At 70.4% G+C, this 225,521-nt stretch carries 206 protein-coding genes and 7 pseudogenes (1 of these 213 running past the window's edge); 120 read left to right on the forward strand and 93 right to left on the reverse strand.

Features of this window, described 5'->3' with window-relative positions; translation table 11 throughout:
• Positions 1–334: 334 nt before the first annotated feature.
• On the reverse strand, positions 335–1,159 hold the full coding sequence (locus tag ABTY98_RS05640) for a purine-nucleoside phosphorylase (RefSeq protein ID WP_352219590.1): 825 nt from the start codon (positions 1,157–1,159) through the stop codon (positions 335–337).
• Positions 1,160–1,445: 286 nt separating this feature from the next.
• The gene (locus ABTY98_RS05645) at positions 1,446–1,886 is read right to left on the reverse strand and encodes a gamma-glutamylcyclotransferase family protein (RefSeq protein WP_352219591.1); all 441 of its coding nucleotides are present in this window, start codon (positions 1,884–1,886) and stop codon (positions 1,446–1,448) included.
• Positions 1,887–1,982: 96 nt separating this feature from the next.
• On the opposite strand from ABTY98_RS05645, the gene ABTY98_RS05650 reads away from it, so the two are divergent.
• Entirely contained in the window at positions 1,983–3,431 is a 1,449-nt protein-coding gene (locus tag ABTY98_RS05650; protein WP_352219592.1) for an NAD(P)H-quinone dehydrogenase, read from the forward strand.
• A 166-nt stretch (positions 3,432–3,597) separates the two neighbouring features.
• Positions 3,598–4,566, forward strand: a complete 969-nt coding sequence (locus tag ABTY98_RS05655) for a DeoR/GlpR family DNA-binding transcription regulator (RefSeq protein ID WP_352219593.1) — start codon at positions 3,598–3,600, stop codon at positions 4,564–4,566.
• 107 nt (positions 4,567–4,673) lie between these two features.
• Here the strand turns inward: ABTY98_RS05655 and ABTY98_RS05660 are convergent, their stop codons facing one another.
• Positions 4,674–5,219, reverse strand: coding sequence for a TetR/AcrR family transcriptional regulator (locus tag ABTY98_RS05660; RefSeq protein ID WP_352219594.1), 546 nt, complete (start codon positions 5,217–5,219; stop codon positions 4,674–4,676).
• Between the two features lie 291 nt (positions 5,220–5,510).
• The gene (locus ABTY98_RS05665; protein WP_352219595.1) at positions 5,511–7,280 is read right to left on the reverse strand and encodes an acetyl/propionyl/methylcrotonyl-CoA carboxylase subunit alpha; all 1,770 of its coding nucleotides are present in this window, start codon (positions 7,278–7,280) and stop codon (positions 5,511–5,513) included.
• A 375-nt stretch (positions 7,281–7,655) separates the two neighbouring features.
• Between ABTY98_RS05665 and ABTY98_RS05670 the strand changes: the two genes are divergently transcribed.
• Positions 7,656–8,198, forward strand: coding sequence for a hypothetical protein (locus tag ABTY98_RS05670; RefSeq protein ID WP_352219880.1), 543 nt, complete (start codon positions 7,656–7,658; stop codon positions 8,196–8,198).
• On the opposite strand, the gene ABTY98_RS05675 is transcribed toward ABTY98_RS05670, so the two are convergent.
• The 4 genes from ABTY98_RS05675 to ABTY98_RS05690 all read right to left on the reverse strand — a co-directional run bounded on the left by ABTY98_RS05675 (position 8,170) and on the right by ABTY98_RS05690 (position 10,873).
• Complete coding sequence (locus ABTY98_RS05675; protein ID WP_352219596.1) at positions 8,170–8,772, reverse strand: Maf family protein; 603 nt, start codon at positions 8,770–8,772, stop codon at positions 8,170–8,172. The two genes, ABTY98_RS05670 and ABTY98_RS05675, sit on opposite strands and share 29 nt — an antisense overlap.
• A gap of 23 nt (positions 8,773–8,795) precedes the next feature.
• Positions 8,796–8,924 (reverse strand): morphogenic membrane protein MmpB, encoded by a 129-nt coding sequence (gene mmpB / locus ABTY98_RS05680; RefSeq protein ID WP_352219597.1) that lies wholly within the window; start codon positions 8,922–8,924, stop codon positions 8,796–8,798.
• Between the two features lie 134 nt (positions 8,925–9,058).
• Positions 9,059–9,268 (reverse strand): acyl-CoA carboxylase epsilon subunit, encoded by a 210-nt coding sequence (locus ABTY98_RS05685; RefSeq protein ID WP_352219598.1) that lies wholly within the window; start codon positions 9,266–9,268, stop codon positions 9,059–9,061.
• Positions 9,269–9,277: 9 nt separating this feature from the next.
• Positions 9,278–10,873 carry an acyl-CoA carboxylase subunit beta gene (locus ABTY98_RS05690; RefSeq protein ID WP_352219599.1) on the reverse strand — a complete coding sequence of 532 codons (1,596 nt, stop codon included), beginning with the start codon at positions 10,871–10,873 and terminating at the stop codon, positions 9,278–9,280.
• 110 nt (positions 10,874–10,983) lie between these two features.
• On the opposite strand from ABTY98_RS05690, the gene ABTY98_RS05695 reads away from it, so the two are divergent.
• Entirely contained in the window at positions 10,984–11,850 is an 867-nt protein-coding gene (locus ABTY98_RS05695; protein ID WP_352219600.1) for a biotin--[acetyl-CoA-carboxylase] ligase, read from the forward strand.
• Positions 11,851–12,259: 409 nt separating this feature from the next.
• Positions 12,260–13,369: an adenylate/guanylate cyclase domain-containing protein gene (locus ABTY98_RS05700; RefSeq protein ID WP_352219601.1), complete on the forward strand. Its 1,110-nt coding sequence runs from the start codon at positions 12,260–12,262 to the stop codon at positions 13,367–13,369.
• Here the strand turns inward: ABTY98_RS05700 and ABTY98_RS05705 are convergent.
• On the reverse strand, positions 13,366–13,923 hold the full coding sequence (locus tag ABTY98_RS05705) for a hypothetical protein (protein ID WP_352219602.1): 558 nt from the start codon (positions 13,921–13,923) through the stop codon (positions 13,366–13,368). The two genes, ABTY98_RS05700 and ABTY98_RS05705, sit on opposite strands and share 4 nt — an antisense overlap.
• Positions 13,924–14,124: 201 nt before the next feature.
• Between ABTY98_RS05705 and ABTY98_RS05710 the strand changes: the two genes are divergently transcribed.
• The 3 genes from ABTY98_RS05710 (at position 14,125) to hutH (ending at position 17,807) form a co-directional block, all read left to right on the forward strand.
• On the forward strand, positions 14,125–14,919 hold the full coding sequence (locus ABTY98_RS05710; RefSeq protein ID WP_352219603.1) for an enoyl-CoA hydratase/isomerase family protein: 795 nt from the start codon (positions 14,125–14,127) through the stop codon (positions 14,917–14,919).
• Positions 14,920–15,016: 97 nt separating this feature from the next.
• A complete protein-coding gene (locus ABTY98_RS05715) occupies positions 15,017–16,162 on the forward strand; it encodes a GGDEF domain-containing protein (RefSeq protein ID WP_352219604.1) in 1,146 nt (381 codons plus the stop codon).
• Positions 16,163–16,238: 76 nt separating this feature from the next.
• Positions 16,239–17,807: a histidine ammonia-lyase gene (hutH, locus tag ABTY98_RS05720; protein ID WP_352219881.1), complete on the forward strand. Its 1,569-nt coding sequence runs from the start codon at positions 16,239–16,241 to the stop codon at positions 17,805–17,807.
• A gap of 98 nt (positions 17,808–17,905) precedes the next feature.
• Here hutH and ABTY98_RS05725 read toward each other — a convergent pair whose 3' ends face one another.
• Together ABTY98_RS05725 and ABTY98_RS05730 are read right to left on the reverse strand one after the other, a co-directional pair.
• A complete protein-coding gene (locus tag ABTY98_RS05725; protein ID WP_352219605.1) occupies positions 17,906–18,688 on the reverse strand; it encodes a hypothetical protein in 783 nt (260 codons plus the stop codon).
• A gap of 40 nt (positions 18,689–18,728) precedes the next feature.
• Positions 18,729–19,046 carry an LAETG motif-containing sortase-dependent surface protein gene (locus ABTY98_RS05730; protein WP_352219606.1) on the reverse strand — a complete coding sequence of 106 codons (318 nt, stop codon included), beginning with the start codon at positions 19,044–19,046 and terminating at the stop codon, positions 18,729–18,731.
• 109 nt (positions 19,047–19,155) lie between these two features.
• On the opposite strand from ABTY98_RS05730, the gene ABTY98_RS05735 reads away from it, so the two are divergent.
• The 5 genes from ABTY98_RS05735 to ABTY98_RS05755 all read left to right on the forward strand — a co-directional run bounded on the left by ABTY98_RS05735 (position 19,156) and on the right by ABTY98_RS05755 (position 27,018).
• Positions 19,156–19,503: a hypothetical protein gene (locus tag ABTY98_RS05735; RefSeq protein ID WP_352219607.1), complete on the forward strand. Its 348-nt coding sequence runs from the start codon at positions 19,156–19,158 to the stop codon at positions 19,501–19,503.
• 208 nt (positions 19,504–19,711) lie between these two features.
• Complete coding sequence (locus ABTY98_RS05740) at positions 19,712–20,971, forward strand: L,D-transpeptidase (protein WP_352219608.1); 1,260 nt, start codon at positions 19,712–19,714, stop codon at positions 20,969–20,971.
• 135 nt (positions 20,972–21,106) lie between these two features.
• Positions 21,107–22,591 (forward strand): ABC transporter permease, encoded by a 1,485-nt coding sequence (locus ABTY98_RS05745; RefSeq protein WP_352219609.1) that lies wholly within the window; start codon positions 21,107–21,109, stop codon positions 22,589–22,591.
• A gap of 185 nt (positions 22,592–22,776) precedes the next feature.
• On the forward strand, positions 22,777–23,460 hold the full coding sequence (locus tag ABTY98_RS05750) for an ABC transporter ATP-binding protein (RefSeq protein WP_352219610.1): 684 nt from the start codon (positions 22,777–22,779) through the stop codon (positions 23,458–23,460).
• A 258-nt stretch (positions 23,461–23,718) separates the two neighbouring features.
• Positions 23,719–27,018 (forward strand): S8 family peptidase, encoded by a 3,300-nt coding sequence (locus ABTY98_RS05755; protein WP_352219611.1) that lies wholly within the window; start codon positions 23,719–23,721, stop codon positions 27,016–27,018.
• 83 nt (positions 27,019–27,101) lie between these two features.
• On the opposite strand, the gene ABTY98_RS05760 is transcribed toward ABTY98_RS05755, so the two are convergent.
• On the reverse strand, positions 27,102–27,989 hold the full coding sequence (locus tag ABTY98_RS05760; protein WP_352219612.1) for a helix-turn-helix domain-containing protein: 888 nt from the start codon (positions 27,987–27,989) through the stop codon (positions 27,102–27,104).
• A 175-nt stretch (positions 27,990–28,164) separates the two neighbouring features.
• Between ABTY98_RS05760 and ABTY98_RS05765 the strand changes: the two genes are divergently transcribed.
• Complete coding sequence (locus ABTY98_RS05765; protein WP_352219613.1) at positions 28,165–29,208, forward strand: NAD(P)-dependent alcohol dehydrogenase; 1,044 nt, start codon at positions 28,165–28,167, stop codon at positions 29,206–29,208.
• Here the strand turns inward: ABTY98_RS05765 and ABTY98_RS05770 are convergent.
• Positions 29,159–29,581: an iron chelate uptake ABC transporter family permease subunit gene (locus tag ABTY98_RS05770; protein ID WP_352219614.1), complete on the reverse strand. Its 423-nt coding sequence runs from the start codon at positions 29,579–29,581 to the stop codon at positions 29,159–29,161. The genes ABTY98_RS05765 and ABTY98_RS05770 overlap by 50 nt on opposite strands.
• A gap of 243 nt (positions 29,582–29,824) precedes the next feature.
• On the opposite strand from ABTY98_RS05770, the gene ABTY98_RS05775 reads away from it, so the two are divergent.
• On the forward strand, positions 29,825–30,208 hold the full coding sequence (locus tag ABTY98_RS05775; protein ID WP_352219615.1) for a VOC family protein: 384 nt from the start codon (positions 29,825–29,827) through the stop codon (positions 30,206–30,208).
• On the opposite strand, the gene ABTY98_RS05780 is transcribed toward ABTY98_RS05775, so the two are convergent.
• Positions 30,190–30,975, reverse strand: coding sequence for a type 1 glutamine amidotransferase family protein (locus tag ABTY98_RS05780; RefSeq protein ID WP_352219616.1), 786 nt, complete (start codon positions 30,973–30,975; stop codon positions 30,190–30,192). The genes ABTY98_RS05775 and ABTY98_RS05780 overlap by 19 nt on opposite strands.
• On the reverse strand, positions 30,972–32,078 hold the full coding sequence (locus tag ABTY98_RS05785; protein WP_352219617.1) for a serine hydrolase domain-containing protein: 1,107 nt from the start codon (positions 32,076–32,078) through the stop codon (positions 30,972–30,974). The genes ABTY98_RS05780 and ABTY98_RS05785 overlap by 4 nt, the downstream gene beginning before the upstream one ends.
• A 221-nt stretch (positions 32,079–32,299) precedes the next feature.
• On the opposite strand from ABTY98_RS05785, the gene msrA reads away from it, so the two are divergent.
• Both msrA and ABTY98_RS05795 read left to right on the forward strand, forming a co-directional pair.
• Positions 32,300–32,812, forward strand: coding sequence for a peptide-methionine (S)-S-oxide reductase MsrA (msrA, locus tag ABTY98_RS05790; protein WP_352219618.1), 513 nt, complete (start codon positions 32,300–32,302; stop codon positions 32,810–32,812).
• Positions 32,813–33,387: 575 nt separating this feature from the next.
• Entirely contained in the window at positions 33,388–33,948 is a 561-nt protein-coding gene (locus tag ABTY98_RS05795; RefSeq protein WP_502994156.1) for a DUF3885 domain-containing protein, read from the forward strand.
• A gap of 862 nt (positions 33,949–34,810) precedes the next feature.
• Here the strand turns inward: ABTY98_RS05795 and ABTY98_RS05800 are convergent.
• The 4 genes from ABTY98_RS05800 to ABTY98_RS05815 all read right to left on the reverse strand — a co-directional run bounded on the left by ABTY98_RS05800 (position 34,811) and on the right by ABTY98_RS05815 (position 39,882).
• On the reverse strand, positions 34,811–35,557 hold the full coding sequence (locus ABTY98_RS05800) for a hypothetical protein (protein ID WP_502994163.1): 747 nt from the start codon (positions 35,555–35,557) through the stop codon (positions 34,811–34,813).
• 491 nt (positions 35,558–36,048) lie between these two features.
• On the reverse strand, positions 36,049–37,029 hold the full coding sequence (locus tag ABTY98_RS05805; RefSeq protein WP_352219621.1) for a threonine ammonia-lyase: 981 nt from the start codon (positions 37,027–37,029) through the stop codon (positions 36,049–36,051).
• Positions 37,030–37,173: 144 nt separating this feature from the next.
• Positions 37,174–38,451 (reverse strand): ATP-binding protein, encoded by a 1,278-nt coding sequence (locus ABTY98_RS05810; protein ID WP_352219622.1) that lies wholly within the window; start codon positions 38,449–38,451, stop codon positions 37,174–37,176.
• A gap of 312 nt (positions 38,452–38,763) precedes the next feature.
• A complete protein-coding gene (locus ABTY98_RS05815) occupies positions 38,764–39,882 on the reverse strand; it encodes a hypothetical protein (RefSeq protein WP_352219623.1) in 1,119 nt (372 codons plus the stop codon).
• Positions 39,883–40,073: 191 nt separating this feature from the next.
• Here ABTY98_RS05815 and ABTY98_RS05820 point away from each other — a divergent pair, with 191 nt between their 5' ends.
• A complete protein-coding gene (locus ABTY98_RS05820; RefSeq protein WP_352219624.1) occupies positions 40,074–41,228 on the forward strand; it encodes a cystathionine gamma-synthase in 1,155 nt (384 codons plus the stop codon).
• A gap of 13 nt (positions 41,229–41,241) precedes the next feature.
• On the opposite strand, the gene ABTY98_RS05825 is transcribed toward ABTY98_RS05820, so the two are convergent.
• The 3 genes from ABTY98_RS05825 to ABTY98_RS05835 all read right to left on the reverse strand — a co-directional run bounded on the left by ABTY98_RS05825 (position 41,242) and on the right by ABTY98_RS05835 (position 42,644).
• The gene (locus ABTY98_RS05825; RefSeq protein ID WP_352219625.1) at positions 41,242–41,490 is read right to left on the reverse strand and encodes a hypothetical protein; all 249 of its coding nucleotides are present in this window, start codon (positions 41,488–41,490) and stop codon (positions 41,242–41,244) included.
• Positions 41,487–41,993, reverse strand: coding sequence for a sigma factor-like helix-turn-helix DNA-binding protein (locus tag ABTY98_RS05830; RefSeq protein WP_352219626.1), 507 nt, complete (start codon positions 41,991–41,993; stop codon positions 41,487–41,489). The genes ABTY98_RS05825 and ABTY98_RS05830 overlap by 4 nt, the downstream gene beginning before the upstream one ends.
• 156 nt (positions 41,994–42,149) lie before the next feature.
• Positions 42,150–42,644: a MarR family winged helix-turn-helix transcriptional regulator gene (locus ABTY98_RS05835; protein WP_352219882.1), complete on the reverse strand. Its 495-nt coding sequence runs from the start codon at positions 42,642–42,644 to the stop codon at positions 42,150–42,152.
• 167 nt (positions 42,645–42,811) lie between these two features.
• On the opposite strand from ABTY98_RS05835, the gene ilvA reads away from it, so the two are divergent.
• The 4 genes from ilvA to ABTY98_RS05855 all read left to right on the forward strand — a co-directional run bounded on the left by ilvA (position 42,812) and on the right by ABTY98_RS05855 (position 46,267).
• The gene (gene ilvA, locus ABTY98_RS05840; protein ID WP_352219627.1) at positions 42,812–44,041 is read left to right on the forward strand and encodes a threonine ammonia-lyase; all 1,230 of its coding nucleotides are present in this window, start codon (positions 42,812–42,814) and stop codon (positions 44,039–44,041) included.
• Positions 44,042–44,256: 215 nt separating this feature from the next.
• Entirely contained in the window at positions 44,257–45,270 is a 1,014-nt protein-coding gene (locus ABTY98_RS05845) for an ATP-binding cassette domain-containing protein (protein WP_352219628.1), read from the forward strand.
• On the forward strand, positions 45,267–45,470 hold the full coding sequence (locus ABTY98_RS42245; RefSeq protein ID WP_502994157.1) for an integral membrane transport protein: 204 nt from the start codon (positions 45,267–45,269) through the stop codon (positions 45,468–45,470). The genes ABTY98_RS05845 and ABTY98_RS42245 overlap by 4 nt, the downstream gene beginning before the upstream one ends.
• Positions 45,471–45,487: 17 nt before the next feature.
• Positions 45,488–46,267, forward strand: coding sequence for an ABC transporter permease (locus ABTY98_RS05855; protein WP_352219883.1), 780 nt, complete (start codon positions 45,488–45,490; stop codon positions 46,265–46,267).
• Positions 46,268–46,623: 356 nt separating this feature from the next.
• Here the strand turns inward: ABTY98_RS05855 and ABTY98_RS05860 are convergent, their stop codons facing one another.
• Positions 46,624–47,190: an SMI1/KNR4 family protein gene (locus ABTY98_RS05860; RefSeq protein WP_352219629.1), complete on the reverse strand. Its 567-nt coding sequence runs from the start codon at positions 47,188–47,190 to the stop codon at positions 46,624–46,626.
• 84 nt (positions 47,191–47,274) lie between these two features.
• Positions 47,275–47,742 (reverse strand): transposase, encoded by a 468-nt coding sequence (locus ABTY98_RS05865; protein ID WP_502994158.1) that lies wholly within the window; start codon positions 47,740–47,742, stop codon positions 47,275–47,277.
• A gap of 129 nt (positions 47,743–47,871) precedes the next feature.
• On the opposite strand from ABTY98_RS05865, the gene ABTY98_RS05870 reads away from it, so the two are divergent.
• The 3 genes from ABTY98_RS05870 to ABTY98_RS05880 all read left to right on the forward strand — a co-directional run bounded on the left by ABTY98_RS05870 (position 47,872) and on the right by ABTY98_RS05880 (position 52,350).
• The gene (locus tag ABTY98_RS05870) at positions 47,872–48,012 is read left to right on the forward strand and encodes a VOC family protein (RefSeq protein WP_352219630.1); all 141 of its coding nucleotides are present in this window, start codon (positions 47,872–47,874) and stop codon (positions 48,010–48,012) included.
• A 1,670-nt stretch (positions 48,013–49,682) separates the two neighbouring features.
• Positions 49,683–51,728 (forward strand): recombinase family protein, encoded by a 2,046-nt coding sequence (locus ABTY98_RS05875; RefSeq protein ID WP_352219884.1) that lies wholly within the window; start codon positions 49,683–49,685, stop codon positions 51,726–51,728.
• A complete protein-coding gene (locus ABTY98_RS05880; protein WP_352219631.1) occupies positions 51,610–52,350 on the forward strand; it encodes an ABC transporter permease in 741 nt (246 codons plus the stop codon). Before ABTY98_RS05875 ends, ABTY98_RS05880 begins: the two co-directional genes overlap by 119 nt.
• 64 nt (positions 52,351–52,414) lie before the next feature.
• Here ABTY98_RS05880 and greA read toward each other — a convergent pair whose 3' ends face one another.
• Positions 52,415–52,915, reverse strand: coding sequence for a transcription elongation factor GreA (gene greA, locus ABTY98_RS05885; RefSeq protein WP_352219632.1), 501 nt, complete (start codon positions 52,913–52,915; stop codon positions 52,415–52,417).
• 169 nt (positions 52,916–53,084) lie between these two features.
• Positions 53,085–53,483: a DUF4307 domain-containing protein gene (locus tag ABTY98_RS05890; protein WP_352219633.1), complete on the reverse strand. Its 399-nt coding sequence runs from the start codon at positions 53,481–53,483 to the stop codon at positions 53,085–53,087.
• A 137-nt stretch (positions 53,484–53,620) separates the two neighbouring features.
• Between ABTY98_RS05890 and mca the strand changes: the two genes are divergently transcribed.
• Both mca and ABTY98_RS05900 read left to right on the forward strand, forming a co-directional pair.
• Positions 53,621–54,502 carry a mycothiol conjugate amidase Mca gene (gene mca, locus ABTY98_RS05895; RefSeq protein WP_352219634.1) on the forward strand — a complete coding sequence of 294 codons (882 nt, stop codon included), beginning with the start codon at positions 53,621–53,623 and terminating at the stop codon, positions 54,500–54,502.
• Positions 54,495–54,734 (forward strand): hypothetical protein, encoded by a 240-nt coding sequence (locus tag ABTY98_RS05900; protein ID WP_352219635.1) that lies wholly within the window; start codon positions 54,495–54,497, stop codon positions 54,732–54,734. The genes mca and ABTY98_RS05900 overlap by 8 nt, the downstream gene beginning before the upstream one ends.
• A gap of 6 nt (positions 54,735–54,740) precedes the next feature.
• On the opposite strand, the gene ABTY98_RS05905 is transcribed toward ABTY98_RS05900, so the two are convergent.
• Both ABTY98_RS05905 and ABTY98_RS05910 read right to left on the reverse strand, forming a co-directional pair.
• Complete coding sequence (locus tag ABTY98_RS05905) at positions 54,741–57,941, reverse strand: tetratricopeptide repeat protein (RefSeq protein ID WP_352219636.1); 3,201 nt, start codon at positions 57,939–57,941, stop codon at positions 54,741–54,743.
• A gap of 95 nt (positions 57,942–58,036) precedes the next feature.
• Positions 58,037–58,426 carry a hypothetical protein gene (locus ABTY98_RS05910; RefSeq protein ID WP_352219637.1) on the reverse strand — a complete coding sequence of 130 codons (390 nt, stop codon included), beginning with the start codon at positions 58,424–58,426 and terminating at the stop codon, positions 58,037–58,039.
• Positions 58,427–58,609: 183 nt separating this feature from the next.
• On the opposite strand from ABTY98_RS05910, the gene ABTY98_RS05915 reads away from it, so the two are divergent.
• From ABTY98_RS05915 to ABTY98_RS05930, 4 genes are all read left to right on the forward strand, one after another.
• On the forward strand, positions 58,610–59,236 hold the full coding sequence (locus ABTY98_RS05915) for an ArsR/SmtB family transcription factor (RefSeq protein ID WP_352219638.1): 627 nt from the start codon (positions 58,610–58,612) through the stop codon (positions 59,234–59,236).
• Entirely contained in the window at positions 59,217–61,250 is a 2,034-nt protein-coding gene (locus ABTY98_RS05920; protein WP_352219639.1) for a thioredoxin domain-containing protein, read from the forward strand. The genes ABTY98_RS05915 and ABTY98_RS05920 overlap by 20 nt, the downstream gene beginning before the upstream one ends.
• 111 nt (positions 61,251–61,361) lie before the next feature.
• Positions 61,362–62,615 (forward strand): right-handed parallel beta-helix repeat-containing protein, encoded by a 1,254-nt coding sequence (locus ABTY98_RS05925; RefSeq protein WP_352219640.1) that lies wholly within the window; start codon positions 61,362–61,364, stop codon positions 62,613–62,615.
• Positions 62,616–62,729: 114 nt separating this feature from the next.
• Positions 62,730–64,073, forward strand: coding sequence for a UDP-glucose dehydrogenase family protein (locus ABTY98_RS05930; protein ID WP_352219641.1), 1,344 nt, complete (start codon positions 62,730–62,732; stop codon positions 64,071–64,073).
• Positions 64,074–64,091: 18 nt separating this feature from the next.
• Here the strand turns inward: ABTY98_RS05930 and ABTY98_RS05935 are convergent, their stop codons facing one another.
• From ABTY98_RS05935 to trhA, 4 genes and pseudogenes are all read right to left on the reverse strand, one after another.
• On the reverse strand, positions 64,092–64,814 hold the full coding sequence (locus ABTY98_RS05935; RefSeq protein WP_352219642.1) for a Mut7-C RNAse domain-containing protein: 723 nt from the start codon (positions 64,812–64,814) through the stop codon (positions 64,092–64,094).
• Between the two features lie 33 nt (positions 64,815–64,847).
• Positions 64,848–65,489, reverse strand: coding sequence for a TetR/AcrR family transcriptional regulator (locus ABTY98_RS05940; RefSeq protein ID WP_352219643.1), 642 nt, complete (start codon positions 65,487–65,489; stop codon positions 64,848–64,850).
• A pseudogene (locus ABTY98_RS05945) lies at positions 65,486–67,091 on the reverse strand (DHA2 family efflux MFS transporter permease subunit). The gene ABTY98_RS05940 and the pseudogene ABTY98_RS05945 overlap by 4 nt, the downstream one beginning before the upstream one ends.
• Before the next feature lie 129 nt (positions 67,092–67,220).
• Positions 67,221–67,937 carry a PAQR family membrane homeostasis protein TrhA gene (trhA, locus tag ABTY98_RS05950; RefSeq protein ID WP_352219644.1) on the reverse strand — a complete coding sequence of 239 codons (717 nt, stop codon included), beginning with the start codon at positions 67,935–67,937 and terminating at the stop codon, positions 67,221–67,223.
• A 356-nt stretch (positions 67,938–68,293) separates the two neighbouring features.
• Between trhA and ABTY98_RS05955 the strand changes: the two genes are divergently transcribed.
• Positions 68,294–70,117, forward strand: coding sequence for a phosphoenolpyruvate carboxykinase (GTP) (locus ABTY98_RS05955; RefSeq protein ID WP_352219645.1), 1,824 nt, complete (start codon positions 68,294–68,296; stop codon positions 70,115–70,117).
• 270 nt (positions 70,118–70,387) lie between these two features.
• Here the strand turns inward: ABTY98_RS05955 and ABTY98_RS05960 are convergent, their stop codons facing one another.
• From ABTY98_RS05960 to ABTY98_RS05985, 6 genes are all read right to left on the reverse strand, one after another.
• Positions 70,388–70,990 (reverse strand): hypothetical protein, encoded by a 603-nt coding sequence (locus ABTY98_RS05960; RefSeq protein WP_352219646.1) that lies wholly within the window; start codon positions 70,988–70,990, stop codon positions 70,388–70,390.
• Complete coding sequence (locus ABTY98_RS05965; protein WP_352219647.1) at positions 70,977–72,515, reverse strand: vWA domain-containing protein; 1,539 nt, start codon at positions 72,513–72,515, stop codon at positions 70,977–70,979. The genes ABTY98_RS05960 and ABTY98_RS05965 overlap by 14 nt, the downstream gene beginning before the upstream one ends.
• Positions 72,512–73,711, reverse strand: coding sequence for a toxic anion resistance protein (locus ABTY98_RS05970; protein WP_352219885.1), 1,200 nt, complete (start codon positions 73,709–73,711; stop codon positions 72,512–72,514). Before ABTY98_RS05970 ends, ABTY98_RS05965 begins: the two co-directional genes overlap by 4 nt.
• Positions 73,712–73,741: 30 nt before the next feature.
• Positions 73,742–74,818, reverse strand: coding sequence for a hypothetical protein (locus ABTY98_RS05975; RefSeq protein WP_352219648.1), 1,077 nt, complete (start codon positions 74,816–74,818; stop codon positions 73,742–73,744).
• Between the two features lie 273 nt (positions 74,819–75,091).
• The gene (locus ABTY98_RS05980; protein ID WP_352219649.1) at positions 75,092–75,499 is read right to left on the reverse strand and encodes an SCO4983 family protein; all 408 of its coding nucleotides are present in this window, start codon (positions 75,497–75,499) and stop codon (positions 75,092–75,094) included.
• 113 nt (positions 75,500–75,612) lie between these two features.
• A complete protein-coding gene (locus ABTY98_RS05985) occupies positions 75,613–76,824 on the reverse strand; it encodes a pyridoxal phosphate-dependent aminotransferase (protein WP_352219650.1) in 1,212 nt (403 codons plus the stop codon).
• A 208-nt stretch (positions 76,825–77,032) separates the two neighbouring features.
• Between ABTY98_RS05985 and ABTY98_RS05990 the strand changes: the two genes are divergently transcribed.
• The gene (locus tag ABTY98_RS05990) at positions 77,033–77,857 is read left to right on the forward strand and encodes a trypsin-like serine peptidase (RefSeq protein ID WP_352219651.1); all 825 of its coding nucleotides are present in this window, start codon (positions 77,033–77,035) and stop codon (positions 77,855–77,857) included.
• 22 nt (positions 77,858–77,879) lie between these two features.
• Here the strand turns inward: ABTY98_RS05990 and ABTY98_RS05995 are convergent, their stop codons facing one another.
• Entirely contained in the window at positions 77,880–79,490 is a 1,611-nt protein-coding gene (locus ABTY98_RS05995) for an N-acyl-D-amino-acid deacylase family protein (RefSeq protein ID WP_352219652.1), read from the reverse strand.
• 10 nt (positions 79,491–79,500) lie between these two features.
• Positions 79,501–80,781, reverse strand: coding sequence for an alanine racemase (locus ABTY98_RS06000; protein WP_352219653.1), 1,281 nt, complete (start codon positions 80,779–80,781; stop codon positions 79,501–79,503).
• A 208-nt stretch (positions 80,782–80,989) separates the two neighbouring features.
• Here ABTY98_RS06000 and ABTY98_RS06005 point away from each other — a divergent pair, with 208 nt between their 5' ends.
• From ABTY98_RS06005 to ABTY98_RS06025, 5 genes are all read left to right on the forward strand, one after another.
• Entirely contained in the window at positions 80,990–82,201 is a 1,212-nt protein-coding gene (locus ABTY98_RS06005) for a sugar kinase (RefSeq protein ID WP_502994164.1), read from the forward strand.
• Positions 82,198–82,959 carry an IclR family transcriptional regulator gene (locus ABTY98_RS06010; RefSeq protein ID WP_352219655.1) on the forward strand — a complete coding sequence of 254 codons (762 nt, stop codon included), beginning with the start codon at positions 82,198–82,200 and terminating at the stop codon, positions 82,957–82,959. The genes ABTY98_RS06005 and ABTY98_RS06010 overlap by 4 nt, the downstream gene beginning before the upstream one ends.
• Positions 82,959–83,369 (forward strand): RidA family protein, encoded by a 411-nt coding sequence (locus ABTY98_RS06015; RefSeq protein WP_351708518.1) that lies wholly within the window; start codon positions 82,959–82,961, stop codon positions 83,367–83,369. Before ABTY98_RS06010 ends, ABTY98_RS06015 begins: the two co-directional genes overlap by 1 nt.
• A gap of 108 nt (positions 83,370–83,477) precedes the next feature.
• Positions 83,478–84,962: a GntP family permease gene (locus tag ABTY98_RS06020; RefSeq protein WP_352219656.1), complete on the forward strand. Its 1,485-nt coding sequence runs from the start codon at positions 83,478–83,480 to the stop codon at positions 84,960–84,962.
• A gap of 64 nt (positions 84,963–85,026) precedes the next feature.
• Positions 85,027–85,611 carry a hypothetical protein gene (locus ABTY98_RS06025; protein ID WP_352219657.1) on the forward strand — a complete coding sequence of 195 codons (585 nt, stop codon included), beginning with the start codon at positions 85,027–85,029 and terminating at the stop codon, positions 85,609–85,611.
• A gap of 149 nt (positions 85,612–85,760) precedes the next feature.
• Here the strand turns inward: ABTY98_RS06025 and ABTY98_RS06030 are convergent, their stop codons facing one another.
• Positions 85,761–87,482 carry a chitinase gene (locus ABTY98_RS06030; RefSeq protein ID WP_352219658.1) on the reverse strand — a complete coding sequence of 574 codons (1,722 nt, stop codon included), beginning with the start codon at positions 87,480–87,482 and terminating at the stop codon, positions 85,761–85,763.
• Positions 87,483–87,753: 271 nt separating this feature from the next.
• On the opposite strand from ABTY98_RS06030, the gene ABTY98_RS06035 reads away from it, so the two are divergent.
• From ABTY98_RS06035 to ABTY98_RS06100, 14 genes are all read left to right on the forward strand, one after another.
• Complete coding sequence (locus ABTY98_RS06035) at positions 87,754–88,614, forward strand: hypothetical protein (RefSeq protein ID WP_352219659.1); 861 nt, start codon at positions 87,754–87,756, stop codon at positions 88,612–88,614.
• A 64-nt stretch (positions 88,615–88,678) separates the two neighbouring features.
• The gene (cpaB, locus tag ABTY98_RS06040) at positions 88,679–89,383 is read left to right on the forward strand and encodes a Flp pilus assembly protein CpaB (RefSeq protein WP_352219660.1); all 705 of its coding nucleotides are present in this window, start codon (positions 88,679–88,681) and stop codon (positions 89,381–89,383) included.
• A 12-nt stretch (positions 89,384–89,395) separates the two neighbouring features.
• Positions 89,396–90,655, forward strand: a complete 1,260-nt coding sequence (locus ABTY98_RS06045) for a CpaE/TadZ family protein (RefSeq protein WP_352219661.1) — start codon at positions 89,396–89,398, stop codon at positions 90,653–90,655.
• 242 nt (positions 90,656–90,897) lie between these two features.
• The gene (locus tag ABTY98_RS06050; RefSeq protein WP_352219886.1) at positions 90,898–91,227 is read left to right on the forward strand and encodes a pilus assembly protein; all 330 of its coding nucleotides are present in this window, start codon (positions 90,898–90,900) and stop codon (positions 91,225–91,227) included.
• On the forward strand, positions 91,227–91,565 hold the full coding sequence (locus ABTY98_RS06055) for a TadE/TadG family type IV pilus assembly protein (protein ID WP_352219662.1): 339 nt from the start codon (positions 91,227–91,229) through the stop codon (positions 91,563–91,565). Before ABTY98_RS06050 ends, ABTY98_RS06055 begins: the two co-directional genes overlap by 1 nt.
• A gap of 18 nt (positions 91,566–91,583) precedes the next feature.
• The gene (locus tag ABTY98_RS06060; protein WP_352219663.1) at positions 91,584–92,921 is read left to right on the forward strand and encodes a TadA family conjugal transfer-associated ATPase; all 1,338 of its coding nucleotides are present in this window, start codon (positions 91,584–91,586) and stop codon (positions 92,919–92,921) included.
• A 3-nt stretch (positions 92,922–92,924) separates the two neighbouring features.
• Positions 92,925–93,869 (forward strand): type II secretion system F family protein, encoded by a 945-nt coding sequence (locus ABTY98_RS06065; protein ID WP_352219664.1) that lies wholly within the window; start codon positions 92,925–92,927, stop codon positions 93,867–93,869.
• A 12-nt stretch (positions 93,870–93,881) separates the two neighbouring features.
• Positions 93,882–94,769, forward strand: coding sequence for a DUF5936 domain-containing protein (locus ABTY98_RS06070; protein ID WP_352219665.1), 888 nt, complete (start codon positions 93,882–93,884; stop codon positions 94,767–94,769).
• Positions 94,770–94,792: 23 nt separating this feature from the next.
• Complete coding sequence (locus ABTY98_RS06075; RefSeq protein WP_352219666.1) at positions 94,793–96,004, forward strand: sensor histidine kinase; 1,212 nt, start codon at positions 94,793–94,795, stop codon at positions 96,002–96,004.
• A 23-nt stretch (positions 96,005–96,027) separates the two neighbouring features.
• Positions 96,028–96,777 carry a response regulator gene (locus ABTY98_RS06080; protein ID WP_352219667.1) on the forward strand — a complete coding sequence of 250 codons (750 nt, stop codon included), beginning with the start codon at positions 96,028–96,030 and terminating at the stop codon, positions 96,775–96,777.
• A 99-nt stretch (positions 96,778–96,876) separates the two neighbouring features.
• Entirely contained in the window at positions 96,877–97,062 is a 186-nt protein-coding gene (locus tag ABTY98_RS06085) for a hypothetical protein (protein WP_352219668.1), read from the forward strand.
• A complete protein-coding gene (locus ABTY98_RS06090; protein WP_352219669.1) occupies positions 97,062–97,643 on the forward strand; it encodes a pilus assembly protein TadG-related protein in 582 nt (193 codons plus the stop codon). Before ABTY98_RS06085 ends, ABTY98_RS06090 begins: the two co-directional genes overlap by 1 nt.
• 36 nt (positions 97,644–97,679) lie before the next feature.
• Positions 97,680–98,264, forward strand: coding sequence for a hypothetical protein (locus ABTY98_RS06095; RefSeq protein ID WP_352219670.1), 585 nt, complete (start codon positions 97,680–97,682; stop codon positions 98,262–98,264).
• A 7-nt stretch (positions 98,265–98,271) separates the two neighbouring features.
• Positions 98,272–98,898, forward strand: coding sequence for an OmpA family protein (locus ABTY98_RS06100; RefSeq protein WP_502994159.1), 627 nt, complete (start codon positions 98,272–98,274; stop codon positions 98,896–98,898).
• A gap of 174 nt (positions 98,899–99,072) precedes the next feature.
• On the opposite strand, the gene ABTY98_RS06105 is transcribed toward ABTY98_RS06100, so the two are convergent.
• Entirely contained in the window at positions 99,073–99,687 is a 615-nt protein-coding gene (locus ABTY98_RS06105) for a Uma2 family endonuclease (RefSeq protein WP_352219671.1), read from the reverse strand.
• Between the two features lie 206 nt (positions 99,688–99,893).
• A complete protein-coding gene (locus ABTY98_RS06110; RefSeq protein ID WP_352219672.1) occupies positions 99,894–100,271 on the reverse strand; it encodes a DUF192 domain-containing protein in 378 nt (125 codons plus the stop codon).
• A 107-nt stretch (positions 100,272–100,378) separates the two neighbouring features.
• Between ABTY98_RS06110 and ABTY98_RS06115 the strand changes: the two genes are divergently transcribed.
• Entirely contained in the window at positions 100,379–101,257 is an 879-nt protein-coding gene (locus ABTY98_RS06115) for an LLM class flavin-dependent oxidoreductase (RefSeq protein WP_352219673.1), read from the forward strand.
• Between the two features lie 33 nt (positions 101,258–101,290).
• Here the strand turns inward: ABTY98_RS06115 and ABTY98_RS06120 are convergent, their stop codons facing one another.
• On the reverse strand, positions 101,291–101,815 hold the full coding sequence (locus tag ABTY98_RS06120; RefSeq protein WP_352219674.1) for a DinB family protein: 525 nt from the start codon (positions 101,813–101,815) through the stop codon (positions 101,291–101,293).
• 52 nt (positions 101,816–101,867) lie between these two features.
• On the opposite strand from ABTY98_RS06120, the gene ABTY98_RS06125 reads away from it, so the two are divergent.
• The 5 genes from ABTY98_RS06125 to ABTY98_RS06145 all read left to right on the forward strand — a co-directional run bounded on the left by ABTY98_RS06125 (position 101,868) and on the right by ABTY98_RS06145 (position 108,645).
• Positions 101,868–102,665 carry a class I SAM-dependent methyltransferase gene (locus ABTY98_RS06125; protein ID WP_352219675.1) on the forward strand — a complete coding sequence of 266 codons (798 nt, stop codon included), beginning with the start codon at positions 101,868–101,870 and terminating at the stop codon, positions 102,663–102,665.
• 852 nt (positions 102,666–103,517) lie between these two features.
• Entirely contained in the window at positions 103,518–104,291 is a 774-nt protein-coding gene (locus ABTY98_RS06130; RefSeq protein WP_352219676.1) for an isoprenyl transferase, read from the forward strand.
• Between the two features lie 409 nt (positions 104,292–104,700).
• Entirely contained in the window at positions 104,701–106,026 is a 1,326-nt protein-coding gene (gene phoH2, locus ABTY98_RS06135) for an RNA 5'-3' helicase PhoH2 (RefSeq protein ID WP_352219677.1), read from the forward strand.
• A 428-nt stretch (positions 106,027–106,454) separates the two neighbouring features.
• Complete coding sequence (locus tag ABTY98_RS06140; RefSeq protein ID WP_352219678.1) at positions 106,455–107,141, forward strand: aggregation-promoting factor C-terminal-like domain-containing protein; 687 nt, start codon at positions 106,455–106,457, stop codon at positions 107,139–107,141.
• A gap of 139 nt (positions 107,142–107,280) precedes the next feature.
• Positions 107,281–108,645 carry an AI-2E family transporter gene (locus tag ABTY98_RS06145; RefSeq protein ID WP_352219679.1) on the forward strand — a complete coding sequence of 455 codons (1,365 nt, stop codon included), beginning with the start codon at positions 107,281–107,283 and terminating at the stop codon, positions 108,643–108,645.
• A gap of 24 nt (positions 108,646–108,669) precedes the next feature.
• On the opposite strand, the gene ABTY98_RS06150 is transcribed toward ABTY98_RS06145, so the two are convergent.
• Both ABTY98_RS06150 and ABTY98_RS06155 read right to left on the reverse strand, forming a co-directional pair.
• Positions 108,670–109,209 (reverse strand): alkyl hydroperoxide reductase, encoded by a 540-nt coding sequence (locus ABTY98_RS06150; protein ID WP_352219680.1) that lies wholly within the window; start codon positions 109,207–109,209, stop codon positions 108,670–108,672.
• A 1-nt stretch (position 109,210) separates the two neighbouring features.
• Positions 109,211–109,762: a peroxiredoxin gene (locus ABTY98_RS06155; RefSeq protein ID WP_352219681.1), complete on the reverse strand. Its 552-nt coding sequence runs from the start codon at positions 109,760–109,762 to the stop codon at positions 109,211–109,213.
• A gap of 163 nt (positions 109,763–109,925) precedes the next feature.
• On the opposite strand from ABTY98_RS06155, the gene ABTY98_RS06160 reads away from it, so the two are divergent.
• The gene (locus ABTY98_RS06160) at positions 109,926–110,888 is read left to right on the forward strand and encodes a LysR substrate-binding domain-containing protein (RefSeq protein ID WP_352219682.1); all 963 of its coding nucleotides are present in this window, start codon (positions 109,926–109,928) and stop codon (positions 110,886–110,888) included.
• A gap of 4 nt (positions 110,889–110,892) precedes the next feature.
• On the opposite strand, the gene ABTY98_RS06165 is transcribed toward ABTY98_RS06160, so the two are convergent.
• From ABTY98_RS06165 to ABTY98_RS06175, 3 genes are all read right to left on the reverse strand, one after another.
• Positions 110,893–113,202 (reverse strand): ABC transporter permease, encoded by a 2,310-nt coding sequence (locus tag ABTY98_RS06165; protein ID WP_352219683.1) that lies wholly within the window; start codon positions 113,200–113,202, stop codon positions 110,893–110,895.
• A 65-nt stretch (positions 113,203–113,267) separates the two neighbouring features.
• A complete protein-coding gene (locus ABTY98_RS06170; protein ID WP_352219684.1) occupies positions 113,268–113,957 on the reverse strand; it encodes an ABC transporter ATP-binding protein in 690 nt (229 codons plus the stop codon).
• Positions 113,954–114,478 (reverse strand): PadR family transcriptional regulator, encoded by a 525-nt coding sequence (locus ABTY98_RS06175; RefSeq protein ID WP_352219685.1) that lies wholly within the window; start codon positions 114,476–114,478, stop codon positions 113,954–113,956. Before ABTY98_RS06175 ends, ABTY98_RS06170 begins: the two co-directional genes overlap by 4 nt.
• 179 nt (positions 114,479–114,657) lie before the next feature.
• Between ABTY98_RS06175 and ABTY98_RS06180 the strand changes: the two genes are divergently transcribed.
• Both ABTY98_RS06180 and ABTY98_RS06185 read left to right on the forward strand, forming a co-directional pair.
• The gene (locus ABTY98_RS06180) at positions 114,658–115,596 is read left to right on the forward strand and encodes an NAD-dependent epimerase/dehydratase family protein (RefSeq protein WP_352219686.1); all 939 of its coding nucleotides are present in this window, start codon (positions 114,658–114,660) and stop codon (positions 115,594–115,596) included.
• A complete protein-coding gene (locus tag ABTY98_RS06185) occupies positions 115,593–116,510 on the forward strand; it encodes an RNA polymerase sigma-70 factor (protein ID WP_352219687.1) in 918 nt (305 codons plus the stop codon). Before ABTY98_RS06180 ends, ABTY98_RS06185 begins: the two co-directional genes overlap by 4 nt.
• 118 nt (positions 116,511–116,628) lie before the next feature.
• On the opposite strand, the gene ABTY98_RS06190 is transcribed toward ABTY98_RS06185, so the two are convergent.
• Together ABTY98_RS06190 and ABTY98_RS06195 are read right to left on the reverse strand one after the other, a co-directional pair.
• On the reverse strand, positions 116,629–116,883 hold the full coding sequence (locus ABTY98_RS06190) for a type II toxin-antitoxin system antitoxin (protein WP_352219688.1): 255 nt from the start codon (positions 116,881–116,883) through the stop codon (positions 116,629–116,631).
• The gene (locus tag ABTY98_RS06195; protein WP_352219689.1) at positions 116,880–117,806 is read right to left on the reverse strand and encodes an SPFH domain-containing protein; all 927 of its coding nucleotides are present in this window, start codon (positions 117,804–117,806) and stop codon (positions 116,880–116,882) included. The genes ABTY98_RS06190 and ABTY98_RS06195 overlap by 4 nt, the downstream gene beginning before the upstream one ends.
• A 258-nt stretch (positions 117,807–118,064) precedes the next feature.
• On the opposite strand from ABTY98_RS06195, the gene ABTY98_RS06200 reads away from it, so the two are divergent.
• Entirely contained in the window at positions 118,065–120,473 is a 2,409-nt protein-coding gene (locus tag ABTY98_RS06200) for a transglycosylase domain-containing protein (RefSeq protein ID WP_352219690.1), read from the forward strand.
• 131 nt (positions 120,474–120,604) lie between these two features.
• Here ABTY98_RS06200 and ABTY98_RS06205 read toward each other — a convergent pair whose 3' ends face one another.
• The 4 genes from ABTY98_RS06205 to ABTY98_RS06220 all read right to left on the reverse strand — a co-directional run bounded on the left by ABTY98_RS06205 (position 120,605) and on the right by ABTY98_RS06220 (position 127,169).
• On the reverse strand, positions 120,605–122,683 hold the full coding sequence (locus ABTY98_RS06205) for a SpoIIE family protein phosphatase (protein WP_352219691.1): 2,079 nt from the start codon (positions 122,681–122,683) through the stop codon (positions 120,605–120,607).
• Between the two features lie 305 nt (positions 122,684–122,988).
• Positions 122,989–123,702 carry a cytidylyl-2-hydroxypropylphosphonate hydrolase gene (fomD, locus tag ABTY98_RS06210; RefSeq protein WP_502994160.1) on the reverse strand — a complete coding sequence of 238 codons (714 nt, stop codon included), beginning with the start codon at positions 123,700–123,702 and terminating at the stop codon, positions 122,989–122,991.
• 84 nt (positions 123,703–123,786) lie between these two features.
• Positions 123,787–125,172, reverse strand: a complete 1,386-nt coding sequence (locus tag ABTY98_RS06215; protein WP_352219692.1) for a class II fumarate hydratase — start codon at positions 125,170–125,172, stop codon at positions 123,787–123,789.
• Between the two features lie 323 nt (positions 125,173–125,495).
• The gene (locus tag ABTY98_RS06220; RefSeq protein ID WP_352219693.1) at positions 125,496–127,169 is read right to left on the reverse strand and encodes a fumarate hydratase; all 1,674 of its coding nucleotides are present in this window, start codon (positions 127,167–127,169) and stop codon (positions 125,496–125,498) included.
• A 167-nt stretch (positions 127,170–127,336) separates the two neighbouring features.
• Here ABTY98_RS06220 and ABTY98_RS06225 point away from each other — a divergent pair, with 167 nt between their 5' ends.
• Both ABTY98_RS06225 and ABTY98_RS06230 read left to right on the forward strand, forming a co-directional pair.
• Entirely contained in the window at positions 127,337–128,023 is a 687-nt protein-coding gene (locus ABTY98_RS06225; RefSeq protein WP_352219694.1) for a DUF1707 SHOCT-like domain-containing protein, read from the forward strand.
• Between the two features lie 153 nt (positions 128,024–128,176).
• The gene (locus ABTY98_RS06230) at positions 128,177–128,560 is read left to right on the forward strand and encodes a WhiB family transcriptional regulator (RefSeq protein WP_089099070.1); all 384 of its coding nucleotides are present in this window, start codon (positions 128,177–128,179) and stop codon (positions 128,558–128,560) included.
• A 99-nt stretch (positions 128,561–128,659) separates the two neighbouring features.
• Here the strand turns inward: ABTY98_RS06230 and glpX are convergent, their stop codons facing one another.
• Complete coding sequence (gene glpX, locus ABTY98_RS06235) at positions 128,660–129,697, reverse strand: class II fructose-bisphosphatase (RefSeq protein ID WP_352219695.1); 1,038 nt, start codon at positions 129,695–129,697, stop codon at positions 128,660–128,662.
• 125 nt (positions 129,698–129,822) lie between these two features.
• On the opposite strand from glpX, the gene ABTY98_RS06240 reads away from it, so the two are divergent.
• Positions 129,823–130,347, forward strand: coding sequence for a DUF4245 domain-containing protein (locus tag ABTY98_RS06240; protein WP_352219696.1), 525 nt, complete (start codon positions 129,823–129,825; stop codon positions 130,345–130,347).
• A 123-nt stretch (positions 130,348–130,470) separates the two neighbouring features.
• On the opposite strand, the gene ABTY98_RS06245 is transcribed toward ABTY98_RS06240, so the two are convergent.
• From ABTY98_RS06245 to ABTY98_RS06260, 4 genes and pseudogenes are all read right to left on the reverse strand, one after another.
• On the reverse strand, positions 130,471–131,061 hold the full coding sequence (locus ABTY98_RS06245; protein WP_352219697.1) for a malonic semialdehyde reductase: 591 nt from the start codon (positions 131,059–131,061) through the stop codon (positions 130,471–130,473).
• 136 nt (positions 131,062–131,197) lie between these two features.
• Entirely contained in the window at positions 131,198–131,422 is a 225-nt protein-coding gene (locus ABTY98_RS06250) for an exodeoxyribonuclease VII small subunit (protein ID WP_352219698.1), read from the reverse strand.
• Positions 131,423–131,473: 51 nt separating this feature from the next.
• Positions 131,474–132,682 carry an exodeoxyribonuclease VII large subunit gene (gene xseA / locus ABTY98_RS06255; RefSeq protein WP_352219699.1) on the reverse strand — a complete coding sequence of 403 codons (1,209 nt, stop codon included), beginning with the start codon at positions 132,680–132,682 and terminating at the stop codon, positions 131,474–131,476.
• Between the two features lie 73 nt (positions 132,683–132,755).
• A pseudogene (locus ABTY98_RS06260) lies at positions 132,756–133,294 on the reverse strand (APC family permease); the annotation flags it as partial.
• Positions 133,295–133,399: 105 nt separating this feature from the next.
• Here ABTY98_RS06260 and ABTY98_RS06265 point away from each other — a divergent pair.
• Positions 133,400–134,413 carry a 4-hydroxy-3-methylbut-2-enyl diphosphate reductase gene (locus ABTY98_RS06265; RefSeq protein ID WP_352219700.1) on the forward strand — a complete coding sequence of 338 codons (1,014 nt, stop codon included), beginning with the start codon at positions 133,400–133,402 and terminating at the stop codon, positions 134,411–134,413.
• Between the two features lie 76 nt (positions 134,414–134,489).
• Positions 134,490–135,239 carry a polyphosphate--glucose phosphotransferase gene (gene ppgK / locus ABTY98_RS06270; protein ID WP_352219701.1) on the forward strand — a complete coding sequence of 250 codons (750 nt, stop codon included), beginning with the start codon at positions 134,490–134,492 and terminating at the stop codon, positions 135,237–135,239.
• A 36-nt stretch (positions 135,240–135,275) separates the two neighbouring features.
• On the opposite strand, the gene ABTY98_RS06275 is transcribed toward ppgK, so the two are convergent.
• Positions 135,276–135,680 (reverse strand): DUF6542 domain-containing protein, encoded by a 405-nt coding sequence (locus ABTY98_RS06275; protein ID WP_502994161.1) that lies wholly within the window; start codon positions 135,678–135,680, stop codon positions 135,276–135,278.
• Positions 135,681–136,005: 325 nt separating this feature from the next.
• Between ABTY98_RS06275 and ychF the strand changes: the two genes are divergently transcribed.
• Complete coding sequence (ychF, locus tag ABTY98_RS06280; protein ID WP_352219703.1) at positions 136,006–137,094, forward strand: redox-regulated ATPase YchF; 1,089 nt, start codon at positions 136,006–136,008, stop codon at positions 137,092–137,094.
• A 66-nt stretch (positions 137,095–137,160) separates the two neighbouring features.
• Here ychF and ABTY98_RS06285 read toward each other — a convergent pair.
• Positions 137,161–137,616 (reverse strand): annotated as a pseudogene (locus tag ABTY98_RS06285) (Uma2 family endonuclease).
• Between the two features lie 187 nt (positions 137,617–137,803).
• Between ABTY98_RS06285 and ABTY98_RS06290 the strand changes: the two are divergent.
• The gene (locus tag ABTY98_RS06290; RefSeq protein WP_352219704.1) at positions 137,804–139,975 is read left to right on the forward strand and encodes a DEAD/DEAH box helicase; all 2,172 of its coding nucleotides are present in this window, start codon (positions 137,804–137,806) and stop codon (positions 139,973–139,975) included.
• A gap of 12 nt (positions 139,976–139,987) precedes the next feature.
• Here ABTY98_RS06290 and ABTY98_RS06295 read toward each other — a convergent pair whose 3' ends face one another.
• Positions 139,988–140,989: a LacI family DNA-binding transcriptional regulator gene (locus ABTY98_RS06295; protein ID WP_352219705.1), complete on the reverse strand. Its 1,002-nt coding sequence runs from the start codon at positions 140,987–140,989 to the stop codon at positions 139,988–139,990.
• 368 nt (positions 140,990–141,357) lie between these two features.
• Here ABTY98_RS06295 and ABTY98_RS06300 point away from each other — a divergent pair.
• The 4 genes and pseudogenes from ABTY98_RS06300 to ABTY98_RS06315 all read left to right on the forward strand — a co-directional run.
• Positions 141,358–141,879, forward strand: a pseudogene (locus ABTY98_RS06300) (glycoside hydrolase family 38 N-terminal domain-containing protein); the annotation flags it as partial.
• Positions 141,880–141,988: 109 nt separating this feature from the next.
• Positions 141,989–142,246 carry a hypothetical protein gene (locus ABTY98_RS06305; protein ID WP_352219898.1) on the forward strand — a complete coding sequence of 86 codons (258 nt, stop codon included), beginning with the start codon at positions 141,989–141,991 and terminating at the stop codon, positions 142,244–142,246.
• Positions 142,247–142,250: 4 nt separating this feature from the next.
• A complete protein-coding gene (locus ABTY98_RS06310) occupies positions 142,251–145,235 on the forward strand; it encodes a glycoside hydrolase family 2 TIM barrel-domain containing protein (RefSeq protein WP_352219706.1) in 2,985 nt (994 codons plus the stop codon).
• 92 nt (positions 145,236–145,327) lie between these two features.
• On the forward strand, positions 145,328–146,155 hold the full coding sequence (locus tag ABTY98_RS06315) for an oxidoreductase (RefSeq protein ID WP_352219707.1): 828 nt from the start codon (positions 145,328–145,330) through the stop codon (positions 146,153–146,155).
• A gap of 229 nt (positions 146,156–146,384) precedes the next feature.
• Here the strand turns inward: ABTY98_RS06315 and ABTY98_RS06320 are convergent, their stop codons facing one another.
• A complete protein-coding gene (locus ABTY98_RS06320) occupies positions 146,385–147,557 on the reverse strand; it encodes a serpin family protein (RefSeq protein ID WP_352219708.1) in 1,173 nt (390 codons plus the stop codon).
• The gene (locus ABTY98_RS06325; protein ID WP_352219709.1) at positions 147,554–147,898 is read right to left on the reverse strand and encodes a hypothetical protein; all 345 of its coding nucleotides are present in this window, start codon (positions 147,896–147,898) and stop codon (positions 147,554–147,556) included. Before ABTY98_RS06325 ends, ABTY98_RS06320 begins: the two co-directional genes overlap by 4 nt.
• Positions 147,899–148,018: 120 nt before the next feature.
• On the opposite strand from ABTY98_RS06325, the pseudogene ABTY98_RS42250 reads away from it, so the two are divergent.
• The 6 genes and pseudogenes from ABTY98_RS42250 to ABTY98_RS06360 all read left to right on the forward strand — a co-directional run bounded on the left by ABTY98_RS42250 (position 148,019) and on the right by ABTY98_RS06360 (position 154,590).
• Positions 148,019–149,235, forward strand: a pseudogene (locus tag ABTY98_RS42250) (DUF4190 domain-containing protein).
• A gap of 147 nt (positions 149,236–149,382) precedes the next feature.
• Positions 149,383–150,135, forward strand: coding sequence for a GntR family transcriptional regulator (locus ABTY98_RS06340; RefSeq protein WP_352219711.1), 753 nt, complete (start codon positions 149,383–149,385; stop codon positions 150,133–150,135).
• A 302-nt stretch (positions 150,136–150,437) separates the two neighbouring features.
• Entirely contained in the window at positions 150,438–150,641 is a 204-nt protein-coding gene (locus ABTY98_RS06345; RefSeq protein ID WP_352219712.1) for an SPOR domain-containing protein, read from the forward strand.
• Between the two features lie 31 nt (positions 150,642–150,672).
• The gene (locus ABTY98_RS06350; protein WP_352219713.1) at positions 150,673–151,113 is read left to right on the forward strand and encodes a (deoxy)nucleoside triphosphate pyrophosphohydrolase; all 441 of its coding nucleotides are present in this window, start codon (positions 150,673–150,675) and stop codon (positions 151,111–151,113) included.
• 221 nt (positions 151,114–151,334) lie between these two features.
• Positions 151,335–151,751 carry an ATP-binding protein gene (locus ABTY98_RS06355; RefSeq protein ID WP_352219714.1) on the forward strand — a complete coding sequence of 139 codons (417 nt, stop codon included), beginning with the start codon at positions 151,335–151,337 and terminating at the stop codon, positions 151,749–151,751.
• 250 nt (positions 151,752–152,001) lie between these two features.
• Positions 152,002–154,590 (forward strand): SpoIIE family protein phosphatase, encoded by a 2,589-nt coding sequence (locus ABTY98_RS06360; RefSeq protein ID WP_352219715.1) that lies wholly within the window; start codon positions 152,002–152,004, stop codon positions 154,588–154,590.
• A gap of 245 nt (positions 154,591–154,835) precedes the next feature.
• On the opposite strand, the gene ABTY98_RS06365 is transcribed toward ABTY98_RS06360, so the two are convergent.
• Positions 154,836–156,314: a hypothetical protein gene (locus ABTY98_RS06365; protein WP_352219716.1), complete on the reverse strand. Its 1,479-nt coding sequence runs from the start codon at positions 156,312–156,314 to the stop codon at positions 154,836–154,838.
• 82 nt (positions 156,315–156,396) lie between these two features.
• Between ABTY98_RS06365 and ABTY98_RS06370 the strand changes: the two genes are divergently transcribed.
• Both ABTY98_RS06370 and ABTY98_RS06375 read left to right on the forward strand, forming a co-directional pair.
• Positions 156,397–157,485, forward strand: coding sequence for a glycosyl hydrolase family 18 protein (locus tag ABTY98_RS06370; RefSeq protein WP_352219717.1), 1,089 nt, complete (start codon positions 156,397–156,399; stop codon positions 157,483–157,485).
• The gene (locus ABTY98_RS06375) at positions 157,482–158,471 is read left to right on the forward strand and encodes a phosphotransferase family protein (protein ID WP_352219718.1); all 990 of its coding nucleotides are present in this window, start codon (positions 157,482–157,484) and stop codon (positions 158,469–158,471) included. The genes ABTY98_RS06370 and ABTY98_RS06375 overlap by 4 nt, the downstream gene beginning before the upstream one ends.
• Here ABTY98_RS06375 and ABTY98_RS06380 read toward each other — a convergent pair.
• Genes ABTY98_RS06380 through ABTY98_RS06395 form a run of 4 tightly spaced genes read right to left on the reverse strand, consistent with a single transcriptional unit; the run spans position 158,446 to position 162,310 of the window.
• Positions 158,446–159,222, reverse strand: coding sequence for a succinate dehydrogenase/fumarate reductase iron-sulfur subunit (locus tag ABTY98_RS06380; protein ID WP_352219719.1), 777 nt, complete (start codon positions 159,220–159,222; stop codon positions 158,446–158,448). The genes ABTY98_RS06375 and ABTY98_RS06380 overlap by 26 nt on opposite strands.
• Positions 159,219–161,150 (reverse strand): fumarate reductase/succinate dehydrogenase flavoprotein subunit, encoded by a 1,932-nt coding sequence (locus ABTY98_RS06385; RefSeq protein WP_352219720.1) that lies wholly within the window; start codon positions 161,148–161,150, stop codon positions 159,219–159,221. The genes ABTY98_RS06380 and ABTY98_RS06385 overlap by 4 nt, the downstream gene beginning before the upstream one ends.
• Entirely contained in the window at positions 161,150–161,971 is an 822-nt protein-coding gene (gene sdhC, locus ABTY98_RS06390) for a succinate dehydrogenase subunit SdhC (RefSeq protein ID WP_352219721.1), read from the reverse strand. The genes ABTY98_RS06385 and sdhC overlap by 1 nt, the downstream gene beginning before the upstream one ends.
• Positions 161,972–162,019: 48 nt before the next feature.
• Entirely contained in the window at positions 162,020–162,310 is a 291-nt protein-coding gene (locus ABTY98_RS06395; protein ID WP_352219722.1) for an Rv0250c family protein, read from the reverse strand.
• 399 nt (positions 162,311–162,709) lie between these two features.
• On the opposite strand from ABTY98_RS06395, the gene ABTY98_RS06400 reads away from it, so the two are divergent.
• The 8 genes and pseudogenes from ABTY98_RS06400 to ABTY98_RS06435 all read left to right on the forward strand — a co-directional run bounded on the left by ABTY98_RS06400 (position 162,710) and on the right by ABTY98_RS06435 (position 173,866).
• Positions 162,710–164,887 carry an ABC transporter family substrate-binding protein gene (locus ABTY98_RS06400; protein ID WP_352219723.1) on the forward strand — a complete coding sequence of 726 codons (2,178 nt, stop codon included), beginning with the start codon at positions 162,710–162,712 and terminating at the stop codon, positions 164,885–164,887.
• A 214-nt stretch (positions 164,888–165,101) separates the two neighbouring features.
• The gene (gene typA / locus ABTY98_RS06405; protein ID WP_352219724.1) at positions 165,102–167,009 is read left to right on the forward strand and encodes a translational GTPase TypA; all 1,908 of its coding nucleotides are present in this window, start codon (positions 165,102–165,104) and stop codon (positions 167,007–167,009) included.
• Between the two features lie 516 nt (positions 167,010–167,525).
• On the forward strand, positions 167,526–169,148 hold the full coding sequence (locus ABTY98_RS06410) for a peptide ABC transporter substrate-binding protein (protein WP_352219725.1): 1,623 nt from the start codon (positions 167,526–167,528) through the stop codon (positions 169,146–169,148).
• Positions 169,149–169,297: 149 nt separating this feature from the next.
• Positions 169,298–170,224 carry an ABC transporter permease gene (locus ABTY98_RS06415; protein WP_352219726.1) on the forward strand — a complete coding sequence of 309 codons (927 nt, stop codon included), beginning with the start codon at positions 169,298–169,300 and terminating at the stop codon, positions 170,222–170,224.
• Entirely contained in the window at positions 170,217–171,155 is a 939-nt protein-coding gene (locus ABTY98_RS06420; RefSeq protein ID WP_352219728.1) for an ABC transporter permease, read from the forward strand. The genes ABTY98_RS06415 and ABTY98_RS06420 overlap by 8 nt, the downstream gene beginning before the upstream one ends.
• Before the next feature lie 11 nt (positions 171,156–171,166).
• Positions 171,167–172,228, forward strand: a complete 1,062-nt coding sequence (locus ABTY98_RS06425; protein WP_352219729.1) for an ABC transporter ATP-binding protein — start codon at positions 171,167–171,169, stop codon at positions 172,226–172,228.
• A complete protein-coding gene (locus tag ABTY98_RS06430; protein WP_352219730.1) occupies positions 172,221–173,369 on the forward strand; it encodes an ABC transporter ATP-binding protein in 1,149 nt (382 codons plus the stop codon). Before ABTY98_RS06425 ends, ABTY98_RS06430 begins: the two co-directional genes overlap by 8 nt.
• 90 nt (positions 173,370–173,459) lie before the next feature.
• Positions 173,460–173,866: pseudogene (locus ABTY98_RS06435) on the forward strand (VOC family protein).
• On the opposite strand, the gene ABTY98_RS06440 reads toward ABTY98_RS06435, so the two are convergent.
• The 5 genes from ABTY98_RS06440 to ABTY98_RS06460 are packed head-to-tail and all read right to left on the reverse strand — an operon-like array spanning position 173,856 to position 179,690.
• A complete protein-coding gene (locus ABTY98_RS06440; protein WP_352219731.1) occupies positions 173,856–174,848 on the reverse strand; it encodes an ABC transporter ATP-binding protein in 993 nt (330 codons plus the stop codon). The pseudogene ABTY98_RS06435 and the gene ABTY98_RS06440 overlap by 11 nt on opposite strands.
• Positions 174,845–175,843, reverse strand: a complete 999-nt coding sequence (locus tag ABTY98_RS06445) for an ABC transporter ATP-binding protein (RefSeq protein WP_352219732.1) — start codon at positions 175,841–175,843, stop codon at positions 174,845–174,847. Before ABTY98_RS06445 ends, ABTY98_RS06440 begins: the two co-directional genes overlap by 4 nt.
• On the reverse strand, positions 175,840–176,748 hold the full coding sequence (locus ABTY98_RS06450) for an ABC transporter permease (RefSeq protein ID WP_352219734.1): 909 nt from the start codon (positions 176,746–176,748) through the stop codon (positions 175,840–175,842). The genes ABTY98_RS06445 and ABTY98_RS06450 overlap by 4 nt, the downstream gene beginning before the upstream one ends.
• On the reverse strand, positions 176,745–177,815 hold the full coding sequence (locus tag ABTY98_RS06455) for an ABC transporter permease (RefSeq protein ID WP_352219735.1): 1,071 nt from the start codon (positions 177,813–177,815) through the stop codon (positions 176,745–176,747). Before ABTY98_RS06455 ends, ABTY98_RS06450 begins: the two co-directional genes overlap by 4 nt.
• 3 nt (positions 177,816–177,818) lie before the next feature.
• On the reverse strand, positions 177,819–179,690 hold the full coding sequence (locus ABTY98_RS06460) for an ABC transporter substrate-binding protein (protein WP_352219736.1): 1,872 nt from the start codon (positions 179,688–179,690) through the stop codon (positions 177,819–177,821).
• Between the two features lie 431 nt (positions 179,691–180,121).
• Between ABTY98_RS06460 and ABTY98_RS06465 the strand changes: the two genes are divergently transcribed.
• From ABTY98_RS06465 to ABTY98_RS06485, 5 genes are read left to right on the forward strand one after another with little or no spacing between them, the layout of a single operon-like run.
• Positions 180,122–181,753, forward strand: coding sequence for a peptide ABC transporter substrate-binding protein (locus ABTY98_RS06465; protein ID WP_352219737.1), 1,632 nt, complete (start codon positions 180,122–180,124; stop codon positions 181,751–181,753).
• Positions 181,754–181,759: 6 nt separating this feature from the next.
• A complete protein-coding gene (locus ABTY98_RS06470; RefSeq protein WP_352219738.1) occupies positions 181,760–182,683 on the forward strand; it encodes an ABC transporter permease in 924 nt (307 codons plus the stop codon).
• Complete coding sequence (locus tag ABTY98_RS06475) at positions 182,676–183,656, forward strand: ABC transporter permease (protein WP_352219739.1); 981 nt, start codon at positions 182,676–182,678, stop codon at positions 183,654–183,656. Before ABTY98_RS06470 ends, ABTY98_RS06475 begins: the two co-directional genes overlap by 8 nt.
• A gap of 8 nt (positions 183,657–183,664) precedes the next feature.
• Positions 183,665–184,639, forward strand: a complete 975-nt coding sequence (locus ABTY98_RS06480) for an ABC transporter ATP-binding protein (RefSeq protein WP_352219889.1) — start codon at positions 183,665–183,667, stop codon at positions 184,637–184,639.
• On the forward strand, positions 184,632–185,705 hold the full coding sequence (locus ABTY98_RS06485; protein ID WP_352219740.1) for an ABC transporter ATP-binding protein: 1,074 nt from the start codon (positions 184,632–184,634) through the stop codon (positions 185,703–185,705). Before ABTY98_RS06480 ends, ABTY98_RS06485 begins: the two co-directional genes overlap by 8 nt.
• Positions 185,706–185,864: 159 nt before the next feature.
• Here the strand turns inward: ABTY98_RS06485 and ABTY98_RS06490 are convergent, their stop codons facing one another.
• Positions 185,865–187,985 (reverse strand): S9 family peptidase, encoded by a 2,121-nt coding sequence (locus ABTY98_RS06490; protein ID WP_352219741.1) that lies wholly within the window; start codon positions 187,983–187,985, stop codon positions 185,865–185,867.
• A 189-nt stretch (positions 187,986–188,174) separates the two neighbouring features.
• Here ABTY98_RS06490 and ABTY98_RS06495 point away from each other — a divergent pair, with 189 nt between their 5' ends.
• The 8 genes from ABTY98_RS06495 (at position 188,175) to ABTY98_RS06530 (ending at position 195,841) form a co-directional block, all read left to right on the forward strand.
• The gene (locus ABTY98_RS06495) at positions 188,175–188,369 is read left to right on the forward strand and encodes a hypothetical protein (protein ID WP_089098958.1); all 195 of its coding nucleotides are present in this window, start codon (positions 188,175–188,177) and stop codon (positions 188,367–188,369) included.
• An 80-nt stretch (positions 188,370–188,449) separates the two neighbouring features.
• Positions 188,450–189,331, forward strand: coding sequence for an N-acetyl-1-D-myo-inositol-2-amino-2-deoxy-alpha-D-glucopyranoside deacetylase (gene mshB, locus ABTY98_RS06500; RefSeq protein WP_352219742.1), 882 nt, complete (start codon positions 188,450–188,452; stop codon positions 189,329–189,331).
• Positions 189,328–189,744: a DUF6113 family protein gene (locus ABTY98_RS06505; protein WP_352219743.1), complete on the forward strand. Its 417-nt coding sequence runs from the start codon at positions 189,328–189,330 to the stop codon at positions 189,742–189,744. The genes mshB and ABTY98_RS06505 overlap by 4 nt, the downstream gene beginning before the upstream one ends.
• Positions 189,745–189,899: 155 nt before the next feature.
• A complete protein-coding gene (locus tag ABTY98_RS06510; RefSeq protein ID WP_352219744.1) occupies positions 189,900–192,203 on the forward strand; it encodes a hypothetical protein in 2,304 nt (767 codons plus the stop codon).
• Positions 192,204–192,343: 140 nt separating this feature from the next.
• A complete protein-coding gene (locus ABTY98_RS06515; RefSeq protein WP_352219745.1) occupies positions 192,344–193,288 on the forward strand; it encodes an ABC transporter ATP-binding protein in 945 nt (314 codons plus the stop codon).
• Entirely contained in the window at positions 193,285–194,025 is a 741-nt protein-coding gene (locus tag ABTY98_RS06520; RefSeq protein ID WP_352219746.1) for an ABC transporter permease, read from the forward strand. Before ABTY98_RS06515 ends, ABTY98_RS06520 begins: the two co-directional genes overlap by 4 nt.
• 5 nt (positions 194,026–194,030) lie before the next feature.
• Complete coding sequence (locus ABTY98_RS06525; RefSeq protein ID WP_352219890.1) at positions 194,031–195,230, forward strand: sensor histidine kinase; 1,200 nt, start codon at positions 194,031–194,033, stop codon at positions 195,228–195,230.
• Positions 195,227–195,841, forward strand: coding sequence for a response regulator transcription factor (locus tag ABTY98_RS06530; protein ID WP_352219747.1), 615 nt, complete (start codon positions 195,227–195,229; stop codon positions 195,839–195,841). The genes ABTY98_RS06525 and ABTY98_RS06530 overlap by 4 nt, the downstream gene beginning before the upstream one ends.
• 19 nt (positions 195,842–195,860) lie before the next feature.
• Here the strand turns inward: ABTY98_RS06530 and ABTY98_RS06535 are convergent, their stop codons facing one another.
• The 3 genes from ABTY98_RS06535 to ABTY98_RS06545 all read right to left on the reverse strand — a co-directional run bounded on the left by ABTY98_RS06535 (position 195,861) and on the right by ABTY98_RS06545 (position 198,162).
• Positions 195,861–196,010: a hypothetical protein gene (locus tag ABTY98_RS06535; RefSeq protein ID WP_352219748.1), complete on the reverse strand. Its 150-nt coding sequence runs from the start codon at positions 196,008–196,010 to the stop codon at positions 195,861–195,863.
• A 216-nt stretch (positions 196,011–196,226) separates the two neighbouring features.
• Positions 196,227–197,114 carry a transglutaminase family protein gene (locus ABTY98_RS06540; protein WP_352219749.1) on the reverse strand — a complete coding sequence of 296 codons (888 nt, stop codon included), beginning with the start codon at positions 197,112–197,114 and terminating at the stop codon, positions 196,227–196,229.
• A gap of 43 nt (positions 197,115–197,157) precedes the next feature.
• The gene (locus tag ABTY98_RS06545) at positions 197,158–198,162 is read right to left on the reverse strand and encodes a GNAT family N-acetyltransferase (protein ID WP_352219750.1); all 1,005 of its coding nucleotides are present in this window, start codon (positions 198,160–198,162) and stop codon (positions 197,158–197,160) included.
• Between the two features lie 140 nt (positions 198,163–198,302).
• Between ABTY98_RS06545 and fdxA the strand changes: the two genes are divergently transcribed.
• Complete coding sequence (gene fdxA / locus ABTY98_RS06550; RefSeq protein ID WP_007495984.1) at positions 198,303–198,623, forward strand: ferredoxin; 321 nt, start codon at positions 198,303–198,305, stop codon at positions 198,621–198,623.
• Positions 198,624–198,777: 154 nt separating this feature from the next.
• Complete coding sequence (locus tag ABTY98_RS06555; protein ID WP_352219891.1) at positions 198,778–199,872, forward strand: bifunctional succinyldiaminopimelate transaminase/glutamate-prephenate aminotransferase; 1,095 nt, start codon at positions 198,778–198,780, stop codon at positions 199,870–199,872.
• Between the two features lie 90 nt (positions 199,873–199,962).
• On the opposite strand, the gene ABTY98_RS06560 is transcribed toward ABTY98_RS06555, so the two are convergent.
• Positions 199,963–200,397 carry an ATP-binding protein gene (locus ABTY98_RS06560; RefSeq protein ID WP_352219751.1) on the reverse strand — a complete coding sequence of 145 codons (435 nt, stop codon included), beginning with the start codon at positions 200,395–200,397 and terminating at the stop codon, positions 199,963–199,965.
• A 281-nt stretch (positions 200,398–200,678) separates the two neighbouring features.
• Positions 200,679–201,680, reverse strand: a complete 1,002-nt coding sequence (locus ABTY98_RS06565) for a VldE C-terminal domain-containing protein (protein WP_352219752.1) — start codon at positions 201,678–201,680, stop codon at positions 200,679–200,681.
• A gap of 93 nt (positions 201,681–201,773) precedes the next feature.
• Here ABTY98_RS06565 and dapE point away from each other — a divergent pair, with 93 nt between their 5' ends.
• Positions 201,774–202,853 carry a succinyl-diaminopimelate desuccinylase gene (dapE, locus tag ABTY98_RS06570; RefSeq protein ID WP_352219753.1) on the forward strand — a complete coding sequence of 360 codons (1,080 nt, stop codon included), beginning with the start codon at positions 201,774–201,776 and terminating at the stop codon, positions 202,851–202,853.
• A gap of 104 nt (positions 202,854–202,957) precedes the next feature.
• Positions 202,958–203,716, forward strand: coding sequence for an LOG family protein (locus tag ABTY98_RS06575; protein ID WP_352219754.1), 759 nt, complete (start codon positions 202,958–202,960; stop codon positions 203,714–203,716).
• Between the two features lie 61 nt (positions 203,717–203,777).
• Here ABTY98_RS06575 and folP read toward each other — a convergent pair whose 3' ends face one another.
• The gene (gene folP / locus ABTY98_RS06580; protein ID WP_352219755.1) at positions 203,778–204,638 is read right to left on the reverse strand and encodes a dihydropteroate synthase; all 861 of its coding nucleotides are present in this window, start codon (positions 204,636–204,638) and stop codon (positions 203,778–203,780) included.
• Positions 204,639–204,804: 166 nt separating this feature from the next.
• On the opposite strand from folP, the gene ABTY98_RS06585 reads away from it, so the two are divergent.
• Positions 204,805–205,155, forward strand: a complete 351-nt coding sequence (locus ABTY98_RS06585; RefSeq protein WP_352219756.1) for a DivIVA domain-containing protein — start codon at positions 204,805–204,807, stop codon at positions 205,153–205,155.
• The gene (locus ABTY98_RS06590) at positions 205,152–205,739 is read left to right on the forward strand and encodes a DNA-3-methyladenine glycosylase I (protein WP_352219757.1); all 588 of its coding nucleotides are present in this window, start codon (positions 205,152–205,154) and stop codon (positions 205,737–205,739) included. Before ABTY98_RS06585 ends, ABTY98_RS06590 begins: the two co-directional genes overlap by 4 nt.
• Before the next feature lie 81 nt (positions 205,740–205,820).
• Here ABTY98_RS06590 and chcB read toward each other — a convergent pair whose 3' ends face one another.
• Positions 205,821–206,624 (reverse strand): 2-cyclohexenylcarbonyl CoA isomerase, encoded by an 804-nt coding sequence (chcB, locus tag ABTY98_RS06595; protein ID WP_352219758.1) that lies wholly within the window; start codon positions 206,622–206,624, stop codon positions 205,821–205,823.
• A 379-nt stretch (positions 206,625–207,003) separates the two neighbouring features.
• Between chcB and ABTY98_RS06600 the strand changes: the two genes are divergently transcribed.
• A complete protein-coding gene (locus ABTY98_RS06600) occupies positions 207,004–207,171 on the forward strand; it encodes a DUF3117 domain-containing protein (RefSeq protein WP_004950282.1) in 168 nt (55 codons plus the stop codon).
• An 85-nt stretch (positions 207,172–207,256) separates the two neighbouring features.
• On the opposite strand, the gene ABTY98_RS06605 is transcribed toward ABTY98_RS06600, so the two are convergent.
• The gene (locus ABTY98_RS06605) at positions 207,257–207,955 is read right to left on the reverse strand and encodes an O-methyltransferase (RefSeq protein WP_352219892.1); all 699 of its coding nucleotides are present in this window, start codon (positions 207,953–207,955) and stop codon (positions 207,257–207,259) included.
• Positions 207,956–208,190: 235 nt separating this feature from the next.
• Here ABTY98_RS06605 and sigE point away from each other — a divergent pair, with 235 nt between their 5' ends.
• The 5 genes and pseudogenes from sigE to ABTY98_RS06625 all read left to right on the forward strand — a co-directional run bounded on the left by sigE (position 208,191) and on the right by ABTY98_RS06625 (position 212,055).
• Complete coding sequence (gene sigE, locus ABTY98_RS06610) at positions 208,191–208,907, forward strand: RNA polymerase sigma factor SigE (RefSeq protein WP_352219759.1); 717 nt, start codon at positions 208,191–208,193, stop codon at positions 208,905–208,907.
• Positions 208,904–209,863: an anti-sigma factor family protein gene (locus ABTY98_RS06615; RefSeq protein ID WP_352219760.1), complete on the forward strand. Its 960-nt coding sequence runs from the start codon at positions 208,904–208,906 to the stop codon at positions 209,861–209,863. Before sigE ends, ABTY98_RS06615 begins: the two co-directional genes overlap by 4 nt.
• Before the next feature lie 467 nt (positions 209,864–210,330).
• Positions 210,331–210,521 (forward strand): annotated as a pseudogene (locus tag ABTY98_RS42255) (PDZ domain-containing protein); the annotation flags it as partial.
• A gap of 201 nt (positions 210,522–210,722) precedes the next feature.
• Positions 210,723–211,157, forward strand: a complete 435-nt coding sequence (locus ABTY98_RS06620) for a sec-independent translocase (protein ID WP_352219761.1) — start codon at positions 210,723–210,725, stop codon at positions 211,155–211,157.
• Positions 211,158–211,383: 226 nt separating this feature from the next.
• On the forward strand, positions 211,384–212,055 hold the full coding sequence (locus ABTY98_RS06625) for a hypothetical protein (protein WP_352219762.1): 672 nt from the start codon (positions 211,384–211,386) through the stop codon (positions 212,053–212,055).
• Between the two features lie 74 nt (positions 212,056–212,129).
• Here ABTY98_RS06625 and ABTY98_RS06630 read toward each other — a convergent pair whose 3' ends face one another.
• From ABTY98_RS06630 to ABTY98_RS06640, 3 genes are read right to left on the reverse strand one after another with little or no spacing between them, the layout of a single operon-like run.
• Positions 212,130–213,263, reverse strand: a complete 1,134-nt coding sequence (locus ABTY98_RS06630) for an Mrp/NBP35 family ATP-binding protein (RefSeq protein ID WP_352219763.1) — start codon at positions 213,261–213,263, stop codon at positions 212,130–212,132.
• 43 nt (positions 213,264–213,306) lie between these two features.
• The gene (locus ABTY98_RS06635) at positions 213,307–213,894 is read right to left on the reverse strand and encodes a DUF1003 domain-containing protein (protein ID WP_352219764.1); all 588 of its coding nucleotides are present in this window, start codon (positions 213,892–213,894) and stop codon (positions 213,307–213,309) included.
• Entirely contained in the window at positions 213,884–215,185 is a 1,302-nt protein-coding gene (locus ABTY98_RS06640; RefSeq protein ID WP_352219765.1) for a magnesium transporter MgtE N-terminal domain-containing protein, read from the reverse strand. The genes ABTY98_RS06635 and ABTY98_RS06640 overlap by 11 nt, the downstream gene beginning before the upstream one ends.
• Positions 215,186–215,427: 242 nt before the next feature.
• On the opposite strand from ABTY98_RS06640, the gene ABTY98_RS06645 reads away from it, so the two are divergent.
• Positions 215,428–216,159 (forward strand): hypothetical protein, encoded by a 732-nt coding sequence (locus ABTY98_RS06645; RefSeq protein ID WP_352219766.1) that lies wholly within the window; start codon positions 215,428–215,430, stop codon positions 216,157–216,159.
• 69 nt (positions 216,160–216,228) lie between these two features.
• Here ABTY98_RS06645 and ABTY98_RS06650 read toward each other — a convergent pair whose 3' ends face one another.
• Positions 216,229–216,741, reverse strand: a complete 513-nt coding sequence (locus tag ABTY98_RS06650) for a hypothetical protein (protein WP_352219767.1) — start codon at positions 216,739–216,741, stop codon at positions 216,229–216,231.
• A gap of 9 nt (positions 216,742–216,750) precedes the next feature.
• Entirely contained in the window at positions 216,751–217,881 is a 1,131-nt protein-coding gene (locus tag ABTY98_RS06655) for a magnesium and cobalt transport protein CorA (RefSeq protein ID WP_352219768.1), read from the reverse strand.
• Between the two features lie 486 nt (positions 217,882–218,367).
• Here ABTY98_RS06655 and ABTY98_RS06660 point away from each other — a divergent pair, with 486 nt between their 5' ends.
• Complete coding sequence (locus ABTY98_RS06660; RefSeq protein ID WP_352219769.1) at positions 218,368–218,964, forward strand: suppressor of fused domain protein; 597 nt, start codon at positions 218,368–218,370, stop codon at positions 218,962–218,964.
• 43 nt (positions 218,965–219,007) lie between these two features.
• Here the strand turns inward: ABTY98_RS06660 and ABTY98_RS06665 are convergent, their stop codons facing one another.
• Positions 219,008–220,270 carry an MFS transporter gene (locus ABTY98_RS06665; RefSeq protein ID WP_352219770.1) on the reverse strand — a complete coding sequence of 421 codons (1,263 nt, stop codon included), beginning with the start codon at positions 220,268–220,270 and terminating at the stop codon, positions 219,008–219,010.
• Positions 220,271–220,447: 177 nt separating this feature from the next.
• On the opposite strand from ABTY98_RS06665, the gene ABTY98_RS06670 reads away from it, so the two are divergent.
• From ABTY98_RS06670 to ABTY98_RS06680, 3 genes are all read left to right on the forward strand, one after another.
• On the forward strand, positions 220,448–221,089 hold the full coding sequence (locus tag ABTY98_RS06670) for a DUF6758 family protein (protein ID WP_352219771.1): 642 nt from the start codon (positions 220,448–220,450) through the stop codon (positions 221,087–221,089).
• 83 nt (positions 221,090–221,172) lie between these two features.
• Positions 221,173–222,030, forward strand: coding sequence for a PHP domain-containing protein (locus ABTY98_RS06675; RefSeq protein ID WP_352219772.1), 858 nt, complete (start codon positions 221,173–221,175; stop codon positions 222,028–222,030).
• A 138-nt stretch (positions 222,031–222,168) separates the two neighbouring features.
• Positions 222,169–222,774, forward strand: a complete 606-nt coding sequence (locus ABTY98_RS06680; RefSeq protein ID WP_352219773.1) for a MarC family protein — start codon at positions 222,169–222,171, stop codon at positions 222,772–222,774.
• A gap of 152 nt (positions 222,775–222,926) precedes the next feature.
• Here ABTY98_RS06680 and ABTY98_RS06685 read toward each other — a convergent pair whose 3' ends face one another.
• Positions 222,927–223,079 (reverse strand): DUF8834 family protein, encoded by a 153-nt coding sequence (locus ABTY98_RS06685; protein ID WP_351704745.1) that lies wholly within the window; start codon positions 223,077–223,079, stop codon positions 222,927–222,929.
• 162 nt (positions 223,080–223,241) lie between these two features.
• On the opposite strand from ABTY98_RS06685, the gene ABTY98_RS06690 reads away from it, so the two are divergent.
• On the forward strand, positions 223,242–224,144 hold the full coding sequence (locus ABTY98_RS06690) for an NYN domain-containing protein (protein WP_352219893.1): 903 nt from the start codon (positions 223,242–223,244) through the stop codon (positions 224,142–224,144).
• Here ABTY98_RS06690 and ABTY98_RS06695 read toward each other — a convergent pair.
• Positions 224,141–225,019, reverse strand: a complete 879-nt coding sequence (locus ABTY98_RS06695) for an alpha/beta fold hydrolase (protein ID WP_352219774.1) — start codon at positions 225,017–225,019, stop codon at positions 224,141–224,143. The two genes, ABTY98_RS06690 and ABTY98_RS06695, sit on opposite strands and share 4 nt — an antisense overlap.
• Before the next feature lie 144 nt (positions 225,020–225,163).
• Positions 225,164–225,521, reverse strand: partial view of a DEAD/DEAH box helicase gene (locus ABTY98_RS06700; protein ID WP_352219775.1) — the 3' end only. It continues 2,129 nt past the right edge of the window; 358 of the gene's 2,487 nt are visible here — the last part of the coding sequence; its start codon lies beyond the right edge, outside the window — the gene reads right to left on this strand; the stop codon is at positions 225,164–225,166.

The raw sequence follows: 225,521 nt of genomic DNA on the forward strand, positions 1-225,521 counted from the left end.
GGAACTGCGCGACCAGGCCACGGCGGGGCCGCGGACGCTCTACGGCCTTCCGTGGCACCCCCTGTCGCGGCGGTTACAGCCTCGGCGTTCCGTCGTGGTGCCGGGTGTCCGTGCCCGCCCAGGGGCGCGGGGAACTGCGCGACCAGGCCACGGCGGGGCCGCGGACGCTCTACGGCCTTCCGTGGCACCCCCTGTCGCGGCGGTTACAGCCTCGGCGTTCCGTCGTGGGCGCCGGGTTGTCCGTGCCCACCAGGGGAGGCGGGGAACTGCGCGACCGGCCACGGCGGGGCCGCGGACGTTCTACGGCCTTCCGTGGCACCCCCTGTCGCGGCGGTTACAGCCTGCCCAGCACCTGCGCCAGCAGTGAGCCCATCCGTGCCGCCGAGTCGCGGCCCGCCTGGAGGACCTCCTCGTGGTTCAGCGGCTCGCCGGTCATGCCCGCCGCCAGGTTGGTCACCAGGGAGATGCCCAGGACCTCGGCGCCCGCCTCGCGCGCGGCGATCGCTTCGAGGACCGTCGACATGCCCACCAGGTCCGCGCCGATGACGCGGGCCATGCGGATCTCGGCCGGGGTCTCGTAGTGCGGGCCGGGGAACTGCGCGTAGACGCCCTCTTCGAGGGTGGGGTCGATCTCCTTGCACAGGGCACGCAGGCGGGGGGAGTACAGGTCCGTCAGGTCCACGAAGTTCGCGCCGACGATCGGGGAGGTCGCCGTGAGGTTGATGTGGTCGCTGATGAGGACCGGCTGGCCGGGACGCATGCCCTCGCGCAGACCGCCGCAGCCGTTGGTGAGGACGATCGTTTTGCAGCCGGCGGCTACGGCGGTGCGGACGCCGTGTGCGACGGCGGAGACGCCGCGGCCCTCGTAGTAGTGCGTGCGGCCCAGGAAGACCAGCGCGCGCTTGTCACCGAAGGAGTACGAGCGGATCTTGCCGCCGTGCCCCTCGACGGCCGGCGGCGGGAAGCCGGGCACCTCGGTGACCTGGAACTCGGCGTCGGGAGCGCCCAGGGCGTCGACGGCCGGAGCCCAGCCGGAGCCCATCACGAGGGCGACGTCGTGGGTCTCGGCGCCCGTGAGCTCGCGCAGCCGCGCGGCGGCCGCGTCGGCAGCGGCATGGGGGTCGCCCTGGATGTTGTCCGGAAGAAGAGATGCGTTCACGCGGATGAGAGTAGCCGGTCCTGGCCTACGCGCGTAGATGACTGAGCTCACCGGATGGCGATCGTTGTCTTGTCGTTTCCAACGAGCGGTGTGACGCAGGTAACTTCGTGCCACCTGTGGATGGTCTGTGCGGCTTGGGGCCTCGATGGGGGACGCCGACGGGGTCACTCGTCGGTCACGAGGACGTGCCGCGTGAGGCCAGCAGGGCGATGCCCTTGTGGAACGCGATGCGCCGACGATCGTCCAGCTCGACGCGTCGGTTCCGCAAGTGCAGGGACGCGGTGTGTCAGCAGGGCCGCTTGCGCAGCTCCATCACGTAATCGTGTGGTGCGCCGGCCGACTCGGCGGCGTCGGCGATCTCGCCGAGATAGCGGGCCGAGGGCAGGCCGCCCTCGTAGCCGTTGAGGACGTAGAGCCAGGCGTTCTCCTCGCCCTCCAGCGTGTGCACGCGCACGCGTGCCCGGCGGTAGATGTCCATACCGACGCCCTCCCAGCGGTCCATGGACTCCTCGTCCATCGGGGCGAGGTCGTAGAGGCCGACGAAGACCTGGGAGAGGGGGTCCTCGACGATCGTCGCCAGCGCGCCCTCCCAGCCCATCTGCTCCCCGCCGAAGGTCAGCCGCCATCCGTTCAGCCAGCCGGTGGCGCGCAGGGGCGAGTGCGGAGCGCGGCGCGACATCAGCCGTGCGTCGAGATTGCCGGCGTACGCGGCGTAGAGCGACGACATGGGGAGAGGGTACGGCAGCCGTCCCAGGTACCTCTCCAGCCCCAGGAAGCGTCGGGTGGCGCCCCCGGGCAATAGCACCTTGAGGGGTGCGGGACAATGGAGTACGTGACTCGGATCGTGATCATCGGTGGCGGACCCGGCGGCTATGAAGCGGCGCTGGTGGGCGCGCAGCTCGGCGCGGAGGTGACCGTCGTCGACTGCGACGGTCTGGGCGGAGCGTCGGTGCTGACCGACTGCGTGCCGTCGAAGACCCTTATCGCTACGGCCGAGGTGATGACCAACTTCGACTCCTCGTACGAGGAGCTGGGGATCATCGTCGCCGACGACACCCCACCGCTGGAGCAGGCGGCACGGGTGGTCGGGGTCGATCTGGGGAAGGTCAACCGGCGTGTGAAGCGGCTCGCCCTCGCGCAGTCGCACGACATCACGGCCTCGGTGACGCGTGCGGGTGCGCGGGTCATGCGGGGGCGCGGGCGGCTGGAGGGCATGCAGGCCCTGGACGGGTCGCGCAAGGTCGTCGTCACCTCCGCCGACGGGAGTGCGGAGACCCTGACGGCCGACGCGGTGCTCATCGCCACCGGTGGCCATCCGCGCGAGCTGCCCGACGCCCAGCCCGACGGCGAGCGCATCCTGAACTGGACCCAGGTCTACGACCTCGACGAGCTGCCCGAGGAGCTCATCGTGGTCGGGTCGGGTGTGACCGGTGCCGAGTTCGCCGGTGCCTATCAGGCGCTGGGGTCCAAGGTGACCCTGGTGTCGTCCCGGGACCGCGTGCTGCCGGGCGAGGACCCGGACGCGGCCGCTGTCCTGGAGGACGTCTTCCGCCGCCGTGGCATGAACGTCATGGCCCGGTCGCGGGCCGCCGCCGCCAAGCGGGTCGGGGACCGGGTGGAGGTGACCCTCGCCGACGGCCGGGTCATCACCGGCACGCACTGCCTGATGGCCGTCGGCGCCGTCCCGAACAGCGCGGGCCTGGGTCTGGAGGAGGCGGGCGTCAAGCTGCGCGACTCCGGGCACATCTGGACCGACAAGGTGTCGAGGACGACGGCTCCGGGCGTGTACGCCGCCGGTGACGTGACCGGGGTCTTCGCCCTTGCGTCGGTGGCCGCCATGCAGGGGCGTATCGCCATGTACCACTTCCTGGGCGACGCGGTGGCCCCGCTGAACCTGAAGACCGTGTCGTCCAACGTCTTCACCGACCCGGAGATCGCGACGGTGGGCTACACGCAGGCCGACGTCGACTCCGGAAAGATCGACGCGCGCGTGGTGAAGCTGCCGCTGCTGCGCAACCCGCGCGCGAAGATGCAGGGCATCCGCGACGGCTTCGTGAAGATGTTCTGCCGGCCGGGTACGGGGATCGTGGTCGGCGGTGTGGTGGTCTCGCCCCGCGCCTCGGAACTCATCCACCCCATCTCGATCGCCGTCGACAACAATCTGACGGTCGAACAGATCGCGAACGCGTTCACCGTGTACCCCTCCCTTTCGGGGTCGATCGCGGAGGTCGCGCGGCAGCTGCACACCCGGAAGACCGGCAGCGAGGTCTGACGGCCGGAACGGACTCCCCGCTGGTCACGGGGAGTTGTCGAGAATGCGTACGGCATAGTCGCGTGGGGTGGCTCCTATACCACTTGCGACCCTGCTGTGCGAACAACTTCTGCTATTCGGCGCAAACTGCTGAAAGCAGACGGTCGTTGGGGTTACTGTCAGTTTCGTGTTCGCTGCAGAACGTCGCCAATTGATCCTCGAAATGGTGCGCGCGAACGGGGCCGTATCGCTCCGTGAGCTCGCCCGCGTCGTCCAGACCTCAGAAGTGACCGTACGGCGGGACGTGCGCGCACTGGAGGCAGAAGGACTCCTCGACCGCCGGCATGGCGGTGCGGTACTGCCGGGCGGGTTCACGCGGGAGTCCGGCTTTCCGCAGAAGTCACATCTCGCGACCGCCGAGAAGACGGCCATCGCCGATCTCGCCGCGGGTCTCGTCGAAGAAGGCGAGGCCATCGTGGTCGGGGCGGGTACCACCACCCAGGAACTCGCCCGCCGGCTGGCGCGGGTCCCCGGACTCACCGTCGTCACCAACTCGCTGCTGGTGGCGCAGGCCTTGGCCCATGCCAACCGGGTCGAGGTCGTGATGACCGGCGGGACCCTGCGCGGCTCCAACTACGCCCTCGTCGGCTCCGGCGCGGAGCAGTCCCTGCAGGGGCTGCGCGTGTCGAAGGCCTTTCTGTCGGGCAGTGGCCTGACGGCGGAGCGGGGGCTGTCCACGTCCAACATGCTGTCGGCGTCCGTCGACCGGGCGCTGGTGCAGGCCGCCGCGGAGGTCGTCGTCCTCGCCGACCACACCAAGCTCGGTACGGACACGATGTTCCAGACCGTGCCGACGGACGTCATCACCCGACTGGTCACGGACGAGCCGCCGCCTCATGACGACCGTGCGGCCACGGAGCTTCAGGCCCTCGCCGATCAGGGGGTGCAGATCGCTGTGGCCGGAGCGTCGGGAAACCCGGGGGGTGATCAGGTCCCGGCGCGGCAGCAACAGCATCAACAGCGTCGGGACGTATCCCTTCCGGGGCCGCGGCGGAGTCAGGTGCCGGGGTCGGGGTTGCGGTCGGCATCGATGCTGGGCGGCGAACAGCCGACGGGGGCCGAGCGGGGGCGGGTCGCCGATATGCGGCGGCGGTGAGGGGCGGAGTGCGTCGCCGGGGGTTCGGTTCGCGCGCGGGCCCGGGCCGCGTGCCTTGCCGGCCGCGCCCACGCGACGGTAACCGCATATCGCCCGGCCCCGTACCCCTACGTCAGTCCTCTCAGCGTCAGTTGCAGCAACCTGTCCGCCAGAGCCGGGTCCTGCGGGGACTCCTCCGCCGCCAGGGCGATGGCGTGGGTCAGCTGAAGCAGGTCGGCGATATGGACGTCGGCCCGCACGGCGCCCGACTCCTGGGCGCGTAGCAGCAGTGCTCCGCCCGCCTCCCTGATCGGGGTGCCGCACCGGGCCAGGGCCGACGCGGGGTCGGTCGACGACACCGACATCAAGGCCCTCGACAGGCCCCGGTACTCGGCCGCATGGCCGACCACCTCGTGGAGCCATGTCAGCAGGGCCCCGCACGGCTCGGGGGCCGTCAGCAGCTCGCAGGCCCTGGCGAGGAGTTCGTTCACCGCGTCCTCGAAGACCGCGCTCATCAGCGCGTGCCGGTTCGGGAAGTGGCGGTACAGGGTGCCGATACCCACGCCCGCCCGCCGGGCCACGTCCTCGAGCGAGGCGTCGGTGCCGTACTCGGCGAACACGGCACGGGCCTCGGCGAGCAGCCGGTCATGATTGCGGCGGGCGTCGGCGCGCATGGGCCGTTCCAGAAGTCTAGGGGTTTCGGCGGATCAGGTCGGCCGTGAGACGCGGCGTGTCCTGGCCGGGCCGAGCGGGCTCCGGTGCAAGTGGCCGGCTGAGGCGGGAGCAGGGAGTCGACGCCGAGGGGGGCGCCCTCGGCCGAAGGCCGGGGGGACGTCGGCGACCGACGGCAACGCCGCAGATTCACGCACCAGGGCCCGCGACGCCGAGATGATCCGCCGGACATCCCGTGGGTGCCCGGCGAACGGCTGGGTGCCGTTCGCCGGGCCGTGCGGTTCGGGGCGTCGTCAGTCCTTGATCTCGCAGATCACGGCGCCTGAGGTGAGGGAGGCACCGATCTCGGCGGCGAGGCCCTTGATGGTGCCGGCCTTGTGCGCGTTCAGCGGCTGCTCCATCTTCATGGCCTCCAGGACGACGATCAGGTCGCCCTCCTTGACCTCCTGGCCCTCCTCGACCGCGACCTTGACGATCGTGCCCTGCATCGGCGAGGCGAGGGTGTCACCGGAGGCGACCGGGCCGGACTTCTTGGCGGCCCGGCGCTTCGGCTTGGCGCCGGCGGCGAGGCCGGTGCGGGCCAGGGTCATGCCCAGGGACGCCGGCAGCGAGACCTCCAGGCGCTTGCCGCCGACCTCGACGACGACCGTCTCACGGTCGGCCTCCTCCGCCTCGGCGTCGGCCGGGGCGGCGAAGGGCTTGATCTCGTTGACGAACTCGGTCTCGATCCAGCGGGTGTGGACCGTGAACGGGTCCTCGGAGCCGGTCAGCTCGGGCGCGAACGCCGGGTCCCTGACCACCGCCCGGTGGAACGGGATCGCGGTGGCCATGCCCTCGACCTGGAACTCGTCCAGGGCGCGGGCGGCCCGCTCCAGGGCCTCCTTGCGGGTCCGGCCGGTGACGATCAGCTTCGCCAGCAGGGAGTCCCAGGCCGGGCCGATGACCGAGCCGGCCTCCACGCCCGCGTCCAGACGGACACCGGGGCCCGAGGGGGCGTCGAAGGTGGTGACCGAACCGGGAGCGGGCAGGAAGTTACGGCCCGGGTCCTCGCCGTTGATCCGGAACTCGAACGAATGACCGCGCAGCTGCGGGTCGTCGTAGCCGAGTTCCTCGCCGTCGGCGATCCGGAACATCTCGCGGACCAGGTCGATACCGGCGACCTCCTCGGTCACCGGGTGCTCGACCTGGAGGCGGGTGTTGACCTCCAGGAAGGAGATCGTGCCGTCCTGGCCGACCAGGAACTCACAGGTGCCGGCGCCCTCGTAGGCGGCCTCCTTGAGGATGGCCTTGGAGGCGCGGTACAGCTCGGCGACCTGCGCGTCGGACAGGAAGGGGGCCGGGGCCTCCTCGACGAGCTTCTGGTGGCGGCGCTGGAGCGAGCAGTCACGGGTCGACACGACGACCACGTTGCCGTGCTTGTCGGCCAGGCACTGCGTCTCCACGTGCCGCGGCCGGTCCAGGTAGCGCTCCACGAAGCACTCCCCGCGGCCGAAGGCGGCCACCGCCTCGCGGACGGCGGAGTCGTACAGCTCCGGGATCTCCTCGAGGGTGCGGGCGACCTTCAGCCCGCGCCCGCCGCCCCCGAAGGCGGCCTTGATGGCGATCGGCAGGCCGTGTTCCTCGGCGAACGCCACGACCTCGTCGGCACCCGAGACCGGGTCCGGGGTGCCGGCGACCAGGGGGGCGCCGGCCCGCTGGGCGATGTGCCGGGCGGCCACCTTGTCGCCGAGGTCGCGGATGGCCTGCGGCGGCGGCCCGATCCAGGTCAGGCCCGCGTCCAGGACCGCCTGGGCGAACTCGGCGTTCTCGGACAGGAAGCCGTAGCCCGGGTGGACGGCGTCGGCCCCCGCCTCGCGTGCCGCGTTCAGGACCTTGTCGATGTCCAGGTAACTGGTGGCCGGGGTGTCACCGCCCAGGGCGAACGCCTCATCCGCGGCGCGGACATGCAGAGCGTCCCGGTCCGGGTCCGCGTAGACGGCCACGCTCGCGATCCCTGCGTCCCGGCAGGCCCGGGCCACGCGGACAGCGATTTCGCCACGGTTGGCGATGAGCACCTTGCGCACGATTGAGGCTCCCTCCTTGAAACAAGCCGAGTTTAGGGAAGGCCGACACGGCACTTCGACCCGTCCCCAATGGTGAGCTTGCCCACACGGAGCGTGATGCGAGGCTCGCCCGACCCGCGAAAGCCCTTGTCGCACCGTGGTACGCAGGACTCCTTCGGAAAACCCTAGCCCCGCGATGTGCTCAAGGTCTCTGTGAGAGCGTGCCGCGCCCCACAACGTTTCTTTGTTGAGTCCCTACGAATGGCCCAACGAATCTTTGCCGACGCCCGGCCTCTTGTCCCCGGGTTTACCCGTTAGTAGCGTTCGCGCTGTCTTGAACGTACTTCAAGTAACAGCGGCTCTCGCGGGGCCGTGACCGAAAGTGGGTGGGGACCGGTGGTGCGCAGACCGGTGGCATGGGTCGTGGCGGTCGTACTCCTCGCCGAGGCGTTCGGCATCGCCGCGCTCAACTGGTTCATGGGAGTGGTGGTCGACCGTCAGGAAATGTCCCTGGCCGGCCTGGACCCGCACAACATGTCGATGAGCGCGAAGATCGGTGCCGTGGTCTTCGGCCTCTACTTCGCCCTGTGCGCCCTGGTGGCCCTGCTGGTGGCGATACGCGACCGTGCGCCCGCCGGCCTCGGCCGCATCCTGCTGATCAGCGTCGCGGTCGTACACGGCCTGCTGGGCGCCGTGGCGTGGGGCCTGATCGGCTGGACCGCGTTCCTGTTCATGGTGGTCGTCCTCGCGCTCGTCGTGCTGCTGCTGATGACGTACGACCGTACGGAGGAGCCCGGCACCGGAGCGGACGCCGACGGGGGTGCGGACGGATCCGGTGCCGGTCCGGCGGACGGTTCGGAGGCCGGTCCGGAACCGGAGCCGAGGAAGGACAGGCCGGCCGCCGGGCCGGTCACTCCGCCGGCGCCCACAACTCCGTGATGCCGACGCCCAGCTCCGCGAGCAGCCGGCGGACCAGGGGCAGGCTGATGCCGATCACGTTGCCGTGGTCGCCGTCGATGCCGTCGATGAACGGCGCGCTGCGGCCGTCGAGCGTGAACGCGCCCGCCACGTAGAGGGGTTCGCCCGAGGCGACGTACGCGGCGACCTCCGCGTCGGTGGGCTCGCCGAACCGGACGACGGTGGACGCGGTCGCCGACACATGCCGGTTGCTCGCCGTGTCCCAGACGCAGTGCCCGGTCTGCAGGGTGCCGGCCCGGCCGCGCATCGACTTCCAGCGGGCGGTCGCCTCCTCGGCGTCCGCCGGCTTGCCGAGCGCCTGGCCGTCGAGGTCCAGCACCGAGTCACAGCCGATCACGATCGCGCCCCGCACGTCGGGGCGGGCGGCTACGACGGAAGCCTTGGCCTCGGCGAGGGCGAGGGCCAGTTCGGCCGGGGTGGGAGCGGTGACGGCGTCCTCGTCGACGCCGCTGACGATCACCTCGGGGGCGAGGCCCGCCTGCCGCAGGAGGTTCAGCCGGGCGGGGGACTGGGAGGCGAGGACGAGTCTGCGCATGGCGTCAGAGTAGTGGCTGCGGCCTATCTGACGCCCAGCACGATCATCGCCAGCAGCATCGCCAGGGCCAGGAGGACGCCGAGCCGCCGGAGGGTGTTCTGCATGTCCTGCAGGTCCTTCGGCGGCTCGTCTTCCGGGTCCGACCACAGCATGGCACCAGCGTGCGGCTCGGGCCGACGCGGGCGCCTGAGTAGCCGTACTCAAATTGGAGCCCGGAGTTTCGCTTCCGTGCGCCCGCGCGGCGGAGCCGCGAATGGATACAGCCTCGCGCCCCTGGGGTGTTGTCTCAGCTCGGCCAGTAAGTCCGGGTCCATGCCGTCGGGCTCGGGTCGGGGACCCGGCGCCGGGCGATGCGGGACGGGTCGGACCAGGCGGCCCTCGGCCTCGGGGCGCCGGACGGCGCGGCCGCCATCGCAGCTGCCCTCGCCCTTACCACCGCCAGTGCGGCGGCCAGCTCCTCCGGGGTCGGGTTGCCCCGTACGACTCTGATCGTCACAGCGGCTCCTTACAGGGGGATGTTGCCGTGCTTCTTCGGGGGCAGGGACTCGCGCTTGGTGCGGAGCTGGCGCAGGCCCCGTACGACATGGCGGCGGGTGTCCGACGGCATGATCACCGCGTCGACGTAGCCGCGTTCGGCGGCCGTGTAGGGGTTGAGGAGGTGGTCCTCGTACTCCTGGATCAGGCGGGCGCGGACGGCCTCGAGGTCCTCGCCGCCCGCCACCGCCTCGGCGATGGTGCGGCGGTGCAGGATGTTGACGGCACCCTGGGCGCCCATGACGGCGATCTGGGCCGTCGGCCACGCGAGGTTGAGATCGGCCCCCAGGTGCTTGGAGCCCATGACGTCGTAGGCGCCGCCGAAGGCCTTGCGGGTGATGACGGTGATCAGGGGGACCGTCGCCTCGGCGTAGGCGTAGATCAGCTTGGCGCCGCGGCGGATGATGCCGTCGTGCTCCTGGTCGACGCCGGGGAGGAAGCCCGGGACGTCGACGAAGGTGATGACCGGGACATTGAAGGCGTCGCAGGTGCGGACGAAGCGGGCCGCCTTCTCGCTCGCCTTGATGTCGAGGCAGCCGGCGAACTGCATCGGCTGGTTGGCGACGATGCCGACCGGGTGGCCCTCGACACGGCCGAAGCCGGTGACGATGTTCGGCGCGTACAGGGCCTGCGTCTCGAAGAACTCGCTGTCGTCGAGGACGTGTTCGATCACCGTGTGGATGTCGTACGGCTGGTTCGCGCTGTCCGGGACCAGGGTGTCCAGCTCGCGGTCCTCGTCCGTGACGGCCAGGTCGGCCTCCTCCGGGAAGACCGGGGCCTCGGAGAGGTTGTTGGACGGCAGGTAGGACAGCAGCTGCTTGATGTACTCGATGGCGTCCTTCTCGTCGCCGGCCATGTGATGGGCCACGCCGGAGACCGAGTTGTGGGTGCGGGCGCCGCCCAGCTCCTCGAAGCCGACGTCCTCGCCGGTGACCGTCTTGATGACGTCCGGGCCGGTGATGAACATGTGGGACGTCTGGTCGACCATGACCGTGAAGTCGGTGATGGCCGGGGAGTACACGGCACCGCCGGCGCAGGGCCCGACGACCAGGCTGATCTGCGGGATGACCCCTGACGCATGGGTGTTGCGGCGGAAGATCTCGCCGTACGCGCCGAGGGAGGCGACCCCCTCCTGGATCCGCGCGCCGCCGGAGTCGTTGATGCCGATGACCGGGCAGCCGGTCTTCAGGGCGAAGTCCATCACCTTGACGATCTTCTGGCCGTAGACCTCGCCGAGGGCGCCGCCGAAGACGGTGAAGTCCTGGGAGAAGACGGCGATCGGGCGGCCGTCCACCGTGCCGTATCCGGTGACGACACCGTCCCCGTAAGGCCGGTTCTTCTCCAGGCCGAAGCTGGTGGAACGGTGCTGGGCGAACTCGTCCAACTCCACGAAGGAGCCCTCGTCGAGGAGCAGCTCGATTCGCTCACGGGCCGTCAACTTGCCCTTCGCGTGCTGCTTTTCGACGGCGCGCTCCGAACCGGCGTGTGTCGCTTGCTGGACACGGCGCTGGAGATCCGCGAGCTTCCCCGCGGTCGTGTGAATGTCGATCTCTTCCGGCTCGGACATCGGGATGCGGCTCCCTGCCTGCTCAAAAGGGGGGACGGTTACTCATCCGTAGAGTAGTGGGGCACCTACCAAACGGCAGTGCGGCGTACAACACACCTAGGGTGGCTTGCATGACGCCGCGAGATGCAGCAGACGAGAACAACAATCGCTGGTCCGACCTGGACCGTCCACCGCTCGGTGCCGCGGGGCTGCGCAGGGCCCTGGTGCGGGAGGGCGGACTGTGGACCGGCGTGGAGGTCGTGCAGCGCATCGGCTCCACCAACAGCGAGCTGGTGGCGCGGGCGGTCGCGGGGGAGGCCGCGGAGGGCGCCGTGCTCGTCGCCGAGGAGCAGACGGCCGGGCGGGGCCGCCTGGACCGCCAGTGGACGGCGCCGGCCCGCTCGGGCCTCTTCTTCTCGGTGCTGCTGAAGCCGGCCAAGGTGCCGGTGGCCCGCTGGGGCTGGCTGCCCCTGCTGACCGGGGTGGCGGTGGCGACGGGGCTGGCGCGGGCGGCCGGTGTCGATACGGCACTCAAATGGCCCAACGACCTGCTGGTCACCGTCGGTGACGAGGAGCGCAAGGCCGGGGGCATCCTGGCGGAGCGGGCCGGCGAGGACGGTGTCGTGGTCGGCGTCGGCATCAATGTCACGCTCGGTGCGGAGGAGCTGCCGGTGCCGCAGGCGGGGTCCCTGGCGCTGGCGGGGGCGGTGACCACGGACCGGGATCCGCTGCTGCGGGCGGTGCTGCGCTCGCTGGAGGACTGGTACGGGCGCTGGCGCGCGGCGGAGGGCGATCCGGTGCGCAGCGGGCTCCAGGAGACGTATGCGGCGGGGTGCGCGACGTTGGGGCGGACGGTGCGGGCCGAGCTGCCGGGGGACCGGTCACTGGTGGGCGAGGCGGTGGCCGTGGACGGGGACGGACGGCTGGTGATCGCCACGGAGGCGGGGGTGCAGGAGCCGGTGGGGGCGGGGGACATCGTGCACCTGAGGGCGGCGTGAGGGCGGAGGCCGGGGAGCGGCGCGGGTGCGTGGGGGCCGGGGGCGGGCGGGTTCGCGTGCCGGCGCTTGCACGCCGCCTGCGCCCACCCTCCCCCGCTCTCGGCTTCGCGCGAGCGGGGGGACCCCCATCGCCCCAGCGGCACGACTGCCCGCAGGCTGGGTCGGCTGACAAGGCGCCCGCACCGCAGCGCCCCGATACCCGATAGGGGCGCGGGGAACTGCGCGATCAGCCCCACGGGCCGCAGCCGGGACTCGAGGTCCCGCAGGGGGCGCCGGCCGCGACCGCGGCCCCTCTCCCCACGCCGTAACCCCTGATGCCGGCCCACCTCACGAAGTGAGCTACCGCACAGCTGCCGTAGAGTTGAGGCCGGTCGGTATGCGACCGCGGCAGATCGGAAGGGCAGCAGGCGTGACCGTCGACGACACGGGCTCCGGCGAGGGCGCGGACGCCGCCGACTCCGGCGAGGACCCTCTCGCGCTGCGCCTCGAAGGCCTGATCCTCGGTGCCGAGCGCCGCTACACCCCGTTCCAGGCGGCTCGCAGCGCCGGTGTCTCGATGGAACTGGCTTCGAGGTTCTGGCGGGCCATGGGCTTCGCGGACATCGGGCAGGCCAAGGCGCTCACCGAGGCCGACGTGCTGGCCCTGCGCCGGCTCGCCGGTCTCGTCGAGGCGGGCCTGCTCAGCGAGGCCATGGCCGTGCAGGTGGCCCGGTCGACCGGGCAGACCACCGCCCGTCTGGCCGAGTGGCAGATGGATTCCTTCCTGGAGGGCCTGACCGAGCCCCCCGAGCCGGGCATGACCCGCACCGAGGTCACATACCCGATCGTCGAGCTGCTCCTGCCCGAGCTGGAGGAGTTCCTGGTCTACGTCTGGCGCCGCCAGCTCGCCGCCTCGGCCGGCCGGGTCGTGCAGTCGGCCGACGACGAGGAGATGGTCGACCGGCGGCTGGCCGTCGGCTTCGCCGACCTCGTGGGATTCACGCGGCTGACCCGGCGGATGGAGGAGGAGGAGCTCGGCGAGCTGGTCGAGGCCTTCGAGACCACCGCCGCCGACCTGGTGGCGGCCCGCGGCGGCCGGCTCATCAAGACCCTCGGCGACGAGGTCCTGTACGCCGCCGACGACGCCGGCACGGCCGCCGACATCGCCCTGCGCCTCGTCGAGACCATGGCGCACGACGAGACGATGCCGGAGCTGCGCGTCGGCATGGCCTTCGGCACCGTGACCACCCGAATGGGCGATGTCTTCGGAACGACCGTGAACCTGGCCTCCCGGCTGACCTCCATAGCCCCCCGGGACGCCGTGCTCGTCGACTCGGCGTTCGCGGAGGAACTGATCCGCTCCGGCGAGGCGCCCGCCTCGGAGGCGGAGGCCGCTGAAGCCGCGGCCACCGCCGAGAAGGAGGGCGAGGAACCCCCGACCTACCGCTTCGCCCTCCAGCCGATGTGGCAGCGCCCGGTGCGCGGCCTGGGTGTCGTGGAGCCCTGGCTGCTCACCCGCCGCGACGGGGAGTCGACCTAGCCGCGGCCGGACTGGAGCAGCGGGTCCACGCACAGGCCGACGATCGGCAGGCAGACACCGCTGCCCGGCTGATGCGTGATGGGCGAAGGGGTCGGGGGCGGGGTCGGAGCGGGTGGCGTGGCCGGTGCGCTGGTCGCCGGAGCCGGCGACGTGCCGACCGGCCGTGCCGGACCCGTGGGGATGGTGGTCGGGACCGTGACCCCGCCGGGCAGCGCGGTGGGCGAGACCGACGCCGATGTGGACGGTGTGGCGGTCCGCGTGGCCGTCGGTGTGGGGCTCGCGCCGCCCATGACGGTGGCCTGCGACGAGGTGGCCGTGGGGACCGAACCGACGGTGGCGGCCGCGTTCGCCGACCGTTCGTTCGCGTCGGAGGTTGGGTCCAGCCGGGGCTCCGCCTCCGCCGTGCCGGGCGTGCCGACACCGCCCTCCGGCACCATCCGTACGAGGCTCAGCACCCCGGCGGCCAGCGCGAGCCCTCCGGCGGCGAACAGCACCTTGCGGGGCCGGGGCTTGCGATGCCGCCCCCGCCGACTGACTGACGGCGTTCCTGTCATGACGCTCCCTCCCCGCTGCGCGCCCCCGATGCGCCGTGGCGAGCGCACGTTATGCGCTGCCGTGGGGTGTGCGCCGGGAGTCTCCCGGGATGTCACCCGAACGGGGGTGTCCGGAGCCGGTCGGTGCCCCTTTCCCCGGGCCGGGCCCGGCTGCGATGATCGGGTCCAGGCTGTTAACCCGCGTTAACCGGAGGGCATGTCATGAGCGAGGAGCGGTACGGGGAGTTCGTGCTGGTGCGGCGGCACGGTCACGTGATGGAACTCGTCCTGGACCGGCCGAAGGCGATGAACGCGGTGTCGGCGGACATGGCCCGCTCGGTCGTGGCCGCGTGCGCCGCGCTGAGCGCCGACCGGGACGCCCGGGTGGTGGTGCTGACCTCCTCGCACGAGCGGGCGTTCTGCGTCGGCGCCGACCTCAAGGAGCGCAACTCCATGACCGACGCGGAGCTGGTCCGGTCGCGGCCGCTGTCGCGCGGGGCGTACACCGGCGTACTGGAGCTGCCGATGCCGACGATCGCCGCCGTGCACGGCTACGCGCTCGGCGGGGGCTTCGAGCTGGCGCTGTCCTGCGATGTGATCGTGGCCGACGGCACGGCCGTGGTGGGCCTGCCCGAGGTGTCGGTGGGTGTGATTCCGGGAGGCGGCGGTACGCAGCTGCTGCCCCGCCGGGTCGGGGCGGCCCGCGCGGCCGAGCTGATCTTCTCGGCGCGGCGGGTGGAGGCGGCGGAGGCGGCCGAGCTGGGGCTGGTCGATGTGCTGGTGGAGGTGGGGCAGGACCGGGCGGAGGCGCTGGCGCTGGCGGAGCGGATGGCGGCGAACTCGCCGGTGGGGCTGCGGGCGGCGAAGCGGGCGCTGCGGCTCGGGCACGGGCTCGACCTGAGGTCGGGCCTGGAGGTGGAGGACGCGGCATGGCGGTCGGTGGCGTTCTCGGGGGACCGGGCCGAGGGGGTCGCCGCCTTCAACGAGAAGCGGAAGCCGGAGTGGCCCGGGGAGTAGAGGCGGTCGCGGGGGCGGGGCTGGAGACGAGGGTCCCGCAACACCTGTTCGCCGCACCAATGTCCCGAATGAACCCAATCCTCCCTAACCTGGAGTAATGGGTGAGGACAACCGGCTCGCCGCTGTCGTGGCGCTGGCGCAGGGCATGGCCGCGGCCCACACTCCACATGAGTGCTGGCACGCCGCCGCGGCCGGTGCCTGCCGTGCCCTGGACGGCAGCTTCGCCGCGCTCTCCGTCTGGGAGCGCGACCTCGGCCGGCTGCGGGTCCTCGTGAACGTCGGGGAGCGCGCCCCGGACGAGGAGGAGTTCCCCGACGCCGAGGCCTACCCGGTGCACCAGTTCCCGGAGATCACCGAGTTCCTGCACGAACGCTGGGCGGGCGGCGGCGGCCCCAACGCCTGGGTGGAGACGGCCGAGGGCCCCGCCGCCGGCCGCCCCGGTTACTCGCACCAACGGGTCGACGCCCTGCGCCGCAGGGGCCGCGGCTGCTGCCTGGTCGCGCCGATCCTGCTGCACGGCAGGGCCTGGGGCGAGCTGTATGTCGCCCGCGCCGTCCACGCCCCCGTCTTCGGCCGCGACGACGCCGACTTCGCCACAGTCCTGGCCTCCGTCGTCGCCGCCGGGATCGCCCAGACCGAGCGTCTCGAGGAGGCCCGCCGGCTGGCGTACACCGACGCGCTCACCGGTCTCGCCAACCGCCGTGCCGTCGATATGCGCCTCGACGAGGCGATCGACCGGCACCGCACGGACAACGCCGTGGTCAGTCTCGTCGTCTGCGACCTCAACGGACTCAAGCGGGTCAACGACAGCCAGGGGCACGCCGTCGGCGACCGGCTCCTCGAACGCTTCGGCTCGGTGCTGTCCCTGTGCGGGGCGATGCTCCCGGGCGCCCTCGCCGCGCGGCTCGGCGGGGACGAGTTCTGTCTGCTCGTGGTCGGCCCGCCCGCCGACGACGTGGTCAAGGCGGCCGACGAACTCTGCCGACGGGCCGGGGAGTTGGAGCTGGGGGAGGGGGTCGCGTGCGGGGTTGCCTCGACCGCGGACCCGATCGGGCCGGTGCGCTCCGCCCGCCGTCTGTTCCGGCTCGCCGACGCCGCGCAGTACCGTGCCAAGGCGCTCCGCGCGGACCGGCCGGTGGTGGCCGGGCGGGAGGGGCCGGACGATCCCGTCGTACGGCTGGCCGACGCGCCCCCGCCGGAACGGGCCGACCGGCGCAGCTTCCGGGGCCGCCGCGCACTGTGACGTACGAGTAAGGGGCAACCCCGTACCCCACTAGTGACAGCAACCGCATTCAATGCGTACGCTCCTGAATATGGATATGCACACTGTGGTGGTGGGGACGTCCGGTGTCACCGCGTCCGACGTCCTCGCCGTGGCGCGCGGCGGCGCCCGGGTCGAACTGTCGGCGGAGGCGGTCGCGGCGCTCGCGGCGGCCCGCGAGATCGTGGACGCGCTGGCGGCCAAGCCGGAGCCGGTCTACGGCGTCAGCACCGGCTTCGGCGCCCTCGCGACCCGGCACATCAGCCCGGAGCTGAGGGCCCAGCTGCAGCGCAACATCGTGCGCTCGCACGCGGCCGGCATGGGACCGCGGGTGGAGCGTGAGGTCGTACGGGCCCTGATGTTCCTGCGGCTGAAGACCGTCTGCTCCGGACACACCGGTGTGCGTCCCGAGGTCGCCCAGACCATGGCCGACGTACTCAACGCCGGCATCACGCCGGTCGTGCACGAATACGGTTCCCTGGGCTGCTCCGGCGACCTTGCCCCGCTGTCCCACTGCGCCCTTGCTCTGATGGGCGAGGGGGACGCGGAGGGGCCGGACGGAGTCGTCCGGCCCGCCGGTGAGCTGCTCGCCGAGCACGGGATCGCGCCCGTCGAACTGCGCGAGAAGGAGGGGCTCGCGCTCCTCAACGGCACCGACGGCATGCTCGGCATGCTGGTCATGGCCCTCGCCGACCTGGACATGCTCTACAAGTCCGCCGATGTCACGGCCGCGTTGAGCCTCGAAGCGCTCCTCGGCACGGACAAGGTGCTCGCGCCCGAACTGCACGCCATCCGCCCGCACCCCGGGCAGGGCGACAGCGCCGCCAACATGCTCGCCGTGCTCCAGGGCTCCCAGCTCACCGGGCACCACCAGGACGACGCGCCGCGCGTCCAGGACGCGTACTCCGTGCGGTGTGCTCCGCAGGTCGCCGGGGCCGGACGGGACACGCTCGCGCACGCCCGCCTCGTCGCCGAACGGGAGCTGGCCTCAGCCGTCGACAACCCCGTTGTGCTGCCTGGGGGCACCTCCGAGGCTTTCGGCACCGGGGGAGGGCGGGTCGAGTCCAACGGCAACTTCCACGGTGCGCCGGTCGCCTACGTCCTCGACTTCCTGGCCATCGCGGTGGCCGACCTCGGGTCCATCGCCGAGCGGCGGACCGACCGGCTGCTGGACAAGAACCGCAGCCACGGCCTGCCGCCGTTCCTGGCGGACGACGCGGGTGTCGACTCGGGCCTGATGATCGCCCAGTACACGCAGGCGGCACTGGTCAGTGAGCTGAAGCGGCTCGCCGTTCCGGCGTCGGCCGACTCGATTCCGTCCTCCGCGATGCAGGAGGACCATGTGTCCATGGGGTGGTCGGCCGCGCGCAAGTTGCGGACGGCCGTGGGCAATCTGACGCGGATCATCGCCGTCGAGCTGTACGCGGCCACCCGGGCGATCGAGCTGCGGGAGGGGTTGACGGCGGCGCCGGCCTCGCGGGCCGTGATCGAGGCGGCGCGCTCCGCGGGAGTGCGGGGGGCCGGGCCGGACCGGTACCTGGCACCCGACCTTGCAGCGGCTGAGGAGTTCGTGCGGGGCGGGGCGCTCGTGGAGGCCGCCGAGAAGGTGACCGGAGCGTTGCGGTAGCCGGTCGGTGCGGGTGGGTGGGGCTGGTCGCGCCCACGCGGCGGTAGCCGCACATCGATACAGCCCCGCGCCCCCAAAGGGGCGCGGGGAACTGCGCACTACTTCAGCTTCGCCGACTGGGCCTTGATCACCGGGGTCGGTACCGTGTACGTCTTCCCCGCCATCATCGCCCCGATGTTCATCGTGAAGTACGTCGCGACCGTGTTGCCGTGGCGTACCACCTCAGCGTGCAGGGGGCCCTTGTCGCCGTCCATGTCCGTGATCGCCGTGAAGGCCACCGACTCGTCGCCGGTACCCGAGGGCTTGACCGCCGTGACCTTCGTGACCTTCTGCTCGTCACCGGCCGCGCCGCCCGTGAAGCCGGTCGCGCAGGCCTCGATCGCCGACGAGACGGCCTTCAAGGCCTGCTGCGCACCGTTCCCGTCGTACGACGACAGGTCGAGGGACGTGACGTCCAGGTCCAGCGAGTCCTTGAGCGCTGTCTCGAACTTTCCGTCGGCCATGTCGTCGAGCGAGGTCGCGTCGTCGGTCGGGTCCTTCTTGTCCTCCCGGACCGTGCGGCCGATCTCCGTGGCCGCGTCGGCCGGTGCGAGGCCGGCGAGGACGTAGGCCAGCGGGCGGCACTTCCCGTCGCTCGCCCTGATCCTGCTCCTGGCCGGCGGGGCCTCGCCGATCGCGTTGACCTTGTAGCCGTCCACCTCGCCCTGCGCGAGGATCCGCTGCTTCAACTGCGCGGTGCTCAGCGCCTTGACGGTGGAGGCGGAGTCCGCGGAGGCGGCCGTGTCCTTCGAACTCCCGCCGGAGCAGCCCGTCATGAGGGCGAGGGACAGTGCGCCGCCGGCGGCGAGGGTGCACATCCGCACGCCCGATGATCTCTTCATGAGAGGACTGTGAGTCCCGGTCAAGGACCGGTCAAGTTGTTTAAAATCCCAGTCGTTCCCGGCGGACCGAATAGACCACGAACCCCGAGCCGACGGCGAGGAAAAGGGTGCCGCCGACGACGTACGGCGTGGTGTCCGGGCCGCCGGTGTCGGCGAGTTGGGTGGCGTCCCCGGTCGCCTCCGAGGTGGCCTCGGACAGCGCCTTGGCCTGCTGGGTGACCTGTGTCGCCGTACTCTCCGACGTGCCGGTTCTCGCCGGGGCGTCCTGCGACGCGTGGGCGGACGGAACGAACCACAGCGCACCCAGGAGCGTGCCTGCGGCGGTGGCGGTCAGCAACGGGCGGCGAGCGGATGACACGGAATATCGATCCCCTTGTGACGCTGGCGAATTGGCCGTGTGAGGCGATGTTAGTGAAAATCGCGGGTCACGGGAAAGTCACGGGAGGTTTCGGCCGTACGCTCCGGGCATGAGCACTCCAGAGACTTCACGTTTTGTACGACTTCGGGTGGAGCTGGTCCTCGAAGTCGAGGACGCCGACGAGGTAACCAAGGCCGCGCTGTTGCGGATCGCCGAGGACCCCGAGCTGCCCGGCGAGGAGCGGACGCATGCCGAGACCGCTGTGACGGAAGACACCGCCGAGGCCCTCGCCTATCTCGTTGATCCGTTCGACCTGGTCAGCGAGGTGCCCGGGGTCGAGCTCCAGCAGGCCTCCTGGTCCAGTGAGCATGTTTCCTATGATCCGGATTCGCCGGACTGGGACCTCGACGAGGATGATGGCGAGGGCGACGACGAAGAAGAGGACGGCATCGGCTGAGCGTTCCGGGGAACCAGTGACCCCGGACGGCAACCGCCGTCCGGGGTTTCGTCGTCTCAGACAGCGCACGGACCGACCCCTGACGCACCGGCCGCCCCGGCGGACGTGGTGTGCCCCACACATCCCAGGAATGTGGAACGGGACGTAGCGGCCGTAGCGTTGAAGGTTCTTGACGGGGACTCTAGGTGTGTTCGCGGACTCAGCAACGATGGAGAAGCGTGTGATGACGGACAGTAAGCGGCGCAAGGGCCTCATGGCCGCGTCCGCACTGCTCGGCGGTGTGCTGGTGCTCACGGCGTGTTCCGGAGGCGGCGACAAGGCGTCCGGCAGCGGTGAGAGTTCGCAGGCCCAGTCGGACCAGGCGGCGGCGAAGAAGTCGTCCCAGGCCGACATCACGATCACGCCCAAGGACGGCTCCAGCAACGCGTCCATCAACAACTCCGCCGCCGTCACCGTCAGCAAGGGCACGCTCACCAGCGTCACCATGACCACCGCCGACGGCAAGGCGGTCACCGGCGCCCTGTCCGCCGACAAGACGAGCTGGAAGCCCACCGTCCAGCTGGAGCGGTCCACCACCTACAAGGTCGCCGCCGAGGCCAAGGACTCCGCCGGCCTGGTCGCCAACGAGAACGCCTCGTTCACCACGGTCTCCCCGGCCAACAGCTTCATAGGCAACTTCACGCCGGAGGACGGCTCCACCGTCGGCGTGGGCATGCCCGTGTCGATCAACTTCGACAAGCAGATCACCAACAAGGCCGCCGTCCAGAAGGGCGTCACGGTCACCTCCAGCAGCGGCCAGCAGGTCGTCTGCCACTGGTTCTCCACCCAGCGCATGGACTGCCGCCCCGAGACCTACTGGAAGGAGAACTCCACCGTCACGCTGAAGCTCGCGCTCGACGGTGTCGAGGGCGCCTCCGGTGTCTACGGCGTCCAGCAGAAGACGGTCACCTTCCACATCGGCCGCAACCAGGTCTCCTACGTCGACGCCAAGACCAAGGAGATGAAGGTCACCCAGGACGGGAAGACCATCAAGACCATCCCGATCTCGGCGGGTTCGCCCGAGCACACGACGTACAACGGCATCATGGTGATGTCCGAGAAGTTCAAGCAGACGCGCATGAACGGCACGACTGTCGGCTTCACCGACAACGACGGCAAGGCCGAGTACGACATCAAGGACGTGCCGCACGCCATCCGCCTCACCAACTCCGGCACCTTCCTGCACGGCAACTACTGGGGCGCCAAGTCCATCTTCGGTGCGGTGAACACCAGCCACGGCTGCGTCGGCCTCTCCGACACCAAGGGCGCCAACGACACCAGCACGCCCGCCTACTGGATGTACAGCCACTCGATCGTCGGTGACGTGGTGGTCATCTCCAACACCGGCGACAAGACCGTGGCCCCGGACAACGGCCTCAACGGCTGGAACATGAACTGGGCGGCCTGGAACGCCGGTTCGGCCGTCTGACGCACAGCCGACACACAGCTCACCGGTGCCGCCCCCAGGGGCGGCACCGGCGTTTCCGGGGTTCACCACAGCCTTCTCATGCTTCTCTCATTTCGGCCTTATCGAGCCATCACGGTGCGTCCCTACCTTGCGGTCATGTTCTTCACCTACCTGAGGCGCGAACTGCGCCGCCGCAGAAAGGCGGCTCTCGTCGTCGCCTCCGGCCTCGCGCTGGGCATCGCACTGGTCATCGTGGTCAACTCCGTGTCCAACGGCATGGGGAAGGCGCAGGACAAGGTCCTCCAGTCGCTGTACGGCCTGGGTACGGACATGACCGTCACCAAGGCCGCGTCGGCGACCACGAGCGACGCCCAGCGTCCGCGCTTCCGGTTCGACGCGCAGAACAACGGCTCGTCGGGCACGCAGAGCAGCGACCGCGTCAGGGTGCAGGGTTTCACCACCCTCGCCTCCTCCACCGTCACCAAGGTCTCCGACCAGAAGGGCGTCGCGACCGCGGTCGGCGGGCTGAACCTCAACGTGGTCAAGATCAGCGGCCAGTTCACCCGGGGTCAGTTCCAGCAGAACCAGTCCGGCGGCAACCGGCAGGGCCGGGGCCAGGGCAACGGCGCGCCACAGGGCGAGGTCCAGGGTGGTGGCGCCAACTTCGACGTCAACTCGTACACCGTCTACGGCACCGACGTCTCCCGGACCGGCATCGGGCCGCTGACCTCGTCGAAGATCACCAGCGGCCGTACCTTCAGGACGACCGAGACCGACGCCAAGGTGCTGGTGGCCGACTCGGCGTACGCCAAGGAGAAGAAGTACAAGGTCGGTTCGACCGTCACCATCAACAAGGTCAAGTACACGATTATCGGCATCGCGACGGCCGACAGCGGTGACGCCGCGGCCAACCTGTACATGCCGCTGAAGCAGGCGCAGACGCTGGCCGGCGAGAAGGACAAGGTCACCACGATCTACGTCAAGGCGACCGACTCCAAGCAGATCTCGGCCGTCAAGTCGACCATCCAGAAGAACGTCTCGGGTACGACGGTCACCACCTCCGCGGACCTCGCGGACACCGTCTCCGGCTCGCTGTCCACGGCGTCCTCCCTCGCCACCAACGTCGGCAAGTGGCTGTCCATCGCGGTGCTCGTGGCCGCGTTCCTGGTCGCCGGACTGCTGACCTCCTCGGCGGTCTCCCGCCGCGTCCGCGAGTTCGGCACGCTGAAGGCGCTGGGCTGGAAGTCCCGCCGGGTGACCGGGCAGGTCGTCGGTGAGGCCATGGTCAACGGCCTGGTCGGCGGCGCGCTCGGGATCGCGCTCGGTCTGGTGGGCGCGTACGTCGTCACCGAGATCAGCCCGAGCCTGGAGGCCTCCCTCGGCAGCGGAGCCGGTCGCGGCGGCAACGTGGGCGGCGGCCCCGGCGGGGGTGGTGGCTTCGGCGGGGGTGGTGGCTTCGGCGGTGGCCCCGGCCGGCAGACCGCGAAGACCCTGGAGGTCGCCCTGACCGCCCCGGTCAGCGTGACGACGATCGCGGTGGCCGTGGGTCTGGCGGTGGCCGGCGGTCTGATCGCGGGCGCGTTCGGCGGCTGGCGGGCGTCGAGGCTGCGTCCTGCGGATGCGCTGCGGCGCGTGGAGTAGCCGACGTGGGCTGGTGGCGGGGTGGGGACGCTTACCGCGCTCGCAGGATGCCGCGGCTGAGACGTGCCCCGCAAGGGGCGCGGGGCGGTATCGAATACGCGGCTCCGCCGCGCGGGCGCGACCAGCCCCCACCCACCCGCAGCCGACAACGCACCGCACCACCCCAAACCCTCCCAGGAGCCACCATGTACGAACTCAGAAACGTCACCAAGCTCTACTCCCGCGGCAAGGACACCGTCCGCGCCCTCGACGGCATCGACCTCACCATCTCCGACGGCGACCGCCTGGTCATCCAGGGGCCCACCGGCGGCGGCAAGTCCACCCTCCTGCAGATGATCGGCGGCCTGGACCGGCCGACCTCCGGTGAGGTCGTCCTGGACGGCACCGACCTGGCCAAGCTCTCCGAGACCAAGCTGACCCGGATCCGCAGCGAGAACATCGGGTTCGTCTTCCAGTCGTTCAACCTGATCCCGACGCTCACCGCCCAGGAGAACGTCGAGACCGCCCTCGTCCCGCTCGGCGTCAAGGCCAGGGAACGCCGTGAGCGTGCCGCCGAGGCGCTGACGTCCGTCGGTCTCGGCGAGCGCCTCGGGCACCTGCCCTCCGAGATGTCCGGCGGCCAGCAGCAGCGCGTCGCCATCGCCCGGGCCCTCGTCAAGCAGCCCAAGGTGCTGCTGGCCGACGAGCCCACCGGCAACCTCGACGAGGGCATGCGCGACGAGATCATGGACGTACTGGAGCAGATGTGGAAGGAGTTGGGCCTGACCTTCATCATGGTCACCCACGACTCCGCGATCGCGAAGAAGGCCCCGCGGCTGGCGACCATCCGCAAGGGCAAGATCACCGTCAAGGAGAACACGGGCACGTGAGGTGCGTCACGGAGTGACGGCGCCTAGCACTGAACTCCCGTGCACAACCGCGCAGTTGGGTAACAGTGTCCGCCCCGGCGCGTAACAGTTCTCCTGTACTTCTCTTACCGGTCTCTCATCTATTGAGCCCGCTGATCACCCCCCGGCATACTCCGTGTTCCGGGGGGTTGACGCATGTGTGTGCGGGACTGCCCCCGGCCGGGTGAACGGGGAATTCGCCCGGTACACCGTCTCCCAGGGGGAGTCTTGCGCAGACAAGTGAAAAGAGCTGCCGCGGCCACGGTGGCCACGGCAGCAGCCGTCGCCCTCGCCGCCGGCATGACCAGCCCGGCGTCGGCGAAACCGGAGCAGCGCACCGCCGCCACGGCCGCCTCGTCGGTCACCGGCAGGCACCACGTCACCCTGATCACCGGTGACCGGGTCGCCCTCGACGCCAAGGGCCGCGTCGTCGGCCTGGAGCGGGCCAAGGGACGGGAGCACATACCCTTCCAGATCCGCAAGGCCGACGGGCACACCCTCGTCGTCCCCGGTGACGCCGTGCCGCTGGTCGCCTCCGGCAAGCTGGACCAACGGCTGTTCGACGTAACCGAGTTGGACAAGACCGCGACCCGCAAGGCGCAGAAGAACGGCCTGAAGGTCATCGTCGGGTACCAGGGCACCGCCCGCGCCGCCAAGGCCGACGTCCGTGACGCCGGCACCCTGCGCCACAGCCTCAGGACCCTCAACGCCGACGCCGTGCAGACCCCGGTCAAGGACACGCCGGAGCTGTGGGACGCGGTCACCAACGGGGACAAGGCCGCCGCCGGCATCGCGCACGTCTGGCTCGACGGCGTCCGCAAGGCCAGCCTCGACAAGTCCGTGCCGCAGATCGGCGCCCCCAAGGCATGGGCGGCCGGCTACAACGGCAAGGGCGTCAAGATCGCCGTCCTGGACACCGGTGTCGACACGACCCACCCGGACCTCAAGGACCAGGTGATCGAGTCCAAGAACTTCACCACGGCCGCCGACGCCATGGACCACTTCGGCCACGGCACGCATGTCGCGTCCATCGCCGCGGGTACCGGCGCCAAGTCGCACGGCAAGTACACCGGTGTCGCGCCCGGCGCGAAGATCCTCAACGGCAAGGTCCTGGACGACACCGGCTCCGGTGACGACTCCGGCATCCTGGCCGGCATGGAGTGGGCGGCGGCCGAGGGCGCCGATGTCGTCAACCTCAGCCTGGGCGGCTACGACACCCCGGAGATCGACCCACTCGAAGCCGAGGTCAACAAGCTCTCCAACGAGAAGGGCATCCTGTTCGCGATCGCCGCGGGCAACGACGGCCCCGAGTCCATCGGTTCGCCGGGCAGCGCGGACGCCGCGATCACCGTCGGCGCCGTCGACGACAAGGACCGGCTCGCCGACTTCTCCTCCACCGGCCCCAGCGCCGAGGGCACCATCAAGCCGGACGTCACCGCGCCCGGAGTCGACATCACCGCGGCCGCGGCCAAGGGCAGTGTCATCGACCAGGAGGTCGGCGAGAACCCGCCCGGCTACCTGACCATCTCCGGTACGTCGATGGCCACCCCGCATGTCGCGGGCGCCGCCGCGATCCTGAAGCAGGAGCACCCCGACTGGGGCTACCAGCAGCTGAAGGCCGCGCTGACCGCCTCCACCAAGGGCGGCAAGTACACGCCGTTCCAGCAGGGTTCGGGCCGGATCCAGGTCGACAAGGCCATCAAGCAGACCGTGGTCGCCGACCCGGTGTCGGTGAACTTCGGTGTGCAGCAGTGGCCGCACACCGACGACACCCCGGTCACCAAGCAGCTCACCTACCGCAACCTCGGCACCAAGGACGTCACCCTCAGCCTCTCGGCGAGCGGCACCGACCCCAAGGGCGCTGCGGCCCCGGCCGGCTTCTTCACTCTGGGCGCGACCAAGGTGACCGTCCCGGCGGGCGGCACCGCCTCCGTCGACCTCACCGCGAACACCAAGCTGGGCGGCACCCTCGACGGCGCCTACTCGGCGTACGTCACGGCGACCGGCGACGGCCAGAGCGTCCGCACGGCGGCCGCGGTGCAGCGCGAGGTGCAGTCGTACAGCGTCACCGTCAAGCACATCGGGCGCGACGGCAACCCGACCGGTGTCTACAACACCGCTTTGATCGGCTACTCGGGCCTCGGTGACGGGAGCGCCTACAACGTGCCGGCCGTCGACGCCGGGACCACCACGATCCGGGTGCCGAAGGGCACGTACCTGCTCGACGCCTGGATCGCGAAGGACTTCACCACCTTCGACGGCGGTCTCGACTGGCTGGTCCAGCCCAAGCTGAGCGTCACCAAGGACCTCACGGTCACCATCGACGCCCGTACCACCAAGTCGGCCGACATCACCGTGCCGGACGCGCAGGCCAAGCCGAACTCCGCGATGGTCGACTACACGTACGACCCGGCGGGCATCGGGTTCGGGGTCGGCTTCGACACCTTCGACAAGATCCGGGTCGCGCCGCTGGGCGGCGAGGTCGCAAGCGGTCTGAGCCAGTCCTGGAGCGGCCAGTTCACCAAGGGTGCCGACGAGGAGTACGACGTCGCCACCAGTGCCCAGGTCAAGAAGCTCCAGGGCGACAAGGTCCGGCACTTCAAGACCGGTGAGTTCTCCACGGTGAAGAACTCCGTCGGCGCCGCCGCCTCCGGCAAGACCGGCTCGGTCAGCCCGTGGGGCATCGTCGGCCAGGACGTGGTCGGCGGCGGCAGCGTGGAGCAGAAGCTGCCCGGCACCCGCACCTTCCACCTCTCCACCGTGGACGGCGCCCTGTGGGGCTTCGACGTCACGCAGTACAGCGGCCACGACGCCCAGGGCCTGCCGATCGCCGACGCCTTCTACACGGCCGACCCGCAGCCGTACAAGGCGGGCAAGACCTACAAGAACACGTTCAACAGAGCGGTCTTCGGCCCGCATCTGACCAGCGACTACGGCCTGTACCGCGACGGCAACCAGATCTTCGGCATCATCCCGCTGTTCTCCGACAGCGCCAAGCACGCCGGGTCCTCCGACTTCCTGTCGGTGAACACCACCCTGTACCGCAACGGCACCAAGGTGGGCTCCAACAAGGACCCGCTGTTCGGCGACGGCGCCTTCACCGTGCCGTCCGCCGACGCCGAGTACAAGCTGACCACCTCGGTCATCCGCTCGGTCAAGGTCGCCGCCGCCTCCACCCGGATCGACGCGAGCTGGACCTTCCACTCGAAGAAGTCGGCCGGCGGAGCCCCGGCCCGGCTTCCGGCCTCCACCGTCCACTTCGGCGCCAACACCGGCTCGGACAGCCGCGTCGAGGCGGGCAAGAAGGTCACCTTCCCGGTGACCGTCGAGGGCGCGGCCGCAGGCCGCAACCTGCAGTCCCTCGCGGTCTACGTGTCGTACGACTACGGCAGGACCTGGAAGAAGCTGACGGTCAGCCACGGCAAGATCACCGTCAAGAACCCGGCCAAGGGCAAGGCCATCTCGTTCCACGCCAAGATCGCCGACAAGAAGGGCAACAAGTCGACGATCTCGATCTACAACGCGTACTACGCCAAGTGAGCCGTAGCCGCTGAGCGGATCCACAGCGAGCGGCCCGCCGGAAGCGCGGCTTCCGGCGGGCCGTTCCCCATGTGCGGGGCAGGTCAGGGGGCGGGGGCGACCCGGGTCGCGTCCGTGCCCCAGCTGGCCAGCAGCCGCAGCGCCTCCGCCGACGCCGAGCCCGGTTCCGCGTGATACGTGACCAGGGCCTGGTCCGCGTCGTCGGGCAGCCGGAACGACTCGAAGGTGAGGGACAGCGGGCCCACCAGCGGGTGGTGCAGCCGCTTCACCCCGTGGCTCTTCTCCTTGACGTCGTGCGTCGCCCACAATCGGCGGAACTCCTCGCTCTTCACGGAGAGTTCGCCGACCAGCGCGGACAGCCGGGGGTCGTCGGGGTAGCAGCCCGCGTCCATCCGCAGCTGACAGACGATGTCGATCGCCTTCTGCTCCCAGTCGACGAAGAGATCGCGATAGTCGGGCCGCATGAACACCAGCCGCGCCCAGTTGCGTTCCGCGACGGGCAGTTCTCCCCAGTCACCGAAGACCGCCGCCGCCATCCTGTTCCATGCCAGGATGTCCGAGCGGCGCCCGTAGACGTACGCCGGTACGCTCTCCATGCTGTCCAGCAGCTGGCCCAGCGTCGGGCGCACCTGCTGCGGCCGCGCCGACGCCTTCTTCTTGTGCTGCTTGCCCTTGGCGAGATGGATGAGATGCGCGTGCTCGGCGTCGGTGAGCCGCAGCGCGCGGGCGATCGCGTCCAGCACCTCCGCCGACACGTTCCGGCCGTTGCCCTGCTCAAGGCGTGTGTAGTACGCCACCGACACCCCGGCCAGCTCCTCGCGCCGCAGCCCCGGCACCCTGCGGTGCCGCCCGAAGTCCGGCAGCCCCACGTCGGCGGGGAGCAGCCGGGCCCGCCGGGTGCGCAGGAACTCGCTGAGCTCGGCACGCCGGTCCAGGGGCGGGGAGGGGGACGTCGGGGGCTGCTCTTCCATACCTCCAGTATTCACGGTCGTACGCACGGGAACCTGACCCCGCCAGTGGTAGGCACGCCAGACGTACGCAGAGGCGAGGGCTGGGCAGCGGCCGCGGCGTGGAGGAGGCTGGACGCGTGCCCCGGAGAAGGAGAAGGCAGCCGGGCACGAAGACACCGCTAGGAGAACCCCCCTCATGACCACTGTTGCTGCTTACGCCGCGCCCGCCGCGAAGGCCCCGCTGGAGCGGACCACGATCGAGCGGCGCGCGGTCGGTGATTTCGACGTCCTCATCGACATCGAGTTCGCCGGTATCTGTCACTCCGACATCCACCAGGCCCGTGAGGGCTGGGGCACGGCGATCTTCCCGATGGTGCCCGGTCACGAGATCGCGGGCGTCGTCTCCGAGGTCGGCCCGGGTGTCACCCAGTACGCGGTGGGGGACCGGGTGGGCGTCGGCTGCATGGTCGACTCCTGCCGCGAGTGCGACAACTGCAAGGCCGGTCTGCAGCAGTACTGCACCGGCAGCGGCCCGATCTGGACGTACAACGGCGTCGGCAAGGACGGGCAGCCCACCTACGGCGGCTACTCGCAGAAGATCGTCGTCGACGAGAACTACGTCGTCCGCATCCCTGACGGCCTCTCCCTCGACGTCGCCGCTCCGCTGCTGTGTGCCGGCGTCACCACCTACTCGCCCCTGAAGCACTGGGGTGCGGGTCCCGGCAAGAAGGTCGCGGTCGTCGGTCTCGGTGGTCTGGGCCACGTGGGCGTCAAGATCGCGGCGGCGCTCGGCGCCGAGGTCACCGTCCTGTCCCAGTCCCTCCGCAAGAAGGACGACGGCCTGAAGCTGGGCGCCACCGACTACCGCGCCACCGGCGACCCGAAGACCTTCGAGGACCTCAAGGGCACGTTCGACATCATCCTCAACACGGTGTCGGCGCCGCTCGACTTCGACGCGTACCTCTCGCTGCTGCGCACCGACGGCGCGATGGTGAACGTCGGTCTCCCGGAGGAGCCGGCCCCCCTGCTGCTCTCCTCCGTCTTCGGTAAGCGCCGTGTCCTGACCAGCTCCAACATCGGCGGTATCCCGGAGACCCAGGAGATGCTCGACTTCTGCGCCGAGCACAACCTGGGTGCCGAGATCGAGGTCATCCGCGCGGACCAGGTCAACGAGGCGTACGAGCGGGTCGTCAACAGCGACGTCCGCTACCGCTTCGTGATCGACACGGCGACGATCTGAGTCCCTTTCGCCTGCCGAGCAGGTAGGGCAGACAGGGGCCGCCGACCAGGGAGGTCAGCGCACCCACCGGGATCTCCGGCGGAGGTACCAGGGTGCGGGCCACCAGGTCGGCGGTCACCAGCACGAGGCCGCCCGTCAACGCCGAGCAGACCAGCGGCAGGTGAGGCGTGCGGGTGGGCTGCATGCCGTGCCGCCAGGCGAGGGCGTACACGAGACCGGCGGCGGCCGGCCCGCCGCCGACGGCCGCGAGCGGCATCGCGCCGGGCGAGGCGACGGCCCCCGTGGCCGGCGCGAGCACGGTCGCGGCGGCGGCGCCGTGCCCGACGCCGATGACGTCCGGGCCGGCGAGCGGGTTCCGGGTGACGGTCTGCACGAGCGCCCCGGCGAGCCCGAGGCAGACGCCGACGAGGGCGCCGAGTGCTGTGCGGGGACGCGCAGCTCGTTGACGACCAGGTCATAGGGGGTCTGGTCACCGCGGAGGGTGCGCCAGACGTCGGCCGGGGGGATGTATGTCTGGCCGAGGGAGGCGGAGGCGACCATGGCGGCGAGGAGCGCGAGGAGCGCGAGGAGCAGCGCGCGGGCGCGGGAGTACGTTGGACAGGAGGAGGTCCCACCGATGACCGTGAACCTGAACCACACCATCGTCGCCGCACACGACAAACACGCGTCGGCCAGGTTCCTCGCCGACATCCTCGGTCTTGAAGTCAGCCCGGAATACGGCCCGTTCGTCCCGGTCGCGATACCGAACGGCGTCACCCTCGACTACATGGAGACCCCCGGGAACATCCCGCCGCAGCACTACGCCTTCCTGGTCTCCGAGGACGACTTCGACCAGATCTTCACCCGCCTCCGGGAGGCCGGCCTCCCCTACTGGGCCGACCCGCACCGCAGCCGCCCCGACGAGATCAACACCAACGACGGCGGCCGCGGCACCTACTTCGACGACCCCAACGGCCACCGCCTGGAAATCCTCACCCGGCCCTACGGCAGCGGCGGCTGATCCAGCGGCACGGACTCCCCGGGCGCGTACGACCGTACGACCGCACCGGACCCGTCACCGTCCGACGGCCGTACGACATGCACGCGCCCGCGCCCTCCGACCAGACCCCGCTCGTCCGTCACCGTCAGCACGGTGTTCTCGTCGATCGCGACGCCGTACGGCACCCAGCCGTGCGACACGGCCGCGACCAGCCGGGCCAGCGTGCCCCACTGCGCCGCGTGCACATCCACCGCGAAGGGCACGAGGCCGAGGCCCGGCCTGACCTCGATCTCGTCGAGGTCCTCGGCGGTGTCCGGCGGACAGACCGGGACGCCGTCCACCAGCCAGCCGCCGACCACGGCCCGCTGGGCGGCGAGAACGGCCCCTGCGGAGAACCCGGCGTAGGGGACGCCATGCTCGGCAAGCACTTCGGGCAGCAGCTCCAGACACTCCGCGAACGCGTCCTGATATGCGGGCGTGAGCCCACCGCACACCAGCACCCCGTCCAGCCCGTCCTTCAGCAACTCCGGTTCGAACCGCCCCCCGACCGGCACCAGCACCGGCACCGGTACACACTCGCCGGCGGCCCGCAACGCCCCCGCGTACCGCCCGAACTCCTCCTCCCCGTCCCCCTCGTCGACGATCACACACCCGATACGACGGCTGCCCCCACCCGCGGCCCGCAGCAACGGCCCATACACCTCGGGAGCGTCCCACCCCCCACCGACGAGAAGGATCCCGCCGCTCATGGCCCGGTGTTCGCCGTGGCGGCGGTGTGGCGCGGTCACCCCCGCAGCCCCTTGATCCCGTCCTGCGCGGCCATGACCAGCTCGATTCCCCGGTTGTCGTGCGCCGGTTCGCGCATCTGGTTCGTCACGTACGCGATCGCCATCCGCTCGTCGGGGTCGACCCAGACCAGTGCGCCGCCCCAGCCGCCCCAGCCGAGGGCGCTGCCGAAGAGGCCGTAGCCCAGGCCGTACCGGGCAGGCATGCCCAGGACGCGGTCCTGGCCGTCGAACTGCACCTCCCGCGCCCGTTCGCACCCCTCCGGTGACAGCACCCGCACCCCGCCGACGGTTCCGCCGCAGGCGAGCAGGGACTGGACGAGGGCGATGGCCCGGGCGTTGCCGAAGCCGCTGGCCGCGGGGATCTGGGCGCGCCGCCAGGCGAGGCTGTTGCCGTCCCGGACGCGCAGGGTGGCGACACCGGGGCGTTTCGCGTCGCTGTCCCGCGCACCGGCCGTGTAGTCCTCGTCCTCGCCCGGTGGCGGCACGGTGAGCGCCACCCGCACGTCGTGCTCGGCACCCAGCCCGATATGGAAGTCCGCGCCCAGCGGGCCGGCCACCTCGGCGGCGAAGAACTCACCCGGGCTCCGCCCGGTGATCCGGCGCACCAGCTCACCCACGAGAAACCCCTGGGTGAGCGAGTGGTACCCGGCCGCCGTCCCCGGCTCCCACTGCGGAGCCTGCCCGGCGAGCCGGGCCGTCGCCGACGTCCAGTCGTACAGCTCCTCGATCGGCCCCTCCCAGTCGGGCAGCCCGGCGGTGTGCGAGAGCAGATGCCGTACGAGCACCCTCTCCTTCCCCGCCGCGGCGAACTCGGGCCAGTACCGGGAGACCGGCGCGTCCGGATCCAGCTCACCCCGGTCGACGAGCACCAGCGCGCACAGCGCGGTCATCGTCTTGGTCACGGAGAACACATTGACGATGGTGTCCCGCTCCCACGACTCATGCCGCCCCGCGTCGGCGAACCCACCCCACACATCCACCACGGCCTCCCCGTCCACGAAGACGGCGACGGCACCTCCCACATCCCCCTCGTCCAGGAGTCCGGAGAGCATGTCGGGCACAGCGGCGAACAGCTCGTCGTAGGAGCCATGAATGTCGGCCATACGCGCCATTCAGCCGTCCCCACCGGGCCGGGGCAACCCAATTTCCAGGGGCCGGCTTCCACGACTCGCGCGGGCCGGTGGACGGTGACCGCGAGGCCGGTCGGGTGGGGTACGGAATCGCGCGGCGTCCTCACGCGTTGAGGCGAGTGGGCACGGGACGCCGGTGATGTGCGAGCCGAACAGCCCGAGTGACCGAGCTGACAGAAATTGGAGGGTCCGTGATGGCTGGGCAGACACAGAGGGCCGTACTGGCGGGCGGATGCTTCTGGGGGATGCAGGACCTGATCCGCCGGCTCCCGGGCGTGACGGGGACCCGGGTCGGATACACCGGGGGTGACGTACCGAACGCTACGTACCGTAACCACGGCACGCATGCGGAGGCCATAGAGATCATCTTCGACCCCGAGAAGACCGATTACCGCGCGATCCTGGAGTTCTTCTTCCAGATCCACGACCCAAGCACCAAGAACCGCCAGGGCAACGACATCGGCCTCAGCTACCGCTCGGCGATCTACTACGTGGACGACGAGCAGAAGCGGATCGCCGAGGACACCATCGCGGACGTGGACGCCTCCGGACTGTGGCCCGGCAAGGTCGTCACCGAGGTCGAGCCTGTCGGCCCCTTCTGGGAGGCCGAGCCCGAGCACCAGGACTACCTGGAGCGCTACCCGGACGGCTACACCTGCCACTTCCCGCGCCCGGGTTGGCGCCTCCCGGCCCGCACGGAGAGCTGACCCCGAGGCGAGGCGAGGCGGCCCGGCGCTTAGGGCGGAGGCCGACCGGCCGACGCCCGCGGCCGGGCCGTGTCCACGCTTGCGGGGCCAGGGTGCCCGGCTGCCCCGGCGTGCGCGGGTGAAGTTACGACCCAGCCCGTGGCGGGCGTGGGCGGAAAGACGCGAAGGTTCGGTCCAGGCCGGACCTCGCTGGTCGTTCTGCTGCCGGATCTCCTGCCGACCGGCTACTTCGCCGCTTTGCTCGTCGCATGGTCGACACAGAACCAGGTCGACCCGGCGGAACGAGGCCCGATCCTGCCGGAGCCCTCTTCATCACGGGACCATGATCCTCGCCTCGGCAGGCCCGCCCCAAAAAGTGCCCCCGGTCGACCGCGCAGGCGCAGCCCGCGTCCACCGTGATCGGGGTGGACGCCTGCCATGCTTGGTGGGCTGTACGTTCTGCCCGGCGGACGGCTACAGCCGGCAGTGGCTTGACCGCGACATCAACGGCCACGGCGGGACCGGCGTCTCCTGTCCGATCGGTCTGGCTCCGACCAAGGGGGAGTGTCGCCATCGACCCTGATCTCCTGGCGGCTTTGTGGAGGGAACGGCATCCGTCGGGCCCTCCCGTCGCTCACACGTTCCGCACCAGGTACGCGGATCGCTGGGTGCGCTTCCACAGCCTTCCCGGCTCGAAGCGTCACCCGGAGTCCGAGGACGAGTACGCGATCGTGCTGGAGCGGTACAACACGGTCCTCGACGAGTTGTTCGCGGACACGGACGTGTTCGTGGTGACCATGGACTGGTCGGACACACCGACCGGGCCCGCGGGCTACCCGACTCCACGACCGATGCTGCACCCCGACGGCGTCCGCTGGTGGACCGAGTCGGACCAGGACGACCCCGACCCGGAGTTCCACACCCACACGCGTCTGTATGCCGACCAGCGCCGGTGGAACCGCGGATGCCTCGACGGTCTGTTGCGAGCCGTCGCGGACGAGGCACTCGTCGAAGTCTTTGTTGCCGACACGGAACTGCGGCGCATCCACCATCCCTACGACGGCGGCGCGGACGTCATCCTTGTCACGCCTGCAGAGCGTGACGGTGTGCGTGACCGACACACGGACTGGCTTTCCAGCCACCCAGCCGGTCTCTGAGAGCCGCGCGGGCCCCCTTTTTCTCTGGCCGACCGCGCAGGAGTCCGTGAACGCTGCTTGATGACCCATGTCAAGCCGTGTTCACAACCCTTTCCCTCAAGTGGTGTTCAGCCTGGGGGTAGCCCAGCGGTGCTGTGGGGCGTGAGCTGCGTCGCTGCCACCAGCGCCGCTTCTGCTCGGTTGCCCGGGGACCGGTTCCGGCCCCGTCAGGGGCTGACGTGCTGTTCGACGGGGAGGCCCTCAAGGCGGCGCGGATGCGGTCGAAGGATGCAATGGCGTGATGGTCGTCGGCGGGGAGCGCCACTCCGACGCAGACCAGCTTGAAACTGTCCTCGCCGAGGGGTGCGTCCATGAACACCGGTGCGCCCACGCACCCTTGCGGCAGGTCTCCGATCCACCGGATGCCGCCGTCGCCTGAGCGTGTGATCCGGTCGATCACGACGGCCTGTTCCCGAGAACCGCCCCCGTCGTTGACGTGTCCCTGCAGATAGGCCGGGACCGGCGACTCACCGAGGTCGGCAACGTCCTCTTCCGTGGCTGCGACGCCATTCGGGCGGCCACTGATTTTTGGCGGGCCTGCCCGGTGGCCGGCGAGCCCGTGCTGCTGTGTAGCCCGTGACCGCCTCAGGTGCCCGACACCGGCCGACGGTCGTCGTTCGGCCCCCGAACCGTCACCGCTGCCCCCCGGTACTGCACCCCAAGGCCGCGTGTGTGAAGGCCGTGTGCCTCCGGGAACCCGCCATGGCATTGCCTCGCAACGGCGGACTGCCGCCGGATGCCTGTGTGCCTGCGGCCCTGGGGCCCGGGCGGAGTCCGGCGGTGATGTCGGACGCCGCACGCAGGCCGGGGTACAGGCCGGTCGTCAGGCCTTCAGCCGCTCCCGGTCACCCATCACCACGACGGGGTGACGGCGGGGATCAAGGGCGCGCAGCAGGGTCTTCATGCCGGACTCGGGCAAGGTGACACACGCAGACGTGCCGTCGCCGTGGTCCAGGTGCAACCATATGCCGCCGCCCTTCTCCACTCCCTCGGGGCGGTTCCAGTCGAACGGCGGGACACCCTTGAGCCGGTTGTAGTCGATGGCGATGACGTAGTCGAAGTCGTGGGCGTGGTCTTCGCCGTCCTCGATCATGGACGCGAAGGCGTTGTCGTCGTACCAGTACTGCAAGCGGCTGCCCGGATCCTCGAGAGACCCTCCCGCGTCCGTCAGGGAGAACACGCCGACGGGACTGCGCTCGTCGTCCATGGAATGGTCGGTGGTCCAGCCCAGCCTGCCGTTGTGGGCGGGCCAACTGTCCTTGCGTTTCCAGACAGTGCCCTGTTTCTCGTACAGCACGACGGTGCTCTCGGCGGAGTCCGGGCCGTCGCCGTAGACGACCACGGCCTGGTGGGCTTGGGCCGGTACGCGCTTGGACATGCGGCTTCCGACGCCCGGAAGGCGCTGGGCCGCGTCCGGGCCGGGGGAGCCGGGCGCGGCCGGGTTGTTGACGCCCGGGGCGCCGACGTGACTCCTGTGCTCGTCGGCTCCGGCGCACGCTGTCACGCCGGCCAGCAGGACACCGCAGGCGAGAGCCGCGGATATGGCATGACGTGCGCCGCCGCGCCGCACCGCCAGAGGACAGGGCCGTATGAGAGTAGATGTCCGCATGACCAAGATCCTGAGGCGGGACGGCCCCGGCGCGCATCCCGGAGACGGCATCCGGCCTAGGGGTGTCGTCTGGGTCGTGTCGGCGTCGCGGGATCTGGCACCCATTCCCCCAGAGGGTGACCCAGCCGCGTTGTCGTCACTCGCCGACGTCCCCCAGCCTTCGGCCGGGGGTCCCCCGCACCCACCGCGTGGGACTCCCTCCTCCGCCTTTGCAGCTGCACGCACCAGACCCCGCTCGGGCAGGCCAAGACTTACCGCACCTCACAGCCGACCTGATCCAGACGACATCCCCTGGCTGCCACGCCGGGCCGACGCCTTGGCGAACGCGGCTCGACGACTCCGCCCGACAGCTCCACGACCTGTGGCGGCACGCGCAGGGCTCGGGTCACCTGCGGCAGACGACTGGGCGCGTGGGTGGTCAGTCGAGTGGCGGAGCGACCCGCTTCGTCGCATCAGGGCTTGCGGAGGGGAGTCGCCCCGACCCAGCGGTGATAGGCATTCATGTCGACGTTGCTGCCGCACACGATGGTGACCACGTGTCGGCCGGCGAAGCGGTCACGGTCTTCGAGGATCGCCGCGATGCCGAGCGCGGCCGACGGTTCGACGACGAGGCCGGCGTGGTCGAGGAGCATCCGCATTCCGGCGATGATCGACGCCTCCTGGACCAGGACGGCGTCGTCGGCGACCAGGAGGAGGTCGTCGAGGACGGCCGGGATGGGGCGTCGGCCGGCGACGCCGTCGGCGATGGTGTCGGCCGAGTCGGTGGTGACGACGCGCCGCCCGCGCCACGAGTGGGTCATCGCCGGTGCGCCCAGCGGCTGGACGCAGATCACCTCGACTTCGGGCGCCAAGGCCTTCATCACATGACCGACACCGGTGGCCAGCGCCCCGCCGCCGAGAGCGATCAGAACGGCGTCGAACGACGGCACGGTGTCCACCAGTTCCAGGCCGATGGTCGCCGCGCCCTCGCAGGTCTCGAGGTCCAGGCTGTCTTCGAGCAGTCGGCTGCCGTCGTACCGCGCGATGGCCGCCGCCCGCTCGCGCGCCATCTCGTGGTCGCCGTCCACCAGCTCCAGCCTGGCGCCCAGTGCGCGGATGCGGTCGAGCTTGGCCACGGTCGCGAAGCGGGATGCCACGACGGTCACGTCGAGCCCCCGGCCGCGACCGGACCAGGCGAGGGCCTGGCCGAGGTTGCCCGCGCTGGCACACACCACGGTCGGCGAGCCGCGGTCGGCGAGCAGGCTCGCGGCCACCTCGGTGCCGCGGGCCTTGAAGCTGCGGACCGGGTTCGCCGTTTCGAGCTTGATGCTCACGGCGCATCCGAGGTCGGGTTGCAGCGCCTCGCAGTGGTACAGCGGAGTGTCGAGGAAAACCGGGTCGATCACCCGGCGAGCCGCCTGGATCCGGGCGGTGTCGAGGCGCGTCTCCTGCATGACACGGCAGCGTAGCGCCGTCGACGCTGCCCCCTCTGGGAGAAGGCCCAGGGGCTCGGTGCCGACACAGAGCAACGCCTGAGCCGGACAGCCCGGAGCAGAACAGCACCCCTGGTGACGTCGGCCGGGCGCGGGCATCCGCCCTCAGAGCCGACGGTACTTGTCGATGTCCTCCGCGAACTCCTGGATGGCCTGTGCGGTGAGCGTCGGTCGTGTGTCGGCGATGGCGGTCATGTAGTCCTCGGTCGTCGCGGGTCGGCCCTGACGATGGGTGACTTCGCGCTCGAATGCCGCCTGTGCGCCCTTCCGGGCGGCGAATTCGATGTCGGCCGGGGTGAACAGTTCGCTCGCCCGGACGAGTTGGGCGATGTCCACCGACTCGGCGGAGGCCCTGAGATAACGGCTCCAGATCGCCGCGCGGGCGGTTGCGTCCGGCGGCCCGATGGGGATGACGTAGTCGAACCGGCCCGGCCGCAGGAACGCCGCGTCGAGAGAGCGGACCGAGTTGGTGGCACAGGCCAGCAGCCGCGCGTCGTGCTCGCGGAAGATGGGGATGAGTTTGAGCAGCTCGTTGGTCACGCCGTGCCCGGGATCGACCGCCTTTCCGGAGCGTGCACCGGCGATCTCCTCGACCTCGTCGATGAAGAGCAGGACCGAGTCCAGTTCTGCCAGGTCCGCGAAGACCTCCCGCAGTGCCACGGCCAGACCCTCGCTCGTGTCGGCCGCGAGCCGGGAGGGGAAGAGTTCCACGAACGGCCAGCCGAGCCGTGAGGCGACCGCTTTGGCGAAACTGGTCTTTCCGGTGCCCGGCGGGCCGAAAAGGATGATCGCCTTGGGCGGGGCGACGCCGTAAACGTCCGCCAGCGCGGGTTCGGTCAGCGGGAGCACGACACGGCGTTCGACGACCTGCTTCTCCTGCTCCATGCCGGCCATGGCGTTCCAGAGCCCGTCGGGCAGCATGCGGCCGCCCAGCGCCGCGAGGACCTCCGAGTTGGCGGTTTCGGGGGGTTCGAGTTTCTCGTAGTAGGTGAGACCGTCGTGGAACCGGTAGCCGGAGTTCTCCAGAGCCTTCGTCCCCGCGGCGCCTGCGGGCAGCAGCGCGCTGATGTGGCGCACGCCCAGTGCCCGCAGGCGCCGCTCGAGATCGGAGAGGAGGGCGCTCCCGATCCCGCGCTCGCGCCAGCGGGAGGCGAGCGCCACCAGGAGGATCCACCCCCGCTTTCCGTACGCCTGTGCCACGGCCATGCCGACCAGTTCATCACCGACAACTGCGACGACCGCCGGCTGTCCGGCCTTGGCCGCCGTCATGACCTCGGAAACCGCGAACACCTGGTCCTCGTCGGCCCGGCGGCTCTGATCCCAGATGTCGATGGCCTGGTCAAGATCGTCTTCGTGATAGTCACGCAGGTGCCAAGCGGGCATCGCCACCACCTCACACGGCGCGGGGGTCCCATTGTTCCCTCCGAAGCGCTGTGTGACGAACCCAGGCGGGCTCAGCGACGTGGTTACCGGTGGACGAGGCGGCCTACCTGTCCCTGCCTTCCGGGGCGGGGGCGCCACGCCCGTGGGGCAGCAGCTCCGCTGCCCTTGGACCATGACCTCCGGGGCTCATGGGCGCGTAGCGCCCGCAGAGTCGCACCCATCGGGCAGGTCTCCCCGCAGCACCCCGGTAAAAGGGAGCCGACAACGACGCGCCGGAGTGTGCCGTACCGCAGGTCAGGACGGGTATTCGGCTCAGCTCGGCAGCGTGGCCGGGTTGCCGCCGTTCGCCTCGTAGCCCGCGACCGCCAGCGCGCGGTAGAGGGTGAACTCGGCGGCCGGGTTCGCGGACAGCGTCCACGGCAGGGCCCCCACATGCCCGTCGACGTGTATCAGCTCGCCCATGGCCTCCGCCCAGCGCTCGGAGCGGACCAGGAAGAAGACCAGCAGATGCCGGACGTGGGCGAGCATCGGGTCGTCCTGGCGGGCCGAGTGCACCGCGTGCAGGGCGCCGTGCACGGCCTTGGTGACGACCTCGCTCTGGTAGAAGCTCGCCACCAGGTTCACCTCGGGGAGGTGCTCGAAGACCGCGAACAGCGGCATCGCGGCCAGCAGCGAGCCCTGCGGGGCGCGCGCGGCGGCGGCCTCGGCGAACGAGTACGCCAGCTCGCGCGAGCCGTGCCACTTCTCGCACCAGTAGTGCAGGGCCGCCAGATGCGCCCCCATGTGCGTGGGCGCGCGATCCAGGATCTTCAGCCACAGCTTCTCGAACTCGGGCTGCGAGTAGTTCAGCCCGCGGGCCACCGAGAGCTCGACGATGTACGGCACCGGGTCCCCGGGGGACAGCAGCGCCGCCTGCCCGCAGGCGTCCCTGGCCTCCTCCATGATGATCCGGAAGTCGTCCGTGCCCGGTGTCGACGTCCGCCACGCCTGCTGGACCAGGAACTCGGCATGCACGGCCGCGCCGCCCGCGTCCTTGGGGTGCTCGGCCCGCCACACCCGCAGCCACTGCCCGCCCGGCGTCTCACTGACCCCGCCCGGCCGCTGCTGGAGCTCCAGCGCCGCCGCGCCTGCGAAGGCCTGCACGCGCTGCCAGCGCAGCTCGCCCGCGATCTCCGTGCCCGCGAGCAGCTGCGCCGCGGCGTGGTAGTCCTGGGTGCGCTGCACGAGGTCCAGGACGTCGAGCAGGTCCTGGTCGGGTCCGGGCATCCGGATGTCCAGGTCCTCCTCGCGCACGAAGCCGTAGTCCGCCGGGTCGGCGGCGTCCGGGTGGCTCGGGTGGACCTGCTCGATCATGCCACGCCGCCGCCGCAGGACGGGGAGCAGCACAAAGCTCAGCAGGAGCAGCGCCATCAGGGCCCAGAGAATCGCCATGCGTCAAGCGAACCAGACGGCGCCGACAATTGGCCAACCGGTGTCGGCGCCTGTGGACAACTTGCCGGGTGCTGAGAAAGGGGCGGTGGCAGGTGGTCGTTCGGCCGCGGGCCGGTGGGGGCTGGTCGCGCAGTTCCCCGCGCCCCTTTGGGGCGCGTGTTCGGGGCGCGTGACCACTAGGCTCATGACCTATGAGCGACAGGCACATCAGTCAGCACTTCGAGACGCTCGCCATCCACGCGGGCAACACGGCGGACCCCCTCACCGGTGCGGTCGTACCGCCGATCTACCAGGTCTCGACCTACAAGCAGGACGGCGTCGGCGGGCTGCGCGGCGGCTACGAGTACAGCCGTAGCGCCAACCCGACCAGGACCGCCCTGGAAGAGAACCTCGCCGCGCTGGAGGGCGGGCGCCGCGGGCTCGCGTTCGCGTCCGGGCTGGCGGCCGAGGACGCCCTGCTGCGCACGCTGCTCAGCCCCGGCGACCACGTGGTCATCCCGAACGACGCATACGGCGGCACGTTCCGGCTGTTCGCGAAGGTCGTCTCCCGGTGGGGCGTGGACTGGTCCGTCGCCGACACCAGCGACCCGTCGGCCGTGCGGGCCGCGATCACCCCGAAGACCAAGGCGGTCTGGGTGGAGACCCCGTCCAACCCGCTGCTCGGCATCACCGACATCGCCGCCGCCGCCGAGGTCGCCCACGGCGCGGGCGCCAGGCTCGTCGTCGACAACACCTTCGCCACGCCGTACCTCCAGCAGCCCCTCTCGCTCGGCGCGGACGTCGTCGTGCACTCGCTGACGAAGTACATGGGCGGTCACTCGGACGTGGTCGGCGGCGCGCTGATCGTGTCGGACCAGGCGCTGGGCGAGGAGCTGGCCTACCACCAGAACGCGATGGGCGCGGTCGCCGGGCCGTTCGACTCGTGGCTGGTGCTGCGTGGTAGCAAGACGCTCGCGGTGCGCATGGACCGGCACAGCGAGAACGCCACCAGGGTCGCCGACATGCTGAGCCGGCACGCGCGCGTGACGCGTGTCCTCTACCCGGGCCTGCCCGAGCACCCCGGTCACGAGACCGCCGCCAAGCAGATGAAGGCCTTCGGCGGCATGATCTCCTTCCAGGTCACGGGCGGCGAGGAGGCGGCGGTCGAGGTCTGCAACCGCGCCAAGGTGTTCACCCTGGGTGAGTCCCTGGGCGGTGTCGAGTCGCTGATCGAGCACCCTGGCCGGATGACGCACGCCTCGGCGGCCGGTTCCGCGCTGGAGGTGCCCGCCGACCTGGTGCGCCTGTCCGTGGGCATCGAGAACATCGACGACCTGCTGGAGGACCTCCAGCAGGCGCTGGGCTAGACGCGCGGCCGGCTCACCAGCCGACGATGGGCGGAGTCGTCGTGGACGGCGGCTGCGCCCAGGGTCGGACCAGCGCCGCCCATACGGTGAACGCCACCGCCGCCGCGCACAGCAGCAGCCACAGCAGGCGGCGGGCCGCGCGTCTGCGGCGCAGCATGCGGCCGCCCCGGCGGAGCACCTCGCCGTAGAGGTCGGGCGGCACCGGTGACGGTGTCTGTTCCATGATCCGCCGGGCGGCGGCCTCGCGTTGGATGCGGTTCACGACGGCGCCACCTTCGCCCCCAGCACCGTGGGCGCCGCTTTCCTGGGCGGATGCAGCAGGGTGGCGGTCGCCCGGTCGCAGAGGGCGTGCACGCGTTCTGTGGGCAGGCCGAGCAGCGCCGCCGTCTGCTCCTCGGCGACCCCCTCGTACAGACGTAGCACCAGGATCAGGCGTTCCTGGGGTGTGAGGACGGCGAGGGCGCTGCGCGGGTGCGGCCGGGCGCGGCTGAGCGGGCCGCCGTACTGGTGCCAGGCGGAGTTCGCGAAGCGCAGGGCGAGGTGCCGGCGGGCCAGGTCGTACGGGTCCTCGCCGCGCAGCCGGTCCCAGTACGCGTACGTGTGCGCGAGGGCGAGGGTCAGCAGGCGCCGCGCGCGTGGGTTGGCGTCCGGGGCCTCGGCGGTGAGCAGGGTCGCGGCATGCAGCAGCCGTCCTGCCGCGCCCGCGACGAACGCCTCGAACTCCCGGGCCCGGCGGGCGTCCTGGAACGCCTGCCGATCGCGCACCGTGCCTCCCCGTCTGCGGGGCCCACCGCGTCACGGGACCGGGACGCGGACACGACGGGGGCCCGGTCTCATCTGAGGCCAGCGGTGACCCCACGGTCAAGAGCCGCGCGGCACGCACGCGTGCCGGATGTTCCGCGGACCGGTCCCCGCCGGGGTTCAGGACGCCGGCGGTGTGTCCGTGCCCGGCTGGACGGTCATCCGCGCGGACAGGGCGCTGTTGAAGCGCGTGAGCAGCGCGCAGAACGTCTCGCGCTCCTCCGGCTCCCAGTCCCGGGTCAGCTCCGCCATCAACTGGCGCCGCGACGAACGCACTTCGTCCAGCCGCGACAGCCCGCGCGGGGACAGCTGGAGCACCACGGCCCGCCCGTCCTCGGGGTGCGAGGTGCGCTTGACGAGCCCGGTGTCGACCAGCGGAGCCACCTGCCGGGTGACCGTGGAGGAATCGATCCCCATGCTCGCGGCGAGCGCCTTGACCCCCATGGGGCCTTCCTTGTCGAGGCGGTTGAGCAGCAGATACGCGGCGCGGTCCATGGAGTTGCGCACCTGCCCCACGCCGCCGAGCCGGGTCTGTTCGGCACGGCGGGCGAACACCGCCACCTCGTGCTGCAGCGTGTCGAGGAGACCGGTGTCACCGACGGTCGTCATGTCCATCGACATTTCAGGTGTTGTGGGCATGGCCGGAGGCTCACTTCATGAAGAGTGCTGGTGTGGGGGACAGAGTACGCGGACGGGGGGCGAGCCGTACCGGGGCTGCGCAAACCGGTCTCGGAGGTTGGTCACACCCGAGTCTTCGGCCTGTGAACTGCGAGACTTGGGCCATGAGCTACAGCACGGCTGACTCCTTGCACCCCGTCACCCTCGACGACGTACGCGGCGCTCAGAAGATGCTCACGGGCGTGGCACGGGTGACCGCGATGGAGGGCAGCAGGCATCTGTCCCAGCTGGTCGGCTCGCCGGTGCACCTCAAGTGCGAGAACCTCCAGCGGACCGGTTCGTTCAAGCTGCGCGGCGCGTATGTGCGCATCGCCGGGCTGCTGCCCGAGGAGCGCGCCGCCGGGGTCGTGGCGGCCAGCGCCGGGAACCACGCCCAGGGCGTGGCACTGGCCTCCGCGCTGCTCGGCGTGCACGCCACGGTGTTCATGCCCAACGGCGCCCCGCTGCCCAAGATCAGCGCGACCCGCGAGTACGGCGCGGAGGTACGGCTGCACGGTCAGGTGGTCGACGAGACGCTGGCCGCCGCCCAGGAGTACGCGGCCGAGACCGGCGCGGTGTTCATCCACCCCTTCGACCACCCCGACATCATCGCCGGTCAGGGCACGGTCGGCCTGGAGATCCTGGACCAGTGCCCGGAGGTCGGCACGATCGTCGTCGGTATCGGCGGCGGCGGGCTCGCGGCCGGGATCGCGGTGGCGGTGAAGGCGATCAGGCCGGACGTACGGATCGTCGGCGTCCAGGCGGAGGGCGCGGCCGCGTACCCGCCCTCGCTCGCGGCCGGGCGCCCGGTCTCGGTGGAGAACCCGTTGACGATGGCCGACGGCATCAGGGTCGGACGTCCCGGCGATGTGCCGTTCGCGCTGGTCGAGGATCTGGTCGACGAGGTCCGCACGGTCGGCGAGGACCAGCTCGCCGCCGCGCTGCTGCTCTGCCTGGAGCGGGCCAAGCTGGTCGTGGAACCGGCCGGCGCAGCCCCGGTCGCCGCGCTGCTCGCCGAGCCCGGCAGCTTCGCCGGACCGGTCGTCGCCGTGCTGTCCGGCGGGAACGTCGATCCGGTGCTGATGCAGCGGGTACTGCGGCACGGCATGTCCGCGCAGGGCCGCTACCTGGCCGTACGGCTACGGCTGACCGACCGGCCGGGCGCCCTGGCCACCCTCCTCGGGGTGCTGTCGACCGTCGACGCCAACGTCCTGGACGTGAGCCACGTCCGGACCGACCCCCGGCTCGGGCTCTCGGAGGCGGAGGTCGAGCTGCACCTGGAGACCAAGGGACCCGTGCACTGCACCGAGGTCGGGCAGGCGCTGCGCGAGGCCGGTTACACGGTCATCGACTGAGCGGGGGTTCCGCTCCCGGCGGGAAACAACCAGGTCCGGCTCTGTTCACTCACTCGTTCGGGAAAACCTGTCGACGGACGCGATACATCGCGTTATGGTGTGTTCGCGTGGCCACGGCCGCGCCCGCCTGCAGTCGCGCAGGCGAAAACCATAGGCGGCCCGAAGCGCGCATACCTAGCCTTTTTCGAAGAATCCTCGACGACGTGGAGACTCATATGCCAGGCGCCATCTATGCCGAAGGCCTGGTCAAGACCTTCGGCAACGTAAGGGCCTTGGACGGCGTCGACCTCGATGTCCCCGAAGGCACGGTCCTCGGACTGCTCGGGCCGAACGGCGCGGGCAAGACGACGGCCGTCCGCTGTCTGACGACCCTGCTCCGCCCCGACAGCGGCAAAGCGGTCGTCGCGGGCATGGACGTGGTCAGCCAACCGGACGCCGTACGCCGCTCCATCGGCCTGTCCGGACAGTTCGCGGCGGTCGACGAATACCTCACCGGCCGCGAGAACCTGCAGATGGTCGGCCGTCTCTACCAGATGCGGGCGAAGCAGGCCAAGGACCGCGCGGCCGAGCTGCTGGAGCAGTTCAACCTCGCCGACGCAGCCGACCGCCCCGCCAAGACCTACTCCGGAGGCATGCGCCGCCGCCTCGACCTCGCGGCCGCCCTGGTCGTCTCCCCGCCCGTGATGTTCATGGACGAACCGACGACCGGCCTCGACCCCCGCAACCGCCAGCAGCTGTGGGAGGTCATCAAACAGCTCGTCTCCGGCGGTAAGACGCTGCTGCTCACCACCCAGTATCTGGAAGAGGCCGATCACCTCGCCCACGACATCGCGGTCGTCGACCACGGCCGGGTCATCGCCAAGGGCACCTCCGACCAGCTCAAGGCCCGCACCGGCGGCGAGCGCGTCGAGGTCGTGGTGCACGAGCGCGGTCACATCCCGACCGCCGCCGAGGTACTGCACGGCTTCGGCAAGGGCGAGACCACCGTCGAGGAGCACACCCGCAAGCTCACCGTCCCCGTTACCGGCGGCGCCAAGCTGCTCGCCGAGGTCATCCGCGAGCTGGACACCCGGGGCATCGAGATAGACGACATCGCACTGCGCCGCCCCACCCTCGACGACGTCTTCCTGTCCCTGACCGGACACACGGCCGAGGAGAAGGCCGAGGGCAATGGCGAGCAGGACCAGAAGGACACCCGCAAGAACAGCCGCAAGGAGGCCGTGAAGTGAGTGCCGTCAGCGACATCGTGCGGGTAGCCGCCCCCGGCAACGCCGTCAGCCAGTCCTTCCGCGACTCGATGGTGGCCGCGAAACGCAACCTGATCCGGATGTCCCGGATCCCGAATCCTGTTCGCACATGTCGGTCAGGATTTATCTCGCCGCTCCTCCGAGACGGACGGCTCGGCGCCCTGAAGGAGCTGGTGAAGTGAGCGCCGTGAACGACTCTATGGTTGTGGCCCGCAGAAACTTGATTCGCATGGGCCGGATTCCCGAGATGTTGATCTTCGGGCTGATTCAGCCGATCATGTTCGTGGTGCTGTTCACCTACGTGTTCGGCGGCTCGATCACAGTCGGCTCCTCGACCTCCACCCAGTCCTACCGTGAGTTCCTGATGGCCGGCATCTTCGCGCAGACGGTGACCTTCGCCACCGCGGGCGCGGGAGCGGGTATCGCCGACGACATGCACAAGGGCCTCATCGACCGCTTCCGGTCGTTGCCCATGGCGCGCGGCGCGGTCCTGACCGGGCGCACTCTCGCCGACCTGGTGCAGACGGCACTCACCCTCGTCGTGCTGGCGGTCGTCGCCCTGATCGTCGGCTGGCGCACACACGAGAACCTCGGCAAGGTGCTCGCCGGATTCGGCCTGCTCCTGCTGCTCGGATACGCCTTCTCGTGGATCGGCGCGCTCATCGGCCTGTCCGTGCGCACCCCCGAAGCGGCGACCTCGGGCGGTCTGATCTGGCTGTTTCCGCTGACGTTCATCTCGAACGCGTTCGTGGACGCGAGCCACCTGCCGACCTTCCTGCGCCACATCGCGGAGTGGAACCCGTTCAGCGCCACCGTCCAGGCCAGCCGTGAGCTGTTCGGCAACCTTCCGCCGGGCTTCAACGCGTCCGACGCCTGGCCCATGCAGCACCCGATCCTGGCCTCGCTGATCTGGTCGGTCGCGATCATCCTGGCCTTCCGGACGCTCGCGGTGCGTAAGTATCGTCGGGCGGCTGGCTGAGCACGGCTCTCTCAACTGTGACGTACGGTAAGAAGTTGCTTCCTCTGACGGTCAAGAACGCCGGTCCGACGCCGGCTTCGAGCGGTCACGCGCACTGACGTGAATGAGGCGTTGCGGCGGATCGCCGATGCCTTGGTGGACCGCAGTGAGGAAGAGAGAGCCGCCGTGCTGAACGCACTCGGCGCTCAGCGGAAGCGGCAGAGACTCGTGCAGGATGCCCCGCGAACGCCTCTGCCGCTCCCCGGAGGATCCTTGAGAATTCAGTCCGAGGTGGAGTGGGTCTGAACCATTCAGGTCTGAGACCGCGTTTGAGATCTGCCGACTAGCTCGCCCGGACGGGCCTCGGGCCACAGCAGTCAGGTCGTAGCCAGCCATGCCAGGTACCAGTCTCGGAAGTCCGGGCCCGGTGTCAGGCCACCCCAGTCAGGATCGTCGAGCCAGACCTGGCCAGCGTTCCTCCCCGTGACGACCAGCCGGTGCAACGTGCCGCAACCGCACTCCCCGATGACCAGACTCCCTCCGACCGAGTAGTTGGCATCACCGTCCTTGCCCGGCCCCGGCCACTCGGTGGTGTGCGGAAACGGCGTGGACAGGAAGCCCGCGCGTCGGCCCTCTTCTCGAAGGTCGTGCAGGGCCTCTTCGTCGTCCACTTCCTCTGTAAGGCCTAGGAGCCCGTAGTCCGGTCCCGCTCCTCCGTCGGCGACATCCTTGAGGAAGCTGCGGTAGGAAGCGGGGAGCCGGACACCGTGCTGCTGCTCGAACAGCCAGATCGTGTCCTCTGCCAGAGGAGGCCGAAGTCGATATCCATGGTGTGAGGACCCGAAACGCTGACGCCCAGGGTCTCCTTGAGCCATGGCGGCGACACGGGCACGGACCGCAGCGTCGTCCCAGAGCCCGCGGCGGTCGGCCTTGTCACTGGTCACAGCAGCACGGTACTGGCGTTCTGACGCGTCACCGCAGCTGGGTAAGCGGTTTGGGGCCGGGCCGAGTGGCAGGACTACCCCGCGTCAGGCGGCGGACCATGTGACCCCGATCATCGCCCAACGGATCATGGCCTTTGAGTGAGCCGGGCTGCTCTCGTAGTCGCGTGCCAGGCGCCGGTGGGCAGTGATCCACGACAGCGTGCGCTCAATCGCCCACCGCTTCGGCTGCACCTGCAAGCCGCGCTGGCCAGGGTCTCTGCGGACGATCTCGAGCTCGCGGCCGAGGATCTGGGAGGTCCAGTCGACCAGACGGCCGGCGAAGCCCTGGTCGGCCCAGACCTTCCGCACATCTGGGTGGTCGAGGCGGGTCCACAGCAGTGGGTGCTTGGCACCATCGCGGTCTTGGACGCTGGCCGCGACCACGTGCACGGCCAGCAGCAGACCGAGGGTGTCGGTGACGATGAACCGCTTGCGGCCCTTGACCTTCTTACCCGCGTCGAATCCCCTGGTGGCGGCGGGAACGGTGTCGGCAGTGCGAACACCGTCGGCCACGGCGTCTATGTCGCAGTACTGGACGCAGATGCCGAAGGGAGCGGCGACCCCTTCGCTCGGGCGACGGTTCCCGGTGCAGTTCTGTCGTTCTGCACCACGCAGGGTATGGATTCGATGGTGCCTGGATCGATGGCTGCCGCTGCGAGCGAACGACTGCGGGCTCAGGGCATCGAGATCCTCAAGCCGCCAACAACCCAGCCCTGGGGACGCCGTTCGGTGTGGCTGCGCGACCCCGACGGCAACATCGTCAACCTCTACCAAGACGCGTGAGACCGGTTGCTTGCACCTCGGCTTGCTCATTGCGGGACACCCTTCAGCGCATGGGCAATGACTGCGACCTCTACAAACGCCGTACAGGTGTGGGACAAAGTGTAGGAAGCCCTGCGCGGGTCGTAACGCTCTGCAAGAATGAGGAGAGGGCTGATGTAGCCCCGTTTCCCGCATCAACGGGGGGTGAGCGCGGTGGTGCAACGGCTTTCGAGACATGCATTGATCCGCAAGCAGAGGCAAAGCGGATTCGTCGGCCGGCATGACGAGTTGTCGAAATTTAGAGACATCTTGAAGCAGCCGCCAGAGGAAACTACTCAGTTCGTTTTTCATGTGCGAGGGCCCGGCAGGGTAGGGAAGTCGACCCTACTGAGGCAAATGGACGGCTCCGCTCGCGAAGCGCAGGCCATCACTACTTACGTAGACGAGTCTGTTTCCGATGCTCTGGAGGCGATGGAATCCATTAGTGTTCAGTTGACTCAGTATGGTTTGACTCTAAAGAATTTCGATAAAAGGCTCGCAACATATCGGCAGCGCCGCCACGAGGCTGACGCTGCTGCTGCTGCCGCCGCCCCTCAATCGCCAGGCGAAGTGCCACATCCCTCAATCCAGGGAATGTCAGGATCGAGTCCGTCACCCTCGATATGAGCATGCGCTTTCGGATCATAATCGCGCGATCACGCTCACACCTCGGAGCGGATGGGCTCACTATGAGCGCTCTGTGGCGCTTTACGCGTTGCTGCACGCGGACAGGAAAAAGCAGATAACTCGCGCCGTTAGGATCATCGCAGCAGAGGCGGAAACTCCAAGTAAGAAGGGAAACATGTTTCTTTCCGCCTGTCTAATGCTGCGCTGGCAGAAGGCGGAAGATAGCTACTCGGATTTCATTTCTGCGCATCCCGGCCCCGGGGAAATAGAGGAACTTCTTGCCGCAATTGACAGCCTCGCTGTCGCGGTTCCAAGTCGCGAGCCGTGCCTACAGGGTTTCCGGCGGAGGTTGGAGAGCCACCGCCCAGACGACGTCAGACGCTGACTGAGGACACGAAAGCTGGGTACGGTCGGGGCGTGTCTGGCGTGCGTCGGGTTGGTCACCCGTGGGCGTGCGCTGGTTGATCGCGCGCGACTAGGGGAGCTGGTACGGGCATGGCGCTTGACGCTGCTCGATCTCAAGCACCTACGCGGCATTGCGCGCTGACCGCGCCGCTCACCGAGAGGGCGAAGACTCAACGCGAGAGGGAGTGGTCATAGAAGCGACCTGGCGTTACGTCGGCTCCGGTCATACCCCTGGTGCTGCCCAACTCGCTGCGGGGATCACGGAAGAACTCGCCCTAAACCGGGAGTTCGCTCGGGCTGCGCGAGACGAGCAGGGGCAGAGCGAATGAGCTGCCCGAAAAAGAAGCAGCCGAAGCCCGGCGAAGTGGTTTCGCGCTGGCGCGCAGTCGAGTGGGGCGAACGCGAAGAGCAGCGATTCGCGGACCTCTTGTTCGGCCGCTTGCCCAAGGGGCGCAGGAACGGCGCCGGATTTCAGAGACCGCCTGCCGAATAACCAGTGGGGCGAGTAAGCTGATGGGACATCACATGGAGGTCCCAGAGGGTTGCCGCCCCCTGGGACCAGGCCGGTCGTGGACCAGCCTGCCAGTCTCGGAGGGACTGACATGGGGAAGAGTACCGTCATGCGCGGGCGTCGGACCGCTCGGAGTGTGCTTCGGGTAGCTGTCTACCTTCGCGTGTCGACCGCGAAGCAGGTCGAGGGATATGGCCTCGACACTCAGGAAAAGCAGTGCAGGTCATGGCTGGACTACAAGATCGGTGCAGGCAGATACAAGATCCAAAAGGTCTACATCGATGGTGGGGAGTCGGGAAAGAAGGACTCTCGCCCTGACCTCGACGAGATGACTGAGGCGATCGAAAGGGATCTCATCGACCTCGTGGTGTTCGGCAAGTTAGACCGCATCGGGCGGACCATGGAGGACATCCACCTCTGGGTGTTCAACGCCACCAAGCATCACAAGATCAGGGTGGCCACGGCGGACGGCCGGCTGGACAGTGACGACGAACTGTTCGGCATCATGCTCAGCCTGCTTTCCTACATGGCGGAGTTGGAGCACACCCTGATCCTTGAGCGAACCATGGGCGGTCGGGATCAGAAGCTGGCCGCTGGTGGTTGGCCTCTCGGTCAGCCGCCCTACGGCGTGACTCTAAGCGGTAAGGGAAGCAAGGCGATCCCGGTCCTCTGTGAGGACGAGGTGCAAGTGATCAACGTCGCTGCGGGTCTGCTGGTGGACCTCGGCTACTCACGGGATGAGGCAGCAGAGCACCTGAACACCATTGGCTCCCGGACTCGTAAGGGCCTGCTATGGACGGGTGCGAACCTTGCGAGGCGTCTCAACTCCACTGCCCTTGACGGGTACGTGGAGTTCCGCATTGAGCGCACGACCGAAGACGACGAAGAGGAGACCTTTGAACTCTTCCGGATCGCGGTGCCTCGGCCTATCGCCGATCCGAAGCGGGTGGAGGACCTTCGGAAGGCCCTCAATCGGCGATCGTTCAAGAAGAAGAACCTCACCCACTACCTGTTCACCGGCCGCCTGCATGCAGCATGCGGTGGCTACTACACGGGTGGAAAGAATGTCGAATCTTCCATTGGCTACTACCGGTGCATGGGGAAACGGCTGGGGTTGAAGTGTGAATGCTCGGAACTTCCTGCGCCCGACGTGGAAAAGGTCATCTGGGCTGAGATTGAGGCACTGCTCTCCGACGTGGGCAAGTTCCGGGCGCTCGCTGCCAAGTGGTTGGGAGCGATCCCGGCGCGCGCTGAGACGTACCGAAAGCGTCTGGCTGAGCTGGACGCGCAGATCGAGAAGAAGAGGTCCAGCCGTAAGGTGCAGCTGCTCGCGAAGCTTACTCAGCTCTTCGAAGAAGAATTGAGTGAGGGGGCGGGAGCCGAGATCGATGAATCCACGATCCGTGAAGTGAAGCAAGCGCTCCAGGCGAAGGAAGACGAGTTAGCCACTGAGCGCGAGCGCGTGGCTCGATGGCTCAGGGAAGCCGAAGATCAGCAGCAGCGGGCGGATGAGATCGTTGCCCTGGTGGAGAACCAGGCGACCGCGTTGGACTCCTTCACGGCCGCGCAGCGCCGGGACCTCCTTGACCTGCTGGACATTCGCGTGCAGGTGGTGGGCAAGGGCAAGTCGCATCGGAAGGGGATCGCTGATCCCCTCGCCGAGTGGCATCGGGAGACGGGCACGTTGGTGCCACTCAAGATCAGTGATGAGGAATGGGCGACGGTTGATCCCCTTCTCCCCGACTTCCGTCAGAACCGGACACCCAAGCGCGAGATGTTCGTAGCGATCCTGTGGAAGCTGCGGACTGCTGCTCGCTGGAATGAGGTAGAGGTCTCCGGGAACGCCTGGAATGCCGTGAGGAGGCGTGCGGAAGGCTGGCGAACCTCAGGCGCCTGGGAGGCTGCCATGGAGGCCCTGAAGGGTTCTGGTGGGGTTTCTGTACCGCCGCTCATGGTCCTGCCTCCCATGGAGGTCACGGGCAGCATCGATCCGAAGTTCGCGGCGCTGGATCTTGAGGCTCTGGAGCTCTGCGAGGGTGCCGGGGACGGCTGCAACCAGAACCACACCCACGCACACGTTCGTGGTGCTGTTCACCTATGTGTTCGGCGGCTCGATCCAGGTCGGTTCGTCCACCTCCACCCAGTCCTACCGTGAGTTCCTGATGGCCGGCATCTTCGCGCAGACGGTGACCTTCGCCACCGCGGGCGCGGGAGCGGGTATCGCCGACGACATGCACAAGGGCCTCATCGACCGCTTCCGGTCGTTGCCCATGGCGCGTGGTGCGGTGCTGACCGGGCGCACTCTCGCCGACCTGGTGCAGACCGCGCTCACCCTCGTCGTCCTGGCTGTCGTCGCGCTGATAGTCGGCTGGCGCACGCACGAGAACATCGGCAAGGTACTCGCCGGCTTCGGCCTGCTCCTACTGCTCGGGTACGCGTTCTCCTGGATCGGCGCACTCATCGGCCTGACCGTGCGCACCCCTGAAGCGGCGACCTCGGGCGGTCTGATCTGGCTGTTCCCGCTGACGTTCATCTCGAACGCCTTCGTGGACGCCGGCAAGATGCCGGCCTTCCTGCGCCACATCGCGGAGTGGAACCCGTTCAGCGCGACCGTGCAGGCCAGCCGTGAGCTGTTCGGCAACCTGCCGCCGGGCTTCAGCGCATCCGACGCCTGGCCCATGCAGCACCCGGTCTGGGCCTCGCTGATCTGGTCGGTCGTGATCATCCTGGTCTTCCGGACGCTCGCGGTCCGCAAGTACCGCTCGGCCACGGCGTGACGCAAGGCAGTCATGACAAGGCCCCCGGCGTCACCCGAACGCCGGGGGCAGGTGTCTGTTCGCGTCAGCCGGAGTAGGGCTCGGCCTTGAGGATCTTCACCTTGGCCTTCTTGCCGTTCGGCAGCTCGTACTCCGCGTCCTCGCCCACCTTGTGGCCGATGACACCGGTGCCCAGCGGGGACTGCGGGGAGTAGGTCTCGATGTCGGCGCTGGCGTACTCGCGCGAGGCGAGGAGGAAGGTCGTGGTGTCGTCCTCGTCACCGTCGAAGGCGATGGTCACCACCATGCCGGGCGCGACGGCGCCGTCCGCGGAGGTCGGAGCCTCGCCGACCTTGGCGTTCTCAAGAAGCTGGGTCAGCTGGCGCACACGGAGCTCCTGCTTGCCCTGCTCCTCCTTGGCCGCGTGGTACCCGCCGTTCTCGCGCAGGTCGCCTTCCTCGCGCGCGGCGGCGATCTTGGCGGCGATCTCCGTGCGCGCAGGACCAGACAGGTACTCCAGCTCGGCCTTGAGCTGGTTGTACGCCTCCTGGGTCAGCCAGGTGACGTTCTCGCTGGTCTGGGTCACAGGTGCTCCTCGTCGGTACTGGGAATACAAAGCATCGCCCTACCCAGAAGCATGTTCCTCCATGGAAGGGCGAAACCACGAGCCTAACAATTCAACGGCGTAAGGGGGAGGACATAAGCCATTAGAATCATGTCAACGCAGGTCAGCGCCTACGTATTCGTGGCCGGTGTCAGTCGGCGTGGCAGCCGAGCAGCTCCGCCGTGGTGCCCCGGGCCGTCGTACGGAGCGTGACCACCCGGTCGATCTCGGTCGCGGAACCGGTGAAGCGGAAGTCCGCCCGGCCCACCTCGGAGCCGTCCGCCGCCTGGGAGCGCACCGTGCAGTAGCCGGAGGCGCCGGAGTCCTTGTGGACCTCCAGATGCACCTTGACCGCGCTGTCCGAGGCGTCGAAGGCGACGACCTGGGCGCTGATCTCACTCTTCACCACATAGTGGTAGGCGAAGTAGCCGACCAGGGCGAGCAGCAGAGCACCGAGGACCACGCCGGTGATCTTGAGCCTGCGGTCGGCGACGTCGTCCGAGGAGCGGCCGTAGCGGCCCTCGGGCAGCCGCGTACTCGCGGTACTCATGATCGTCCTCCCGGCAAGAACCGCCTCCGGACCCGGCAGGACCGGACCCCGGAATTATTCGCCCCCCGATTCGGTCACTATAGAAGCGCCGATCGCACCCGAGGAAACCGGGGCGCCGACTTACTGAGGATTGAGTCTTGACTGACCAGCTGCGACTGATGGCCGTCCACGCCCACCCCGACGACGAGTCGAGCAAGGGCGCGGCCACCATGGCGAAGTACGTGTCCGAGGGGGTGGACGTGCTGGTCGTGACCTGCACGGGCGGGGAGCGCGGCTCCATCCTCAACCCCAAGCTGCAGGGCGACAAGTACATCGAGGAGCACATCCACGAGGTACGCAAGAAGGAGATGGACGAGGCCCGCGAGATCCTCGGCGTCAAGCAGGAGTGGCTCGGCTTCGTCGACTCCGGTCTGCCCGAGGGCGACCCGCTGCCGCCGCTCCCCGAGGGCTGCTTCGCCCTGGAGGACGTCGACAAGGCGGCCGGCGAGCTCGTCCGCAGGATCCGCGCGTTCCGCCCGCAGGTGATCACCACCTACGACGAGAACGGCGGCTACCCGCACCCCGACCACATCATGACCCACAAGATCTCGATGGTGGCCTTCGAGGGCGCGGCCGACCCCGAGAAGTACCCCGAGGGTGAGTTCGGCCCCGTCTACCAGGCGCAGAAGCTCTACTACAACCAGGGCTTCAACCGCCCCCGCACCGAGGCGCTGCACCACGCCCTGCTGGACCGCGGCATGGAGTCGCCGTACGGGGACTGGCTGAAGCGGTGGAACGAGTTCGAGCGCACCGAGCGCACCCTGACCACGCACATCCCGTGCGCCGACTTCTTCGAGATCCGCGACAAGGCGCTGATCGCCCACGCCACGCAGATCGACCCCGACGGCGGCTGGTTCAAGGTCCCGATGGACCTCCAGAAGGAGGTCTGGCCGACCGAGGAGTACGAGCTCGCGAAGTCGCTCGTCGATACCTCCCTCCCCGAGGACGACCTCTTTGCGGGCATCCGCGACAATGCCTGACATGAGCGCAAGCGCAAGTCTGGCACTGACGCATCTCGTCCCCCTCGCCAAGGAGGTCGACGAGAACAAGGTCACCCCCGGCGTCCTCGGCTTCATCGTCTTCGCGGTGATGGCCGTGGCGGTCTGGGGCCTGATGAAGTCCATGAACAAGCACATGCAGAAGGTCGACTTCAAGGAGCCCCCGGACGCCAAGGCGGACCCGGGGACCCCCGCGGCCGACACCAAGGGCTGACCGCCGTCACGCCCCACCCGGCACCGGCACCCCCATCACCTCACGGGCGTGCCGGCTGGGGACCATGCCCAGGCGCCAGCCCTGCCAGCCGGACTCCAGGGTCACCCCGCGCTCAAGGAGCAGACCGTACGTCGTGACGTGCTCGGTCAGCTTCTCGTCGCGCAGCGGGTGGGCCGTCCGGGAGAGCTGCGCCAGGTCCTCCTGGGCGACAGCGGTGCCCACCTCCACGCCGCCGGGTGCGGCGTAAGGAAGCAGGGTGCAGCGCAGGAAGTGCGCCCAGTCCTCGCCGCGGCGGTCGCCGTACGACGAGAACAGGGTGACCGCCTCGTCGCACAGGGCCAGGGCCTGCTGGGTGCGGGTGTTGCCGGCGTCCACCACGGCCAGCTCCAGACAGGTCCAGGCCTCGCCATGGACGACACCGATGCGCTGGAAGTCGGCGCGGGCGTCGACCAGCAGCTGACGGGCGAAACCCGAGTTGCGCAGCGAGCCGGTCTGGGCAGCCCGCTGGTCGCGGGTCACCCGGGCCGAGTGGTGGCGGGCACAGGCAAGCCCGTAGACGTCCCGTATCCGGGAGAACATCGTGCGCGAGCGCTCCAGCTCACGGACCGCCTGGTCCAGGGTGCCGGTCTCCTCCAGGGCCTGGCCCAGGTAGTAGACCGTCCAGGCCTCGCCGCGCGCGTCCTCGTTCTCACGGTGCCGGGCGGCCGCCTGACGCAGTGCGTCGACCGCCGGGGACGCGTCACCGTCCACCAGCCGGGCCCGCGCCAACTGGGTCAGCGCCCAGGCCTCCCCACGGGCGTCGCGGGTACGGCCGTAACGCTCCAGCGCCGCCCCCAGCTCCCGCTCCGCACGCGGTACGTCACCCATCCGCAGCGCCAGCTGACCGAGCTGGAAGTGCGCCCAGGCCTCGCCGTGCACCGAACCGCCCTCCCGGTGCAGCACCAGCGACCGGGTGAGCAGGTCCAGCGCCTCCGCGAGCCGGGCACGGTCACGCTGCACCGCCGCGAGCGCGTGCATCGTCCAGGCCCGGTCGGTCGCCAGCTGGGGAGCCGCCTGGAGATCCAGGGCCTCCTGGAGCTTGGCCGCCGCCTCGGTGAGGTGGCCCTGGTGATGCAGGGTGATCCCGAGGGAGCACAGGGCACGGGCCGTGCCGGCGTCGTGGTGCGCCTCCATATAGAGGTCCACGACCGAGGTGAGGGTGGTACGGGCCTTGTCCAGTTCGCCCAGCTGACGGGCCGCGATACCGGTACGCCACTGCACCGAACGCACCAGCAGACCCTGGTCCACCGCCTGCGCCAACTCGCTGATCTCACCCAGCCGGTAGAGGTCCCCGCGCAGCAGGCAGTAGTCGCACAGGGCACCCAGCAGATTCTGCACGGCCGCCTGGTCGACGCCCTCCGCATGCCGCAGCGCCGCCGTGATGAAGCTCGACTCGTCGTCCAGCCAGCGCAGCGCCTCCTCGAGCGACGTGAAACCGTGCGGGCTGAACCGGTCCGAGCGGGTCGACATGTTGCCGTCCACCAGACGAAGCACGGAGTCGGCCAGCTCCCCGTAGTTGACGATCAGCCGCTCCTGCGCCGCCGCGCGGTCGGCCGGCTCCTCCTCGTCGGCGAGGCGGGCCTGGGCGAAGGCGCGGACCAGGTCGTGCAACCGGTAGCGGCTGCGCCGGACGTGGTCGATCAGGCCGGCCTGCGCGAGCGCGACCAGATGACGGGTCGCCTCCGCCTCGTCCGTGGCCAGCAGAGCGGCCGCGGCCGCCGCGCCGAGCGAGGCCCGGCCCGCCAGCGCCAGCCTCCTCAACAGACGGCGCCCCATGTCCGACTGGTCGGTGTAGCGCAGCCACAGCACCCGCTCCACCGGCTCGACCGGACCGTACGCGCCCAGGTCCGTGGCCAGCTGGAGCGGTGAACGCGAGCCCAGCGACGAGCCCGCCACCCGCAGCGCCAGCGGCAGCCCGCCGCACAACTCCCGGATCCGCTCCGCGGACTGCGCGTCGTACGGCCCCGACATGTCCTGCGCCGCCGCGTCCAGCAACTCCTCCGCACCCGCCGCGTCCAGCGCCGTCACCGGAAGCTGGTGCACCCAGGCCGGCAGGTCCGCGGGCAGGTCGAGCCGCTCCCGGGCGGTGACCAGGACCAGGCTGTCCGAACGCTCCGGGATCAGCGTGCGCACCTGCTCGGCATCGGAGGCGTCGTCCAGCACGATCGTCACCGGAAGACCCGTGAGGTGCTGGTGGTACAGCTCGCTGAGCCGCTTGACCTGCTGGTCGGCCGAGGAACGCTCACGGAACAGCAACTGTTCGCGCGGCGCACCCAGCCGGTTGAGCAGATGCAGCAGCGCGTCCCGGGTGGGCAACGGCGGCTCCCCCCGGCTGTCGCCGCGCAGATCCACCACGACCGCACCCCGGAAGAAGTCCTTCAGATCGTGGGTGGCCCGGATCGCCAGCGTCGTACGGCCGGAGCCGGGCTCCCCGTGCAGGACGACCACCGTCGGACGGGTCTCCGTGGTCGCCCGCGCCGCCTGCGCCCACTGCCGGATCCGTGCCAGTTCCTGGTGACGGCCGGCGAACGGGCCCTCCGGGTCAGGGAGCTGACCGAACGACTGCTGCAGCACCGTACGCCTGCGGGCCGCCGCGCTCTTGTCCGCGCCGCGCAGCCCCGGGCCCTGCTTCTTCGGTCCCGTGGACGCGCTGAGCACCCGCTGCTGATCGAGGAACGGACGGATCCCACGCACCTCCAGCGCCGTCAGCCACTGCAGACGTAACTGCTCGGGACCGCCGGGCTGACCGGCCGCGCCGGCACGGTGATGAGCGGCGGGGAGATGCGCACCGGCGACCTTGACGACCGTGGCGGCCGCGCCGATCACACCGACGGCCACGCCCGCGCCGAGCGCCGTACCGGTGCCGGTACCCAGGTAGAGGTCGGCGAAGACGGCCGCGACTGCGGCAACGGCCGCCACCAGCAAGGGAGTTCCGGCGCCCTCTCTGGCGTACCGCTGGCCGAAGCTCTGCCGGCCGGCCTCCGACTCGTCGAGAGCGTGGGTGTAACTGTCGTACTCCTCGGCTGCGCTCTGTGCCATCGCGTCCAGGCCGCCGCGCGCCCGTGACAGCAGCAGCTGTCCGTCGACGCGGCCCCCGGAGCGGCGGACCTCCTCCTCCACGGCCTGCACCAGCAGCCGGTCGGCTTCCGCCCGGTGGGCGTCCCGCATGTCCCGTCCCCCTCCAGCGGCAACTCCATTGCCTAAGAGTGTCCTTGGCGCAGAGCGAAGTTGCGAGAGGGCCGGATCATCGAAGAACGGGTCGGCTAGCGCGGCACAGGCTCGCTCTGCCGTCCCTTCGACAGCGCCAGGAAGACGCACGCCGCGGCCAGACCCGTCTCCGCGACCGCGCTGCCGAGCGCCTCCAGCAGCGCTGTGCCCACCGCCGACGTCGTTATGTCGAACCAGGCGTCCAGGAGCGCGACCGATGCCGTCGCCGAAGCCGTCAGGCGGGCCCGTGCGTCGCCCCGCAACCCCAGCACCGCCGTCGCCGCGCACCCCGTCGCCATCAGGACGTCCAGCCCGATCCAGGCCAGCGACCAGTTGTGCACCTCGGTCCTGGTGGGCAGCGTCAGCGCCAGCACCACCGTCCACGGCACGAGCAGCACGGAGGACGAGCCGAGCAGGACCAGTGCCCACCGCTTCGTCCGCTTCATCAGCCGCGCCTTCGTCGTAGTCAACTGATCCAACGCGACCGACCCCCACCTTGTTCCGTCACCTTTGCCGCTTCCCGCGCGGTGCTTCCGCATGCCCCCACGCTAGACCGCAGAGAAAGTTCTGCAAAGAAAATTCGGCAGACATCAGGGACGTCTCAGGGTTCTCAGCGTTACGGTGATCGCATGACCGACGGCACGCCCAGGACGGCCGCGGCGCCCGACCCCGCCGCACACGCCGAGTTGACCGGCCTCGAACGCACCGCCCTCTACAAGTCCCTCGGCAACCCCCTGCGCCGCCGGATCCTCGACTACCTCGGCCGCCACGGCGAGGCCAACTCCACCGTGCTCGCCCGCGAACTCGGCGAGAGCTCCGGCACCACCAGCTACCACCTGCGCAAACTCGCCGAGCAGAAGCTCATCGAGGAGATCCCGGAGAAGTCCGCCGGCCGGGAGCGCTGGTGGCGGAGCCTGCCCTTCAGCCACACCACACCCGACCCGGCCACCATGACGCGGGAGGAGTACGCGGCGGCCGAGCACCTCGCCCTCCTCAAGATCGAGATCGACACCAGGCTGTTCCGCCGCGCCCACGAGGAGTACCGGGGCCCCGAGGGCTGGGCCCAGGTGCAGCGCTCCGGCACCTGGATGACCAAGGACGACCTGCACGCCTTCGTCCACGCGTACCAGGAACTCCTCGACCGCTACAGCCACCCGGACGACGCGGTTCCCGAGGGGGCGCGCCGGGTCAACCTGCGCTTCTACGCGGCTCCCGACCCCGTGGGAGAGTGGGAGGGTGAACCGACTGGCCCATGAGACGTCCCCGTACCTCCTCCAGCACGCCGACAACCCCGTTGACTGGTGGCCCTGGTCGGCCGAGGCCTTCGACCAGGCCCGCGAGACGAACAAACCCGTCCTGCTGAGCGTCGGGTACAGCTCTTGCCACTGGTGTCATGTCATGGCTCAAGAGTCCTTCGAGGACCAGGCCACCGCCGACTACCTCAACGAGCACTTCGTCTCCATCAAGGTCGACCGTGAGGAGCGGCCGGACGTCGACGCCGTCTACATGGAGGCCGTGCAGGCCGCCACCGGGCAGGGTGGCTGGCCCATGACCGTGTTTCTCACGCCCGACGCCGAGCCCTTCTACTTCGGTACCTACTTCCCGCCCGCGCCGCGCCACGGCATGCCCTCCTTCCGGCAGGTCCTGGAGGGTGTTCGGGCCGCTTGGGCCGACCGGCGGGACGAGGTCGCCGAGGTCGCCGGGAAGATCGTCCATGATCTCGGCGAGCGGGAGATCAGCCACCAGGGCGCCCAACCGCCCGGCGAGCAGGAACTCGCCCAGGCGCTGCTCGGGCTCACCCGCGAGTACGACGCGCAGCGCGGCGGGTTCGGCGGTGCCCCGAAGTTCCCGCCGTCCATGGTCATCGAGTTCCTGCTGCGGCACCATGCCCGTACCGGTTCCGAAGGCGCGCTGCAGATGGCCGCCGACACCTGCGAGCGCATGGCCCGTGGCGGGCTCTACGACCAGCTCGGCGGCGGCTTCGCCCGGTACTCCGTCGACCGTGACTGGGTCGTGCCGCACTTCGAGAAGATGCTGTACGACAACGCCCTGCTGTGCCGGGTGTACGCGCACCTCTGGCGTGCGACCGGGTCGGAGCTGGCCCGCCGGGTCGCCCTGGAGACCGCCGACTTCATGGTCCGGGAACTGCGCACTCACGACGGCGGGTTCGCCTCCGCCCTCGACGCCGACAGCGACGACGGGACCGGGACCGGCAGGCACGTCGAGGGCGCGTACTACGTGTGGACGCCCGCGCAGCTCGGCGAAGTCCTCGGCGCGGACGCGGACCTCGCCGCCCAGTACTTCGGTGTCACCGAGGCCGGCACCTTCGAACACGGCCAGTCCGTTCTGCAACTGCCGCAGCAGGAGGGCGTGTTCGACGCCGAGAAGGTGGAATCCATCAAGCGGCGGCTGCTCGCGAAGCGAGCGGAACGCCCCGCGCCCGGCCGGGACGACAAGGTCGTCGCCGCCTGGAACGGGCTCGCCGTCGCCGCGCTCGCCGAGACCGGCGCCTACTTCGACCGCCCCGACCTGGTCGAGGCCGCTGTCGGCGCCGCCGATCTCCTCGTACGGCTGCATCTCGACGACCACGCGCGGATCGCCCGCACCAGCCGGGACGGCCGGGTAGGCGCCAACGCGGGCGTGCTGGAGGACTACGGCGATGTCGCCGAGGGCTTCATGGCGCTTGCGTCCGTGACCGGTGAGGGCGTCTGGCTGGAGTTCGCCGGGCTGCTGCTCGGCCATGTCCTGGCCCGTTTCGCCGACCCGGAGACCGGTGCCCTCTACGACACCGCCTCTGACGCCGAGCGGCTCATCCGCCGGCCGCAGGACCCGACCGACAACGCCACACCGTCCGGCTGGAGCGCGGCCGCCGGTGCGCTGCTCAGCTATGCGGCCCACACCGGGGCGGAACCTCATCGCACCGCGGCGGAACGGGCGTTGGGCGTCGTCAGGACTCTCGGGCCAAGGGTGCCGCGCTTCATCGGGTGGGGGCTCGCCGTCGCCGAGGCGCTGCTCGACGGGCCGCGCGAGGTCGCGGTCGTCGGACCCGACGAACGGGACAGCCGCACTGTGGCCCTGCACCGCACCGCCCTTCTCGGTACCGCCCCCGGCGCAGTCGTGGCCATGGGAACTCCGGAGAGTGACGAATTCCCGCTGCTCGCCGATCGGCCGCTCGTCGGAGGCGAGGCCGCCGCATACGTCTGCCGCAATTTCACCTGCGACGCCCCGACCACCGACCCGGAGCGGCTGAAAGCGGCACTGGGAGGCTGAAACTCCAGGCGGCCCGTCCCGGCCGGGAGCCTCCGACAAGGCACCGCTGCCCACCCCGCCCCCGAACGAGATCGCTGTGGCAGGCCGCCGGAGGACTCCGGTGATGAGCGAATGAGCGACGACACACCGGACGGCACAGGGGCCGGTACATCGGGAACGCAGCCCACGGCGGTGGAGCGGTTGCGCCGGATCCGGCTCTCCGGCGGTCTGCCGCTGTGGGTGGCCTCGGCCGCCCTGGTGATCTCGGTGGTGGCGCTTGTCGTGGCGGCCGCCTCCGGCGGAGACGGCCCGTCCGTGGTGTACGGGGCGGGCCCCGACGCGGGTCCCACCATTCCGGTGGCCACACCCACGGACGACTCCGACGGTTCCGGCGCCACGGCCGCCGATCCGGAACCGAGCGGTACGGCGTCCGACGGGGGGACGGCCGCCCCCACGGCGGCCGGCTCCGCGTCGGCCGCGGCGTCCGGACCGGTCAAGTGCCCGGCTGCCACGGTCACCGTCGGCGACGCCAAGTCCCTTGCGCAAGCCTTGGACCAGGCCCAGCCCGGCGATGTCATCAAGATGCAGGACGGGGTGTACGACGACCGGTTCACCGCCGCCAACCCCGGCACCGCGGACCGGCCGATCTTCCTGTGCGGCGGCCCCGGCGCGGTGATCGACGCCGGTGACGTCGGCGGCGGCTACGCCTTCCACCTGGACGGCGCCAGCCACTGGCGGCTGCTCGGCTTCACGGTCCGCAACGGCCAGAAGGGGGTCGTGGCCGACAAGGTCCAGGGCACCGTCATCCAGGGCCTGACCGTCGAGAACATCGGCGACGAGGGCATCCACCTGCGTGACTTCAGCTCCGGCAACGTGGTCGAGGGCAACACCGTCCACGACACCGGCAAGCGCAAGGAGACCTTCGGCGAGGGGATCTACGTCGGCTCCGCGGAGTCCAACTGGTGCACCATCAGCGACTGCAAGCCCGACAAGAGCGACGACAACATCATCCGCGGCAACCATGTCAGCGCCACCACCGCCGAGTCCGTGGACATCAAGGAGGGCACCACCGGCGGCTCCCTCATCGGCAACACCTTCGACGGCGCCAAGCTCAGCGGGGGTCACAACGACTCCTGGGTCGACGTCAAGGGAAACGACTGGCTGATCAAGGGCAACGTCGGCCGCCACTCCAGTGAGGACGGGTTCCAGACCCACCAGATCCTCGACGGCTGGGGCACCGGCAACGTGTTCCAGGCCAACACCGCGCAGGTGGACGGTCCCGGCTACGGCTTCCATCTCGCGCCCGTCGCGAACAACAAGGTCGCCTGCGACAACAGGGCCAGCGACGCGGCGAAGGGTCTCGCCAACGTCGCCTGCTCCTCCTGACGGCGAGGGGCCCGGCTCACACCCGGGCCCCGCACCCAGCCGCAGGTCCCTCTCCTTCACCCACGCGCGTCTTCGGCATGCGCGTTTCTGCTCGGGAATCCTCTCGGAGGCATCATGGACACTCTTCTCGACGGCACCGACGCTCCCCGTCTCACGGTCATCGGCACCGGCTATCTGGGCGCCACGCACGCCGTGTGCATGGCGGCACTCGGCTACGAAGTGCTCGGAGTCGACGTGGACCCCGGCAAGATCGAGCTGCTGAGAGCCGGGGAGGTGCCGTTCTTCGAGCCAGGGCTGCCCGAACTCCTCGTCAAGGCCCAGGAATCCGGCCGGCTGCACTTCACCACCAGCCTCGCGGAGGCCGCGGAGTTCGGCGACATCCACTTCATCTGTGTGGGCACCCCGCAGCAGCCCGGCTCCTACGCCGCGGACCTGCGCCATGTGGAGGGCGCGGTCACCGAACTGGCCCGGCATCTGCGCCGGCGGGCCCTGGTGGTCGGCAAGTCCACGGTGCCGGTGGGCACCGCGGCCCGGCTGGCGGAGCTGGTCCGCTCCACCGCACCGGCCGGGGACGAGGTCGAACTCGCCTGGAACCCGGAGTTCCTGCGCGAGGGCTTCGCCGTGGAGGACACCCTCCACCCCGACCGGCTGGTCTTCGGCACCGAGTCCGCGTGGGCGGAGGAGCAGTTGCGCGCGGCGTTCGCTCCGGTCATCGCCCAGGGCACCCCGGTGGTGGTCGCCGACCTGCCGACCGCCGAACTGGTCAAGGTCGCCGCCAACTCCTTCCTGGCCACGAAGATCTCGTACATCAACGCCATGGCGGAGGTCTGCGAGGCCTCCGGCGCCGACGTCCACCGGCTGGCCGAGGCGCTGGCCTACGACGACCGGATCGGCGGCCGGTTCCTCAAGCCCGGCCTGGGCTTCGGCGGCGGCTGTCTGCCCAAGGACATCAGGGCCTTCATCCACCGCGCCGAGGAACTGAACGTCGCGCAGGCGGTCGCCTTCCTGCGCGAGGTGGACGGGATCAACCAGCGCCGCCGGGCCCGCACCGTGGACCTGGTCCGTGAGCTGGTCGGCGGAGACCTCACGGGGACGAAGGTGGTCGCGCTCGGGGCGGCCTTCAAACCCAACTCCGACGACATCCGGGACGCCCCGGCACTGGACGTCGCCTCGACGCTGCACCGGGCCGGTGCCCAGGTGACCGTCTACGACCCGGTCGCGATGGACAACGCCCGCCGCGCCCACCCCGAGCTGACATACGGCACCGATGCGCTGCAGGCCGCCGCGGGCGCCGACGTCGTGGTGCTGCTGACCGAGTGGGCGCAGTTCCGGGAGATCGACCCGGAGGTCATGGGCTCCGTGGTGAACCGGCGCCGGGTCGTGGACGGTCGGCACGCCCTCGACCCGGCCCAGTGGCGGGCGGCCGGCTGGGAGTACCGGGCGCTCGGCCGCAACTGACCCGGGGCCGAGGCCGCCTCAGGCGAACTCGGCGAGGGCGCGTTCCACGATGGCCTCCAGCTGCTGGTGGTGCGCGCCCTTCCAGTAGGCGCGGCCGCACTCCGCGCACTGCGCGAAGACGTCGTACGACTTCTGCGTCCCGCCCTTCAGCTGGTTCGCCACCTCTTCCTTGGTCGCCTTCCTCAGCAGGCCGTTGCAGGCAGTGCAGCGGGTCCAGGGACGCAGCTCGGGGGCGAAGCGGTCGAGGATGTCATGGAGTTGGTCGTCGGGGCTGGTGCTGTAGACAAAGGCGCCCGCCCAGAGTTCGCGGCGGCGCAGCAGGCCCCGGTCACGGCTCAGCAGGACCCGCTTCTCGGCCGCCGAGCGGGCGGAGAGGGCCGGGTCGCCGATGTCCGTCGACTCGTACGCCGTGTCCACGCCCAGCAGCCGCAGCCGGCGGGCGAGGGTGCCGAGGTGGACGTCGAGGAGGAAGCGGAGGGGCGCGCCGGGCACCCGCTGCGGGCGCCGGACCGCGTGCACGGCCACCGACTCGCCGTCCGCCGGGATGTGGGCGACCGGGACCTCCCGGCCGTCCACCACCAGCGCGCCGACCTCGGTGAGCGGGACGCCGAGGGACTCGATCACATGGCCGAGCGTGGAGACGCCGTCGACGGCGAGCGGGTGCGTGCCCGTGCGGCGGGCGTGCGGGACGAACAGTGCCAGCTCGGGGACGACTTCGACACGGATCTCGGGAGCGTTCACCTGGTCAGGATGGCATGGGAGGCGGCTGGGACCTCAGGGAATTTCCGGGGGCAGGCCGTGCTCGATGACGTTCAGGGTGCGGTCGACGAGGGCCTTGAAGTCGGGCTCGTGGTCCTGCTCCGCCCAGTACATCGAGGTCTCCATCAGCCCGCCGATGATGGACATCGCGTAGACCCGCACCTCCAGGCTGTTCGGGTCGCGGCCGGTGCGCTCGCCGATGGCCTGGCACAGCAGGCGGCCGGTCTCCGACATGCTCTCCATCATCCGGGAGCGCACCGCCGGCACCTCGACCATCAGCCGGGTGCGCAGCCGGGAGACCGCGTGGGCGTCCTTCATGCCCAGTGCGACCGCCCGGTGCATCACATGGCGGAGGGACTCCGGCCACGGCTCGTCGGCGGGCCGGGCGCGGAGCTCCTCCAGGATCAGCGGGTCGTACTCGTCCGTGAGGACGATGTCCTCCTTGGTCGGGAAGTACCGGAAGACGGTCGACGGCGACACCTCCGCCCGCTCCGCGATCTGCTCGATCGTCGTGGCCTCGTACCCCTGCTCCTCGACCAGCGCGTACATCGCCTCGCGGATCGACTCGCGGGTCTTGATCTTCTTCCGTTCGCGCAGGCCGAGCCGGGGGTTGTCGGCGGGGGAGAAGGAGGTGTGCGGTGCCGTCATGCTGGTCATTGTCCGGCATCGGCGGTGGCGGGGGCCACGGCCGGGTCCTCGTTCTCTTCCGCTTCCGTGTCGTGGGCGGCCGGTGTGCTGGGCAGGAACGCGGCGGCCGGCAGCGCGGTGAGCAGCGCGGCGATGCCGCACACCAGCAGGACCAGGCCCATGCCGTGGACGTACGCGGCGTTCGCGGAGGCGACCAGAGGGGTCGAGCCCGTCTTCTCCGCGACCAGGTGGGCGGCGACCACCGACTCGCCGGCGGTGTGGCCGAGCGGGGCGGGCAGGCCGGTCACGTTCAGGCGGTCACGGAAGGTGCTCGCGAGCAGGCTGCCGAGCAGGGCGATGCCGATGGCGCCACCGACCTGGCGCGTGGTCATCCGCAGCCCGGAACCGCTGCCGGCCCGATCGGTGGGCAGGGCCCCGAGGGCGCCGTCCATCGCCGGGACCACCGAGAAGCCGAAGCCGAGGCCCGCGATGGACAGCCACAGAGCGGTGTAGCCGTAGCCGGAGTCCACGGTGGTACGGCTGCCGAGGATCGCGGCGAAGGCGAGGACGACCAGGCCGGTGGCGACCACGGCGCGTGATCCGAAGCGGGCGACGATCGCCTCGGCGCCCCGCGCGGCCACCAGCAGGCCGCCCATCATGGGCAGGAGCCTCAGCCCGGTGCCGAAGGCGTCGTTGCCGAGGACCGCCTGGAGGTAGGGCGGCAGCACGAACAGCAGGCCGGACAGCACGAACATCACCAGGGTCGCCGCGAGGGTGTTGAGCAGGAAGCCGCGGTGGGTGAGGAGGGTCATGTCGAGCATGGGACGCTCGACCTGGCGTTCCCTCAGCACCAGGCCCGCGATGAGGACGACGGAGGCCGCCAGCAGGGCTAGGACTGGGGGTGCCCCCACGCCCTTAAGGCTGTGGGGGAGGGTCGACCCAGCCGCGGTCGGGGGCCTCGATGATCGCGTAGATCAGGGCGCCGAGGCCGGTCACGGTGAGCGCGGTGGAGAGGATGTCGACCCTGGGGGAGGCGGGGTCGCTGGTCTCGGGGAGCAGGAAGACGCAGGCGGTGACGCCTATGGCGGCCATCGGGACGTTGATCAGGAAGACCGAGCCCCACCAGAAGTGGTTGAGCAGGAAGCCGCCGATGATCGGGCCGAGCGGCAGGCCGAGCGCCGAGGCGGCCGAGACGATGCCGACGGCCCTGGTGCGCTCCTTCGGCCCGAACAGCGAGGGCAGCACGGACATGGCGAGCGGCATCACCAGTGCCGCGCCCACGCCCATCACCGTACGGGCGGCGATCACCCAGTTCACGTCGTCGGCGAGGGAACCGGCCAGGGAGCCGGCCAGGAAGACCAGCAGGCCGGTGACGAGCATCCGGCGGCGGCCGAAGCGGTCGCCGAGGAGTCCGGCCGGGAGCATCAGCGACGCGAAGACGACGACGTACGCGTCCGCCATCCACTGCTGCTGACTGGTCGTGGCGCCGAGCTCCCCGGCCATGGTCGGGAGCGCCACATTGAGGATCGTCGTGTCGAAGCCGAGCACCAGCATGCTCGCGACCAGGGCACCCAGGGCCCACCAGCGGCGGGGGTTCTGATGGGTCTCTTCGAGCTGAGTGACAGAAGCCATGAAATGAGAGTAGCTCCCAAAAATGTAGTAACTGTCAATAGGGAGCTGCTGTCAGGGTATGGAAAACCGGGCATGAAAAAAGTGGCCACGGCTCGGGAGCCGTGGCCACTCGGAGAGCGGCGGGTGGGACTACGCGTGCTGGTAGGCCACCAGGGAGATCCCCACGTAGTGGACGACGAACGCGGCCAGGGTGAGGGAGTGGAAGACCTCGTGGAATCCGAAGTAACGCGGTGACGGGTTGGGGCGCTTGATGCCGTAGATCACGCCGCCCGCGCTGTAGAGGAGGCCGCCGACGATGACCAGGACCAGCACGGCGATGCCGCCGGTGTGCATGAAGTCGGGCAGGAAGAAGACCGCCGCCCAGCCCATCGCTATGTAGCAGGGCGTGTACAGCCAGCGAGGGGCGCCGACCCAGAAGACCCGGAAGACGATGCCCGCGGCCGCCGCTGCCCAGATGCCCCACAGCAGCCACACGCCCTTGGAGTCCGGCAGGAGCAGAAGGGTCAGCGGTGTGTAGGTGCCCGCGATGATCAGGAAGATGTTGGCGTGGTCGAGTCTGCGCAGGATGCCGTCCATGCGCGGGCTCCAGTTGCCCCGGTGGTACAGCGCGCTCACGCCGAACAGCAGACACGCCGTCAGGACGTAGATCCCGCAGGCGACCCGGCCGCGCGGTGAGTCGGCGAGAGCGGTGAGGACGAGACCCGCGATGAGTACGGCCGGAAACATGCCCAGATGCAGCCAGCCACGCAACTTGGGTTTGACCTGGTGCGACAGGGAGGAGAGCGCGCTGGATCCGCGGCCGGCGGCCGGCGGGTCCGTGGGCGCGTCGGGGGCGGACGCAGTCATGCACCGCATCGTACCTACGGAACCGTAAGTCACGGATCAGTCTCGCCCGATGACCGCCCAGGTGTGGCCATCGTCTCACGAAGCCTCCGAAGAGCTTACATCGGTGTGCAAAAAGACCTTGAGGCGAACTCAATGTGGACGTAAAGAAACGCAGGTGGGCATGGCGACCGTGGCCTTCCTCACGTCGCTCATCTGTGACTCCCTCTGGACAGATGGGTGATCGAGTCGGAGGATCAAATGAGTGCGGTCGGCACCGGATGAGCGGCTACGAGAAGCATCCGGGTCGCAGCCCCCACGGGGCGACAAGGTCCTCAGCGGACCAAAAAGATCAAAAAATCCCTCATTTAGGAGCAATCGTGGCGCGCGACATCGCGGCTCCCACCGTCATCCCCACCAAACATCAGGAACTGATCTCGTGGGTCAACGAGATCGCCGAACTGACGCAGCCGGACAGCGTGGTCTGGTGTGACGGATCCGAGGCCGAGTACGAGCGACTGTGCGAAGAGCTCGTGGCGAAGGGCACCTTCAAGAAGCTCGACCCGATCAAGCGCCCCCACTCCTACTACGCGGCCTCCGACCCGACCGACGTCGCCCGGGTCGAGGACCGCACCTTCATCTGCTCCGAGCAGGAGCAGGACGCCGGCCCGACCAACCACTGGAAGGCCCCCGCCGAGATGCGGGACATCTTCACCGGCGAACAGGGCCTGTTCCGCGGCTCGATGAAGGGCCGGACGATGTACGTCGTCCCGTTCTGCATGGGCCCGCTGGGCTCCCCGCTCTCCGCGCTCGGCGTGGAGATCACGGACTCCGCGTACGTCGCCGCCTCGATGCGCACGATGACGCGCATGGGCCAGGCCGTCCTCGACGAACTCGGTGACGACGGCTTCTTCGTGAAGGCCGTGCACACCCTCGGCGCCCCGCTGGAGCCCGGCCAGGCGGACGTCCCCTGGCCGTGCAACCGGACCAAGTACATCTCGCACTTCCCCGAGTCCCGCGAGATCTGGTCCTACGGCTCCGGCTACGGCGGCAACGCCCTGCTCGGCAAGAAGTGCTACGCCCTGCGCATCGCCTCCGTGATGGCGCGGGACGAGGGCTGGCTCGCCGAGCACATGCTGATCCTCAAGCTCACTCCTCCGCAGGGCGAGTCCAAGTACGTTGCCGCCGCCTTCCCGAGTGCCTGCGGCAAGACCAACCTCGCCATGCTGGAGCCCACCGTCTCCGGGTGGACCGTCGAGACCATCGGCGACGACATCGCCTGGATGCGGTTCGGCGAGGACGGCCGCCTCTACGCGATCAACCCCGAGGCCGGCTTCTTCGGTGTCGCGCCAGGCACCGGTGAGCACACCAACGCCAACGCGATGAAGACGCTGTGGGGCAACGCGGTCTTCACCAACGTTGCGCTCACCGGCGACAACGACATCTGGTGGGAGGGCATGACGGAGGAGCTTCCCGCCCACCTCACGGACTGGAAGGGCAATGACTGGACGCCGGAGTCCGAGACCCCGGCAGCCCACCCCAACGCCCGCTTCACCGTGCCCGCCGCGCAGTGCCCGATCATCGCGCCGGAGTGGGAGGACCCGAAGGGCGTGCCGATCTCGGCGATCCTCTTCGGCGGCCGCCGCGCCACCGCCGTACCGCTGGTGACCGAGTCCTTCGACTGGAACCACGGCGTGTTCCTGGGCGCCAACGTGGCCTCCGAGAAGACCGCCGCCGCCGAGGGCAAGGTCGGCGAGCTGCGTCGCGACCCGTTCGCGATGCTGCCGTTCTGCGGCTACAACATGGGCGACTACATGGCCCACTGGATCGACGTGGCCAAGGACAAGGACCAGTCCAAGCTGCCGAAGATCTACTACGTCAACTGGTTCCGCAAGAACGACGAGGGCAAGTTCGTCTGGCCCGGCTTCGGCGAGAACTCCCGGGTCCTGAAGTGGATCGTGGAGCGGCTGGACGGCAAGGCGGCGGGCGTGGAGACGCCGATCGGTGTGCTGCCGACGCGTGAGGCCCTCGACACCAAGGGGCTGGACCTGGCCGACGGCGACCTCGACTTCCTGCTGACCGTCGACAAGGAGATCTGGCGCGAGGAGGCCGCGCTGATCCCCGACCACCTCAACACCTTCGGCGAGCACACGCCGAAGGAGCTGTGGGACGAGTACCGGGCGCTGGTGGAGCGGCTGGGCTGAGTCCCCGTGTGAAGACTCCGCGGCCGGTACGGGTGTGCCCTGACCAGCGATCGTCACGACCGGCCGCGGTGTGAACCGGCGAGGCCGCGCACAACGGAGTGCGCGGCTCATGGGCCTGCCGTCGCCTTTTCCCGTCCGCCCCGATGGGAGCGTTGGTGACGGCAGGCCTTCGCCTGTGGGGGTGCGTTGTCGGGTGCGGGTGCGTGGGAGCTGGTCGCGCCCGCGCGGCGGCAGCCGCATATTGATACGGACCCGCCCCGCTGCGCTTCTTCAGTTGCCCCTCTCCTCCAAGTAGCGGGTATGGGTTTCCTGGCGTCTCGCCTCCGAGTCCCTGAGGGCCGCCGCCAGCTGCTCCGCCTCCTCCTTGAGCACGGTCAGCTGACGCTCCAGGTGCCGCTCCGGTGGCTCCTGGCCGGGGGCCAGACGCGTCCACCACCGTGTGCGTACGAAGCTGTCGACCGCCTCCGGGATGTCCTGCCGTACCGTCCGCGACAGCACATGGACGCCCTCCGGGTCCTGGGCCAGCAGCTCGGCCGCCCAGCCCGGATCCAGCAACGCCGTCAACAGGTCCGTCAGTTCGCCGAGTCGTGTCTCCGTCGAAGCCGGCAGACCGACCTCCGCCAGGTAGCCCTCCAGTTTGCGGAAGTCGGCCCGCACCTCCTCCAGTTGAGCGGACGGTGTCGGGAACTCCGGCAGCGGCGGGCGTTCCGGCGGTGCGATGAGCGCGCCCGCGCCGTACAGGCCGGCCACCACCACCGGCCAGTACGGGCCCGCCACGCCCGTGAACGTCAGGATCAGGCCCAGGAGGCCGGCCCCGCAGCCCGTGAGGTTCTTGCGGGACTCCAGGTAGCCGAGCAGCTTATTGGTAGCCACGGATCTCCTCGAAGGCGCCGTCCAGGGAGCCCTGCCGGGCGTCGAAGAGACGGCCGCCGGTCAGGCCGGCGATGTGCTGCAGTTCGGCGCGGGAGGAGTCCCCGAAGAGGATGGGGAAGACGGGGATGTTCCGCTGGGTGGTGGACAGGCCGCGGTAGAAGGCGTCGAATTCCACCGCCTTGGCGCCCGTCGTGTTCTCGCCGTCCGTCATCAGCACGATCGAGGCGAAGGTGTCCCGGTCGGTGCGCAGATGGTCGTACGCCTTCTCCAGCGAGGTGTAGATGGCGGTGTTCCCGTCGGCCCGCAGGGCGTCGGTGTCCTTGCGGATCGCGTTCAGGCCGGTGTCCGGGTCCGCCGGGTCGACGACGTGGGTGCTGACGTTCTTCACGTCCGAGCCGAAGGGCATCAGGGTGACCTCCTCGCGGTCGTGGAAGTCGCCCGTGAGGTCGGTGAGGGCCTTCTTGAGGCGGGAGAGACGGTCGCCCTCCATCGAGCCCGAGGTGTCCAGGACGTAGACCGTGCGGGACGGGCGGCGCAGTTCGTTCTCGTACGCCGAGATCAGCCCGTCGGCCACCGACTTGCTGCCCGGGAAGGGGAGTTCGCGGCGGCGGGCGGTGTCCAGACCGGCGGCCGGGGCGACGGAGGCGACCACCGGGCGGCGGTGGGTGGTGTCCGTGATGAGCTTCTGCACGGCCGTCGTGCGCAGGTCCTCGGCCACCCTGCGGACGTCCTCGCGGGTGTCGGCGGAGGAGGCGGCGAGCGAGGAGAGCGGGTAGTCGGCGGTGATCACGCCGTCGCTGGGGCGGATCACGGTGAGGCCGGGGATGCCCTTGAGGACGGACTCGTAGTTGAGCAGGGCGTCGACGTCGCCGCGCCGCTGGTAGGCGGAGGCCAGCCAGCCGGAGGAGCCCGAGGTCAGGGTCTGGCCCTTGAAGAACTTCTTCAGCCGCGGCGTCGCCTGGGTCACGTCGTCGTCCGTGAGCGCCGACTGGGCGCCGGAGAGCGCGGAGGCCACCGAGACCAGGGTGGAGAAACCGGAGTTGGAGCGGGCCGGGTCGGTCATGCCGTAGGTCAGCTTGCCGGCCTCCACGGCCTGTTCGATCTGCGACCAGGTGACGTCGGCCGGTTTCCAGCCGAGGGACCGGACGGTCGCCGTCCTGACGCCGATCGCGACCGGGCTGGACATGATCGAGGTCTCGGAGACCACCTTCTTCGCCGCCTCCGGGCGCAGCCGCAGATAGTCGTCGGAGGACAGCCACAGGGCGTCGTACGTCTTGTCCGCCCTGCCCTTGGCGACCAGGTCGACGGCGTCCAGGGTGCCCATGTAGGTGGGGCGGACGGTTACGCCGGTGTCCTTGCGGACGCGGTCGAAGACGGCCGTCATGTCGCTGAGTTCGGAGGAGGCGAGGACGCGGAGGGTGCCGGGTTCGGGGGCCGTGGAGTCGTCGTCCGTGTCTCCCGAGGAGGTGCAGGCGGTGAGGAGGGCCGCCGTGGCGAGCAGGGTCAGCAGCGGGCGTCTGTTCATGCCGGGCCGCCCTCCAGCGCGCCCTTCGAGCGGCTGCGCTCCAGGTAGGCGCCGGCCTGCTGGAGTTCGTCCGTGAGGGACTGCACGGTGTTCGCCATCACCTCGGTCGCCTGCACCTTGTAGGTGTCGATGGCGTCGAGGGTGCGGTAGATCTGCTGGAAGGCGGCGCGCAGGGTCTCGGCGCCGACAGCCGGGTCGGCGGCGATGCGCTGGATCTCCCCGCTCTGGCTCGCGAGCATCTCGGCGTTGCCCCGGATGAGGTTCTCGGTCGTCCCGCGCAGGGCGTTGACCTGCTCGATGACCTTCTTCTGGTTGTCCAGCGCGGAGGCCAGCATCACGGAGATACGCAGGGCCGAGACGGTGGTGGTGGCGGCGCGTTCGACGCCCTTGATCAGCTCGTCGTTGTTGCGTCGTACGACGTCCATCGCGAGGTAGCCCTGCGCGGACACCGCGAGCTGGGTCAGCAGGTCCTGGTGCTTCTGCCGGACCGGGAAGAGCACGTCCGCACGGAGCGCGTCGGCCTCCTGGGGGTCCGTGTGCCGGCCGATGTGCTGCTCGACGGCGGTGTCCAGGGCCTGGGTGAGGACGACGTACTCCTGGAGCTTGCCCATGGTCTCCCAGAGCCGGATCCGCTCGGTCTGCAAGGCCGCGTTGTCGCGCCGGAGTTCGTCCTGACCGCCGCGCAGCGACCCCACGATCTTGTTGAGAGTCCCCTGCGCGGAGGCGTACTTGGCTATGTGGTCGCGGAGCTTGTTGCCGCCGGGCAGCCGGGAGAGGAACTTGCGGCCCTTGCTCGCGGGCAGGTCGCGCGGGTCCAGGTCCTCCACGACCCGGCGGAGTTCCACGAGCGATCCGGCGACCTTGGCCTGGGCGTCGCCGCCCTTGTCGGGCAGGCTGCGGACGGCACGTTCCAGCATGCGGTTGGACTGCGAGGAGGCGGTGCGCATCTCGCCGGCGCCGAGGGCGGTGATCTCGCCGACCTTGCTCGCGAACTCGGGTGAGCGCGCGTCCAGGGCGGCGAGGTCGCGGACGTACACGGCGGCCTTGTGCGCCATGTCCGTACGGACGCTGTCGTCGACGGGCACGAGCCCGCCGGCCTTCTCCCGCGGCACCGGCGCGACCGCCTCGGGCGGGGTCAGCGTGAAGACGTCCTCACCGCTGAGCGTGGGCGGGTGCTCGGCGCCGCTCGGCCTCATCTTGTCGAAGTTGCTCACAGGATCCCCCCGTCAGCCGCGCGCCCGGCGGGCCATCTCGTGCAGCACCGCGGAGGTGGGCACGGGCGCCTGCCGGACGCCGGTCAGTGTCTGGTTGAGGTACGCGGCCTGGTCGGCGGTGGCCGTGACGAACTCGGCGGAGTCGCCCTGGGGCCGGAAGCCGTGCCGCACGGCGAGCTTGCGCAGCGTCGGATCGGTGCTGAGGAGTTCGCCGAGCTCCCGGCCTGCGTCGTCCATCGGCACGATCGTGTGGTCGCTGTTGACCGTGGTGTCCGGGTAGAGGACCACCAGGTCGTCGGCGCCGTGCTGTTCGGCGAGCAGCGAGACGACCTGCGACTCGTAGAGGCACACCAGCGGGTTGCCGGCGCCGCTGATGAAGTCCCGGAAGACCGAGTCGCTGCTGGGCTGCTGGGCGCCCTGGACGCTGACCAGCTTGTGCAGCAGCGGGGCGGTCCTCGCCACGTCGGCGTCGCTCGCCACGACCCGGCCGCCGTTGGCCACGTAGGAGGCGGCGGCGAGGTAGAGCGCGCCGGAGTTGGAGGTCTCCGGGTCGGTGCTGGTGATGTACAGCGTCCCGGTCAACTCCCCGTGCGCCTTCGCCCCCTTGAGCTGCTGCCAGGTCCGGTCGTGCCGGGCGGCGTCCAGATAGGCGGCCATCTTCAGGGTGCCCTTGCCCTTGCCGTCGAGCACGGCGAGGCCGTTGGCGGCCAGTACGTCGGCCGCGCTGCGGTGGGCCACCACCACGAGGGGCGAGTAGAAGGGCCGGGGGAGGGGCTGGCGGGCGTGGTACTTCCCGGCCAACTGGTCGGCGGGCGCCGAACTGGACGGGAAGGCGAAGTCATAGCCCTTCAGGTCCAGGCCGTCCATGGCCCAGGACCCCGACGCCTCCGTCTTCACGGTGAAGCCCTTGGCGGCGAGGGCCTTCACCACATCGGGATCGGCGAAGAAGTCCGACTTCTCCGAACCGATCACACCACGCACGGTCTTCGTTGCCGTGCCCTTGTCGTCCCCTTGCCGGCCTGCGACGACGGCAGCCACCACGCCACCGATCAGCAGCACCGCCAGGACGATTCCCGCGATACGTCTCACGCCGGGGAGCGTGCTCGCGGAACCCCACGTTCCTGGGCGACCAGGGTGAACGGGGGGTGAATCGGACGTCCCGGATTACAACGGGGGGACGAGGACCGATCGGAGGTACGGCAGGTTCGGTACCGCCGAGGAACACCGTTGCAGGGGAGCGCCGTTGCTGCGGGAAGGAGATGCCCGCGGTGAGGCGAGCTGCCCTGGAGGGGCGGGGAGTTGTGGCAACCCGGTCCGCGCGGCGTTGGGTGGGCGCGCGGACCGGGGCCGTTCGGGGGGCGGTCAGCCGGTCGTCGTGAGTTCCGTTGCCGCCGCGTGGGCGTCCATGCGTTCCGCCGCGAGGATCGCCGCCGCGGTGTCCGCCCGGGATGCCGCGACGACCAGCGCGCGGCCGGCGAGGGCGTGGGCGCGCTCGTGCAGGGTCGCCGGCTCCTGGACCGCGGCCGGCGACGCGCGGACCGGCGTACGTCCGCCCCGCAGCCGGGTCACCTGCTCCGCCAGCCGGGTCGCGGCGGCGTCGAGGTCGGTGGACGGCGTGAGGCCGCGCAGCTCGTCGGTGACGGCCAGCAGGGCCGCGAGATGTCCCGCGAGCTGGATGTCCAGCTCTTCCTCGCGCGTCCGGTGCGGGAAGTCGGAGGGGGCGCCGGCCATCGTGCTGTGGATCGACTTGGTGCGGATCGGTTCGTACATGGGAGATGGCCTCCTGTGCTGTCAGGAAACCATCCTAGCTTAGATCTCGTCTAAAGTTGACCCGGCTCACGGCCCGTGGTCCGGCGGCTACGACGGGCCGCTCCCACCCCCGGCTACCGCTGCCCGTAGCCGTCCAGGAACCGGCCGATCCGGGTGATCGCGTCCCGCAGGTCGCCCACCGACGGCAGGGTCACCACCCGGAAGTGATCCGGTTCCGGCCAGTTGAAGCCGGTGCCCTGGACGACCATGATCTTCTCCTGTCGCAGCAGGTCCAGGACCATCTGCCGGTCGTCCTTGATCTTGAAGACCTGCGGATCCAGGCGCGGGAAGAGATAGAGGGCGCCCTTGGGCCGGACGCAGGTCACGCCCGGGATCTGGGTGAGCAGGTCGTACGCCGTGTCCACCTGCTCCTTCAGGCGGCCGCCCGGCAGCACCAGCTCGTTGATCGACTGGCGTCCGCTGAGCGCGGCCACGACCCCGTGCTGACCCGGCATGTTCGCGCACAGCCGCATGTTCGCGAGGATCGTCAGGCCCTCGATGTAGGAGTCGGCGTGGGCGCGGGGGCCGGAGATGGCCATCCAGCCGACCCGGTAGCCGGCCACCCGGTAGGCCTTCGACATGCCGTTGAAGGTGAGGGTGAGCAGGTCCGGGGCGATGGCGGCGGTGGGGGTGTGCGTGGCGTCGTCGTAGAGGATCTTGTCGTAGATCTCGTCCGAGCAGACGAGGAGGTTGTGGCGGCGGGCGATGTCGGTCAGCCCGCGCAGCATCGCCTCGTCGTACACCGCGCCCGTCGGGTTGTTCGGGTTGATGATGACGATGGCCTTGGTGCGGTCGGTGACCTTGCGTTCGATGTCGGCGAGGTCGGGCATCCAGTCCGCCTGCTCGTCGCACCGGTAGTGCACCGCCGTACCGCCGGAGAGCGAGACCGCCGCGGTCCACAGCGGGTAGTCCGGGGCCGGTACGAGGACCTCGTCGCCGTCGTCCAGCAGGCCCTGCATCGCCATCACGATCAGCTCGGAGACGCCGTTGCCGATGAAGACGTGCTCGACGTCGGTCTCGATACCGATGGTCTGGTTGTGCATGACGACCGCGCGCCGGGCGGCCAGCAGGCCCTTCGCGTCGCCGTAGCCGTGCGCCGAGGAGACGTTCCGGAGGATGTCCTCCAGGATCTCCGGCGGGCAGTCGAAGCCGAAGGCGGCCGGGTTCCCGGTGTTGAGCTTGAGGATGCGGTGCCCCGCCGCCTCGAGCCGCATCGCCTCCTCGAGAACCGGGCCCCGGATCTCGTAACAGACGTTGGCGAGCTTGGTCGACTGGATCACCTGCATGTCGGTGAGCTTACGGCGCGGTAACGCACGCCGGGTCGTGTTTTCCGCCACGTGAGACGGCGCGTTCCGGTCGGCGGCCCCTCCGTCGTACACAACTCGCACACGGGTTCTTGCCGTGGGCAGGCCTTGCCGTGAGGATGTCCATGACAAAGACGTACGGGCGACCGGAAGATCTCCGGTCGCTCTCGTCTGCAGAGGGGACCCCCACATGAACAAGCCTCTCCTTGCCGCGCTCGCCTCCCTGGCCATCACCGGGATCGGCACGGCACCGGCGGTCGCCGCACCCCAGCAGGCCGCGGTGACCGTCAACTTCGCGGGCACCGTCTCGCTCAGCAACTGCTCCGGCTCCGTCATCCGCTTCCCGAACTCGGCGGACTCCGACCCGGCGCTCGTCCTCACCAACGGCCACTGCCTGGAGACCGGCTTCCCGGAGCCCGGCGAGGTCATCACCGGCCAGTCCTCCAGCCGTACCTTCGGCCTGCTGAACTCCGCCGGCACCAAGGTCGCCACGCTCCGCGCCAACCGGGTCGTCTACTCGACGATGACCGACACGGACGTCACGATCTACCGCACCACCACGACGTACGCGGCGATCAAGAACTCCTACGGCATCAGCCCGCTGACCGTCAGCAGCGCGCACCCCGTCGCCGGCACCGCCATCAAGGTCGTCTCCGGCTACTGGAAGACGATCTACAGCTGCAACGTCGACGGGTTCGTGTACCGGCTGAAGGAGGGCGACTGGACCTGGAAGGACTCGGTCCGCTACACCTCCGCGTGCAACACGATCGGCGGGACCTCGGGCTCGCCGGTCATCGACACCACCACGGGACAGCTCGTCGCCGTCAACAACACCGGCAACGAGGACGGGGAGCGGTGCACCGTCGACAACCCGTGCGAGGTGGACGCGAACGGGAACGTCACGGTTCGGCAGGGCATCAACTACGCGGAGGAGACGTACATCATTCCGGCGTGCTTCACGACGGGGAACGTGCTGGACCTCAGCGCGAGCGGGTGCACCCTGCCCAAGCCGTAGAGCTTGGTGGAGGGTCGGTCCGTCACATGGGACTGCGACGGACCGCCCGCCCCGCCAGGACGTCCGTGCGACACCCGTCCTCGATCACGAAACGGCCGTTGATCAGGACGTGGGGGATGCCCGTCGGCAGCTTGCGCGGCTCTGTGAAGGTGGAGCCCGCCGCCACCGTCTCCGGGTCGAACAGGACCACGTCCGCCCGGTAGCCCTCACGGACCAGGCCGCGGTCCGGCAGACGGAGGCGGGCCGCGGGGCGCGCCGTGAGGTGGGAGACGCACTCCTCCAGCGACAGCACGCCCAACTCCCTTACGTAGTGGCCCAGATAGTGCGGGAACGTGCCGTACGCCCGTGGATGCGGCTTGGTGCCCTGGAGGATGCCGTCCGAGCCGCCGGTGTGGACGCGGTGGCGCATGATCGTGCGGACGTTCTCCTCGTGGCCGACGTGCTGGAGGATCGAGGGGGCGAGCCGGTCCGCCAGCAGCAGCCGGCGGGCCGTCGTCCACGGGGTCTCGCCGCGCAGCCGCGCCGACTCCTCGACCGTACGGCCGACGAAGTCCGCCAGCGCCGGGTCGGCCACGCCGGAGACCTCGATCGTGTCCCACTCGATGGGCACGCCGTGACAGCCGTCGGAGCCGACGGACTCCAGGTGGTGGCGGATGCGCTCGGATGCCTCGTCGTCCGCGAGCCGGGCCAGGACCGCGTCCGGGCCGCCCTCGTTCGCCCAGCTCGGCAGCATGGCCGCGAGGGTCGTGCTGCCGGGGGTGTACGGGTAGGTGTCGAGGGTGATGTCGGCCCCGGCCGCGAGGGCCTTGTCCAGCAGCGACAGCAGTTCGGGCGCCCGGCCCTCGTTCACGCCGAAGTTCATGGTGGCGTGGGCGAGGTGGAGGGAGCAGTTCGCCGCGCGGGACAGGGCCACCATCTCCGCGTACGCCTCCAGGGCGCCCGCCCCGTACGAGCGGTGGTGCGGGCAGTAGTAGCCGCCGTACGACGCCACCACCCGGCACAGCTCGGTCAGTTCGGCGTCCTCGGCGTACATGCCGGGGGTGTAGGTGAGGCCGGAGGACATACCGACCGCGCCCTGTTCCATGCCCTCCGCCACCAGCCGGCGCATCCGGTCCAGCTCGGCCGGGGTCGCCTCGCGGTCCTCCCAGCCGACGGCCAGCGCGCGGACCGTGCCCTGCGGGATCAGATAGGCCGCGTTGACGGCGATGCCCCGGTCCAGCCGGTCCAGGTATCCGCCCACCGAACGCCAGTCGAAGTCGATGTCGTCGCCGTGGCCGTTCCAGCCGGCGATGGCCCGGCGGACCTCGGCGAGGGTGCGGTCGTCGACGGGGGCGTACGACAGCCCGTCCTGGCCCAGGACTTCGAGGGTGACCCCCTGCCCGGCCTTGGCACTGTGGTCCGGGTCGCGGAGCAGGGCCAGATCGCTGTGGGCGTGCATGTCGATGAAGCCGGGGGAGAGGACCAGGCCCTCGGCGTCCAGTTCGCGCGTCGCACGCGGGCGCTGGCAGCCCGCCGCCGCGGCCTCCTTGACGATGGCGACGATCCTGCCGTCGTCGACGACCACGTCCGCACGGTAGGAGGGCGCGCCGCCGCCGTCGACGACGTCCGCGTCCCGGATGACCAGATCCTCCACCGATTGCTCCCTAGAAGTAGGTGCGGAGGTAGTCGACGACCGTGCCGTCCGCCTCGGCGACCGGGATCAGCTGCCACTTGTCGAACGACGTGCACGGGTGGGAGAGGCCCAGTCCCACCCAGTCCCCGACCCGGACGTCCGCCTCGGGGGTGGTGGCGAGCCAGGTGTGCTGGTCGGACAGGCCGGTGACCGACACCCCGGCCGCCGGGCGCTCCGTGCCCTCCCGGCGGATCACCTGGGCGGACGGGAGGTGCAGGTCGTAGGCCGCGTCCCGCTTGCCCGCGTTGGCGAAGGCCTGCTCGGGGGAGGGGCGGGAGACGATCTGCGCCCAGAGACGGAAGGCCGGCTCCAAGGCGCCCTCCTCGGGGACCCGGTTGAAGGGGGTGATCTCCCGGTAGTGGCCGTCGTCGTGCGAGACATAGGCGCCGGACCGCAGCAACCTCAGTACGGGGAGGGAGAGTTCGGGGATCCCGGCGAAGACGTCCGCCACCGCGTCGAACCAGGCGCTGCCGCCCGCGCTGATGACGACCTCGTCCGTGCCGGCGAACCGGCCCGCCTTGTCGAAGTCGGCGGCGAGCGCGACCAGCCGGTGCAGATAGGCGTGCACCCGGTCGGGGTCCGCCCGCGGGACCTCGCCCTCGTATCCGGCGACCCCGACCAGCCGCAGGGTCCCCGCCGCCCCGGCCACCGCGTCCGCGACCGCCGCGCACTCCGCCTCGGTGCGGACGCCGGTACGGGCGCCCTCCCCGGCGGCCAGCTCCACGACGACGTCGACGGGACGCGAGGTTCCCTTCAGCGCCGCGTCCATCAGCTCGACCCCGCGCACGGAGTCGACGTAACAGACGAAGCGGAACTCCGCGTCGCGCTCCAGCTCGGCGGCGATCCAGCGCAGCGCCGGGGCGTCCACCAGCTCGTTGGCCAGGAAGATCCGCCGGGTGCCGAAGGCCCGGGCCACCCGTACCTGGTGCGGGACGGCGAGCGTGATGCCCCACGCCCCGCGCTCGACCTGGCGCCGGAAGAGCTGCGGGGCCATGGAGGTCTTGCCGTGCGGGGCGAAGGCGAGACCGTGCCGTTCGGTGTACGTCTCCATGAGCGCGAGATTGTGTTCCAGACGCTCGGCGGACAGGGCCAGTACGGGGGTGGCGAAGCCGTCGGAGAAGAGGTTGCGGCGCTGGGCGGCCAGCTCGCCGACGGTGAGGCCCTCCGCGTCGGGCGGGAGGCCCTTGAAACGGTGGTCGACGCGCTCCTGGGCGAGGCGGGCGAGCGCTTCGGTGCCGGTGTCGAAGGACACGGGGCCTCCCTGATCAGGTCGGTTGCATTGTGTGCAACGTCCATTGCGTATATCGCTTACCGCTGTCTAACATCCACGCCAACGCCGGGTCAATGGAGCCCGCGGCGACCCGAGACGACGAGGAGCCACCACCATCGTGAAGGCCAGGGACGCCGTTGACGCCGTTGACGTCGCGAATGTCGTGGACGTCGTCGCGCTCGGCGAGTCCATGGTGACGTTCCTGCCCAAGCGGCCGGGGCGCCTCGCGGACGTACCGTCCTTCGACCGCGCGATCGGCGGCGCCGAGTCCAACGTGGCGTGCGCCCTGGCGGCGGCGGGACATTCGGTGCGCTGGGTGAGCCGGGTCGGCGCGGACGGCTTCGGTGACCACCTGGTGGAGACGGTGGCTTCGTACGGCGTCGACGTCGGGCGCGTGGACCGTGATCCCGTGCGTCCGACGGGCGTGTACTTCCGTACGGCGGGGGACCGGGCGACGGACGCCCATGAGGTCGCGTACTACCGGGCGGGCTCGGCGGCGTCGGCGATGTCGGTGGAGACGGTGGACCTGGCCGCGGTGCGGGCGGGGCGGATCCTGCATCTGTCGGGGATCACGGCCGCGCTGTCGCGGGACTGCCTGGACCTGATGAGAGAGCTGACGGCTCCCGCCGATGGCCGGCCGGTGGTGTCCTTCGACGTCAACCACCGGCGCGGGTTGTGGGGTTCGGGCGACGGGCCGGATGTCCTGCTGGAGCTGGCGCGCCGGGCCGACATCGTGTTCGTGGGGGAGGACGAGGCGGAGGAGGCGTGGGGGGTGACGGGCGGGCCGGAGGCGGTTCGGGCGATGTTGCCGGAGCCGGGGGTGTTGGTGGTGAAGCAAGGTGCGGTGGGGGCCGTGGCATTCGTGTCGACTGCGGGCAGTCGTGGGCTGGTCGCGCCCCGCGGCGGAGCCGCAGATCGATACAGCCCCGCGCCCCTGACGGGGCGCTGTAGCTGCGGGCGTCCTGTCAGCTCACCCAGCTGCGGGCAGTCGTGCCGCTTGGGCGATGGGGGTCCCCCCGCTCGAGCGAAGCCGAGCGTGGGGGAGGGTGGGCGCGGCGGCACCCTGCCGGCGCCGGAAAGCGAGCCCACCCCTCCCCCCACCCCGCCCGCCTTCGAGCCCGCCCCCACCGTGGACGTCGTAGCCCCCGTCGGTGCCGGTGACGCCTTCGCCGCGGGGTTCCTCTCCGGCACCCTGCGCGGACTGCCCCTCCGCGACCGCCTCCGCCTCGGCCACCTCTTCGCCGCCGCCGCCCTCACCACCCCCGCCGACCTCGCCCCACCCCCCGCCCGCGACACCGCCGACCGTCTGACCGCCCTCGACGCCACCGCGTGGGAGAGACTTCGACTCGGCCCCGGCTGGACGCAAGCCGACGCGGCCGAAGAGGAGGTACCCACCCCATGAGCCAGACCGTCGACCGAGCGCTGACCATCCTGCCGTTGCTCGCCGAGGGCCCCGCCGACCTCGGCCAGGTCGCCGAGCGCCTCGGCGTGCACAAGTCGACCGCCCTGCGGTTGCTGCGCACCCTCCACGAACACGGGCTCGTCTACCGCCAGTCCGACCAGCGCTACCGGCTCGGCGCCCGGCTCTTCGCCCTCGCCCAGGAGGCGATGGAGAACCTCGACATCCGCGAGATCGCCCACCCCCACCTGGCCCGGCTCAACGAGGCCTGCGGGCACACCGTGCACCTCGCCGTGTTCGAGGAGGGCGAGGTCCTCTACATCGACAAGGTCGAGAGCCGCTACCCGGTGCGCATGTACTCGCGCATCGGCAAGCCGGTCGCCATCACCGTCGCCGCCGTCGCCAAACTGCTCCTCGCCGACCTGCCCGAGCCCGAGCGGCGCGCCCTCGCCGACAAGCTCGACTACCCCATGTACACGGCCCGTTCGACACCGAACGCGGAGGCCTTCCGCAAGGAACTGGCCAAGGTGCGCGAACAGGGCTGGGCCACCGACCTCGGCGGCCACGAGGAGTCCATCAACTGCGTCGCGGCCCCCGTCCGCGGCGCCGACGGCCGGGTCGTCGCCGCGATGTCGGTCTCCGCGCCCAACGTCGTCGTCACCGCCGACGAACTCCTCACCCTGCTCCCGCAGGTGCGCCGTGCGGCGGACGCGATCAGCGGCGAGTACTCCGGCAGAACACCGATCAAGGAATCCAGCTGATGACCGAGAAGACCGCCCTCACCCCCACGACCCACACCACCCCGCCCGCCAAGTTCTCCCACGGCGTGCGCAAGGGCAACATCCTCCAGGTCGCCGGCCAGGTCGGCTTCCTGCCCGCCGAGGAGGGCAAGCCCCCCACGCCGGCCGGCCCCACGCTGCGCGAGCAGACCCTCCAGACCCTCGCCAACGTCAAGGCGATCCTGGAGGAGGGCGGTGCCTCCTGGGACGACGTGATGATGATCCGCGTCTATCTGACGGACGTGGACCACTTCGCCGAGATGAACGGCATCTACAACACCTACTTCGAGGAGCAGGGCCTCACGGCCCCGCCCGCCGCCCGTACGACCGTCTACGTCGGTCTGCCCGCCGGCCTCCTCATCGAGATCGACGCGCTCGCCGTACTCGGCTGACGGCTCATCAACTCCCGCACGTCCTGCACGGCTCGGCGCCCGCATCGGGTGCCGAGCCGCGATCCCCCCTGCCCGAAAGCACGATGTACTTACGAAGAGGACCCCCGTATGTCCATACCGCTCGCCGCATCAGCCACCACCGCCCCGGCCACCCCACCCCACACCGGAGGACTGCTCCTCCTTCTCGACGGCACCGCGGGTCTTCTCACCGTCGCCGCCATCGGCATAGCCCTGCTCCTCTTCCTCATCATCAAGGCGAGACTCCAGCCCTTCGTCGCCCTGCTCGCCGTCTCCATAGCCGTCGGCCTGCTGGCCGGTCTCTCCGTCACCGAGCTCTTCGGCACCGTCCAGCGCTCGGACGCCGTCTCCACCATCGAGTCCGGCATGGGCGGCATCCTCGGCCATGTCGCGATCATCATCGGCCTCGGCACCATGCTCGGCGCGATCCTCGAAGTCAGCGGCGGGGCAGAGGTGCTGGCCTCCCGGCTGCTCAACCTCTTCGGGGAGAAGCGGGCTCCGCTCGCCATGGGCCTCACCGGCCTGATCTTCGGCATCCCGGTCTTCTTCGACGTCGGCATCTTCGTGCTGGCGCCGCTCGTCTACGCGGCCGCCAAACGCGGCGGCAAGTCGATCCTGCTCTACTGCCTTCCGCTGCTCGCCGGTCTCTCCATGACCCACGCCTTCCTCCCGCCGCACCCCGGCCCGGTGGCCGCCGCCGCCCTGCTCCACGTCCAGCTCGGCTGGGTCATCCTCATGGGCATCGTCTGCGGCATCCCGGCGGTGCTGGCCGCCTGGGTGTACTCGGCCTGGATCGGCAAGCGGATCTTCGTCGCCGTACCGCAGGACATGGTCGAGGCGGCCGACGAGGCCAGGCAGGCAGTGCTGGCCGAACAGCGGACGGCCGGAGTCGAGCCGCAGGAGAAGCCCGTCGCGCTCGGCACGGTCCTCGCCATCATCGGTACGCCGCTGGTCCTGATCCTCGCCGCGACCTTCTCCTCCATCGCCCTGGACCCCTCAACCGGCCGCTCGGTGATCGAGTTCTTCGGCACGCCGATGGTCGCCCTCACCATCGCCCTGGTGCTCGCCTACTACCTGCTGGGCATCCGGCGCGGCTGGTCCCGCAGGTCCCTGGAGACGGTGTCGACCGCGTCCCTCAAGCCGGTCGGCAACATCCTGCTGGTGGTCGGCGCCGGCGGGATCTTCGGTGCCGTGCTGAAGGCGAGCGGGGTCGCCCAGGCACTGTCCGACACCTTCAACGGCGTGGGCCTCCCGGTGATCGTCCTCTCCTATCTGATCTCCGTCGTCCTGCGGGTCGCCCAGGGCTCGGCGACGGTGGCGATCGTGACGACGGCCGGCATCGTCGCCCCGCTGCTGAGCGAGGGGCATCACTCCCAGGCCTTCGCCGCCCTCGTCATCATGGCCGTCTCGGCGGGCTCTATCTTCGCCTCGCACGTCAACGACGGCGGCTTCTGGATGGTGGCCAAGTACTTCGGCATCAGCGAGCGGGACACGCTGAGGACCTGGACCGTCCTGGAGACGGTGCTCTCGGTGGCCGGCTTCGCGATGGCGGCCGTGCTCAGCGTCTTCGTGTAGGCGTCTGATAACGAAGTCGGGGCTGGCTGTGTCCGGCACAGGTTCTTGGACCATACTGCCCGCTGTGGAGCAGCGCATAGGAGCCAACAGCCAGCCCCTGGAAGGCGCCGGATTCGACCCGGCCTTCATCCCCGGGCTCACCGCACCCGCGTCCGCCGAGGTGAAGGACGCGGGGCCGGAGGACACCCGGCCCGAGGAGGCCGAGGGTGCCGAGGCGGCGGCGGAACCGGTGGCCCTGACCAAGGCCGCGACCGACGCGGAAACCACGGTCGACGAGGACGCCGAGGACGCCGAGGACACCGAGGAGGCCGCCGAGGGCCCCGTCTTCGAGGCCTCCGACCGGCGTGCCCGGATAGTGGCCGACCACCAGGGCGTGCGCCTCAGTCTCGACGAGGAGAAGTGCGAGTTCCGCTGGGACGAGATCGGCGCGATCGAGACCGAGGCACCGCGCTTCGGGAAGCGCTTCACGATCACCGTCCACACCCCGGACCGCCGCTGGTACCCCATCGAGATCGAGGCGACGTCCCGCTCCCGCTTCAAGGAGTGGGAGGAGCAGTTGGACGCGGTCCTGGACGCGTACTTCGAGGACGGCGACGAAGAAGCCGAGAACGAAGCCGAGAACGAAGCCGAGACCGACGCCGACGACTGAGGGGCGCGGGGAACCGCGCACCGAACAGACCGTGTGGTGCGAGCTCGGTGCCTGTGGGTGCGAGTAGCCCCGCCGGGTGGGCTTGTCGCGCCCACGCGGCGGAGCCGCACATCGATGCAGTCCCGCGCCCCTCGGAGCGTCAGTGATCGCTACGGCAGGCCGTGCACATGCGCCCCCACCGAGTTGGACCACGCGTTGCCCGATGCCGCGTCCCAGTTGGTCGACCAGGTCATCGCACCCCGCAGGCCGGGGTACGTCGTCGACGGCTTGAAGGAGCCGCAGTTGGTGGCCTTGGTCAGGCAGTCCAGAGCGTTGTTGACCACCGTCGGGGAGACGTAACCGCTGCCCGCCGCGCTGGTCGACGCCGGCAGACCGAGGCCCACCTGGGACGGGGACAGCCCGCCCTGCAGCTGGATGCAGGCCAGCGCGATGAGGAAGTCCACCGAGCCCTGGCTGTACACCTTGCCGTCGCAGCCCAGCATGGAACCGCTGTTGTAGTACTGCATGTTGACGACCGTGAGGATGTCCTTGATGTTCAGGGCCGTCTGGAAGTACCCGTTGGACGTCGACTGCATGTCGATCGTCTGCGGCGCCATGGTGATGATCAGCGACGAGCCCGCCTTCGACGACAGCGAGCGCAGCGCCTGGCTCATGTAGGTGGCGTTGATGCCGTTCTCCAGGTCGATGTCGACGCCGTCGAAGCCGTACGTCTGCATCAGCGAATAGACGGAGTTGGCGAAGTTCGTCGCGGACGACGAGTCGCTCACCGAGATCGTGCCGTTCTGGCCGCCGATGGAGATGATGACCTTCTTGCCGGCCGCCTGCTTGGCCTTGATGTCGGCCTTGAACTGGTCGACCGTGTACCCGCCCAGCCCGGCGGAGTCGAGGGTGAAGCTGACCGCGCCCGGCGTGCTGGTCGCGTCCGCGAAGGCGACGGCGATGATGTCGTAGGAGGACGGCACGTCGGAGATCTTCTGGACGGTCGCGCCGTTGTTGAAGTTCTGCCAGTAGCCCGTCACCGCGTGCTTGGGCAGCGTGCCGCCGCCGCTGCCGCCGGAGGCGGTCGTGGTCGCCGTCACCGCCGTCGACCTGGCGGACTCGCCCGCCGAGTTGGTCGCGGTGACCTGGAAGGAGTACGACGTCGAGGCGGCGAGCCCGGTGATCGTGGCCGAGGCGCCGGTGACCGCCGTGACCTTGGTGCCGCTCTGGTAGACGTTGTAGCCGGTCGCGCCCGACACCGCGCTCCAGGACAGGGACGCCGAGGACGACGTCGTACCGGAGACCGCGAGGCCGGTGGGGGTGGCGGGGATGGTCGGTGCCGGGTCGGAGCCGCCGCCGTCGGGGCCGTAGACCGAGAAGTCGTCGGCGTAGTAGGCGGCCTGGCCGTACCAGCCGTGGGTCCAGACCGTGACCGAGGTGGTCGAGGCACCGGTGGTGAAGGTCGTCGACAGCTGCGTCCAGGACGTGTTCGGGGTCCAGGTCGACACGTCCGTGGTGCCGGTGCCGGTCACGCCGAGGTAGGTGTAGGAGCCCTGCACCCACGCGCTCAGCGTGTAGGTCGAGTTGGCCTTCACCGCCACCGTCTGGCTGCACTGCGCGTAGTCCTGCCCGGCCGGGGTCGCCTTCAGGGCGGCGGCGCCGGAATGGACGGGGGAGGACACGGTCGTACCGCTGCTCGCGGAGCAGGTCCAGTTGGCGAGGGCCGACTCGAAGCCGGCGTTCTTCACGTTGTTGACGTCGGCGGCGGAGGCCGGGGAGGAGGCCAGGCCCGCCATCGCGAGTGCCGTGGCGAGAGCGGCCACGGCCGACCAGGTTCGGATACGACGCTGTCCGGCATGCCGGGACACGAGTCGGGGGATGAGTCTGAGCATGACAATCAAGGTGGTCCAGACCAATTCGCGTGTCAATAGGTCCAGACCAAATTCAAAGCCACCGCCGAGCGGATCGGACCCCGGCCATATGCTCAACCTGTCCCGATTTGGCGCTGGTTGTGTGGTCACGGATCCCAGACAGCTGCACAAACGCTGTTCTCCGGTCACAGAGGCGTGGTTACAGTGCTGAGGTAGTCACGCAATGAAGTCGTCCCGGCTCATTGGGGTAACACCGGTGGGCCGCCGGGGTGTGAAGAGCGGGGAGCTGCGCGTGCCAACTGCCATTGCCGTGACCAGCGCCGACATGGCGCTGCCGGTGCAGGACGAGCGGACCATGCCCGCCGTCGTGCTCCGGGACCTGGACCAGCGGCCCCTGGACCAGACCCTCGCCGAGTTCGTGGCACTCATCGAACAGCACGGGCATGTCATCGTCGTCTGCTCCGCGGCCGTACCCGAAGCCGTGACCCGGCGCCTGCACACCCTCCGCTCCCTGCTGGAGAGCGACCGGATCGCCCTGTTCCGCCCCGATCTGCCGCCCCTCGGCATCGCCGTCCTGGCCCGGCAGTTGCGGCAGCTGGCCTCCTGCGACCTCAGCCCCGGCGTGCTCGCGTCGGCCGGCCGGCTGCTCACCCACTACATCCACTCCGGCGCGGTCCTCGGCTCGGTCACCAAGCTGGACCGGGTCCCGGTCACCCTGAAAGCGCACGCCAAGTCCTGGATGCCCGGCACCCAGTTCGGGGTCGTCGCGCATCCCCAGCCCCAACTGGTCCGGATCGGCCCCGAAGCGACCCTGACCGGACCCGAGTTCAGCACCTGGATGCTGGTCGCCAGGGGACAGCTGCAGTCCGAGTGGATCGGCGGCCTCGCCAAGTCCTGGGGCGCGTACGGGCTGCGCGAGACCCCGCTGCCGGCCGAGTCGTCCGTGTGGTGGGGGACCGGCCGCATGATCGAGTTCACCAGCTATCTCGCCGACCTGTCGGTCCTCTACCAGCTGGTCACCTCGGTGCGGCAGACCAGCTGTCACTGGTGCGGTGTCGACGTCATCGGCGACCGCTGTGTCTTCTGCTCCGCCACCCCGCCCGACTACGAGCCCCCGGCGCGCCGCGCGCTGGAACAGCGGACGCCCGCCTGACCCGTACCACCCACCGCTCGGTTCCCCCACTTCCCCCGATGAGCCCGATGAGGTCGCACGGTCCATGAACTCCCGTCAGCGCCGCGGCGTGATACTCCTGATCCTGTCGGTTGTCTGCGCCCTCGGCGCGTTCGCCGGCGTGCTCTCCGTCATCGACAACGCGAAGTCCGAGGTCGGCCCCAAGGTCACCGCGTACAAGGTCCGGTCGGACGTCAAGCCGTACACGACGCTGAGCGCCGGCCAGTTCCAGAAGGTCGAGATGCCCAAGCGGTGGCTGTCCGCCAACGCCGTCACCAGCCTCAGCGCGATCGAGGGCAAGATCGCGGTCACCACGCTGAAGAAGGGCTCGCTGCTCCAGACCGACATGATCGTCGACCAGCCCGCACTGAAGGCGGGCGAGCAGGAGGTCGCGATCATGATCGACGCGGCCACCGGGGTGGCCGGCAAGATCACCCCGGGCTCGCTGGTCAACGTCTACGCCACTTTCCAGGGCAAGCAGCAGAGCGACCCCGACCAGTCGAAGATCATCGTGACCAACGCCCGGGTCCTGGACGTCGGCGCCCAGCTCAGCTATGTGGACCCGGACAACAGGAACCAGCAGCCCAGCGACGCCGTCCCCATCACCTTCGCGCTGTCCACCCTCGACGCCCAGCGCCTCACCTACGCGGAGTCCTTCGCCCAGCGGGTCCGGCTCGCCCTGGTCGCGCCCGGCACCACGACCACCGTGCCGGACAAGGACCGTACGTACGAACTCGCGACGGACAAGTGAGAGGCGCCTCGCATGCCCATCAGGATCCTCCCCGCCGTCGGTGACGCGGACGCCGTCCGCTCCCTGGTCTCCCTGCTCAGCCAGCTCCCGGACAGCGAACCGCTGCCGCCCGTCGTCGACTCCACCCAACTCGTCGACACCCTGGCCCGGTTCGCCGCCGAGTCCGTCGACGAACTCCCCGAGGTCGTCGTCGTCCACGAACGCATCGGCCCGGTCCCGGCCCTGGAGCTGATCCGCGAGGTCGCCCTGCGCTTCCCCGCGGTCGGCGTCGTCCTCGTCACCACCGACACCAGCCCCGGCCTGTTCGCCGCCGCGATGGACTCCGGCGCCCGCGGCCTGGTCGGGCTGCCCATGAGCTACGAGGAGCTGGCCGGCCGCGTCCAGGCGGTCGCCCAGTGGTCCACGGGCGTACGACGGCACCTCGGCCACGGCGCGGACGCGTTCGCCGGCGTCGGCGGAACCGTCGTCACCGTCAGCGGCGCCAAGGGCGGGACCGGCGCGACCCTGGTGGCGGTCCAGATCGCCCTCGCCGCGCAGGCCTCCGGCCACTCCACCGCCCTGGTCGACCTCGACCTCCAGACCGGGGACGTCGCGTCCTACCTGGACGTCCAGTTCCGCCGCTCGGTCGCCGACCTGGCCGCGGTCAACGACATCTCCCCCCGCGTCATGGCCGAGGCCGTCTTCCGCCACGACACCGGACTCGCCCTGCTCCTCGCCCCCGCCGAGGGCGAACGCGGCGAGGAGGTCACCGACCGGGCCGCCCGCCAGATCCTCAGCGCCCTGCGCTCCCGCTACGAGATCGTGGTCGTCGACTGCGGCGCCCAGCTCGGCGGGGCGGGCGCGGCGGCCGTCGAGACCGCCGACCTGGCGCTCCTGGTGACCACCCCCGACGTGGTCGCCGTTCGCGCCGCCAAGCGCACGGTGCGCATGTGGGACCGGCTGCAGATCCGCAAGGCCGAGGAGACGACGGTGGTCGTCAACCGGCATACGAGGGGTACGGAGATCCAGCCGGCGCTGATCCAGCGGATCACCGGAACCGCACTGGCGGGGACGCCGATTCCCGCCAACTTCAAGGAACTCCAGGGCGCGGTGGACGCGGGGCGTGTGCACGAGCTGGACAGCCGCAGCACGGTGAAGCAGGCGATGTGGGCGCTTGCGGGGGAGCTGGGGCTGGTGCGGACGGCAGAGGGAACGGTGCCGCGACGGGCCGGCAGGGGGCGGGGCGGGGAGCGGCCGGCAGTGAGTTTCCGGCGGCGGAGGGAGCTGCCGTGAGAGGCCGTGGGCCGGGTGCCGGCAGGCGGGGGCCGAGCGCGCCCACGCGGCGGAGCCGCATACGTCACAGCCCCGAGCCCCTACGGGGCGCTTCCCTGGGGGACCTTGTGAAGACGCGCCCTGCTGAAGCGCGCCCAAGGGGCGCGGGGCTGCATCGGATATGCGGCTACCGCCGCGTGGGCGCGACCAGCGCCCACCGGCCCGCACCCGACCGCGGTCAGGTCACGATCGAACTCCTGGGCATGACCCCGATCATCATCCTCACCCTCGTCCTCATGTGGCAGGCCGTCCTCGTCGGATACGCCTTCACCCTCGCCGGGAACGCCGCCGACGAAGGCGTACGCGCGGGAACGGCCGTCCCGCGGGGGGAACGCTTCGGCGTCTGCCAGACCGCCGCGCTGGAGGACCTCTCCAGCGCCTGGCGGCAGGGAGCCACCGTGGACCGGTGCGGCGGCACCGGCACGGTCGTCGCGGACGTCTCCCTGCGCGTCCCGGTGCTCTTCCCGGGCACCATCGACTTCCCCGTCACCGTGCACGGCCACGCCGGCACGGTGGAGGAGGTGAAGCGCTGATGCGCCACAAGCCGCACGACCGCGGCCAGGTCGCCGTCGAGTACCTCGGGTTCATCCCGGTCCTGCTCGTCGTCGGGCTGGCCGGCATCCAGCTCGGCGCCGTCGCCTACGCCGCCGAGCAGGCCGGGACGGCGGCCCGGGCCGGGGCCCGGGCCGCCTCGCTGCGCGAGGACGTCGGCGCGGCCTGTACCAGCGCGGTCAGCGGCGGGATCGACGTGAGCTGCGCGTCCTCCGGGGGCGGCGACTCGGTCACCGTCACCGCCACGGTCCACATCCCGAAGATCGTCTGGGATCTGGGCAACGCCACCAAGTCCGCCACGATGCCCGTCGACCACTGAACGAGGAGCACGGCAAACATGAGCCTGCGGGCACGCATCAACTCCCCCGAGGAGCACGGCAGCCGGGGCGAGGACGGCCACCTGGTCTCCTCCTACCGGGCCAAGCTCCTGGAGGAGATCGACCTCGCGGAGATGAGCGCGCTGGCCGCCGCCGAGCGCCGGGCGCGCCTCGAACGCGTCCTCGGCCACATCATCAGCCGCGAGGGCCCGGTCCTGTCGACCGTCGAGCGCTCCCAGCTGATCCGCAGGGTGGTCGACGAGGCCCTGGGCCTGGGCATCCTGGAGCCGCTGCTCGAAGACGCGTCGATCACGGAGATCATGGTGAACGGCCCCGACGCGATCTTCGTGGAACGCGGCGGCCGCGTCGAGCAGTTGCCGTTGCGCTTCGTCTCGGCGGACCAGCTGATGCAGACCATCGAGCGGATCGTCTCCACGGTCAACCGCCGCGTGGACGAGTCCAACCCGATGGTCGACGCCCGCCTCCCCTCCGGCGAACGCGTCAACGTCATCATCCCGCCGCTCTCCCTGACCGGCCCCATCCTCACCATCCGCCGCTTCCCGCGCTCCTTCACCCTGCAGGAGCTGATCGGCTTCGGCTCGCTCGACGAGCACATGGTGTTCCTGCTGGCCGGCCTGGTGCAGGCGAAGTTCAACATCATCGTCTCCGGCGCCACGGGCACCGGGAAGACGACCCTGCTGAACGCCCTCTCCGGTCTGATCCCGGCGCACGAACGCATCATCACCATCGAGGACTCCGCCGAACTCCAGCTCCAGCAGTCGCACGTGGTCCGGCTGGAGTCCCGCCCGCCGAACGTCGAGGGCAAGGGCCAGGTCAGCATCCGCGACCTGGTCCGCAACTCGCTGCGGATGCGCCCCGACCGGATCGTGGTCGGCGAGGTCCGCGGCGGCGAGTCCCTGGACATGCTGCAAGCCATGTCCACGGGCCACGACGGCTCCCTCGCGACCGTCCACGCCAACAGCGCCGAGGACGCCCTCACCCGCCTCCAGACCCTGGCCTCCATGTCGGACGTCGAAGTGCCCTTCGTCGCCCTGCACGACCAGATCAACAGCGCGGTCGAGGTCATCGTCCAGCTGACCCGGTTCGCCGACGGCGTCCGCCGGATCACCGAGATCGCGATCCTGGACAGCCACGGCAGCGAGCCGTACCGGCTGGCGACGGTGGCCCGCTTCGACGCCCAGCCCATGACCCACGACGGCCATGTCCACGGCGTCTTCCAGTACTTCCCGCTCCCGCGCCGCACCGCCGACCGCCTCTACATGGCGAGCCAGCCGATCCCGCAGGCCTTCGGCGTGGCCCAGCACTTCGAGCAGCTCACCACCCGAGAAGCGAGGTAGGCCATGCCCCTCCACGACCTCGTCACCCTCACCACCGGCGTCACCCTGCTGGCCTGTCTGCTGGCCGTGGTGGGCCTGCACACCTACGCCTCCGGCCGGGCCCAGCGCGCCGCCCTGGTGGACCGCCTCTCCTACACCGGCCACGCCCCGCTCACCGGCCGCCGGCGCCGCTTCCGCAACCTGGACCGCCGCCTGCGCGGCACGGCGATCGGCCGCCGCCTCGAACTCCGCCTGATGGCAACGGGCCTGGACGTGACACCCGGCGAGTTCTTCGCCTACATGGTCGCCGCCGTCGTAGCCCTGTGGCTCATCGGCCAGGCCGCGCTGGCCCCCTTCTTCGGGCCGATCGCCGGCCTCCTCGGGGTCTTCGCCGCCGTCCAGTTCCTCAACTGGCAGCGCCAGAAACGCATCGAGCGGTTCATCGCCCAACTCCCCGAACTGGCCCGCATCCTGGCCAACGCCACCCACGCCGGCCTCGCCCTGCGCACCGCGATCGGCATGGCGGCGGAGGAGCTGGAGGCCCCGGCCGGTGAGGAACTGGGCAAGGTGGCCGACCAGTTGGCGATCGGCCACTCCATGGAGGACGCGCTGGGCGAACTGACCGCCCGGCTCCCGTCCCGCGAACTGGTCGTCCTGGTCACGACCTTGGTTCTGTCCAACAGGGCGGGTGGTCAAGTGGTGAGTGCGCTGCGTAACCTGACCGAGACCCTGGAGGAGCGCAAGGAGACCCGCCGCGAGGTCCGCACCCAGCTCTCCCAGGTGACGATGACGTCGTACGCCGTCCCGGTGCTCGGCATCGGCGCCCTGTTCCTGATGAACGGGGTCAAGGGCGACACGCTGGACCGCATGACGGGCACCACCCTCGGCCAGGCGGCCGTACTCATCGCCTTCGGCCTCTACGTCGTCGGCTTCGTCCTCATCCGCCGCCTCAGCCGCATCGACGTATAGGGGGATGTGACCATGCCACTGCTCCTGGCCCTTCTGATGGCCCTCGGCGTCTACGGAGTCTTCGCGGGCGTCCGCATGTACCGCGCGGACGCGAAACTCCCCTCCGACCTGGCGATCGCCCTGGAGGTGGGCGCCACCCGCACCGGCGCCGCCAACTCCCTCATCGACCGCATGGGCATGCGCTACGCCCCCGCCGTCCTCCGCCTGATGGGCCCGCGCCAGGTGGCCAGGTACCGCCGCAAGATCGACCTGGCGGGCAACCCCGGCGGCCTGACGATCGACCGTTACGCGGCCCGGCGGGCGGTCTACGGCGCGCTGGGCGGCGTCGGCTTCCTGGTCTTCCTCCTCCGCGGCCAGTGGCTGATGGCCGTCCTGCTCCTCCTCTTCGGCGCGTTCTGGACGGAGGTCGGCATCTGGTCGGCGATCCGCGTCCGCAAGGACGTCATCGAACGCACCCTGCCGGACTTCCTGGACGTCCTCGCGGTGGTGGTGAGCGCCGGCCTCGGCTTCCGCCAGGCCCTCGACCGGGTGGCCTCCCACTACGAGGGCCCCTGGGCGGACGAACTCCGCATCACCCTGCGCCAGCTCGACCTGGGCATGAGCCGCCGCCAGGCCTTCGCGGAACTCAGGCGCCGCAACGACTCGGAACAGGTGGCCATGTTCGTCACGGCCCTCCAGCAGGGCGAGGAACTGGGAGCGCCGATCGTCGACACCCTGGTCGCCCTGGCCAAGGACATGCGCCGCACGGACGCCCAGAACGCCCGCCGCAAGGCCGCCCGGGCCGTGCCGAGGGCAACGCTGATGATCACCACGTTCATGGTCCCGGCGACGATGCTCCTGCTGGCGGCGGGCCTGCTGCTCGGCTCGGGAGTCGACTTCGGGTCGGTCACGGGGAAGTAGCCGGAGAAGGGTGGGTGACGGCGATGGCGACGCGGGAGGACGACGGGAAGGTCGAGATCCGGGCCCTGCGGGCGATGGGCCGCCAGGTCTTCGGCTTCCGCCTGGCGATGATCGCCGTGGCGACCCCCGCGGCTCTCCTCAACGCCACCCCCGGCCTGGGCGCCCGCCTGGTCGGCTCGGCGGTGGTCGTCACCTTCATGATCTCGTACGTCCTCTTCCGCGACTGGCAGCGCTTCGGCCCCCTCCTCCTGCGCCACCCCACCCTGCTGGCCGCCGACACCCTCTTCGGCTCCTTCCTCCTGATCTCGGCAGGCCCGGACACCACCCTCGCCTACGTCAGCGTCTGCACCCCGCTCCTGGCCGGCCTCCTCTACAGCTGGCGCGGAGCGGCGGTCTTCGCGTCCCTCCAGTCGCTGATCCTGCTGCTCGTTCAGGCCACCCTGAAGCACCACGCGAGCGTCGCCGAGTCGCTTCTCCTGCCCGGCCTGTGCGTGATCACCGGTGCGATGGGCTCGACCCTGCGCACCCTGATGCTCCGCTTCGGCACCGCCACCGAGGCCCTCACCGAGACCCGCGCCCGCCTCGCCGCGACGGAGGCGGTCAGCGCGGAACGCGCCCGGCTGGCCCGCGAGATGCACGACTCGGTGACCAAGACGCTGTACGGGGTCGCCCTGATCGCCGACGGCCTCGCGGAGTCGGCGGCCGCGTCCCCGGACCGTCTGGACCCGACGCTGATCAGACAGCAGGCGGAACTGGTGGCGAACGCGGCACGCAGGGCGGCGGCGGAGTCCCGGGACATCCTGAAGGATCTGCGCGCCGGAACGGACGGTGAGGCATCGGACGTCCGCTCCGAACTGGAGTCGCTGACACGTGACTTCACGGCCCGTACGGCGATGACGGCGACGTACGAGGGCCCGGACACCCCGGTCCCGCTGCCCCCCGCCACGACCCGCCAGTTGCTGGGCATCGCGGCGGAGGCCCTGGAGAACGCCCACCGGCACGCGCGGGCGACGAGAGTCGACGTACGGGCGGAGACCACCCCCGACCGCCGTCTGATCGTCACGATCCACGACGACGGCCGCGGCCTGCCCCCGGACACGACCGTCGAAGACCTCTACCACACCGGCCACTTCGGCCTGCTCGGCATGACGGAACGGGCCGCGTCGATGGGCGCGCGGCTCCGGCTGACCGCCGACAAGGGCACGGAGGTCCGGGTGGAGCTGACCCTGACATGACCGAGCCGAGAGGAGGCCCCCCGATGCCGCGGCACCCCTTCACGCAGTACGAAGAGCCACCGCCCCCACCCCTGCGCATCCTGGTGGCCGACGACAACCCGGTGATCCGCGCCGGCCTGACGGCTGTCCTCTCCGCCGCGGACGGCCTCACAGTCGTCGCCGAGGCCGAGGACGGTCGCGCGGCCTACGAGGCGGCCCTGCACCACCGCCCCGACGTCATCCTCCTCGACGTCCGCATGCCGGGGGTCGACGGAATATCGGCGCTACCGCACCTGGTGCGCCTGGCCCCGGTGATGATGCTGACGTACAGCGACGAGACGGAGATCGTGCAGGAGGCCGCACGCCTGGGCGCCGGGGGCTACCTGGTCCACGGCGAGTTCACTACAGCACAGCTGACACAGGCGGTACGGGACGTGGGCGGGGGGCGGCCGCACTTCACACCGACGGCGACAAATGCACTGCTGGCGCATGTCAGGGGAGATGCAACTGCACACGTAGATCACGAACTGCGCGCTGTTCCAACACATTTTGCATCCAGAGGGCTTTCGCAACTGCAATCAACTGTGGGACAGTCGTCGAAGTCCCGGTTTCAACTGAGCAGCAGGGAGGCGGAGATCATGGACCTCATCGCGTCCGGCATGAACAACCAGCAGATCGCCGCCACTTGCTTCATCAGCGAGAAGACGGTCAAGAACCACATCAACCGCATCTTCGCCAAGCTCCACAGCACCACCCGCGCGCAGGCGACGGCCAAGTGGCTGGGGGTGGCGTGAGGATGAACTGGGTCCGCATTTGGGTCCTGGGACCCTCCGCCGAAGGGTATGTTCCGCCGTACGTTGCGAGGATCGGAACCGAACCCGGAGGGGAGCACCATGAGCGACCGGATGCTGAGGATGCTAGTTGCCGTGCAGCGCCGTGCCGACGACCGGGGCCAGACCGCGGTCGAGTATCTGGGGATCATCGCGGTGGTGGTCGCCATCGTGCTGGCCGTCACGGGTACCAGCATCGGCCAGACGATCCTCACCAAGATCACTGCGCAAATCAACAAGATCGTGTGATGCGTCTCCGCCGTTACGGCGACTCAGGGCAGGCCTTCCCCATCTACATCACCGTAGTGGGAGGCCTGCTCTTTCTCGCGTTCGCCTATCTCGCGGTCGGCCAGGCCGCGGTGAACCGGAACGGTGCCCAGACGGCCGCCGACGCGGCGGCACTCGCCGCGGCGATGAACACGCGTGACGAGCTCACGGACCAGTGGGTGCGGGACGTACTCGATCCGACCAAGTGGCAGGACGTCTTCGACGGCAAGGTGACGGTCGCGGACTCCTGCTGGCGGGCGGCCCAGCTGGCCTCCCAGAACGACGCGACGGCCCAGTGCACGCCGAAACCGCCGCTGGGCTACACGGTCGACGCCGAGACGAACAAGACCGTCGGCGACTCCGTCGTCCCCGGCACCGAGAACCTGAAGTCGACGGCACACGCCACGGCCGTGATAGAGCCGCTCTGCACGTTCACGCTCTCCGGTGGGGGCGGTGTGCTGCCCGAACTCACCTGCAAGGACCGCAACTGGGACCTGGACCCGACCGATCTCACGCATCTCCCGGGCCCCGAGGACCTCTTCGACGTCCACCTGGCCGATTGACAAGCGAATCGACGAGTGAAGAAGGAAGCGGGAACGATGAGCATTCGGTTCACTGCGAAGGCTCGCAGAGGGGCGGTCGCGCTGATGGTCGCGACGGGCCTGGCGGTGGGAGTGGCCGGCTGCGGCGGCGGAGGCGACGACAAGGGGGACAAGCCCCAGTCGCCGGCCTCCGCCTCCAAGGACAGCGGATCGAACCCGAGCGCTCAAGAAGGCCAGTCCCAGGCGCCGTTGGCGGAGCTGAGGGGAACAGACGGGCTGCTCCTTCAGGTCATCTCCGCTCAGCGGGACTCAGGTGGTTTCGTCACCGTCAACGGCAACCTCAAGAACGACGGCGCCAATTCGGTCGTCATCCCCGCTCAGGTGAGCGGTGACGAAACGGAGATCGTCAAGCACGGCTTCTCCCTCGGCGGGGCCACCTTGGTGGACTCCAAAGGCAAGAAGCGCTACTACGTACTGCGCGATACGGACGGCCGACCGCTCACCAGCATCGGAATCTCCAACGTAGACGCCGGCCAGACCATCCCCGTCTTCATGCAGTTCCCCGCCCCGCCCACCGACACCACCGAAGTCACCCTCCAACTCCCCACCTTCTCCAGCGGCACGATCCAGATCTCCGGGTGAGGCCGAAGTGAACACACCACGCCTCCCCCTGACCCTGGGCGCCGCCACGCTCCTCCTCGTCACCAATCTCTGCGGCGCGACGGCCGTCAGGGCCGACGACAGTGACCCGAGCGTCCCCCCGGGCACCGAGCCCTCCGCCACCGCGCCCGTGAAGATCGACCCGACCGATCCCGATCTGAAGCTCCCCGAGGGGGCCACCCTCGCCGATCCCAAGGTGCTGGACATCAAGTCGGTCGTGGAGGACCAGAGCGGGGACGAGCGCAGGGAGGACACCAACGCGGACGTGACGTTCGCCCTCCAGGCCGAGGTGCTGTTCAGCAAGGACAGCGCCAAGCTGAGCGCGGCGGCGAAGGCGCGGATCGACACGATCGCGGACGAGATCAGGAAGCAGAACGCGACCCAGGTCCGCGTCTTCGGCTTCACCGACAACCTGGGCTCCTCGGCCCACGGAGACGTCCTCTCCCGCCAGCGCGCCAACGCCGTACAGGGCGTCCTCGACCAGGACCTCAACGACCCGAACGTCACCTTCGACGTCCGCGGCTACGGCGAGCAGTACCCGATCGCGGACAACTCGACGGAGGAGGGAAGGAAGAAGAACCGCCGGGTGGAGGTCACGTTCCCACGGACGAGTTGACGGCAGCCGGGGGACCGGCGGCCGTGTGCACGGCGTATACCTGCGCCATGGCCGACATCGTGATCCGCGTGCCCGCCGAAGTCCGCGACCGGCTCGCCGCCGTGGCGGAGGCCTGTGCGGGTCTCGGGGTCGCGGGCATGGAGCTGAACCGCTGACGGAGGACCGAGGCGGTGGTCACAGCTCCTGGAACGCGTCCAGCGAGATGTCGACGTCGATGTCGAACGGGTCACCGACCTTGAGCTGCTCCCGGTGGGTGCCGGTCAGGGCGTAGGCCTTGGTCACGGGGTCGAGTTCGTAGACCCGTACGACCGGGTGTTTGCCCTCGCCCGTCATCTCGACCAGCCAGAAGTGCGGGATGCCCGCGGCGGCGTACTTGTGCGGCTTGGTGTCGCGGTCGCGGGCCTCCGAGTCCGGCGAGACGACCTCGACGGCGAGCACGACGTCCGCAGCCTCGAACCGGGTCTGCTCCAGCCCGGTGACGGCTTCGGCGTGGACCACGGAGAGGTCGGGTTCGGAGCCGTTGCGGCGGTCGAGCACGACGGTCATCTCACGTTCCACCCGTAGGTTCTGCGGCACGGTGCGGCGCAGGCCGTTGAGCAGCAATTCGATCATCTTGGCGTGAAAGCGTCGCTGCGGACTCACGAAAACCAGGCTCCCGTCGATCAGCTCGGTGTGCGGCGGGAGGTCGGGCAACGTGAACAGGTCGTCCACGGTGTATCCGTCCCGGGGCGGCACCGGCCAGCGGCGGCCGGGCGCGGCGTTCGGCTCGGCTAGGGGCTCGGCGGTCATGATTCCTCCCATGGGCGGGATTCTCGGCCTGCCTGTCCACCGTAACCGGCGAAAACGACGCTCGTCATCACAATGGGTGACCGGCGGGGCGCAAAGGCGAATCCGACCGCGTCCCTCGGCCGGGCCGACGCCGTCCTCTCGTGACGTCGATCGGGGGCAGTGAGGCAGCCGGTGAACCGAAGCGGCCCCGAACCGTCCGGCGCGGGTCACGGCCGGCCGTCCGCCGCCGCCACCGTCACCCGAGTGCCCACTCCCACACCCCACTCGGCCATGGCCCCCGCCTCCGCCTCCAGTACGTGCCGGGAGCGCAGGCGGGGGCGGCCGAGGCGGCCCGGTGGCATCGTCCGCACGGCGATGACGGTCAGACGCCGGTCCAGATAGGCGACGTCGATCGGCATCCGCATCCGGAACGTGTGGATCCCGTTCGCGGGGGAGAGCAGGATCGCGCCCTCAAGACCATCCCGCCCCAACAGCCCTTTGGTACGGGCGCGGTAGGACGTGGCGATCTCCAGCGGAACGGCCGTCACTCCGCCCCCAACCGCCCGCACGACCAACGTCCCCCGTCCGTCCCGCCAACGTGCCATCCCGGCGTCACCTCCGCAGCGACCGTACCCGTTGACAGGCCACCCCCCCCGTACGGCGGCGCGCAATTCGGTTGTGAGGGCCCCGGCCCCGCGGTAGGACGTTCCCCATGACCGCACTCGGCGCCGTATTCCGCCCCCAACTGCCCCCCGAGCGACTCCGTGCCGTGGCCCGGCTCGCGGACGAGGTCGGGCTGGAAGAGCTGTGGCTCTGGGAGGACTGTTTCCTGGAGGGTGGGATCTCCACCGCCGCCGCTGCCCTCGCCTGGTCGGAACGGGTGCGGGTCGGCGTCGGGCTGTTGCCCGTGCCGTTGCGGAACGTCGCCGTCACCGCCATGGAGGCGGCCGCGCTGCACCGGATGTTCCCGGGGCGCGCGATCCTCGGCGTCGGGCACGGTGTGCAGGACTGGATGGGCCAGGTCGGCGCCCGCGCCGAGTCCCCGCTGACCCTGCTGCGGGAGCACCTCGACGCCCTGCGGGCGCTGTTGCGCGGGGAGCGGCTCACCGTCGACGGGCGGTACGTCCGGCTCGACGATGTCGCGCTCGACTGGCCGCCCGCCGGGCCCGTCGAGGTCCTCGCCGGTGGCTCAGGCCCCCGTACTCTCCGCCTCACCGGTGAAGCCGCCGACGGGACCATCCTCACCGCCGCCACGCCACCCGACGGCGTCCGCCGGGCGCGGCGGCTCATCGAGGAGGGGCGGGCGGCCGCCGGGCGGGGCGGGGACGAGCCGCACAAGGTCGTCGTCTATCTCCTCACCGCCACCGGGGCCGACGCGGCCGCCCGGCTCCGGGCCGAACTCGTCGCCGAGGGGCTGGAGTCCGTCCCCGATCTCGGTGTCGCCGGAGACGCGGGCGCCGTCGCCAAGGCCGTGCAACGGCTCACGGAGGCCGGCGCCGACACCGTCATCCTCCAGCCGACGGGGGACGAACCCGACATCGAGGGCTTCGTACGGTTCACCGCGGAGGAGGTCCGGCCGCTAGTGCCCTGAGCCGCCCGGCGGTCGGGACCGAGCAGGGCACGGTCAGCCCGTACCCGTACCCGTACCCGTGGTCCGCCGGTGATCGCCCGTCGTCCCGTCGATCAGCTCCCGCAGGATGTCGATGTGCCCGGCGTGCCGGGCCGTCTCCTCGATCATGTGCACCAGCACCCAGCGCAGGGAGACCGGGTGGTCCCGCCAGTCCGGCCGGCCCAGCGTGTCCAGTGGCCGCCCGCTGATCACCGCGTCGGACGCGGCGCGCGCACGGCCGTAGAAGTCGATGATCTGCCGGGTCGTCTCGCCCGGGCCGACCGACAGGTCCTCGTCCGTGAACGGGTCGAACCACAGGGGCTCGACCTCGCCGCCGAAGCTCGACACGAACCAGCCGTACTCCACCGACCCCAGATGCTTCACCAGCCCCAGCAGGTTCGTCCCCGACGGAGTCATCGGGCGGCGCAGCTGTTCGTCGTCGAGGCCCTCCAGCTTCCACAGCACCGCGTCCCGGTGCCGGTCCAGGCTTGCGTGCAGGATGTCCTTCTCGCCTGCGGTGTACGTGCCATCGGTCGTCATGGTGGGTGAAATTAGCAGCGGGCACTGACAATCCGTTGGGATCATGCGGTCCATGGCAGAGCAGACGCACCGCATTTTCGAGGACCTCGTCGCCGAGGGCACCGGCGTGCCGACCGAGGGCTGGGACTTCTCCTGGTTCGAGGGCCGGGCCACCGAGGCGCGGCCCTCCTGGGGCTATGCCCGCGCCGCCGGCGGTCGGCTGGCCCGTGCCACCGCCGCCCTCGACATCCAGACCGGCGGCGGCGAGGTCCTAGGCTTCGCCCTCGGCGCCGCGGCCCCGGACCGGCCGCGGCTGCTCGCCGCCACCGAGGGCTGGCCGCCGAACGTCGGCAAGGCGAGCGCCCTGCTGAGTGAGCGCGGTGTCGTGGTCGTCGCCTCGCCCGAGGACGCGCCGCTGCCGTTCGCCGACGAGACCTTCGACCTGGTCCTCAGCCGGCACCCGGTGCGCGCCCACTGGTCCGAGATCGCGCGGGTGCTGCGTCCGGGCGGCAGCTACTTCGCCCAGCACGTCGGCCCCGCCAGCGTCTTCGAGCTGGTGGAGTTCTTCCTCGGGCCGCAGCCGGAGGCGGTCCGCGGCGTGCGCCATCCCGCCCGGGAGCGCGCCGGGGCGGAGGCGGCCGGGTTGGAGATCGTCGGCCTGCGGGCCGAACGGCTGCGGATGGAGTTCTACGACATCGCCGCCGTCGTGCACTTCCTGCGGAAGGTCGTCTGGATGGTCCCCGGTTTCAAGGTCGAGGAGTACGAGCCCCAACTGCGCGCCCTGCACCGGCGGATCGAGGTGGAGGGCCCCTTCGTCGCGCACAGCACCCGGCACCTCTTCGACGCCCGTAAGCCGGAGCGCCGACCGTGATCCACGGACCTTGGAATGCCAGGCGCCGAAGAATGGCCAAGAACTGCCGCTCGAGCGCCCCGGCACCCATCCCGCGCCAGGTGCACCCAAAGGATCATCATGGTGCATGTCGTGACGCTATAGACCCAACAGGGTCAAGTCGTGTACTAGTCCACGGAACTACGCATAAGCGAACATCCAACCCCTCCGTTCGTCTCTGATTTCCACAGCGTTTTCACATCGTTACCTCTTGTGCCCCATTTGGGCTCACCGGTTCCCGTAAGTTCAGACCAAGGGAATTCGCGTGAGCAAAGCTGCGCGGGCGGCGTCGTGCAGTGGAGGGGGCTGCGCGGTGCCGTAATACCCCCCTGGTCCCCGTCAAGCGGCTGTTCGCGGGTGGAGTAGCCCATCGGGGGGAGGGGCGAACAACTCGCCGAGGTATCCCCAAGACGGCTCAAACCCTCTTGATCTCCCTGAATGGGATCGATTTTCCTGGGATTCCGCTGCGAATCGGCCATGCGAGGCCCCTGAATCCAGCGTTTCAGGCCCCCCGCGGCGTCGCCGGGCGACTCCGGAGAGTAGTTGTGGCACGCCGATGCGCGCAGCATCACTTACAAAGGGTTATGGTGGAGACCCCCCCTCGGGCCGGTCCGTCTCCCCCCCACGGACCGGCCCGTTTTTTGTCCGGCGCGGGGCTGTAACAATCTGCGGCTACCGCCGCGTGGGCGCGACCAGCCCCGACGCGCCAGCGGTCACCCAATCACCCAGTCCCCGCACCGCCCTGGGCGCCCTCCCACCGAACCCTCCTCAAGTCCCGGAGGGGTAGGCTTCGGCCCGCGGAACCCCGCAGCGAAACATGAGGGGCGGACTCAAGTGAACCTGCGTGACAAGCTGCGCGGCCTGCTCGTCAGGCTCTACGCACGCCGGGTGGAAGGTCACCTGGACCACGCTCAGGTGCCCAAGCACATCGGCGTCATCATGGACGGCAACCGCCGCTGGGCGAAGGCCGCCGGCTCCAGCACCGTGCACGGCCACCGGGCCGGCGCCGAGAAGATCGAGGAGTTCCTCGGCTGGTGCTCCGAGACCGACGTCAAGGTCGTCACCCTCTGGCTGCTGTCCACGGACAACTTCGACCGCGCCAAGGAGGAGCTGGTCCCTCTCCTCGGCATCATCGAGGACGTCGTCCGCACCCTCGCCGCCGACGGCCGCTGGCGCGTCCACCACGTCGGCACCCCCGACCTCCTCCCCTCCCCGATGCAGAACGCGCTCAAGGAGGCCGAGGAGTCCACCGCGCACGTCGACGGAATACTGGTGAACGTCGCCATCGGCTACGGCGGCCGCCAGGAGATCGCCGACGCCGTCCGCTCGATGATCCTGGACGCCCACGACAAGGGCGTCGCGATGGACGACCTCGCCGACGCCGTCGACGTCGACATGATCGGACGGCACCTCTACACCGGTGCCCAGCCCGACCCGGACCTGGTGATCCGCACCAGCGGCGAGCAGAGGCTGTCCGGTTTCATGCTCTGGCAGACCGCGCACTCCGAGTACTACTTCTGCGAGGTCTTCTGGCCCGCGTTCCGCAAGGTCGACTTCCTGCGCGCCCTGCGGGACTACGCCGCCCGGCACCGCCGCTACGGCGGGTGACGTGATCGTGACGGCGATCGGAAACTCAGCACACGACCCCCGTCACCGCCGCCACGCTGGATGACCCTCTCGCTACGGTGGATGACCCCACCGCACCCATGAGGCGTAAATCACCCATTTCGGGGCGCCGGTAACACGGTGTTCACCTGCGCGTCGTTGCGGACCGTGGCATGGCGGCGCATGTTCGAGGGCATAAGGCAAGCAGGTCGATGCCCGAACCACGGGCATCGGATCTCAGCGGGCGGCTCGGGGTCGCTCGCCCGGGAGGCCCTTTGCACCAGCCCGACCGTGCGGTCACGGCACGGAAGAAGCAGCGGGGGGCCGGTTTTCGGCCCGTGCAGGGTGGCCGTCGACCGGTCCAGCTCTTCCTCGTCGCTCCCCGACCTCATCCGAGGGGGTACGTCCTTCCGTGGTGACCAGCACAACGCGCCGCAAGTCCGACCGGCGCACCTACGTTCTCGACACCAGCGTCCTGCTGGCCGACCCGAACGCCATGGCCCGCTTCGACGAGCACGAGGTCGTGCTCCCGATCGTCGTGGTCACGGAACTGGAGGCCAAACGGCACCATCCCGAACTCGGTTACTTCGCCCGGCAGGCCCTGCGTCTGCTCGACGACTACCGGGTCCGGCACGGCCGTCTGGACGCCCCCATCCCGATCGGGGACCTGGGCGGCACGATCCGTGTCGAGCTCAATCACTCGGACCCCAGCGTGCTGCCCTCCGGCTACCGCCTGGGGGACAACGACTCCCGCATCCTCGCGGTGGCTCGCAACCTGCAGGCCGAGGGGTACGACGTCACCGTCGTCTCGAAGGACCTGCCGCTCAGGATCAAGGCCTCGTCGGTCGGCCTCCTCGCCGAGGAGTACCGCGCCGAACTCGCCATCACGGGCGCCTCCGGCTGGACCGGAATGTCCGAACTGACCCTGTCCGGCGAACAGGTGGACATCCTCTTCGAGGAAGGCCATGTGTATGTGCCGGAGGCCTCCGACCTCCCCGTGCACACTGGCCTGACCATCCAGTCCGAGCGCGGCAAGGCACTCGGCCGGGTGACGGCGGAGGGCAACGTCCGTGTGGTACGCGGCGATCGGGAGGCGTTCGGCATCAAGGGCCGCAGCGCCGAGCAGCGCATCGCGCTCGATCTGCTGCTCGACCCGGACGTCGGGATCGTGTCGATGGGCGGCCGGGCCGGCACCGGCAAGTCGGCGCTGGCGCTGTGCGCGGGCCTGGAGGCGGTTCTCGAGCGCCGTCAGCACAAGAAGGTGATGGTCTTCCGGCCGCTCTACGCGGTCGGCGGGCAGGAACTGGGCTATCTGCCCGGCTCCGAGTCCGAGAAGATGAGCCCCTGGGCGCAGGCGGTCTTCGACACCCTCTCGGCGGTCACCAGCCGTGAGGTCATCGAGGAGGTCACCGCCCGCGGGATGCTGGAGGTGCTGCCGCTGACCCACATCCGCGGCCGCTCCCTGCACGACGCGTTCGTGATCGTCGACGAGGCCCAGTCACTGGAACGGAACGTCCTGCTGACCGTTCTGTCCCGGATCGGCGCGAATTCAAGGGTGGTTCTGACCCATGACGTGGCGCAGCGGGACAATCTCCGGGTCGGCCGTTACGACGGTGTGGTCGCCGTGGTGGAGAAGCTGAAGGGTCACCCGCTTTTCGCGCATGTCACCCTCACCCGGTCGGAGAGGTCCCAGATTGCCGCGCTTGTGACCGAAATGCTGGAGGACGGACACATCTGATCCATCTGGCCCCTGTGTCCAACTTGGGCTGTTAATCCACCCGTTGGCGCCGTCCGGCAAAGGCCCTGAGCCTAGCCGGGCGGCGCCTTCGCGTGTGCGGCTTTCCTGAAATCCCCTGGGGGAAACGGGATGTGAGCTTTCACACGCAACTCGGAATTGCCACCCGGCGTCGGGTTACGGCAGAGTCTCAGTCCTGTCAGGCCCCGCATACGACACACCTGTACCCCCAGCGGTACGGAACCACAGAAGCATCACGGCTAATTCCATAGCGACGTCGTATGCCGCCCGAGCACCAAGCGGCGCTCCCCTCAGGGGAGTCGCCCATCGGGCCCGTGCCTCCCGTGACCCCGCAGTTGGGAGGCCAGCGTTCAGGGGCACGATTGCGTCCGCCAGGGTCACCGAAGCGGGCGATGCTGGAAGGAAACCGTGTGAGCCGGATTTCGGTCCGGGGATTCGCAGTGGCCTCGGCCACCGCGGTCACCGCCGTCGGAAGCGTTGTCGGTGTTGCCTCGGGCAGCGTCGCACAGCCGAACGACGCTGAGGCGACGGCAGCCGACACCACGCTCCTCGCGGACATCCCCGCGGGTCAGCAGGCGACGGTGCAGACCGCGTCCCTGACGCAGCAGGCCGACGCCGTGGCCATCCAGGCCGACGCGAGCGCCAAGAAGGACGCCGAGCAGGCAGCCCGGGTGGCGGCCGCCAAGACCGCGGAGGCCAAGAAGGCCGCGGCCGAGCAGGCGGCGAAGGAGGCCAAGCAGCGCGCCGAGGAGAAGGCGGCGGCCAGCCGTTCCTCCTCCACCAGCTTCCCGGTCCAGAGCTCGTACAGCGTGTCGCAGATCCAGGCGATGGCGCAGCAGATGGTGGCGAGCGGCCAGTTCCAGTGCTTCAGCAACATCGTGAGCCACGAGTCCGGCTGGAACTACCAGGCGGTCAACGCCTCCTCCGGCGCCTACGGCCTCTTCCAGGCCCTGCCGGGCTCCAAGATGTCGTCCGTCGGCTCCGACTGGCAGACCAACCCGGCCACCCAGATCAAGTGGGGCCTCAACTACATGAACTCCCGCTACGGCAGCCCGTGCCAAGCGTGGTCGTTCTGGCAGGCGAACTCCTGGTACTAGGGCCGACCCGGCTCCTCTCAACCCTCGACAGCCCCTCCCCGTCCTAGGGGGAGGGGCTGTCGCCCTGTACGGTCGGAACGAACGACTCCAGGGGGGAGTGGTGAGGAGCACCCGGAGACGCGGGGGAAGAGAGCGGATCATGTCGCGAGTGCCGGAGTGGCTCGGCAGGCTCGGTGCCAAACTGAGCGAGATGGGCGAGCGGTTGGACGAGCGCCGGGCCGAGGTGGAGCGGGACCACCGCGACCCCGAGGCGCCCGCGCAGGCCCCCGCTCCCGCACTGGCGGCCCCCGCTGCCGCCCCCACGCCTGCCCGCAAGCCCGCACCGCGTCCCGACCCCGTGACGGCCATTCCGTGGGGCGTACGGGTCGCCGCCGAGGCCGGCTGGCGACTGCTGGTGCTGGCCGGCACGGTCTGGATCCTGATGCGGGTCATCAGCGCCGTACAACTCGTCGTGTTCGCGTTCGTCATAGCGCTGCTGATCACCGCCCTGCTCCAGCCCACGGTCGCCCGGCTGTGCCGCTACGGCATGCCACGCGGGCCGGCCACCGCGCTCACCGCGATCTCCGGCTTCGTGGTGATCGGCCTGATGGGCTGGTTCGTGACCTGGCAGGTCATGGAGAACATCGACACCCTCTCCACGCAGATCCAGAGTGGCATCGACGATCTGCGCAACTGGCTGCTGAAGAGCCCCTTCCACGTCACCGACAAGCAGATCAACCAGATCGCCAAGAACCTCCGCGAGGCGATCGGCGCCAACACCGACCAGATCACCTCGTTCGGCCTGGAGGGCGTCCAGGTGGTCGTGGAGGCCCTGACCGGCATCCTGCTGGTCTTCTTCTCGACGCTCTTCCTGCTCTACGACGGTGCGCGCATCTGGCAGTGGTTCCTGAAGCTCGTGCCCTCCGCCGCCCGCGAGGGCGTGGCCGGCGCCGGCCCGCGCGCCTGGCGCACGCTCACCGCCTACGTCCGCGGCACGGTCCTGGTCGCCCTCATCGACGCCATCTTCATCGGCCTGGGCATCTACTTCCTGGACGTCCCCATGGCCGTCCCGCTCGCCGTCTTCATCTTCCTGTTCTCCTTCATCCCGCTGGTCGGCGCGGTGGCCTCGGGCGCCCTGGCGGTGGTGGTCGCGCTCGTCACCCAGGGCGTCTTCACGGCCGTCATGACCCTGGTCGTCGTCCTCGCGGTCCAGCAGATCGAGGGCCACATCCTGCAGCCGTTCATCCTCGGCCGCGCGGTCCGCGTCCACCCGCTCGCGGTGGTTCTCACGGTCGCGGCCGGCGGCATGGTCGCGGGCATCGGCGGCGCGGTGGTGGCCGTACCGCTGGTCGCGGTGACGAACACGGTGGTCAGCTATCTGCACCAGTACTCGCACGAGCGGTACGCGGACGAAGAGCCGCCCGAACCAGCCGGTACGGCGCCCGAGGACGAGGCCGTTCAGGCCGAAGCGGGGGCCGGGGGCGCGATTCCCTCAGACGCCGAAGACCCCGCCCACACGACGTGAGCGGGGTCCACGGAGCGACGGCGCCTACTCGAACTCGGTAAGCACGGCTTCCGCGTCCAGCGTCACGCCCACCGCCTGAACCACCGAGGCGATCTTGAACGCCTCCTGGATCACCTCGCGGTCGACGCCGGCCTTGCGCAGCACCTGCTCGTGCGAGTCCAGGCACATCCCGCAGCCGTTGATCGCGGACACCGCGAACGACCACAGCTCGAAGTCGACCTTGTCGACACCGGGGTTGCCGATGACGTTCATCCGCAGACCGGCGCGCAGGGTGCCGTACTCGTGGTCGGAGAGCAGATGGCGGGTGCGGTAGAAGACGTTGTTCATCGCCATCACCGCGGCGGCGGACTTCGCCGCCCGGTATGCCTCCGGCGACAGGTTCGCCTTCGCCTCGGGCGCCAGCTCGCGCAGCACGATCGGGGAGCGGGAGGCGATGGCGGTCGCCAGGACCGTGCCCCACAGCTGCTGCGCCGGCAGCTCGGAGTTGCCGATGACCGAACCCAGGTTCAGCTTCAGGTCCTTGGCGTAGTCCGGGACCGCGGACTTGAGGGCGTCGAGCGACATCTCACTCACCGGCCAGCAGCGCGACCGGGTCCAGCGTCTCGTCGCCCTTGGTCCAGTTGCACGGGCAGAGCTCGTCCGTCTGGAGCGCGTCGAGGACCCGCAGGACCTCCTTGGGGTTACGGCCCACCGAGCCGGCGGTCACCATGGAGAACTGGATCTCGTTGTTCTGGTCGACGATGAACACGGCGCGCTTGGCGAAGCCGTCCTCGCCCTCGATGCCCAGGTCGCGCATCAGCTCGTGCTTCGAGTCGGCCATCATCGGGAACGGCAGCTCGCGCAGGTCGTCGTGGTCCTTGCGCCAGGCGTGGTGGACGAACTCGGAGTCACCGGAGAAGCCGAGGATCTGCGCGTCACGGTCGGCGAACTCCTCGTTCAGCTTGCCGAACGCGGCGATCTCGGTCGGGCACACGAAGGTGAAGTCCTTGGGCCACGCGAAGACCACCTTCCAACCCTGGTAGGTCTTGTGAGTGATCGTCTCGAACTCCTTGCCCTTCTCCAGCGAGACGCAGGCGGTCAGTTCGAACTCGGGGAACTTGTCACCGACAGTGAGCACATGCTCTCCTTGCAGCGCGGAAACACCCCGGATCGCGGGGTCGCCTCCGATGGGTTGGACGCCGTCGATCGTGGCACAGGGTGCATTGATTCCTGAAATAGCTACACTCGGTCGGGTTGATCGGAGGTGGCTATCAGTGGCTGTGGGTAACCCCATGGGGAACATGGGAAACGGTGTCGGCGCGGCAGGCAAGCGGCGTCAACCCAGTCTCGCCCAGCTGCGCGCCTTCTCCGCCGTCGCCGAGCACCTCCACTTCCGGGATGCCGCCGCCGCGATAGGGATGAGCCAGCCCGCGCTGTCCGGAGCCGTCTCGGCACTGGAGGAGACGCTCGGTGTCACGCTCCTGGAGCGCACCACCCGCAAGGTGCTGCTCTCGCCCGCCGGTGAGCGGCTGGCGGTACGTGTCAAGGCCGTACTGGAGGAGGTGCGGTCGCTGCTGGCGGAGGCCGAGGCGGTGCGGGCGCCGTTCACCGGCGCGCTGCGGCTCGGTGTCATCCCGACCGTCGCGCCGTATCTGCTGCCCACCGTGCTGCGGCTGGTCCACGGCCGCTACCCGGACCTCGACCTCCAGGTCCACGAGGAGCAGACCGGCAGCCTGCTGGACGGACTGGCCGCCGGCCGCCTCGACCTGCTGCTGCTCGCGGTCCCCCTGGGCATCCAGGGTGTCGTCGAACTCCCGCTGTACGACGAGGACTTCGTGCTGGTCACCCCGCTCGGCCATCCCCTGGGCGGCCGTACGGGCATTCCGCGCGAGGCGCTGAAGGAGCTGAACCTGCTGCTTCTGGACGAGGGGCACTGTCTGCGCGACCAGGCGCTTGACATCTGCCGTGAGGCGGGCCGCGCGGATGCCCCGGTGACCACCACGGCCGCCGGCCTCGCGACCCTCGTCCAGCTGGTCGCCGGCGGGCTCGGCTGCACCCTGCTGCCGCACACCGCCGTCAGGGTCGAGACGAGCCGCAGCGACCGGCTGCTCACCGGGGCCTTCGCCGAGCCCGCGCCGAGCCGGCGGATCGCCCTCGCGATGCGTGCCGGGGCAGCGCGCGGCGCCGAGTACCGGGAGCTGGCGGACGCGTTGCGCGAGGCGCTGCGGCCGCTGCCGGTCCGGGTACTCGGCGCCGGTTCCTGACCTGTTATTCGGTACGCAGCCCGTCCGGGCGCATCAGGCGCAGCAGCGGGGGCAGGCTGAGGAGCGTCACCGCGAGGACGACCGCCGCGCCGAAGCCGGTCATCGCCAGCACGCCCGGCCAGTCCACGCGCACCGTGTCGCCGACCATCTTCAGCAGCACCGTGCCCAGCGTCAGCCCCACCGCGCCGGCCAGCAGCAGACCGAGCCCGACCGGGATCGCCGTCTGCCACAGCACCGACAGGCTCACCGTGCGCCGCCGGGTGCCGAAGGCGACCAGCGCCGACAGCAGTTTCCTGCGCTCGCGCAGCTGCTCCAGCTGGCCGACCAGCAGGCTCGCGCCGATCAGCGCCAGCACGGCGGCGGCGCCGACGAACAGCCCGTTGCGGATCGAGTCGAACTGGCCGCTCAGCTCGGTCGAGGTCAGCGTTTCCGCGTGCATCAGCGGGTCGATCCGGACCGCCGTGTTGATCACGTACTCCCTGGCGTCGCGCACCCCGGAGTCGATGGACAGATAGACCACGCCCCGCACCGCCGTGCTGGCGCCGTCCGGCAGCGCGCCCGGGGTGAGCAGGAAACCGCCGCGCGCGTAGCCGGTGGGGTCCTGGCGGGTCTGTGCCTGCTTCAGCCCCGCCGGTACCGTCCAGCGGCTCACGGGGCCGTCGTCGCCGGTGTAGGAGGGGTTGAGGTAGAGCGTCCGGCCGTGCTTCTCCCCGGCCGCCAGCAGCTTCGCCGTCTCGGAGTCGGCATCGGAGCCCTTCAGCACGAAGGCGTCGCCGTCGTGGCAGGACGGCAGGGTCGCGACCTCCCGCAGCGAGGCGCAACTGCCCACGCTCACCTGGGCGGTCCGGGTCGGCTCCTTCTTCAGGTCACCGGCCTCGCCGTCGGCGATCGAGACCACCTTCAGCACACCCTTGGTACCGCTCATGGCCTGGGCGACCCTGGGCACCGGGACGCCGTTGGGAACCTGCACCGACATCTGGGCGCGAGTGAGGTCGTTGGTGGTCCGCTTGGTGTAGTCCGCCTCGACACCGGCGAAGACCATCTGGAGCGCGATCGCGCCGGCCACCGCCACCGCGATGCCGTTGACCATGCGGGCCGCCGTACCGCTGCTCAACTGGAGTCGCCGCACGGCCAGTTGCCAGGACACCGCGCCCCGGCCGAGCCGTGCGACGACCGACTCGACGACCCACGGCAGCAGGGCCGTGATGCCGACCAGCAGGAGCAGGACACCGCCGGTGACCAGGTACTGGTTGAAGTCGCCGCCGCCACGGCCCTGCCCGATCATCGGGTAGAGCGCCGCAAGACCGGCCACCGGGAGCAGCAGCCGCCACCACAGCCGGCGCCGCCTGGGCTTCGCCGTACGCACCACGCCGAGCGGCTCGATGACCACCCCGCGCAGCGCGAACAGCGTCACCAGCACGGCCGCCGCCGGGACGGTGACGGCCACCAGCGCGGCCAGCGCGGGGGAGGGGTTGAGATAGCTCGGGAACACACTGGTGCCGAACACCTCTGCGTTGCCTACGAGCTGACGGCCGACCAGGAAGAAGCCGACGCCGAAGACAAGGCCGAGCAGCGCGCCCGCCATCGCCTCGCCTGCCGCGATCCGCCGTACCATCCGGCCGTCGGAGCCGACGAGCCGCAGCGCGGCCAGCCGCCGGTCGCGGCGCTCGCCGCCGAAGCGGACGGCGGCCGCGACGAACACGGCGACCGGCATCAGCAGCACCACGAACACCATGAGGACGAGCAGGGTGAGGACCGGGTCGGTGCTTGCGTCCGGCGACCTGGGGCTGCCGAAGTGGTCGAGCCGGGCCACGTTCGGCGGGTCGATATGGCCGGCGAGGTCGTCGGAGCCCGCGTAGTAGGCGAGTTCCTGTGAGCCGATCAGCCCGCGCTCCGCGATGGTGGCGGTGATCCGGTACGGCAGCCGGGTGCGCAGCAGCGCACCGTCGGGGGAGTCGAGCAGCCGCTTCAGCGCGGGCGAGACGGCCATCTCGCCGGGCGCCGGGTACTTGGTGAGCCCGGGCGGCACCGGCGCCTTCGCGCCCTCCGGCTGGACCAGCCGGCCGCGGATGTCGTGTCCGCGGTAGGGGGTCTCGATGTCAGCGATGACGAACGTCTTCTCGCCCGCTTTCACGGGGTGGTAGATGTACGTGAAGTCCGCCCGTGCCACATCGCGCTGGTGGCGCACGGCCAGCGCGTTCGGCAGAGCTGTGGTGAGCAGCAGCAGCGCCACCCCCAGGCCCACGCCGACCGCCGTCAGCGCGGCCCGGAACCAGCCCTCGCGTCCGCCCCCGAAGGCGAACCGGACCCCCATGGCCAGATCCCTGGACCTCCCCCACGCTCGGCTTCGCTCGCGCGGGCGGTGCCCCCTCTGGACGTTCATACCACCCGCTCCATGTCCCGGGACTTGCCGTCGCGTACGACGATCTCGCGGTCCGAGTAGGCGGCCACTCTCGCCTCGTGCGTGACGAGCACGACGGCCGCGTTGGTGGAGCGGGCCGCGTCGGTCAGCAGTTCCATCACGCGCTCGCCGTTGAGGGAGTCGAGCGCGCCGGTCGGCTCGTCCGCGAACAGCACCCGGGGGCTGGTCACCAGCGCCCGCGCCACCGCGACCCGCTGCCCCTGGCCGCCGGAGACCTCACCGGGCCGCTTGCGGCACAGGTCGTCGACCTCCAGCTTCTCCATCCAGCCCAGCGCGGCCTTCTCGGCCTCCTTGCGCGAGGTGCCGTTGAGCCGCAGCGGCAGTGCGACGTTCTCCACACAGGTCAGCTCCGGCACCAGCTGCCCGAACTGGAAGACGAACCCGAACTCGCTGCGGCGCAGGGCGCTGCGCTCGGTGTCGCTCATGGTGGCCATCTCGCGCCCCGCGTAGACGATCGAGCCCGAGTCGGGCGGCACGATCCCGGCGAGACAGTGCAGCAGGGTCGACTTGCCGGAGCCCGACGGGCCCATCACGGCGACGACCTCGCCCGGGTGTATGGAGAACTCGGCCCCGTCGAGCGCGAGCGTGGGGCCGTAGGCCTTGCGCAGCCCCTCGGCCGCGAGCAGCGAACCAGCGGGAGCGGTCACTTGGTCACCTCCGTGCGGAGCTTGTCGAGGCGGGCGGCGGTCAGTTCCAGCCAGCGCAGATCGGCCTCCAGATGGAAGAGCGCGTGATCGCAGACGAGCTGGTCCGCGAGATCGCCCTTCCGCTTCCGGTCGGTCAGGATCCGCATGCTGCGCAGATGCTCGGAGCGCTGGCTGTCGAGGATGTCGCCGGCGTTCCGGTGTGTCAGCAGGGCGAGCACGACCTTGGTGTACAGGGTCGACTGGAGGTACTCCTCCGGCTTCTCCGGAGTCGCCAGCCACTTCTCGACGTCGGTGATGCCGGCGTCGGTGATGGCGTACCGCTTGCGCTCGGGGCCGCCGCCGGCCTCGATGCCGTCGACTTCCACGAGCCCGTTCTTCAGCAGGCGGGACATCGTCGAGTAGACCTGGCCGTAGTGCAGCGGCCGGTCGTGACCGAACTTCTCGTCGAAGGCCCGCTTCAGGTCGTAACCGTGGCGCGGGCCGGACTCCAGGAGCCCCAGGAGGGTGTGACCGATGGACATGACAGCACTCTACACACGGTGTATACGCCGCATGTATACGCACGGTGTGTAGATCATGGCGGGACGTGTGAACCCGCAGCTGGGAGCCGATTGTCACGGTTGTGCGACAGCGCGGTGTCACAGCGCGCGGACCTGTCTCGTCACTGCTGCGGGAGCCTGTTTCTCATTCCGGGAAGGTGATGGCCGTGCGGGTGTTCGTGGCAGGTGGCAGCGGGGTTCTGGGACGACGGCTGGTGCCGCGGCTGGTGGCGCGGGGGCATCGGGTGACGGCCACCACGACCAGCGCGGCCAGGCTGGAGCTGCTGAAGGAACTGGGGGCCGAGGGCGTGGTGATGGACGCCCTCGACGCGCTGTCGGTCGGGGCGGCCGTGGCCGAGGCCCGCCCCGACGTGATCGTGCATCAACTGACCGCGATCTCCATGGCGCACGCCGGCAAGCCCGACATCAGGCATCCGGACCGCTGGTTCGCCCTCACCAACCGGCTGCGCACCGAGGGCACGGACCATCTGCTGGCCGCCGCCGAGGCGACCGGCGTCCCCCATGTCGTCGCACAGAGCCACGCCAGCTGGAACGGCATCCGCGAGGGCGGCTGGGTGAAGACGGAGGAGGACCCGCTGGACCTGATGGCCGGGACGGCCGCGCACCAGGGGATGCTGGCGCTGCGCCACCTGGAGAAGGCAGTCCTCGACGCGGGCGGCGCGGCCCTGCGGTACGGCGCCTTCTACGGCCCCGGCGCCATCGACGACCAGGTGACCCTGGTCCGCAAGCGCCAGTACCCCTTGGTCGGCCGCGCTACCGGCTACAGCAGCTGGATCCACCTCGACGACGCGGCGAGCGCCACCGTGCTCGCCGTGGAGCAGAGGGCGAGGGGCGTGTTCAACATCGTCGACGACGAACCGGCGCCGGCCGCCGAGTGGCTGCCGTACCTCGCCGAGTGCGCCGGGGCGAGGCGGCCGCTGCGGGCGCCGGTCTGGCTGGCCCGTCTGCTGGCCGGCGAACAGGCGGTGGTGATCATGACCCAGGGTCGCGGCTTCTCCAACGCCAAGGCCAAACGGGAGCTGGGCTGGGAGTTGCGGTACCCGTCCTGGCGGCAGGGCTTCAAGGCGGAGCTGGCATGAGCCCGGCCGAGGAGTTCGAGGAGCTGCGCCCGCTGCTGTTCGCGATCTCGTACCGGATCCTGGGCAGCGTGAGCGAGGCGGAGGACGCGGTCCAGGACACCTGGCTGCGCTGGACGGCCGCCTCGACCCGGCCCGCCTCGACCCGGGCCTATCTCTCGGCCGTGGTCACCCGGGTCTCGATCGACGTCCTGCGCTCGGCGCGGGTACGACGTGAGGAGTACGTCGGGGCGTGGTTCCCCGAGCCGCTGCTGACCGACCCCTACGAGGACCCGGAGCGCTCCGCCCAGCTGGCCGACTCGGTGTCCATGGCGGCCCTGCTCCTCCTGGAACGCCTGACCCCGCTGGAGCGGGCGGTCTTCGTCCTGCGCGAGGTGTTCGGTTTCACCTTCTCCGAGGTCGCCTCGGCGGTGGACCGCACGGAGGCGGCCTGCCGCCAACTCGCCGTCCGCGCCCGCCGGCACATGGAGGCCGGGCGTCCCCGCTTCGCGGCCGACCGCAGGGAACGCGAGGAACTCGCCGGGCGCTTCTTCGACGCGTTCCGGGAGGGAGACGTGGACGCGCTGCGGGCGCTGCTGGCGGCCGACGTCCGGATGACCGGCGACGCGGGCGGCAAGGCACCGCAGTGGAGCGAGGCGGGCCTGGTGGGCGTGGCGAAGGTGACCGAGGTGATCGGCGTGCTGGCCGGCAGGCTGCAGGGGGCCGGCGTCGTACTGACGCCGCACGAGGTGAACGGCCAGCCGGGCGCGATCCTCTACGACCGTGAGGGCAGGGTCCTGAGCACCATGGCCCTGGACATCCTCGACGGCCACATCCAGACGATCCGCTCCGTACTCAACCCCGACAAGCTGAGCCATGTGGGGCCGGTGGCGGATGCGTGGGCACTGTCGAGAAAGACCGGCGAGCCATCCGACTGAGACCGAGTACGGATGCGCTGCCTGCTTCTCCCGGGCCGCTCCGTGGGCCCCGTTCTTCCCGACCCGGAAGCCGGGCCGTGCCCCCACCAGCCCCTCCGGCGTTCGAGGGCGGGGCCGTTCAGGGCGATGGGGGTCTGGGGGCGGAGCCTCCGGGGGGTCGGCCGCGGCGCGGTAGGGGGCCCGTCTCGCCGGGGAGCCGGCCGGCTTCCGCGAGGGCGCGCCGCAGCAGGAACTCGATCTGTGCGTTGGCCGACCGCAACTCGTCCCCGGCCCAACGCGCCAGCGCCTCGTACACCGCCGGGTCCAGCCGCAGCAGCACCTGCTTTCGCTGCTGCGGCCGACGCCGGGGCGCCTCTTCGGGCGAGTCCGTCACTGGTAGAGCGTCCCGGTGTTGAGCACCGGCTGCGGTGCCCGGTCCCCGCACAGCACCACCATCAGGTTGGACACCATCGCCGCCTTGCGCTCCTCGTCCAGTTCCACGATGCCCTGCTCGGCGATCCGCGTGAGCGCCGCCTCGACCATGCCCACCGCTCCGTCGACGATCTGCCGCCGCGCTGCCACCACCGCACCGGCCTGCTGCCGCTGGAGCATCGCCGAGGCGATCTCGGGAGCGTACGCGAGATGAGTGAACCGCGACTCAACGACCCGCACTCCGGCCGCCTCCACCCGTGCCTGGAGCTCGACGGCCAGCTTCTCGGTGATCTCCTCGGCGTTGCCGCGCAGCGAGAGCCCGTCCTCGTCGTGGGCGTCGTAGGGGTACTCGATGGCGATGTGCCGTACGGCGGTCTCGGTCTGTGTCGCGACGAACTCCGTGTAGTCGTCGACCTCGAAGACGGCCTGGGCGGTGTCCTGGACCTTCCAGACGATGACGGCGGCGAGTTCGATCGGGTTGCCGTAGGCGTCGTTGACCTTGAGGACGGCGGTCTCGTGGTTGCGGACCCGTGTGGAGATCTTCGTCCGTGAGGTGAAGGGGTTGACCCAGCGCAGCCCGTCCTGCCGGATCGTGCCCCGGTACCGCCCGAAGAGCTGGACGACCCGCGCCTCGCCCGGCGCCACCGTGTTCAGGCCGCGCATCGCGATGACGGCGGCGAGGAAGACGAGGACACCCCCGACGGCGAAGCCGGGGTTCACGGAGGCGGCCACGAACAGCGCGACGGCGGCCAGGAGTCCCACCAGGCCCAGCAGCAGGGCGAGCCCGCCGCCGATGCTGTGCGCCGTGAACTCCCGCACGCGCGGGGCCGGCATCTCGGGTACGTCGGGTGCGTCGGCGGGCGCCGAGGAGTCGTGAACGGACATGGTTCCCCCTTGAATGGCAGGCTGATAACTAGCTTCTATCCAAGTGATATCACTTTACTCCACCGAGGCAACCCTCCACCTGCCCCACTCGTCGGTTCCGTTGGGACGAGGTGCTGATTCTCACGTCCGTAAAAGGGCGGATCGTGCGTCCTTTGTCATAGAGAGCGGTGTTAGTTTTCTGGACTGACCTGAGCCACGTACCTGTGTGACACCCGTACACACGTGTGACAGCCGAGACGAAGCGGAGCAGACGGACTCATGGGACGAGCGGAAGAGAGAAGAGCGCGACAGCGCGGAGGCCACCGCGCCGCGCCCCCTGCCCGCTCATCCGCTCCGGCGGCGCCCCCCGGCCCGTCCGGTCCGTCCGGCCCGTCGGAGGCGGAGCCCACGGTCATAGGCGGCCGGGCCGCGGCCCGCCGCGCGGCCAAGGGCAAGTCGGACCGCGGCAAGGGGAAGGGCAAGGACGGGCGCAGCCTCATACGCCGGATGTTCACCTGGAAGAAGATGCTCGGCGCCTTCTTCACCGTCTGCCTGCTGGGCATCGGCGGCTTCGTCGCGCTGTACATGATGGTGAGCGTCCCCGAGGGCAACGCGGCCGCGCAGACCCAGAGCAACGTCTACAAGTACAGCGACGGCACGGTCCTGGCCCGCAAGGGCACCGTCAACCGCGAGATCGTCGACCTCTCCAAGGTCCCGAAGGCCGTCCAGCACACCTTCGTTGCGGCGGAGAACAAGACCTTCTACAGCGACGCCGGCATCGACCTGAGGGGCATGACCCGCGGCCTCTACAACACGGTGATGGGCCGCGGCACCCAGGGCGGTTCGACGATCACCCAGCAGTACGTCAAGAACTACTACCTCAGCCAGGACCAGACCGTCACGCGCAAGCTGAAGGAACTGGTCATCTCGCTGAAGGTGGACCGCGAGAGGTCCAAGGACGACATCCTCGCGGGCTACATCAACACCAGCTACTACGGCCGGGGCGCCTACGGCATTCAGGCTGCCGCCCAGGCCTACTACCGCGTCGACGCCCAGGACCTCACCGTCGAACAGGGCGCCTATCTGGCCGCGCTGCTGCAGGCGCCGAGCCAGTACGACTGGGCGGTGGCAGGTCCCGTCGGCAAGAAGCTGGTGCAGGAACGCTGGAACTACGTCCTGAACAACATGGTCGGCCAGGGCTGGCTGGACAAGTCCAAGCGTGACGCCATGAAGTTCCCGGTGCCCAAGGGGCCGAAGGGCGCCCCCGGTCTTGAGGGCCAGAAGGGCTATCTGGTCGAACTGGCCAACTCCCAGCTGGAGAAGCAGCTGATGAAGTCGCAGGGCATCTCCCAGTCCGAGGCGGAGGCCCAGGTCGTCGACCAGGGCTGGACGATCACCCTGAACATCGACCGCAAGAAGCAGGCGAAGCTGGAGGCGGCCGTCAAGAGCCAGCTCACCAGCAAGCTGAACGGCAAGAAGCGCACGGTCGACAAGAACGTCCAGGCAGGCGCGGTCTCGGTCGACCCCAAGACCGGTAAGATCGTCGCCCTCTACGGTGGCGTGAGCTACTACCAGCACTACACGGACAACGCCACCCGCGCCGACTACCAGCCGGCGTCCACCTTCAAGCCGATCATCCTCGCCGCCGCGCTGGACCAGAACGCCAAGACGCAGAACGGCAAGCCGATCAACGCCAACACGATCTACGACGGCACCAGCGGCCGTCCGGTCAAGGGCAGCGACATCGCGTTCGCGCCGCCGAACGAGGACGACGCCGACTACGGCAACATCACCGTGCAGACGGCGATGAACAAGTCCGTCAACTCGGTGTTCGCGCAGATGGGCGTCGACGTCGGTATGAAGAACGTCCTGAGGGCCGCCGACGACCTCGGCCTGGACACCACAGGCCTGCCGGCGGTGCCCGCGCAGACCCTCGGCACCATGGGCGCGAGCCCGCTGGAGATGGCCGGGGTGTACGCCACCCTCGACAACCACGGCCAGAAGGTCACCCCGACCGTCCTCGCGTCGGCGGAGAAGACCGGCCGCAAGGTCGACCTGCCGGACCCGATCGGCGAGCAGGTGATCAATTCCAGCGCCGCCGACCAGGTGACCTCGGTCCTGACCGGTGTGGTCGACGACGGTACGGCGAAGGTGTCGGTGGCCCAGAACCCGCTGCGCAAGGGCCAGCAGGTGGCCGGCAAGACGGGTACGTCCGACAACAACAAGTCGGCCTGGTTCACGGGCTACACGCCCGACCTGGTGACATCGGTGGGCCTGTTCGGCGAGGACTACAAGAAGCACAGCCAGGTGTCCCTCACGGGCGCCACGGGCCTGATCCCCGGCACCGGCCGTATCAACGGTGGCGGTTACCCGGCGCAGATCTGGGCGGCGTACACCTTCGGGGTCACGAAGAAGGCCAAGTTCGAGCTGAACACCGATCTGGGCGCGGCCGTCCAGCCGACGGAGACGCCGAGCTACAGCTCGACTCCCTCGGAAACCCCGTCCGAGACGCCGAGCCAGACCCCGTCGAAGTCCGTGACCCCGTCCCTGACCCCGTCCCAGACACCGAGCCAGAGCCCGACGACATCATCGCCCCCGACGACCTCGGCACCGCCGTCGACACCGTCCACCTCACCGACGGGCGGCATCACGGACAACCCACTGGATCCGGGCAACGGTCAGCAGTGAACGCCCCGAGCTGAAGCGCCCCGCGCCCGGCGGGGCGCGGGGCCGTATCCGAGGTGCGGCTGCCGCCGCGCGGGGCGCGACCGGCCGCAACCGGTCCGCGGTTCCCCGACAACCTCAAGCCCTACGGCGCGCTACCGGTTCAGCTCGAACCAGACGACCTTCCCGGTGCTCAACCGGGTCGCTCCCCACCGTCTGGCCAGTCTGTTGACGAGGTACAGCCCCCGGCCGCCCTCGTCCGTCGCCCGGGCCTGCCGCAGCCGGGGCAGCTGCGGCACGTCGTCGCCGACCTCGCACCGCAGCACATCGGTCCGCAGCAACCGCAACGTCACCGGCCGCGACGCGTACCGCACCGCGTTCGTCACGACCTCGCTGACCAGCAGCTCGACGGAGTCGGTCATCTCCTCAAGGCCCCAACGCGCAAGGGCCCGCCGGGCCAGCCGCCGGGCCCTGCCCGGTGCCGCGTCCTCCGGCTCCAGGAGCCAGAACGCCACATCGCTCGGCGCGATCCCGTCGAACCGGGCCGCGAGCAGCGCGATGTCGTCGTCGCGGTCACCGGGCCCGAGCATGTCGAGCACCTCGTCGCACAGCGCTTCGAGGGGCGGCGGATGGTCGGGTCCCGTCAGCTGCGCGGTCGCGGCGAGCTTCTCCCGCAACTGCTCTATCCCGGTCCACACGTCCCGCAGCCGGGACTCCACCAGACCGTCGGTGTAGAGGAGCAGGGTCGCCCCGGCGGGCGCGTCCAGCTCGACGGCCTCGAAGTCGACCCCGCCGACCCCGATCGGCGCCCCCGACGGCACCCGCAGCACCTCGGCCCGTCCGCCCAGGTGCAGCAGGACCGGCGGCGGATGCCCGGCGTTGGCGATGGTGATGCGGTGCGACACCGGGTCGTAGACCGCGTACAGACACGTCGCCATCCGGTCGGTGCCCAGCCGCTGCGCCTGCTCGTCGAGATGGTGCAGGACCTCCTGCGGCGGCAGGTCCAGCCCCGCCAGCGTCTGCGCGGTGGTCCGCAACTGCCCCATGATCGCGGCCGAGGTCATCGAATGCCCCATGACATCGCCCACGACCAGCGCCACCCGGCTCCCCGGCAGCGGAATCGCGTCGTACCAGTCACCGCCGACCCGCGCGGTCTCGGCGGCCGGCAGATAGCGCGAGGCCAGCCGCACCCCCGTGGCGCTCGGCAGGTGCTCCGGCAGCATGGTCCGCTGCAACTCGTCGGCGATGTAGGCCTCGCGGCCGTACAGCACCGCCTTGTCGATGCCGAGTGCGCTGTGCGTGGCCAGCTGGGCGGCGACCAGCAGGTCGTCCGTCTCGAAGGCGAGCCGCTCCGGACGGCGCAGGAACAGGGCCGCCCCGATCACCCGGCGCCGGCCGCGCAGCGGGGCGAGGATCGCGTGCCGGCCGCCGGGTACGAGGGACTCGTTGCCCTCGCCGAGGAGTTCGGGCAGCGCGGAGCGCGCGGCGGGGGAGTCGGCGAAAACCGGTCGTACGCCCCGCAGTACCTCGTTGAGGGCACCGCCCGGCCGTACCTCGCACAGCTCCGCGGTCAGCGCGGCCAGGCCGAGGTCGGCCGGATCCGGCTCCGGGACGGGCAGCGGCGGGAAGCCGTCGGTGTCCCGCTCCTCCGGGATCCGGTCGGTACGGCGCAGCCGCAGCACCACCGGGCCGACGGGCCGCTCGTCGCCGACCGGCAGCGGGTCGCGCAGATAGACCAGGATCGCGTCCGAGAAGGTCGGTACGGTCGCCCGGCACAGCCCCATCACGATCTCGTCCAGGTCGATGCCCCGGGCGATCCGCCGGGTCGCGGCGCCCACGAAGCGCAGCCGGTCGCCGTCCCGCCGCATCGGCATCGGCCGGCCGGGCGGCAGCCCGCGTCCGGTACGGCGCTCTTGGGCACCGGCCGCCCGCTCCTGCTCGGCGCCGGGCTGCGGCGGGATGCCCTCCGGAGTGGGGCGCGGCCGGTGTGGGTCGGGCTCAGCGCTGGTGGGCTGGGCGTGCTCGGGGCCGTTGACGGAGTGCTCCTTGGACGTGCTGGTACCAGGGCCGGTGGGCGTCTCGCCCGCGCGGGCCTGTGCCGGTAAGGCGGTGGCGCCGAGCGGACGGGGCTGTGCCTGCGGCTGCGGCTGCGGGGAACGCAGGAGCGCCCCGCGGGCCTCCGCGGGGTCGGCGCCCGGCTGTGGGCGCTCGTAGGAGGTGGGGTGCTCCGTCACGCGTGTCGAATCCGTCCGTCCGGGGCTGCGCGCCGGGCGCGCAGGTGGTCCCGCCGAGACTCCGATACCCGGTTTACGTGCCCCAGGAACGGAAATCCGGCGTGGCTGGAGGCTGGTTCCGCGCCAGCGGCGAACGATCTGCGGTCGGCGCCCCGCTCGCCGGTGCTGCCCTCGTACCCCTCGCTCACGTCCTGCCGCCCCTCGGTGACGTTCGGTCAAGCCCGGAGTGCGCTCCGGGCGTTGTGCTCAACACGCCCTTGCGGAGGACGATCCTACGGTTGTGCACCGGGGGCGCATCAAGGGTCTCATGTGGACACGTGCGCGGGCGTACGGTTCCAGTTCTCCGGCAGCGACGGTACCGCCCACGACGGGTCCGGGCGCCAGTGCTGCCAGCCGTCCGAGAAGGGCGGCTCCCAGGCCCGTACGGCGGCCACCGCGGCCAGGCCCGCCGCCCGCACCCGTTCGGCCGTCTCCGCGTCCATCAGGCCGTCCCGCTGGGCCTGGGCGAACTCGTCCTCGTCGAGCCAGTGCCAACTGCGGTCCGGGTGCACGGAGATGTCCAGGAAGTGATCCTCCGAGTCCACTCCGCCGTCCCAACGGGCCAGTGGCTGCTCAAGATTGACGTACCAGTTCTTGAACTGCCAGCCCGGCTCCCAGAACAGCCACACCGACCAGGGCTGACCGGGCCGGGCCAGCTTCAGCACCCCCGTGCCGAACCAGTGGCCGCGCCGCACGGTCCGCGGCTTGGTGTACCGGGACTCCAGCGGCTCCTCGCCGACCGACGTACCGTCGGCGAACACGGGCCTGACGCACTCGGTGCCTGGGGCCAGCCAGACGGCGAGCAGCTCCTCGTCGTCCCGGACGACGGTGACGGGGCGTGCGATGTGGAAGGCGTCCCCGGCGTTCTCCCGGTACCGCCACAGGATCTGGCTCCCAGGAGCCCAGAACCCGGCTCCGTTACCGGTCGCACCGCCCGTTTCCCCGCGCATCACGCGTCTCACCGCTCCACCGTCTGCCATGCACAGATATTAGGTGCCGTAGGCATACGACGCTGCGGCGGACGTCACGGTTCCAGCCGGGCGGCGCGAAACGTTCGCACGCGGTTACGGCCGTGTCATCCGCAGGACATCCAGGGCCTCGTCCAGCTGCTCGACGGTCAGATCGCCCCTCTCGACGTACCCGCTCTCCAGGACGACCTGACGGATCGTCTTACGTTCCGCCAGCGCCTTCTTGGCCACCTTGGCGGCCTCCTCGTACCCGATGTACTTGTTGAGCGGCGTGACCACGGAGGGCGACGACTCGGCGTACTCCCGGGCCCGCTCCCGGTTCGCGGCGATCCCGTCCACGGTCCGGTCGGCGAGCAGCCGCGAGACGTTGGCGAGCAGCCGGACGGATTCGAGCACGTTCTTGCCGATGACCGGGAGCATCACGTTCAGCTCGAAGTTCCCCGCCGCACCGGCCACGGTGATGGTCTGGTCGTTCCCGATGACCTGCGCGGACACCATCAGGACGGCCTCCGGGATCACCGGGTTGACCTTCCCCGGCATGATCGAGGACCCCGGCTGCAGGTCCGGCAGAGTGATCTCGGCGAGCCCGGTCCGCGGTCCCGAGGCCATCCACCGCAGATCGTTGGAGATCTTCGTCAGGCCGACCGCGACGGTCCGCAGCTGCCCGCTGGTCTCCACGATCCCGTCCCGCGCGCCCTGCGCCTCGAAGTGGTTGCGCGCCTCGGTGAACGGCAGCCCGGTGACCCGCGCGACCTCCTCGATCACCGCGGCGGAGAACCCGGGCGGCGTGTTGATCCCGGTGCCCACCGCCGTCCCCCCGAGCGGCAGTTCGGCGAGCCGGGGCAGCGAGGCCCGCAGCCGCTCGACGCCGTACCGCATCTGGGCCGCGTACCCGCCGAACTCCTGCCCCAGGGTCACCGGCGTGGCGTCCATCAGGTGGGTCCGCCCGGACTTCACGACGTCGGCGAACTCCTCGGACTTGCGCTCCAGGGACGCGGCGAGGTGCTCGAGCGCCGGGATCAGGTCCCGGGTGACGGCGGCGGTGGCGGCGATGTGGATGGACGACGGAAACACGTCGTTCGACGACTGCGAGGCGTTGACGTGGTCGTTCGGATGCACATCCCGGCCGAGCCGCTCGGTCGCCAGCGTCGCGATGACCTCGTTGGTGTTCATGTTCGACGAGGTCCCCGAACCCGTCTGGAACACGTCCACCGGGAACTGCTCGTCCCACTTCCCCTCGGCGACCTCTTCGGCCGCCTCCTGGATCGCCTGGGCCATGTCCTTGTCGATCACCCCCAGCTCGGCGTTCACCTTGGCCGCCGCGCCCTTGATCCGGGCCAGCGCCTCGATGTGCGCGCGCTCGAGCCGCTGCCCGGAGACCGGGAAGTTCTCGACGGCCCGCTGTGTCTGGGCCCGCCACTTGGCGTGGGCGGGGACCCGGACCTCGCCCATGGAGTCGTGTTCGATGCGGTAGTCGCTCATGCCGGGTACAGCGGTCGGCGCGCCGGGGATGTTCCGCCGCTTGCTCCGCCCGGGTGTGTGACCCAGCTCTCACCACGCGGATGCAGCAGTACGGCGCGGGGTCACGTCGAGGACGGGTGACAGGAAGGGAGGAGCGTGTGGACAAGGGCGTCGAAGGCGATCCCACCTGTCCCGCTCAACTCTCATCCCGCCCTCCGAGAACCGAGGGACCAGCCTTCCCGCCCGCGCACTCGGGGCAGCGAACCCGTTCCCTGCCCCGACATCGGCCGACGGCACAAGACCCCCCGACGGGCGCCGAGGGGTCTGGGAGGGCGCGGGGGCACTCAGGCCAGGCCAGGGCCCCGGACCGGGATGCTGGTGAACGTCGGCTGAGCGGGTTCCTGCGAGCTGAAGAAGTCGTTGCCCTTGTCGTCGACGACGATGAACGCCGGGAAGTCCTCGACCTCGATCTTCCAGACGGCCTCCATGCCGAGCTCCTCGTACTCGACCACCTCGACCTTCTTGATGCAGTCCTGGGCGAGCCGCGCGGCCGGGCCGCCGATGGAGCCGAGGTAGAAACCGCCGTGGCTGTCGCAGGCGTCGGTGACCTGCTTGCTGCGGTTGCCCTTGGCGAGCATCACCTTGGAGCCGCCGGCGGCCTGGAACTGCTCCACGTAGGAGTCCATGCGGCCGGCCGTCGTGGGACCGAAGGAACCGGAGGCGTAGCCCTCGGGGGTCTTGGCCGGACCGGCGTAGTACACCGGGTGGTCCTTCAGGTACTGCGGCATCTCCTCGCCCGCGTCGAGCCGCTCCTTGATCTTGGCGTGCGCGATGTCGCGTGCGACGACCAGCGGACCGGTGAGCGAGAGCCGCGTCCTGACCGGGTACTTGGTGAGCTCGGCGAGGATGTCGTCCATCGGCTGGTTGAGATCGATGCGTACGACGTCACCGTCGGAGTCCAGGTGCTCGTCGGTCGTCTCCGGCAGGAAGCGCGCCGGGTCGGTCTCCAGCTGCTCCAGGAAGACGCCCTCGGCGGTGATCTTCGCGACGGCCTGGCGGTCGGCCGAGCAGGAGACGGCGATGGCGACCGGGCAGGAGGCACCATGCCGGGGCAGCCGGACCACGCGCACGTCGTGGCAGAAGTACTTGCCGCCGAACTGCGCGCCGATCCCGATCTTCTGCGTCAGCTCGAAGACCTTCTGCTCCAGGTCCTTGTCCCGGAAGCCGTGGCCGAGCTCCGAGCCCTCCGCCGGGATCTCGTCCAGGTAGTGCGCGGAGGCGTACTTCGCGGTCTTCAGCGCGTACTCGGCGCTGGTACCGCCGACGACGATCGCCAGGTGGTACGGCGGGCAGGCGGCCGTACCGAGCGAACGGATCTTCTCCTCCAGGAACTTCATCATGGAGGCCTCGTTGAGGACGGCCTTCGTCTCCTGGTAGAGGAACGACTTGTTGGCCGAGCCGCCGCCCTTCGCCATGAAGAGGAACTTGTAGGCGCCGCCGTCGGTCGCGTACAGCTCGACCTGGGCGGGCAGGTTGGACCCGGTGTTCTTCTCCTCCCACATGGTGAGCGGAGCCATCTGCGAGTACCGCAGGTTGAGGTTCAGATAGGCGTCGTAGATGCCGCGGCTCAGGGCGGCCTCGTCGCCGCCCTCGGTCAGCACGTTCTGCCCGCGCTTGCCCATGACGATCGCCGTGCCGGTGTCCTGGCACATGGGCAGCACACCGGCCGCCGCGATGTTCGCGTTCTTCAGCAGGTCGAGCGCGACGAACTTGTCGTTGCCCGACGCCTCCGGGTCGTCGATGATCCGGCGCAGCTGGGCGAGGTGGGCCGGGCGCAGGTAGTGCTGGATGTCATGGATGGCCTCTTCGGCCAGCTTGCGCAGCGCCTCCGGCTCCACCTTGAGGAACGTCCGCCCGTCCGGTCCCTCGACGGTGGACACGCCCTCGGAGGTCACCAGCCGGTACGGGGTGGTGTCCTCGCCCTGGGGGAGCAGATCGGTGTACGCGAACTCAGGCATCTCAGCCCATTCCTCACTCTGACGGACGGCCGCCCGCCGACGCTGGCGGGCCTCACCAGCCTAGAACCTGGCTCTGACACGGAGCCTGTGAGGTAAGGCTCAGTTCGACACGCCAGGGTTGTCCACACCCCTAGTCGCGATCTATCGCGTTTCGGTACTCTGCTGCCGTGGACCTTCAGAAGCAGACCGAGACGCCGGTCGCCGAGCTGCGTGCCTCGGACGCCGACCGTGACCGCATCGCCGACATCCTGCGGGAGGCCCTCGCCGAGGGGCGCCTGACCGCCGACGAGCACGCCGAGCGCGTGGAAGGGGTGCTGAGCGCCAAGACGGTGGGCGAGCTGGAGGTCTTCATACGGGACCTGCCGGCGGCCCACGCCCGCCCGGCCGCCCCGGCCTACACGCCGGTACCGCCCCGGCCGGCGCCCGGCGCGATCCCCGCCGAGCCGGACGGCAACGTCGTGGCCGTCCTCAGCAGCGCCCGCCGCCGGGGCCGCTGGCGGGCGGGCCGCCGGCTGCACGTGTACGCGGTCTTCGGCTCCATCGAACTCGACCTCACCGAGGCGATCTTCGAGTACCAGCAGGTCGTCATCAGGGCGTTCTCGATCTTCGGCGACGTCCAGATCCGAGTCCCGGAGAACGTGTCGCTGCGCGGCACCGGTGGCGGTGTGCTGGGCAACTTCGAGGCGGACACGCTGGACTCGGTCGACTCCGACGCGCCGGTCGTCTACGTCGACGGGTGGGCCGTACTCGGCAATGTGGAGGCGCGGCCGAAGCGCGGGAAGTCCGTCGAGGACATCCTGGGCCGGGTTCAGGACAAGGTCGACAGGAAGCTGCGCAAACACCTGGACCGTTGACGGACGCGAATCACTCCTCGGCGAGCGGCCCCCGGGGTCGTGAACAAGCCGCCGGCGCCACGGCTGTTGAGAACGCTGTGCATAGGCCCGCGCACAGCGGGTAGGCCTTGCTGCATCGTCTCTCGCTCGCGAAGCCGTCGTCAGGAGTAGACCGTGCTGCAACCGCCGCATTCGTCCCTGCAGGTAGCTGCCGTACCGGCCCAGCGGGTGCCAGTGCGGGACAGGGACCAAGACGCACCCTGGCACACCGAGGCGGTGTGCCGGCGCGACGAGGCAGGCCTGTTCTTCGCACCCTCCAAGGAACCCACCGCCGCCCGGCTGTCCCGGGAGGAGGCGGCCAAGCGGGTCTGCGCCCGTTGTCCGGTGATGGTCGAGTGCCGCGAACACGCGCTGCTCCAGCCCGAGCCGTACGGCGTCTGGGGCGGCCTCACGGCAGCGGAACGCCGAGTGGTCCTGGCGAGGCGCAGGCGCCGCGACATGGAACTGAAGAAGGCGGCACGAGCGGCGGCGGCGAACCGCATAGCGCAGGCGGGCTGAACAAAGGCGCCCTCTCCGCACAGAGGGCGCCTTTCGAACGTCCGAAGGGACCAGCGCCCTTCTTTCAGGGGCGGGCCCGCGGTCCCCTCTGCCTCGGCGTCACTTCGCCCGGTCGAAGTCGACCGCGCTGTACGCCCTCAGCTTGCGCAGCCGGTGCTCGGAGTCGATCCGTCGCACCGTCCCCGACTTCGACCGCATCACGATGGACTCGGTCAGCGCGGTCTCCGACCGGTACCGCACCCCGCGCAGCAGCTCCCCGTCGGTGATCCCGGTGGCGACGAAGAACACATTCTCCCCGGTGACCAGGTCCTCGGTCGTCAGGACCCGGTCCAGATCGTGCCCGGCGTCGACGGCCCGCTGCCGCTCCTCGTCGTCCTTGGGCCACAGCTTGCCCTGGATGGTCCCGCCCAGGCACTTCACGGCGCACGCGGAGATGATGCCCTCGGGCGTACCGCCGATCCCGAGCAGCATGTCGACGCCCGTGCCCTCGCGCAGCGCGTAGATCGAGCCGGCGACGTCACCGTCGGAGATCAGCTTGATGCGGGCGCCGGCCTCCCGGATCTCCTTGATGATCCCTTCGTGCCGCGGCCGGTCGAGGATGACGACGGTCACGTCCTCCGGTGCGGACCGCTTCGCCTTGGCGACCCGGCGGATGTTGACGGCCACGGGGGCGTTGATGTCGACGAAGTCCGCCGCGTCCGGGCCCGTGACCAGTTTGTCCATGTAGAACACGGCGGACGGGTCGAACATGGCACCGCGCTCGGCCGCGGCCAGCACGGCGATCGCGTTGGGCATGCCCTTCGCGGTCAGCGTGGTCCCGTCGATCGGGTCGACGGCGATGTCGACTTCGGGGCCGGTGCCGTCACCGACGCGCTCCCCGTTGAAGAGCATCGGGGCCTCGTCCTTCTCGCCCTCGCCGATGACGACCACGCCGTTCATCGACACGGTGGAGACGAGGGTTCGCATCGCGCGCACCGCGGCGCCGTCGGCGCCGATCTTGTCGCCGCGGCCGACCCAGCGCCCGGCGGCCATCGCGGCGGCTTCGGTCACCCGGACGAGTTCCATGGCGAGGTTGCGGTCGGGGGCTTCGGAGGGGACATCGAGTTCGGACGGCAGGTGATGATGATTCTCGGTCATCGGTGCGCACCTTTCTGATACGACGACGGCCGGATGAGGGTTTCGCCTCGACTCTATCGTCAGGCTGACAAAATGAGCAGGGGACCCCACGGATGAGCGCAACGGGCACCTGCGACGATAGGGGCGTGGCAGGCACGAACGGCAAGCAGAAGACGGTCCGGGACATGATTCTCTCCCTGGCCCTGATCGGCCTCGCGGCGGGCTTCATCTATCTGCTCGTCCCGCACGACGATCACGCTCCCGACATCCAGCGGGTCGACTACCGGGTCGAGCTGCTGACGGCTCGGCGCGCGGCGACCTATCCGGTGGCCGCCCCGGAGGGCCTGCCCGGCGACTGGAAGGCCACCTCGGTCCGCTTCCAGGGCCAGGACGGCGACCGCTGGCACCTCGGCTACCAGACCCCCGACGGTCAGTACGTCCAGATCGAGCAGTCGACTCAGAAGCCCGCGGACTTCATCACCGACGCGAGTCAGGGCGCGACGGCCACGAAGACGACCGAGAAGATCGGCGACCGGACCTGGACGCACTACACCGGCGGCCGCTACGACGCGCTGGTGCTGCAGAACACCCCCGGCTCCACGACTGTGGTGGCCGGCACGGCCTCCTTCACCCAGCTGGGCAAGATGGCCGCGGCGCTGAAGATGTCCTGAGCCGCCTGTCCTGAGCCGCCTGTCCTGAGCCGCCTGTCCTGACCCGCCTGTCCTGAGCCGCCTGTCATGACGCGAGAGGCCCCCGGCGCCGTTGCCGGGGGCCTCTCGCGGGTGCGGGGTGGCTCAGACGGTCGTGACGACGTCGTCGTACGCCAGACGCGGCGAGCGCGGGAACCAGGCGTCCGGGCCCGGCTTGCCGATGTTGACGACCATCAGCGGGGTGTGGTCGTCGTCCAGGAACTCCTTCTGGACGCCCGCGAAGTCGAGGCCGGTCATCGGGCCGGCGGCGAGACCGGCGGCGCGGACGCCGATGATGAAGTACGCGGCCTGGAGGGTGGCGTTCAGGGCGGCGTTGGTCTCGCGGACCGCGCGCTCGCCGAAGACTGCGTCCTTGGCCTGCGGGAAGTGCGGGAAGAGCTCCGGCAGCTCCTCGTGGAACTCGTTGTCCGCGGCGAGGATCGCGACCAGCGGGGCGGTGGCGGTCTTCTTCTGGTTGCCCTCGGCCAGGTGCTGCACCAGGCGCTCGCGGGCCTCGGGGGAGCGGACCAGGACGATGCGCAGCGGCGACTGGTTCATGGAGGTCGGGCCGTACTTGACCAGGTCGTAGACGGCCTGGACCTGCTCGTCGGACACCGGCTCGTCGGTGAAGGTGTTGGCGGTGCGGGCCTCGCGGAACAGCAGGTCCTGGGCGGAGGGGTCAAGAACGAGAGACATGGTTGAACTTCCTCAGAATCGTGTCCCTATCCGGACCGTGGTCCGGATAGGCTGACGGCACGACGATACGCGAGGGAAGGTTCAATATTCAATCAAAAGGGGACTGTAGTGATCCGCATCACATCCAACGTCCCTTCTACTCCTCCTCTTCCCCCTCTCCCTCCTCGGCCAGCGCCGCGTCCAGCCGGGCCCGCGCCCCCTCCAGCCACCGCCGGCACACCCTGGCCAGCTCCTCGCCGCGCTCCCAGAGCGCGAGGGACTCCTCAAGGCTGGTGCCGCCGGCCTCCAGCCGCCGTACCACCTCGATCAACTCGTCGCGCGCCTGCTCGTAGGAGAGCGTCTCTTCCGTCCTGCTGGTCATGCGTCCACCTTCCACAACGACTCGTACGCCCCATGTGACCCGTGCGGCACCTCAGCCGTCCACCCGCACCGTGAACTCCCCCTCGGCGACCCGCGCCCGCAGCGCCTCGCCCGGCTCGACCTCCTCGCTGCCGCGCACCACATGGCCGTCGGCCTTCTGCAGCACGGCGTAACCGCGCTTCAGCGTGGCGGCGGGCGAGAGGGCCACCACGCGCGCGTGCGTGTGCGTCAGCTCGGAGTCGGCGCGGTCGAGCAGATGCCCGAGGGTGCGCCGCGACCGGTCCACCAGCGCGGCGACATGATCGGCCCGCTCGTCGACCATCCGGTGCGGATCCTCCATGACGGGCCGCGCCAGCGCATGCGCAAGCCCCCGCTCCTCCCGCGCCACCAGCCCCTCGACACACCGCCGCGCCCGGTCGCGGAGCATCCGCACCCGTTCCAGCTCCTCGCCGACGTCCGGGACGACCTTCTTGGCGGCGTCGGTGGGGGTGGAGGCACGCAGGTCGGCGACGTGGTCGAGGAGCGGGTTGTCGGGCTCGTGCCCGATGGCGGACACGACGGGCGTACGGCACTCGGCGACGGCCCGCACCAACTGCTCGTCGGAGAACGGCAGCAGATCCTCAACACTGCCGCCACCGCGAGCCACGATGATCACGTCGACGTCCTGGATCGCGTCAAGCTCCTTCACGGCCTGCACGACCTGCGGCACGGCGTGCACGCCCTGCACCGGCACGTTCCGCACCTCGAACCGCACCGCCGGCCACCGATGCCGGGCGTTCTCCAGGACATCCCGCTCGGCGGCCGAGGCCCGCCCGCACACCAGCCCGATCAACTGCGGCAGAAACGGCAGCGGCTTCTTCCGCTCGGCGGCGAACAGCCCCTCGGCGGCCAGCGCCTTCTTGAGCGCCTCCAGCCTCGCCAGCAGCTCCCCGACGCCGACAGGCCTTATCTCGGCCGCCCGCAACGACAGCTGCCCACGCGGCGCGTACCACTCCGGCTTCGCGTGGACGACGACCCGGGCGCCCTCACCGACCACATCGGCGACGGCGTCGAACACCTGCCGGTAGCAGGTGACGCCGATCGAGATGTCGTACGACGGATCCCGCAGCGTCAGAAACACCACACCCGCCCCCGGCCGCCGGGAGAGCTGGGTGATCTGCCCCTCGACCCACACAGCACCGAGCCGATCGATCCACCCACCGATCAACCGGGAAACCTCACCGACAGGCACAGGCGCTTCGACAGACGTGTTCAAAGCCATGCGCCGAGAGTAACGGCGCCGACTGACAGGGCCTTCACCCCGTAGCCCGCCGCCCCACCCGTCCCTGCTGCGCGACCAGCACCGACACCCCCACCGCCAACCACACCGCCCCCACCACCTGCGCCGCCCCCGACGCCTCCACGATCACCGCGACAGTGATCGCCGCCCCCGCCCCCGGCACCACCGCGAGCGCCGTCCACACCCACCGCGAGACTCCGGCACCAGCGCGTTCATCGCGATACCCGAGAAGAGATAGGCCACGGCCGGGATCAGCAGATAGTCCAGCACCGCCATCCACCCGGCGACGAACCCCGCCTCCTTCCCGAGCGCCACGCGCGCGTAGGCGAAGACCGACCCCGCCAGTGGGACGACCCGCACCATCTGCGCGTAGCTGAACGCGGTGAACGCCATCGCGACCGTGGCGACGACGTAGACGAGGGCCACCGCCCCGTGCGACCTGGCGTCCAGCGTGCCGAAGACGCCGACCGGCGCCATCGGGGCGATGAACAGCAGCCCGTAGACCACCAGGTCCCGGAAGCCGAGACTGCGCCGCAACCGGTGCCGTTCGGTCGCCTCGGGCTGCGGCGCCGGCGCCGTACCGGTCTCGGACATCTGTGCCTCCCGCGGCCGTGTGTCCCACACTGCTCCGGTCTCCCGTCAGTCTCCCCGGGATCGTCACCGGGACGCGATCTTTGGCCCCCCGAACGCGGCCTTACGATGGGTGCCATGACTGCTTCGCCTGGCCGCCGTGTCCTGCTCGCCGCCCCCCGTGGCTACTGCGCGGGTGTGGACCGCGCCGTGATCGCCGTCGAGAAGGCCCTGGAACAGTACGGGGCCCCGATCTATGTCCGGCACGAGATCGTCCACAACAAGTACGTCGTGCAGACCCTGGAGAACAAGGGCGCGATCTTCGTCGAGCGGACCGAGGAGGTCCCGCCGGGGAACATCGTGATGTTCTCCGCGCACGGCGTCGCCCCCGTCGTCCACGAGGAGGCCGAGCGCGGCCGCCTCGCCTCCATCGACGCGACCTGCCCGCTCGTCACCAAGGTCCACAAGGAAGCCGTCCGCTTCGCGGGCGAGGACTACGACATCCTCCTGATCGGCCACGAGGGCCACGAGGAGGTCATCGGCACCTCCGGCGAGGCCCCCGACCACATCCAGCTCGTCGACGGCCCGGCGGACGTGGCCAAGGTCGAGGTCCGCGACGAGTCCAAGGTCGTCTGGCTCTCCCAGACCACGCTCTCCGTCGACGAGACCATGGAGACGGTCGACGCGCTGAAGGAGAAGTTCCCGCAGCTGATCTCCCCGCCGAGCGACGACATCTGCTACGCCACCCAGAACCGACAGCTCGCGGTGAAGCAGATGGGCGCCGAGGCCGAACTGGTCATCGTGGTCGGCTCCCGCAACTCCTCCAACTCCAAGCGGCTCGTGGAGGTCGCCAAGCTGGCCGGCGCCCGCGAGGCCTACCTGGTCGACTTCGCCGCCGAGATCGACGAGGCCTGGCTGGACGGCGTGACCACGGTCGGCGTCACCTCGGGCGCATCCGTCCCGGAGGTGCTGGTCGAGGAGGTCCTGGAGTGGCTCTCCGAGCGCGGCTACGGCGACGTGGAGATCGTCAAGGCGGCCGAGGAGTCCATCACCTTCTCGCTGCCCAAGGAACTCCGCCGTGACCTGCGCGCAGAGGCGGCCGCCCTGGTCGCCGAGCGCGGCGGCAGCGGCACCGAGGCGTGAGCGGCGCCCGTACGACGGTGTGATCGCGGGACGTCCGGCGTCGTGACTGTCAGTCGTACGACGTAACGTGGGGCCCATGCAGATCTTCGGTGTGGACATCGGTGGTTCCGGGATCAAGGGTGCTCCTGTGGACCTGGACAAGGGCGACCTGGCCCAGGAGCGCTGCAAGGTGCTCACCCCGCATCCGGCGACGCCCGACAGCGTCGCCGACGGGGTCAAGGAGGTCGTCGACCACTTCGGGTGGAGCGGCCCGGTCGGGCTCACCTTCCCCGGAGTGATCACCGACGGCACTCATATCCGTACGGCGGCCAACGTCGACAAGAGCTGGATCGACACCGACGCGCGCACACTGTTCAGCGACCGGCTCGGCGGCCTGCCGGTGACCGTGGTCAACGACGCGGACGCGGCGGGTGTGGCCGAAATGCAGTTCGGCGCAGGCCGGGACCGCAAGGGCGTGGTCATCCTGCTCACCTTCGGCACCGGCATCGGCAGCGCCCTGTTCATCGACGGCGAGCTGGTCCCCAACACCGAGCTGGGCCACCTGGAGCTGGACGGCCACGACGCCGAGAAGAAGGCCTCCAGCAAGGCCAAGGAGGACCACGAGCTCAGCTGGGAGCACTGGGCGCACCGCGTCACCAAGTACCTCGCCCACGTCGAGATGCTGTTCACCCCGGAGCTGTTCATCATCGGCGGCGGGGTGAGCCGCAAGGCCGACAAGTTCCTGCCCCTCATCGAGGGCATCAAGGCCGATATCGTGCCGGCCCAGCTGCAGAACAACGCGGGGATCGTGGGCGCGGCGATGCGCGCGGCACACCACGCCAAGTAGTTCGCCAGCAGCCGGGGGGCGCTGCGCCGGCCGGGGTCAGCCTCTGCGCCGGCGCCGGATCAGCCGGATCCGGCGGGCGATGACGATCACCCCGGCGATCAGTGTCCCGCCATAGAGCCAGCCGGCCTGCGTGGACAGGGCCGTCACCAGGCCCATCACGCTGCCCAGCAGCCCCCCGCCGCCGTCGGCGACGGTCAGCAGGCCGGCGGCGAAGGCGATCGGGACGACGACGGGGGCGGTCAGCAGATCGCTCCCGCGCACCCACAGCGCGGTCAGCGCGCACACCGGCAGGAACAGCAGGCCGTACACCGTCAGGGACGCCCCGAACAGCAGGTCGTCCAGGAAGCCGAGCAGGAACATCACGGCCCCGCAGAACAGGCCCCCACCGAGTCCGGTGAGCCGTGGGCCCGGCGGCCGCGGAGGCTCGGCCGCCGCCGCCATGCGGGGCCTTCCCGGGGCCGGCCGGCGCGCGGCCTTCGCCGGCCGCCGTATGGCCTGCGGTGGCAGCGGCGCGCGGGGGGCGCCACGGCGCTGTCCGTGCTGTCGGGGGCGGGCCCTGTGATGCTCCACCGGACCAACCTAGGTCGGTTTATGTGCCGAATGGCGGCCCGGACACGCCGAAACCAAGCCGAAGAGCGGAGCTTGTCCAGGTGTTCGACGCGACCGCCGGCCCGGGGCCCCGAACCCCGTAAACTGGTGGATCGGCCGGCCCGCCGGCACCGGCAGCCTCCGGCCCACTCACCCACTCACTACGGGAAGTCGCAACGTGTCGCTCACGATCGGAATCGTCGGCCTGCCCAATGTCGGCAAGTCGACCCTGTTCAACGCCCTGACCAAGAACGACGTGCTGGCGGCCAACTACCCGTTCGCCACGATCGAGCCCAACGTGGGTGTGGTCGGCGTCCCCGACGCCCGTCTGGTCAAGCTGGCCGAGATCTTCTCCTCGCAGCGGATCCTCCCGGCCACGGTCGACTTCGTCGACATCGCGGGTATCGTGCGCGGCGCCTCCGAGGGTGAGGGTCTGGGCAACAAGTTCCTCGCGAACATCCGTGAGTCCGACGCGATCTGCCAGGTCATCCGCGCCTTCAAGGACGAGAACGTCGTACACGTCGACGGCAAGGTCTCGCCGAAGGACGACATCGAGACGATCAACACCGAGCTGATCCTCGCCGACCTCCAGACGATCGAGAAGGTCCTTCCGCGCCTCCAGAAGGAGTCGCGCATCAAGAAGGACGTGGCACCCAAGGTCAAGGCCGTCGAGGAGGCCAAGGAGATCCTGGAGAAGGGCGACACCCTGTTCTCCCAGGGCGTCCTCCAGGGCAGCGAGCGCGCCGAGCTCCTCCACGACCTGCACCTGCTGACCACCAAGCCCTTCCTCTACGTCTTCAACGTCGACGAGGACGAGCTGACCGACGACACCTTCAAGGCCGAGCAGCGAACCCTGGTCGCCCCGGCCGAGGCGATCTTCCTCAACGCCAAGCTGGAGGCGGACCTCGCGGAACTCGACGAGGAGGACGCCCTGGAGCTGCTGGAGTCGGTGGGCGCCGAAGAGCCCGGCCTGGCGACCCTGGCCCGAGTCGGCTTCAACACCCTCGGCCTCCAGACCTACCTCACGGCCGGCCCCAAGGAATCCCGTGCCTGGACGATCAAGAAGGGCGCGACGGCCCCCGAGGCGGCCGGCGTGATCCACACCGACTTCCAGAAGGGCTTCATCAAGGCCGAGGTCATCTCCTTCGCCGACCTGGTCGAAGCCGGCTCGGTGGCCGAGGCCCGCGCGAAGGGAAAGGCGCGGATGGAGGGCAAGGACTATGTGATGCAGGACGGGGATGTGGTGGAGTTCCGGTTCAACGTCTGAACAGCAGGGGTCGTGCTCCGATCAGCCCGACCCCTTTTGGCTTCCCGTGCCGACTGGGTGCCGGCTTCAGTCGCCCCGGGGCGGGGTGAGCTTGTCGAGATCCAGGCTGATCTCGAAAGGCACCGGGCGCTTCAGGGCGCTCCGGAAGATGCCGGCCGGTGCGTAGGCGCCAGTCGGTTCGTCGAGTTCGTAGACGTGGACGACGGCGTCGGGTGCGAACCAGGTGCGGTCTCCGTCGTAATCGGCCGTGGTCAACAGCAGATCCGGTTCAGGCCGGTTTCGCGCGTCGAGCTTTATGGTCATTTCACGGCCGACCCTGACATCGCCGGGCGCCTGCTCCATGAGCGCGACGGTGAGCATGGTGACGAGGTGGCCGTGTCACCACCTCTGCGGCGACATCATGAAGACGAGGGCGCCTTCGATCAGCTCGGTGTGGCGAGGCGCCTCGGGGAGGCGGTCCAGGTCCTCCGCGAACCAGCCTTCCGCGCGCGGCGGGCGCATCCAGTCGGGCAGTGCGGCCATCGCTCAACCGTAGCGACCCGACGAGGCCTGGGCCACGAGATCGTCAACGAGATCGCCAACGGGACGACCGCCATCCTGTCGTCCTAAGGCCCGGACCGCCCGGCGGTGCTGATCATGAGCTGCGCCCGTCTGTGTCGCCGGGGCGGTGGGAGGATGCGGGGACGGCGAACGAGGGGGCGGGACACACGTGGGGCGGGCGGAGCGGGAACTGGTCGTGCGGGGGACGCGGTTGCATACGGCCGCGTGCGACGTCGTCGCGGATCACCGCAGGGCGGTCGAGGCGGTGCGGGCGGCTCTGACGCCGCTCCACGACGCGGCGGTACGACGGGAGCTGGACGCCATTCCCGTCGCCCGGCTGCAGGACGTCACCGAAGGACGGCTGCGGCTGGGCCATGTCGAGCGGAGCGGACTGCGCACGGTCGGCGATGTGCTGGCGGCCGGTGCCTACGGGTTGCGGCAGCTCCCCGGGGTCGGGCAGCGCACCGTCGACCAGATGCTCGGCGCGGCCCGCAGCCTCTCCGACGCCGTGCACGAGACCGTCGCCGTCCATATCGACATGGACCGGCCGGAGCCGGACACCACCGCGCTGGTCACGGCGTTGCACACACTGGTGGAGGCCGGTCCGGACGCCGTGCGTGCCGTCGGCCGGGCCACCGACGCGTCGAAACGGCTGGAGCCGCTGCTGGCCGACGCCAGGCCTGTCGCCGGGCGCCTGCGGATGCTGCTGGCGGGCCGGGAGAAGAAGGCCCGCGCGCTGGCGGCGCTGACCGAGCTCGGCTCGCTGCTGGCGGAGGCGGAGCGGGCGCGGCTGCCCGAACTGTTCGCCCAGGCCTCGGTGGACCTGCTCCGCGGGCAGTCCTCCGACCTCGCCGCCTGGACGGACTTCGAACTCCGCTCAGCCGAGTACTACGGCCTGCTCGCGGAGATCTCCGGGCGGCCGCCGGACGCGGCCGCCGCCGAGGGCTTCCTACCGGACGAGATCGCCGAGCGGGTCCGCGCCCAGCAACTCGACGACACGCATCGACGGGTCTCTCTCCGCGGCTACCAGGCGTTCGGCGCGCGCTTCGTCCTCGCGCAGCGCAAGGCGATCCTCGGCGACGAGATGGGCCTCGGGAAGACCATCCAGGCGATCGCCGTGCTCGCCCACCTGGCCGCCGAGGGGCAGAGCCACTTCGTGGTCGTGTGTCCGGCGAGCGTCCTCGTCAACTGGACCCGGGAGATCGAGGCCCGCAGCGCCCTTCGGGTGATGCTGCTCCACGGCCCCGACCGGCAGGAGGCGTTCGCCGACTGGAAGGGGCGGGGCGGGGTCGCGGTGACCACGTTCGACGCCCTGCGCGGATTTCCCGTACCGGGGGGCGGCGAGGTCGGCCTGTTCGTGGTCGACGAGGCGCACTCCGTGAAGAACCCGAAGGCCAAGCGGTCCCAGGCGGTCGCCCGGTGGGCGGAGCGCTGCGAGCGCGCCCTCTTCATGACCGGAACCCCGATGGAGAACCGGGTCGTGGAGTTCCGCAACCTGGTCGGGATGCTCCACAGCGGTGTCGCGGAGTCCCTGGAGGAGCGGGACGCCCTGGCCGGATCGGTCGCCTTCCGCAAGGCCGTCGCCCCTGTCTGTCTGCGTCGCAACCAGCAGGACGTGCTGACGGAACTCCCGAGCCTCCAGCAGACCGACGAGTGGGAGGAGCTGAGCGCGTCCGACGAGGAGGCGTACCGCGAGGCCGTGCGCGCCGGCAACTTCATGGCGATGCGCAGGGCCGCGTATCTGCGCCCGGAGAAGTCGGCCAAGCTGGAGCGGCTCCGGGAGATCGTCGAGGAGGCCGCCGCGAACGGGCAGAAGACCGTGGTCTTCTCCTACTTCAAGGACGTACTGCGGGTGGCGCAGGACGCGCTCGCCGACCGGCCCGCGCTGTTCGGCCCGCTCACCGGCGGTGTCCCCGCCGGACGGCGGCAGCAGATCGTCGACGACTTCGCCGCCGTCCAGGGCCCCGCCGTGCTGCTGGCGCAGATCCAGGCCGCGGGCGTCGGCCTCAACATCCAGGCCGCCTCGGTCGTCGTCATCTGCGAACCCCAGATCAAGCCCACCATCGAACACCAGGCGGTGGCCCGGGCCCACCGTATGGGCCAGGTCAGACCGGTCCGGGTGCACCGCCTGCTCGCCACCGGGGGAGTGGACGAACGCCTGGTGCGGATGCTGGAGAAGAAGACCCGGCTGTTCGACGCCTACGCCCGCCGCAGCGCGGTGGCCGAGGCCACCCCGGACGCGGTCGACGTGTCGGACACCGACCTGGCCCGCCGGATCGTCGAGGAGGAACAGGCGCGCCTGGGCATGACGGAAGCGAGGCCGGCCACCGAGCCCGCGTGAACGGCCCGCCGGCTACGCCGACTCGCGCAGCCGCAGCTCCGCCCCCACCGTCAGTTCGTCCGCGGGCAGCGGGCCCGCTCCGGTCAGGAGCCTGGCCGTCTGTTCGACGGCGAGCGCGCCGAGGCCGCGGGTGTCCAGGGCCACCGTCGTCAGCGCCGGCTCGACCAGAGCGCCCAGCCGCAGCCCGTCGAAGCCCAGCACGGCGAGGTCCGCCGGGACCTGGCGGCCGAGCCGGCGGGCCGCGCGCAACGCCCCGATGGCGATGATGTCGTTGAAGGTGAACACGGCGGTCACCTGCGGGTGCCGGGCCAGGAGTTCCTGGAGCGCGCGCTCCCCGCCCTCCACGCTCTGGTCGGCGCGGGCCACCGAACCGGAGTCCAGTGCGCACGCCGACATCGCGGTGTCGAACCACTCGTGCCGGACGCTCGGCTCGGAGCGCTCCGCGTGGTCCAGCATGCCGATGTGCCGGTGCCCGGCGCCGGTCAGATGCCGTATCGCCGCGTGCACGCCGGCCTCGCCGTCGATCCGGATCGAACTGAACCGCTCGGTGCGGTGCTTCCGGTCGATGAGGACGACGGGAAGTCCCCGGGTGAGCCTCGCGATCTCGTCCTCCGGCAGGCTCAGATAGCCCACCACCGCGTCCACCTGCGAGGCGATCACCTCCAGGGTGCCCCGCTCCTCCTCGACGCGGTCGCCGGTGTCGTACACGACCACATGCCAGCCGCGGCCGCGGGCCGCGTCCAGTGCGGAGGCGGCGACCTCGGTGAAGAACGGGTTGAGCAGATCGGGGATCACCAGTCCGACGCTGAACGTGTCCTGCCGAACCAGCCCCCGGGCGAACCGGCTCGGCCGGTAGCCCAGCGCGAGGGCCGCGTCCAGGACGCGCTGCTTGGTGGAGACGCCGATCTCGCCCTTGTCGTTGAGCGCGCGCGACACGGTCTGCCGGGACACTCCCGCGGCCCCGGCCACATCGTCGATCGTCACCCTGCGGGGTCCGGTCCCCGACGGCGCCATCACTCACCTCCGTGCAGTTGCCGACGCGACCGCGTCGCAGGGACACCGAGTATGCCGGGTCCGACGTCTTGAGCCTTGACACTCCGGCGGACCGGAGCCCACACTCCCAATCACCTCCCGTTACCGCTCCCGTGAGCGCTCACGTTACCGCTCACGGACCCTCATTGGAGTCCCTGTTCCCGATCACGCCGGGCCTGTACGAGTGGAACGGCCAGACCGCCCGCGCCCCGCTCCTCCAGCAGTCCGTGATCACCGGCTCGCTGGTGTCGATCGTGCCGTGATCGTCGTGTTCGTCCTGCTCCAGCGGTTCTGGCGGACCGGACTCGGGCCGGCTCCCTCAAGTGACCACCCGGAAGGTGCCCCTCGTCATGCCCGACTCCGCCGTCTTCGTGCCCCACTTCCACTGGGACCGGGAGTGGTACGAGCCGTTCCAGGTGTTCCGGCACCGCCTTGTCACCGCCCTCGACACCGTGCCGGCGACGGCCGAGGCGGACCCGGACTTCCGGTTCACCGTCGACGGGCGGATGGCGGCGGTCGAGGACTGTCTGGAGATGCGCCCGGAAAACCGCGACCGGGTCGCCGCCCTGGTCCGCGAGGGCCGGCTCGCCGTCGGGCCCTGGCTCATCCTGCTCGACGAGTTCCTCTGCTCCGGCGAGACCATCGTCCGCAGCCTCCAGATGGGGTGGGCGGCCGCGGAGCGCCTCGGCGGGGCGATGCCCGTCGGCTATCTGCCGGACATGTTCGGCCACATCGCGCAGATGCCGCAGATCCTGGCCCGCGCCGGTATCGAGCATGCGGCCCTGTGGCGCGGGGTGCCCGGCGCGGTCGACGGCCACGCCTTCCGCTGGCGCGCCCCCGACGGCTCCGAGGTCCGCACCGAGTTCCTCTTCGACGGGTACGACAACGGACTCGACGTCCTTCTGGTACCGGACCGCCCCCGGCGGCGGCCCGCTGCCCCCCGGACACGACCGGTGCGCAGGTCGACGGCCGGACGTGCAGGTGTCGGGCATCCGGCGCGTCACCGACCCCGAGCACGGGCCCGGCACCGAGGTCCGGCTGGCGGCGCTGCGCGACACCGCGTCGACCGTCCGCGTGACCGGCGCCTTCACCGAGGCCACGACGGTCGACCTGCTCGGCCGGCCGATCGCCGCCGAGCCGATGGCGGAGGGCGGGCTCCCACTCGTCCTCGGCCCCTGGGCGATCCGCACGGTCGTCCTCCGCCAGCCACCAACGCCCCCGACACCAAGAAAGTTGTGAACTCTTGCCCTCCGAGCACTCCGCGTACGTATCGGACACCGCCCCGTGGCGTGGCGCCCTGCGCCCGGCCCGCTCCTGGCTGCACTCCGACGCCCCCGCCCTCCCGCTCAACGGAGACTGGCGCTTCCGGCTGTCGCCGACGGCGGCCGTCGCCGAGGAGTTCGCGGCCGAGGACTTCGACGACCAGGGCTGGGACGGCATCGCGGTGCCCGCGCACTGGGTGCTGGAGGGCGACGGGGCCTACGGCCGGCCGATCTACACGAACATCCAGTTCCCGTTCCCGATCGACCCGCCGCACGTCCCCGACGAGAACCCCACCGGCGACTACCGCCGCCACTTCGGCCTGCCCGACGGCTGGTCGGACGCCGAGCGGGTCCTGCTGCGCTTCGACGGCGTCGAGTCGCTGTTCAAGGTGTGGGTGAACGGCGTCGAGATCGGCAGCGCCGGCGGCAGCAGGCTGGCCCACGAGTTCGACGTGACGTCCGCCGTTCGCCCCGGTGACAACGTCGTCGCCGTACGGGTGCACCAGTGGTCGGCGGCCAGCTACCTGGAGGACCAGGACCAGTGGTGGCTGCCGGGCATCTTCCGGGACGTCACCCTGCTCGCCCGCCCGGCCGGGGGCATCGAGGACGTCTGGCTGCGCACCGGTTACGACGACGGGCACGGGCGGATCGACCCCGAGGTCACCGCCGACCCGGCGGCCTTCCCCGTCGCCCTGCGCATCCCCGAACTGGGCGTCGAGCGGGTCTGGCAGACGGCGGCCGACGTGGCACCCCTCGACATCCCGGGCGTCGAGCCGTGGTCGGCCGAGCGACCCCGCCTGTACGACGTCACCGTGTCCTCGGCCGCCGAGAGCATCGCCCTGCGGGTGGGCTTCCGCACCGTCGAGATTCGCGGTGACCGCTTCCTGGTCAACGGCCGCCGGGTCGTCTTCCACGGCATGAACCGCCATGAGGCGCACCCCGAGCGCGGCCGGGTCTTCGACGAGGCGCACGCCCGCGAGGACCTGGCCCGGATGAAGCGGTTCAACGTGAACGCCATCCGCACCAGCCACTACCCGCCGCACCCCCGGCTGCTCGACCTCGCCGACGAACTCGGCTTCTGGGTCGTCCTCGAATGCGATCTGGAGACCCACGGCTTCGGCCACGTCGGCTGGGCCGGCAACCCGAGCGACGAACCGGCCTGGCGCGCGGCCTGCCTCGACCGTATCGAGCGCACCGTCGAACGGGACAAGAACCACCCCGCAGTCGTGATCTGGTCGCTCGGCAACGAGGCCGGCACCGGCGCCAACCTCGCCGCCATGGCGGCCTGGGTGCACACCCGCGATCCCGAGCGTCCCGTGCACTACGAGGGCGACCACACCGGCGAGTACACCGACGTCTACTCACGCATGTACGCGACGGTGACGGAGACCGAGCAGATCGGCACGGACGGTTCCCGTGCCCCGCTGCTCGGCTGCACCCCCGCCCAGGGCGCCCGGCAGCGCACCAGGCCGTTCCTGCTGTGCGAGTACGCCCACGCGATGGGCAACGGACCCGGCGCCCTCGACCAGTACGAGGAACTGGTCCACCGCCACCCCCGGCTGCACGGCGGCTTCGTCTGGGAGTGGCGCGACCACGGCATCCTGGCCCGGACCCCGGACGGGACGCCGTACTACGCCTACGGCGGCGACTTCGGCGAGGTCGTGCACGACGGCAACTTCGTCATGGACGGCATGGTGCTGAGCGACGACGTGCCTACGCCCGGCCTCCACGAGTTCAAGGCGGTGGTGCAGCCGATCCGCTTCGCCTTCGACGGCGACCAGCTCGCGATCACCAATCTGCGGCACTCCGCCGACACCTCCGACCTGCGCTTTTGCTGGCGCGTCGAGCACGACGGCACCCTCGTGGAGTCGGGGGACCTGGAGGTCCCGGTGGTGGCGGCGGGCGAGTCGGAGCGGGTGCCGCTGCCGCCGGTCCCGGTGGCGGCGGACGCCGAGACCTGGCTGACGGTCGAGGCGGTGCTGGCGGCGGAGACCCCCTGGGCACCCGCGGGACACGAGGTCGCCACCGCCCAACTCGACCGCTCGGTGCGGCGGCCGGTGCCCGCCGTCCGGCACCGGACCGGCTGGCGGCCGGACGAGGGCACGCTCACCCTGGGCATCGCCGAGTTCGCCGGCGGCTCCCTCACCCGCCTCGCCGGGCGCGCGGTGACCGGTCCGCGTCTTGAGCTGTTCCGGGCGCCGACCGACAACGACGAGGGCACGTCCGACCGGCTGGAGGGCAGCGACGCGAGTGCCGCCGGGGTGTCCAGCGCCGAGCTGTGGCGCCGCGACGGACTCGACCGGCTGACCGCACGGCGTGTCAGCGTGGAACACGCCCCGGACGCCCTGCGCACCGTCGACCGGGTCTCCGCCGCGCACTCCGCGCTGTCGGTGACGGTGGAGTCCGTGTGGTCCATCGAGGACGGCGAGCTGGAACTGCGCGTGGAGATCGAGCCCTCGCGCGGCTGGCGGACGGTGTGGCCGCGGATCGGGGTGCGCTTCGAACTGCCCGACGGGACGGCCCCGGTGGACGGCGCCGACTGGTTCGGCCTGGGCCCGCACGAGTCCTACCCAGACAGCCTCCGCGCGGCCCGCACCGGCCGCTTCTCCGCCGCCGTCCCGGACCTCCCGGCCGGCTACGCACGCCCTCAGGAGACCGGCCACCGCTCCCGGCTCCGCCACCTCACCCTGACCAGCGCCGACACCGAGGTCCTGCGCCTCACGGCCCTCCCCGACACCCGCGGCCGGCGCCCCGGCTTCACCCTCACCCGCCACACCCCCCAGCAGCTCGCCCGGGCCGCCCATCCCTTCGAACTCCCGGAGTCCACCACCAGCCACCTCATCATCGACGCGGCCCAGCACGGCCTCGGCTCCCGGGCCTGCGGACCGGACGTGTGGCCCGAGTTCGCGCTGCGCCCCGAAGCACGCACCCTCAGGCTGCGCATCACCCACGGCGTACGCCGGTGAGGTGAACCCGTCCCGGAAAACCCGTTGGACGTGAACTCCCTTCCGGGTGAGGGTGGTCGGCTGGACCGACCGCGACAGCAGGGAGACCGGACATGACCAGGATCTGGCTGATCACCGGGGCGAGCAGCGGCTTCGGCCGTGCGCTCGCCGAGGCCGCGCTCGCCGCGGGTGACACCGTCGTCGGGGCGGCCCGGCGCCCCGAGGCACTGGACGACCTGGCCGCCGCCCATCCCGGGCGGGTGGACCCGGTCCGTCTGGACGTCACGGACATCGCCGCGATCGAGCCCGCCGTACGGGACGTCGTGGCCCGGCACGGACGGATCGACGTCCTCGTCAACAACGCCGGCCGCACCCATGTCGGCGCCTTCGAGGAGACCACCGACGCCGAACTGCGCGACCTGTTCGACGTGCATGTCCTCGGCCCGGCCGCGCTGGTGCGGGCGGTCCTGCCGCAGCTGCGCGCCCAGCGCTCGGGTGCGATCGTGCAGATGAGCAGCATGGGCGGGCAGATGTCCTTCGCGGGCTTCTCGGCCTACAGCGGCACGAAGTTCGCGCTGGAGGGCATGTCCGAGGCGCTTGCCGACGAGGTGCGGGAGTTCGGGATCAAGGTGCTGATCGTGGAGCCGGGCGCCTTCCGTACCTCCCTCTTCGACACCAGCCGGGCCGGGACCAGCCCCGACACCGGGGTGTACCCGAAGGTCACCGAGACCCGTGGCGCCGTCGACGGCGGCCACGGCAGCCAGCCCGGCGACCCGGCCAAGGCGGCCGCCCTGATCCTGGCCGCCCTGGACGCCGAGGAGACCCCGCTGCACCTGCCCCTGGGCGACGACGCGGTGACCGCCGTACTGACGCAACTGGACGTCGTACGACGGGACATCGCCGCCTGGGAGAAGCGCACCCGGGCCACCGACTTCGACTAGGGCCTGTCCGGCGGATCATGCCGCAGACGCGGTGCCTGGCACGCCCTCCCCCAGAGGGGGTGCCCCCAGCGGCGTTGTCGTCGGTTGTCAACGTCCCCCAGCCTTCGGCCGGGGGTGCCCCCACCGCGTTGCCGCCCTCCTCCGCCTTGCAGCTGGACGCGCCAGGCACCGCTCACCGGCGCTGATGAGGCGCCGTTGATTTCCTGCGACCTGATCCGCCGGACAGGCCCTAGCCCGCCTCGGTCGGGTCCGCGACCCAGCCCGCCGCCAGTACCAGCCGGCTGTCGCGGTGCACGGCGAGGAAGCCGAACGGCCGGTCGAAGGTGGCCCGTACGACGGTCGACTCGTGCCGGTACTGCGGCGGGCCGCTGCCCGGCGCCGCCAGGACGGCCGTCACCGCGGCGGCCCGGAAGCCCAGCGGCCCGAACTCCGCGACCGCGGACTGCCCGGCCGCCCCGATGGCCAGCGGCGCGGCGCTGATGCCCGGGAAGTGCCCCTCGCGGGCGTCGGCGGCCGTGGAGAGCCCGAACAGACCGTGCAGCTGGAGCAGATCGTGGTCCGCGCGCACCTCGAAGCCGACGGTCGTCACATCGAGCCGTACCGGGTCCGGGGTGAGCGACGGCAGCCGCTCCACGGCCACCCCCGGACCCGCCTGCCCGTAGGGGAGCTGGCCGCCGGTGGTCACCGGCAGGGCGCGCTCCAGGACGCCGATGCCGGTGTGCAGCACCTGCCCGGGCGCCATCCCCTCCTCGCCGAGCAGGAGATGGACGTCGAGGGCGTTGCCGCCCAGCACCTTCAGGATGGTGACGTGCCCGTCCGGGCCCGCGGTCACCCCGATCCGGTCCGTCCGGACGCTGCTGCGGCTGAGACCGGCCAGGGTACGGCCCTGCCAGGGCCCGGAGCCGGGTCGCAGCACGGTCTCCTGGAACGGCTGCCGCCAGTCCGTGTGCAGGGCCAGCGCGGTCGCGAGCACCATCCGGGCGCCCTCGGTCAGCTTGACCGGCATCCGCCCGACCAGCCCCTCGGTGCGTTTGGCCGCCCACGCGTCCAGCGCCTCCTGGGAGGCCGCGGGGTCGGCGCCGAGCACCCCGTGCGCCTCGGCGGGCAGTCCCGCCGCCCACTGCTCGCGCAGCTCCAGCGCACGGTCGGTCCACAGTCCCAGGGCCGCCCCGACACCGTGCATCGAGTCGAGGCCGCCGAGTAACTCCCGCGCCCCGGCCGCTGCTTGGTCGGCTTGCATCCCGACGGCCCGGCTCAGTTCGTCCCGGGCGGGGCCCGCCGCGCCGTCGGCGAGGAAGGCCAGCAGCGGCCAGACACCGGCGGCCGAGAAGACCGTGCCCTGTCTGGTCCGCTGCGCCCAGCGTGCGGTGAGCGCGTTGACGGCGCTGACGGTGTCGTTCATTGGTCGTCCTCCCAGGAGTACTCGGGGAAGGGCAGGGGATCCGTGACCCGGCCCGCCGCGAGGGCGAGCCGGGAGTGCCGGTGCAGGGCGAGCGGGAGCAGTCGGTGCGGTTCCAGCAGGCTGTGACCGGCCGTCATGTCGTACGTCACTGTCGTCACGTCGAGAAAGGGCGGCGTCGGGCCGGCGCACCGCAGCTTCTCCACGCTCAGGCCCGGACCGGGCTCCCCGTAGGGAAGCCGACCGCCCGGCATCCGCTCCTGCCACACCCCGGCCGCCGAGAACACCGCGCCGTCCCGCGATACGGCCGCCCAGCGCGCGGTGAGCGCGTTCACCGTACGCACGGCCGCTCTCCCCACCCTCATTCCGCCCCCGTTCACGGCGCGCTTACGATGCGCGCAGTCGTACATCAGTTCAGCCGTCCGTTTCACGCGGCCAGACGCCCCCTCAGGAGCACGGTACCGGTGTCCATACCTCCGCCCCCCGGCCCCCAGCAGCCACAAGGGCCGTACCAGCCGCCCCAGACGGGCCTGCCGCAGTACCCGCAGCACCCGCAGTACCCGTACGGACAGCAGCCGCCGTACCCCTCGCCGTACCAGCCCTGGGGCCAGGGCTACGGCCCCTACGCGGTCCCGGCGCCCGTCAACGGCCTCGCCATCGCCTCCCTCGTGCTCGGGCTGCTGTGCTGTCTGCCCGGGGTGGGGCTGGTGCTGGGGCTGGTCGCGCTGAGCCAGATCCGCAGGCGCGGGGAGCGCGGCAGGGCGATGGCGGTCACCGGGTCGGTGCTCTCCGGGATCGGACTGGCCCTGTGGGTGCTGCTGCTCGCCACCGGTGGCGCGTCCGGCTTCTGGGAGGGCGTCAAGGAGGGCGCGAACGACAGCTCCAGCCTCTCGTTGTCCACCGGTGACTGCTTCGACACCCCGACGGCACCCTCACCGGCGACCTGGTCTCGGATGTCACCACCGTGGACTGCGAGAAGGCGCACGACGGCGAGGTCTTCGCCACCTACCACCTCAAGGGATCGACCTACCCGGGCGACGCCCGGATCGGAGACTCCGCGGGCGAGCGCTGCTACGCCCTGGAGGACGGCTACGCGATGGACGGCTGGGCGGTCCCCGACGACGTCGACGTGTACTACTTCACGCCCAGCGAGGACAGTTGGGGGTACGGCGACAGGGAGGTGACCTGCGTCTTCGGCAACACGACCGAGGGCCGCACGCTGTCCGGTTCGCTGCGCAACGACGAGAGCGTGCTGGACGCCGACCAGGTCGCCTACCTCGACGCCGCGCACGTCCTCAACACCGCCCTCGGCACGGTCCCCGATGCGGAGTACGTCGAGGACGACCTGCCCGGGTACCAGGCCTGGGCGGGCCGGGTGAGCAAGGCCATCACCCGGCAGACCGCGATGCTGGGCGCACACCACTGGCAACCGGACGCGAAGCAGACGGTGAACGACCTGGTCGCGGACCTGGACAAGGCCCGCTCGGAATGGGCGAAGGCGGCCGAGGCCGCGGACTCGGACACGTACTACAGCCACTACGACAAGGGCTCGGCGCTGCTCGACCCGAAGCGGACGGTCACCGCGCGCAAGGCTCTGGGCCTCGCCACGACCCCGCCCTCGTACGACGACGGAGGCGGCAACTCCGGCAGCGGAGGAAGTGGCTCCGGAATGGAGGTGTGACCGCGGCCATAACGGGGAGAAAGTGCCTGCGTAAAGCCTTCCCCGGTCACATGTCATCACATCGAGTGATTCTCTGGCCTTTGCTTGCATGGCACAACCCACGGTTGCCAGGCTGTTGCTGTCTGTACAACCTGATGGGAGCGGCCAGTGACTTTCGGTGAGCAGCCGGCGTATCTGCGTGTCGCGGGTGATCTCCGTAAGAAGATCGTCGACGGTTCGCTGCCCCCCCACACCCGGCTCCCCTCCCAGGCCCGCATCCGCGAGGAGTACGGCGTCTCCGACACCGTCGCCCTGGAGGCCCGCAAGGTGCTGATGGCCGAGGGGCTGGTCGAGGGCCGCTCCGGCTCCGGGACCTATGTGCGGGAGCGGCCCGTGCCCCGGCGGGTGGCCCGCTCCGGGTTCCGCCCGGTCGGCGGCGCCACCCCGTTCCGGCAGGAGCAGTCCGACGCGACCGCGCGCGGCACCTGGGAGTCCAGGAGCGAGCAGGCGGAGGCCGGCGCGGTGATCGCCGATCGGCTCGGCATCCACGTCGGCGACCGTGTGATGCGCACCCGGTATCTCTTCCGGGACGCCGGCGAGCCGATGATGCTCTCCACCTCCTGGGAACCCCTCGCCGTCACCGGCCGCACCCCCGTGATGCTGCCCGAGGAGGGCCCCCTCGGCGGCATGGGCGTGGTCGAGCGGATGCGCGCCATCGACGTCATCGTGGACAACGTCACCGAGGAGGTCGGCGCCCGGCCCGGCCTCGCCGAGGAACTGCTCACCCTGGGCGGTGTCCCCGGCCATGTGGTCCTGGTGATCCAGCGGACGTACTACGCCTCCGGCCGCCCCGTGGAGACCGCGGACGTCGTCATCCCGGCCGACCGGTACCGTGCCGCGTACCACCTGCCCGTGAAGTAGCGCACACCCTTGCGATAGTTGGCGTCTCCACGGCCTCTGTCAGGCCTCGGGCCCGACCGCTGCAATCCGGCCGTTCTCCCAGGTGGCCCCGGCTGTCCGCGGTATGCCTCCGACTCGATGCACCGGGTGCACGCACGGCGCATTCGTCCTCGTGCGCCCCCACCGTTCTGGCTGGTTGCGTACCTCTTTGTGAAAAGCCGTATTCGCTGCGTAAAGGTTAGGCGTACGCTCGGGCATATGCGGACTGCGGTTTCCTTAGCGGGGCGGGGATGGGCGGGAGCCGGGAGAAACGGAGGGGTGCGATGACGGAGGGCACGGTCTCTCTCCCCTGGCTCGTCATACGGCAGGACGACAGCGGCAATCGCTACCGCGTCGGCCGGTACGCGACCCGGGCCGAGGCGCAGAAGATCGCCGACAGTCTCGACGACCGCGGACACAAGCAGCTCTACTGGGTCGAGCGCATCGGCCACAGCAACGGCAACGGGGAGGGCTCCACCCGTAACTGAGTCCTCCGCCGCCTCCCGTAGGCTCCGGGCCATGAGCGAACGGATCGTGGTGGTCGGAGCCGCCGTGCTCGACGCCGGCCGCCTGCTCGCGGCCCGCCGCAGCGCGCCCCCTGAGCTGGCCGGCCGCTGGGAGCTCCCCGGCGGCAAGGCCGAGCCCGGCGAGACCCCCGAGCAGGCCCTGGTGCGCGAACTGCGCGAGGAACTCGGCGTGGAGGCGGAAACGCTGGCGCGGGTACCGGGGGAGTGGCCCCTGAGGCCCCCGTACGTCCTCCAGGTCTGGACGGCGCGCCTCCTGCCCGTTTCCGGCGCCCCCAGCCCCCTCCAGGACCACGACGCACTACGTTGGCTGACCCCCGAGGAACTCTGGGATGTGAACTGGCTGGACCAGGATGTCCCGGCGGTGCGTGAGGTGGTCGCATGGTGGGGCGAGGGGGGCAGCCCCAGCCCCACCAGGGGCGCGGGGCTGCGTTGAACATGCGGCCACCGCCGCCTGGGTGCGACCGGCCACGGCGGCGCCGCAGCCGCCCGGCACCCGCACCCCCTCCCCCTTAGGCGCTCGGCCCCGTCGGCGTACGCCGTTCGTGCCACAGTGCGCCCTCTCGCGCGGTACTGCCTCCCGGTAATCGGGTAGGTGCCCATTAACCCCACGAAACCGGACATGGGTGGGCTCGCGGCCAGCGATGCGACTGGGAAGTGATCGGTGTGATCGACACCGAAGGTGAGACCGCCGAGTGGACCTTTCCCGCGGAACCGGGCGCCGTGCGCACCGCCCGGACCGCGGTCCGTGACCAACTGACCGGCTGGGGGCTCGGCACCCTCGCCGACATCACCGCCCTGCTGGTCAGCGAGCTGGTCACCAACGCGCTCCGACACGCCACCGGCCCCATCGGCGTCCGCCTCGTCCGCCCCGCCGACCTCGGCGACACCCTGCGGGTGGAGGTCTCCGACCCGCTCCCGGACCCGCCGCGCGAGCGCGCCGCCAGCCCCGACGACGAGAGCGGCCGCGGCCTCCAGCTGGTCGCCGGCTCCTCGCGCAGCTGGGGTACCCGGCCCGGCGACAGCGGAAAGACGGTCTGGTTCGAGCTGGCGGTACCCGAGCGAACCGGGTGAACGGGGTGTACACGCAGCGCTACCTCGTCCACTCGCGGCAGTGGCCGGGGAATGGGTGCCGGAGTGGGTGATTCGACGGCGTGTTCCCTGGTTAGAAGACTGGAAGTGTTGTCACGGCCCGGTCCGGAAATCGTCGGGACCGTGCTGTGATCGTGAACACCGTGTCAGGCGGCACCGTAGTGCTGGATACTGCGGGCAGCCGCACCCGGTGACCGGTGCCGGGAGCGGTGAGCTGGAGGGGACGGTTCGCGTGAGCGAGATACCAGCTAAGGCCACGGAGTCCGAGGACCCGTCGGACGGTGCGAGGGCGGGGACCGCGGAGACAGCCGCGGCCCCCGGCGACGCCATGTGGCAGAGCAGTCCGCCCGGCTCGATCTACGACTACATCAAGGTCGCCTCGTTCTCCATCGGCGCCGGCGGCCTGGTCGACCAGTGGAGCCTGCGCGCCGAGCAGATCTTCGGCATCCCCGCCGAGCGTGCCGTCGGCATGGACCCCATCGAGGCGTTCATAGACCCCGACCTGCGCGAGCGCGGCCAACGGAAGATGGCCGAGATCCTGGACGGGCGGGAGTGGACCGGTGTGGTGCCGTTCCGGATGCCCGACACGGCGGACGGCGAGCGCGGCGAGGAGGGCCTCGCCGAGGTCTACGTCATGCCCACCCGCACCGCCGAGGGCGAGAACGCGGCCGTGTGCATAGTGGTCGACGTCCGCACCCTACGCAGCATCGAGACCGACCTCGCCGCCTCGCAGTCGATATTCGGTCAATCTCCGTTCGGTTTCCTGCTGATCGACACCGACCTGCGGATCCGCCGCGCGAACGTGCGGTTCTCCTCCATCTTCGGCGGCAGCCCCGACGACCACCGCGGCAAGGGCGTCCACGACTATCTGCCGCGCTCCGAGGCCGAGCGGGTCGCGGCCACCCTGCGACGGGTCCTGGAGACCGGCAACTCCATCACGGACATGCACGTCACGGGCTTCGTCCCGGGCTCCGACGAGCGTCGGCACTGGTCCATCAACCTCTACCGGGTGCACAGCGGCACCGGCCGCCCCATCGGCATCGCCTGGCTCGGCCTGGACATCACCGCCCGCCGCGCCGCCGCCCGCGAGGCCGCCGCAGCCCGGCGGAATCTCGCCCTCCTCAACGAGGCCGGGGCCCGTATCGGCAACTCCCTCGACCTGGAGACCACCGCCCGCGAACTCCTCGACGTGGTCGTGCCCGGCTTCTGCGACCTCGCCACCGTCGACCTCTACCAGGGCCTGCTGGCGGGCGACGAGAGGCCGCCAGGTCTCTCCGACGGCAGCGCGGAGCTGCGCCGGGTCGCCTTCGCCAGCGCGGTCTCCGACGCGCCCTTCGTGGGCGGCGGCGCCCCGGTCGCCGTCGGCGCCGTCCACCACTACCCCTTCAACTCGCCCTGCGCGGACGCCCTGCGCACCGCCCGCCCGCAGCATGTGCCGGCCGAGGACGGCGGCCTCGTCCAGTCCACCCTCGCCGTCCCGATGGTCGCCCACGACACGGTCGTCGGCCTCGCCCAGTTCGCCCGCACCAAGGGCAGCGAGCCGTTCGGCGACCGCGACCGGGAGCTGGCGGTCGAACTGGCCGCCCGCGCCGCCGTCTGTATCGACAACGCCCGCCTCTACCGCCGCGAGCACGAACGCGCGTTGATACTGCAACGGTCCCTGCTCCCGCCCGGCGACCCCGAGGCCTCCGGCCTGGACATCGCCTGCCGCTACCTCCCCGGCAACGCGGCGACCGAGGTCGGCGGCGACTGGTTCGACGTCATCGAACTCCCCGGCCACCGCACGGCGCTGGTGGTGGGCGACGTGATGGGCCGAGGCCTGCGCGCGGCGGTCGCGATGGGCGAACTCCGCACGGCGGTCCGTACGCTGGCCCTTCTCGATCTCGAACCCGCCGAAGTCCTCTCGGCGTTGGACGAGATCGCCCGCGGCCTGGGCACCCCCGGCGGAGTCCAGCAGGCCACCCGCACGGCCCGCCAGCCCCGCGACGCCGACCTCTCCGAGGTCTACCTCGCGACCTGCGTGTACGCCGTCTACGACTCGGTCACCAGACGCTGTACGTTCGCCAACGCCGGCCATCTGCCCCCGGTGCTCGTCGAGCCCGGCGAGGACGCGTTGATGCTGGACGTGCCCCCCGGCATGCCGCTCGGCGTGGGCGGCGAGCCCTTCGAGGAGGTCGAGGTCGAACTCCCCGAGGGCGCCCTTCTCGCCCTCTACACGGACGGTCTGGTCGAATCCCGCGACCATCCCCTCGACGAGGGCCTCCAGGCCTTCGTAGGGGCGCTCACCGACCCTTCCCAACCCCTCGAGGACGTTTGCGACCACGTCCTGAGCACCCTCGACACACACCACGGCGAGGACGACATCGCGTTGCTGATGGCACGTGTACAGGGGCTGCCGGCCGAGTCGGTCGGCGACTGGACGCTGCCGCGCGAGCCGCGCAGTGTGGGCCGCGCCCGTGAGTACGCGCGCGGCCAGCTGCTCTCCTGGGACCTGGAGCCGCTGGTCGACACGGCGGAGCTGCTGGTCAGCGAGCTGGTCACCAACGCGCTGCGGTACGGCGAGGGGGAGATACGGCTACGGCTGCTGCTGGACCGGACACTGGTGTGCGAGGTGTGGGACTCCGGCCTGGTCCAGCCGAGGCGCAGGCGCGCCCGCGACACGGACGAGGGCGGCCGGGGGCTGCAACTGGTCGGGCTGCTGAGCGCGGCGTGGGGCTCACGCCGGACGCCACGCGGGAAGACCGTGTGGTTCGAACTGCCCCTGCCAGACGGCGAGACCGGCCTGACGGACCCCGCGGAGGCGTTGCTCAGCCTGTTCTGAGAAGGGGCACCGCGGACCGCTTCGAGGCTGCGGCCGGTTTGCCGGTGCGGCGCGGTGGGGGTTGCGCGCGCAGTTCCCCGCGCCCCTGGAGGGGGCTGCGGCCGGTTTGCGGGTGCGGCGCCGTCGTGGCTGGTCGCGCAGTTCCCCGCGCCCCAAGGGGCGCGGGGCTGTGTCTGATATGCGGCTTCGCCGCGTGGGCGCGACCAGCCCCCACGTACCCGCGGTCGCCCGACGGCCTCTCGCGGCTAGTGCAACCGCGTCCGCGTCTCCGGCCCCCCGAACGCCACCACCGGCCCCCCGTCCCCCTCCTCACCCAGCAGCACACCCCCGAGCACCGCCCCCGCGAGCCCGCTCTCATGGGCCGCCTCCCCGGCGTACGGGTTCCCGTGCGCCCGTACGTCCCGCCCGGCCAGTTCCCGTGCCCTCCGCGCCAGCCGGTCCGCGTCCGCGGCAGCGGCCCGCCCCGCCTCCGCCAGCAGCGCCCGCGCCTCCGCCCCCACCGCCCCCCGATGCACCCCCACGAAGTCGTCCGCCACCCCCAGTGCACTGCGCGCCACCAGGTCCGCCCCGGCAGCGATCACCCCGGACCGCCCGCCCCCCGTCCCCTCCACCGCCCGCACGACCCGGCGCAGGGCGTCCAGCGGGTCGTACGGTCCACCCGTCAACTCCTCCCGTACGGCGGCCAGTACGGCGTCGGCGTGGCCCAGGCGTGGCGGCGGGCCGGACGCCCGGACGCCCGCCAGTTCCGCCTCCGCCCCCGTGAGCGCGGCCGGCACCAGGCCCGCCGCCGTCCGAAGTTCCTCCGTGAGCCGTGCCACCCCGTCCAGCAGCACCCCGGCCTGCGCCACCGCCCCCTCGGCGGCGCGCAAGCCACGGCGGAACCCGTCACGGTCGCCCGAATCGGCGTCCTGGCGAGCCTGGTTGAGCCGTCCGGTCGCGAACACCAGCCGGTCCTTCGCCTGTTCGACGTACCCCACCACTGAGGCGACGGCCCCGCTCCCGTACCGCTCGCCCGCCTCCGTCAGCGCACCCGCCACCCCGCTCGTCCGCGCGGCCAGTTCCCGGAACCGCCCCTCGGCCACCGCCAGCGCATCCCCCGCACCCCACTCGGCGTCGAACACCTCCGCCGCCGCGTCCAGTTGACGCCCCGCCTCCGCACACCGCCCCACCACGCCCACCAGCGCCTGCCGCCGGCCGGTGTCGTCCCCCGGTATCCCCTCCTCGTACCGCCGCCATATCGCCAACGCGGCCGACAGCTCGGTCTCGGCCGCCCGCAGGGCCCGTACGACGGACTCGCCGCCGTCGACGTACCCGAGCGCCTCCCGGCTGGTGCGGACGCAGTCGTCGGCGAGGACCAGGGCGGCCCGGGCCTGCCGCTCGAAATCGACGGGCGACGGCGTCGGCGGGGCGGCGGAGATGATCCCGGGGGTGGTCCGCGAGCGGGACCGCCGTACCCGTCGTATGTAGCCGTAGCCGCCCAGCGCACCTGCGGCCGCCACGGCGACCAGCGGCAGCACGTAGTCGGCGGTCGACGCCCCGTCCGCCTGGGCCGCCGCGACCGGCTCGCGCGCCGCCGCGGGAACCGGATCTTGAGCGGTGGTCGTCATCACCGGCAACACCAGCCAGACCGCTCCGGCCATCCCGCCCAGCACGGCATACCCCACCCGCACACCTATGTGCCCGGTGGCGTGCCTCGGACGGCCCCGGATCAAGGATGACGTCACATTTCGGAGCGTATGGGCAGCCTGTCGGCTTCGCGACCGGGGCGGGGACGGGCGGGGGACGACGAGAACTGGGGGACCATCGATGGCACGGGAATCAGAACCGGAGGGGCCGGAGGGAGCGGAGGAGGCGGACGACGGCACGCCGGAGGTGCCCGGCACCCGGAAGAGAGCCGGCTGGGTCCGCCGGGCCCGGCGTATCGGGCTCGCCGCAGCCCTGCTCCTGGTCCTCCCTCTCCTCACCGCCGAGACCGCCCTCCGCGTCAACTACACCGGCGACCCGAAGCCCGGCGCCCACACCCGGGACAGGGACGCTCTCTGGCTCGGCCACGCCTGGGTCGACGGCCGTAGGACCGACGCCGACGTCACCGCCCTCGCCGCCCGGCTCGCGGACACCGGCATACGCGACCTCTACGTCCATGCCGGACCACTGGAGCACAACGGCACGCTGCCCAGAACGGCCTATTCCAAGGCCCGTTGGCTGATAACGGCCGTGCATCGAAAACTCCCCGGCGTCCGCGTCCAGGCCTGGCTCGGGGACGAGGTCGCGCCCGAGAAGCCGTACGCCATGCATCTGGAGAAGAAGGAGACGCGTGCCGCTGTCGTCAACTCGACCCGGCAGGTGATCGCCGCCGGCTTCGACGGGGTCCACTTCGACCTGGAGCCCCTGCACTCCGGCGACCGGAACTACCTCGCCCTTCTCGACGCCCTGCGCCCGGTGACCCCGCTGCTGTCCGTCGCCGCACACCAGATCGACCCGCTCCCGGCCTTTCACTCCTTCTGGGGTACCGTCACCGGTCATCCCAAGTGGTGGTCACAGGAATATTTCGGGCAAGTCGCCCGTCGGGTGGACCAGATCGCGGTGATGTCGTACGACACCATGCAGCCGCTGCAGAGCCTGTACGGCGGGTACGTCGCGCAGCAGACCAGCCTCGCGCTGGAGGTCACCCCGGCGGACACCGAACTCCTCATGGGGCTGCCCTTCTACCACGAGAACCGTTTCGGTCACCGGGCGCACGCGGAGACCGTGCCGGCGGCCGTGCGAGGGGTTCGGCTGGGACTGTCACGCACGGACGCGGATCGCGCTAACTTCGGCGTCGCCCTGTACGTCGACTTCGCCGCCACCGAGGATGACTGGACCTCTTATCGGAAGGACTGGGTTCGTACGTCATGACAACCGCTCGTGCCCACCTCACCCGTGACGACCTCGCTCCGCTCGCCCGCGAGGCCCTCGGCCGTGCCCCCGCCACCGCCACCCGGCTGCGCGGCGGCTCAAAGAAAGGCGTCTACCGGCTCGCCCTCGACAACGGCAGGACCGCGATCGCCTACGTCTGGTCCCCTGAGGAGGACTACTGGGGCCCCGCCACCGCCGACATCCGTGACCCCTTCTCGCACGCCTCAGGCCTCGGCCTCTTCCTGTCGGCCCACGACCGGCTGACCGAGCTCGGTGTGCGCACCCCGCACCTGCTGTTCGCCGACGAGGAGGCCGAGCACCTGCCCGTGTACTCGGCGGTCGTCGAGGACGTCCGCGGCGGCAGCCTGGAGACGCTGCTGCGCAGCGACCCGGGCGCGGCCCGGGTGCCGCTGGCCCGGCTGGCCGGGACGCTCGGCGTGCTCCGGGAGTGCGTGTCCCCCGGGTACGGCAAGGCCGCCCTGGTGGAGGAGGGCGGCAAACCGATCGGCAGCTCCTGCGAGCAGGTCGTCGCGGACCGGGCGGTGCGCGACATCGCGGAGGTCGCCGAGCGGGACCCCCGGGTGCGGGAGGTCCGCCAGGCGCTGTCGGAGCGGGTGAGGCAGCTCTACGACGCGGTGGAGCCGCGTGACCACGCCTCCCTCGTGCACGGCGAACTCGGCCCGGAGCACGTCCTGGTGACCGATGAGGGCGATCCCGCGCTCATCGACATCGAAGGCCTGATGTACTTCGACGCCGAGTGGGAGCACGTCTTCCTCCAGCACCGCTTCGGGCCCGCCTACGACGTGCTGCACGCCGCCGACCTCGACGAGGACCGCGTGGAGCTGTACCGGCTCGCGATGCACCTCAACCTCGTGGCCGGGCCGCTCAGGCTGCTCGACGGCGACTTCCCGGAGCGCGAACCGATGCGGGACGTCGCCGAGTTCAACCTCCAGCAGGCGCTCAGCCTCCTGAGGGGCGCCTCCTGATCTTCGAGCCGAGCCACACCAGCGGGTCGTACTTGCGGTCGACGGCCCGCTCCTTCAGGGGGATCAGGGCATTGTCGGTGATGTGGATGCCCTCGGGGCACACCTCCGTGCAGCACTTGGTGATGTTGCAGTAGCCGAGACCGTGTTCGTCCTGGGCCGTGCGCTTGCGGTCCAGGCCGGACGCCTCGGCCGCGTCCAGCGGGTGCATGTCCAGCTCCGCGACCCGCATGAGGAAACGCGGCCCGGCGAACGCAGTCTTGTTCTCCTCGTGGTCGCGGACGACATGGCAGGTGTCCTGGCACAGGAAGCACTCGATGCACTTGCGGAACTCCTGCGACCGGTCCACGTCCTCCTGGAACATCCGGTACTCGCCGGGCCCCACTCCGGCCGGCGGTACGAACGACGGTACCTCCCTGGCCTTCTGGTAGTTGAAGCCGACGTCCGTGACCAGGTCGCGGATCACCGGGAAGGCGCGCAGCGGGGTGACCGTGAGGGTCTCGTCCTGTTCGAAGACGGACATCCGGGTCATGCACATCAGACGCGGGCGGCCGTTGATCTCCGCCGAGCACGAACCGCACTTGCCCGCCTTGCAGTTCCAGCGGACGGCCAGGTCGGGGGCCTGGGTGGCCTGGATGCGGTGGATGATGTCCAGGACCACCTCGCCCTCGTTGACCTCGACCTTGAAGTCCTCCAGGCCGCCGCCCTCGACGTCGCCTCGCCACACCCTGAAGTGGGCCGTGTAGCCGCTCATTCGTACAGCTCCTCTTCGGCGAGGTACTTGACCAGCTCCTCCTTCTCGAAGAGGGCGAGCAGGTCGGGGCGGATGGGGTCGGTGGTCTCGCGGGTGAGGGTGATCTGGCCGCGCACCGGGTCGGTGGCCGCCGACCCGCCCGTGGGGTCGGCCGGCCGGCAGAGCAGATTGATCCGGCGCCAGTCGCGGTCCATCGTCGGATGGTCCTCGCGGGTGTGGCCGCCGCGTGACTCGGTGCGCTCCAGGGCCGCCCGGGCCACGCACTCGCTGACCAGCAGCATGTTCCGCAGGTCCAGGGAGAGATGCCAGCCCGGGTTGAACTGGCGGTGCCCCTCCACCCCGGCCCGGCGCGCCCGTACCCGCAGGGCGGCGAGCCGCTCCAGGGCCTGCTCCATCTCGCCCTCCCGGCGGATGATGCCGACCAGGTCGTTCATGGACTGCTGGAGCTCCTGGTGGAGGGTGTACGGGTTCTCCGGCGGGCCCGCGTCGGGTTGCTCGCTCTCGGCGGAGAACGGCCGCAGGGCCTCCGCGGCCGCCGAGTCGACCTGGATGTCGTCCACCGTCGGCCGTACGTCGAGATCCGCCGCGTAGTCGGCCGCGTGCCAGCCCGCCCGGCGCCCGAACACCAGCAGGTCGGACAGGGAGTTGCCGCCGAGCCGGTTGGAGCCGTGCATACCGCCGGCCACCTCGCCGGCCGCGAACAGCCCCGGTACCCCGCGCGCCGCCGCCGTGTCGGAGTCCACCGCGACCCCGCCCATCACGTAGTGGCAGGTCGGCCCGACCTCCATCGCCTCCGCCGTGATGTCGACGTCCGCCAGCTCCTTGAACTGGTGGTACATGGACGGCAGCCGGCGCCGGATCACCTCGGCCGGCATCCGCGTCGACACGTCCAGGAAGACCCCGCCGTGCGGGGAGCCGCGGCCCGCCTTCACCTCGGAGTTGATGGCGCGGGCCACCTCGTCGCGGGGGAGCAGCTCCGGGGGACGCCGGTTGTGGTCCGGGTCCTCGTACCAGCGGTCGCCCTCCTCCTCGGACTCGGCGTACTTCTCCTTGAAGACGTCCGGGATGTAGTCGAACATGAACCGCTTGCCCTCGGAGTTGCGCAGCACCCCTCCGTCGCCGCGCACCGACTCCGTGACCAGGATCCCCTTGACCGACGGCGGCCAGACCATGCCCGTCGGGTGGAACTGCACGAACTCCATGTTGAGCAGGGGCGCCCCGGCCAGCAGGGCGAGCGCGTGCCCGTCGCCGGTGTACTCCCACGAGTTCGACGTCACCTTGAAGGACTTGCCGATACCACCGGTCGCGACCACCACGGCGGGCGCTTCCAGGACGAAGAAACGGCCGGACTCCCGCTCGTACCCGAAGACACCGGAGACACGCGAGCCATTTTTCAGAATCCTCGTGACCGTGCACTCCTGGAAGACCTTCAGCCGGGACTCGTAGTCGCCGGTCTCCTTCTCGTCCTCCTGCTGGAGCGAGACGATCTTCTGCTGCAGGGTCCGGATCAGCTCGAGGCCCGTGCGGTCGCCGACATGGGCGAGGCGCGGGTACTCGTGGCCGCCGAAGTTGCGCTGGGAGATCTTCCCGTCCTTCGTACGGTCGAACAGGGCGCCCCAGGTCTCCAGCTCCCAGACCCGGTCCGGGGCCTCCTTGGCGTGCAGTTCGGCCATCCGCCACTGGTTGAGGAACTTGCCGCCGCGCAGGGTGTCGCGGAAGTGGACCTGCCAGTTGTCGTGCTCGTTGACGTTGGCCATGGCCGCCGCGATACCGCCCTCGGCCATCACCGTGTGCGCCTTGCCGAACAGCGACTTGCAGATCACCGCCGTACGGGCACCCCGCTCGCGTGCCTCGATCGCGGCGCGCAGTCCGGCGCCGCCGGCACCGACCACGACGACGTCCCACTCCTGCCGGTCCACCACGGGCATCAGAAAAACCTCGGATCGTCGAAGGCACCGGACGCGACGAGAAAGACGTAGAAGTCGGCGAGCGCCACGCTCACCAACGACGCCCAGGCGAGCAGCATGTGCCGGGCGTTGAGCCGGCCGACGAACTGCCACGCCTTGTAGCGCACGGGGTGTTTGGAGAAGTGCTTGAGCTTGCCGCCTACGATGTGCCGACAGGAGTGGCAGGACAGGGTGTACGCCCAGATCAGCACGATGTTGACCAGGAAGACCAGGGTGCCGAGGCCCATGTGGCCCCAGTTCTCGTGTGTGTCCCGGAAGGACAGCACCGTGTCGTAGGTCAGTACGCAGGCGACCAGGAGCGCGGCGTAGAAGAAGTACCGGTGGATGTTCTGCAGGATCAACGGGAAGCGGGTCTCACCGGTGTACTTCGCGTGCGGTTCGGCCACCGCGCAGGCCGGCGGGGACGCCCAGAAGCTGCGGTAGTACGCCTTGCGGTAGTAGTAGCAGGTCAGGCGGAAGCCCAGCGGGAAGATCAGGATGATGATCGCCGGGGAGATCGCCCACCAGCTGCCGAAGAGGTCGGCGTTCGGGCCCGAGGGCATGGTCTTGCAGTTCTCGGCCAGACAGGGCGAGTAGAACGGCGAGACGTACGGCGCCGAGTAGTAGTCCGCGTTCGCGAAGGCGCGCCAGGTCGAGTACACGATGAACGCGAACAGACCGGCCGCGGTGACGGCGGGTGCCAGCCACCAGCGGTCGGTCCGCAGGTGCGGGGCGGAGATCGCGGCGCGCGTACGGGTGCGTACGCCGCCGCTGTTCGGATGTGGTTCCGTACCAGTGGCCAACGGATGACTCCGGTCGGTTCGGGGGTCGGGGGCCTGCGGGGAGCGCTGCTACGGTGCGCGCCGGTCGCGGGCGCCGAGGCCCTCGTCGTCCGTGTCCGTCCACAGGTTGATGTCGTACGGGTCGTCGGAGATGGTGACGAGTTCGGGGCGTTTGCCAGGGGCGCCGGTCTTGGCCGTCTCCCGCAGCAGGGCCACGCTCTCGCGCAGGTGATCGGCGTCGGTGCGGACGCGGCGCATCTCCAGTCCGCCGCTCCCTAGCTGCTGCTCCAGGCGGCCGACGGACCGGTTCAGGTCCTCCAGGCAGCGCTGAACTGACGTCAGGTCGTCTTGCACGGACATGACGTGACCTCACTTCCGCGGACTTCACTGTCCAAGGTGGCAACGTTCATGCGCCTGCGAGTGTTGCGCGTCACACCTGCTGATGTGAAGGCATGTGCAGCGATTGGCGGATTGCGCGCCTTCGTCGCACGCCCGCACGCGCTCTGTGTGCGCCGGGGAGGGGCGCCGGTGCGGAGGGTGCCGGCCCGTGCGCCGCCCGGGTGGGCGTTGCGCCGCCCGGGTGGGCGTTGGGCCGCACGGGTGGCCTTTGGCAGCCCCCGCCGCCGTGTCGTCCCCAGCCGACGGACCCCGTCCATTTCAGTGGGGTCCGTACTTCTGAGTACATGTGATCAACTCCAAAATACCCCCAAATGTGAACAAACCCCACCCGTGTCACCGGGGCTCCCGGAGGTAGCAGAGATGTCTCACCACGGCGTCGGACCCAGGCCTGGCCGCAGTGCGGTCATGCGCTCGGTCACTTTTCTGACCGCGGGTGCGCTCGCGGTGCCGTTCCTCACGGGCTGCGGCTCCGACGACGAGGGGAGCAAGCCGCTGGCCGGACAGGACATCGCGGCGGTCGCCCGTGACGCGGTCGCCGAGGGCGGCACCCTGAAGTGGGCCGTGGACGCCGTGCCGGAGACCCTCAACACCTTCCAGGCCGACGCCGACGCGGGCACCACCCGGGTCGCCCAGGCCGTCCTGCCGTCGATGTTCACCATCGACGCCACCGGCCGGCCGGTCCGCAACCCCGACTACCTGGAGTCCGCGAAGGTCATCGAGACCGAACCGCGCCAGGTCGTCCTCTACAAGCTCAACCAGCAGGCCGTCTGGAGCGACGGCCGGGAGATCGGCGCCGCCGACTTCGCCGCCCAGTGGCGGGCCCTGTCCGGCAAGGACTCCGCCTACTGGACCGCCCGCAACGCCGGCTACGACCGCATCGCCAAGATCGAGCGCGGCGCCAACGACCTGGAGGTCCGGGTCACCTTCGAGCGGCCGTACGCCGACTGGAAGTCGCTGTTCTCGCCGCTCTACCCGAAGGAGGTCATGGGCACCCCGGACGCCTTCAACGACGGCGCCCGCAGGAAGCTCGCGGTCACCGCGGGACCCTTCAAGGTCGACAAGGTCGACACCGCCAAGAAGGACGTGATCCTCACCCGCAACCCGCGCTGGTGGGGCCGCCCGGCCAAGCTCGACGAGATCGACCTGCACGCCGTGTCCCGCGAGAAGCGGGCCACCGCGCTCGCCGCCGGCACGGCCGACGTCGCCGACATCGACGCCTCCGAGGCCCAGCGGATCACCATCGCCGGACGGGACAAGGGCACCGGCACGCCGTTGCAGGGCGCCGGGAAGACCTCCGCGAAGAAGCTGCGCTCCTGGGCGCTCACCCTCGGCATGGACGAGGAGAAGCTGCCCAAGGGGCCGAAGAAGCTCCGCAAGACCATCGCGAAGTGGCTGGAGCAGCAGCAGGAACTGCGCGACTTCGAGGTCCGCAAGTCCCTGGAGCCCGCCTACACACAGCTCTCCCTGAACGGCTCCGAGGGTCCCCTCGCCGACGAGCGGGTGCGCCGGGCCGTCGCCCGTGCCCTCGACCGCGAGACGCTCGCCAAGCTGGTGCTCACCCCGCTGGGGCTGCCCGCCGTCCCGGTCGGCAGCCACCTCGCCCTGTCCGGGCAGTCCGCCTACGCCGACAGCAGCGGGGCGATCGGCGGCCTCGACACCCACGAGGCGCAGGCGCTGCTCGCCGACGCGGGATGGGTGGCCGGCGGCCCGATCAAGGCCGGGGGCAAGGCGGCCGGCGCGGAGGACGAGAACGGCGCCAAGGGAGGGAAGGGCGACAAGGGCGACAAGGGAGACAAGAGCGACGACTCCGAGGGCGGGAGCGACGGGCAGTACATCGTCGGGGAGGACGACAAGGGCCCCGACGGCAAGGACACCCGCGACCACCAGAAGGACCACGCCCACGGGGCGCCCGGGGCGTACGCGCCGAAGGGAACGGCCGCGCCCAAGGGGGCGCAGGCCGCGTCCGCGCCGCTGGCCAAGGACGGCCAGGCGCTGAGCCTGCGGTTCGTGCTGCCGTCGGGCCCGGGGTCCAAGACGCTCCAGGAGGTCGCCGAGCGGATCCGGCAGATGCTGGCGACGGTCGGGATCCAGGCCGAGATCAGCAAGGTCTCCGACGACAGCTACTTCAAGGACCACATCGCGTCCGGGCAGTACGACCTCGCGTTGTACTCGTGGCCGTCGTCCGCGTTCCCGGCGACGGACGCACGGCCGATCTACGCGAAGCCGGTGCCGGCGGCCGACGGGTCGCTGAACGTCGAGCAGAACTACACGAGGGTGGGCACCGACCAGGTGGACCAGCTCTTCGACCAGGCCCTCGGGACGCTGGACGAGGACGAGGCGGACGGGCTGCTGCGGAAGGCGGACTCGCGGATCTGGGCGTCGGCCGGGTCGCTGCCGCTGTACCAGAGGCCGCAGATCGTGGGGGTGCGGAAGAGTCTGGTGAACGTGGGGGCGTTCGGGTTCCAGACGCCGGTCTACCAGGACATGGGTTTCCTGAAGAAGGGGGCGAAGGTGTCGGCGAGCCCCAGCAAGGGGTAGGCCAGGGGGTGGGGGAGCGGATTCGCGGTCGGGTGCGGCCGGATTGTTGCTGGTCGCACCGTTGCCCGCGCTGTCAGGAGGTCGGCCCGGCGAGCCCACGCTGGATAGTGCCCGTACCATGGGGTGAGGCCGTGGCGTGTTCAGCCCGGCAGGGTGCGCGTAACACCGATGTACGCGCAAGCCCCTTCCTCATACTCCGGGAGTACGCCGCACCATGGCCACGCGCCACGACATCCGCAACGTCGCCATCGTCGCCCACGTCGACCACGGCAAGACGACCCTCGTCGACGCCATGCTGAAGCAGGCCGGTGCCTTCGCCGCGCACGCCGCCGAGTCGCTCGACGACCGCATGATGGACTCCAACGACCTGGAGCGTGAGAAGGGCATCACGATCCTGGCCAAGAACACGGCCGTGAAGTACCACCCGAAGGACGGTGGCGAGGTCGTCACCATCAACATCATCGACACCCCGGGCCACGCCGACTTCGGCGGCGAGGTCGAGCGCGGTCTGTCGATGGTGGACGCGGTGGTGCTGCTCGTCGACGCCTCCGAGGGCCCGCTGCCGCAGACCCGCTTCGTGCTGCGCAAGGCGCTCCAGGCCCGGCTCCCCGTCATCCTGTGCATCAACAAGACGGACCGCCCCGACTCGCGCATCGACGAGGTCGTCAACGAGGCCTACGACCTCTTCCTCGACCTCGACGCCGACGAGGACCAGATCGAGTTCCCCATCGTCTACGCCTGTGCGCGTGACGGTGTGGCCTCGCTGACCAAGCCGGAGGACGGCACCGTCCCGGCCGACAGCGACAGCCTGGAGCCGTTCTTCTCCACGATCCTGTCCCACGTCCCGGCTCCCGAGTACGACGAGGCCGCCCCGCTCCAGGCGCATGTCACCAACCTGGACGCGGACAACTTCCTCGGCCGTATCGCGCTGCTCCGGGTCGAGCAGGGCGAGCTGCGCAAGGGCCAGACCGTCACGTGGATCAAGCGCGACGGCACGATGGCCAACGTCCGTATCACCGAGCTGCTGATGACCGAGGCGCTCACCCGCAGGCCCGCCGAGATGGCAGGCCCGGGTGACATCTGCGCGGTCGCCGGTATCCCGGACATCATGATCGGCGAGACCCTCGCCGACCCCGAGAACCCCATCCCGCTGCCGCTGATCACGGTCGACGAGCCCGCGATCTCGATGACCATCGGTACGAACACCTCGCCGCTGGTCGGCCGCGGCGGCACCGGCAAGGGCGCCGACGCGAAGGCGGCCGTCAAGGACCGCAAGGTCACCGCCCGCCAGGTCAAGGACCGCCTCGACCGCGAGCTGGTCGGCAACGTCTCGCTCCGCGTGCTCGACACCGACCGCCCGGACGCCTGGGAGGTCCAGGGCCGTGGTGAGCTCGCGCTCGCCATCCTGGTCGAGCAGATGCGCCGTGAGGGCTTCGAGCTGACCATCGGCAAGCCGCAGGTCGTCACCAAGCAGGTCGAGGGCAAGACGTACGAGCCCGTCGAGCGCATGACGATCGACGTCCCCGAGGAGCACATGGGTGCGGTCACGCAGCTCATGGGCGTCCGCAAGGGCCGGATGGACAACATGTCCAACCACGGCTCCGGCTGGGTCCGCATGGAGTTCGTGGTGCCGTCCCGCGGTCTCATCGGCTTCCGTACCGAGTTCCTGACCGGTACGCGCGGCACGGGCATCGCCCACTCCATCCACGAGGGCCACGAGCCGTGGTTCGGCGTCCTGACGACCCGTAACAACGGCTCGCTCGTCGCCGACCGCGCCGGCGCCGTCACCGCGTTCGCGATGACGAACCTCCAGGAGCGCGGCGTGCTGTTCGTGGACCCCGGCACCGAGGTGTACGAGGGCATGATCGTCGGCGAGAACTCGCGCTCCGACGACATGGACGTGAACATCACCAAGGAGAAGAAGCTCACCAACATGCGGTCGTCGTCGGCCGACTCGTTCGAGGCGATCGTCCCGCCGCGCAAGCTCTCCCTGGAGCAGTCACTGGAGTTCTGCCGTGACGACGAGTGTGTCGAGGTGACCCCGGAGGCCGTTCGCATCCGCAAGGTGAACCTGGACGCCCGTGAGCGGGCCCGCGCCGCCAGCCGCGCCAAGCACGGCTGATTCACACCACCGCACGAAGGTGCCGGGCACTCCGCAACGCGGGGTGCCCGGTTTTCCTTTGCCGCGGAGGTAGGGAAATCCCTAGTTCTTTTTCCGGATCCGTAGAGGACGGGTGGGACGGCGCTAGTCTGCTGACGGTGTGCAGCCTGTCTGGCCCTGCATACGGCTCGCGGTTCCGCAACTGGATTTTCATGCGGCTCGCGTTCGGTATACGAACATTCAGGCCCGATAGATGTGTAACAAGCCCGTTTCGCAGGGATCTTTCGGCAAACCCTTTGTCCGTATTTTGGAAGATGTACGCGTCAGGTGTGATCGAACCGAGACCTTGTGAGTGTGGTTCGGCCATGGCCCATGGCAGATAGTTAGGCGCGTAGAACTCGGATCAACGGGTTGCGCCGTAGGCGGCGTCGACTCGCGAGTACGGGGAGTACACCTCACCATTTCAGGCGCCGGTGACGGCGGAGTGTCGTGTTCTTCCCTCTGCGGTGAATCAATGGACTCATGAGGAGGAGCCCCATGCGTGGTGCCAAGAGCGCCAAGTGGGTTGCGATAGCCGCCGTTGTGGCGCTGGGTGCGACGGCCTGTGGTGGCGGGGGGAACGACGACACCTCGGGCAAGGGCAAGGGCGATGGCGTCGTGTCGGTGGAGATCGGCGAACCGCAGAACAGCCTGGTTCCCACCAACACGTACGAGACCGAGGGCGGCCAGGTCATCAACGCCCTCTTCACGGGTCTGACCAAGCTTGACGCCGACAACAAGGTCGTCAACGCCATGGCGGAGTCGATCGAGTCCAAGGACAACAAGGTCTGGACGATCAAGCTCAAGTCGGGCTACACGTTCCACAACGGCGAGAAGGTCACCGCCCAGTCCTTCGCCGACGCCTGGAACTACGGCGCCAACCAGACCAACGCCCAGCAGACGAACCCGCTGTTCAGCCACATCCAGGGCTACGCGGACCTGAACCCGGGCGAGGGCAAGAAGCCCAAGACCGACAAGCTGTCCGGCCTGAAGGTGATCGACGACAACACCCTCCAGGTCACCCTGAGCGGCGCTTTCTCGGCGTTCCCGTCGCAGCTGTCCTTCACCGCGTTCGTCCCGCTGCCCAAGGTGTTCTTCAAGGACCCGAAGGGCTTCGGCGAGGCCCCCATCGGTAACGGCCCCTTCAAGATGAAGGGCACGTTCAAGCACAACGAAGAGATCGACACCACGAAGTACGACAAGTACCCGGACGCCTCGAAGATCGAGGTCAAGGGTGTGAACTTCAAGGTGTACTCCAACCTCGACACCGCCTACAAGGACCTCGTCGCCGGCAACCTCGACAGCCTGCTGACGATCCCCACCTCGGGTCTGCCGACCTACCACAAGGACCTGCCGGGCCGTTACATCGACGAGGCCGACTCGGCCGTCGGTTACATCGGCTTCCCGATCAAGTACAACAAGGCCTTCCAGAACGCGGACCTCCGCAAGGCCATCTCCATGTCGATCGACCGCAAGACGATCGCGGACAAGATCTTCCTCGGTGCCCGTACGCCCGCGGACGACTACATCAGCCCGATCGTCGACGGCTACCGCAAGGGCGCCTGCGGCGACGCCTGCACGCTGAACCCGACCGAGGCCAAGGCGCTCTACAAGAAGAGCGGCGGCCTGCCGGGCAACACGCTGGAGATCGGTTACAACGCGGACGGCGGCCACAAGGAGTGGGTCGAGGCGGTCGCGAACCAGATCCAGCAGAACCTGGGCATCAAGGTCACGGCCAAGCCGTTCGAGCAGTTCCAGACCATCCTGAACGACCTGGACGCCAAGAAGTACCAGGGCGCGTTCCGTATGGGCTGGAGCATGGACTACCCGGACATGGAGGACTACCTCCGTCCGATCTTCTCGAAGGACGCCATCACCAACGGCTCCAACTACGCCGGCTACGTCAACGAGGACTTCGAGAAGCTCCTCGTCCAGGGCGACCAGGCCGCGACGCACGAGGAGGCCGTGAAGAAGTACCAGGCGGCGGACGACGTCCTGCTCAAGGACATGCCGTACATCCCGGTGTACTTCTACACGATGAACGCTGGCTTCAGCGACAAGATCAAGTCGATGAAGGTCGCCGGTCACCAGATCCTGTGGGACACGGTCAAGCTCAGCTGACCAGGTTCTGAGCAGTCCTGACACAGAGCGGCACGGGGTGAGCAGGGGGAGGAACACCCTTCCCCTGCTCACCTCTGCTGCCGTCTCCCGTCCGACCGTGCCACTCCCTCCGGCCACGGTCGGGTCGAGCACCCCCCTCTGGAGTACCCATGGGCCGATACGTCGTTAGGCGTCTCCTGCAGGTGATCCCTGTGGTGATAGGCGTCACGTTCATCATCTTCTGCCTGGTCTTCGCTCTGCCCGGCGACCCGATCCAGGCACTGGCCGGCGACAAGCGAGCCGACCCCAACATCGCGGCGATCCTTCGCGCGCACTACCACCTCAACGAGCCGCTCTACCAGCAGTACTGGCACTACATCAGCGGCGTCTTCACCGGTGACCTCGGGGAGACGTACAACGGCCGTGCCATCTCGGACATCGTCTCGGAGCGGTTCCCGGTCACCCTGAAGCTGGGACTGACGGCGTTCGCCATCGAGGCCGTGATCGGCATCTTCGCGGGCATCTTCTCCGCCCTGAAGAAGGGCAAGTTCATCGACAACGTCGTGCTGATCTCGACGCTCGTCCTGATCTCGATCCCGGTCTTCGTACTCGGCAGCGTGCTCCAGCTGGAGTTCGGCGTGAACCTGAAGGCCACGCCGGTCGCCGGCATCGAGAAGGGCTGGCCGCAGAGTTACATCCTCCCGGCCATCGTGCTCGCCTCGACCTCCATGGCCTACATCGCCCGCCTGGTGCGGACGAGCATGACCGAGTCGATCCGTGCCGACTACGTCCGCACCGCGATAGCCAAGGGCCTGCCGCAGCGACGGGTCATCGGCGTACACGCGCTGCGCAACTCCTTGATTCCGGTGGTCACCTTCCTGGGCTTCGACCTCGGTGCTCTCATGGGTGGTGCCATCATCACCGAGCGCGTGTTCAACATGCCCGGCATCGGCGGTCAGCTGGCCCAGTCCGTGTATCTGCGCGAGCGGCCGGTCGTCGTCGGTCTGGTGACCCTGCTGGTACTGATCTACCTGGTCGCCAACCTCCTCGTAGACCTGATGTACGCCGTGCTCGACCCGAGGATCCGTTATGAGTGAGAAGACGATAGAAAGGCCCACCACCGACGAGGCCGCCATCGCCAAGGAGATCGAGGCCGAGGAGAAGGCCGCGGCCCGGCAGGCGAGCCTGCTCAAGGACGGCTGGGCGGATCTGCGCAAGCGGCCCATGTTCCTCGTGACGGCGTTCATCATCGTGTGCCTGCTCGCGCTGGCGATCGCCCCCAGCCTGTTCACCGGGCGCTCCCCGTTCTCGGACGGCTTCTGTCAGCTGCAGAACTCGATGAACGGTCCGTCGGCGGGGCACCTGTTCGGCTACGACGTCCAGGGCTGCGACATCTACACGCGGACCGTGTACGGCACCCGCAACTCGATCGTCGTCGGTGTGGTGACGACCGTGGCCACCACCCTGATCGGCGGTCTGCTGGGCATGCTGGCCGGTCTGATCGGCGGCTGGATCGACGCGCTCCTGTCCCGCATCACCGAGGTCTTCTCGGCCCTGCCGCTCATCATCGGCGGTCTGCTGATCATGTCGATCTGGGGCGGCGGCGACGTGTGGTCGGTGTCGTTCATCATGGCGATCCTCGGCTGGCCGCAGGTCTTCAGGATCATGCGTGGTGAGGTCATCTCCAACAAGTACAACGACTACGTGATGGCCGCCCGTGCGCTGGGCGCGGACTCGGGGCGGATCGCCTTCCGGCACATTCTGCCGAACACGCTCGCCCCGGTCATCGTCATCACCACGATGAACCTCGGCGTCTACATCGCGGCCGAGGCCGCGCTGTCCTACCTGGGCATCGGCATCCAGTACCCGAACATCTCCTGGGGCGTCATGATCAGCGACGCTCAGGACCGGTTCCTCACCAACCCGCACGCACTGATGTTCCCGGCAGGTGCCCTGAGCATCACGGTGCTGGCGTTCATCGTGCTCGGCGACGTGGTTCGCGACGCCTTCGACCCCAAGACGCGCTGAGGGAGGCGTACGTGACCATCATCGACCCGACGGACGCCGTCCCGGCTCCGCGCCCCGGCGACCCGGAGCGCACCGGCCCACTGCTTGAAGTGCGCGATCTGCACGTGGAGTTCCAGACCCGCGAGGGAGTCGTCCGCGCCGTCAACGGCGTCAACTACTCCGTCAACTCGGGGGAGACCCTCGCCGTGCTCGGCGAGTCCGGCTCCGGCAAGTCCGTGACCGCGCAGGCGATCATGGGTATCCTCGACATGCCGCCGGCCCGCATTCCCCAGGGGGAGATCCTCTTCTACGGCAAGGACATGCTCACCATGTCCGGCGAGGAGCGGCGCAAGCTGCGCGGCGCCCGGATCGCGATGATCTTCCAGGACGCGCTGTCCGCGCTCAACCCAGTACTCAGCGTGGGCTACCAGCTGGGCGAGATGTTCCGCGTCCACCAGGGCCTGTCCCGCAAGGAGGCCAAGGCCAAGGCCGTGGAGCTGATGGACCGGGTGAAGATCCCGGCCGCCGCGGCGCGGGTGAACGACTACCCACACCAGTTCTCCGGCGGTATGCGCCAGCGCATCATGATCGCCATGGCGCTCGCCCTGGAACCGGACCTGATCATCGCCGACGAGCCGACGACGGCCCTCGACGTGACGGTCCAGGCCCAGGTGATGGACCTGCTCGCGGAGCTGCAGCGCGAGTACCAGATGGGCCTGATCCTCATCACCCACGACCTCGGTGTCGTGGCGGACGTGGCCGACAAGATCGCCGTGATGTACGCGGGCCGGATCGTGGAGACCGCGCCGGTGCACGAGCTGTACAAGCGCCCCGCGCACCCCTACACCCGCGGTCTGCTGGACTCCATCCCGCGCCTGGACCAGAAGGGTCATGAGCTCTACGCGATCAAGGGGCTGCCGCCCAACCTGCTGAAGGTGCCGAGCGGCTGCGCCTTCAACCCACGCTGCGACAGGGCGCAGGACCTCTGCCGCACCGACCGCCCGACGCTGGTCCCGGTGACCGAAGAGGACGGCACGGAACTGCCGGGCCGCGCGAGTGCGTGCCACTTCTGGAAGGAGACGATCCATGGCTGAGTCGACCAAGACCGACGGGCCGGCGGACGCGACGCCGAACGTCTCCGACGTGGACGTCGCGGACGTGCACTCCGAGGCCGAGGCGGTCGCCGCCCTCGATGCGCCGGTGGAGCGGGGCGAACCGATCCTGCAGGTGCGCAACCTGGTCAAGTACTTCCCGCTGACGCAGGGCATCGTCTTCAAACGGCAGATCGGCGCCGTGAAGGCCGTCGACGGCGTCTCCTTCGACCTGTACCAGGGCGAGACCCTGGGCATCGTGGGTGAGTCCGGCTGCGGCAAGTCGACGGTGGCCAAGGTCCTGATGAACCTGGAGCGGGCGACAGCCGGCGAGGTCTTCTACAAGGGCCAGGACATCACCCGGCTGTCCGGCAGGGCGCTCAAGGCCGTCCGCCGCAACATCCAGATGATCTTCCAGGATCCGTACACCTCGCTCAACCCCCGGATGACGGTGGGCGACATCATCGGCGAGCCCTTCGACATCCACCCCGAGGTGGCACCGAAGGGCGACCGGCGCCGCAAGGTGCAGGAGTTGCTGGACGTCGTCGGTCTGAACCCGGAGTACATCAACCGGTATCCGCACCAGTTCTCCGGCGGTCAGCGCCAGCGCATCGGCATCGCGCGCGGCCTGGCGCTCAACCCGGAGATCATCATCTGCGACGAGCCGGTGTCCGCGCTGGACGTGTCCGTCCAGGCCCAGGTCATCAACCTGATGGAGCGACTGCAGGACGAGTTCAACCTGTCCTACATCTTCATCGCCCACGACCTGTCGATCGTCCGGCACATCTCGGACCGGGTCGGGGTCATGTACCTCGGCAGGATTGCCGAGATCGGCTCCGACGAGCAGATCTACGAGCACCCGACACACCCCTACACCCAGGCGCTGCTGTCGGCCGTGCCCGTGCCCGACCCGCAGGACCGGGAGCAGCGCGAGCGGATCATCCTGACCGGCGACGTGCCGTCCCCGGCCAACCCGCCGTCCGGCTGCCGCTTCCGCACCCGCTGCTGGAAGGCGCAGGACAAGTGCGCCACGGAGACGCCGCTGCTGGCGATCCCCGAGCGCTTCGAGGGCTCGGACTCCCCGGCGGCCCACGAGTCGGCGTGCCACTTCGCCGAGGAGAAGGACATCGTCCACGCGGCCTGACGCGCACGACGACACCGTCCCGGTTCCCGGCCCCCGCACAGGGCGCCGGGAACCGGTGTTTTCGGATGTCCTGCGAGGAGAGAAGTCCCGGTGCTGCATCACATCGAGCTATGGGTGCCCGATCTGCCCCGCGCCGTCGGCGAATGGGGCTGGCGGCTGGGCCGGCTCGGCTACCGCCCGTACCAGGAATGGGAGCACGGCCGCAGCTGGCGGCTCGGTCCGGCCTATCTGGTCGTCGAGCAGTCGCCGGCGATGACCGCGGACGCGCACGACCGGATGCGACCGGGGCTCAACCACCTCGCGTTCCACGCCGGAATACCCGCACCGAGGTCGACGCCCTGGCCGGCGCCGCGTCGGTGTACGGCTGGTCCCTGCTCTTCGCCGACCGCCACCCGCACGCCGGCGGCCCGGGGCACTACGCCGCGTACCTCGCCAACAGCGGCGGTTTCGAGGTCGAGTTGGTCGCCGGGGACGTGACGCCCCCGCTCACGTCGTGACCTGGGCCCGTGCCCAGTGGCACGCCACCTGCGGCTCGCCGCTGCCGTCCAGTACCTCCAGGTCCCGGGACCGGCAGGCGTCCGCCACTCCGGCCAGCTCGGCCTCCCCGCTCGCCAGCACCTGGCACCGCGCGTGGAAGCGGCAACCGGAGGGGATGCGGGACGGGTCCGGGGGTTCCCCGCTCAGCACCACCGGGTCGCCCGGCGCCTCCGGGAGAACTGATAGCAGGGCCTGGGTGTACGGGTGCCGAGGAGCCGTCAGGACCTGCTCCACGTCCCCCGCTTCCACGATCCGCCCCAGGTACATCACCGCGACCCGGTCGGCGATGTTCCATGCCAGGCCCAGGTCGTGCGTGACCACCAGGGCGGACAGGCCCAGTTCGGAGCGCAGACGCAGCAGCAGGGCCAGGATCTCGCCGCGCACCGAGGCATCGAGCGAGGCCACCGGCTCGTCCGCGATGATCAACTCGGGTGCCAGGACCAACGCGCCCGCGATGACGACCCGTTGCCGCTGGCCCCCGGACAGCTCGTGCGGGTAGCGCAGGAAGAAGCGCTCGGGCGGTCGCAGCCCCGCGTGCGCGAGCGCCTCGGCGACCGCCGCCCGCTCGTCGCCCGTACGGCCGTGGATCCGCAGGCCCTCGGCCACCGCGTCGTACACCGTGTGCCGCGGGTTCAGCGCGCCCGTCGGGTCCTGCAGCACCAGCTGGACGCGTCGGCGGTACGCCTTCAGCGCCCGGGAGGAGTACTCCAGCGGCCGGCCGGCGAAGGAGATCCGGCCCGCGGCTGGCGTCACCAGCCCGAGCAGCGAGCGCGCCAGCGTCGTCTTGCCGCAGCCCGACTCGCCGACCAGCGCCACGATCTCCCCGGCCCCGATGTCGAGTCGTACGCCGTCCACGGCCCGGGCCGGGGCGGCGCCGTGCCGTCCGGGGAAGGTCACCCGCAGGCCCTCGGCGCTCAGCAGCGGCGCTGGACTCGTCGTCATGTCGTGCTCCTCACGTCCCGCGCCGGACCGGCCGGGGGCGGCACCACCGCCCCCAGGTGCACACAGGCCGCCCGCCGCCCCGGCCCCGCCTCCCGTGGCCACTGGTCCTCGACGGCGCACACCTCCAGGGCGACCGGGCAGCGCGGGTGGAAGGCACAGCCGGCGGGCAGCGCGGCCGGATCGGGCGGGTCGCCCGCCAGGCCGCCCGGGGCGAACCGGGAGGCCGGGTCGCCGAGGCGCGGGAACGCCGCCGACAGGGCCTTGGCGTACGGATGCCGGGCGTCCTCGTAGACATCCCTGGCGGGCCCCTCCTCGACCACCCGTCCCGCGTACATCACGGCCAGCCGGTCGCAGGTGTCGGCGAGCACCGTGAGGTCGTGGCTGATCAGGATCAGGCCCAGCTCCTGCCCGCTGACGAGCTGTTCGATCAGCCGGAGGATCTGGGCCTGGATCATCACGTCCAGGGCGGTGGTCGGCTCGTCGGCGATGATCAGCCGCGGGTCACAGGCCAGTGCCATGGCGATCATGACGCGCTGGCGCTGGCCGCCGGAGAGTTCGTGCGGATACGCCCGCGCCCGTGCGGCCGGCAGGCCGACCTGTTCCAGCAACTCGCCGGTACGCTTGCGCGCCGCCGCCGGGGTCGCCTTGCCGTGCAGCAGGATCGGCTCGGCGATCTGGTCGCCGACCCGGTGCACGGGGTTGAGCGAGTGCATGGCGCCCTGGAAGACGATCGAGGCGCCCGCCCAGCGGACCGCGCGCACCCGCCCCCACCGCATGGTCAGGACATCCTCCCCGTGGAGCAGGATCTCCCCGCCGACCCGGGCGCCGGCGGGCAGCAGCCGCAGCAGCGCCAGCGCCAGCGTCGACTTGCCGCAGCCGGACTCACCGGCGATCCCCAGCTTCCGGCCGGCCTCCAGCGACAGGTCCACGCCCCGTACGGCGGCGGCCCCGCCGGGGTACGTCACACTCAGGTCCCGGACCTCCAGCAGTGTCAACGGGCCACCCCCAGCCTGGGATTGAGCACGGACTCGACCGCCCGCCCGCACAGCGTGAACGCGAGCGCGACCAGGGCGATGGCAAGGCCGGGCGGCACCAGGTACCACCAGTCGCCGGCACTGACCGCGCCCGCCTCGCGCGCGTCCTGCAGCAGCCCGCCCCAGGAGATGACCGTCGGATCGCCGAGGCCGAGGAAGGCCAGTGTCGCCTCGGCGAGCACCGAGGAGGAGATCATCAGGGTCGTCTGGGCGAGGACGAGCGGCATCACGTTGGGCACGACGTGCCGGGTCATGACGTGCCAGTGCCCGCCGCCGAGGGCCCTGGCCCGTTCGATGTACGGCCGTGACTCCACCGCGAGCGTCTGGGCCCGCACCAGACGGGCCGTGGTGGGCCAGGAGGTGACGCCGATGGCGAGGATCACCGTCCCCAGCGAGCGGGACATCACGGTGGCCAGCGCGATGGCGAGCACCAGCGTCGGCATCACCAGGAACCAGTCCGTGATCCGCATCAGCACGGTCGCGTACACACCCCGGAAGTGTCCGGCGGAGATGCCCACGACCGCGCCGATCGCCACTGACAGCACGGCCGCGAGCAGCCCGACCAGCAGAGAGACCCGGGAACCCCAGATCACCAGGCCCAGCAGATCGCGCCCGAACCGGTCGGTGCCCAGCAGGAACTCACCGCTCGGCGGCTCCAGCGGAGCGCCCGGGGCATCGGTCACGCCGGTCACACCGGAGCCGACCGTCAGCGGCGCGGTCAGCGCGACCAGCCCGAACAGGAGGAGCGCGGCCAGGCCGGCCAGCCCGGCGCCGTGCGTGCGGTAGCGCTGCCAGAACCGGACGGCGGAGCGGCGGCGGCGCTGCCAGGCCAGTGCGCGCGGTCCGGGGGCGGTGTCGGTCGTCATCGGGCCACCCGGGGGTCGAGCAGCGGATACAGCAGGTCGGCCAGTGTATTCATGACGATCACCGCCGCGGCGAAGAAGAGGAACAGCCCCTGTACCAGGGGCAGATCGGGGACGCTCAGGGCCTGGTAGAACAGTCCGCCGAGGCCCGGCCAGGAGAAGACGGTCTCGACCAGGATGACGCCCGCGACGGTCCGGCCCAGGTTGACGAAGACCAGGGTGACCGTGGGCAGCAGAGCGTTGGGCACCGCGTGGCGGCGGCGCACCAGGTCGTCCCGCAGGCCCTTGGCGCGGGCGGTCGTCAGATAGTCGCTGCCCATCTCGTCGAGCAGCGCCGAGCGTGTGACCAGCAGCGTCTGCCCGTACTCGACCGCGACCAGCGTGATCACCGGCAGGACCAGATGGTGGGCGACGTCGACGGCGTAGGCGAAGCCCTCCTTGCCGCCCGACTCCATGCCGCCGGTGGGGAACAGCCCCGGGACGGGGCCGAGGCCCACGCCGAAGACGATGATGAGCAGCAGGCCGAGCCAGAACGACGGGACGGAGTACAGCGTCAGCGCCAGCCCGGTGTTCAGCCGGTCGCCGAGACGGCCGTGCCGCCAGGCCGAGCGGGTACCGAGGAACATTCCGAGCGCGGTGTAGAGCACGAACGCGGTGCCGGTCAGCAGCAGCGTGTTCGGCAGCGCCTCGGTGATCTTGTCGAGGACCGGTGTGCGGAACTGGTACGACGTGCCGAAGTCACCGGTGAGCGCCTTGCCGCAGTAGTTGGTGAACTGCTGCCACAGGGGCAGGTCGAGTCCGAACTCCTTGCGGTACTCGGCGAGTTGTCCGGCCGACACGGCGCGGCCGCCGGTCATCGTCTTGACCGGGTCGCCCGGGATCAGGCGGAACAGGAAGAAGCCGGTGACGAGGACGGCGAGCAGCGAGGCGACGGCACCGCCCGCCTTGGCGGCCCCGTACCGCAGATACGAGGCCGTGACGCGCGGTCCGCGGGTCGCCGGCCCGGTTCCCGCCGGTCCGGCGGCCCGGCCGGCCGGGGTGGACGCTGATTCGGAGGCCGCTGGGTGCATGGGCTACTCGCGGTCGTCGACGGTGGTGCGGCGGCGCCTGGCCAGAAACAGCCCGGCCCCGGCGAGGACCACGACACCCGCGACGACCCCGATCACAATCCCGGTCGAGCTGCCCCCGGAGGAGGATCCGGAGTCCGCCGGGACGGCCGACCACCAGCTCCAGTAGCCGTCCTGCCCGTAGATGCTGCCGGCGGCCCTGGGCATCGTCTCGATTGACTTGATCTGGTCGGTGCGGTAGGCCTCGACGGCGTTCGGGTACGCCATGACGTTCATGTACCCCAGGTCGTACAGCCGTGACTCCATCTGCTGGACGAGATCGGCCCTTTTGGCCGAGTTGTACTCGGCGAGCTGCTGGGCGTACAGGCCGTCGTACGTCTTGTCGCAGATGAAGTTGTCGGTCGCGCCGGTGTCCTTCGGCGTGGCGGGCAGGGCGGCGCAGGTGTGGATGGACAGCACGTAGTCCGGGTCGGGGTTGACGGACCAGCCGTCGAAGGCGAGGTCGTACGTGCCGGCGAGCCAGGGGTCGGTGACGTTGTCCAGGCAGTCGAGCGTCATGCCGATGCCGAGCTTGGCCCACCACTCCTTGAGGTACTGGCCCACGGCCTTGTCGTTGGGGTCGGTGGCGTGACACAGGACCCGGTAGTTCAGCGGTCTGCCGTCCTTGCCGACCCGTTTGCCGTCGGCGTTCTTCTTGTAGCCCGCCTGGTCGAGGAGTTGGGCGGCCTTGGCGGGGTCGTAGGCGAGTTCCTGGCTCGCCGACGGCTTCCAGAAGTAGGTGGAGAAGCGCGGCGGGATGTACCCCTGACCCTCGACCGCGTGTCCCTGGAACACCTTGTCGATGATGGTCTTGCGGTCGACGGCCAAGAACAGCGCGTGCCGCACCCGCTCGTCCAGCAGCGACGGGTCGCCGTCGCCGAACTTCTGGCCGTTCCTGGCCTGTGCGCCCGGGTTGGTGGCGAGGGCGTAGAAGCGCCGGCCGGGGGCGTCGTTGACCTTGATGTCCTTCCGGCCCTTGAGGGAGGCCGCCTGAGCGGGTGTCAGGGCGGGCTGGCCCGCGACGAAGGAGACCTCGCCCTTGCGCAGGGCGGCCACGGCGGCGTCCTGGTCCTTGTAGTACTTGAAGACCAGCTCGTCGAACTTGGGTGCCCCGCGCCAGAAGCTCTTGTCGGCTTTCAGCCGGACGTAGCTGTCCGCCTTGTAGTCGGTGAGGACGAACGGTCCGTCACCGACCACGGGGAAGGACTTGTCGTTGTTGAACTTCGAGAAGTCGGAGACGTTCTTCCAGATGTGCTCGGGCACGATCGGCACGTCGAGCGCGGTCATCGTCGCCTGCGGCTTCTTCAGCTCGATGACCAGTTTGGTGGGACTCGGGGCCGTCACCTTGCGGAAGTTGGTGACGAAGCTGCCGTTCGCGGTGGCGGCCGCCTCGTCCGTCATCAGCTTGTCGAACGTCCATGCGGCGTCCGCGGCGGTCACCTTCTGTCCGTCCGACCACTTCGCGTCGGAGCGGATCGTGTACGTCCAGGTGAGATTGTCCGCGGACGGCGACCAGCTGGTGGCCAGGCCCGGGACCGGGTGGGCGTCTCCGGGGTCGTAGTCGGTCAGGTACTCGTAGGTCAGCCGCAGGATGCTCGTGCTGAGCAGCCGTACGGCCAGGAAGGGACTCAGCGAGTCGACGCTCTGGGCGACCGCCACGGTGAGCACCTTCTTGCCGGAGGCGGCCTGCGCCGTCTGGGGCGCGGGATCGAGAGGGGTCGCGAGGCCGGCCGAGAAGGTCAGTGCGAGCACGCCGGTGGCCGCCACCAGCCGGGGTGCACGCGAGCGGGGACTTCTCGCGTGTGAACGTCTTGCGCCGTGCTGGTCCTGTGTGCTCATGAAATCGTGACCTCGCGTCATCGCTCGTACCGGGACGGCTTGTCGGGACCTCGGGACCGGGATTTCGCCTGGTGACGCCAGCTGGGTGATGAGTGTGTCTATCAGCGCCGGTCTGTGTGCGTCAACGGCGCCTGAGTCCGGCGTGGCCTGCGGAAACGGCGACCTGACGGGCGATGGTGCCGATATTGGTCCAGACCGGTGAAGGGGCCCTGGTGAGACGCTGGCGCCGCACTGGCCGGATTCCGCCGACGTGATGATCCCGTGGCCTGCGGGTGCCACGGATGCGGCTCCCGGCCGCCCCATCGTTGCGCCCTGCGAATCGGCATCCGGACAGATTGTCCTGCAAATGGGCGTGCCGAATGTGCATAGTGCGCTGATTGCTCCGATATTGACCGGTAGTAACGGATCACCCTTCACGGAGGAGGCACGCCATGCGTTCAGCCACGCACGCCCGATGGGCGGCCTGCGCGGTGGTGACGGCGCTCGCCGCCACGTCCTGCGGGGGCGGCGGCAGCAGCGGTGGCGGCGGAGGCGGCAGCGCCGTACTCAGCTCCTCCTGGGGCGACCCGCAGAATCCCCTGGAGCCCGCCAACACAAACGAGGTCCAGGGCGGCAAGGTCCTCGACATGATCTTCCGGGGCCTGAAGAAGTACGACCCGAAGACCGGCAAGGCCCAGGACATGCTCGCCCAGAAGATCGACACGAGCGACTCGCAGAACTACAAGATCACCGTCAAGGACGGCTGGACCTTCTCCAACGGCGAGAAGGTGACCGCCAGGTCCTTCGTCGATGCCTGGAACTACGGGGCGAGCCTCAAGAACAACCAGAAGAACGCGTACTTCTTCGGGTACATCGAGGGATACGACAAGGTCCACCCCGACAGCGGCAGCCAGAGCGCCGACACGCTCTCCGGTCTGAAGGTCGTCGACGACAGGACCTTCACCGTGCAGCTCAACCAGAAGTTCTCCAGCTTCCCGGACACCCTCGGCTACGCGGCCTTCGCCCCGCTGCCCCGGGCCTTCTTCACCGACCACGCCGGCTGGCTGAAGCGGCCGGTCGGCGACGGGCCGTACGCCATCGAGTCGTACACCAAGGGATCGCAGATGTCCCTGAAGAAGTGGGACGGCTACCCCGGTGCCGACAAGGCGCAGAACGGCGGAGTGACCCTCAAGGTCTACACGGACAGCGACACCGCCTACACCGACCTGATCGCCGGCAACCTCGACCTCGTCGACGACGTCCCTGCCTCACAGCTGAAGAACGTGAAGAACGACCTCGGTGGTCGATACATCAACACTCCCGCCGGCATCATCCAGACCCTCGCCTTCCCCTACTACGACAGCGCCTGGAACCAGAGTGGATCGGAAAAGGTCCGCACCGGGCTCTCCATGGCCATCAACCGGAAGCAGATCACCGACACCATCTTCCAGAACACCCGCACCCCGGCCACCGACTGGACCTCCCCGGTGCTCGGCCTGGTGGGCGGCTTCAAGGAGGGGCTGTGCGGGAGCGCCTGTGACTACGACCCGGCCCAGGCCAAGAAGCTCATCCAGGAGGGCGGGGGACTGCCCGGCGGCCAGCTCAAGATCACGTACAACGCCGACACCGGCTCGCACAGGATGTGGGTGGACGCCGTGTGCAACTCCATCAACAACGCGCTCGGCAACGACAAGGCGTGCGTCGGGAACCCGGTGGGCACCTTCGCCGACTTCCGCAACCAGATCGGCCAGCACAAGATGACCGGGCCGTTCCGTGCGGGCTGGCAGATGGACTACCCGCTCATCCAGAACTTCCTCCAGCCGCTCTACTACACCAACGCCTCCTCCAACGACGGCAAGTGGTCCAACAAGGACTTCGACAAGCTCGTCGACCAGGCCAACGCCGAGACCGACACCGGCAAGGCCGTCGGAACCTTCCAGAAGGCCGAGGAAGTCGTCCGCGACAACATGGCCGCCATTCCGCTCTGGTACCAGAACGGCAGCGCGGGCTACGCGGAGCGGCTCTCGAACGTGGCTCTCAATCCGTTCAGCGTCCCCGTGTACAACGAGATCAAGGTCAGCTGACGCGGCATGGGGCGCTATGTCGTCCGGCGGCTGCTCCAGATGATCCCGGTGTTCATCGGGGCCACGCTGCTGATCTTCCTGATGGTCAATGTCATGGGCGACCCGATCGCAGGACTGTGCGGAGAGCGGGCCTGCGACCCGGCGACCGCCGCCCAGCTGAAGAGGGATTTCGGACTCGACAAGCCGGTGTGGCAGCAATACCTCACCTATATGGGGAACGTCTTCACCGGAGACTTCGGTACGGCGTTCAACGGGCAGCCGGTCACCGAGCTGATGTCCACCGCGTTCCCCGTCACCATCCGGCTGACGATCGTGGCCATCCTCTTCGAGATCGTCATCGGCATCACCCTCGGAGTCCTGACCGGTCTGCGGCGGGGGCGGCCCGTCGACACCGGGGTGCTGCTGGCGACCCTGGTCGTCATCTCCGTACCGACCTTCGTCACCGGCCTGCTGCTCCAGCTCCTGCTCGGGGTGGAATGGGGCTGGATCAAACCCTCCGTCTCGCCGGACGCCGCCTTCGGCGAACTGATCGTGCCGGGGCTGGTTCTCGCCTCCGTGTCGCTCGCCTACGTCACCCGGCTGACCCGCACCTCCATCGCCGAGAACAGACGGAGCGACTACGTCCGTACGGCCATTGCCAAAGGGCTGCCCCGGCGCCGGGTCATCGCACGGCACCTGCTGCGCAACTCCCTCATCCCCGTGGTCACCTTCATCGGTACCGACATCGGCGCACTCATGGGCGGCGCCATCGTCACCGAGCGGATCTTCAACATCCACGGCGTGGGCTTTCAGCTCTATCAGGGGATCCTGCGGCAGAACACCCAGACGGTCGTGGGCTTCGTGACCGTCCTCGTCCTTGTCTTCCTCGTCGCCAACCTCCTCGTCGACCTCCTCTACGCCGTACTCGACCCGAGGATCCGCTATGCCTGAACAGCCGTTCGAGCAGGACCGGGCCATCGCCGGCACCGGCATGGGCGGGGCGATGGATCTGGCGGCGACCGAGGCCGAGACGCTGGAGAGGACGCCAGGGGGCCCACTGGGCACGGGTCCGGCCGGCAGGCCGCGCTCGCTCTGGTCCGACGCCTGGCGGGACCTGCGCCGCAACCCGGTCTTCATCGTCTCCGCCCTCGTCATCCTCTTCCTCGTCGTCATCTCCGTGTGGCCGTCGCTGATCGCCTCCGGCAACCCCCTCAAGTGCGACCTCGCCAACGCCCAGGAGGGTTCCCAGCCGGGCCATCCCTTCGGGTACGACGGACAGGGCTGCGACGTCTACACACGGACCGTCTACGGCGCCCGTGCGTCCGTCACGGTGGGCGTCTGCGCCACGCTCGGGGTCGCGCTGTTCGGGTCGGTGCTCGGCGGTCTCGCCGGGTTCTTCGGCGGGGGCTGGGACGCGATCCTGTCCCGGATCACCGACGTCTTCTTCGCGATCCCGGTCGTCCTCGGCGGTCTCGTCCTCCTCTCCGTGGTGACCAGCAACACGGTCTGGCCGGTCGTCGGTTTCATGGTGCTGCTCGGCTGGCCCCAGATCTCCCGGATCGCCCGCGGCTCGGTGATCACCGCCAAACAGAACGACTACGTCCAGGCCGCCCGCGCGCTCGGCGCCTCCAACTCCCGGATCCTGCTGCGGCACATCGCGCCCAACGCCGTGGCCCCGGTGATCGTCGTGGCCACCATCGCGCTCGGCACGTACATCGCGCTGGAGGCGACCCTGTCGTATCTCGGGGTCGGCCTGAAGCCGCCCAGCGTCTCCTGGGGCATCGACATCTCCGCCGCCTCGCCCTACATCCGCAACGCCCCGCACGCGCTGCTGTGGCCCTCCGGGGCCCTCGCACTCACCGTCCTGGCCTTCATCATGCTCGGCGACGCGGTGCGCGACGCCCTCGACCCGAAGCTGAGGTGAGCGCCGCCGTGCTGCTCGAAGTGCGCGACCTGCACGTGGAGTTCCGGACCCGGGACGGGATCGCGAAGGCGGTCAACGGGGTTTCGTACGCCGTCGACGCGGGGGAGACGCTGGCCGTGCTGGGGGAGTCCGGGTCAGGGAAGTCGGTCACGGCCCAGGCGGTGATGGGGATCCTGGACATGCCGCCGGGGCGGATCGGCGGGGGCGAGATCCTCTTCCGCGGGCGGGATCTGCTGAAGCTCAAAGAAGAGGAGCGGCGGAAGATCCGGGGCGCGGAGATGGCGATGATCTTCCAGGACGCGTTGTCGGCGCTGAACCCGGTGCTGAGCGTGGGCGACCAGCTCGGCGAGATGTTCGTCGTGCACCGGGGGATGTCCAGGAAGGCCGCGCGGGCCAAGGCGGTCGAGCTGATGGACCGGGTGCGGATCCCGGGCGCGGCCCAGCGCGTGCGGGACTATCCGCACCAGTTCTCCGGGGGCATGCGTCAGCGCATCATGATCGCCATGGCGCTGGCCCTGGAACCGGCGCTCATCATCGCCGACGAGCCGACCACGGCGTTGGACGTGACCGTCCAGGCCCAGGTCATGGATCTGCTCGCGGAGTTGCAGCGCGAGTACCACATGGGGCTGATCCTGATCACCCACGACCTGGGCGTGGTCGCGGACGTCGCCGACCGGATCGCCGTGATGTACGCGGGGCGGATCGTCGAGTCCGCGCCGGTGCACGACATCTACAAGGCGCCCGCCCACCCCTATACGCGCGGACTCCTCGACTCCATCCCGCGCCTGGACCAGAAGGGGCAGGAGCTCTACGCCATCAAGGGCCTGCCGCCCAACCTCATGGACATCCCGCCGGGGTGTGCCTTCAACCCGCGCTGCCCCATGGCCCAGGACGTGTGCCGCACCGACGAACCACCGCTGTACCAGGTGGATCAACACCGGGGCAGTGCCTGTCACTTCTGGAGGGAGTGCGTCAATGGTTGACGCGGTGGTTGAGCCGATCCTGGAAGTGAGTGGACTGGTCAAGTACTACCCGTTGACCCAGGGCATCTTGATCAAGAAACAGATCGGTGCGGTCAAGGCTGTTGACGGTGTTGACTTCGTGCTCAACAAAGGAGAGACCCTCGGCATCGTCGGGGAGTCCGGCTGCGGCAAATCAACGGTTGCCAAGATGCTCGTCAATCTCGAGCGGCCGACGGCGGGGTTGATCAAGTACAAGGGCGAGGACATCACCAGGTTGAGCGGGCGGGCGCTGAAGGCCGTCCGCCGCAACATCCAGATGGTCTTCCAGGACCCGTACACCTCCCTCAACCCCCGGATGACCGTGGGCGACATCATCGGGGAGCCGTACGAGATCCACCCCGAGGTGGCTCCCAAGGGCGACCGGCGCAGGCGGGTCCAGGAACTGCTGGACGTCGTGGGTCTCAACCCCGAGTACATCAACCGCTATCCGCACCAGTTCTCCGGTGGCCAGCGGCAGCGCATCGGCATCGCGAGGGGGCTGGCGCTCCGCCCCGAGGTGATCGTCGCGGACGAACCGGTGTCCGCGCTGGACGTCTCCGTCCAGGCCCAGGTGATCAACCTGCTCGACCGGCTCCAGAACGACTTCGACCTGTCGTACGTCTTCATCGCCCACGACCTGTCGATCGTGCGGCACATCTCGGACCGGGTCGGGGTGATGTACCTCGGGCGGATCGTGGAGATCGGCAAGGAGGAGGAGATCTACGACCACCCGACCCACCCGTACACCCAGGCCCTGCTCTCCGCGGTGCCGGTACCGGACCCGGAGGCCCGGGAGCGCCGGGAGCGGATCATTCTGAGCGGGGACGTCCCGTCGCCGACGAACATCCCATCCGGCTGCCGGTTCCGCACGCGGTGCTGGAAGGCCGAGGAGCGGTGCGCCGTGGAGGTGCCGGCGCTCGCGGTGCCCGCCGCGTTCCGGCTGGAGCCGGGGCCGGCCGCCCATGACTCGGCCTGTCACTTCGCGGAGGAGAAGCAAGTGGTTCCGCCGGAAGAGCCCCCGGGCGATCTTGTCGACGGGGGTACATAACGGTATGAGCCGGGGTCAATCGCGTTAACACGCAGGCAACTTCTCTGACCCGGTCTCGATATACGGACGCGGCACGCTTATCAGCGTACGGCCGTGCGGGTGCCGTAAACGGGCCGGGGCGCGCCATGTCGCCCCGGCCCGTTGCCGTGCGCGCAGCGCCTACGCGAGGCCCAACGAACGCTTCAGGAAGTCCAGCTGGAGCAGCAACAGGTTCTCCGCCACCTGTTCCTGCGGGGTCATGTGGGTCACGCCGGACAAGGGCAGTACCTCGTGCGGGCGGCCCGCGGCCAGCAGGGCGCTGGACAGGCGCAGTGAGTGGGCCACCACCACGTTGTCGTCCGCCAGGCCGTGGATGATCATCATCGGGCGGTGCGGGTCGGCCGCGTCGACCAGGCCCGCGTCGTCGATCACCGAGTTGCGGCGGTATACCTCCGGCTGCTCGCCCGGGTGGCCGAGGTAGCGCTCCTGGTAGTGGGTGTCGTACAGCCGCAGGTCGGTCACCGGGGCGCCCACCACCGCCGCGTGGAAGACGTCGGGCCGGCGCAGGGCCGCGAGCGCGGCGAGGTAGCCGCCGAAGGACCACCCGCGGACGGCCACCTTGGTCAGGTCGAGCGGGAAGTCGGCGGCGAGTGCCTGGAGCGCGTCGACCTGGTCCTGGAGGACGATCGCCGCGAGGTCGTCCTTGATGGACTTCTCCCAGGCCGGGGAGCGGCCGGGAGTGCCCCGCCCGTCGGCGACGATCACCGCGAAACCCTGGTCGGCGAACCACTGGGAGGTGAGGTGGGCGTTGTGCGCGGCGACCACACGCTGGCCGTGCGGGCCACCGTAGGGGTCGAGCAGAACCGGAAGGGGAGTGTCCCCGTGGTAGTCCCGTGGCATAAGCACGGCGCACGGAATTCGACGTGCGCCCCCCTCGGTGAGTGTCACGCGCGGGGACAAACCAGGATCTTCCGCGTACGACATGACAGTTGCCAGATGTTTTCCGTCACGCAGCACCTGGACGCGGGCGCCCGGCCTGTCCAGCGCGGCGGACACCAAAACGGTCACGCCCCCGGCGCGCACGGCCGTGTGCACGCCGGGCTCCTGCGACACCCGCTCCACGCCGAGTTCGTTGACGCGGTAGACGTGTACCTCGCCGATCTCGGGGGACTCGGCCTCCTCGCCGGCGGAGGCGGAAACCAGCACGTCATCGGCGGTCACGTCGAGAACCGCACGGATGTGCAACTGGGCACCCGTGAGCGGCCGTTCACCCACCGCGAGCACCCGGGCGCCGCCCTCGTCGGTGATCCGGACCAGCTGTCCGGAGGGGCTCCAGCAGGGCACTCCACCGAACAGTTCAAGCCATGTTGGATCTTCGTCCGCATGCACCATCCGGGTCGCCCCCGACCCCGGGTCCACGGCGAGGAACAGCTGGCTGCGCTGGTCGCGCGCCTGCACGAGCAGCAGGGGTGCACCCGCCTCCGACCAGTGCACATGTGCCAGGTACGGGTAGCGCGCCCGGTCCCAGGAGATCTCCGCGCGCTCCCCCTGGAGGTCGTAGGCGAACAGCCGTACGTCCGCGTTCCCGGTGCCCGCCGCCGGGTAGGCGACATGATGTGGCTCACGCTCGGGGTGGGCCGGGTCGGCGATCCACCACCGCTGCACCGGCGTGTCGTCCACGCGGGCCACGAGCAGCCGGTCGGACCGCGGCGACCACCAGAAGCCGCGCGAACGCCCCATCTCCTCGGCCGCGATGAACTCGGCCAGTCCATAGGTGACCTGCGCCGACTCGGGCTCCGCCAGCGCCCGGTCGCCCTCGCCGTCGGCGCCCACGACCCGCAGGGCGCCCTCCACGACGTACGCGACATGGCGGCCGTCGGGGGACGGGCGCGGGTCGATCACCGGCCCGGGGACGGCGAGTTCGCGTGTGGTGCCGGCTCTGAGCTCCGCCGCGAAAAGCCGCCCTGACAAGGCGAAAGACGCCAGCTCCAGGGTCGCGTCGGTGGCGTAGCCGACAATGCCGGCACCGCCCTCACGGCTGCGTTCGCGACGGGCCCGCTCCTGTGCCGAGAGGTGTTCCTCGGCGCCGCCGAGCAGGGTGCGCGGGTCCGCCGCCAGGCGCTCCTCGCTGCTCGGCACATCGAGAATCCACAGGGAATTGGCCCGGTCCGTACCGGAACCGGAGCGCAGAAACGCCACGCGGGAGCCGTCGGGGGCCACGGTGAACGCGCGCGGCGCGCCGAGCGTGAAACGCTGGGTGCGGGCGTGCCGGCGGGGGAATGAGACAGCCTCGGTCTTCATGCCCCGACCATATTGGCCATGCGCCCCCTTGTGCGGCTGTGCGCCGAGCGATGCGCGAGCACGCATAGTTATGATCACTACCGCTGAGTGGGTATGAACCCGCTGGCTTGCGCATGGATTTGCTGTACCGATCTACAACCCCCATACCCGAACCCCCCGCGTCCCTGGGATCTTTGGAGGTGAGCCGCCGTGGCACTCTCGATTTCGGCGGTGGTGCTGCTGGCGATCATCGTCTTCTTGCTGATCAAGAAGTCGGGTCTGAAGGGCGGGCATGCGGTCGTCTGCATGCTGCTCGGTTTCTATCTCGCCTCGTCGACCATCGCACCGACGATCAGCGATCTGACGACCAACGTCGCCAGCATGATCGGCAGCATCAAGTTCTGACCCGGATCACCCTCCGACCCGGTCGACCTCGTCGACCGGGTCTGCGCGGCGCTGTCGGTGCCGTTTCGTAGGGTGGGCACATGACGGAACCGCCCGCCCGACCGCTACCCGCCCGGCGCCTGCTGCTCGTGCACGCGCACCCGGACGACGAGTCGATCAACAACGGCGCCACCATGGCCCGCTATGCGGACCAAGGTGTCCATGTGACGCTGGTCACCTGCACGCTCGGCGAGGGCGGCGAGGTCATCCCGCCCGCGCTGCGGCACCTGACCGGCGTCGCGCTCGGCGAGTACCGGATGGGGGAACTCACCGCCGCCACGCGTGAGCTGGGTGTCGACGACTTCCGGCTGCTCGGCGGCCCCGGCCGCTACCGCGACTCCGGGATGACGGGCCTGCCCGACAACGACGCACCCGGCTCCTTCTGGCAGGCCGACGTCGATGAGGCCGCCGGGCATCTGGTCGCGGTGATCCTGGAGATCCGACCCCAGGTCCTCGTCACCTACGACGACAACGGCGGCTACGGCCACCCGGACCACATCCAGGCCCACCGCGTCGCCATGCGAGCCGTCGAGCTGGCCGCCGAGGCCGGCCACCGTGTCTCCAAGGTCTACTGGAACCGCGTCCCCCGTACGGTCGCCGAGGCCGCCTTCGCCCGGCTCCACGACGATCTGCCCGGGCTGCCGTTCGAGAAGGCCGCCGCCGTCGACGACGTACCGGGTGTGGTCGACGACCACCGGGTCACCACCGAGATCGACGGCACCGCGTACGCCGCCGCGAAGACCGCCGCGATGGCCGCCCACGCCACCCAGGTCGAGGTGGCCCCGTACGGCGCCCCCTACTTCGCGCTCTCCAACGAGCTGGCGCAGCCCGTGTTCATCACGGAGTACTACGAGTTGGCGGGCGGCGAGCCGGGCGCCGGACGCGAGACCGACCTCTTCGCCGGTATCGGGGAGGCGTCATGAGTTCCGCCGGACGCGGCTCGATGCTCGCGCAACCGTTGCAGCGGCCCTCCGCCGGGCGGATCGCGGGCCTGCTCGGGCTGATCGTGCTCGGCGCGGTCGTCGGCCTCGCCGGAACCCTCGTCCAGGCCGCCTGGTTCCCCGGCGGGCTGCTGCTCGCCCTGGCCGGCGCCGCCGGGCTCTTCCTCGGCGGGTCGCGGGCGGTGGGCAGCCGGTCCGGGGCCGTGGCGCCCGCGTTCGGCTGGGTCGTCGCCGTCATCCTGCTCACCGCCAGCAGACCCGAGGGCGACTTCCTGTTCGGTGCGGGAGGCGGTTCCTACCTCTTCCTGCTCGGCGGCATGGCGCTGGCTGTGATCTGCGCCACTATGGGTTTGGGGCGGCAACCTGACACGGACGGCGCCCGACTTGGCAAGTGACGTACCACTTCGCCGTGGGGCGCGCGTGCGAGTCCGGTGTGGGTTTCCCCGGCGGTCATGGGATAAGCGCCAGAAGTGGCCAGTATGGTGGTGCGCGCCGCCGAGCCGCCCGAGCAAGGTCGTACGGGCGGCGGAGCCAACCGGGAGAACCTGCCTTGAGTCGTGAAACTGACACTCCTTCCTCCGGGCCCGACGGGCACGGCGGAGCCGCATACCCCTCGGGCACACCGCCGTACGGGACCCCCATGGCTTCCGACGACGGTAAGGCCGCGGGCCGTCCGGCCGCGCGGCCGGAGGAGCGCAAGACCGAGACCACGCTGACGACCCGGATCCGGATCAACATCCCCGGATCCCGGCCGATTCCGCCCGTGGTCGTCCGTACCCCTGTCGCGGACGCCGAGGGCGGCGCCGGCGAGGAGACGGGCACGCACGCGCGGCCGACGGGCGCCGCCATGTCCACCGGCACCGTCGAGCCGCCCGCCGAGACCGCGCCAGGGCCCGCCACCGGCGAGCAGCGCAGCGACTGGTTCGCGCCGCGCAAGTCCGGCCCGGCCAAGGGCGGTCAGCGCGGCGGCGCCACCAACGGTGCGGGCGTGCCCGGCGGTTCGCCCGCCGCGGCGCCGAACGGTCCGGCCGCGCAGGGCACCCCCGGTGCCGCGCGTCCCAACGGCGGCCGCCCCGGCGGTGTCGTCGGATCCATGAGCGTGCCCGGCACGTCCCGGCCCGGCTCGACCAACGGCGCGGGGCTGCCCACCGGCGCGACCGGCGGCCCGGTGGCCCCCGGACACGGCGGCGGCACCGGCTCCTTCGACGTGACCGAGGCGCTTGCCGCGGGCCCGCTCGGCGGCCCCCGGGGCGGCGCGAAGGACCCCGGCGAGCCCCGCCGGGACGAACTGCCGTACTTCTCCGAGAACGGCGGCCAGAACGGCGCCCAGCCCGGTTCAGGCGGCCCCGGTGGCGGCCCGGCCGGCCCCGGCGGCTTCAACGGCCCCGGCCTCCCCGGCGGTCCCGGCGGCCCGCAGGGCCCGGCGGGCCCCACCGGCGGCCCGGTCACCGGCGACGGCCCGTTCGTACCGCCGGTCAACGGCGGCGAGTCCTTCGGCGGTCCCGGCGGTCCGGGCGGCGCGTCCTTCAACGGCGGCGGGCCCTTCGGCGCTCCGAGCGCCCCCGCCGGCCCAGGAGGCCCCGCCCGGCATGCCGCCCAGGCCGGACCCGGCGCGCGTACCGCCCCCGCCGGTCCCGGCCTCGGCCCCGGCGGCGGCCTGAGCGACGACACCGCGATCCTCACCCCGCAGAAGCCCGCCCCCCAACCGGGCATGCCCGGCTACGGCACCCCGGCGGACAACGTCTCCGGACAAACCGTCACCAGCGGCATCCCGGTCGTACCGCCGGGCGCGAACTCCCCGTTCGGGCCGGGCGCGCCCGCCGACGGGCCGTTGCCGCACACGCCTCCGAAGCTGCCCGAGCCGGTCTCGCCGCTCCCCGCCGGGTCCAAGGGCAAGGCCAAGGCCAAGAAGAAGCGCGGCAAGCTGCCGCTGCTCGTCGGTGTCGTGGTGGTCGCCGGCCTCGGTGTCTACGGCGCCGGGCTCCTGATGAACCACTCCGACGTGCCCAAGGGCACCACGGTGCTCGGCGTCGACATCGGCGGCGGCACCCGTGACGACGCCGTCAAGAAGCTCGACGACGCGTTCGGCTCGCGGGTGAACAAGCCGTTGAAGCTGTCGGTCGACGGCAAGGCCGTCTCGCTGCCGCCGGATCAGGCGGGCCTGCAGTTCGCCATGCAGTCCACGGTCGAGGCGGCCGCCAAGAGCGACTACAACCCGGTCTCCGTGATCGGCTCCCTGTTCGGACAGAAGCGGGTCGTCCAGCCCGTCATGCCGGTCGACGAGGAGAAGCTCCAGGCCGCCCTCAAAGGCCTCGGCGGCAGCTCCGGTTCGGTCACCGAGGGCACGATCAAGTTCGTCTCCGGCAAGGCCGTCGCGGTCTACGGCAAGGCGGGCAAGGGCATCGACGCGGCCGCCTCCACGAAGGCGGTCGAGCAGGCGTACGAGTCGATGGTGGAGACCAACACGGCCTCCCCGGTGACCGTACCGACGACCACCGTGCAGCCGACGATCTCCAACGCGGAGGTCGACCGCGAGATGAAGGCCTTCGCGGAGCCGGCGATGTCCGCCAAGGTGTACGTGCAGACGGACGCGGTGCACAGCATCCCGTTCGGCGCCGTGTCCCTGCCGAAGATCCTCGGCTTCAAGGCCGTGGACGGCAAGCTGGTGGAGACGTACAACCTGGCGGCGCTCAAGGAGGCGTACGGCAGCACCTTCGACGGCGTGCTGATCACCCGGGGCACCGGGCAGAAGACGGCCGTCACCCCGCAGGACGTCGCCTCCGCGCTGCGCAAGGCGCTGGTCGGCAAGACGACGGCGGAGCGGGTCGGAGTCATCGACACGAACCCCAGCTGACGCCCACTCCGAGAGGGGGGCGCCCGGTGCTCACCGGGCCCCCCTCTCGCGTGTCACGCCCTGCGGATGACATCTGTCATACGGCACTCCGGACGGTCGGCACTGCCCCCGGCCAGGGGCCCGCCGCGAACATGGACGGCATGACAACGACAGCGGCGACGACCGCCACCGGCACCCCGGTGGTGGTCGGGTTCGACCAGGTGAGCAAGACCTACGGGAAGGTGCGGGCCGTCGACGGGCTCTCGCTGCGGCTGCACCCGGGGGAGACCGTGGCCCTGCTCGGGCCCAACGGCGCGGGCAAGTCGACCACGCTCGATCTGCTGCTCGGCCTCAAGCAGGCCGACACCGGCTCGGTGAGCGTCTTCGGCATGACCCCACGCGAGGCCGTCGTCGCCGGCCGGGTCGGCGCGATGCTGCAGAGCGGCGGCCTGATGGACGAGGTCACGGTCGCCGAACTCGTCAGGCTGGCCTGCCGGCTGCACCCGAGGCCCTACAAGGTCACCGACGTCCTCGCCCGCGCGGGCATCTCGCAGATCGCCGACCGCAAGGTCAACAAGCTCTCCGGCGGCCAGTCCCAGCGCGTCCGCTTCGCCCTCGCGACCGCAGGCGACAGCGACCTGATCGTCCTGGACGAGCCGACCACCGGCATGGACGTCTCCGCCCGCCAGGCCTTCTGGGCCACCATGCGCGAACAGGCCGACCAGGGCCGTACCGTCCTCTTCGCCACCCACTACCTCGAAGAGGCCGACGCCATCGCCGACCGGGTGCTGGTGCTGCATCGGGGCCGACTGCTGGCCGACGGCACTGCCGCCGAGATCAAGGCCAAGGCGGGCGCGCGCCGGATCTCCTTCGACCTGGAGGGCGAGATCGACGAGGCGTCGCTGCGGGCGCTGCCGTTCCTCACCACCATCGACGTCTCCGGCCAGACGGTCCGCGCCCAGTCGTCCGACGCCGACGCCACCGTCCACGCCCTCTACGGCCTGGGCGTCTACCCCCGCAACCTCGAAGTCGCCGGGCTCGGCCTGGAGCAGGCGTTCGTCGCCATCACGGAGGCCGAAGAGGCCAAGGAGGCCACGCAGTCGTGAACGCCCTGATCAAGCTGGAGCTCGCCCGGGCCCTGCGCAACCGCAAGTTCCTGTTCTTCTCGGTGATCTACCCGTCGATCATCTTCCTGCTGGTCGCCGGCCAGGGCGGCACCAGCCAGACCGTCGACAACTCGGGGCTCTCCCTGGCGGCCTACGTCATGGTCTCCATGGCCTCCTTCGGCGCCCTGACCGCCGTCCTGATGGGCAACAGCGAGCGCATCGCCAAGGAGCGCGAGAGCGGCTGGGTACGGCAGTTGCGGCTGACCACCCTGCCCGGGCGCGGCTATGTGCTGGCGAAGACGGCGAGCGCCGCAGTGGTCAGCCTCCCGTCCATCGTGGTCGTCTTCCTGGTCGCCGCATCCGTGAAGCACGTACGCCTCGACGCCTGGCAGTGGCTCGCCCTCACCGGCGCCATCTGGGCCGGCAGCCTGGTCTTCGCCGCCCTCGGCGTCGCCATCGGCTACCTCGCCTCCGGGGACGCGGTCCGCCCGATCACGATGATCACCTACTTCGGCCTGTCGATCCTGGGCGGCCTGTGGTGGCCCTCCTCCGCCTTCCCGACCTGGCTCCAGGACATCGCGAACTGGCTGCCCACGCACGCGTACGCTGCACTGGGGCGGGCCATCGAACAGAGTCAGGCCCCGCACGCCCAGGACATCGCCATCCTCGTCGTCTTCTTCGCCCTCTTCGTCGGCGGCGCGGCCTGGCTGTACCGGAAGGACACGCTGAAGGCGTGAGCACGATGACGGAAGACCTGCGGCCCGGCGATGAAGCCAGGGCGGAGCGGCTGGTGCGGATCGGCCTGCCGCCCCGCAACCGGGGCGAGGCGATGCGCAAGCTGGTATGGGTCCTGCCGTGGCTGGTCTTCCTCGCCTCCCCGGCGGACGACCTGGCCTCCGGCCACCACACCACCGGAGCCACGGTGGCCGGCTGGGCGGGCCTGGCGGCCTTCGTCGGGATCTACCTGTCCATCGTGTTCCGCTCCATGGGCCGGCCCTTCCGGGGCCGGGTCGTCTCCGCCGCGATCGCCGTGGAGTGGACGCTCGCGGTCGTCCTGGCGCTCAGTCTCGGCAGCTCCTGGCTCGGCCTGTTCGTGTACGTGTCCGTCATGTGCGGGGTGACCTTCCCGCTGCGGGTGGCCTACTGGACGATCCCGCTGACCACCGCCGCCATGATGCTCGCGGGCTGGCACGCCCACGACCTGGGCGAGGCCTGGGGCCTGTTCCTGGTGGTGCTCCTGGTCGGCTACTCCATGACCGGTGTACGGCAACTCGTCGCCACCACCGTCGAGTTGCGCAAGGCCCGTGCCACCGTCGCCCAACTGGCCGCGAACGAGGAGCGGTTGCGGCTCGCCCGCGACCTGCACGACCTGCTGGGGCATTCGCTCTCCCTCATCACCCTGAAGAGCGAACTGGCCGGCCGGATGCTCCCCGACCACCCCGGCAAGGCGGCCCAGCAGGTCTCCGACATCGAACAGGTCAGCCGGCAGGCCCTGGTGGACGTCCGCGAGGCGGTCACCGGCTACCGGCGTCCCCGGCTCGCCGCCGAACTCGCGGGCGCCCAGGTCGCCCTGACCGCCGCCGCGGTCACCGCCGAGGTCCCGGCCGAACCCGACCTCACCGGCGTACCCGAGGACGGCGAGGCGGCCCTCGCGTGGGCACTCCGGGAGGCGATCACCAACGTCGTACGGCACAGCGGCGCGACCGCCTGCACGGTGGAGCTGCTGCGCCGCCAGACCCTGGACGGCCCGGTCCTCGAACTCTCCGTCGAGGACAACGGCACGGGCGGCTCCGGCAAGGGTCCCGGCAACGGCCTCACCGGGCTCACCGAGCGCCTGGAGAAGGCCGGCGGCACGCTGGAGGCGGGCCGACTGAAGCACGGTTTCCGGCTGGTCGCCCGGGTCCCGCTCGGCGTCGGCGTGGCCGTAGGATCCGGGGCATGAGCAGCACGATCAAGGTCCTCCTCGCCGAGGACCAGTCGATGGTCCGCGAGGCGCTGGCCGCCCTGCTGGGCCTGGAGGACGACATCGAGGTCGTGGCACAAGTAGCGTGCGGCGACGAGGTGTTGGCGGCCGCGCGGGAGCACGGTATCGACGTCGCCCTGCTCGACATCGAGATGCCGGGCTGCACGGGCATCGAGGCGGCGGCCCAGCTCCACAAGGCGCTGCCGACGGTGAAACTCGTCGTCCTCACCACTTTCGGCCGCCCCGGCTACCTCCGCAGCGCGATGGAGGCGGGCGCCGACGCGTTCCTGGTCAAGGACGCCCCCGCCGCCCAACTCGCCGAGGCCGTCCGCAAGGTCCTGGCCGGCGAGCGCGTCATCGACCCGACCCTGGCCGCGGCGGCCCTGGCGGAGGGCGCCAACCCGTTGACCGACCGCGAGCGAGAGGTCCTCCGCGCGGCGGCCGACGGCTCGACGAACGCGGAGTTGGCGGCGGCGCTGCACCTTTCGCAGGGGACGGTACGGAACTACCTCTCGACGGCGATCCAGAAGCTGGCGGTACGGAACCGGGCGGAAGCGGTCCGGATCGCGCGGGAGAAGGGCTGGCTGTAGAGCCCGGCAGCCCGGCCGCCTACTCGCCGGGGACTCGCTGGTCGACTTGGTCGAGCACCCGGGCCATCTCGCGCAGCACGCCGACGAAGACCTCGCGCTGGTCCGCGCCGAGCGCGGCCGTGCGCGGCCGTGCGCGGTGAGGGAGACCATCGATACCCGCCGGCGCCATCAGCGCGGACAGCGCCGCCGGCTCCTCCTCGGTCGGGCCCGCGCCAGGCCCCGGTCGATCCCGGGGGCCGTGGTGAGGACGTCCGTGGCGTCCTCGACGGCACCGCTGCCGGACTGCTCGGTCTCACCCAGCCCGAATCGGCCTGACCTGAGCCCGAATCGGCCTGACCGATCTCCGGGGTGCGGGGTCGCCCCCACCGCCCGGCCGCGGCCCCGCTCAGTTCAGCCGTGCCCGCGCCGCCCGGGCCTCTCCCCGGACCTTCTCCGCCGCCCCCTCGTCCACCGCGTCGATCAGCCCCGCGTACTCCTCCAGCTCCTCGGCGCCGTCGACGAAGTCACCCCGCTGCACCAGCAGCCGCGCCCGGTCGTACCGCAGCCGGGCCGGGTGGGAGGGCATCAGCAGTGACAGGTCCACCGCCCACAGACCCACGTCCGACCGCTCCGGCCGGGCCGCCGCCCACGCCCGTACGTTGTTGAGGATCCGCCGTACGACGTCCAGGGGATCGGTCGGTTCGAGCATCGCCGGCTCCAGCGGCACCCCCGCCGCGCCCACCACCAGCGTCTGCGCGTCCGCCCCGCTCAGCACCCGCCCCCCGTCGAACGGATCGGCCAGCACCTGGTCCTCAGCCGGCCCGAACCCCACCACGAAGTGCCCCGGAAGCGCGACCCCGTACACCGGCGCCCCCGCCCGTCGCGTCACCTCCAGCCACACCACGGACAGCAGGATCGGCAGCCCGCGCCGTCGGCGCAGCACCTCGTGCAGCAGTGAGGACTCCAGCCGGCGGTATTCCGCGGCGGCGCCGTGGAAGCCGAACCGTTCGCCCAGCACCCGGTGCGCCGCCGTGGCCCAGGCCAGCGGGCCGCCCGGCCGGTACGGCAGCTGTCCGGCCAGCCGGTCCAGCTCCATCTGCGCCGCGTCGATACCGGCCTCGTCCAGTGAGCCGTCGGCCGCGGCGCCCAGCAGCAGACACAGCGTCGCCAGATCGGGCCGCTCGGACCGCGCCTCCTCGGCGAACCGGCGCCCCACCTCGGCGGCCCGCTCCGGCGACGGCGGACGCGGATGCGGACGTGGATCCGGGTCTGGGTCTGGAAAAGGGGGATGCATAGCTGTTTCGTGCCCTTTCGGAACGATCCGTACCGCGGCGGCCTCAGAAGCCGTCCGCCTCCGGCGCCCTGTAGTGGTGGTACGCGTGGTGCGCCCCGAACCCCAGCCCGGTGTACATCGCCCGCGCCCCCGCGTTCTCCGCCTCCACCTGGAGCCAGGCCGCCGAAGCGCCCTCCTCCAGCGCCCGCCGGGCGAGCGCGGCCATGACCTCGGTGGCCAGCCCCCGCCGCCTTAGCGCCGGGTCCACCTCGACGGCGGCGAACCCCGCCCAGCGGCCGTCCACCACCAGGCGCCCGATGGCCGCGGGGGGGCCCTCGCCGGGAACGGTCGCGAACCACACCGAAGGACCGCCCCCCAGCACCCGCAACGCGACCTCGCTCACCCCCTTGCGCTGGTAGCGCGCCAGCCAGGCCTCGTCGGCCGTCCGGGAGAGCACAACGCCGGTCCCCTCCGCCCGGTCCGCCACCGGCGCCAGAGCCCCGATCCACAGCTCGGCGCTCACCTCACGCACCCAGCCCCGCCGCTCCAGCTCCGCGCAGAGCAGCTCCTGCGTGCCCTCGGCGCCGGTCGCGGTCTGCACATACGCGGGCAGCCCCCGTTCGCCGTACCACCGCCGTACGACGTCCAGGGCCGCGTCGAGCGGCAGCCCCGGCTCGCCGAGCGGCAGCACGCTGTTCGCCCGCCGGGTGAACCCTCCGGCGGCCCGCAGCTCCCACTCGCCGAGCTGTTCGCTCTCCACCGGCCGCCAGCCGCGCGAGGCGACACGCGCGAGTTCCCGATAGGTCGCCGCCGGTCCGCGCCGCCGCGCCGGAGCGGCCGGGACGAGCTTGGCCGCCACCAGCGCGGACTCCGGTATCCGGACGGTCTCACCGTCCCGCCGTGTGATCGTCAGCACGCCGGCGTCGTCCCATGATGTGAGAACACCCACCGTGTCGGTGAACTTCTCCTCGGTGACACCATTTCCTGTCAAACGGCGCACGGAGACCCGTTTACCCACGTCAGCAGTGGTGATACGGACCTCGAAGCGTCCTGCGGCCGAGATTTCCACTGGTCAGTTCACCCCTCCTGTTCGGATCGTGCCCAAGAACGGAGATACTAGGGGCGGGCATCGACGACGCCGCGCTCCCGCGCGCCAGGCGGCGGAGCCTACGGAGGCCCGCCGGCGCCCAATCGAGGAGGAACGACAGCGTGACCTACGTCATCGCGCAGCCTTGTGTCGACGTGAAGGACAAGGCGTGCATCGAGGAGTGCCCGGTCGACTGCATCTACGAGGGCCAGCGGTCCTTGTACATCCACCCGGACGAATGCGTTGACTGTGGTGCCTGTGAGCCGGTCTGCCCGGTCGAGGCGATCTTCTACGAGGACGACACTCCGGAGGAGTGGAAGGACTACTACAAGGCCAACGTCGAGTTCTTCGACGAGCTCGGCTCTCCCGGCGGCGCCAGCAAGCTGGGCCTGATCGAGCGCGACCACCCCTTCGTCGCCGCGCTGCCCCCGCAGGCCGAGTAACCCGTACCGGCGGCCCGCCGCACCACCGTGCCGCCTCGGTCCCGTACGGCCTGATCACACCCGATCGGCGCCTGCGGGACCGAGGCGTTTCCCGTACCGGCCGTACCAGTCGTATGGCCGTACCGGTCGTACCGAAGAAAGTGAGCCAGTGACCGTGTCCGCAGTCTCCGACCGTCTGCCCACCTTCCCCTGGGACAAGCTGGAGCCGTACAAGAAGACGGCTGCGGCGCACCCGGACGGCATAGTCGACCTCTCGGTCGGCACCCCGGTGGACCCGGTCCCCGACCTGATCCAGAAGGCCCTGATCGACGCGGCCGACTCGCCCGGCTACCCCACGGTCTGGGGCACCCCTGCGCTGCGCGACGCGATCACCGGCTGGGTCGAGCGCCGCCTGGGCGCCCGCGAGGTCACCCACCGCCATGTCCTGCCGATCGTCGGCTCCAAGGAACTCGTCGCCTGGCTCCCCACCCAGCTGGGCCTCGGCCCCGGCGACCGGGTCGCCTACCCGCGCCTCGCGTACCCCACGTACGAGGTCGGCGCCCGTCTGGCCCGCGCGGAGTACGAGGTCTACGACGACCCGCGCGAGCTGGACCCGAGCGGCCTGAAGCTCCTCTGGCTGAACTCCCCGTCGAACCCGACGGGCAGGGTCCTGTCCCAGCAGGAGCTGACCGAGATCGTCGCCTGGGCCCGTGCCCACGGCGTCCTGGTCTTCTCCGACGAGTGCTACCTCGAACTGGGCTGGGAGGCCGACCCGGTCTCGGTCCTGCACCCGGACGTGAACGGCGGCTCGTACGACGGCATCGTGGCCGTCCACTCCCTCTCCAAGCGCTCCAACCTGGCGGGCTACCGCGCGGCCTTCCTGGCCGGCGACCCGGCGGTCCTCGGCCCCCTCCTGGAGATCCGCAAGCACGGCGGCATGATGACGTCGGCACCGACGCAGGCGGCGGTGGTGGCGGCCCTGTCCGACGACACCCACGTCCGGGAACAGCGTGAGCGCTACGCGGCCCGCCGCGGCCGCCTCCGCGACGCGCTCGTGGCTCACGGCTTCCGCATCGAGCACAGCGAGGCGAGCCTCTACCTCTGGGCGACGAGGGACCAGTCCTGCTGGGAGACGGTGGCCCACCTGGCCGAGCGCGGCATTCTGGTGGCACCGGGCGACTTCTACGGCGAGGCGGGCGAAAAGTTCGTACGCGTGGCGCTCACGGCGACGGACGAGCGCGTGCGGGCGGCCGTGGAGCGGCTCTCCTGAGTGACGCGCCCGAGGGTCCGCAGCCAACGCACAACGAGAAGGGACCCGGGGAAACCCCGGGTCCCTTCTCACACCACCGGCGCCGCGGCGTCAGCCGCCCAGCGGCAGGCCCTTGACCGGCAGCCCGCCCGGGGTCAGCCCCTGCGTCGGCAGGCCGCCCTTCGTCGCCGTGGCCGCCGTCTCGCCCAGCAGCCCACCGGCGGAGCCGGCCGCGTCGCCCGCGGCGTGCTGCACCACCGGCGCCGCCACCTTGACGGCCTTGCCGCCGGTCTTGCCCGCGGCCGGCAGCGCCGACTCGACCGCATTGCCACCGGTGTGGGCGACGGCCCCGGTGACGTTCTGCGCCGCAGCGTCGGCGGTGTTACCGACGCTCGCTCCGTCCAGGGCGGTCAGACCACCCAGGTTCGGGGCGGCCGGCAGACTCGGGGCCGCGCTGGCGGAGCCGGCCGCACCGACCCCGGCAGCCGCTCCCGCTGCGACGAGCAGCGCGGCACGGGCGATCCGGCGGGTCAGAGGGAGGGACATGATGCTCCATTCGACGGGAGGGAACGTGATCGCCGTGACTACCGCTCGAAGCCCGCGAAGGTTGCGGAAGCCGAAGGTAAAGAATTGATAACGCATCGCATTATCGGGTGTGGATAAAAACGGGCAAAGAGTGCCTGGGTCGAGACCCCGCCGAAACCCGCAGAATCCTTACGGCCCTGTGCTCCCAAGGGGCTTCGCGCATGCGCCAGTGGCCGTCCGAACACCTGGGCACACCAGGTGCGCGATCCGCCCGGGCCGACCCGGCGGAGTGAAAGCTCGAACTACTGCCCGGTCACGATCCGCACCGACGCAACGGGCTTCTCGGCACCGCCCGTTCCCTGCGAACCGGACGTCGGCTGCCACCGGCTGTCCGTGCTCCCGGCGGACCACTCACGGCCGGCGTACGACACCCGCTGGATGTGCAGCGCCGAGGCGTTGGCCACCGCCCAGTGCGCCAGCTGCCAGCCGCGCTCGCTCTCGGTGCGCCCGGACCTGTCGGTCTTCCCGCCCTCCGGCACCGGCACGGTCACGGTCCTCCCGTGCGCCGTAGCGGTCACGCTCGGCGTCGGAGTCGGCGAACTCGCGGACGAGCCGTTCACCTCCGCACCGGCCTCCTCGACCGCGTCCCGCCCGAAGTCCCGTACCAGCGCGGTCCGTACCGCGTCCGGGCCCGTCGCCGCCGCCTCCGTGGTGGCCGCCGGGCGCCCGTCGCAGGTCAGCGTGGCCGCCGCCCGCCCGGTCAGCGCCGCCGCGAGCAGCGTGGCGTCGGTCTCGTGCTTGGCGTACGCCTCCGGGTAGCCGCTGCGCTGCACGCGCTGCGCGGCCACCGTCAGCGGCAGGGTCTCGTAGTCGGGCACCTTGGCCAGGTGGGCGTAGAACATGCCCGCCGCGTACGCCGGGTCCAGGATCTGCTTCGCGGTGCCCCAGCCCTGCGAGGGCCGCTGCTGGAACAGGCCCAGCGAATCAAGGTCGCCGTGCTGGATGTTGAGCAGTCCCGACTCCTGGATCGAGGTCGCCAGGGCGATGGCCACCGCCCGCTCGGGCATACCTCTCCCGGTGCCGACGGCGGCGATCGTCGCCGCATTCACCGCCTGCTCGGGCGTGAACTGGTACGACTCGCCGCCGTTGCGGTCCGAGACGACCTTGCAGCCCTCGGCGCCACCGCCTCCGGTGACGTACTGGACGACCAGATAGGCCGCGACGGCGCACAGAATCAGCAAGCCCGACACGAAGCGCAGGACACGGCGGCGACGCTTGGGGCGGATGGGGGACGGCTCTGGCACGCGTACAACATACTGGACAGTACGAGGCGCTCACCGTCGGGCCCGTAAGCCTGTGAACCCGGCCGCTCGGTGGCGCGCGTTAGGGTCGGGACCATGGCCGACACCTCGCTTGACCTCTCGCTGGACGCCGCCGCGCTGACCGCGCGACTCGTCGACTTCCCCTCGGAGAGCGGCACCGAGAAGCCGCTCGCGGACGCCATCGAGGCCGCGCTGCGTGCCCTGCCGCATCTGACGGTCGACCGCCACGGCAACAACGTGATCGCCCGGACGAACCTCGGCCGCTCCGAGCGCGTGATCCTGGCCGGCCATATCGACACCGTTCCGATCGCCGAGAACGTGCCGTCCAGGCTGGACGACGACGGCGTGCTGTGGGGCTGCGGCACCTGCGACATGAAGTCCGGCGTCGCGGTCCAGCTGCGCATCGCGGCCACCGTCCCCGCCCCGAACCGCGACCTGACCTTCGTCTTCTACGACAACGAGGAGGTCGCCGCCCACCTGAACGGTCTCAGGCATGTCGCCGAAGCCCACCCGGAGTGGCTGGCAGGCGACTTCGCGGTCCTCCTCGAACCCTCCGACGGTGAGGTCGAGGGTGGCTGCCAGGGGACCCTGCGCGTCCTGCTGAGGACCACGGGCGAGCGGGCCCATTCCGCGCGCTCCTGGATGGGCTCCAACGCGATCCACCGGGCCGCCCCGATCCTCGCCCGCCTCGCCGCCTACGAGCCGCGCTATCCGGTCATCGACGGCCTGGAGTACCGCGAGGGCCTCAACGCGGTCGGTATCTCGGGCGGGGTCGCGGGCAACGTCATCCCCGACGCGTGTGTGGTCACCGTCAACTTCCGGTACGCCCCCGACCGTTCCGAGGAGGAGGCGATCGCGCATGTCCGCGAGGTCTTCGCCGACTGCGGGGTCGAGGAGTTCATGGTCGACGACCACAGCCCCGGGGCGCTGCCCGGCCTCTCCCACCCGGCCGCGGCCGCGTTCATCGAGGCGGTCGGCGGTACCCCGATGCCCAAGTACGGCTGGACCGATGTCTCCCGTTTCTCGGCCCTCGGCGTCCCGGCGGTCAACTACGGTCCCGGCAATCCGCACTTGGCGCACAAGCGGGACGAAAGGGTCGAAACCGGGAAGATCCTGGCGGGCGAGGAGCGTCTGCGCGCCTGGCTGGCCGGCTGAACCACACGACGGCGCTTCGCACCAGACATGCCGACGTCCCGCGCCTGTAACCCGGGTGGATCTACGCTGAGGCAGATATACCTGCAAGCGGAGGGAGCGCACACATGCCTACCGGGAACCCCGAGGGGAAGAAGGTGCCGCCGGACGAGCAGCGCCTGGGACCGGTCCTCCGACGGCGCGGTCAGGTGACCGCGAGCACGACGGACCAGCGTCTGCTGGACGCGGGCGGCCCCTCCGACTGGGTCCACACGGACCCCTGGCGGGTGCTGCGCATCCAGTCGGAGTTCATCGAGGGCTTCGGCACGCTCGCCGAACTCCCGGCCGCGATCAGTGTGTTCGGCTCCGCGCGGACGCCGGTGGACTCGCCGGAGTACGAGGCGGGTGTGCAGTTGGGCCGGGGCCTGGTCGAGGCCGGCTGGGCGGTCATCACGGGCGGCGGGCCCGGCGCGATGGAGGCGGCCAACAAGGGCGCCCTGGAGGCGGGCGGCGTCTCCGTCGGCCTCGGTATCGAGCTGCCCTTCGAACAGGGCCTCAACCCGTACGTCGACATCGGCCTGAACTTCCGCTACTTCTTCGTGCGGAAGATGATGTTCGTCAAGTACGCGCAGGGCTTCGTGGTCCTGCCCGGCGGCCTCGGCACCCTCGACGAACTCTTCGAGGCGCTCACCCTCGTCCAGACGCAGAAGGTCACCCGCTTCCCGATCGTGCTGTTCGGCAGCGCGTACTGGGGCGGCCTGGTGGACTGGCTCCGCAACACCCTGGTGGCCCAGGGCAAGGCCTCGGAGAAGGACCTCCTCCTGTTCCACGTGACGGACGACGTGGACGAGGCGGTGGCGCTGGTCTCCAAGGAAGCGGCCCGCTGAAGCCGACGTCCTGCCCGCCCACTTCTCGACCGACCGAGTCGGGTGGTGGGTGGACGGCGGGCTACGCCAGGCCCCGTCGGGCGACCGTCGGGGGGCGGTGGCCCGCGAGTGACGCCACCATGTCGAGGACCTGGCGGGTCTCCGCCACCTCGTGGACGCGGTACACCTGAGCCCCCAGCCACGCCGACACCGCCGTCGTGGCCAAGGTGCCGATCACCCGTTCCTTCAGCGGCCGGTCCAGCGTCTCGCCGACGAAGTCCTTGTTGGACAGGGAGACCAGCACCGGCCACCCCGTCTGCACCATCTCGCCCAGCCGTCGCGTCGCCTCCAGGCTGTGCCGGGTGTTCTTCCCGAAGTCGTGCCCGGGATCGATCATCACCGACTCCCGGGGCACCCCCAGCGCCACGGCCCGCTCGGCCAGCCCGAGGGTCACCCGCAGAATGTCGGCCATGACGTCGTCGTACGTCACCCGGTGCGGCCGTGTCCGCGGCTCCGCCTCACCCGCGTGCGTGCAGACCAGCCCGACCCCGTACCGCGCCGCGACCTCCGCCAGCCCCGGGTCGACCCCGCCCCACGCGTCATTGAGCAGATCCGCCCCGGCCTCGCAGACGGCCTCCGCGACCGACGCCCGCCAGGTGTCCACGCTGATGACGACCTCCGGGAACCGCCGGCGCACCTCCGCGACGAAGCCGACGATCCGCCGTGCCTCCTCCTCGGCCGTGACCTCTTCGCCCGGCCCGGCCTTCACCCCGCCGATGTCGATGATCGCGGCCCCCTCGGCGATCGCCTGCTCCACGCGCGCGAGGGCCGGTTCGTCGCGGAAGGTCGCACCCTGGTCGTAGAAGGAGTCCGGTGTCCGGTTCACGATGGCCATGACCACCGGTTCGTGCGGTGCGAACTCCCGCCTGCCCAACCTGAGCATCGCCTGTGACCTCTCGTAGTAAGTCCCTCGGTACGACCGCCTGCGACCCTAACTGTCAGACTCGCATGGCACGATCGGACACAGACACATTCGACACCGAGCACACTGAGCACTCTGAGCGCCAGGAGTGCTGCACCGAGCTTCATCGAGCCTGGGGGCCACCGCGATGGTTATGTTCTTGTTCCTGGTCGTCGCGCTCGCGGTCGTGGTCGCCGCGGTCACGCTCTCCGTGGTGAGCGGCGGCGAGAGCGGCCCGCTTCCCGAGGTGGCGCCCGAGCGTTTCCAGGACCCGCTGCCCCCGGACCGCCCGGTGAACCGCGCGGACGTGGAGAGCCTCCGCTTCCCCCTCGCCCCGCGCGGCTACCGCATGGCGGACGTCGACGACGCGCTCAGCCGCCTCGGCGCCGAGCTCGCGGAGCGCGATGCCCGGATCACCGACCTGGAGTCCGCGCTGGCCGGCGCCCAGGCCGCACCCCACACCTCGCCGGCCAAGCCCGAGCCGGAGGACCGGCCGTGACCGACGGAGCGGTGGTGGCCGGGCCGGACGGCAAGCTGCGCTGCCCCTGGGCCCTGTCCACCGCGGACTACGTGGCGTACCACGACGAGGAGTGGGGCCGCCCGGTCCACGGCGACGACGCCCTCTACGAACGCCTCAGCCTGGAGGCCTTCCAGTCGGGCCTCTCCTGGATCACGATCCTCCGCCGCCGCCCCGGCTTCCGGGCCGCGTTCGCCGACTTCCGTATCGAAAAGGTGGCCACCTTCACGGACGAGGACCGGGAGCGGCTTCTGGCGGACCCGGGCATCATCCGCAACAGATCGAAGATCGACGCGACGATGGCCAACGCAAAGGTCCTGGCGGAGTGGGCGCCGGGCGATTTGGACGAGCTGATCTGGTCGTACGCCCCGGAGCCGGGTATGTACCCGGCTCCGAAGACCATCGCCGACGTACTGCCGGTGACGCCGGAGTCGATGGCCCTGTCCAAGGCCCTGAAAAAACGCGGCCTGCGCTTCATCGGCCCCACGACGGCCTACGCCCTGATGCAGGCGTGCGGCTTGGTGAACGACCACTTGGAGACGTGCGTCGCCCGTAGCGCCTCTTGAGGGGCGCGGGGCTATGTCGGCTGCGGCTGCCGCCGCGTGGGCGCGACCAGCCCCCACACGCCCGCAGTTCCCCACGACGAGTCACCGCCCCGAATACTTGGGCTTCTCCTTGTTCACGAACGCCTGCACGGCGATCCCGTGATCCTCGGAGGCCCCGGCCCGGGTCTGCAGCTCGTCCTCCTTGTCCAGCGTCTCTCCTAGGGAGTGCGTGAGCCCGAAAGCCACCGCCTCCTTCAGCGCCGCATAGGCCACCGTCGGCCCCTCGGCCAGCTTCCGCGCGGTCTTCTCGGCCTCGGCGCGCAGCTCGGCCGCGGGCACGACGCGATTCGCGATCCCCCAGTCATACGCGTCCTGCGCGCTGATGCTCCGGGGGAAAAGCAGCAGATCGGCGGCCCGCCCCGGCCCCACAACCCGCGGCAACGTCCACGACACACCGGAGTCCGCGGTCAGCGCGACCCCCGCGAACGACGTGTTGAAAGCGGCCGTATCGGCGACCACGCGGTAGTCCGCGGCCAGTGCGAACCCGAACCCGGCGCCGGCGGCGACGCCGTTCACCGCGGCCACCACCGGCTTCGGCGCCCCGGCCAGCGCCCGCACGATCGGGTTGTAGTGCTCCCGGACCGTCGTCATCGTCTGCCCCGACCCTGTCTCCCGGTCGGACGCGAGCAGCGTGATGTGTTCCTTGAGGTCCTGGCCCACGCAGAACGCCCGGTCCCCGGCGGCGGTCAGCAGGATCGCCCGGACGGCCGTGTCGGCCGCCGCTTCCTGCGCGACCTCACGAAGCGCGACCTTCGTCGCGATGTTCAGCGCGTTCATCGCCTCGGGGCGGTTCAGCGTGATCGTCGCGAGTCCGTCGCTCACCTCGTAGAGCACGGTGTCGGTCATGGTGCGTCCCCTCCGTCGTCTCCGTCGTCGCGGCTGACGTACCGCTCAGTACGTCGATGTCCGAAGGACAGCATGGCGGAGATCGCGGTCCGGGGACCGGACCCGTCGTGTGACCTGCGTCAAAGAAATCCGGAGCCGACTCGGTCGGCGTAAGGACGCGGGGCGGCGCAGTATCGCAGTCACATCGCCGAATTGAGTGGTTTTGCTCGCGCGCGTTGCTCAAGCGATGCCGACTGATGTTGGTCATCGGGTCCTGAGATGCGGGATAATGGCTTGGAAGCAATGTGTTCGATGCCGGTGACGCGTGTCCCGCCAGGATCGCGCGTGCCCACGCGGGCCGTCGGCAGACGATGAGCTGTTTTCAGGAAGGGGAACCAGCATGGCGGCCATGAAGCCGCGGACGGGTGATGGCCCGCTCGAGGTGACCAAGGAGGGGCGGGGCATCGTCATGCGCGTTCCGCTCGAAGGCGGCGGTCGGCTCGTCGTCGAGCTGACCCCTGACGAGGCCGCGGCGCTCGCCGACGCCCTCAAGAACGTCGTCGTCTGAGGCGTCAGCGACCACACCCTTTCGGCCGCCCCGGCATCGTATGCTGCCGGGGCGCTGCCGTACCCGCGGTCCTTCCCCGCCGAGGTCAGCGCTTGACGGCGCAGAGCAGTCCGTCGCCCACCGGCAGCAGCGACGGCACCAGCTCCGGGGTCTCCCGGACCGTGCGCAGCAGCTCGCGCAGCCGCAGCACCTCGGTCGGCTGCGGTCCGGAGTCGACCGTGCGGCCGTTGGCGAAGACGCCCTCGAATACCACCAGGCCGCCCGGGCGCAGCAGGCGCAACGATTCAGCGAGATAGTCGCAGTACTCCTGCCGGTCGCCGTCGCAGAAGACCAGGTCGTAGCCGGCGTCCGCGAGACGGGGGAGGACGTCGAGGGCGCGGCCGGGAATGAAACGGGCCCGGTTACTCGCGAAGCCGCAGGCGCGGAAGGCCTGCCGGGCGAACTGCTGGTGCTCCGGCTCGGGGTCGACGGTCGTCAGGACACCGTCCGCGCGCATGCCGTGCAGCAGATGCATCCCGGACACCCCGCACCCGGTACCGATCTCGGCGACGGCCTTGGCGTCCACGGAGGCGGCGAGCATACGCAGCGCGGCGCCCGTGCCGGGCGACACCGAGCGCAGCCCTGCCTCGCGGGCCCGGTCACGGGCCCACCGCAGCGCTTCGTCCTCGGCGACAAAGGCGTCGGCGAACGCCCAGCTCGTCTGCCGGTTGCCGGTAATGACCCTCTCCTGTCCCCGTGGTTGCCTGGGCGTGACTGTATCCGTTGGCGCCGGGAACCTGCTGATGGGACCAGGCGTTTAGAGGGGTGGAAGACAGGGCGGGGGGACACGAATGGATCACGACGACGAGACACTGGACGAGCAACCGCTGGTGCGGCCGGACGAGCCGTATCAGCACAGATCAAGTTCTTGTAAAACCGCTTATCCGGCGCTAACGGGCGAGGTGGCTATGGTAGGGGCTCCACTGGACACCACCAGAGCCGACAGGGGAGGTGCGGCCGCGCCTGGGGATCGGGGAGGAGTGCTACGGCGCTTCCTCGGATCGCCGGGCAGGCCGAAATCCGTGAACGACACCGCTGCTGACCCCACCCACGCCGACGCGCTCGCCATGGGCGAGGACCGGACCGCGACCTTCTCCACCGACGCGGACGGGCAGGCATGGACTCCGCCCACGTGGGAGGAGATCGTCAGCACGCACAGCGGCCGCGTCTACCGCCTGGCCTACCGCCTCACCGGCAACCAGCACGACGCCGAGGACCTCACCCAGGAGGTCTTCGTCCGCGTCTTCCGCTCCCTGTCGACCTACTCGCCGGGCACCTTCGAGGGCTGGCTGCACCGCATCACGACCAACCTGTTCCTCGACATGGTCCGGCGCAAGCAGCGCATCCGCTTCGACGCCCTCGGCGAGGACGCGGCCGAGCGCCTGCCCAGCCGTGAGCCCACCCCGTCCCAGGCATTCAACGACGCGCACTTCGACGCCGACGTCCAGCAGGCCCTCGACACCCTCGCGCCCGAGTTCCGCGCCGCCGTCGTCCTGTGCGACATCGAGGGACTGTCGTACGAGGAGATCGCCGCGACCCTCGGCGTCAAGCTCGGCACCGTCCGCTCCCGGATCCACCGTGGCCGCTCCCAGCTGCGCAAGGCCCTCGCGCATCGCTCCCCGGAGGCCCGCAAGACCGAGCGCCGCTCCTTCGTGCCCCGTGTTCCCGCACTGGGAGGAGGGGGCGCGTCCGCGTGAGTGGTTCCCGACCGAAACCCGCCGAGCGACAGCTCGCCGAGCAGCACCTGGGAGACCGACTCTCCGCCCTGGTGGACGGAGAGCTCGGTCATGAGTCGCGTGAGCGCGTCCTGGCCCATCTGGCGACCTGCGCCAGGTGCAAGGCGGAGGCGGACGCCCAGCGCGCGCTGAAGAACGTCTTCGCGGAGGCCGCCCCGCCCCCGCCCTCCGAGAGTTTCCTGGCCCGTCTCCAGGGGCTGCCCGGGGGCGGCGACACGGACGGCGGCGGTTCGCCGTTCGGCGGCGGAGGCCCCTCGGGACGCCGGTCCGGCAGCGGGATCTTCGGCGTGAGCCAGGAGGACCGCTTCGAGTTCGGTTATGTACCGGCCCACCCGCACGACTCGGCCGTGGCCGCCGACCGGGGCTTCCGTATCCACGCCGTCGGCCGTCCGGACGCCGACCGCTCCGCCTCGCGCGGCATGCGGTTCGCGTTCGTCGCCGCCGGCGCGGTCTCGCTGGCCGCCGTCGCCCTCGGCGGGGTCACCGCAGGACTGCCCGGCTCCCCGGCCGCCGGCGCCCGCACCGGCACCGGCGGCGGCAGTGTCGCACCGGCCGGTACGACGGGCACGGGCACCGCGGGCGCCGCCGACTCGCAGCGCCGCCGCTCGCTCACCCCGCTGCTGGCCTCCGGCACCCTGCTGGGCACCACCGCCGCGCCCACCTCGGTCTCCGCGCCGCTGCTGCCCGGGGTGCCCTCCCCGGCCGCCGGAGGGAAGGCGCTGCGGGAACTGACCGCACCGGTACTGGCCGGCGCGGCCGCGGTCTCCCCGCTGATACGACCGCTGAGCGCCAACCCGCCGTTCGCCCTCACCTCGTGGACCACCACCCCCGAGGCGACCGGCGCCGCCCTGCTCGCCGCACCCGCCCCCGACACGACCTCCGCTCCCTCCCCTTCCTCCGCCCGCGCGGCCCGCTGACCATCTGCTGAACGGCCCCTGCGCGGTGACCCGCGAACCTGGTTGAATCCTGCGAGCCAACCTGCCCGTGGCGGCTGCCCCGGGCGCGGATTCGCCCTTCCGCGGCCCGCCCCTGAGCGCGGGCCGCGGTTCGCCCGCGAGGAGACCATGGACGAGGGGATGCCGACGTCACCGGAGACACCCGGCGACGCGGTGACCGCTGCGGGGGAGCGGGCCAAGGAAGTGACACCGGCCGCGCCGAGCCGGGCGCCCGGCGACACCAACGGCGACTTCGCACTCGCGCGACCGGCGGCGGCCCCCGCCGGGAACGTCCAGGAGGCCCAGGAGACACGGGAGGCTTCCAAGACCGAGGCCGAGACCGACGGCGGCTTCGAGCTGAGGCCGCCCGTCCCGGCCGCCGACCGGCCCCAAGAGCCCCAGCGGCCCCGGCACACCCCGGACCCCTACAGCACCCCGCCCTATGGCCGCCCGGGCCCCTGGGCGGACTGCGGGCGGGCGATGTCATCACCGGGCTCGACGGGCAGTCCGTCCACTCCGGTGAGGAACTGTCGTCCGCACCCGCGCACACCGCCCCGGCGACCGGTTGAGCCTCACCGTCGAGCGCGCCGGAGCGGAGAAACGGCTCACGCTGGTCCTCGGCTCCTCGGACAGCAACTGACAGGAACGTCACAGGCGGGACCCCACTCGTGCCCCGACTAGGCAAACAACCCGGAAAACCGGTCGTACACACGCAGTCGGACACCTCGGGACGGTACCGGTCGGACCGGTACGCCGGGTACCGTGGACCCGGCCCGGACCACGGAACATCCGCAACAGCGACCGGAGGGCCGAGGACCGAGGACATCGCAAGGAGCTTCAGGTGTTCAATGACATAGGACCACTCGAGCTGGTGACCATCATTGTGCTCGCCGTGCTCGTCTTCGGTCCGGACAAGCTCCCGAAGGTCATCCAGGACGTGATGCGGACCATCCGCAAGATCCGGGAGTTCTCGGAGAGCGCCAAGGCGGACATCCGCGAGGAGCTCGGCCCGGAGTTCAAGGACTTCGAGTTCGAGGACCTCAACCCCAAGACCTTCGTCCGCAAGCACCTGGACAGCGACGAGCTGGGGCTGAAGGAGATCCGCAACGGCTTCGACCTGAAGAAGGAGATGGCCGAGGTCACGGACGCGGTGCACAGCCGCGAGACCGACTCGTCCCCTTCCAAGGGTGCGGCGGGTGGCCGGATCGACATGACCAAGAAGCCCGACGACTCCGGCGAGGACGACCGTCCGCCGTTCGACGCGGACGCCACCTGAGCTTTACCGGATACCCCGACCTGAGCGGCGCACGTGACGCGTTTCATACCGCGTCCGCGCCGCTCACGGCTTGATCCCGCCGCACGCGCGACCCACGCGCCGGGCGGTTTCGCTGCTGCTCCCAGCGGTGTGGATATGCTGCCGAGTTGTTGTGCGGACCGGACGAGTGCGCCCGAAGGGGGGCGGGCCGCCCCGGACCGACGAGAGCTAGGAGGCGTCCGGGCAGATGGAGACGACAAGTCGGGTGGGCGGACAGACGCCGGTCACGGAGGACGGACAGCAGGTCCCCTCCGCCCGTCGCACGGTCGGCGGCTACCTGGAGGCGCCCTTCCCCTGGTACGGCCTCGACGAGGCGTTCACGGGGCCTCGCTGGCTGATGCAGGTGGGTACGGCGGCCGACGGCGCGGTGGAGCACGGGTCGATCGGACACGGGGACGAGCCGTCGGTGCGGAACGAGCACCTCGCCGCGTCCGTCGGTGAGCCGAGGGAGAAGTTCGCGGTGGTCGTGACCGTCGCGGCGAATCCGTCCCGCAGGAGCGCCGACGGGACGGGATTGCTGGAGGCCACGTCCGTGTCGTCGGCCGCGTGGCTGGCAGGGGTCGGTCTGCTGTCGTTCACCTGGCCCGGGCAGATGGACCACAGTCTGCGGGACGACTGGCTGGAGCAGCAGACCGAGACGGCGTGGGAGTTGGCCGACGAGCTGAGCGGACCGGAGTGGTCCACCCTCTCGCTGCCGGTGGACGGGGTGGCTACGCCGTTCCACTACCGGGAGTCGGAGTTCGGGTGGGTGCTCGCCGGGTCCACGTCACAGGGGGTGCATCTGGGGGCGTACGGCAGGGGGATGTCCGCGTACGGGCTGGGGTTCGCGGTGGTCAAGGACATCACCGCGTACGCGTGAGACGTGAGAAAAGGGGCGCCGGTGGTTTTGGCGCCCCTTCGCCGTAGGGGTTGCGGGTCGTGTGCGACCACGCCCTAGAACTTGTTCTTCGGGGTGATCCCCAGGGACAGTCCCGAAAGGCCCCGCTGCCGTCCCCCCAGCTTCCCCGCGATGCCCCTCAGCGCTGCTCCCGCCGGGCTGTCCGGGTCCGTCAGGACGACCGGCTTGCCCTCGTCGCCGCCCTCGCGGAGGCGGAGGTCGATGGGGATGTTGCCGAGGATCGGGACGTTCGTACCCGTCGTGCGGGTGAGGCCGTCGGCGACCAGCTGGCCGCCGCCCGTGCCGAAGACGTCGACCATCTCGCCGCAGTGCGGGCAGGGCAGGCCGGACATGTTCTCGACCACGCCGACGATCTTCTGGTGGGTCTGGACCGCGATGGAGCCGGCGCGCTCGGCGACCTCCGCCGCCGCCTGCTGAGGCGTCGTCACGACCAGGATCTCGGCGTTCGGGACCAGCTGGGCGACCGAGATGGCGATGTCACCCGTGCCGGGCGGGAGGTCCAGGAGGAGGACGTCGAGGTCGCCCCAGTAGACGTCCGCGAGGAACTGCTGGAGGGCGCGGTGCAGCATCGGGCCGCGCCAGACCACGGGGGCGTTGCCCGGCGTGAACATGCCGATCGAGATGACCTTCACGCCGTTCGCCGACGGCGGCATGATCATGTTCTCGACCTGGGTGGGGCGGCCGTCCGCGCCGAGCATGCGCGGGACCGAGTGGCCGTAGATGTCGGCGTCGACCACGCCCACCTTGAGGCCGTCGGCCGCCATCGCCGCCGCCAGGTTGACCGTCACGGACGACTTGCCGACACCGCCCTTGCCGGAGGCGACCGCGTAGACGCGGGTGAGGCTGCCCGGTTTGGCGAAGGGCACCTCGCGTTCGGTCTGGCCGCCGCGCAGGGCGGACGCCAGCTCCTTGCGCTGCTCGTCGCTCATCACGTCCAGGGTGACGTCGACGCGGGTGACGCCGTCGACGCGGGAGACCGCCTCGGTGACGCGCTGGGTGATCGTGTCGCGCATGGGGCAGCCGGAGACCGTCAGGTACACGGTGACCGCGACCGCGCCGTCCTCCCCGATCTCCACCGATTTGACCATCCCCAGTTCGGTGATGGGTCGGTTGATCTCCGGGTCGTTCACCGTCGCCAGTGCCTCGCGCACCGCGTCTTCGCTAGCCATACAGACGATGGTACGGCGCGGCGCTGGGCCCCCATAACGCCCCTCACCGGTCGTCTACGTCACGCCTCGACGACCGTTCTGCCGGGAATACGACACGGCCGTCCCGTCGCTCGTCCATCTCCTGGAGCAGGACCTGGAGCTCGGAGCGGATCCAGTCCCGGGTCGCCACCTCGCCCAGGCCCATGCGCAGCGCGGCGATCTCCCGGGTGAGGTACTCGGTGTCGGCGATGGACCGCTCGTTCTGCTTGCGGTCCTGTTCGAGGTTGACCCGGTCGCGGTCGTCCTGCCTGTTCTGCGCGAGCAGGATCAGCGGGGCCGCGTAGGAGGCCTGGAGGGACAGGGCCAGGGTCAGGAAGATGTACGGGTACTGGTCGAAGCGCAGGTTGCCGGGCGCCGCGACGTTCCACAGCACCCAGGCGATGACCACGACCGTCATCCAGACGATGAACCGCCCGGTGCCCAGGAACCGCGCGATGCGCTCGGACAGCCGGCCGAAGGCGTCCGGGTCCCACTCGGGCACGATCCGCCGCCGGGGCGGGCGCGGCTGGTCCAGACGGGGCCCGCGCGGCCGGGTGGCCGCGGTGGCGCCGGACGGCGTCCGCTCGCGGGTGCTGTCCCGTTCAGGCGCCACGGTTCCCCACCCCCTTCTCCTCCGCCTGCTCCTCCTCGTCCAGGTGGAACTCGGTCTCCCGCCAGTCCTCCGGCAGCATGTGGTCCAGTACGTCGTCCACGGTCACCGCGCCCAGCAGCGACCCGGTCTCGTCCACCACGGGCGCCGCGACCATGTCGTACGTGGCGAAGAACCCGGCGATGATCGGGAGGGTGGCCTCGGGGTCGAGCGGTTGCAGGTCGTCGTCGATGAGCGAACTGACCAGGGTGTACGGGGGGTCGCGCAGCAGGCGCTGGAAGTGGACGGTGCCCAGGTATTTGCCGGTCGGGGTCTCGTCGGGCGGCCGGCAGACGTAGACCTGGGCGGCGAGGGCCGGGGAGAGGTCGGGGTTGCGGACCCGGGCGAGGGCGTCGGCGACGGTGGAGTCGGGCCGCACCACGATCGGCTCGGTCGTCATCAGACCGCCGGCCGTGTGCTCCTCGTACGACATCAGGCGCCGCATCTCGGCCGCGTCCGCCGGCTGCATCAGGCTCAGCAGCCGCTCCTTGTCCTCCTCGGGGAGTTCGGCGAGCAGGTCGGCCGCGTCGTCCGGGTCCATGGCCTCCAGGACGTCCGCCGCCCGCTCCTCCTTCAGCTTGCCGAGGATCTCGATCTGGTCGTCCTCGGGGAGTTCTTCGAGTACGTCGGCCAGGCGCTCGTCGTCCAGTGCGGCGGCCACCTCGGCGCGGCGCTTGGCGGAGAGGTGGTGCAGCACGTTGGCGAGGTCGGCGGGGCGCAGCTGCTCGAAGGTGGCGAGCAGGCTCTCGGCGCCCTGGCCGTGCTCCTCCAGGGAGAAGCCGGTGACCTGCGACCACTCGACGGTGAGCGACTCGCCCCGGGTCCGCCGGAAGGTGCCCGTCCGGCCCTTGCGGACGAAGACGCGGTCGATCTCCCACTCCCGGCGGGCCTGCCGCTGCTGGGCGCCCAGGTCCAGGACGGTGACCTCCTCGCCGGTCTCGACCAGCTGGACCCGGCGGTCGAGGAGTTCACCGAAGACCAGGCGCTCGGTGGGCCGCTGCTCGAAGCGGCGGACGTTGAGCACGCCGGTGGTGATGACCTGGCCGGACTCGATGCTCGTCACCCGGGTCATGGGCAGGAAGATACGGCGCCGGGTGGACAGTTCGACGACCAGGCCGAGCAGCCGCGGGGGCTTGCGGCCGACGCGCAGCATGACGACGAGGTCCCTGACCCGCCCCACCTGGTCGCCGTTGGGATCGAAGACGGCCATGCCGGCGAGGTGCGAGACGAAGATCCTGGGAGCGCCGGCTGCCATGGGACCGCTTCCTTTTTCTGCCGAGGTGCAGCTGTCTGCTCGCTGCCGAGGTGCAGCTGTCCGCCGAAGTGCCGCTTGGTGACTTTCCTGTCCTTTTCGCCTGCCCGGTGGGGATCAGGCTAGCCCGTACCGATCGGATACGCCCTGGTGGGCGGTCCGGACGGACTGGCTCCGCCGGGTGGGCGCGGCCCCGGTACGCTGCGGTACGCCGTGCCGGACCCGTCAGAAAGGTGGCCCTGTCCGTGACCGCGATTGCTCCGGGCCCTACCCGTACTCGCCGCGCCGCACTGGTGACCGCGATGTGTGCGCTGGCCCTCCTCACAGCGTGCAGTGAGGATCCGGACGCGGGCACGAACGGCGTGGGCAAGCTGGCCCCGGACGTCATCCAGTCGAAGACCCGCGCGGCGGCGACGTCGGCGGCGACGGTACGAATGGCGGGGACGGTGGTCACGAGCGGGCGCACGTACCAGCTGGACATGCGCCTGAACGCGGAGGGCGGGACCGGGTCGGTCACGTCGAAGGGCTCGACCTTCCAGCTGCTCCGGGTGGGCCAGACGCTGTATCTGCAGGCCGACGCGGAATTCTGGAACCATGCCGACGGGAGCGACACCAGCGCGGCGGGTGCGCTCGACGGCAAGTACGTCAAGGTGCCGCAGGGCGACCCTTCGTACAAGAAGTTCAGCGGCTTCACGGACAAGGACGTCCTCCTCTCGGGCCTGCTGACCCTGCACGGTGCCCTTTCGACCGACGGTCACCACGAACAGGCGGGCACCCCCACCATCCGCATCGCCGGCGACAGCGGCTCCGGCGGCACGCTGGACGTCTCACTGAAGGGCAAGCCGTATCCGCTCCGCCTGGAGCGCGGCGGCGGCGCCGGCACCCTCACCTTCTCGGACTGGGGCAAGACCTTCAGCGTCGTCGAGCCGGAGAAGGGCGAAACGGTGGACTACGGCAAGCAGCTGCCCACGTCGTAGGGGGCGGCCACCGGGGCGGGGTTCACGGCCGCGATGTTTCGGCCGCGCTGAACTCGGCCCGTGCTTCGGCTACTTGGACTTTCTGCGCTTCGTGAGGAGCTTCGGCAGGCCCGCCGGGATCGGCCGGCGGGTCGTGGCCGGGGACACCGGTGGGCGCTCTGCCAGGCTGCCCGTCGGCAAGGGTGCCGTCGCTCCCGTCGGGCGCAGGCGGAGCACCCTGCACTCCCTCGCCCAGCGGTCCGTCATGGCCTCGCCGTCGGGTGCGTTGAGGCGCTTGCCCTTCAGTTCCGCCACCGCCGCGTCCCACTCGGGGGAACCGGCGGACAGCTCCGTCACCGTCGCCGTCCAGGTGACCAGCCGGCCACCCTTGTCCTTGCTGCGGACGGTCACCTCGGCCGCCCCCCCGTCGGCCAGTCCGGTCAGCGGCTGCTCGGCTCCGTCGCCGACCAGGCACACACCCCCGTCGGCCCAGGCATGCCACACCGCACGCGCGGCCGACGCCCCGGCACCCCGGACCCAGATGAGACCGGACTTCTTCGTGGCCTCCTCGACGAGGGCCTGGTCGAGCAGCTCGCTTGTCATGGAACCAGCCTAGAGCCAGCCGTTGCGCTTCAGGGTGCGGTGGATGCCGAGGCAGATGACCATCGTGATGCCCATGATCACCGGGTAGCCGTACCGCCAGTGCGTCTCGGGCATGTGCTTGAAGTTCATGCCGTACACACCGCACACCATCGTCGGTACGGCGATGATCGCGGCCCAGGACGTGATCTTCCGCATGTCCTCGTTCTGTGCCACGGACGCCTGTGCGAGGTTGGCCTGGAGGATGGAGTTGAGGAGTTCGTCGAAGCCGACAACCTGCTCCTGGACGCGGGCGAGGTGGTCGGCGACGTCCCGGAAGTACTTCTGGATGTCGGGGTCGACCAGCCGCATCGGGCGCTCGCTGAGCAGCTGCATGGGACGCAGCAGCGGTGACACCGCGCGCTTGAACTCCAGTACCTCGCGCTTGAGTTGGTAGATGCGCGCCGAGTCCACGCCACGCGAGACCCCGCCCTTGCGGCCGGGCGAGAAGACCTCGGTCTCCACCTCGTCGATGTCGTCCTGCACGGCGTCGGCGACCGCGACATAGCCGTCGACGACATGGTCGGCGATGGCGTGCAGCACGGCCGAGGGGCCCTTGGCGAGCAGCTCGGGGTCGTCCTGGAGCCGGTGCCGCAGCGCCCGCAGCGAGCCCTGCCCGCCGTGCCGGACGGTGATGAAGAAGTCCCGGCCGGTGAAGCACATCACCTCGCCGGTCTCCACGACTTCGCTGTTGGCGGTGAGCTGGTCGTGCTCGACGTAGTGGATGGTCTTGAAGACGGTGAAGAGGGAGTCGTCGTAGCGTTCGAGCTTGGGGCGCTGGTGGGCCTGTACGGCGTCCTCCACGGCCAGCGGGTGCAGCCCGAACTCGCCCGCGATACCGGCGAATTCGGCCTCGGTCGGCTCGTGCAGGCCGATCCACACGAACCCGCCGTCCCGGCGCACCTGGCGCATCGCCTCCTGCGGGGTCAGCGGCTTCGGCGTCTCCACCCGCGCGCCGTTGCGGTAGACGGCGCAGTCGACGACCGCCGACGGCGTACCGGGGTCGCGGGTGGTGTCGTACGCGCCGGTCTCCGCACGCAGGCTCTTGCGCAGGGAGGGACGGGTCGGGCGGACCACGGCACGGAGGTCGCGGATCATCGACATGGGCAGGCTCCTTCGCGACAAGCAGCGGAAGACCGCGGCGAACGGGTGGAACTACCCGGAATGGGGACGTCCTGACTGCGGATGTTTGGCACGTCCACAAAGCGGGGAGCACCGCACCGTTGCGGTGGCGACTTCGCTACTGATTCGGATCAGACGAACGGATCCAGACAGACCCGGAACGGATCGGTCAGAGGGATCAGGCAAGCGAGAACAAAGTGCTCTTCCGAACGACAACGCGAACGTGAAGGCGGCAGCCAGCCAGTAGACGAAATCAGCGGGCGGAAGAGCGAGTGGTACTGCACGGGTGACTTCGATCCATGACAGCCCCACCTCCTCCAGCCGGTCCCTCGTAAGGGAGTCCTCAAGGCGTCGGGGGCTGACCGCGACGCTCTGCGTGCTGCCCCGAACCACCGCGGTCAGAGTAGCAGCAGCCCTCAGTGTCAAGGTGCTGCTTTGCCCGGTACTGACGAGTTCTATGCTCTCGACATGGCTGATGTTCTTCCTCTGGTCGAGGCCCGGTTGACCACCGCACTGGGCGAACCGGACGCGCGCGCGGCGGTCACCTTCCTCGGTACGGACCGCATCGAGGTGCTCCGTTTCCAGGAGGATCTCCAGGGCGAGAACGTCCTGCGCTACGCCACGCTCGGCATGTCCGCGCAGCCCATGACCGACCCCGCCGCGATGCTCGCGGACCCCGTCAAGGGCCCCCGTGCCGAACTGGTCCTGTCGGTCCGCGCCGGCCTCGCCGAGACCGACAAGGTTCTCCGCGCGTTGGCCGTCCTCGCCGCGTCTCCGCAGGTGGAGGGCCTGATCGTGACGCCGGGTGCGTCGCTGGACGTCGGCGAGCCGCTGTGGCCCGGCGCTCCCTTCACCTCGGTCCTGGTCGGCGAGCCGGGCGGTCTCGTCGAGGATCTGGCGCTGGACGAGCCGCTCGATCCCGTACGGTTCCTGCCGTTGCTGCCGATGACCCCGAACGAGGCCGCCTGGAAGCGCGTGCACGGCGCCCAGGCCCTCCAGGAGCGCTGGCTCGCCAGCGGGACCGACCTCCGGGACCCGCACCGGAAGTCCGTCCCACTGGACTGATGCACGAGGGTGAGCAAGCTCACCAAGCGCCGTTCCGAACCGGTCAGTTGGCAAAGACGGTGACGCCGTCCTCCGTCGCGTGCCCCGGCTCCGGCTCCTCCGCCATGGGGGTCCCCCCGCTCGAGCGAAGCCGAGAGTGGGGGAGGGCGAGCGCGTTCCGTCGTACGAGAACCACCAGCGCGCCCAGCACGGCGGTGACCGCCGCCACCACGAACGGGATGTGGATGTCGGTCCACTCCTCGATCTTCGGCGCGAAGTAGGGGGCGGCCGCGGCGGCGAACCAGCGGACGAAGTTGTAGCCCGCGCTCGCCACCGGGCGTGGTGCGTCCGACACGCCGAGGGCCAGCTCGGTGTAGACGGTGTTGTTCACGCCGATGAACGCGCCGGACAGGATCGTGCAGACGATCGCGGCGGTGTGGTTGCCGTAGCCGAGGACGACGACGTCCACGGCGAGCAGCACCAGTGAACCGCCCAGCACCTTCAGCGAGCCGAAGCGCTGCTGCATGCGCGGGGCCACCACCACCGAGAAGAGCGCGAGCAGCACACCCCAGGCGAAGAACACGGCCCCCGAGCGGTACGGGGTCATGTCCAGTACGAACGGGGTGAAGGCCAGCACGGTGAAGAACGTGTAGTTGTAGAAGAACGCCGACACGGCGGCGGAGGCCAGGCCGCCGTGGCCGAGCGCCCTGATCGGGTCGAGGATCGAGGTCTTGCGGGCGGCCTTCGGCTGCTCCTTCAGGAACGCGGTGATGCACAGGAAACCGACCGCCATCAGGGTGGCCGTGCCGAAGAAGGGATAGCGCCAGCTGATGTTGCCGAGCACCGCGCCGAGCAGCGGGCCGCAGGCCATGCCGAGGCCGAGGGCGGACTCGTAGAGCAGGATCGCCGCCGCGCTGCCGCCGGCCGCCGCGCCGACGATGACCGCGAGGGCCGTGGAGACGAACAGGGCGTTGCCGAGGCCCCAGCCGGCCCGGAAGCCGACGAGCTGGCCGACGGTGTCGGAGGTACCGGCGAGGCCCGCGAAGACGACCACGAACGCCAGGCCGAGCAGCAGGGTCCTACGTCCGCCGATCCGGCTGGAGACGAAGCCGGTGAGCAGCATCGCCACGGCGGTGATCAGGAAGTACGAGGTGAAGAGCAGGGAGACCTGGCTGGTCGTGGCGTCCAGGCCCTTGGCTATGGAGGGCAGGATCGGGTCGACGAGTCCGATGCCCATGAAGGCGACGACGGACGCGCCGGCCGTCGCCCATACGGCCTTCGGCTGCCGCAGGATGCTGCCCGCCCCCGCGTCGAATGGGTCCGCCATGCGCTTCCTCCGCTTCTCGTGTCGTTCGCTTCGCACGTCGATTGGTTGACCTATACACATAGTAAGTTAGGACGGCTAATTAATGCAAGATACATCTAAATTCGCCCGGTGACCGGTACCGCCCGGACGGGTGATCGTCCTTGACGTGGGCGATTCCGGGTAGGACCGTGGGGCCCTATGAGGGGCGAACCCAGTTGCCCGAAGTGTGGTGGCCGGGTCAGGGCTCCCGGACTCTTCGCCGACACCTGGCAGTGCGATGTGCACGGGACCGTGCATCCGGTACAGCCCGTGATCCCGCCCAGCGTCGAGGCCCTCGACGTCGTGGTGCACCGCACCCAGGTGCCGGTGTGGATGCCCTGGCCGCTGCCGGTCGGCTGGCTGTTCACGGGTGTGGCATGCGCCGGGGACGACCGCAGCGGAGGGCGCGGGACCGCCGTCGCCTGCTCCGGACCCGCGCCGCTCGGCGGCATAGGAGAGATGATCCTGGTCGCCGAGGAGCTCGGGGTCGGCCTCGGGGCGCGCTATGCGGGCATCGACGGGCCGGATCCGGGGCCGTCGATGAACGTGGAGAAGCCACCGCAGGCGAAGGTGCTGGCCGCCGGAAGGCCGGCGCCGCTCTGGCATGTGGCCGGGGTGCCGGACGACAGGGCCGTCTTCGCGGGCGAGGCCCGGGGTCTGTGGCTCTGGGCGGTGGTGTGGCCCGAGCAGACCGGGCTGCTGATGTACGACGAGCTGGTACTCACGGACCTGCGGGACGCGGGGGCGGAAGTGGATCTGGTGCCGTGCGGGGCGTTGTCGCCGCGCCTGCTCGAGCCATGACTGGTCCGCGCCCGTTCGGTCTGTAGGTGTGTGCCGTACCCTTAAGCGGTCCCGTCCCTGCCGTCCTGCCTGGAGTCCGCACCGTGCGTATCGATCTGCACAGCCACTCCACCGCCTCCGACGGTACGGACAGCCCGGCCGAGCTGGTGCGCAACGCCGCCGCTGCCGGGCTGGATGTTGTCGCGCTGACCGATCACGACACCACCCGGGGCCATGGCGAGGCCATCGCCGCGCTGCCCGAGGGGCTCACCCTGGTCACCGGGGCGGAGCTGTCCTGCCGTATCGACGGCGTCTCCATGCACATGCTGGCCTACCTCTTCGACCCCGGCGAGCCCGATCTGCTCGCCGAGCGTGAGCTGGTCCGGGACGACCGGGTGCCGCGGGCCCAGGGCATGGTCGCCAAGCTGAACGGGCTCGGCGTGCCGGTCACCTGGGAGCAGGTCAAGCGGATCGCCGGCGACGGTTCCGTGGGGCGGCCGCATGTCGCCTCCGCGCTCGTCGAGCTCGGTGTCGTACCGACCGTGAGCGACGCCTTCACGGAGGAGTGGCTGGCCGACGGCGGCCGGGCCTTCGTGGAGAAGCACGAGACCGACCCCTTCGAGGCGATCCGGCTGGTCAAGCAGGCCGGCGGGGTGTGTGTGTTCGCGCATCCGGCGGCCGCCAAGCGCGGGCGTACGGTGCCCGAGTCGGCGATCGCCGAGATGGCCGCGGCCGGCCTCGACGGCATCGAGGTCGACCACATGGACCACGACGCCGACGCCCGGGTCCGGCTGCGCGGGCTGGCCGCGGAGCTGGGGCTGCTGGTCACCGGGTCCTCGGACTACCACGGCAGCCGTAAGACGGTGGCGCTGGGCGAGTACACGACCGACCCCGAGGTGTACGGGGAGATCACGCGCCGCGCGACCGGCGCGTTCCCCGTCCCGGGCACCGGCGGACGCTGAGGCTCGCTCCCCTTCCCCAGTTCCCTGCGCAGCAGGCCGCGCCCGCCCTTTCCTGGGCCGGCCCCGCCCACGCGCGGGAACCCCCATCGCCCTGCGGCACGACCGCCCGCACCGCCGACCAACGCACAAGGCCCACGCATGTTCGACGTCGCCGTCTTCGGCTCTCTCTTCCTGACCCTTTTCGTCATCATGGATCCCCCGGGGATCACCCCGATCTTCCTCGCCCTCACCTCCGGCCGGCCCGGCAAGGTGCAGAAGCGGATGGCCTTCCAGGCCGTGTGCGTGGCGGGCGGGGTGATCACCGTCTTCGGGCTCCTGGGACACCAGATCCTCGACTACCTGCATGTCTCCGTGCCCGCGCTGATGATCGCGGGCGGCCTGCTGCTCCTGCTGATCGCCCTCGACCTGCTGACCGGCAAGAACGACGAGCCGAAGCAGACCAAGGACGTCAATGTGGCACTGGTGCCCCTGGGCATGCCGCTGCTGGCCGGTCCCGGTGCGATCGTGTCGGTCATCCTCGCCGTGCAGAAGGCGGGCAGCGTCTCCGCCCAGGTGTCCGTGTGGACCGCGATCCTCGCCATCCATGTCGTGCTGTGGCTGGTGATGCGGTACTCGCTGCTGATCATCCGGGTCATCAAGGACGGTGGCGTGGTCCTGGTGACGCGGCTCGCGGGCATGATGCTCTCCGCGATCGCCGTGCAGCAGATCATCAACGGCGTCACCCAGGTGATCAAGGGCGCGTAGACGGGACGGGCCGGGCGGACAGACGCGGAGCCCCCGTACGGCGTCGTGCCGTACGGGGGCTCCGAAGACTCTGCGGTGCTCCGCGCGTCGGTGTGGGTCGTGTGTCGTGGCCCGGGGCTCGTATCTCGTCACGAAGCCCGGTTCTCGTCTGGTTACGAAGCCTGGTTCTCGGCCGGTCGGATCCACAGTCGCTGCCCGATGGCGGCGGCCTGCTGGACGATCCTGTTGACGGAGGCGGCGTCCACGACGGTGCAGTCCACGGTGGTGCCGTCGACTTCGTCCAGTCGCCTGATTTCGAAGCGCATCTGCCTCTCCCTTCGTCTTGTGTTCCGTACCAGTCAACGGCCTGCGTGTTACAAACATTCCCTTGGCTAAAGAAAATTTTCGAACGCCTAACTACCGAGCGGTAATAGTCGTCCGGGAGACTGCCCGGGGCCGGTTGTGTTCGCAGCGTGACCGCCGGGACAATGGAGGCGATGAACGACGACCTCGCCGCCCTCAAGGCCCGTATCGACCGCACGAACGAGCTGCTCACCCGCATGCTCGCCGAAGTGGCGAAGACACCTTCGACACACGCGATCTTCGTCGACGCGGGCTACCTCTACGCGGCCACGGGCCGGCTCGTCGCCGGGACGGAGGACCGCCGCGCCTTCGACCTCGACGCCGAGGGGCTGATCGAGGCGCTCATCGACAAGGCACGCCAGATCTTCGCGGACAGCCGGCTGCTGCGCGTCTACTGGTACGACGGCGCCCGCCGCCGCATCCACACCGCCGAGCAGCAGACCATCGCCGAACTGCCCGACGTCAAGGTCCGGCTCGGCAACCTCAACGCCAACAACCAGCAGAAGGGCGTCGACTCCCTGATCCGCACGGACCTGGAGTCACTCGCCCGGCACCGCGCCATCAGCGACGCGGCCCTGCTCGGCGGCGACGAGGACCTGGTCTCCGCGGTCGAGGCGGCCCAGGGCTACGGCGCCCGTGTCCACCTGTGGGGCATCGAGGCGCCCGAGGGCCGCAACCAGGCCGAGCCGCTGCTCTGGGAGGTCGACAGCCAGCGCACCCTCGACCTCGAGTTCTTCAAACCGTACGTCGCCCGGCGCACCGCCCACGCCTACGAGGCCGGCGCCACCAGACCCACCCGCGAGGACGTCCGTTTCGTCGGCGCGCAGATCGCCGCGAAGTGGCTGTCCTCGCGGGGCAGCGAAGCACTGGTCGAGCTGCTGCCCGGCCACCCCTACCTGCCGGGCTCCGTCGACCAGGACCTCCTCGTCGAGGCCGAGAGCCTGCTCCAGTACTCCCTGCGCGGCCAGGCCGACCTGCGCCGCGCCCTCCGGGACGGCTTCTGGGGGCACCTCCAGACGCAGTACTAGCCGTTCACCCTGTCCCAGAAGGCGGCGAGCGCCTCTGCGGTGGGGGCCGGCCTTTCGGAGTTGGGGGAGTGCTCCGCACCCTCGATGACCGTGCGGTGCGCCCGCAGCCGCAGCGCCATGTCGTCCAGCAGCGGCAGCGGCCAGGTGTCGTCCCGCGCGCCCGACAGCACATGGAACGGCAGCGGTACGGCGGCGAGTTCACCGACGCGGTCCGGCTCGGTGCACAACTGGCGTCCGGCGGCCAGGAGTTGGGCCGGCTTGTTGCCCAGCCAGCGGCGCCGCAGATCCTCCGGGTCCTCCTGGTCGTCCACACCGCCCTCGTCCAGCTCCTCCGGTGCGTCCATGGCCCGCATGGCCTCCCACACCTCGGCCATCGGCATCACCGCGAGCGCGTCCCGCAGCAGCTTCACCCGCTGCTGCTGGGGGACGGAGATCTGCGCCGGGCCCGAGGACATCAGCGTCAGCGAGCGGAACGGCGTGTGGTCGAGGAGCACGGCCGCGCGCGCGATCTGACCGCCGAGGGAGTGCCCCAGCAGATGCACGGGCCGGCCGTCGCCGACCGCCGCCGCCTGCGCGAGCACATCCCGCGCCAACTCCTCCTGGGCGTACGCCGATTCGTCGTCCGCCGGGCCGTCCGACTCGAACTGCCCACGCCCGTCCACGGCGACGGTCCGGTATCCGCGCGCGCCCAGTGCTTCGTGCAGCGGGTTGAAGTCCTCCTTGCTGCCGGTGAACCCGGGCAGCAACAGCGCGATCCCCCTGGGCTCGGCCCCTGCGGCCGCGGGTGCGTCGATGACGGCGAACTCACCCCGCGCGGTGGCGAGCGCGTACGCGCGGGCACCGGCGGGCGGGGCAAAGGTGCGAGGCCTGCTCATGGGGAGAGGTTATCCGGCGGACGGCGACGGGCCGTAGGCCGGTGGATGAATCCCACAGCGGGGCAGCCGGCGGGCGGCGGTCCTGGGCCGGGAACGCCGACGGCCCGGCCCACACAGGGTGGGCCGGGCCGTCCTGACGCGTGCTCAGGCCTCGGGAGCCGCGGCGGTGGCCTTCCGGGTCCGGCGGGCCTTCGGCTTCGCCTCCGCGTCGGTCGTGTCGACCGTCGCGGCGGACTCGGCCGCCTTGCGGGTGGTACGACGTCTCGGCTTGACCTCCGGCTCGTCACTGGCCTGCGCCGGAATCTCCGCGGCGGCGACAGCCGTCTTGCGGGTGCGGCGGGGCTTGGCCTCCGCACCTTCGGCGGTGTCGACAGCGGCCTCCGCGACCTTCCGCGTCCGGCGCGGCTTGGCCTCGGCGACCTCGGCCGTCTCCGGGGCGGCGGCTGCCGTCTTCCGGGTGCGGCGGGGCTTGGGCTCCGCGACCTCGGCGGTCTCCGGGGTG

It is taken from the genome of Streptomyces sp. NPDC096040, assembly GCF_040303265.1.
Lineage (GTDB): Bacteria > Actinomycetota > Actinomycetes > Streptomycetales > Streptomycetaceae > Streptomyces.

What these genes read in the sequence shown, in the direction of transcription:
- ABTY98_RS05645 (WP_352219591.1), bottom strand. Translation starts at nt 1,886, where the DNA reads ATGTCGTCGCTCTACGCCGCGTACGCCGGCAATCTCGACGCACGGCTG.
- ABTY98_RS05650 (WP_352219592.1), top strand. Translation starts at nt 1,983, where the DNA reads ATGGAGTACGTGACTCGGATCGTGATCATCGGTGGCGGACCCGGCGGC.
- ABTY98_RS05660 (WP_352219594.1), bottom strand. Translation starts at nt 5,219, where the DNA reads ATGCGCGCCGACGCCCGCCGCAATCATGACCGGCTGCTCGCCGAGGCC.
- ABTY98_RS05675 (WP_352219596.1), bottom strand. Translation starts at nt 8,772, where the DNA reads ATGCGCAGACTCGTCCTCGCCTCCCAGTCCCCCGCCCGGCTGAACCTC.
- mmpB (WP_352219597.1), bottom strand. Translation starts at nt 8,924, where the DNA reads ATGCTGTGGTCGGACCCGGAAGACGAGCCGCCGAAGGACCTGCAGGAC.
- ABTY98_RS05690 (WP_352219599.1), bottom strand. Translation starts at nt 10,873, where the DNA reads ATGTCCGAGCCGGAAGAGATCGACATTCACACGACCGCGGGGAAGCTC.
- ABTY98_RS05695 (WP_352219600.1), top strand. Translation starts at nt 10,984, where the DNA reads ATGACGCCGCGAGATGCAGCAGACGAGAACAACAATCGCTGGTCCGAC.
- ABTY98_RS05705 (WP_352219602.1), bottom strand. Translation starts at nt 13,923, where the DNA reads ATGACAGGAACGCCGTCAGTCAGTCGGCGGGGGCGGCATCGCAAGCCC.
- ABTY98_RS05710 (WP_352219603.1), top strand. Translation starts at nt 14,125, where the DNA reads ATGAGCGAGGAGCGGTACGGGGAGTTCGTGCTGGTGCGGCGGCACGGT.
- ABTY98_RS05715 (WP_352219604.1), top strand. Translation starts at nt 15,017, where the DNA reads ATGGGTGAGGACAACCGGCTCGCCGCTGTCGTGGCGCTGGCGCAGGGC.
- hutH (WP_352219881.1), top strand. Translation starts at nt 16,239, where the DNA reads ATGCACACTGTGGTGGTGGGGACGTCCGGTGTCACCGCGTCCGACGTC.
- ABTY98_RS05725 (WP_352219605.1), bottom strand. Translation starts at nt 18,688, where the DNA reads ATGAAGAGATCATCGGGCGTGCGGATGTGCACCCTCGCCGCCGGCGGC.
- ABTY98_RS05735 (WP_352219607.1), top strand. Translation starts at nt 19,156, where the DNA reads ATGAGCACTCCAGAGACTTCACGTTTTGTACGACTTCGGGTGGAGCTG.
- ABTY98_RS05740 (WP_352219608.1), top strand. Translation starts at nt 19,712, where the DNA reads ATGGAGAAGCGTGTGATGACGGACAGTAAGCGGCGCAAGGGCCTCATG.
- ABTY98_RS05745 (WP_352219609.1), top strand. Translation starts at nt 21,107, where the DNA reads ATGTTCTTCACCTACCTGAGGCGCGAACTGCGCCGCCGCAGAAAGGCG.
- ABTY98_RS05750 (WP_352219610.1), top strand. Translation starts at nt 22,777, where the DNA reads ATGTACGAACTCAGAAACGTCACCAAGCTCTACTCCCGCGGCAAGGAC.
- ABTY98_RS05760 (WP_352219612.1), bottom strand. Translation starts at nt 27,989, where the DNA reads ATGGAAGAGCAGCCCCCGACGTCCCCCTCCCCGCCCCTGGACCGGCGT.
- ABTY98_RS05765 (WP_352219613.1), top strand. Translation starts at nt 28,165, where the DNA reads ATGACCACTGTTGCTGCTTACGCCGCGCCCGCCGCGAAGGCCCCGCTG.
- ABTY98_RS05775 (WP_352219615.1), top strand. Translation starts at nt 29,825, where the DNA reads ATGACCGTGAACCTGAACCACACCATCGTCGCCGCACACGACAAACAC.
- ABTY98_RS05785 (WP_352219617.1), bottom strand. Translation starts at nt 32,078, where the DNA reads ATGGCCGACATTCATGGCTCCTACGACGAGCTGTTCGCCGCTGTGCCC.
- msrA (WP_352219618.1), top strand. Translation starts at nt 32,300, where the DNA reads ATGGCTGGGCAGACACAGAGGGCCGTACTGGCGGGCGGATGCTTCTGG.
- ABTY98_RS05805 (WP_352219621.1), bottom strand. Translation starts at nt 37,029, where the DNA reads ATGCAGGAGACGCGCCTCGACACCGCCCGGATCCAGGCGGCTCGCCGG.
- ABTY98_RS05810 (WP_352219622.1), bottom strand. Translation starts at nt 38,451, where the DNA reads ATGCCCGCTTGGCACCTGCGTGACTATCACGAAGACGATCTTGACCAG.
- ABTY98_RS05815 (WP_352219623.1), bottom strand. Translation starts at nt 39,882, where the DNA reads ATGGCGATTCTCTGGGCCCTGATGGCGCTGCTCCTGCTGAGCTTTGTG.
- ABTY98_RS05820 (WP_352219624.1), top strand. Translation starts at nt 40,074, where the DNA reads ATGAGCGACAGGCACATCAGTCAGCACTTCGAGACGCTCGCCATCCAC.
- ABTY98_RS05835 (WP_352219882.1), bottom strand. Translation starts at nt 42,644, where the DNA reads ATGGACATGACGACCGTCGGTGACACCGGTCTCCTCGACACGCTGCAG.
- ilvA (WP_352219627.1), top strand. Translation starts at nt 42,812, where the DNA reads ATGAGCTACAGCACGGCTGACTCCTTGCACCCCGTCACCCTCGACGAC.
- ABTY98_RS05845 (WP_352219628.1), top strand. Translation starts at nt 44,257, where the DNA reads ATGCCAGGCGCCATCTATGCCGAAGGCCTGGTCAAGACCTTCGGCAAC.
- ABTY98_RS05855 (WP_352219883.1), top strand. Translation starts at nt 45,488, where the DNA reads ATGGTTGTGGCCCGCAGAAACTTGATTCGCATGGGCCGGATTCCCGAG.
- ABTY98_RS05870 (WP_352219630.1), top strand. Translation starts at nt 47,872, where the DNA reads ATGGCTGCCGCTGCGAGCGAACGACTGCGGGCTCAGGGCATCGAGATC.
- ABTY98_RS05875 (WP_352219884.1), top strand. Translation starts at nt 49,683, where the DNA reads ATGCGCGGGCGTCGGACCGCTCGGAGTGTGCTTCGGGTAGCTGTCTAC.
- ABTY98_RS05890 (WP_352219633.1), bottom strand. Translation starts at nt 53,483, where the DNA reads ATGAGTACCGCGAGTACGCGGCTGCCCGAGGGCCGCTACGGCCGCTCC.
- ABTY98_RS05900 (WP_352219635.1), top strand. Translation starts at nt 54,495, where the DNA reads ATGCCTGACATGAGCGCAAGCGCAAGTCTGGCACTGACGCATCTCGTC.
- ABTY98_RS05905 (WP_352219636.1), bottom strand. Translation starts at nt 57,941, where the DNA reads ATGCGGGACGCCCACCGGGCGGAAGCCGACCGGCTGCTGGTGCAGGCC.
- ABTY98_RS05910 (WP_352219637.1), bottom strand. Translation starts at nt 58,426, where the DNA reads ATGAAGCGGACGAAGCGGTGGGCACTGGTCCTGCTCGGCTCGTCCTCC.
- ABTY98_RS05915 (WP_352219638.1), top strand. Translation starts at nt 58,610, where the DNA reads ATGACCGACGGCACGCCCAGGACGGCCGCGGCGCCCGACCCCGCCGCA.
- ABTY98_RS05925 (WP_352219640.1), top strand. Translation starts at nt 61,362, where the DNA reads ATGAGCGACGACACACCGGACGGCACAGGGGCCGGTACATCGGGAACG.
- ABTY98_RS05930 (WP_352219641.1), top strand. Translation starts at nt 62,730, where the DNA reads ATGGACACTCTTCTCGACGGCACCGACGCTCCCCGTCTCACGGTCATC.
- ABTY98_RS05940 (WP_352219643.1), bottom strand. Translation starts at nt 65,489, where the DNA reads ATGACCAGCATGACGGCACCGCACACCTCCTTCTCCCCCGCCGACAAC.
- trhA (WP_352219644.1), bottom strand. Translation starts at nt 67,937, where the DNA reads ATGACTGCGTCCGCCCCCGACGCGCCCACGGACCCGCCGGCCGCCGGC.
- ABTY98_RS05965 (WP_352219647.1), bottom strand. Translation starts at nt 72,515, where the DNA reads ATGAACAGACGCCCGCTGCTGACCCTGCTCGCCACGGCGGCCCTCCTC.
- ABTY98_RS05970 (WP_352219885.1), bottom strand. Translation starts at nt 73,711, where the DNA reads ATGAGGCCGAGCGGCGCCGAGCACCCGCCCACGCTCAGCGGTGAGGAC.
- ABTY98_RS05980 (WP_352219649.1), bottom strand. Translation starts at nt 75,499, where the DNA reads ATGTACGAACCGATCCGCACCAAGTCGATCCACAGCACGATGGCCGGC.
- ABTY98_RS05985 (WP_352219650.1), bottom strand. Translation starts at nt 76,824, where the DNA reads ATGCAGGTGATCCAGTCGACCAAGCTCGCCAACGTCTGTTACGAGATC.
- ABTY98_RS05990 (WP_352219651.1), top strand. Translation starts at nt 77,033, where the DNA reads ATGAACAAGCCTCTCCTTGCCGCGCTCGCCTCCCTGGCCATCACCGGG.
- ABTY98_RS06005 (WP_502994164.1), top strand. Translation starts at nt 80,990, where the DNA reads ATGGTGACGTTCCTGCCCAAGCGGCCGGGGCGCCTCGCGGACGTACCG.
- ABTY98_RS06010 (WP_352219655.1), top strand. Translation starts at nt 82,198, where the DNA reads ATGAGCCAGACCGTCGACCGAGCGCTGACCATCCTGCCGTTGCTCGCC.
- ABTY98_RS06015 (WP_351708518.1), top strand. Translation starts at nt 82,959, where the DNA reads ATGACCGAGAAGACCGCCCTCACCCCCACGACCCACACCACCCCGCCC.
- ABTY98_RS06020 (WP_352219656.1), top strand. Translation starts at nt 83,478, where the DNA reads ATGTCCATACCGCTCGCCGCATCAGCCACCACCGCCCCGGCCACCCCA.
- ABTY98_RS06030 (WP_352219658.1), bottom strand. Translation starts at nt 87,482, where the DNA reads ATGCTCAGACTCATCCCCCGACTCGTGTCCCGGCATGCCGGACAGCGT.
- cpaB (WP_352219660.1), top strand. Translation starts at nt 88,679, where the DNA reads ATGAACTCCCGTCAGCGCCGCGGCGTGATACTCCTGATCCTGTCGGTT.
- ABTY98_RS06045 (WP_352219661.1), top strand. Translation starts at nt 89,396, where the DNA reads ATGCCCATCAGGATCCTCCCCGCCGTCGGTGACGCGGACGCCGTCCGC.
- ABTY98_RS06050 (WP_352219886.1), top strand. Translation starts at nt 90,898, where the DNA reads ATGACCCCGATCATCATCCTCACCCTCGTCCTCATGTGGCAGGCCGTC.
- ABTY98_RS06055 (WP_352219662.1), top strand. Translation starts at nt 91,227, where the DNA reads ATGCGCCACAAGCCGCACGACCGCGGCCAGGTCGCCGTCGAGTACCTC.
- ABTY98_RS06060 (WP_352219663.1), top strand. Translation starts at nt 91,584, where the DNA reads ATGAGCCTGCGGGCACGCATCAACTCCCCCGAGGAGCACGGCAGCCGG.
- ABTY98_RS06065 (WP_352219664.1), top strand. Translation starts at nt 92,925, where the DNA reads ATGCCCCTCCACGACCTCGTCACCCTCACCACCGGCGTCACCCTGCTG.
- ABTY98_RS06070 (WP_352219665.1), top strand. Translation starts at nt 93,882, where the DNA reads ATGCCACTGCTCCTGGCCCTTCTGATGGCCCTCGGCGTCTACGGAGTC.
- ABTY98_RS06075 (WP_352219666.1), top strand. Translation starts at nt 94,793, where the DNA reads ATGGCGACGCGGGAGGACGACGGGAAGGTCGAGATCCGGGCCCTGCGG.
- ABTY98_RS06080 (WP_352219667.1), top strand. Translation starts at nt 96,028, where the DNA reads ATGCCGCGGCACCCCTTCACGCAGTACGAAGAGCCACCGCCCCCACCC.
- ABTY98_RS06085 (WP_352219668.1), top strand. Translation starts at nt 96,877, where the DNA reads ATGAGCGACCGGATGCTGAGGATGCTAGTTGCCGTGCAGCGCCGTGCC.
- ABTY98_RS06090 (WP_352219669.1), top strand. Translation starts at nt 97,062, where the DNA reads ATGCGTCTCCGCCGTTACGGCGACTCAGGGCAGGCCTTCCCCATCTAC.
- ABTY98_RS06095 (WP_352219670.1), top strand. Translation starts at nt 97,680, where the DNA reads ATGAGCATTCGGTTCACTGCGAAGGCTCGCAGAGGGGCGGTCGCGCTG.
- ABTY98_RS06105 (WP_352219671.1), bottom strand. Translation starts at nt 99,687, where the DNA reads ATGACCGCCGAGCCCCTAGCCGAGCCGAACGCCGCGCCCGGCCGCCGC.
- ABTY98_RS06110 (WP_352219672.1), bottom strand. Translation starts at nt 100,271, where the DNA reads ATGGCACGTTGGCGGGACGGACGGGGGACGTTGGTCGTGCGGGCGGTT.
- ABTY98_RS06115 (WP_352219673.1), top strand. Translation starts at nt 100,379, where the DNA reads ATGACCGCACTCGGCGCCGTATTCCGCCCCCAACTGCCCCCCGAGCGA.
- ABTY98_RS06120 (WP_352219674.1), bottom strand. Translation starts at nt 101,815, where the DNA reads ATGACGACCGATGGCACGTACACCGCAGGCGAGAAGGACATCCTGCAC.
- ABTY98_RS06125 (WP_352219675.1), top strand. Translation starts at nt 101,868, where the DNA reads ATGGCAGAGCAGACGCACCGCATTTTCGAGGACCTCGTCGCCGAGGGC.
- ABTY98_RS06145 (WP_352219679.1), top strand. Translation starts at nt 107,281, where the DNA reads ATGTCGCGAGTGCCGGAGTGGCTCGGCAGGCTCGGTGCCAAACTGAGC.
- ABTY98_RS06150 (WP_352219680.1), bottom strand. Translation starts at nt 109,209, where the DNA reads ATGTCGCTCGACGCCCTCAAGTCCGCGGTCCCGGACTACGCCAAGGAC.
- ABTY98_RS06160 (WP_352219682.1), top strand. Translation starts at nt 109,926, where the DNA reads ATGGGAAACGGTGTCGGCGCGGCAGGCAAGCGGCGTCAACCCAGTCTC.
- ABTY98_RS06165 (WP_352219683.1), bottom strand. Translation starts at nt 113,202, where the DNA reads ATGGGGGTCCGGTTCGCCTTCGGGGGCGGACGCGAGGGCTGGTTCCGG.
- ABTY98_RS06175 (WP_352219685.1), bottom strand. Translation starts at nt 114,478, where the DNA reads ATGTCCATCGGTCACACCCTCCTGGGGCTCCTGGAGTCCGGCCCGCGC.
- ABTY98_RS06180 (WP_352219686.1), top strand. Translation starts at nt 114,658, where the DNA reads ATGGCCGTGCGGGTGTTCGTGGCAGGTGGCAGCGGGGTTCTGGGACGA.
- ABTY98_RS06185 (WP_352219687.1), top strand. Translation starts at nt 115,593, where the DNA reads ATGAGCCCGGCCGAGGAGTTCGAGGAGCTGCGCCCGCTGCTGTTCGCG.
- ABTY98_RS06195 (WP_352219689.1), bottom strand. Translation starts at nt 117,806, where the DNA reads ATGTCCGTTCACGACTCCTCGGCGCCCGCCGACGCACCCGACGTACCC.
- ABTY98_RS06200 (WP_352219690.1), top strand. Translation starts at nt 118,065, where the DNA reads ATGGGACGAGCGGAAGAGAGAAGAGCGCGACAGCGCGGAGGCCACCGC.
- fomD (WP_502994160.1), bottom strand. Translation starts at nt 123,702, where the DNA reads ATGGCAGACGGTGGAGCGGTGAGACGCGTGATGCGCGGGGAAACGGGC.
- ABTY98_RS06215 (WP_352219692.1), bottom strand. Translation starts at nt 125,172, where the DNA reads ATGAGCGACTACCGCATCGAACACGACTCCATGGGCGAGGTCCGGGTC.
- ABTY98_RS06220 (WP_352219693.1), bottom strand. Translation starts at nt 127,169, where the DNA reads ATGCCTGAGTTCGCGTACACCGATCTGCTCCCCCAGGGCGAGGACACC.
- glpX (WP_352219695.1), bottom strand. Translation starts at nt 129,697, where the DNA reads ATGACCGAGAATCATCATCACCTGCCGTCCGAACTCGATGTCCCCTCC.
- ABTY98_RS06245 (WP_352219697.1), bottom strand. Translation starts at nt 131,061, where the DNA reads ATGTCTCTCGTTCTTGACCCCTCCGCCCAGGACCTGCTGTTCCGCGAG.
- ABTY98_RS06250 (WP_352219698.1), bottom strand. Translation starts at nt 131,422, where the DNA reads ATGACCAGCAGGACGGAAGAGACGCTCTCCTACGAGCAGGCGCGCGAC.
- xseA (WP_352219699.1), bottom strand. Translation starts at nt 132,682, where the DNA reads ATGGCTTTGAACACGTCTGTCGAAGCGCCTGTGCCTGTCGGTGAGGTT.
- ABTY98_RS06265 (WP_352219700.1), top strand. Translation starts at nt 133,400, where the DNA reads ATGGGTGCCATGACTGCTTCGCCTGGCCGCCGTGTCCTGCTCGCCGCC.
- ppgK (WP_352219701.1), top strand. Translation starts at nt 134,490, where the DNA reads ATGCAGATCTTCGGTGTGGACATCGGTGGTTCCGGGATCAAGGGTGCT.
- ABTY98_RS06275 (WP_502994161.1), bottom strand. Translation starts at nt 135,680, where the DNA reads ATGGCGGCGGCGGCCGAGCCTCCGCGGCCGCCGGGCCCACGGCTCACC.
- ABTY98_RS06295 (WP_352219705.1), bottom strand. Translation starts at nt 140,989, where the DNA reads ATGGCGCCGTCGGGGACCGGACCCCGCAGGGTGACGATCGACGATGTG.
- ABTY98_RS06315 (WP_352219707.1), top strand. Translation starts at nt 145,328, where the DNA reads ATGACCAGGATCTGGCTGATCACCGGGGCGAGCAGCGGCTTCGGCCGT.
- ABTY98_RS06320 (WP_352219708.1), bottom strand. Translation starts at nt 147,557, where the DNA reads ATGAACGACACCGTCAGCGCCGTCAACGCGCTCACCGCACGCTGGGCG.
- ABTY98_RS06345 (WP_352219712.1), top strand. Translation starts at nt 150,438, where the DNA reads ATGACGGAGGGCACGGTCTCTCTCCCCTGGCTCGTCATACGGCAGGAC.
- ABTY98_RS06350 (WP_352219713.1), top strand. Translation starts at nt 150,673, where the DNA reads ATGAGCGAACGGATCGTGGTGGTCGGAGCCGCCGTGCTCGACGCCGGC.
- ABTY98_RS06370 (WP_352219717.1), top strand. Translation starts at nt 156,397, where the DNA reads ATGGCACGGGAATCAGAACCGGAGGGGCCGGAGGGAGCGGAGGAGGCG.
- ABTY98_RS06375 (WP_352219718.1), top strand. Translation starts at nt 157,482, where the DNA reads ATGACAACCGCTCGTGCCCACCTCACCCGTGACGACCTCGCTCCGCTC.
- ABTY98_RS06380 (WP_352219719.1), bottom strand. Translation starts at nt 159,222, where the DNA reads ATGAGCGGCTACACGGCCCACTTCAGGGTGTGGCGAGGCGACGTCGAG.
- ABTY98_RS06385 (WP_352219720.1), bottom strand. Translation starts at nt 161,150, where the DNA reads ATGCCCGTGGTGGACCGGCAGGAGTGGGACGTCGTCGTGGTCGGTGCC.
- ABTY98_RS06395 (WP_352219722.1), bottom strand. Translation starts at nt 162,310, where the DNA reads ATGTCCGTGCAAGACGACCTGACGTCAGTTCAGCGCTGCCTGGAGGAC.
- ABTY98_RS06400 (WP_352219723.1), top strand. Translation starts at nt 162,710, where the DNA reads ATGTCTCACCACGGCGTCGGACCCAGGCCTGGCCGCAGTGCGGTCATG.
- typA (WP_352219724.1), top strand. Translation starts at nt 165,102, where the DNA reads ATGGCCACGCGCCACGACATCCGCAACGTCGCCATCGTCGCCCACGTC.
- ABTY98_RS06410 (WP_352219725.1), top strand. Translation starts at nt 167,526, where the DNA reads ATGCGTGGTGCCAAGAGCGCCAAGTGGGTTGCGATAGCCGCCGTTGTG.
- ABTY98_RS06415 (WP_352219726.1), top strand. Translation starts at nt 169,298, where the DNA reads ATGGGCCGATACGTCGTTAGGCGTCTCCTGCAGGTGATCCCTGTGGTG.
- ABTY98_RS06420 (WP_352219728.1), top strand. Translation starts at nt 170,217, where the DNA reads ATGAGTGAGAAGACGATAGAAAGGCCCACCACCGACGAGGCCGCCATC.
- ABTY98_RS06430 (WP_352219730.1), top strand. Translation starts at nt 172,221, where the DNA reads ATGGCTGAGTCGACCAAGACCGACGGGCCGGCGGACGCGACGCCGAAC.
- ABTY98_RS06440 (WP_352219731.1), bottom strand. Translation starts at nt 174,848, where the DNA reads ATGACGACGAGTCCAGCGCCGCTGCTGAGCGCCGAGGGCCTGCGGGTG.
- ABTY98_RS06450 (WP_352219734.1), bottom strand. Translation starts at nt 176,748, where the DNA reads ATGACGACCGACACCGCCCCCGGACCGCGCGCACTGGCCTGGCAGCGC.
- ABTY98_RS06455 (WP_352219735.1), bottom strand. Translation starts at nt 177,815, where the DNA reads ATGCACCCAGCGGCCTCCGAATCAGCGTCCACCCCGGCCGGCCGGGCC.
- ABTY98_RS06460 (WP_352219736.1), bottom strand. Translation starts at nt 179,690, where the DNA reads ATGAGCACACAGGACCAGCACGGCGCAAGACGTTCACACGCGAGAAGT.
- ABTY98_RS06465 (WP_352219737.1), top strand. Translation starts at nt 180,122, where the DNA reads ATGCGTTCAGCCACGCACGCCCGATGGGCGGCCTGCGCGGTGGTGACG.
- ABTY98_RS06470 (WP_352219738.1), top strand. Translation starts at nt 181,760, where the DNA reads ATGGGGCGCTATGTCGTCCGGCGGCTGCTCCAGATGATCCCGGTGTTC.
- ABTY98_RS06475 (WP_352219739.1), top strand. Translation starts at nt 182,676, where the DNA reads ATGCCTGAACAGCCGTTCGAGCAGGACCGGGCCATCGCCGGCACCGGC.
- ABTY98_RS06485 (WP_352219740.1), top strand. Translation starts at nt 184,632, where the DNA reads ATGGTTGACGCGGTGGTTGAGCCGATCCTGGAAGTGAGTGGACTGGTC.
- ABTY98_RS06490 (WP_352219741.1), bottom strand. Translation starts at nt 187,985, where the DNA reads ATGAAGACCGAGGCTGTCTCATTCCCCCGCCGGCACGCCCGCACCCAG.
- mshB (WP_352219742.1), top strand. Translation starts at nt 188,450, where the DNA reads ATGACGGAACCGCCCGCCCGACCGCTACCCGCCCGGCGCCTGCTGCTC.
- ABTY98_RS06505 (WP_352219743.1), top strand. Translation starts at nt 189,328, where the DNA reads ATGAGTTCCGCCGGACGCGGCTCGATGCTCGCGCAACCGTTGCAGCGG.
- ABTY98_RS06515 (WP_352219745.1), top strand. Translation starts at nt 192,344, where the DNA reads ATGACAACGACAGCGGCGACGACCGCCACCGGCACCCCGGTGGTGGTC.
- ABTY98_RS06525 (WP_352219890.1), top strand. Translation starts at nt 194,031, where the DNA reads ATGACGGAAGACCTGCGGCCCGGCGATGAAGCCAGGGCGGAGCGGCTG.
- ABTY98_RS06530 (WP_352219747.1), top strand. Translation starts at nt 195,227, where the DNA reads ATGAGCAGCACGATCAAGGTCCTCCTCGCCGAGGACCAGTCGATGGTC.
- ABTY98_RS06535 (WP_352219748.1), bottom strand. Translation starts at nt 196,010, where the DNA reads ATGGCGCCGGCGGGTATCGATGGTCTCCCTCACCGCGCACGGCCGCGC.
- ABTY98_RS06540 (WP_352219749.1), bottom strand. Translation starts at nt 197,114, where the DNA reads ATGCATCCCCCTTTTCCAGACCCAGACCCGGATCCACGTCCGCATCCG.
- ABTY98_RS06560 (WP_352219751.1), bottom strand. Translation starts at nt 200,397, where the DNA reads ATGTCCCTCCCTCTGACCCGCCGGATCGCCCGTGCCGCGCTGCTCGTC.
- dapE (WP_352219753.1), top strand. Translation starts at nt 201,774, where the DNA reads ATGGCCGACACCTCGCTTGACCTCTCGCTGGACGCCGCCGCGCTGACC.
- ABTY98_RS06575 (WP_352219754.1), top strand. Translation starts at nt 202,958, where the DNA reads ATGCCTACCGGGAACCCCGAGGGGAAGAAGGTGCCGCCGGACGAGCAG.
- folP (WP_352219755.1), bottom strand. Translation starts at nt 204,638, where the DNA reads ATGCTCAGGTTGGGCAGGCGGGAGTTCGCACCGCACGAACCGGTGGTC.
- ABTY98_RS06585 (WP_352219756.1), top strand. Translation starts at nt 204,805, where the DNA reads ATGGTTATGTTCTTGTTCCTGGTCGTCGCGCTCGCGGTCGTGGTCGCC.
- chcB (WP_352219758.1), bottom strand. Translation starts at nt 206,624, where the DNA reads ATGACCGACACCGTGCTCTACGAGGTGAGCGACGGACTCGCGACGATC.
- ABTY98_RS06600 (WP_004950282.1), top strand. Translation starts at nt 207,004, where the DNA reads ATGGCGGCCATGAAGCCGCGGACGGGTGATGGCCCGCTCGAGGTGACC.
- ABTY98_RS06625 (WP_352219762.1), top strand. Translation starts at nt 211,384, where the DNA reads ATGGAGACGACAAGTCGGGTGGGCGGACAGACGCCGGTCACGGAGGAC.
- ABTY98_RS06630 (WP_352219763.1), bottom strand. Translation starts at nt 213,263, where the DNA reads ATGGCTAGCGAAGACGCGGTGCGCGAGGCACTGGCGACGGTGAACGAC.
- ABTY98_RS06640 (WP_352219765.1), bottom strand. Translation starts at nt 215,185, where the DNA reads ATGGCAGCCGGCGCTCCCAGGATCTTCGTCTCGCACCTCGCCGGCATG.
- ABTY98_RS06650 (WP_352219767.1), bottom strand. Translation starts at nt 216,741, where the DNA reads ATGACAAGCGAGCTGCTCGACCAGGCCCTCGTCGAGGAGGCCACGAAG.
- ABTY98_RS06655 (WP_352219768.1), bottom strand. Translation starts at nt 217,881, where the DNA reads ATGTCGATGATCCGCGACCTCCGTGCCGTGGTCCGCCCGACCCGTCCC.
- ABTY98_RS06660 (WP_352219769.1), top strand. Translation starts at nt 218,368, where the DNA reads ATGGCTGATGTTCTTCCTCTGGTCGAGGCCCGGTTGACCACCGCACTG.
- ABTY98_RS06665 (WP_352219770.1), bottom strand. Translation starts at nt 220,270, where the DNA reads ATGGCGGACCCATTCGACGCGGGGGCGGGCAGCATCCTGCGGCAGCCG.
- ABTY98_RS06670 (WP_352219771.1), top strand. Translation starts at nt 220,448, where the DNA reads ATGAGGGGCGAACCCAGTTGCCCGAAGTGTGGTGGCCGGGTCAGGGCT.
- ABTY98_RS06680 (WP_352219773.1), top strand. Translation starts at nt 222,169, where the DNA reads ATGTTCGACGTCGCCGTCTTCGGCTCTCTCTTCCTGACCCTTTTCGTC.
- ABTY98_RS06685 (WP_351704745.1), bottom strand. Translation starts at nt 223,079, where the DNA reads ATGCGCTTCGAAATCAGGCGACTGGACGAAGTCGACGGCACCACCGTG.
- ABTY98_RS06690 (WP_352219893.1), top strand. Translation starts at nt 223,242, where the DNA reads ATGGAGGCGATGAACGACGACCTCGCCGCCCTCAAGGCCCGTATCGAC.
- ABTY98_RS06695 (WP_352219774.1), bottom strand. Translation starts at nt 225,019, where the DNA reads ATGAGCAGGCCTCGCACCTTTGCCCCGCCCGCCGGTGCCCGCGCGTAC.